Below are 230,686 nucleotides of genomic sequence, written 5' to 3'. Positions count from 1 at the left end.
TCTTGGAAAATCATTTGAAAATTGCGTCGCTGCGCCTGCAGTTGAGCCCGAGACATGCCTACCAAGTTTTGTCCCATGAACTCCACCCGCCCTGATGTCGGTGGAATAATCTGCATCAATGCACGGGAAAACGTACTTTTTCCGCAGCCTGATTCTCCCACAAGACCCAGGATCTCACCGGGATGCAAGTCTACAGAAATGCCATCAACGGCTTTGATATCCTCCGATTGTGCTCGATTAAACAACTTCGAAAGCAAATTTTGCTCAATGGTGTAGTGCTTTACTAGATCTTGTACTCGCAGAAGAGGAGCGGTTGCGGTTTCTTGTTCTAATGCCGAATCATCAGCCTCATAGTTTTGCAACTGATGGGCCGCCTGTAGCAAAGACTGAGTGTAATCCGCCTGAGGATGATACAAAACGTCTGCGGTCGCTCCCAGCTCTACAAGTTTGCCTTGATACATGACGGCAATGCGATCGCAATATTCCCCAACCAATGCCAGATCGTGGGAAATCAGGATCAGGGCCATCCCCCGTTCTCGACACAGCTGAGTCAGCAGGTCTAAAATTTGCGCCGAAACCGTGACATCCAAACTGGTGGTGGGTTCATCTGCCACAATCAGCTTGGGATTGAGTAGCAGCGCCAGGGCGATGGCAACCCGCTGCCGCATACCACCACTAAACTCGTGGGGATACTGATCCCAGCGGTTGGCAGGGATACTGACGGATTTTAGGGTTGCGATCGCAATTTCCTTCGCAACCTGCTTAGACACATCGGAGCGATGGGCGCGCAGGGTCTCTACGCAGTGATCCCCGATGGTCATCAGCGGATCGAGTCGCGTCATCGGATCTTGAAACACCAATGACACCGCTTCTCCTCGAAACCGCCGAATTTCCTTGCTCGAAAAGCCCAACACATCGCGCCCTTCAAACAGTGACCGTCCTTTAGTCTGACTACCCCTTGGCAACAACCGTAGAGCAGCTCGCCCCAAGGTGGACTTGCCACATCCAGATTCTCCCACTAGCCCCAGCATTTCTCCAGGCTGTAGCAATAAAGACACATTCTCAACTGCCCAACTTTCCTGCTGTGGATAAGCGACACCAAAGTCATCAAGCTGTAGCAAGGGAGGAGTCATAATACTCAAAACATAGATATTTCACTTCTCAAATCGCCTCATCAAATAAGCCACCCCAAAATCTCCATTGGGGTGATTTTCCAGCAAAGTTGCTAGCTCAAAAAGTCTCTCCGCAATTTCTGGCCCAAGTTTCTCCGCTGTCGCCACCTGCTCACGCAGTTCGGCCTCAGCAACACGCACACGGCTTTGCCATTCATCGGTAAAAAGCACAGGGATATAGGCACTCAGACCAAGCTCACTAAGCACATCCCACTCCCCTGCATCACACCAAACACCTTTGCAAGCAGGACAGCGTTCCAGAAAAAATGCAACTTTTTGTAGATTAATTCTGCTTCTAACTAAATAAAATCCACAGCTCGGACAAAGGCCAGCTCGATTGTCGTAGCGAGCTGGCTGATAATCAATGTCTTGGTTAATGGGCAACGTCAAGTCATCAATCCTAAGAGACGGATCTGTCTGGGTAGCTTGCCAAGACTGATAATCCTCAGGAGCTATCCAAGAGCCACTACAGGTTGGACAATTAGAAGCCTTTAGCCCATCTACTAGCTCACCTATCAGCAGCGATTCCTGCGGATGCTTTGGACAGAACATCGCCCTCCGTGAATAAAGTACAAAAACTATACAGACACATGTACTAAATCGCGTCTACATCCAGAACTGTAGTTTTTAGCAGGGGAAAACTCAAGTTTTTCTAGGAGCAAATCACTGATTACAGAGGTTAATTAAGACTTGAGTAAACCCTTCTAACTGCTGCAGACGCTGCTCCATTTGCTGTAGACGCTGCTGCCGAGTATCACCGTGGCTAGCTGAGGTCACAAAGTTGACCTCCACCATCAAAAGCCGCATGTGACGATGGATTTCCGTTATCGCTGCACGCCCTTGAGGCTGCTCCAACATATCTGTCTGACTTAGCTGAGGCCAAAGGGTTTGAGCAAAGAACTGTTGCAGAATATTAGCCTTTGCAGCCCCTTCCATCTGCCCTAATGCCAACTTTACCTGAGCTAATTGAGCACTATAGGCATTGAGATCATCAACTACAGTAGCAAATGTCATGATTTAATAATAATGCAAGATTTTAATAAAGCCATTTAGAACTTTTTTTTTAATCTCTATAGCTTTTATATAAGTATTTTATTGTTCTTTAATTACGCACATATTCTAATAGTAAAGGCAAGCAAATCGCCTGGTAACTGATGTAAGCACTAATCTAAGCCTTGAAATTATCCACTTACAGAACTCAGGCAATCGTCTGTAACGACCACTAATAACCTCACCATAAAGCTACAATTGTAAGAATTTATACTCTGTAATCTATCCTACGAATTAAGAGGATAAACGTCTTAGTCAAGATGGCACTTGAAACTTTGATGCATCGTGCCACAGGCGTAATTTCTTACATAAGACAGATGATTGCGGATCTTGCTTGCTCACTAGGTACCGACGTTTTGAATTAACGCAACTTCCAGTAGAACAGAGCGTATCGGTACTGGCCCTATTCAGACCACCCGGAGCCAATGTGGTTTTTGCAGTTTTTATCCTCTCCCCCGATCTACCATGACACCAGTAGCCCCTGTTATCCCCAAAGACTGTACCTTACCGACCTGGCTTAGGTCTTGCATCCTAGAACACAGCCAGCCAATAGAGATCCATGGGGACAGCCAGGTCCCGCTTGAGCGTCCTAAAGATAACAATCAGCTAGTCTGTCGCGCATTTGAATTTGCCTATCAACTCCACAAAGGGCAGATGCGGGCCTCTGGGGAACCATATATTGCCCATCCGGTAGCCGTCGCGAATATCTTGCGCAGTCTAGGGGGAGACAGCGCTATGATTGCAGCCGGTTTTTTACACGATGTCGTAGAAGACACAGATGTTTCAGCGGATGAAATCGAGGCTCATTTTGGGGCAGAAGTCCGCCAAATGGTAGAAGGGGTCACCAAGCTATCAAAATTTCAGTTCAACAGTAAAACAGAGCGTCAAGCTGAAAATTTCCGCCGTATGTTCTTGGCTATGGCTCAAGATATCCGAGTCATTGTAGTTAAGCTGGCAGATCGCCTCCATAACATGCGGACATTGCAACATCTGCCACCCGAAAAGCAGGTACAAAAAGCCTGCGAAACCATCGAAATTTTTGCCCCACTGGCAAATCGACTGGGGATCGGTCGTATGAAGTGGGAACTAGAGGACCTTTCTTTTAAGTACCTAGAAGAGTCTTCTTATCAAGAAATCAAAAACTTAATTTCTGAAAAGCGTGTAGACCGAGAGGCCCGGTTAAAACAGGTTGCCGAATTATTAGAAACTCATTTGACCAATGACGGGATCAACTGTGTTGAGATCAGCAGTCGCCCCAAACATCTTTACAGCATCTATCGCAAGATGCAGCGTCAGAAAAAAGACTTCCACCAGATCTATGACATTGCGGCAGTACGCATCATCGTTAGTACCAAGGTGGAATGTTATCGAGCTCTAGCGGTCGTTCACGATCAATTCAAGCCAATTCCTGGACGCTTTAAAGACTATATTGGTCTACCTAAAGCGAACCGTTATCAGTCATTACACACGGCTGTTATTGGCGAGCAAGGTCGCCCCATTGAAGTGCAGATTCGTACGATGGAAATGCACCACGTTGCCGAATATGGGATCGCTGCTCACTGGAAATATAAGGAAACTGGTAACAGTAATACCAAGGTCAACGCAGAAGACGAAAAATTCACCTGGCTGCGACAACTCCTGGAATGGCAAAGCGATCTCAAAGACGCCCAGGAATATTTGAGCGATGTTAAAGATAACCTTTTTGATGAAGAAGTCTATGTCTTCAGTCCCCGAGGTGATGTATTTGCCTTAAGTCAAGGAGCCACGCCTGTAGATTTTGCCTATCGTATCCATACAGAAGTAGGGCATCACTGTGCTGGGGCCAAGGTAAACGATCGCATTGTCACCCTCGATACCCAACTTGAAAACGGTGACATTGTTGAAGTTCTGACCAACAAACACAGCCACCCCAGCCTGGACTGGCTAAATTTTGTCGTTTCCGCCGGTGCTCGTAACCGTATTCGTCATTGGTATAAGCAGTCTCACCATGATGAGAACATGGCCCGTGGCCATGCCATGCTGGAAAAGGTCATGGGGCGTGATGGTCTAGATTCTTTGTTGAAATCAGCTCCAGCCCAAGCAGCAGCGCGACGCAGCAATTATCCCTGTGTTGAGGATATGTTGGCAGCTTTAGGTTACGGAGAAATCACACTGAATGCGGTGGTTAACCGTCTGCAAGAGGCCACTAAAGAACTCCAGCCAATAGACGAAGGAAACGATGAAGCCCTAGCAGAGCAAATCAATGAAGGCGCAGTCGTTCGTACTCGCTGGGGCGGCGATACCCATAGTAGTGCATCAGGCAGTTCCATCATCGGTGTCGAGGGGTTACTGCATCATATTGCCGGTTGCTGCAATCCACTGCCAGGGGAGCCGATTCTCGGGGCCGTATCAATGGGTGCTCGGGGTATTGCTATCCATCGTCAAGGGTGTCCGAATGTGGCCTCGGTACCTGGGGATCGCCTCATACCAGTACGTTGGAATTCAGTGGGAGCCGCCACTGGCCGACCTCAAACCTACCCAGTCATGCTGAAACTGGAGGTTATTGATAGGGTGGGTGTTCTTAAGGATATTTTGAGCCACTTATCAGATCTTAAGATCAACGTACATCGAGCAACAGTCACGACATTTCCGGATCAAATTGCTGAAATTGACTTGGGCCTTGATGTTAAAGACCATGCCCATTTTGATCGAACCATTAAGAAATTGCGCAAGATGACCGATGTGCTAAAACTTAAGCGCCTTAGTCAGATGGATTAAGGCACCGATGATTGGTGCAAAATCAGGCGATTCCCAGCTGGATCGTGTACATAGACTTCTTGGCCGTGGCTGGCGTGGATGATGTCATCCGGTGGTGCATGGCCTAGTTTTGTTACAGTTGCGATCGCACCTCGTAAATCCTCCACCTCAAGACACAGGCTCATACTCCCGGCTGGTCCAGTAAACTCCTGAGTATCGCCAGGTTTAAATAAAGCCAGCCTTAAACCTCGTAACACAAATTCTGCATAACACTGGGGGATATAACGGTGGGGTGCTTGGCCTAATAAGCCCTGATAAAACTCCACTAAGGCCTGTAGATTTTCACTGGCTAGGGTCACGAAGGCGTCCTGCATTTTGATAGGGTGGACGATGCCTACCCCAGGATCGCCGTTAACTATTGCCATAGGTATGATCCACTATTACTTACCAATACAAAATCGGCATTACTTACCAATACAAAATCGGCTAAAAATCTCATCTAACATCGACTCGGTCATCTCCTCACCGGTTACCTCTCCCAAAGCACGGATGGCGTCCCGTAAATCAATGGTCCAAAAATCAAGGGGCAGCACAGCTTCTATGGTGGCTTGCACCTGCTTAAGCGCACTGTGGGCACGGGTTAGGGCCGCTGCCTGTCTCTGATTAATGGCTAAATCCATGTTGGCAGCACTGACATTACCCGCTTGCACAATGGTAAGGATGGCATTCTCTAAATCGTCAATGCCCTGACCTTGGGCGGCGGCTGTGTGGACAACAGGCCCATCCACCCCAGGCAGACTAACCGGCGGCCCTAGATCTACCTTATTGATCACTAAAATATGAGGTTTATGCTGAATATCGCCATATAGTGCGGCTTCCGCATCAGTCCAGCCGACAGTGCCATCCACGGTCAGCAAGACTAAATCTGCATTTTTAGCCGCTGCCTGGGAACGTTCAATTCCCAGTTGCTCTACTTGGTCAGTGGCATCACGAATGCCCGCTGTATCGAGCACCTGCACAGGAATGCCACCAACCACCAGCTGCGATTCAACCACATCACGGGTGGTGCCGGGTAAGGCGGTGACGATGGCGCGATCGCAACGACTCCAGGCATTCAGCAAACTGGATTTACCCACATTGGGCTGCCCCACGATTGCCACCTTGAGCCCTGTCCGCAGCAGCTCCCCCTGATGGGCTGTAGACAGAATTTGGGATACTTCAGCCAGGAGCACCGCCACCTGATTACGCACATGATCTTCATCTAAAGGGGGAAGATCATCGGCAAAGTCAATGCGAGCTTCCACCTCCGCCAGCACATCTAAACACCGGCTGCGACATTGGCGAATCACCTGGGTCAGCTTGCCTTTAATTCCAGCCAATGCCACTTGGGCCGCTTGAGGTGATTGGGCTCCGACCAAATCAGCAATACCTTCGGCCTGGGTTAAATCTAGACGACCATTGAGAAAGGCCCGCAGAGTAAATTCCCCTGGTTCTGCCAGGCGCGCTCCCTGGGCAATACATAACTGCAATACCTGCTGCACCGCCATGATGCCACCGTGGCAGTGAAATTCCACCACATCCTCACGGGTATAAGAACGTGGGGATTTCATCAACAGCAGTAAAGCTTCATCAATCGTCTGCCGAGTCTCTGGGTGGGCAATGTAACCATAGAGAATACGATGGCTTTCCCAAGGTGCAGTGCTGTGGAACACCTGTTGAGCAATGGAAACTGCTGTGGAACCCGAGAGTCGCACAATGCCGACACTCCCCTGCTGTGGCACAATCGCGGTTGCGATCGCAGCAATGGTTTCACCCTGCACAATTGTTTCCCTTGGCTCACCCACATTCCTGACTCAAACACTGCCAACATCAAACTGTAACGCCCCCTGTGCCGCCTTGCACGCAAGTCCACCTGGAATGACCAAAGTTGGTTATGTTGTCATAATTAATCCTAGTAGCCCATGGACGGCGGCCTTGCTCCATTACATGTCAATTTTTCACAATTGGACTTTTAACAAAAAAAGAGGCAAGAGCTTCTATCTCTGCCGATTGCAGAGTGTGTTGTCACCGGGCAACATGAGTGCAAGCAATCAACGTTAAGCTGCTTTTTTCTTCTTTTTCAGTCTAGCCCGCCCCCGTTTGATAATGGGTCGTCTCGGTCTGTGAGGTAAGGTGGTTCCAACGGTGCGCCCCGGAGATTTACCTCGGGGTTTGGACTCAGCAGCCGGGGTGCCAATCTGCCGAATAATTCGCGTGAAGTCACGCTGAACCATGGCTGGTGTGCAATGGTGTTGAGTGTAATCGGGTAAAAATCGTTGCCACGGTTGCGGGAGTCCCTGAGCCAACAAGCGTGCCATCCACAATTGAGCATAAGCTAACCAGGAGAATTGAACCCAGGCTTCCTCTTGAGTGACATCAGGGGTTTGCAGGTCATTCATCATGAGGTTCTGCTTCGTGAAGCGAATGCCGTGTTCAAGATTGAAACGCTCGGTATAGCCTTGGTAGGCATTGCGGGTATCTAGCGGTCGCCGAGAGTGGCCAAAGACGATGAGCCATTGGGGTTTGAAGATGCGGTGTCCGGTGGGGTCAGTGAGCTGTACTTGGACAAGGTCAAAGGGGTGAGCATGCATGGGTTGGGCGCGTGAGCCTTTCATCAGCAGATCATGCCAACGCGTTAAGGTAACGGTCCGAAGATGGCCTTTGGTAGTGGTGGTTTCAAACCTGATTTGCTCGTCAGGGTCCCCCCACGTGGTCTCATCTTTGAGGTCGAAACGCAGGCCATACCAACGAGGATGGCCACGCCGTTTCTCAGTAGATGCCTGCGGTACCCGATAGAAGACACGATTGGCACGACTGCGGGTGACAATCACTCGATTTTCCTGAGTGCTGAAGGGATAGAGAAATCGGCGATGGCTATAATCACTATCGACCACCAGCACACACCGCTGCCCATGCCAGGGGACGGTTTCGTCATTGAGCAGACGCTCTACCTGCTGCTGCCCCACCCCGACCTTGCTCTCAAAACTGGTGACCCGTTCCACGCTGAGCGGAACAATCCAACGACGCGCCCCCGTGACCTCAGCTTCGGGGATAGCGGCCATCAGTGAATAGTTGTGCCCCAAGGTGATCGGTTTTTGGCCTGCCACCACCGTGGGTTTGTAGACCGACTCACGATCCTTAAGAGTGATGGCATGGGGGCGACTCACCGGAGTGACATCCACACCAAATAACCAATAATCCCGATGGGACGGGGACGGTACCCCCTTGGCAATTGACTGTATCCACGTCTGAGGAAATCGAGACTGAGGAGGACTCCCGTCAGGTTGGTCTGACGCGCTCACCTCATCGCGGGTTACCCCCAAGGCTCCGATAGCCGCATATAACGATCCATACTCTCGCCGAAACAGAGGGTTGAGGCTTAACTCAACAACAGACCTGGCATGGGTATTCCCACACAAGGCATCTAACAAATCCATCAGACTATCGGAGCGTTGATTGAAACTAGCGTAAACCTGATCTCGAAATTGGTTGAGTTGATTGATACGATCTTGCACATTCATGGCAATAGGCTGAGCTTCTTTTGGTTTTGCTCTTTATCGCCTATTGCCGCTTCCTAGTGCATTCCTCTCTTCAAATTTCTACAAAGTCCAATCACAAGGAATCCAGCCGTGGCAGACCCACAAGGTCATTCTGACGATAATCAATCCAGCAACCAATCTTACAAAAGATCACATCGCCCCCTAAAACGCCAGAAGCGAGGTAAATTGCAGCGTCTGGCCAGGTATGTCTATATTCGCTTTATCCGTCTCAGAAGCCATCCTCAAGCCATTGCCAGGGGTCTGGCAGCGGGGGTTTTTGCCGGCAGCTATCCCTTGTTTGGGTTACAGACAATCATTGGCGTTGCGATCGCTGTAGCCATTCGAGGCAATAAAATTGTTGCAGCCGCCGGCACTTGGATTAGCAATCCACTGACCTATGTTCCTATTTATGCATTCAACTACCAAATTGGGCGCTGGGTTTTAGGACAAAGTGCAGCAACCAGCCTGACAGGGCGTTCTCCTCAAGAATGGATGAACCTTGGCCTTGATATCACAGTTGCCCTAATGGTAGGCAGTACTCTCGTAGGGATGATTTTAGCTTTTCTCAGCTACTATGGCTGCTTACATATGGCATACCATATCCAATCCAACCGTAATAGCCGTTAGAATTTATTTATTATTTGCGACTTACTAGCCGTAAGAGCATCCCAGCATCCATTTCAAATAATTTGGATAATTGACGTTAATGGACGTTATTATGAACATCGGGTGCATTGATAAAAGTTGATCAAATGTAACAGGTAACCCAATATTACTTTTGACAACTTCAGACAATATAGATTACGGTTCGTTTATTAGTACCAGTTTGTATTATTAGAGGAAATATTCCCGTAAATCTTTATTGCTCGTTTATTCAGCTAGCTGGATAATCCTGGCAGCTTCTCCAGAGTTCCATCTTTTCACAGTGAAATGTTCCCCAACACAGCTTGTCACACCATTAAGTATCGGATCAGCTGCCAACATAGCTCACCTAAGACAACTCGCGTCACGTTTCGAGAAACTGCCCCTCGCAATCAAGATCGCTTAAAGCCTTATCTATACGCTGCCAACTATACAGTTAGCAATATAGACGAGGCTTATCAGCTTTTACGTGAATATCTTTTTACCAACGGTGTGACAGCTGTGGAAGATTTGCGTTTCCCTAATCGTGGCAAAATTGAGGTGATTCCTGGGGCTGCTTGGTGCGAGGTTCAAGCCAGCATTCAAGCCGATGGCGAAACGACCGAGCAGAACGATCGTTTGGCTAGCTAGTATTCACTCTGCCTAATTTCGACTTTGCCCACTGAGTAAAAAATAATAAAACGTGTTCTAATGCCTTCTCTAAGTAGCAGGCATTAGAACTGGTCATCATCGTAGTTACCTGACATGGGAGCAGCGTTGTCTCGCTTAGACCCTAAAAGCTCAAGGCGCTCTACTCGAATAACAGGACTAGAGCGCTGTGCACCCGTAGCGCGATCTTGCCAGCTATCAAGCTTAAGCGCGCCCACTACGCCGACAAGACTACCCTTCTTGACGTAATTAGCAGCCACCTCAGCGTTGCGTCCCCAGAGTTCTAGGTTGAACCAATCAGGCTGATCGCTATTACGAGTACGTCGATTCACAGCAATCGTAAACTTGCATAGCACATTGCCTGACTCAAAATAGCGAACCTCAGGATCTCGTCCCGCTCGCCCTACAAGATTTACAACATTGAGACTCATCGCTATTTCACCAGCTACTGTGCTAACTACTTTAATATGCGAGAGATACACCACCGTCTAGAATTATCTTTATCTCTTACGCTTTGAAGTAGATGGGCATAAGGTTTTACCCCCGGTACTCCAGATTACAGAATTTCAGACCGTGTAACCTTGGAGTATGGTAGATAGCGCAGGTTGATTAATAGTCAACGTTCCCTCAGGATGTTTCTCAACATCATCGCCATAGGCCGAATATTGGTTGCGTTCAGAAGTGCGGACTAGACGTACAGATATAAAACGTAATAAAATCCACACCGGCCTAATAAACCATCCATTTGTTTTTTCACAGCTCGTTTGGGGGCACGTCTAACAGTGAGTTTACTCGATCGCTTTTCATTCTCCCGTGACATGGGAATAGACCTGGGGACAGCTAACACTCTGGTCTATGTTTCGGGTAAAGGCGTTGTCTTGCAAGAGCCCTCCGTTGTAGCTAGGGATAAGGACGGCAAGCCCTTAGCTGTTGGAGAAGAAGCCAAACGAATGCTAGGACGTACGCCAGGCAACATTACGGCTCTGCGTCCTTTACGGGACGGTGTGATTGCTGATTTTGATACTGCCGAGCTCATGCTCAAGCACTTTATTAAACGAGTGCATGAAGGTCGAGCGTTAGGAATGCCCCGCATCGTGATTGGCATTCCCAGTGGTGTTACCGGTGTAGAGCGTCGGGCAGTTATGGATGCAGCTCTACAGGCTGGGGCTCGTATGGTCTATCTCATCGATGAACCCGTTGCGGCAGCTATTGGCGCTGGGTTACCCGTAGCTGAGCCCACAGGCAACATGATTATTGATATCGGTGGCGGTACCACGGAAGTCGCAGTGCTAAGTTTACAAGGCACTGTCTTAAGTGAATCGGTACGTGTAGCTGGTGATGAGCTGAGTGATTCCATTTCTCAATACATGAAAAAAGTCCATAACTTGGTCATTGGTGAGCGCACAGCCGAAGAAATCAAGATCAATATTGGCTCTGCTTATCCCAGTCCTAATGACAGTGAAAATGTTTTGGATGTTCGAGGCTTACACTTGCTATCCGGTTTACCCAGAACAGTGACTGTAAAAAGTGCTGAAATCCGCGAAAGTATGGCAGAACCGTTGTCGGTGATCGTTGAGGCTGTGAAACGAACCCTGGAAAGAACTCCTCCAGAGTTGGCAGCTGATATTATCGATAGGGGTATTATGCTGGCAGGTGGCGGAGCGTTACTAAAAGGTCTAGATACCCTGATTAGCCATGAAACCGGCATTGTAGTTCACGTTGCGGCTGATCCGTTGAGTTGTGTAGTCCTAGGAACTGGACGTGTGCTTGAAAACTTTAGTCAGATGGAGCGGGTATTTAGTGCTCGTTCTCGCGATCTCTAAGGTTTCCGTAGACGGTTGACAGGTTGACAACTATTGTTTGCAAATTATGTTTGCACTGAGACGCTGGTGGGATAGATACGCAACGAGGGCTGGCATTACCACCCTTGTTATCGTCTTAGCCTGGGCTATGCGTCAAAGCCAGGGTGCTGTCATTTATGAAATCTATCAGGTACTAACAGCACCGCTTCAACCTGGCCTTACACAAGCAGAGCGGCTGGAAAATGCCTACATCCTAGAGCTGCAACAACGGGTGATTGAATTAGAAAACCAAAATCAAAGCCTGCGGGAAAATATTGACTATGCTGATAGTCAAGGCAAGGTTACCGTTGCTGCTGTGATTGGGCGTAGTGCCGATAATTGGTGGCAGCAAATTACGGTCAATAAAGGTAGTTTGGAAGGCATTACAGAAGGTGACATGGCCACGGGGCCCGGGGGTTTAGTAGGTCGAGTTACTAGTGTTTCTCTAAATACTAGTCAGATTTTGTTAATTACTGACCCCACTAGCCAGATGGGTGTGAAGGTCAGTCGCAGCCGGTCCTTAGGCGTAGTACGTGGCAATGTTGACGGTCGGGTCGTTATGCAGTTTTTTGAGACTACGCCTGATGTCAAACCGGGTGATGTCATTGTCACGTCTTCTTACAGCCGTCTTTTCCCTCAAGGGATTCCCGTCGGGCGTATCGAAAGTATGGACTTAAAGAAAAGTCCCGCTCCTGAAGCTGTGATTAAACTATCGTCTCCTCTAAATATTCTTGAATGGGTTACTATCCATCCCTTTGACGCCAAAACCGACGTTAATGCTCCTCCCGCAGAGATAATCGACAATGAATAGCGCGATAGCGCTACCTGAGACAATATGACTTCATCTAAAGGGAAGGAAGCGCTATCCGACTTTCAAAAAACTTGCCTCAATATCGTTATTGTGGTGGGCTCAGGCTTAATTTGCTTGCTGCTATCTCCTATGCGCTTTCCTGGCATCGAATTGTTGGGTATCGCTCCAAACTGGTTACTAATCTGGGTCGTTATCTGGAGTATTCACCATCCCATTATCGATGGGGCCATCGCTGGGATTGTCTTGGGATTATTACAGGACGGTCTGACAGGTCCTTTTCCCACCCATGCCTTAAGCTTGCTAGTAGTAGGTATGTTGACAGCTAGGTTACAGCGACAGCGGTTGATTCAAGAAAATGTCGTGCTAGTGGCATTTATTGTTTTTGGCATGGCTGTGGTTGCCGCCACAATCATGGCTCTGCAAATGAGTTTTCGCCATCTGCTATGGCCTGATTCACCCTACCTGAGCCTTTGGCAAATTTGGCGTACCCATCAGCGAGTAGCCCTCAGTTCAGCAATTCTTAGCAGCCTATGGACACCAGCACTTTACTATCCATTGCATCGCTGGTGGAAGGGTTAGGCCGCCTGTAAAACCTGTGTCATATGACGGCTTTGAATCGCGTTGAGCAAACTAGGTTCTATAGAGGTTGGTTGGTATCGCTTTAGGTGTTCACAGCTACGAATGCCGTTGGTGAGGGCAATAGTAACGATGCCCGCTCGTTGCCCGGCAATAATATCTGCCTCTGTATCCCCAATCATGCAAGTGGGGTAAGTTTGATAACCTTGGCTTTTCTGAGCTGCGATCGCACGCTCTAGCAACACCACCTTTTGCTCAGCTCGGTTCAAGTGGGCGGCATTAATATCAGATGCCCCAAAGATTTCGTCAACATACTGACTCAGATCATGGGCCTGTAAAAAGGCTTGCACCTGTCGAGGATGGCGTAGCGTTACTAGAACTAAACGTAGACCTCGTTCGCGGTTGAGATAATGAATAGCCTTGTCAGCACCGGGCTGTAGAGTATCCCACTGCAGTAAATGGGGATGATTCACAATCCGCTGAACCTGCTGTAAAAGAGTATCGACCAGCTCTGTAGGTACCCCCGAACGAATAGCAATGTCGGTATCAGCCACTCGATTGCGTTTCATCCACCAAAACTGCTTTTTAGACAGTATTTGCAGCGATAACGCTGCACCATGACTCTCTTGGTAACTAGCTTGCAGAGTTGAAAGTCCTAAGCGATAGGTTCGGTAGTAACGCTCCGAAACATCTACGATAGGACCATCAAAGTCACAGAACAAAACCTGCCCAGCAGGCACTTGAAACGAGGACATTAGATTAATACTGTGCAGCATAAAGGGACCTGTGATAGTCGTATTCTGGGATCGTCTCTATGTAGGAAGGGTTGCTAGACCATTTAACATTTCTTTACCTTATCAAGGGAAACCGGAACTGACACAAGCGCAGCCAAAGAAAATAAAGTGGCATATTCTCTGTATTGCTTGTGTAGTGACTATCTCCTCTAAAGAATAACGATCGCCCATAGTCCCCCCAGGACGAGCTAGACCATGCATGTCAGCCCCAAGTAAAAGCTAGGCTACCCGGGCGTCTCGTTCTAAGAACAACGTAACCGGACCCTCATTATCGATGGCGACTTGCATATGGGCACCAAATTGTCCTGTTTCTACCTGTAACCCACTCTGTCGCAGTTTAGCTACAAACTGTTCATATAGCTTAACGGCCTGGTCAGGTGAAGCTGCCTGGTCAAATGAAGGACGTCGTCCCTTGCGACAGTCACCATAAAGTGTGAATTGACTAATAACAAGCAAGGCACCCTGAACATCTTGAATCGATAAATCAAAACGCCCTGACCCTTCAGCCGGGAAAAGCCTTAATGAAAGGCACTTCTGGACCATCCAATCGAGTTCTTTTTCTGTATCGGTTTCAGCGATCCCAATCAAAAGGTTAAGCCCACGACCGATACAGCCCACAACCTCACCGTCAACCATGACTTGGGATGCTGATACACGCTGAATTACAACGCGCACTAGCTGCTGAAACCTCTACCACGACCTTTGGATTCAAGGCAAAAGCATTTTTCAATTTCAGCTTTTAAGGCTTCATGGTCAAGATTTTGACCAATGAGCACCAGTTGGGTTTTCCGAGGTCGATGATTCCATTCTTCATCTTCTAAAGAAAATCGTTTACCACTGAGATGAAAGATGTGGCGCTTTTCACTCTCGTCAAACCACAAAATCCCCTTGGCTCGAAAGACGTTATCCGGCAGCTTGTTATCCAAGAAATGCTGAAACTTTCGAATCGCTAGAGGTTGATCACGAACAATAGAAATCGATGTAAATCCATCTACATCCAGGTGGGAATGCTCGTGCTCATGATCATGCTCGTGATCATGTTCGCAGTGGCCATGCTCATGATCGCAATTGGCATGATCGTGATGTTCTGCGTGGGAATGCCCATGCTCATGCTCATGCTCATGCCCATGATCATGCTCGTGCCCATGATCGTGGTGCTCTTCTTTAGCCGGTTCAAAGTATTTATCAGACTCAAAAAGACCTACACTCAAAATCAGCGGTAGCGGGACTTGAGACTGAGTTGTCCGTAAGATTCGGGCACCTTCTTTAATGTCTCGCACCTTAACTTCCAGCAGATCTAGATCAGCTTCATCCACTAGATCTGTCTTATTCAGCAGAATAATGTCACCATAGGCAATTTGGTTATGGGCTGCCTGGCTGTTAAATAAATCGATGCTGTAGTTCTCCGCATCTACTAGCGTCACAATAGAATCTAATCGAGTGAGATCCCGTAGCTCGGTGCCTAAAAACGTAAGGGCTACTGGCAGCGGATCCGCCAGCCCCGTTGTCTCCACAACTAGATAATCAATCTTGTCCTTACGCTCTAATACCTTATAAACTGCCTCTAACAAATCATTATTGATGGTGCAGCAGATGCAGCCGTTGCTCAGCTCCACCATAGTATCGTCATCTGTTGTAATGAGCAGGTCATTATCAATCCCGACTTCACCAAACTCATTGACCAGCACCGCTGTTTTCAGGCCGTCTTGATTAGTCAAAATGTGGTTAAGCAGAGTAGTTTTACCACTCCCCAAAAAACCAGTAATAATCGTTACGGGCAAGCCGTGTTTGGAGTCATCCATCTGTTTGGATGGAGCTGAAATTGCAGCAGTCATAGACAAGAATAAATGGTGGGGTCGATTGGAGTTAGTGCAGAGTTTATTATCTCGTATTTGTCAGAAAATGAGGTTCAGGCTTCACTGAAGTAAAAACTTTGACTGACTCTTTATCCTCGATTTTTGATGGTCATGACTTCGACAATGGTGAGCGCTTGTTCGCTGGGGATTTCCAGAATGCGATAGAGGTCATCCAGGAAGGCTTGCTCTTGAGGTGTCACGCTACCATCGGCAAGTACTAGATCTGTTGCTAAGGCAAAAGCTGTAGGTTTTAGCTCAACTGGAAGTACGGTATTAGCCGCTTCTACTAAACGGCTAGGACTATGCTGCTGTAGCTGCTGCAGCAATCTATCCTTCATCCGAGTCATCATCTCTGTAGAGTAACTTTTGAACAGTCGCATACGGCTTAACAGCATGTCCATTTCGCGACTCTCTTGGTCAGAAAGGTATCCATCGGCAGCAATCGCAACTAAACAAATCGCCGCCAGTGCTTCTGCTGGATTCATAGACAGCGATTCTGGCGACGGGTCAAAAACCTTATCAAATAGTCCCATAACACCCTTTTGCGAATAAGATTTGGCCGTTGATAGTCAGACCAAACTTATTGTGAAACATGATGGGGACAAACAAAAAGGAGAAGCTTTGGGAGCTTCTCCCTAACTTACTCTAGCCACGAATCTGGGAACTCAAGCGGTAAAAAAACAGCCCTTAAGCCATTTGACGCAGTTCATCTTCCAGCTGCTGTAACAAATTCATGTTGCCTTGTGCACGGGCCACCGCAATTCGATGCTCTAAAGAGCGGTGAATACTATCGCTATGGCTACGAGCTGCCTCACGTAGCAACTGACGACGTTCATCCATTAGAGGAGTCAGCTCTGCAAGCTTGCGCTGAAACGCCGAGAAAACTGACTTAGTCTCAGTTTGAGCTGCAACCTGACGCTGACCATGACGATCAGTCTGGTAGGCTACACCACGATAGGTAAGCTCTGCTTTAGGCTGGGGAAAAGGAACATGGCGCACATACGTATAGCGATGTTGACGGCCACGATAATTACAAAGAATGTCGCTTTCAGAAACCTCTAACATAGGCGGATTGTGGTCATAGTCGACACCACGGTAAGTAAGTTTCATGAGTGTGTCTCCTCCTGAATGAGCACCGATTACGCGTGCGTTCCTTCGGGCAGGCCAATATAACCTATGGGACCATAGTCATATAGGACACCCTACTTCCGTCTCATCGTCGAACAGGGGACGAATTCTTGGAGATGAACGAGGATTTGTTCTGTATCTATTTTTACCGTTTACAACTTAAATTAGCAACTCCTGATATTTCTGCTGAGAAATCCTAAACAGTAGAGCTTGCAAGGCTTTTCAAAATTTGATGGTTTTTAGGCAATAAAATTGTGTCAAAACTTCATGACCTGAGTCGCGATCGCTCACGCTAAAGCAACCCGCGTATCAAAGTCCATCCCCTGAGATAACACACTAGTATCCATAGGATTCTTAAACCATCATTTTCTTGACAATGATCTATGCTTAAGGAAAAAGATTTAGCAAAAATTAATATTTGACTCGCTGTTTTTGGTATTGCTATGAAATGCACCATCAACCGTCGGGCTCAGTTTTCCGCCAGCCATCGTTACTGGCTGCCCGAACTGAGTGACGATGAAAACCAGACCAAGTTTGGTCTATGCACCCGTGCCCCAGGCCATGGCCACAACTATGAGTTGTTCGTCTCTATGGAAGGCGATTTAGATGAGTATGGCATGGTGCTTAATCTGTCCGATGTCAAAAAGGTAATTAAGCGTGAAGTCACTAGTCAGCTTGATTTTTCCTACTTGAACGATGTTTGGCCCGAATTCCAAATTGACACTCCCAAGGGAGGGCTGCCAACCACAGAAAATATCGCCCGTATCATCTGGCAGCGTTTAGTCCCCCACTTACCCATTACCAACGTCCAACTATTTGAAACCTCTACCCTCTGGGCCGACTATAAAGGAAACGCCATGGAAGCTTATTTGACCATCTCCACCCATTTCAGTGCTGCCCACCGCCTGGCTCTACCAACCCTGACATTGGAGCAAAACAGCGAAATTTATGGTCTTTGTGCCCGCGTTAATGGTCACGGCCATAATTATCATCTGGAGGTCACAATCAAGGGGGAGATGGACCCACGCACGGGCATGATTGCCGACCTAGTGGAGTTTCAGAATGCCGTGAAAACCCATGTGGTGAAGCCCTTTGACCACACGTTTTTGAATAAGGATATTCCCTACTTTGCCGAAGTAGTACCCACAGCTGAGAATATCGCAGTGCACATTCGGGATTTACTACGCGGGCCTATTAAGGAAATTGGAGCTAGCCTGCATAAGGTGAAATTAATCGAGAGCCCAAATAATTCAGCTGAGGTTTATTGTGAAGCAACGGCTGAAACTACTACGCCAAAACAGTCAGCGATACCAGAACTAGCAGCTGTCTAAACGGGTTCCGGGGTTTGCATTGTAGGTCTGAACGGCTGCATACCGTCGAAAATGTGGGGCTAGTCAGACATATGTCATGTCATGCGTTAGCCCCAAAACTTTAACTCCAGACGTGTCAACGTAAAACGACTACTGCTTCATTGGGATGACTACACGCTTACGTAAAGACTGTGCCCGACGCTTGGCAGTAGCGTTATCAGGCTCAACTTTAAGGGCCTGATCGTAGCTTTCTAGTGCCTGAACGGTCAGTTGCTTTTTCTCGTAGCTATGTCCCAGGTTATTGAGAGCCGTTACATAACCTGGGGCAATTTTTAATGCTGCCTTATACTGACGAATCGCTAGATCAAACTGCCCTTGGGCAAAGTAGGTATAGCCTAGGGCGTTATAGATTAGCGGTGCATTTTCAGCTTCTTCTTCCTCTGTTAAAGCCTTTAGGGCCTGTTGCAAATAGAGAGCTGATTGGGAAAAAAGCTTTTTATCTAACAAGAGACTTCCTAGCTCGTAATACTCTTGGGCGGTTCCCTTTTCTTTGGTGAGCTTCTTTTGTAAACGGCCTAGTGTGGTCTCAATACGGCGAGTCTTAAATACCTGGCGAATTATAAAAAAGGCTGAAAGCCCTAGTAGGGCAATAAGAATGCCCAGGTATGTCAAAAATAGGGTGCTATTCTCCATGAACTCGCTCTATCAGTTATGCGTACTGCAGTGGTCTACTTTTATTCTCCCATGGTAGCTACGGTAACCCCCAGTAGGTAGCTCGATCTTGTAACCAACCTTCGTCATCCCATTGACGAATGGCATCATTAATAGCTCGACGTAAGTCGCTGTACTGAGTCCCTTTAGGAATTGCGATCGCAACCGGCTCCACTGAAATCACTTCATCCAACAACCGATAGCGATTATCCTGCTGCTGCCATCCAGTCAGTAGCGACACATCTCCAGCAAAGGCATCTACTTGCCCCCTAGCCAATTCAGCAATGGCGTCTTGATAAGACAACACTGTCACCAGATTGGCATCAGGTAATTGATAACGGACATGGGCCAGGGTACTGGAATTGGCTAGCACCGCAATACGACCAGGGGCGAGGTCATCTAAGGTCTTAATCTGGGTTGATGTGGTGATAAACCCAGTGCCATCTAAATAATAAGGTTCACTAAAACTAGCAATACGCTGACGCTGAGCGGTCACCGTAATTGATGCGATCGCAATATCCACGTCACCATTAACCACCACATTGACACGATCGACATTATGTACTAAACGAAACTCTACAGCTGTTTCGTCCCCAAGAAGATCCAGTGCCAATCGACGGGCAATCTCAATTTCAAATCCGTCTAACTCGCCTGTTGCATCACGATATCCCAAGGGGAACCGATTATCCTTAACCGCCACAATTAACCGACCGCGAGCCTCAATCTCAGCTAATTCAGCAGATATAGCAATTAGGGGCACAGACATCTGTGCCCCTAACAGTAAACTTATGCCTAGCAAATGTTGCCAAATATATCGCCACATGTGGCGATACTAGCCTTTCTTGCCAGCTAGCTCAACCACCTTGGTAAAGGTATCTGGATCTAGAACAGCCATTTGAGCCAGCATCTTACGATTTACCTGAATGTTTGCGGTCTTCAGATCGCCAATCAAACGGCTGTAGGTAGTGCCATTGAGACGAGCTGCTGCATTAATACGCGTAATCCACAACCGGCGAAAATCACGTTTCTTATTGCGACGATCGCGATACGCATACCGCAGGGCCTTCATCACCTGCTGGTTTGCAGTCCGGAAGAGTTTAGAATGGGAACCCCGGTAACCCTTCGCAAGCTTGAGAATTTTCTTGCGGCGCTTGCGAGCTACATTGCCGCGTTTTACACGTGCCATATTAGGTCGTTAATAGCTAAAAACAAAAAACAATCAATTGATTGCAGAGACGTTGCATGCAACTCTACAAATAAGGCATCATGCCTTCGATGTTAGGTACATCTGCATCTACTACAACCGCCTTCTTAGACAAACGGCTCTTGCGGGCAGTGGATTTATGCTGCAATAAGTGGTTCTTAAACGCCTTACGACGCATAATCTTACCGCTTCCGCTACGGCGAAAGCGCTTTGCAGCAGCCCGACGGGTTTTAAGCTTGGGCATAGTTTTGCACTTGGATAAACTTTTACACGGTCTAATAGCTTACTACGTCTTCAGGCCTTGCTTCAATAGTCCAGTTAAGATCCGTGGAAAAAGCAATCCGACTCCGCAAACCCAGACTAGGGTTATTACGGGGAGGATATGAAAAAGGATATTTATCATCTATGCGGCTATTGATTTTAGGCGGTCCTGGTTCAGGCAAAGGCACTCAATCGCAAAAGCTCAGCGAGCACTTTGGCATTCCCTGGATTTCCACAGGAGATACCCTCAGAGCAGAAATTGCAGCTGATTCACCCCTGGGGCAGCAAGTTTCAGAAACTCTGGCCAAAGGAGAGCTGGTTTCTGACAAGTTAATGATCGCTCTAATTAAAGAGCGCTTGCAGCAACCAGATGCAGCCAAAGGGTGGATCCTAGATGGATATCCCCGCACCGCCTTCCAAGCGGAAGAACTCGACTTCTTTCTCGATACTTTAAATACTCAAGTGAACTATGCCATTTGGCTGGAACTACCTGCCCATGCTCTGATTGAACGTTCTGAAAACCGAGCAGCTATTGACGATAACCCTGAAGCCCTACGCCGCCGCATTGAGACCCTGGCCGAAACCACGATTCCAATGCTCGAATACTACGATTATCGCCAACGACTCCTACGCATCGATGGCAATCAACCACCTGACGACGTTAAGCGAGAGATACTAGGAGGCATTAACTAGAAGCAGAGGCTCGATTCTTTACTGTTGCCTGCCCCCAACCTCTGGCACAATAAGCCTGATCGATTTTGTCTGAGACACCTATGACTATCCATCCCAACCTCCATGCTGCCTTTTCTCAAGGCCATGCACTGAAGATTATCAGTGGCTTGACCAACTTTGATGCAGCCAATGTTTTGGCCATAGCTAAGGCCGCTCAGCAAGGAGGTGCCACATTTGTTGATATTGCAGCGGATGCTGATCTTGTCCATCAGGTGAGTGAGCAAATTAGCTTACCAATCTGTGTTTCAGCCATTGATCCAACGGCATTTTTAGCGCCTGTTGCCGCCGGTGCCACACTCATTGAAATTGGTAATTTTGATGCTTTCTATGCTCAAGGGCTAACTTTCAGCGCCAATGACGTCTTAAGACTCACTCAACAAACTCGTGAGCTTTTGCCCCATATCACGTTGTCAGTCACAGTACCTCATACACTGCCCCTGGATGAGCAAGTACAGCTGGCCGAAAATCTTGTGGCTCAGGGAGCAGACATTATTCAAACTGAAGGGGGCACCAGTAGCCAACCCAGACATTCTGGATGTATTGGCTTAATCGAGAAAGCGACGCCAACCCTAGCGGCAGCCCATGCTATTTCACGCGCTGTATGTATTCCTGTGCTATGCGCATCAGGTATTTCAGATGTCACAGCTCCCATGGCTATTGCAGCCGGTGCAGCCGGTGTCGGTGTCGGCTCAGCAGTTAATAAGTTGAATAATGAGATTGCTATGATTGCTGCTGTTCGTAGCCTGAGGGAATCTCTACAGACAGTGACCCGTGCCATCGAAAAGGTATAAATTCTGATGTGCAAGTCCGAGAATTAGACAGGTGATGAGTCTTTCTAATTCTCGGGTAGAGCAATGATTATGATTGGGTAGACCCCAATAGCACCAGCACTACTGCCATTGCAGAAAACTTCATGGGCAAGCCACGTATTCGACCGATTGCCCTTGGCTTAATTCAGCATCAAGGGCATGTTTTTGTTAGCAAGGGTTACGACAGCATCAAAGATAAACCCTTCTATCGTTTTCTGGGGGGTGGCATCGATTTTGGCGAAACTAGTGTCAACGCCCTTAAACGAGAATTTCAAGAAGAAATCCAGGCAGACTTGATAAACATCAGGCATCTGACGTGCTTAGACAATATTTTTGTTTGTAACGGAAAACCTGGCCATGAGTTGATTCAGCTATTCCGTTGTGATTTTGCTGACTCTATTTTTTATCGATTAGATCAGACGTACAAAATCATCGAAGGCCAGAAAACTCACGATGCTGTTTGGATACCGATCAATCAAGTACGTTCAGGCATATTAAATTTAGTTCCAAACAACTGTCACGCCTACATCGATTAAGCGACGACCTAGATGACGTCATCACATGGCGTCTCGCAACAGGGTAGCGATCTCACGGTTCCCCTGGGCACGTGCTAAGCCCAATGCACTCACACCGCGCTGACTTATGCGTGGGTTAGCGCCATAGTTCAGCAATAGCCTAACTAACTCTGCATTACCCACCTCAACTGCTCGATATAGCGGAGTCGCCTGATCTGGATCTGCACCTCCCGCCAGCAATGATCGCGCAATTGCCAAATTTCCTATTTCGACAGCCTTGTATAAAGAGGTAATGCCAGAAACTTGAGCATTGGCATTGCCTCCCCCCTGCAAAAGCAGTCTGACCAGTTCATGATTGCCCATCTCAGTGGCACGGTATAACAGCGGCACACCATAGGTAGTCCGCCGGTCAGGAGATGCACCAGCGTTGATTAAAATTCGGACCAGGTCAAGGTTGCCCATGTCAACGGCTCTACCCAGAGCCGTTTGCCCACCGGTACTAACCACATCGACATCAGCCCCATTGGCCACTAGCAACTGGACCATCGCTCGGTTTCCTTGTTCAGTTGCGATCGCAATTGGATACCCCTCATAACGATTGCCAGCATCTGCATTGGCACCTTGGTTAAGCACCAATTCTGCCTGTCGTATATCACCACTGCGAACAGCGTTCAGCAATCGCTGATCGAGGTCAGGCAGTCGAGCCTGCAGCGATCCAGCTTGAGCAACAGCTCCAGACAGCGAAAACGGTATACGCGCTAATTGAGTCTGTACAAGTTTAGGATTAAAAACCAACAAGGCCAGAACAGCACTAGCCAACTGGAGGATAGACGTGCTTTTTACCATGGGTTCTAAACAGCAATGTAGTTACCAAGTCTATGCATGCACCCCTAAAGTTTCCAGAGATAGTCAATGGCCAACAGCCTTCATCATCGCCTCATCAATATGTGGTACTAAGCTCATACAACGTGCGCTAAATACCAAACTGTTCCGTTACTAACACAAGAGGCCCAGACTTCATCAGCTTCCTACAAACATGAGATACTGACGGCCACGAGAAAATCAGTAAAAAATAGGAGAGGTTTTAAAAACCTCTCCATCAGAATTATTAGAGTTCATTCACACTGGATCAGTCCTAAGGATTCGACCTCAGCGAAACATACTACTAACGGAGCTTTCTTCGTGAATGCGCCAAATAGTCTCCCCCAGCAAATTAGCAATTGTGAGGGTCGTCAGCTGAGGAAACTGACGCTCCGGTGCCACAGGGATTGTATTCGTCACAATCACCTCTTCAAACACCCCACTGGATAAACGCTCCACTGCTGGTGGTGAAAACACAGCATGGGTAGCACAGGCATATACTTGGCGGGCCCCTTGGGCCCGCAGCAATCTTGCCCCCTCCGAGATAGTTCCGCCCGTATCGATCATGTCGTCCACCAGAACGGCTGTTTTGCCCTCTACATCGCCAATCAAATTCATGACCTCAGCAACATTGTGGGCTTGACGACGCTTATCAATAATGGCCAAAGGGGCATCGTTGAGTCGCTTGGCAATAGCGCGTGCCCGTGCCACCCCCCCAACGTCAGGGGATACCACCACTAAATCAGTCAGGCATTTGCTCGCCAAGTAATCAACCAGTACTGGAGCCCCATAGATATGATCACAAGGAATGTCAAAGTAGCCCTGAATTTGGGATGAATGTAAGTCCATTGCCAAAACTCGATTAGCACCCGCTTGGGTAATTAAGTTGGCAACTAATTTAGCGGTAATCGATTCTCGACCGGCAGTTTTGCGGTCCGCGCGAGCGTAACCGTAATACGGAATCACCGCTGTAATCTGACGAGCAGACGCCCGCCGACAAGCGTCAATCATGATCAGCAACTCCATCAAGTGATCATTGACCGGTCGACAGGTTGGCTGAATCAGATAGACATCACATCCACGGATGGACTCCTGGATTTGAACATACAGCTCACCATCGGCAAACTGTTTACGCACCATCGGCCCCAAATCAATTCCCAGGTAACGAGCAACCTCCCTTGAGAGGGCTGGATTCGATGACCCTGAAAATAACTTCAGGCGACTGTTGTCTTCTAAGCTAGGTACAGTGGGTTTAGCAGGCAGTGTTGCAGAGCTGATCACGGCAGGCCCTCAAAGCATACTGAGCGAATTCATGCAAATCGTAACATCGGTCTTAGAATAATTTGCTCTGTTTTTCCCTAAGTGAGATATTTCTTCGACACACACACACTAAGTTTTTGATACCAGTAAAAACATCAAGTTTTTAGTAAGTGGCCAAACAGTAGAGAATTAGACATCCATGAGTTTTTTCTCATCTTAGAAAAACTGTCTCTAACCTCAGTAATAGCTATTTAGCATAACGCTTCAATGTCTATCACTTAGAACAAAATGACAGAAATATGCTGAAATTCAGCGTACTCAAGTCATCAAATCATGGCTTGTGGCATAAGCATGTGCATTTTTATGTGGAATTGTTATTTAGGCAATTGATTTGCATGAGTAATTAATGCCAGATTTAAAATTTTGACGCCACACGTTTATCCTGCTTTTATGCAAGTTTTAGGTGACTACCAAAAAGTCAAATTAGTTTTCAAAAGCTGTAGCTTGAACCACCAGATTTCAGCAATATTTTGTGTATTGCAGATTGTGTATTTAAGAATACAATTTGGTTCAGATTTTATCAGACAGATCAGCCATTAGTACATCTCTTGCCTAAATATTCCTAACCAACTCCTGCCCAAGTTCGTGCGGGCTTTAGAGACCTGAATGTAGGGCTCTAACACCTAAAAATCAAGCATTCAGCTGGGTATAATCACAGTCCCACCAATGTATAAATATGCATTATTTCAATGGGCCTCTCAGAAACTTGCTTTAAAGAAATGCACTAATCAAGCAGCCACTCAGAAGCTCGTCTTCCTAAATCGATAGGGATACTAACGGCTTTACCCAATCTAGGACGCTCATTCGTTTGCTCAATTGCAGTTTGCACCTGCGTCAAACACCCCATGGCTTCTAGATACAGCACAATATCTTTGAGATGGGCCAAATACTCGTCCTCATCCATGGGGAAAGAAACCTGCTCTAGATAACGCCACATCACTTGGAAAAAGACCTTGGTAGAAGTCTTGCGGATTTGAACGTCAAAGGAATAGCCCCATTTATTGATGAGTAGCTCTTGAAAGTCTTCTGGGGTCATAGGTCGCTAAACTGCCCGTTATTTTACATTTATTTACACGATTTCAGATAACGCACCTCTATGAGAAGTAAATAAGATACAGATTTTTCAAATCATAGGCTCAGATAGTTAATAAATGAGGTGTGGTCTGGGGAGCAACTGTCTGGTGAGGGTTTGCGTCTTTTTAAGTCATGGTTTTGCCATGGCAAAATAAGCTTCAAAAGCGACACCTACTAACTATTGAAACCAGTGAGCCTTAGGAAGAACAGTTTTTCTGAGGCGGCTAAATGCAATAATACTCATAGCAATTTGCAAACTTCTGTGACGATATGAGCCACAAATGTACTTGTGGTTACTTGTTACAGGGGTTTGTACTGGGCGATGCAGCCTTTAGATTCATACTCGCATATATAGTCTGACAGTTATGGCTCAAGCTTCTGGAAACCCTGATGTCCCTGATTTAGGGCGTCGCCAATTTATGAATCTGCTCACCTTTGGAGCAGCTACTGGTACGGCTGTGGGCGCTCTCTATCCCATTGTTAAGTACTTTTTACCTCCGAGCAGCGGCTCAGCCGGTGGCGGCGTTACTGCTAAGGATGAATTAGGTAACGATGTGGTAGCTACCAGTTATCTAGAGACTCACGGTGCTGGTGACCGCTCTTTGGTTCAAGGCTTAAAGGGTGATCCAACGTATTTGGTCGTAACTGACGATGGTACTCTTGACAGCTACGCCGTTAATGCCGTGTGCACACACTTGGGTTGCGTTGTTCCTTGGAACGCTAGCGAGAACAAGTTTAAGTGTCCTTGCCATGGTTCTCAGTATGATGCCACTGGTAAGGTAGTGCGTGGCCCAGCGCCTCTTTCTTTGGCCCTGGCTAACGCAAGTGTATCCAAAGATGATGACAAGGTAACTCTAAGCCCTTGGACCGACACCGACTTTAGAACAGGCGATGCTCCCTGGTGGGCTTAGGTTGTCTGTTTCATTTGATTTCTCTCTACGTAATTGGATTGCTAGCGTGCGACGGATGGAATTTAACTTTTTAAGCGTGTTCAATAAGCTGCTGAAGGTCATCGCTTCTAGTGCTTTAGTTGCGATCGCAACCCTAAGCCTGGTACTGACCAATGCTCAATCGGCAGCCGCCTATCCTTTCTGGGCCCAGGAAAACTACGAAACTCCTCGTGAAGCAACTGGCCGCATTGTTTGTGCCAACTGCCATCTAGGTCAGAAGAAGACTGAGATTGAAGTTCCTCAAGCTGTACTCCCTGACACGGTCTTTAAGGCAGTGGTCAAGGTACCCTATGACCTTGATGCTCAGCAAGTACTGGGCGATGGTAGCAAAGGTGGGTTGAATGTAGGTGCAGTTCTAATGCTGCCTGACGGTTTTCAGCTAGCTCCTGAAGAGCGCATTCCGGAAGAGATTAAGGAAGAAGTGGGTAGCACCTATTTCATGCCTTACAGTGATGAGCATCCAAACTGGTTGCTAGTTGGCCCTGTCCCCGGTGAGCAGTATCAGGAAATTGTTTTCCCTGTTCTATCGCCTGACCCAGCCACCGATAACAACGTTAGCTTTGGTAAGTATCAGATCCACATTGGTGGCAACCGTGGTCGTGGTCAACTTTACCCCACAGGTCAAGCAACTAATAATGTGGTTTACACCGCATCCAAGGGTGGCGTGATTACAGATGTTGTTAAGGGCGACAGCGGTACGGAGATCACTATCAAAACCGCTGATGGTGAAACCGTTACCGAAAGCCTACAACCTGGTCCAGAGTTAATTGTTGCTAAGGGCGATACTGTTGAAACGGGTGCTGCTTTAACCAATGACCCCAACGTTGGTGGTTTTGGTCAGCATGACACTGAGATTGTTCTACAAAGCCCTGGTCGCATTAAGGGCCTGCTAGCCTTTTTAGGAGCCGCAGCAGTGACTCAGATTATGTTGGTGCTCAAGAAGAAGCAGGTTGAAACTGTTCAGGCTGCAAATGTGACCTTCTAGATTCATTCCATTACCTTGAGCTTGGAACCTGAGGGGCGGTACAAAAAAGTACCGCCCCTTTTTGGTGAGCCATGTATGACAGACACCGATTGAGCAATGAGCGTAATCTCATTTTTGCGAATGCTCTGCGCCATATCTTCCGGCACCAAACCGGCTTACCATAGGAAATGATGAGGCTAGAGAGCCATAGCAGTAATATTCACCCGTTTAATGAGCGTAGTCCTTTACAACACCCTATCCCGCTGCAAGGAACCCTTTCAGCCGTTACAAGCAGGTACGGCTAAGATTTACTGCTGCGGTGTAACGGTCTATGACTATTGCCACCTGGGCCATGCTCGCTGTTATGTGGTTTGGGATACAGTACGTCGCTATCTGCAATGGCGCGGCTACGATGTGCATTATGTACAAAACTTTACCGATATCGACGATAAAATTTTGAACCGTGCCCGCCAAGAGGGCACCACCATGGAGGCCGTGTCAAAACGCTTTATTCAGGCCTACCACAAAGATATGGCGCGGCTGAACATATTGGAGGCTGATGAGTATACTTACGCCACTCACACCATCGACGGCATTAAACGCCTGATTGGTGAATTAGAAAATAAGGGGTATGCCTACGCCACTGGGGGCGATGTGTATTACAAAGTACGCAAGTTTGATGGCTATGGTAAGCTCTCGGGTCGTAAGTTAGATGATATGCAAGCTGGTGCCAGCGGTCGAGTAGCGGGTGGCGAATCGAAAAAGAAAGATCCGTTTGATTTTGCCCTATGGAAAGGGGCTAAACCGGAAGAACCTTCATGGGAATCACCGTGGGGTCCAGGACGTCCTGGTTGGCACATTGAGTGCTCAGCTATGGTGCGTGATCGCATGGGTGACACCATCGATATTCACATGGGGGGAGGCGATCTCACCTTTCCACACCATGAGAATGAAATAGCCCAGTCAGAAGCGGCTACAGGTCACCCCCTCTCCCAATACTGGATGCACAATGGCATGGTGAATGTGAACGGTGAAAAGATGTCCAAGTCTTTGGGCAATTTCACCACCATTCGTCAGCTCCTGGATGCAGATGACGGTCTGCACCCCATGGCGTTACGTCTCTTTCTCTGCCAGGCTCAATATCGTAAGCCAGTGGACTTCACGGCAGATGCGATCGCATCCGCCACCAAAAGCTGGCAAACCCTCAAAGACGGACTGCTATTTGGTGCTAACCATGGTGCTCAGCTGAAGTGGCAAGATGCTTCCCTAGAGCTTGACCATGGGAGCGATGCCGTACAGCGTTTTCAGAACGCTATGGATGATGATTTCAATACGCCTGAAGCGGTAGCCGTTCTCTTTGAACTCGCCAAGGAACTCCGCCGCCAAGGTAATCTCTTGATCCATGAGGGCAAAGCTGATGCAGATAGTGACAGCCTACGGCAGCAATGGCACACACTCGTTTGCCTTGCCCAGGTCCTGGGTATTGAGGCCACCCCAGAGGATAGTCCTATGGAACAGGACGGTCCCAGTGACGAGGAAATCGCCAATTTGATCGAGCAGAGACTAGCCGCTAAAAAGGCAAAAGACTTCGCTCTGGCCGACAAAATTCGCAATGACCTGACCGCCCAAGGCATAACTCTCATTGACAAGCCTGGTGGTGTAACCGAGTGGCATCGGTAAGAGCAGATGAGCACTGCCCACCGTCCGGTGAGTAATGAGACTACCGAGGAACTCATTAATTATCTGGGAAAGTTTTTAACAGAGGAACGAAGGGCCAAAATTGAAACGGTTTTAGCCTATCGCACCCGCTATGTCACTGTAGCGCTTGAGGATCTGCACACCAGTCAAAATGCTGGGGCTGTCTTGCGTAACTGCGATAACTTTGGCATCCAAGACGTACATATCATCGAACAAACTACGAGCTTTAAGGTTAATCTCAATGTCACTAGAGGTTGCCAAAAATGGTTAACAACCCATCGTTACACCAAACGACAGGACAATACACGCAATTGCATTGCAGTCCTCAAAGCTAAAGGCTATTGCATCGTAGCAACGACCCCACACACAGAGGCTTTGGAGCTATCTGCGTTGCCAACCGAGCGACCCATCGCCTTACTCTTTGGCAATGAGTTGGATGGATTATCAGAGATTGCCATGGCTGAAGCCGATAGGTTACTCAAAATTCCCATGTATGGCTTTAGTGAGAGCTTTAATATCTCAGTTAGTGCCGCGCTCTGTTTGCAGAGTATTTGCGATCGCATCCACCATTCTACTCATCCTTGGCAACTGACTTCCGCAGAGAAACAAACACTACGGCTACAGTGGTATCGAAATTCTTGTAAAAATAGTCAGCAATTGGAAGCCAGTTTTTGGAAAACATTGGGGGAGTAGGGAATGGAGAGTGAAGAACAGCCTCTGCCCCCATATCTACTCCATACTCTCTACTCCGTACCCCTCATGCGCCAAAACTCAAAACCCATATTCCTCTAGAACTGCATCATCGACATCATCAATGGACTTCGCTCCCATCACGTCGTAGCACATGTCTTGCAAGTCTTGATGATGACGACGACGGGATGTGCGACGGTATTTTTTAGCCTCTAGCTTCGGCTCGTGTTGTACCTGACCATCGCTGCCCATCTTCACTTTTTCAGTCACCTCAGCAGTGGGACGATCATCCAACTGCTGCTGATGGTGCAGTACTTCATTGAGTAAAGACAGGTAATAGTCATAGCGCTCCCACTCACCGCGAACACTACAGCCAGGCTCATCGCGATGGAGGCAGTCATTAAACTGACAGTGGCCCGCACGCTGACGGATTTCTGGGAAACATGCCATCAACGTCTCAACGGGACAAGTCAAATCAGGTTGATTAAAACCAGGGGTATCAGCTAACAAACCACCGGCTGGCAAATCAAATAATTCCACATGGCGCGTGGTGTGCCGCCCTCTACCCAGCTTGCCAGAAACTGCATTGGTGCGAGCATCCACATCAGGCACTAAACGGTTCAGAAGACTCGACTTCCCTACACCTGAAGGACCAGCAACAACACTCACTCGATGCTTTAAGGTCTCCATCAGAGCGACAGGTAGCTCTTTATCTTCTCGAACGCTTACTAGCAAAGGCTCATAGCCCCAATCACTTAAGCGCGTTTGCCAGTGGTCAATTGACTCCTGGCAAAGCAGATCCCGTTTATTGAGACAAAGGGTCACGGGAATGCCCGTGGATTCTGCTTTAACTAAAAATCGACTCAGCTGAGCAGGATCTAAAGCAGGTTCAGCTAAGGCAAACACTAAAAGGATTTGGTCAACATTGGAAATAGGGGGACGGTCGAGCAAATTGGTACGCGTTTGAATGGTTGCGATCGCGCCTCGCTTATCCTGCCAATCAATCTCTTCCACCAAAACCCTATCGCCTACCACCACCTGTTGCCCAAGTTTTTTCAAACGAGCACGGCGGGTACACAAAAAATAATGAGGTTCAGCATCTTCTAGAGACAGCTTAACTTGATAGTAATTTGCCTGACAGGCAACTACAGTTCCTTCAATGGACGATAAGGTTAAGTACTCCGTTGCTCCCCTCATACCACAGGTCGTCGCACCTGCAGTGCAAAGTAACCTTCTGGACTTGCTTCCAATGCTTCAATTAGAAACCCTTCTGAACGTAGACTATCGGGGACTTGCTCCACAGGTTCACCAGCATCCAGCCAAACTTCTAAAAGTTCACCAAGCGGCATTCGTTGCAACTTGAGCTTGGTACGCACAAAATTCAGAGGACAGGGTGTCCCACGCAAATCCAACGTTTCGTCAGGTCGATTCAAAACATCCGTCATACTACAAAAGAAATATCTTAATCGTCGGCGTCCCAAGCCTAGCCCTTAAACAGACCACCTAAAAAACCTTCCAACCCCTTCTTAGAGACTGAATCACCTCGCACTTCAGCTAATTTAGCCAGAAGATCACGTTCTTCAGTCTTAATCCGAGTAGGAATATCCACTAGAACAGTTAGCAAGTGATTACCACGACTAACTGGATTACCCAACTTAGGCACACCACGATTTTCCATCGTCACAACTGTGTTGGGCTGGGTCCCTGGTGGCACATGCACATCCACTGGCCCATCAACAGTATCCACCTTCAAATCACAGCCTAAGATAGCCTGCAAATAACTCACCTTGAGATCCGAAAGCACATTGATGCCATCACGCTTAAACTTGCTGTGTTCTTTGACAAACAGGTATACATACAAGTCACCCGGTGGGCCGCCCCGCATCCCTGCATCCCCTTCATTGGAAACCCTCAAACGCGTGCCATTATCTACGCCAGCAGGAATTGTAATTTTAAGCTTCTTAGTTTCCTGCTTACGCCCTGCACCGCCACAAACTTCGCAGCGCTCTTCCACAACTTCACCTGTGCCATTGCAGGTAGGACAAGCTGAAACCTGAGTAAAACTACCAAAGGGTGTGCGAGTCGCTCGACGCACCTGACCTGAGCCACCGCATGTAGAACAAGTCCGAGGACGAGTACCTGGTTTTGCACCAGACCCCTTACAGGTCATACAATTCTCTAAATGGCTAATTTTGATCTCTTTTTCACCGCCAAAAATAGCCTCAGTGAAGTCTAATTTCAGATCGAGACGTAGATCGTCCCCACGCATAGGACCACGTCGCTTAGCCTGACTGGGGCCACCAGAAAATCCGCTAAAGAAGCTTTCAAAGATATCGGCGAAACCACCCATATCAGAAAAATCTTGAAAGCCTGCGCCACCAGCCGCAGCACCACCCACACCAGCTTCGCCAAAGCGATCATACCGAGCCCTAATTTCCGGTTCAGATAAAACCTCGTACGCTCGATTGATCTCTTTGAATTTGTCTTCTGCACCCGGATCTTTATTGACATCAGGGTGATACTTACGTGCCAGCCGCCGATAAGCGCGCTTTACTTCATCCTGATCGGCCCCCCGGGAAACACCGAGCACCTCATAGTAATCACGAGCCATAGAATGCTAGCTTAACAACGACAACTGGAAACCTATCCAACTATTCTACGTAAGCACGGCACATTACTGATTCGCAATTCCCGTACTCTAATCATTCGGTTACTATTCAATCGCTTCGTAATCCGCCGTAATAGTTGCATCCAAATCAAACTCCGGATCATCAGCCAACAGATCTATAGCTTCAGGAGTGGCTACTGACGCAGGTTCTTCTACTGGAGTCGCTTCGGCACCAATGGGCTCAACAGGCTCAGATGTGGACATATCTGGAGTCGTCTCATCCATCGCAATATCATAGTTATCTTCATTCACCTGGCGATACATCTCAGCACCGATTGCAAAAATAGTTTGTTGCAATGCATCTAGTGCTGATTGAAGTTCTTCAGGCGTAATGTCCTTATTATGCAGGGCAGCCCGCAATGCAACCTCAGACTCCTGAGCTTGAGCTTTACGCTCTTCACTGATCCACTCAGCGTTCTCCCGCATCGTCGACTCATAGCTATAGAAGAGGGTGTCAGCCTTATTCTTCATTTCAGCAACGATCTTGCGACGAGCATCTTCGTCCGCGTAGGCTTCAGCCTCCTCGCGCATCTTATCAATTTCACTAGACGTTAGACCGCCTGTGTTAGTAATACGAATGCTCTGCGCCCGACCAGTGCCTTTATCCTTAGCAGCTACTTGCAGAATACCGTCAGCATCAATTTCAAAGGAAACTTCAATTTGAGGTATCCCCCTAGGTGCAGGTGGAATACCTGTCAGCTCAAATCGGCCAAGACTCTTATTATCCCGAGCCATCGCCCGCTCACCTTGCAAAGCATGGACTTCCACCGACGTTTGACCATCCGTTGCCGTTGAAAAAGTCTGCGACTTACTAGTTGGGATGGTAGTATTTCGCTCAATTACTTTAGTAAACACCTCACCTAAGGTTTCAATCCCTAGCGATAGGGGAGTCACGTCCAATAGCAATAAGTCCTTGACCTCACCTCCTAGCACACCCGCCTGAATAGACGCGCCTAAGGCCACTGCTTCATCTGGATTCACAGAGCGATCAGGTGTCTTGCCGTTAAAGTAATCAGTGATAGCCTTTTGAACAGCTGGAATCCTTGTAGAGCCACCTACTAGTAGAATCCGATCAATGTCATCTGGCGTCAGCTCAGCATCCTTCAAAGCCTGTCCTACAGGTTCTAATGTTGCTGCAACCAGCGGCTTCGCCAACTCTTCAAATTTAGTGCGGGACAGCTCAGACTCCAGATGTTTAGGTCCAGCTTCATCTGCTGCAATAAAAGGCAAATTAATAGATGTTGTAGCCCGAGTCGAAAGCTCAATCTTGGCTTTCTCTGACGCTTCACGGATACGCTGTAGAGCCATACGATCCGTTGATAGATCCATCCCCTCCTGGTCACGAAACTGATCCAACAAAGCGGTGACGATACTATTGTCAAAATCGTCACCACCAAGATGATTGTTACCAGACGTGGCTTTCACTTCAAAAACGCCGTCTCCGAGCTGCAGAATGGAAACATCAAATGTGCCACCGCCCAGGTCAAACACCAAAACAGTCTGATCCTGATCTAACTTGTCAAGACCATAGGATAAGGCAGCGGCCGTTGGCTCGTTGATAATACGCAACACTTCTAGGCCAGCGATCTTCCCAGCATCCTTGGTTGCTTGGCGCTGGGCATCGGTAAAGTAAGCAGGTACTGTAATAACAGCCTGAGTAACCTCCTCACCAAGATAAGCTTCTGCATCCTGCTTCAGCTTCTGTAGAGTCATGGCAGACACTTCTTGTGGAGTGTAAGCCCTGCCGCGAATTAGAACATCCACCGTGTCATCTTTTCCGCGTACACACGTGTAAGGCACTCGGGATCTCTCACTGGACGTATCTTCCCAACGACGCCCGATGAAGCGCTTAATACTGTAAACAGTATTTTCTGCATTCGTAACGGCCTGACGCTTTGCTAGCTGGCCAACCAACCGTTCTCCATTCTTGGCAAATCCAACAATGCTCGGCATAGTTCGCCCACCCTCAGTGTTAGTAATCACCTCGGGCTTGCCACCTTCTAGAACAGCAACACAGCTATTTGTAGTTCCTAAATCAATGCCAATAACTTTACCCATCTGAGAGCCTGCTTACTCCAGAAAATCACACAACTTTTTAGAAATAGACGTCCATCAACCAACCAACATTAGCTTGCACAGTAAATCCATATTTCTCTAAAAAATAAGAATTGGCAAAAACCATTCAAAGGATGCACTGAACTTATAGCAAGCATTAGCCGTATGGACTAACCGATATAGATATATGCTTTAAGTAAAAAATTGCTATATGGTTACACCCTGTTGATAACTCTCAACCACAGAAAGTATCTGCAATGAGCACATTTGGAAAACATGCTTGAGCTACTCTCCAATATAAATACAATACCCAAAACCATAAACTCTAATAAAGCACCTTGATATTCAAGAAAGCTTCATAACCGAGCTAGCTTTAATAACTAGCTCAGCTATGTTTTGAGCAAGTATTTTTTACCTTCAATAGAGTTCGGAAGTTCGGAGTTATTCCTCTAAAGGAGTAGCAACTTTGACCATGGCATGACGCAAAACTCGCTCCCCTAAAACATATCCCCTTACTAATTCTTCAATAACTGTACCTTCAGCATGCTCATCTGTCGGTTCACGCATTACAGCTTCATGTAGATTAGGGTCAAATTCTTTACCCTCTGCTCGCATTGGAGCCACACCGATACGCTTAAGAGCTTCCACCAGTTGCTTATAAACACTCTGATAGCTCTTATGAACAGCCATTTCACCGTCATTTTGAGGCTTAATTTGAGCCCGAGCCCGCTCAAAGTTATCCACAACCTCTAACATATTGCTAATGGTATTGCACTTGATTTGAAGTTCAAGGTCTTCTTTCTCACGGCTCGTACGCTTACGAAAGTTTTCGAAATCAGCTGTCAGCCTTAAATATTGACTACTCCTATCCTCCAATTGCACTTTTAGCTGTGCTACTTGGTCTTCCAAATTAGAGATAGCAGCCAAATCATCTGGAGAAGCATCCGCCCCCTTAGCCGCTACATCATTGGAGGCAACCTCAGGCAACTCATTCTCAAAATCTATATCTATATCAGCGTCTTCAACCTTAAGCTCTTCAATATTTTCATCCACCTCATTGATCACATCAGAGGCTTCATCCTCTTCCATAGAATTACTTTCCGCTGGATTAACGTTTTCTGCCGGATTAACGTCCTCTACCATCGTTTAACCTCATCAATAACAGAACATAGGGGGTAACCATTGCCTTAGACGCTGATATTTTAAGCGAGTTGCGCCACGCTAAGACCCCGTTTATGTAAGGATCCAGATCAAAAACCACGTTTCTAGCCTAGAAAGCCCAACACCACCCTGGTCTGTAGTCTCTATACAATCACCTTAGACGTATCACAATAGTGCATTTTGCAACGTAATGACTACATAAAATTAGGGCAGGCATCACATATATTTTCGATTGCCATATTCATTTTCAACTCACAATGCCAGTATTGCGGCTAGCTGGATGCTATTGTTCAAGCTATTATCGGGAAATGAAGCAGCGTTGTACGATACGCTGCAACGTTTGGGAGCATCCTGAATTTACAGGATAAAGCCCCCGATTGTAGCTGTCTACAGAAAAGCGTTTTGTGGGCAACCTTCTGTAAGGATTTTCTGCGGCGACTATGACCAATTCCTCATCATCATCTCGGAAAGCGCTTGTTCTACAAAGAAGCTTTTCACCATTTAGCAACCAGCTAATTCAAGCGGGTTACGTTGATACTGACCAAATGCAACAGGCATTGGTTGAAAGTCGAAAGTCAGGACGCTCGTTAACTGATGTATTAGAGTCACTGACTGGTCAGCAGCTGAGTCCAGAACTCCTACGACAGTATAAGAAACAACAGCTATTCGAACTTAAGATCCTCTACGGGGTAGAGTCACTAGATCCAGAGCTTGAAAGTGTATCTGATACAAAAGTTGGCAATTTAATTGACAGTTTAATTCCCGTTGATATCTGTCGCCGCCATCGTTTACTACCGCTTTCTCAAACCACCCAAGATGATATTTCCACGGTACTCGTGGCCATGGTGGATCCAGAGAATTTAGAGGCTCAGGATGATCTCAATCGCATCTTACGCCCGAAAAATCTAAAGTTACGCCGCATGGTTATCACCGTTGAAGACTATCAACGGATGATTTCGGCATATTTAGATGATCAAGTTGCCAAGGAAAAGCAACGAGATTTTGAACAGGCTGTAGATGTCAACTCAAATTTAGAGGATTTAGACCTTGATGATGCCGGACTTGAAGATGCCCTGGATGAAGAAGCTGATTTAAGCACAGCAGTTCAGGATGCAGGTGCAGCTCCTGTTATTGCATTAGTTAATAAAATATTAGTTAAGGCTCTCCAAGAAGGGGCTTCTGATATTCACGTCGAGCCGCAGGAAGACTTTTTACGTATTCGGTTTCGCCGTGATGGGGTTCTACGTCAGGCTTTTCAAAAATTTCCTAAAAAGATTATCCCAGCGGTTACAGCCCGTTTAAAAATCATTTCTGAGCTAGATATTGCAGAGCGACGTATTCCCCAGGATGGTCGGATTCGGCGAGTATTCCAAGGACGTAAAGTTGACTTTCGGGTTAGCACTATTCCTAGTCGCTATGGTGAGAAAGTCGTTTTACGAATTCTAGATAATACCAATACCCAGCTTGGTTTGGATAAGCTGATCACGGATGATGAGACTCTGAGCATCGTTCGGGAGATGACCAATTCCCCCTATGGGTTGATTCTAGTAACGGGACCCACAGGTTCAGGTAAGACGACGACCCTTTATTCAGTCCTGGCAGAGCGCAATGATCCCAGCATCAATATAAGTACTGCGGAAGATCCAATTGAATATGCTCTACCAGGCATTACTCAGGTACAAGTTATTCGTGAAAAAGGCATCGACTTTCCACTGCTTTTGCGGGCATTTCTACGGCAAGACCCCGATGTAATTCTAGTGGGTGAGACCCGTGATACCGAAACAGCTAAAACAGCCATTGAAGCAGCACTCACCGGCCACCTTGTATTAACGACCTTGCATACCAACGATGCAGCAGGTGCCATTTCCCGTCTAAATGAAATGGAAGTGGAAGCTTTCCAAGTATCCAGTTCATTAGTGGGTGTGCTGGCACAGCGTCTGGTACGGCGAGTATGCACCGATTGCAGAATAGCCTATACCCCCAGTAGTGAAGAGCTGGCCCGCTTTGGCCTTAGTTCTTCTAGCGGTGACATTAAGTTTTATCGAGCCCATACGGTTTCTCCAGAGCAAGCTGAAACGGCTAACAATACCGGTGCGCTTTGCCAAACTTGTCAGGGTTCAGGCTATAAGGGCCGAGTAGGTGTGTATGAGGTTATGCGTATAACCGAAGGCTTGCAGAAAATGATTTCTGATGGGGCACCTGCAGAACATATTAAGGAGGCTGCCGTCGAAGAAGGAATGCAAACCTTGCTGTCTTACAGTCTTAATCTTGTGGAGCAAGGCTACACAACATTAGAAGAAGTAGAACGCGTGACATTCACCGATACAGGCTTGGAGGCCGAGCTCAAGGCCAGACGTAAGAGTGTTTTAAGCTGTTCCACCTGTGGTGCCGAACTACACCACGACTGGTTGGATTGTCCTTATTGTCTAACACCGCGCTTCCAAACTAGTTAACTAAGCTAACTAGATGTAATTCATAAGGTTGAAATGGGTACAATCATCTCCATTACTTATGTTGAGCTCTGCTGACCAGCTTCTCTATTTCCTTTATTTCTCTGCTTATAACGATTTTGTAGATATCTACCTGAGGTGGCCCTATGGAAATGATGATCGAAGACTTGATGGAAGAGGTGGTTGAGCGAGGCGGATCTGACCTTCACCTTTCAGCAGGTTTGCCCCCATACATTCGGGTTAGTGGTCACCTCACCCCAACTGAACATCCACCGCTGACACCTGAACAGTGTCAACGACTGATTTTCAGCATGCTCAATAATACCCAACGGAAACACCTAGAGCAGACTTGGGAGCTAGATTGTTCCTACGGTGTTAAAGGCTTAGCGCGTTTTCGGGTCAATGTTTATAAGGACAGAGGCACCTATGCCGCCTGTTTAAGAGCGCTGAGTTCCAAAATTCCAAGTGCTGATTTACTAGGTCTCCCCAATATCGTAATTGAGTTAGCTCGAAAGCCCCGGGGGTTGATTTTGGTGACTGGGCCAACGGGGTCGGGCAAGTCGACCACATTGGCTTCGATGATCAATGATATTAATCATTCCAGGGCTGAGCATATTCTGACAGTCGAGGACCCGATTGAATTTGTCTATGAGCCCATTAAGAGTTTGATTCATCAACGCCAGATTGGTGAAGATACTAAGAGTTTTGCCAACGCACTTAGGGCAGCGCTACGGGAAGATCCTGATGTCATCCTGGTGGGTGAGATGCGGGATTTAGAAACGATCTCCCTGGCAATTTCAGCGGCAGAAACAGGGCACCTTGTTTTTGGTACCTTACACACAAGTTCTGCAGCGCAAACTGTAGATCGAATGATTGATGTGTTTCCACCGGGACAGCAACAGCAAGTACGTGTACAGCTTTCTAATTCTCTGGTTGCTGTTCTCAGTCAGACCCTTGTTCCTAAAGCAAATCCCAAGCCTGGTGAGTTTGGTCGTGTAATGGCTCAAGAGATTATGGTGGTCACCCCAGCGATTTCTAACTTGATCCGAGAAGGTAAAACCGCTCAAATTTATGGTGCTATTCAAACTGGCGGTAAGCTGGGCATGCAGACGTTAGAGATGGTTTTAGCTGATCTGCATAAAGCTGGCACGATTAGCTTTGAAAGTGCCATAGGCAAATCGTCCCGAGCTGACGAATTACAACGCTTGATCAATGCAGGTGGTGCTGGTACCACTAGTGGTACCGGTACTCCCAGGAATCAACAGCGTGGTCGTTCTGCTACTGGTGCACGCCGTTAGTTAAAGGTTGATGTCTGATTTACAAACTCCTTACTAGTTAACGTTGGGGGTTGCCTAAAAATCAGGCAACGCTGTATAAAGCCTTCCATAACTTATAAGCCTAAAATTTGCAGAGGTAAAATCCATGCCTACCTATGTTGCTACAGGTCGAGACACCACAGGTCGTACACGACGTGAGAAGGTTGTTGCTGATTCGCCTGGTGAAGCTCGCACCATGCTTAAGGAGCGTGGAGTTTATATTCAGAGCATTAAGCAAGATCGAGGCTTGAATTTAAATTGGGAGGATATGAAAACCTCTCTAGTTCAGGTTTCGGTTAAGGATAAGGCTGTTTTTTCGCGTCAGTTTGCGGCTCTAGTCAATGCTGGGGTTGGCCTAGTCAGAGGCATTGGAATTTTGGGTGAGCAATGCCCTAACCCCAAGTTAAAGAAAGCCCTGCTGGAGATCAACTCTGATGTCCAACAGGGAAACAACTTATCTGACTCGATGCGCAAGCATCCAGCTAGCTTTGATCTGCTCTATGTGAGCATGGTTCAGGCAGGAGAGGTCGGTGGTGTGCTGGATGAGGTTCTCAATCGTCTGGCAAAGCTTTTGGAGGATCTAAATCGCTTACAGAACCAGATTAAGTCTGCTATGGCTTATCCAGTAACGGTAGGGGTTCTAGCGGTCACCATCTTTATTGGTATGACGGTCTTCCTGTTGCCCATCTTTGAAGAGATCTTTATTGAGCTTGGGGCAGAGCTGCCAGCTTTTACGCAGTTTATGATCAACATAAGCCGATTTCTGCGTAATCCTCTCCTGGTTTTGTTAACGATTGCAGCCCTAGTGATTGCTGGAATTGCGTACAGACAGTACTACAAAACTCGCGCTGGCCGGGAAACAATGGATCGTCTGTTCTTGAAGCTGCCTCTATTTGGTGATTTAGTTCAAAAGTCAGCAACTGCAAGATTCTGCCGCACATTTGGCTCACTTTCGCGCTCAGGTGTTCCCATTTTGACAGCCTTAGAAATTGTTCGAGATACCTCTGGCAACCAGGTGATTGCCAATGCAATTGAAGAGGCTCGTTCAGAGATTCAGACAGGGGGCATGATCAGCCTGGCTTTACAAAGACACCAAGTCTTTCCTGTTATGGCCATTCAGATGATTAGCATTGGTGAGGAAACAGGTGAATTAGACCAAATGCTGATGAAAGTCGCAGACTTTTATGAGGATGAGGTTGAACAAGCCGTTAAAGCCTTAACCAGCATTATGGAACCCATTATGATTATTTTTCTGGGGGGTATGGTTGGTTCAATCTTGGTGGCTATGTATTTGCCGATCTTTGCACTGCCCGGCGCAATTAGCTAATGAAGCCTGAATTAGCCCCAGTTTGAATGAGTTGGACAATGGCAAATAGTAATTCAATTTTGCACCCATGGATGTTTAGCTGTAGCTAAACATCCATGGGTTTTATAAGCACTATTGGAGTACTTCTTTAAGTTTGTGCTGATTCCAAAGTTGCTGATATAAACCAGCACGCCGGACTAAACTATCGTGGCTGCCTGTCTGAACGATGCGACCTTGATCCATTACGATAATGCGATCGCAATTTGCCGCAGCTGACATCTGGTGAGTAATAAAAATCACCGTCTTGCGCTGGGTACCGTGGGATAAATTATCCAAAATTTGAGTTGCCGTTTGGTTGTCAACACTAGACAAGGCATCATCCAGTACCAAAATAGGAGCATCCACCAGCAGTGCTCTTCCCAACGCCGTTCGCTGTCGCTGACCTCCAGACAACGTAATCCCGCGCTCACCCACAACGGTGTCATATTGGTTAGGAAAATTGGCAATCTCGTTCCGAATCTGAGCGAGTTTTGCCGCTTGCTCAATCTCAGGCATTTCTGCCAACGGCACCCCATAGCGCAAGTTATTTTTAATTTTGGTACTGAATAAAAAACTGTCTTGGGGAACAAAAGCAATTGCCCGTCGCAGATCTGGCAGAGCTACCTGGGTCACATCGTAATCATCTATAAACAGGTGCCCTTCCGGAATTTCTAAAATCCGGGGTAGGGTTTTGGCCAGTGTAGATTTACCCGAACCAATGGGGCCCACTAAAGCAACGGTCTCCCCAGGCTCGATAGAAAACGAAATATCCTGAATCGCTGGCGTATCAGTGCCAGGATATGCATAAGTCAACCCTTGAGCCTGTAATCGGCCAGATACTTCACCCACAGGCAAAGATGATGCCTTGGCAACGCTCGCCACCCTCGGCTGAGCCGCAAAAATTGCCTCAATGCGGTCAACACTAACCTCACCCCGCTGATAGGACGTAATCGTAAATCCGAGCAGAGCGGTTGGAAAAACCAGGTTATTGACGTAAAGCAAAAGGGTGACAAAATCGCCTACAGCCAACGTGCCTGCAGCAATGCTGCGAGCCCCCACCGCTAAAATAATGGCCAAACTTAGGCTAGCTAAACCTCCCAGCAACGGAAAGAGCGTATTACGGGTACGAGCCAGGGATAAATTAGCCTCCAGTACTTCATCATTACGCTGAGCAAACGCTTGTTGCTCGTTTGTCTCCTGAGCGTAGATTTTGATCAATCCAATGCCACTCATATCCTCTTGAATCAGGGTGCTCAGGTCAGACAGTGACTGTTGAACATCCAACTGTTCTTGCCGCAGACGATTGCTAAAGGAGCCCACCAATAGCATCATGACCGGATAAATAGCCAACGCCACCAACGTTAAACGCACACTGATACGCAGCATCGCTGGCACAGTAAAGCTATAAGCAAATAGGATATTCGCCAAGCTAAGTACGGCAAACCCTAATAACCGGCGAATATTATCCACGTCACTGGTGGCTCTGTTGATCAGATCACCAATGGTATTTTCTGCAAAATAGGCAGGCTCTAACGACAGCAAATGCTCAAAAATGCGCTGTTTAAGATCGAACTCAACCTTACGCCCCACACCAAAGATCAGCACTCGTGACGCCATACGTATTACCCACATGACCGTGGCTAATACCAAAATCAACAGCACATAGCGCAAAATAGTGCCCTGGCTAAAGGCAATTTTGAGGCGCTCAACTGCATCACCAATAATTAAGGGAATCCATACGCTCAGGATATTAACCACCAAGAGGGTTGAAATACCCACGAAAAGATGTCGACGATGTGGTTGAAGATAGCTGGTTAGATACTGCAGCCTAGACTTTGCCATAAAAGTACTCGAAACGCTTCTGCAGCCATCGCTGCTTCACTATCGTAGTACCCTAAAGCCCAGCTTGCCTTTTAGTACAAGCTGAGCGGTGATGACCCTAAGCAGTGATGGCTAATATTAGAGTTCGATATTAGAGTCCCAACCAAAGTCGAAGTCAGGGAGCCAACCCCGTAGAAAATAGTAGGTGGATGTCAGCACCTCATCCCAATAGCGGGATGTTAGCTGTAGGGCATCTACATTAGGAATGATGTCAGGCAATCGGGAAAACGTATCATTCCCGGACCATGTATTGACTGAGTAAAAATCTGTCGGCTTAGCAATGACCTGCATATCCATATTCTCAAAGGTCAATGCCGAGCGTGTCATCGTCATGGCTGGAGCCACCAGCATAATCCGTGGATCGGTCGGCTCATTGCGATTATTTCTCGCCGGTAGTACCTGCTGATTACGCAAAAATCGATCTACCCTATCAGCTGTGCCATGGACGTTCAAACCAGTGGACTCAAAACGAATATTTTCTCCAGGCACTCCATTATTAACCAGAACCGTTCTAATATTCTGGCGCTTGACCTGACTAGCTTCACCACTTCCACCGGGGTCAGCGGTCACAATTACAAACGGATCGGCACCTGCTTGACGAGCCTCATTATAAAGTTGAGATCCATAAATTAAGCGGGGTACCAGCGTTGAGTTATATGCTTGATCACTCGCACTTTGAAAGGCAACGGCTCCTTGCGAATCTCCAGCATCATTACCCAGCACCACAATCGCCCCTGTCCGGTCTAATCGCGGTCCTTCTAAACCGGCAGGACAAACCTCAGCACACTGGGCCGCTCTTGCAGCAAATGCCTGCTGCACTTCTAGCTCTGAGCGGGCAACGATGAAGCGACTAAAAATCGGCAGGCTGGTAATGACCAAAATAGCCAAGGCCGCTGCCACCTGCTGCCCTTTTACTTTTCCCACACCGTCACTGATTGCAGATCCCAACAGCAAAATTGTTGCCCCGAGAGGCGTCAATGGCAATGAGAGCAGCCGCCAAATAGTTCCAATTGTTTCATCATTGGGATCTGCAAAGGAGGCAACAATCAGAATCAGAACAATTACTCCGCCAAACCAAGTCAGGTACTGTTTTGGAATGATTTTAGTCAGAATGTACCAAACTAAGAGTCCAAGAGTAGCCCAAAGTAAAACACGGGTAAGCAGAACAAGCATGGGAACCTTCTAAAAAACAGGCGCAAGGGAGATTGTTCAAAAGTTAAGCACATTAGTTCATTTTCGGCTACCGGGTCGGCCCCTCAAGCCGGAACCACTATACCCGGATCTGTACTTAGATAGGCTCGAAAGTGAAAAACATTTGTCAAAACAATAGGACATCAAGGTAATCGTCAAAACAAAATTTCACGTATGCAGGGCCTAAGTCACCCAATAAAAAAGGGTCCAATAAAAAACGGGAGCCCAAAAGATGGACTCCCGTTTAAGCATCGCTAATCAATGTCGCTACAACTGATAAGTTACAGTCCTAAACCAACTTCAAATTTGGATATTGGGCAATAACCTCATCATTCGTTAAGGTTTCACCACTGGCCTGGGGCGTCCACATTACCTCAACCGCCATGAGTTCATCACTCGGAATCGCCCCAACTTGGTTTAAGGCTTTGTGCAAGTCTTGCTCGGAATTCACGTTAGGCAGCGTCAACTTACCTTGGGCAGCAACAATCATGGTTGCAATAATGTATTCACCACTCTGTAAATTGCCGTCAGCGTCGGGCAACGTAGCGCTATTACCACCAGAGATTTGATTATTAACGTTAGAAACTGCTTCATGGCTGAACTTACTTCGCTCCATCAGCGCCAAGCGATTAAATTCCACCTCAGCAGACGTTAGCTTGGTTTGGACGGTTTCAGTATCTGCATAGGCCCAGTATTCGGGATGACGTAGCAGCGACAGCGTACTTTCTTGTAGTACTTTGCTCAGCCCAGCCGATGAGCTGGTGTCTGAGGAGGTTGCTAAGCGGTTAAGGTCGTCCTGAAGGTGGCGAGCCTTGGCCAGTAATCCCACCTGTAAACGAGCGACAGAAACCGTTGGATTAGGCGTGTAAGTCTCTCCTTCGCCAAAGCCAGTGGAGCGGAAGCTGCGGACCAGGAAGGATGCGATCGCAAAAAAGATTAGCAAGCTAAATAGGCCACCGCCACCAAAACCAAACAGCGGCATCACCAGTGGAAAACCAAAGCCAAACCCGCCGCCAGGATAGTAACCACGAGACGGACCTTGATAGCTACGGGGCGACGAATACGTCCGACCAGAGGATGGGCGAGCCCGAAAACTGCCGCCACCAATGCGCCCGCCAGCACGGGCAGCTAAAGCGCTATCAGCCTGAGAGAACACTAGAACCAATGCCAGGCAACAAACCAAGAACGGCTTGAGCAGTGGGCGTAACCAAGACGTAAATCGGGTTAGCTTAAATCGACTCATGATGCAGGGTATAGAAAAACGCTGAGACAGGTCTACTAAGGCTCTACTCAGGCGGGGAAACCCACCAAGGTGTAGCCCTCTTTACTTTAACGTTTTTAGTTAGACCATATGGTGAGTCAAAAGAGGCGGGATTACCGCCCCTACATAGCCGACCGACTACACACAAGCCTCGACGATTCTTAACACTGATTAACGAAGCCTGGTGAATGATCAGCCGCCGCCAACAATGGTCACCACCTCTAAGCGGTCATTAGTTTGCATCACAGTCGTTTCCCAAAACTGACGATGCAAAATCTCACCGTTATATTCCACAGCGACCAAACGTGGATCCATAGCCAGCTGAATCAGTAACTGAGGTAACGTCGTCCCCTCAGCACAGGATTTCGATTCACCATTGACTTGCAGCATAATGCTGGTTGCTTCAGAGCTAGTGTTCATAGGACAGGGAAAAGGAATCTATTACTCAAAGTGCTGGTTAAAGGAACGAGTTATTTGGAGCGGGTCATCGGCTTGCATAATAGCCCGCACAATGGCGACACCGGGTGCACCAGCGTCTCGCACTAAGGCCACATTGGTGAGATCAATGCCACCGATAGCAAACCAGGGCATCGGCGCATTTTCTACAGCGTAGCGAATGTAGTCATAACCAGCCGCAGCTTTTCCAGGTTTTGTAGGTGTGGCATAGACTGGCCCAACGCCAATGTAGTCAGCGCCTTCGTCAATGGCTCTAGCCATTTCTACAGAGTTTGTGGTGGAGCGCCCCACAATGGGCAATGGTCCCAGAATGCGACGCGCTGCTGCCATGGGTAAATCTTGTTGCCCCAGATGCACGCCATCTGCCCCGACAGCTGCAGCAATATCCACTCGGTCATTCACAATAAACAACGAGTCATATTGATGACAAAGGGCTTTGATCTTGCTGGCCAACTCCAGTCGCACGTCATCATCGGCTTGCTTTTCACGATATTGAACAATATCAATCCCCCCCTTCAAAGCCGACTCCACAACATCTAGTAAACGATCATGGGGAGATGTCACGAGATAAGTGCGCGCTTTGGCCAGAAGTTGCCGCACATTATGGCCCAGCAGCTTACTTTCTAACGTGTACAGCTGATAGCGCATCTGCTTGGCACCCGTTGCCATTTCACTAGCATGGAGCTTGCCATACTCTTCTAGCACTCGCAGTGCCTCTTGAACGCGACAGCAGTTGACCTTTACCACTGTTTGCATAGTATCTCGCTGTTCTTCTTGGGGATGGCTCAGGGCCGTACCCAGGTCTCCTGGGGTGTCGCGACTTTGACGAATATCATCGCTGTGCCAACCGCCCAGGGTCTGACGCAGGTATTTAATTTGTTCTGTCAAAGTGGCATCATTTAACCCAAACCGACACCATTCTTCAATAATGCGGAGGCCTTCGCGAGCCCGGTCCAGGTTGGCATCTAGAATTCGATACAGTACTTTCTGAGACTGTTTTGCAGCAATTGGCTCAGAGTGCATAGACAAGATCAGCATGAAGGCAAAGCCTTCCCATCGTATCAGCTGTAAATTCGTTATCAGCGTAAACTAATCTGAGTTTTTGTGGTGGCCAAGCATAGAAAATCAAAGAAATCTGTCACAAGGGGGTTGACATTTTTTCACCCCCCCATCAAAATCGCTAGGCATAAACAATCTAGGCATTAACGACATCCTGCCTCACGCACCCACCGCACATTTGCAGTACTAACCATAGATTTGGGATGGTGGGCAGAGCGTCATCGCAAATAGCCGGGAGAAATAGACTCTCCGGGCAATCACGATAGTGGATTCGACGATGAACGCAACAAAACGCATAAGACAACACCTGCTGGACAGGGTAGTGCTGCTAAGCTTGGCCACCCTCATGACGGCTCTTCCAGCACGAGCACAAGCCCAACATGGCTCGACTGCACAAAACACCATCAGCATGAGTCAAGCCTCTCAAAGCTATGGTGTCTTGCACGTCAATGCAGCCACAGGCACTGATATACAAGGTGCTGGCAGTGCCGAACAACCCTATAAAACGATTACCCAAGCCTTACGGATGGCTCCCACCAACACCAGCACGGTAATCTTGCTAGCACCGGGGCACTACAGCCAAGAGTCGGGGGAACAATTTCCGTTGCGTTTACGACCAGGTATTACGATTCAGGGAAATGCAGGTCAAACCCGCAACACAATTATTACGGGTGGAGGAGATTTCCGTGATGGCAACGGCACTCAAAATGCAACTATATTGGCGGCTGATCGATCCGGTCTTGCCAATGTCGTCATCTCTAACTCTAAGGGAAACGGTGTGTGGATTTCAGCAGGCTCACCGATTCTGCGTAGAGTCGCGCTTGTTGCTAACGCTGTTGCGGGCATTCAGATTACCCATGGTGATCCTGTCATTGAAAACAGCTATTTCAACCGTAACCATTACGGTTTAAGCATTCAGGGAAATAGTCGTGCCCTTGTGCGAGGCAACTATTTTGAAACGACAGGCCGAGCCATCACTGTGGCCAACCCGGCGACTCCCGTTATTAACAATAATCGCATTACACGCAATGAGGTGGGAATTGCCTTAAAAAACAATGCCCGTCCTGTTTTAGAAGCTAATGTTCTGGATGACAATGGGCGCAATGGTGTGGTGGAAGTAGACACCACTACAGCCGCTATAGCTGAGAATTCTACTGATATCGTCGCCGTTAAAGTATCTGAGGTTTCCCATGAAACGAGAATACCTACGGTGTCAGTACAGGAAAGGCCAGCGGTCTTAACAAGGCCAGCATCTACCCCTAACAGCTCTGAGACTAACAGCTCTGAGACTAGCAGCTCTGAGACTAGCAGTCCTATTGATGTGCAAGCAGAAACAACAGAACTGGCACAGCCCGAAGCTGATATTCCTGCAACTGATATAGCCATCAACCAAGCTACAGCTGATTCCAATCCGGTTATAGAAGGTTTATCTGAGACTCATGAACCAGACGATGGACTAGAGCGTGTTAACACAGCGACTCATGACAATGAAACTGATGAGCCAACGGGTGCGACAACGGGTGCGATCGCATCTTACAGACAGCATCTAGCCATCTCATCGGCTGCCCCAGCCCCCGTCAATATTCAAGCATCCCTCACCCGCCAGGCCCCATCATCCACCCGCCAGGCCCCATCATCAGAGGCCAACGAAATCGTTATTGATGTCGCTGATGAAGCCGCCCCGACTGCAACGGAGGACATTGCTGCGGCTCCAACCGAAACCAGTACTGATGATGCTATCCCCATCGCCGTTATTCCAGCCAGTGCACCGAATATTAACCAAAACAATTCATCATCTGGACAACGGGAAGGTGTTTCGCAACTGTTAACCCGACTCAATGGCAGACCTGAGCCAGCCTCATCTCCACGAGCAGAGAACAGTAGTGACCTCACTACCCCCGATGTACGCCCTGATATACCCACAGCCACAACCAATGGTGAGCGGCTGCCTGTGCCATCGATAGCCATTCCCAGTCGGAGTGGATCACTGAGCCTGACACCGCCAGGCTCAGTCGCCCTAACTGCAACGTTTCGCTATCGTGTGCTCGTAGATATGGCTGATGCAGAGAAACTTCAGAGCTTGGTCCCTGATGCTTTTCGTACACAGATGGGCAGTCAAGTATTTATGCAGGCCGGAGCCTATGTCAATGAGGCTGATGCTCAAGAGCGCTTAGAATGGCTGGAAGAGAATGGCATTGATGGACAAGTCAATTTACGCAATTAACTGAGGCATTTAAAAAATCATATCCAGATCAAATTCTTGCAGGTTTAACCTATGGAGCGCCCCGAGCCCAATCGGTTTGTTTTGCCATGTGGCCACTAGTAACTCATGGGCACTCATAGCAGTCAGTGCAGTTACCCCAGCTGGCCCCTGAATCCCCCCAATGGGATAGAAATCACGGTCAAGCAGTAACATGCGTCCTACAGTGTTGCTGAAAAGATATCCCCAGGGCAAATCCAGCATTAGCGCCGGACAAATATCCAAAATCATGCGTGTCATGCGCAGGGGTTTGAGGGTGAGAAAGACAACGGTGTGAGGTGCATGGACATCGATAGCCATCCATTGATGGCGCTGATCTGTGGGCGTAAGCTGCTGCAGCGTGATCCCTAAATCCAGTGAGGTCAGATACATGCCTCGACGATTCCACAACATCAGCTGGCTGCCTGAACCAGCACTACTGGTCAAAATACCGATGTGGGCCTTATCAATCGCCACTACCTGATGGATCTCAATATCTGGAGGCAAGGGCCGACGTACAGGGGTCTGAGTCGGTTCACGTAATTGGGTAATGGTCAATTGTTTGGTACTGGGACTAACCGTAGCTATCCAACGTTGATGCGGTGCCACGGCAACCATGGCAGGCAATGGCCAATGACTCAGGGAGGTCAAACACTCAGGGGTTGCACCACGCCAAAGGGTATATGCCGTACTCACCATCAGTCCGGCTGGGGATAGATGTAGCCCTTGTACTGACGCATCAAGAATTTGCGGTGAGACGTTGAGTGACTGCTGTTGGAGAGTAGCAAGCTGTAAACCGTGGACCATCAGCATTGTGGACTCGACAGCTGACTCATCATCCTGCGTAATGGATGCCGCTGATAGCTTTTGAAAATGGGTGACTGGTTGAGTCAGCCGATGTAGGGGATTGCCCGTGTAGGAAACGTAATCGATCTTTGGGGCGTTAAGCGACTGTCCAAGATTCAGACTAGAGGGATCTAATTGTTTGAGGTCAACCAACATTTCCGCAGCGGTTGGATAGCGGCGCGCAGGCAACTTTTCTAAGGCTTTGGCAATAATATGTTTCAGCGGTTCGCTAAGTTGGTCTGCATCAGGCACAGGCTGGTTTAAATGGGCTGATTGCAAGGCCATAGGCGTACCGGTGAAGGGGCGTTGACCTACTAGCAGCTCAAACAACATCACGCCAACTGCGTATACATCTGCTGATGGGGAGTACTGGCGATAAAAACGCTCTGGTGCCATGTAAGCCGGGGATCCCGTCTGTCCCGTGCCTTGGTGATTTTGCTGGTCTTGGGTAAGTTTGGCAATACCAAAGTCTGAGATCTTGGCTCGCCAGCGACCATCGCTGTAGCTGAGCAAAATATTCTCGGGTTTAATATCACAGTGGATAATGCCTTGCTGATGGGCATGGGCCAGCCCCGAGAGCACATCTGACACCAGGGTGAGAATATCAGCCACGCTGAGGGGGCTGAGCATGTGCGATCGCAATGTACCACCGGCACAATATTCCAAGACCAACCGCCGCCCATCCTCACAATGCTCTAAAGCGTGACAGGCAACTATATGGGGATGCGACAAACTCAATAAGCAGTGAAGCTCTCGCAAAAACGCATGGGTTGATAAGCTATGACGATGTAAATACTTAATGGCGACCAGTTGCCCGGTCTTGCGATGCACACCGCAATACACACGCCCAAACTGACCGTTGCCGACCAGCCCCAACAGGCGATAGCTAGACCGCTGATGGCTCATGTTCACTAAATCCCGTTATCAATCCGTTGGCACGCGACTAAGCTCCCTGGCCCACCAGTAAGCTCATAATTTCAGCGTGGGAAAGCCCTTGTTCTACACCTGCCTCTGCCAGGGCCAATCGCTCTTCGACACCCAGAACAAAACAATTTTCTTCAGCCCCCAATGACTCGCAAGCTGTTTGTACACAGTGCAACGTTTGCTCACTCAATTCACTGAAAAATGCTTGTAATGCGCCCATCTCTAGAAATCCTACAGGTCTTTCTAACTGAGGAGCATAGTCAATAAAAGCCGATGCGCGGATTTTTACCACCAAAAATCCGTCAGGTTTATAGGTATTATCCAAACTGATTTGCCCCCAACCATGGGTCACCCAACACTGTTGCAAAGCCTGTATAAACTCAGACATTGACAAACTGGATATCGAACGATTGTGGTAGTCAGTTAGCTCTTCGCAAAAGCGTGTATAAAAATTTTTTCCCCACCAGCGCCCACAGTTATATAACACCAACATTGAGGCCTGACCAGTTTCATTATCTAACCCTGAATAAATTGCCCGAATCAGGGTTTCTGGCAAAGCCAGTAGCCGATCACCACGACGATTCTCCAATAACCCCAGATCTAGGCTGCCATGCACATAGACATCACTGGCAAAGTAGTTGGAAGTCAGATTAGTGTCTGCAAGTAAATCGGCGACTAATACCATTACAATGAGTCCCTCAAAGGTTCTCGTACTGAAACTACGCTTACGTGGAGAAATTTTATCATCGGCAAGTTTTTTAGAATGGAAATTCTATTCCGCCCCCTCTTCTTTTACGTCATCTTTCAGGAGCTGTTGTGCTGACTCTAGGGCCGGTTGTAGTAAAGCAAACTGGGAGTCAGTTAATAGCCTGGGTAGCTGTTGATTGAGGGATTTTTGCAGCAATACATCGATTGATTGAGTCTGATAAACCATCACCATCGTTGGCAACCACCCCTCTAAGCGACGTCGCCCTAGATGCACGTCATCCACCAGCATGCCTAAAGCGGCATAGCGCAGGATCAAGATCGTTTGTTTGATGCTTTGTTCCAGTGCCCTAGTATTTTCCTTCAGCTCGGTCGGCAGCCGATCCACCAGTTCTTGCATCAGGTTGACCTCCCACTCACGCAGCTGGCGATATGCGCGGACACGGTCCGTTAAGCTGCCAACATACCGACCCAGACTACTCAACTCCTGAGGTGTCAGATAGCTCTTATCTGGTTGAAGCTCAATCTGTCGCAAAATGTGCTGGCTAGGAGGCGTTGTCATGGTGATGCTAGAGGGCAATTTTATTCAAAACTAGCGTGTTCAAAATAACCGACAGACCTAAAATAGCGCCGATAGGTCTTCTAGCGTGAGAGTAGCTTGTTCAATGGGGGCAGTCTCATCATCTTTCACTGCATCCCAATCGTCAGCAGTCGTAGCCCCCCCTGCTCCCTGCCAAGGAAATGTAGCAAAAAATTGCCCAACCGTTTCATAGGGAGTATTCGCCAGGTCTGCCTCATCAATACCAGGCATTGTCCTGCCATACCAGTTGATTTGCTGAAAAAACTCCCCAACTGAGATAAGTTCCAGGGGCTGACTGCTCACTTTAGACTTGATTACATCGTTAGCCATCACAATGAATCTCCGGAACGCAGCCGGTTTTGAATATCGCTAGCTGTCGCCCCTTCATTTAGCCAAAACGCCGCCGCATCAATTCGTTCTCGGGCCCCCAATAAGAACTTACAGTAGGTTTCCCCCATGGAATAGCACTGAATTTCAATGCAGCTAAGCTGTTTACGTACCATTTCAGTAAAAAAGCCAGCATATAGCCCTGCATACAGATAGCAGACGGGTTTACCCACATCCCCCAAAGTGCGTGCAACGGCTGAGTCAAAGAGGTTAATGAACATAAACCCCTGGGTGCGATCGGCCATGTCAATTTCCCAACGGCCCCAACCTTGGGCCGTAAAGGGCCACCACCAGGTTTCTAATAGAAACATAAGGTTAGCCTGCTGGGGACTAACGTTGTACTCCCGCTCAAACCACTGGTCAAAAAATAATGAGTCTTGTTTACCCCATTCCAAACCAATGGAGTACATCACAGCGGCTGAAGCGGCTCCCACTTCTTCTTCCAAGCCCTCTAACAAACCAATGATGAAATCTTCACTTGTCAGGATATTACGGCTGCCATGCCAGTCAGAAATAGTGCCCTTAGATGTATTGAACTGGAAAAAATCGGCAAACTTATAGTAATTGTGTTTATTGGGATATTGCTGACGCAACTTGTGGGCGCCAACCGATGGAATATCCATAAGACCTGCGATACATGAGCGTACCTTCAGGGTAACGCTATTGCCCTAGCAAAAGTCTAGCCTGGGCCAAAATTGGACAAAATAGCTCTGCTTCTTGCGGCGTTAGATGCTGACGCACTACATCCTGCATAATTTTGTAGGTAATGTCGCAGCTTTGCTGGGCCTTAAAGGAACGTATGATGGACTGAAACCACAGCAAAAGACGCTCCTCTAATCCTTCTTCGTCAGCTACTAGTAGCGCATGGGCACAGTAGCGAAACCCGATCACAGCATCCCGTTGCCACTTAGCGCTGAGATCAACTTTGCCCCGCCGGAGCAGTTGAGGGTCAGTAGCCTTTAGTTTTTGTTTGACCTGTTGAATGATAGCGGTCTCGGCTTTCTGAATTTTTTGATAGGCACTAAACCGTAGACGAGCCGTTTGCAGGTAATTTTGCAAAAACATTAGCTCTGTGTCGGTGGCATAACGTCCATCAACTTCACGGACAAGGGTTTGAAGCTGGCTAAGCATGGATTTTTGAGTGGTGAGCAGTGAGTGGAGCTAGTGCCCTAGCAGTAGCTGGCCAAACATAGACTCTCAACTCAATCTTAGATTTACCAAATTACCAGAGGCAGCCCCTCTAAGTCATCAATAACGGGGAACGGTATTATCTACTAGGCGAGAGTAGGCATCGATACCACCAGATAGGTTTTTGGTGCGCTCAAACCCTTGACGCTGTAACCACTGACACATTTGGGCTGAACGAATGCCATGGTGGCACATGACAATGGTTTCAAGACTGGGATCTAAATGGGTAAAGATTTGATCAGCCCAGTCAGCGTATTGGCTCAGAGGCAAATAGATAAAGTTGGAGAGGTGTGCGATCGCAACTTCCTCTGGTTCTCGAACATCTACCAGCTGTAACCCATCCTCTGCCAGCCGCTGGGCAAAGTCCGGAGCTGATATTTCCTCAACACCTACAATTCCGTACATAGCTCCTTCCTAATCGACTGATCGCCTATCTCTGATTAGGGTAACGCTTTAATTCTCTGAATTAAGCTAAATAACAATAGTTGAGTTCAATGGAAATGATTGACTCAGCACCCAAGCTCGCCATCTTTGAAGACATCCTCTACACCTCATAAAACAAAATATTGCATCTTTTCATAGACGTGACACTATGCCATGGCACTAAGGCAATGGCCATATGGATGGAAACAAACAAGGAGGCAAGAATGCTCGGGGAGCCAGTATAGTAGCTGACTCCTGTTCCTGAATGCTCTCCATAAAACAACCATATTGGTATTTCACACTGAGGCTTTGAGAAAAAATAGTGTGGGAGTTTTTAATACCATCTCCCTCATATTGCACCACAATCCCAGTGTAAGGAACGCCTGTTTCACTGATCAAATTGTCAGAAACCGGATAGGACAAGATTCCATCGAATCCCTCTAATGCTAAAGATGCTTGCATTCCAGGCCAAAGTGTAGGTCCCGCCTGTTGAACACCACTCGCCAGCGCCATTGCATTGAAGACGTCTTCAGGGAAATCACTATCGAACTGCCCAACAGGTTGATAGATCGATCTCACCGGATGATCAGGCAATGGTCGTCTAGCAATCCGAGGCATATATACCATGGGCTCTACCGGCTCCCAAGAACTTTGTAGTAAACGCAACGCCGGGTACAAATGGTTTAGCGGTTCCGAGCGTTCGAGCACCTGCCCTAATAGTCTGCCAATCTCTCGAAAGTCATCTACTGTGCAATCACCTGGTAATTCTTCTTCAGGCAAACCTTTCGACAAGAGCTCTTGGCAATAATCAGGCAAAGATCTTGCTAAAGCCTCCTGACGTTGATCAGAATTCGTCAAGATGGAAAACAATAAAGCCCAAAAGCCTCCTGAGCCAGTGGGAACAACAGCTTTGATTTTTGGCTCAACCGCTGCCATCATCACGGCATATTGGGCCCCTTGCGATTGCCCCAAAGCAATGACTGAATCCGTTTGTAAACGAAAATGAGTCTCTCCCATAGGTAACGAGGGACCTTCACAACCTGCTAGTGCTTCGGCTGGAATCTGTAAACGCTCCAAAGCTGACAGCAAAAGACGTTGCTCAATCACTCCCTGGCGAAAGGTATCGCGATAGGCAGAGAGATTAACCGGATTCAAATATATACGACCATCCAACAACTCAGAAAAAACAACCGCTGAAACATTATCAAGACGTTCTGGATTCAGCGGTAACGCACTGCCCACTGAGGCAAACCCATGACGACCCACTACATCGGCCGGTCCTCGATCGGGCAATCGATTCAGTTCCGGTACTGGTCTTTGATTCAGCAATCGATGGACTTCAGGTCTGGGGACGGGTCCTCGATCGACCACTTGGGTACTCAGCCCAGCAGTCCCGTGGTAGTAAGCGACCAATGGATAGCCCTCTGGCGGCATCGGCGTTTTTGGCAACGTAATTACCAAAGGAACAGTTTGATAACGTTGGCGTTTTAGGTCGCCACTGGCATCAAACACAAACAGACCTTCTTGCTCTTCAGAAAAGAAGTAGGGTGGAAAGCCTTTTTGGAATTGGGGTAGTTTTATCCTGGCGGTAAATTTGCAGTAGTCAAGATCCGAGATAACGTGATTGGGATCATACGCGAATGAGCGCACATCAGGACGGTACTGCTCTAAGACTTGATTAGAAAGGTTGGCCATGTCAGCCACCACATCACCCGTGGTAAACACCGTGGCAACCACTACGCTCTCTCGATCAACACCTAATTGGTCAAGCGTTTCCCACAGAGGCTGATAGAGAACGTAGGCCAGGAACTTGCGTCTCATTTGCCCTTGAGGAATATTACCTGTTCTCAGTTGGGCAAAGATGTCGGTGGTCTTTAGCGCTTGGCCGTTAATATCCTTTAGGGAATCTTGCACCACATAGGCATACCGGCGATTGGGTTTAAGCACAATGCCCGGATAGGGAGAGACTGCTAGTAAATATTCAGGCACGTAATAGGGATCAGGTTCTGGAGTGGTGGCAACGATGGGAAACAGGCGACCCCGTTCTGGCGAGTTGCGATCGATATCGATCAAGAGAATAGGAGAATCGCTGTCAGCTGGGATCAGGTTATCAATATTGAGGGGTGCGAGGGGTTGATTAAAACGAAAATAGCCTGCAGCAGTGGTAGGAAATCCAGGGCGATCGCTAGCGATGCTTTTTAGGCGCTTAAATAGACCAACACCATGTTTTGAGAAAACAGGAAACCCTGACAGATCAGGTTGTCCATTTTCATCGAGACGAAAGTCTGAGGGGTAGGGCAGATTATAAAATTCCGCTTGCTCTTGCAGATCAGCATTGAGGTCAAAGGTGGCAGTTGTAGCACCTGACGTTTCTGCTAAGACACTGGCTTGGGGCAGTTTTGAGGTAATGCAGAAAAGGCTAAAAGCAAGGGTGGGAATTAGCCCTATTTTGCGCCAATATTGGAGGTATTTAGGAAACACTGATGATTTTATCCCAATTTATATGACACCTTCCTCAGAAGTATACGTGGTAGCACCCTTGGGCCAATAGGATAGAGAAATCAAGCAATAATCTGATACAAAACAACGATTAGGAGATATTAATCCAACCCGATTAATTCTCTGTGAGGCTTCATACTTTTATCTCAATCAAATTCTGCATATTGGGGTGGGCTAGCACCAACTCTTGCGGTCACTTTGGGATATTTCCCTTTAGGTGCTTTCTCTTTAATATCCATCACCGCAATCTGATGCCACCAGTCATCCCCAAAATCAAACCAGTAGCCAAAGAAGTCTCCTTGAGATAACCCTAACGAGGCTAGTTTAGCTTTAGCAACATCGTTGACAGAACTGGGGTCACCAGGCATTGGCACCCCATACCTGGTTGCATTAGGGTCATTGGGTCCCCGTCCCCCTAACTGAAATTCATAGAGATGTTCTTCTTCTCGATCGAAGGCACTAAACAGGAGCCTATGGAGATCTTTAAGGGTATGACTGCCCTTAATTTCAATGGTGCGCGAGATCTCAGGATTTTCTTCTATAAACTCGTCTGTTACTGGCCCAGCAATGATAACGACATATAAAACAAACAATGTTTCATCAGATTGCTTCGTTGCTTCTGTTTTACTATGGATTGGCATTGAGGCATCTACCTGAGCCTCCTCTTCACTGTCAGGAAGATAGGGAATCAAGCCTTTAGCAAATGCTTCTTCTTGAATATGTCTGGGCATTGAGCGGGCATCTACCATAAATCCATTCACCGAAATCATCCAGGCCATGAGGTTGTCGTCTAACTTGCTAGATAGACACCAATCAGGATCCATTTGATGGGTGTTGAGGATATCGCGCACCAGTTTTGACTTGGCTTGTCCAGTACTGCTGCTTACTCCAAAGGCTTGATATAACTCCTTGGCACTGATATGTGGGTCTTGGGACGGATCAAACAAAAAGTTGACCATACCGATGGCGTGGGTAATGCCACAGGCCCAGGTTTTATCGCGCCCCTTGGCTAACGGCGATGGTCGTTTACGACATAGGGCTGCAACGGCATAGCGAATGAACTGAGCATATTCATCATTCAGATATTGTTTGGCAAACTCGTCGGTAATGGTCACAATGCTGTCGAACTTGGCCTGCATGGCCTTGGGTACGTTTTCCGACTTTTTGACCTTCGCCATCTGAAGTGCACCTGTACTTGACCTACCGTGATCATTATTGCTCTGTATTAAAACATTAAGGTGTAGCTACAGGAACATATAAGGATCGCGATAGCATGTGGCCAAGGCTCACCTGCTATCAGCTTGCTATGTCTCTATTTATAGAAGATTTCGATCAATGGTACGAAAACTTTAGTGAGGCGTCTCCCCAGGAGCAGCACCAGCTTTTGCTAGAGGCTATTTCTAAACCCATTCCGCTAACGTTTGCGGAAAAGGAAGATATTGCTTCCTTGCTGATAGATGTGCAATGTGACTTGGAGGGAAACAACTTAATTGAGGAGGCATTAGCCTTTACAGAAATCTTTCAGCAGCAACAGCCTGAGCTATACCAGAAAGAATTCTATTATTTTGACAATTTCCCCATTCGAGTAGCGCTTTTTAACCGAGAGTTAGAGTTAATCGCCTCAGAACTGGCTCGCTATCGGCAAAACCCAGTTAAAAGCATCGATTTTCTTTTGCCTATGCTGGATGATTTGCGCTTTTATGATGCCCAAGATCAGGCGGTTGAGGTAAGCCGTGCTGTGTATGCGCCTGTCGCCACCTCCAGAGATTTGATAGGAGGCTCATCAGATACGTTTGGTACAGTTGTCATTGCTGATTTGTTGGAGCAAGCCTATCGGCAAGTTCAGCAAGGCCAGTCAGTTGATTGGGAGGCTTGGGGAAAGAATGCTAAACTCTTTGACTTTGAAAAGACACCAGCAATACAACAGGAAATTTCCCAAAACCTATCTGGCCAGGTGCTGGATGGGCCTGAAATCATAGCGTTATTTCAAAAGAAGCTTAGCGCAGTCTTTCCTCAATTATCGCTGCGATTCAATATCCACATGGCGAATCAGCATCAGTTGAGTTTTATCTGTAGTCAGGCGATTTGGTCAGCAGTCATGAGTGCTTTAGAAGAACGGGATCTGTCTAAAAAACAACTCTCCCATTCAGACCTTTTCTTTAGCATTAATGCAAAGAATCTGGATCGCTATGTCAGCCAGCTGATTGGTGGCTTTTTGTCTTCCCGCCAATCGAAGGGATTTGCAACGCTGTGGGGAATTCCCCATGTATATGACTTTTTGCGCACGGCAGGGGTGATTACGGACTCGGTTTATGAGTCGGCCATTCAGGTGGCAACTAATCACAAAGGAACATTGCTAAAGCATTGGCCGGGACCTCTCTGGCAGTATAGCTTTATCCATCGTTGGGGTAAGCCAGACTGTCAAACGGAGGCAGACTTTGAGGCGGAGGCTAAACGGTTTACTGACACGTTTAATGAATCTGAACCGTTGAGCACTGAGCCTTCTGAAAAAAGCGACTGGGGGGCTATGTTCTCAGATGTGGCTGGGAAAATGACACCGAATCAAGCTGAGCAGAAACCGTCTTCCGTTGGTAAAGCGCCTGCTGAGCCTCCAGCACCTGTAAAGCCCCTTAAGCCTGTAAAGCCTCGTAAGTCACCATTGCAAGAGGTCAAGGCATTGGGTAAGAAAGGTAAAGGGGCAAAAAAGAAAAAGAAGGGTAAAGGATTTTAGTGAATAGCTAAAATTATCGGTTTAACTTACATTTGAGCTAGCACACGGGGGCAAAGCGATGACGATTGCCACATCTAAACCGAAGACCTACACAGCTGAAGAGTACCTGGCTTTAGAAGTGGAGTCTGAGCTGCGCCATGAATATCAGGCTGGAGAAATTGTAGAAATGGCAGGGGGTACACCTGCGCATAATAAACTATCGAGTGCGTTGAATGCGCTACTGTGGTTTGGCTTACGGAAGAAACCTTATACGGTGTTTGTGACGGATCAGCGATTATGGATTCCAGTGATTGATCTATACACGTATCCAGATGTGATGGTGGTTGCGGATCCACTTGGGCTGAAACCAGGACGTAAGGATACGGTTATTAATCCGATCTTGATTGCTAAAACTCTCTCACGATCCACTCAAAACTATGATCGCGGCGATAAGTTTGTTCACTATCGCACCATTGAGACATTTCAGGATTATGTGTTGATTGACCAGTATCGTCCTTTTGTGGAACATCACGTAAAACAATCTGAGCATCAATGGCTATTGACAGAGTATCAAGGATTAAATGCGTCCTTTGAGCTGGTGTCGGTACCCGTTGAGATTGCCCTGGCTGATTTATATGAAGGGATTGAGTTTGAGACTTCTGAAGAGAGTCGTGGTGAGGTAAGTTAACTCATTCCCAAGGTTCTGCCTGGAGCGAGTAGTGGTGGTGGCCTTGCCACTTATGATCGCACCTCCAATGATCAGTGGGCAGTATAAATCGGTTATACATTTCTCAGCAGGGCCTTCTCCACTTGTTGTAGCAGCGTATCGAGTCGGGCTCCCTTTTTGAACAGTTTATCGATATCAGGTGAATCAGCGGTGGCCAGTTGGGCCAGTTCAATACTGGTACGCACCAGGCTAAAAATAGAGCTGTAGGTAGCGGGCTGTCCGCCGCCACCCCGTAGCTTTTTAGCTTTTTCGGCTAGTTCATCTAGGAGTGGTCCCCAGTCTTGATCAGTGGATTGTTTACGAACCTTTTTACCCTTCTTCTCGGTCGGTATGGCGTCTGGTTCAAGGGTGTCAATAATGGCGTTGTTATCTTTGGCAATCAGGTAAGTTTGTTTGAGGGATGATTTGATGCCGCCACCAAAGAAGATGTTGTACCAGCGGAAGAAACCATCATAGATAATCTTGCCTTTAAAGGGCAACAGAATGGTTTGTACTCGCACTGGTAAATCCCGCTTGTCCATAAAGGCATCCAAACCTTCCATGAGACCTAGCACGGCGTAGACGTTTTCTTTATCGTCTATAAAAATGCTGTATTTCTTGAGCAGCCGTTCAATAAAAAAGTCGCCATGAATAAAGTTTTTCCATGGGTCGATGAGGCTGAGTTTATCCGCCTCCAGATTGTTTGGATTGTCTTGGATGAATTGATCAATTAGCTCAGGATGGTCAAAGAGATAATCTCTGACAATTATTTTGTCATCCATGGAGCTGTCTGTGTAGGCTTTAAAGGTCTTAATGTCGGGTAATAGTTTTGCTTGCTGGCTAACGTACCATTGCAAGGGCAGCATCAAATCAAAGAAGAGCTGTACGTCAGCAGGATCGAGTTTCATGGAAATGCTTGGGGCCAGAGTAGTGCGGTGAATACTGAGCAAATTACGGGTGCTTCAGCCGTGATGTCAAGTCATGGGATTAATCGTGATGGGCTATTCTGCTTCATCGAGTTTAAGGTCTACTTCTATTTGTTTGAGTTGATAGAGGGCATCTAGACAGATGGCTAGGGCACCAGTTTCAGCATACCGCCACATTTTGCGAGCAAAGCCAACGCCAAAGGGTTTACTGGGAAAAGCTTCGTCAGCGGATTTGAAGATGGCGAAGTAGGGAAAGTCGTCGTGGTCTAAGGCCCAGATGACGAGTTCCAGAGCGGCACGGAGATCGGTGGTGTAGGGACGTGGGGGGAGGTCAAAGCGCTCGGCAATTAACTGGTTGAGGGCGATCAGGCTGGTGAGTTGGATGCGTTCGAAGCCGTATTGGTCGATTTCGCCTTGCATAATGTGTTCCTCATGTAACTTGCTCCCAGGCTCTGCCTGGAGCGTAGGTGGTGGCTCTGCCACTAGCAAGAAGTTTACTAACGTGGCAGGTATTTCACTAGCGATCGCACCATCTCCCCCACCTGAATCTGAATCGGACGATCCGTGGGTCGAAATGGGGTCTATTCAAAAATATTTGCAAAGCGGCGGTGTATGGCCGTGGCAAGACCAGGGACAGGTGGTTGGGATAGCTCTAGCTCTGGATTGAGCAAATCAAACCTGAACCAGGTTACGCACCGAAAGGATTTCATTAGGGTGTAATGGTTCCACGGCGGACTTGGGTACAGTCACGACATCAATCGATTCGCCTAGGGCATTAAAGACTTCGAGAATATAGCCTTCTTCGATACCCTCGGGATCGGGAACCGTGTCGATAAAAGTGGCCACATCGCCCTGTTTGAGGTTGTACTCAGGAAAGTCGCGGTTCAGGGAGATGCGGTCATAGAGTTTGACGGTGGACTCATTCATCTTGGCTTCGGGGATAATCAGTTCGCCTTCCAGCTTCATGGCCCTTGCTTTAGAATTTCGGTCTCCTAGTTGCAGGACTTTACTATTGTATTGACCCGTTGGGTATAGGCTCTGCCTGGAGCGTAGGGTGTTGGCTCTGCCCACAGCAGCAGTTTACGAACGGGGCAGATATTTTACTAGCGATCGCAACGCCTCCCCGGCCTGAATCTGAATCGGACGATCCGTGGGTAAAAATGGGGTCCATTCATTACGCTTTAGCGCATGCCCCTTGGGCTATAGGGTTCAGCGAAGCGGTGGTGGTGGTGGCTGTAGATGATGGTGTTGACAGCAACCTGGGAGCCAATGATCAGGATTTTGACTGGCTCGCGGTCGGGTTTGGGGACGGAATAGAGCTGGAGAGTAGATTCAGGAGTCACGTTACGCTCAGAAAGCGTCACAAAGGCTTGGGTTTTCAGAGAGAAGGGTTCAGCGATAAAGACTATACCTACTTCCAAAATAGGCACAGTCCAATTGGACTGTATACGAAATGTCACAGCCTTTGTAAGGATCAAGGGCATGGGCAGAGCGGGTAAGGTACTTAAGGTGGTGATGGAAAATCACGGCATTAGCCAGGGGCGATTGGCTGCCGTCATGGGGATCGGTGCATCAAATGTTTATCGTTGGGCTAATGAGGTACGTGATCCTAGTTCTGAAACGGTGATTAGCCTGATCAAGGCTTTAAAGCAAATCCAGCCAAAGGCTGCAGAAGATTTTAAGACTCTTTACCTGAAAGATCTTTAAAGACGTCTCCGCCCCCGCTTCCTCAGGGCTGTTTCATTGTCTGGACAGAAAATCTGAAGGTATTGAAAGCTCATTTGAGGAAAGGCATGTTCTACTTTGAAGTAGGCCAAATAACAATGCGATAACCTGATTAATCGACCTTGTCGTAACCCCTACTTTAATGCAATTGGGGACAACCCAGTAGGCTGGGTCCTAGGGCGGCCTCCCGGCCCTAGCCATGGGGGTTTGGGGAACTCGGAGGGACCCCAAGCAGCCGGTTTTGGCTCCCTCCGATCATGTTTCTATTGGTATGAACGAAGTGGTAAGTCTTACAAATTTTCTCTGGTGAACGTGAAACATTCCGGCTTGCTCTCCTACTCCCCTAATCCCTTCACTCTTTTCCCTCTCCCTTTCCCCTTCTTCTTCCCCACTTTCTCTCGCTCCACCCGAATACGCTCTAGCAGCACGCTGGCGGGTTCGTCGTTGGGGTCCTGGGGTACGAGTTGGCCTCGGAAGGCTTTGGCGAGGATAGATTGGTCAATTGTAGATAATTCGCCATTTACATCTTCCATCTGAAGTGTCAAGCTATCTAAAACATGTAAGTATTGCCTAATAAGTTCAACAATCTTTTTTTGTTCTTCTAAAGGGGGTAAAGCAATATGAAATGCCTTAACTTCAGGAAAATAAATAGTTGTATGCGTTGTTCCTTTCCCAAATTTCAATAAATGTTCTCCTTCAGCAAGAAAAGCGTAGAGCAAAAATTCTGGAATTAGAGCATCACTACAAATCCAATTGACAAAATCTTGGCTAGTTGCCATTGGTTTACCGTAACCGTCCCTAGCGTTGATCTTGTGGAATCAACGAAGGAGGCTCTTTTCCAGTTCGTGCAGCCAAGCAGGCATGAGCGAGGAAATCAAGCATATCTCTGCCCTGAGCCTTGAGCGAGGCAGTGACGGTCAACAAGCGTGCAACAAACTGACTACCGTGTTGAGCTTGAGAACCAAAACTGGTTTTCCGCCAAATCACCGCTGGCCGCAAGGCTCTTTCAGCCGCATTATTGGTGGGTTCAACATTTCCGATGGCAACGAAGGTCCATAACGCAGGTTCGACCTTGAGCAACCGACGACAGGTTCTGACGGTCTTCGCCAACGGAGATTTTTCATGAGGGTCAATCGGTAGTGAAGCAGCCTCTTCTAACGTCGTTTTGAATCCTTGCCGTAGCTGGGTGACTTGACGGATAAACTGCTCACGGGACAACGTGTTATTTTTCAGTTGATGCCACCACCGAAACAGCCGACGCTGGCGACGCAGCAACGCTTTCCCAATCTCGTGAGAAACACCCATACGCTCTGTCATTGCTGTTAAGTCTCGTTTGAGATGAGCCCAACACACTTGCCGATGGTCTAACGCAATCCAGTTATAGGCACTGTAGCGGTCAGAGGCCACGATACCTTCATAGGATTCACCAATCAGACCTTTTGCGGTCTTCTGAGACCGACTCAGAACAACCTCAAAAAAGCTCACTAGGGGTGTCACCAACACCCATAACCATCCTTTCGTCTGCTTGGGATTTCGACCATCCCGATTCCCTTGAGGAAAACTGGTTTCATCACTATGGAGCACTGGCTGGGTGTGAACATAGTCCTTGGCAGCGGCCACGGGTACGCTGAGGGCGTCGCTCATTTCATTGCGCAAGCGACCGACACTCCCACGAGAGAGACGAACGCTAAACAGGTCCGCCATGAGCGCGCACACTTGACGATAGCTGTGACGATACGGGCCACTCAACAGCATCACGATTGCACTTAATCGTTCCCCATAGCCCAAGGGCGATACCCCTGGCGGTAAAGCCGCTCGGGTAACCTGACCACAGACACCGCAACTGAGTTGATGCAGGCGATATTCAATCACCATTGGCTCCATCGGCGGTAGTTCGATTTCTTGATGACGGTGGGGATGACTATCGTGACCACTCAACGGTGCACCGCAGTCTGCACACGTCGACGGCATCACGTCATGCACCTGGTCACACTCGTCGCTGGGTTTGAGTTTACGAGCCTGACGGGGTGACGATCTTGGTTGGCCTAGTGGAGACCGCTTTTTATATTTCTTTTTACCGTCTGAAGGCTTGCTGAATCCATCACTCGAAGGGGGTTTTGATGAGTTTTGTGAGGTCTGATTCAATCGTTCTTCTAACTGGCTTAAACGCTCATCTTGTTGCTTCAAGCGCTCGCTAAGAACCAGCACCAATGCACGGATACTTGCTGGGGTTGCCTCCCAGTCCGCTCTTGGTACCTTGACTCCAGCAATTTCGATCTCTTCACTCATGCCACCAACTTAGCGAAGCTCACGTACGACGGACCCTAAGATTTCTTTATTTTCCTGGGACGGTTACGGTTTACCCATGATTAATGCATATCCAACTGAGGCTGTTCGAGACAAACACACAGTGCCCCTAGGTAGTAATCTCGCAGCTGAGTTTTCGAGTCCTAATTCATTGGTATATTGAAATGTAGATGTAATTCTTTGACCGTGATTTTCACGAGCATCTTGGATTCCTATCCAAGGAATATCTCCTCCCCAATACTCTGGATGTTTTCTACTAGGCGTGTGACCGCTCTCAAGGCGCGCGATTTTAAGCAAGTGAACTCTTTGCCAAGTAGAAGGGATATTTGTTTCAGGATCTCCGACACTCAATGCTGCACGCCCTGGAATAATATTCGTAGTTGCAGCTCTTCCTGTAGATTTACCCTGGATCTTTTGTTTGGATAAACTTTGAAGAAGTTGATTAATAGTTTCCACATCGGGATTCTGTGCCCGCCAATCTGCGGTCAGGTCGCCCCGAAATGCGGCGGCGAGGACGGACTGCCGAAACTGGTCGAGCAATGGGGGGATGGCGTCGAGGGCTACGCGGGCTTTGCAACTGCGGGTGGTTAGGGCTTCGATTTTGGTGACGATGCGGTGTTGCTCGTTGAGGGGAGGAAGGGGAATTGGTGCTGTTTTAATATCTGTTGCACTAATATGTGGTAACTGAGTGCCTGTAGCTTGTCCTCCTATATGGGTAATAAAAATCCAACTTCTCAAAAAAATTAATAGATAATCTGACAGCATCGCTTGCGTCATCTTAAATCTCCCAACCCGCTGAAGTAGGAGCGCTGGTAGATCTTCTGCAGACAAACGAGCAATCTTAAGACCACTAGAAATTAAAGGTCGGTCCATCGCGATCACGATATCGTCCTGTTCTAGTCTGTACTCACTGAACTCTAAGATTCTCTCTTCAGGAAGATAAGCAATATCTTCCCATCTCAAACCCCCAGGAACTATATTGGTTCCCCTCAAGAGCCTAATTCCAGAATCACTAAACCATTTGCTCTTGAACGCATACCCACACTGTAGTTCAGATACATCGGCAAGCAAAGCCCTCTCCCACAGAGATGGTAATTTACCCAAATCAATTTTTGCGGAATTTTCAAGTGCTACTTGTCGACGACTTGCCATTCAATTAATTACTCCAAGTTGTGCTCTCATCTGCTGTAATTTTTAGTTCATGCAGTAACAGATGAAAACTGCCCAATCGCGATAAGGGTTGCTCAGGGCTTTCCTCCCTGAAACCCTCCTGTTCGTGGGGGCCTAACTCCCCCACACCCCCCGAGAGTAAGTTGTCCTTCATGGCAAAAATTCAGGTGAGGTGTGAGTTACGGCGAGGTCAGGGTAAAGGTTACGAGTCGATGTCGATACCAAATTCAAATTTATTAACCCCATTCAAAATAGATCATTTCGTAGGGGCTGTGCCTTGTGCCAGCCCCGCAACACCTAACGCCATTGCCAACCGCCCCATGCAGGGTAAACACGGCCCACCAACACCGTTGGCTGAGCGAAGCCGAAGCCAATCACCCCACCAAAATCCCCACCAATACCCGCACCAAATCCTCCACATCATCCGGCACCTGATATCCCCCAATATCCTGAGTGATTAATTTCTTCTGTTGATCCAACACCCCAAAAAGCCATAAATTCCCCATCGTTACCGCCCCATAAATCGTTGACGGCGCATCATCCACCATCGCCAAAGCAATCATCTCCACTGCCAGTTGAGTAAACCCTCGGGTAAGATCATCCCGCTTTGCCTCAACCACAATCACCTGATGTTGCGCACGAATTAGATAATCTAAATTACCCTGTAACCAATTACTAACCTTTAACGAATACTCAAATCGCAAAACCTGATGACAAAGTGTGGCAACGCGCGTCAAAACAGGGGCGACCAATACCTCACGCTTGGCACTTTCGCTAGTTAGCTGTACATAGGGCAGTGTTTCCTCAATTTGGGTCTTAAGCTGATCGAGACCAGATAATGTCTTATCGGTTTTGGTTAAACTCAACCGTTTTTGAGTATAGCTATAGCCAAATTCTGCCAACACCTCATCCGTATCGTAAGGCATCTCAAAATACGAACGAAACGTGTAGCTGGCATCTTTATCCAATAGTTTAGGCATCGTTTACTCCTCCAGCAACACGCTCAACGCTCCCATTTCCGTCATCGCCACCCGTAACTTCTCCATTATCACTGCTGCAATTTCATCCGGCTCAGGTAAATCCTCAGCCGATTGCAAACTCTCATCCCGCAGCCAGGAAATATCTAAATTCTCCCCCCGTTCCTGAATAAACTCTCGACTAAAGCACCGAAACCGCCCCTCTTCTCCTTGATCGCTCCGGGAACTCCCCCCATTCGCATCCTCCCCGTAACAGGTTTCAAACTCCTCAAAATGCTTCCGCGTCAATGGGTTCCGCTTACCAAAGCTGGGCATATTCGTCCGCAGATCATAGACCCACACCGTTTCCGTATTACCCTTCTCCGTCTTCCCCCGCTGAAAGAACAGCACATTCGTCTTCACCCCTGGCGAGTAGAAAATCCCCGTGGGCAATCGCAAAATCGTATGGAGATTGCACTTATCCATCAGGTCAGCCCGAATCTTTTGCCCCTGCCCCGCTTCAAACAGCACATTATCTGGCAGTACCACCGCTGCCCGTCCCCCAGGCTTCAAACTGCGATAAATATGCTGTAAAAAGGCTAGCTGTTTGTTGGAGGTGGGATAGGTAAAATCATCTCGCGTGGGACTGCCGCCACCTTTTTTGGTACCAAATGGGGGATTGGTCAAAATCAGGTCGGCCTTAGCCAGCCCAGTTCCATCGGACCCTAACGTATCTCCTAGAGTGACCGTACTTTCAATGCCGTGGAGCATCATATTCATCAGCAAAAGTCGATGGGCATCCTGCACCAGCTCCATGCCAAAAAACGCCTGCTGTCGCTGAAAAGCTTGCTGAGGCGTATCGAGATCAAACAATTCATCGGTACGTTTCTTAATGTAACGATCTGCTGCAATCAAAAAGCCGCCGGTCCCTGCTGCCGGGTCCTGCACCAGCTCCCCCGGCTGGGGCTGCATCAGCGCCACCATAGAGTCAATCAAACAACGAGGCGTAAAGTACTGTCCCGCCCCTGATTTCTTCTCTCCTGCATTTTTCTCCAAAAGTCCTTCATACAGGTCTCCCAGCCCTTCTTCTTTAGCTGAGTACCAATCCAGCTCATCAATGCTGGTCACCAGTTTTTTGATAATGCGCGGCTGCTTCAAAGCCGTCTGAGCATTGGCAAAAATCGCCTGCACCCGCTTATTGACGCCACTGCGCCCCAGGTCCCGTAGCAGATCCCGATAAAACTCCAGCTGTTCAATGCCATCTAGCGCCACCAGATCACCCCAGCGCTTCCCCTCCGGCAGCACTGTCTCCTGATCGGTTTCCTGCATCATTTTCAAAAACAGCAGGTAGGTCAGCTCCGTCACATATTGCAGGTAGGTAATGCCATCATCCCGCAGGACATGACAAAGGTTCCACAGCTTAGCGACGATATCGGAGGTAGCATTCATAGGCAGTAGCGTGTTTAACAGCGTTAGATTACTCAGGCCAAGACTTCATACCATGCGCAATCACATCCCCTCTCGGGATGGGTGCCCAGAGGGCGGGGTGCCCAGAGGGCGGGGTGCCCAGAGGGCGGGATGGGTTGATCGCTAGGGCTATATTCCGAAACCCACCCCAACACCCTCTTCCAGGAGGGACTCCCTCCCAGGAGGGAAAGACGTATCGACTTTTGCACTGCGCACTGCATTAAATTCCCAATCATTATTCAAACCAATTGGTAATTTGCAAATCCTGGAAATATTGAAAATCATCGGTATTCCGGGTCACCAGAGTAAGGCTATTGGTGGTCGCGATCGCAGCAATCTGCCCATCCACATAGGGCGGTGTTTCTCCCGCTTGCATTAGCCTCGTTCGCTCAAGCGCATGCCATCGCGCTGCCGTATCGTCATAGGGTAAAACCTCCAGCACACCGTCTACACTTTGCTGCATATAGGCTTCTATCTCCCGCCGTTTTTGAGACTCTGACAATCTCAAATAACCAACCATCACCTCGTGATAAGAAATAGACGCAATGGCAAACTGCCCACTGTTTTCTGCTAGCTGCTGCATGACCCGATCATTCGGACGACGCTTAGTTGGTTCTGACAGAATATTGGTATCTAACAAAAAACGAATCGCCATTACCACTCAAACGGTTCTGGACCAGGGGATTTGTCCCGCACAGTGGCCATAATTTCTTCAAACTCGCGATCGTCTTCGTCCTCATCGCGAGTATCTAAGCCAAACTTTTCCCGCCAAACCAGGACAGATTGCCAAAAATCTTGCTTGGGTTTATGCCAGCGGTCATATTCCTCGGCAGAAACCAACACTGCCACGCGCTGCCCCCGACGGGTCACTTCCACCGCCTTGCCTTGCTCGGCTTCGTGAACTAATTGGGTAAAGCGATCGCGCGCCTGAGCAATAGAATACTGGGTCATAGATGGCTATCTAAATGGCTATCTTAGTATAGACCAGAGGTTGGTCAGTGACGATGTGAATTAGTTAATTTGTATTAATTTATTGCAACGGTTGGCAAATTGCGTATACCGCCCTGCACTCAAAGTGTCAGGGCTAATCAGATCAAAACCCGCTAAAGGGGTTCGTCATTACAAGGTGCTCTCAAAGTGCAAAGAGGGTCTTGTCGCTTCAGCGACAGCATTCAATTAGCGCGGGGTTTTGAACCTGGCGTGGGATCATGGAACACATCCCGCATGGGCATATGCATACAAAACGGTTGGCAAATTGTCTATACCGCCCTGCACTCAAAGTGTCAGGGCTAATCAGATCAAAACCCGCTAAAGGGGTTCGTGATTACAAGGTGCTCTCAAAGTGCAAAGAGGGTCTTGTCGCTTCAGCGACAGCACTCAATTAGCGCTGGGGTTTGAACCTGACATGGGGGAATGGTACATAACCAAGAGATGCATTTGCGATCGCACCGTCATAACCAACAACCATTCATTATTTGCCTTTTGTTTGCTCAAGCACATCAATCACAGAACCCACTTTATGATGTTCTTTTTGATGTCGAACATATTTGACGGCTCTATCAAGTTGTTTACGGCCTAAAGAGAAAACGCCATACTCCTTTTGCCAGCGAAACTTATCAGCAATAGGTACCCGTTGGTTGAGGGTATAAGAACTTCCTCCCTTTAGCTGCTTCACTACTTCTGTAATTGCGAGGTTTGGGGGAATAGACAGAATGAGATGAATATGATCCTCTGTTCCTCCAATTGCATAGGAAATACACCCCAGTCTGTCAGCTCTACTCCGAATATCTGGATAGAGTAGTTGCTCATGGGCTTCTGTAATCAACGGTTCACGATTTTTAGTGGCCCATACAAGATGATAGTAGAGCTGCCAAAGCGACATCGCACAAGAGTTTGAGATCTGATTATCTTTTGAGTATTCCCTTGTCGCTTCAGCGACAGCACTCAATTAGCGCGGGGTTTTGAACCCGGCGTGGGATCATGGAACACATCCCGCATGGGCATATGCATCCAAAACGGTTGGCAAATTGTCTATACCGCCCTGCACTCAAAGTGTCAGGGCTAATCAGATCAAAACCCACTAAAGGGGTTCGTCATTACAAGTTGCTCTCAACTTACAAAGAGGGTCTTGTCGCTTCAGCGACAGCACTCAATTAGCGCGGGGTTTTGAACCCGGCGTGGGATCATGGAACACATCCCACATGGGCATATGCATATAAAACGGTTGGCAAATTGCGTATACCGCCCTGCACTCAAAGTGTCAGGGCTAATCAGATCAAAACCCGCTAAAGGGGTTCGTCATTACAAGTTGCTCTCAAATTGCAAAGAGGGTCTTGTCGCTTCAGCGACAGCACTCAATTAGCGTGGGGTTTTGAACCCGGCCTGGGTAAGCGCCTCCCTAACGATCAATCAGTTTGATTTACTATCCGCCGACCACAGTGATTCATTAATTGCACTCAAAACCTGTTCTAACTTACCCTGAAACACTTTATTGATTCGCTGAAACCCTCCCTGGGTCTTAAATGCCCCCTGTTTTAGAGTTTCCTTATCCACCACATACTCCTTTTCCAGTTGCTTATTACCAATTCTCTCCAACCATTTCCGCTGCGGTGCCGTCCATTTCTGACTGGCCAAAATCTTTTTCATCGCCTGTTGCACCCGCTCTCCATAGGGAACTAATGGGTCTCCCAAAGCCGCCTGCCGCACATAGCCAATAATCGACGCGGCAATCTCCTCATTCGTCTTATCCCGCCAGGCTGCTTTAAGCATCGTTTCTGAATACCCAGCTTTCGACAACTCTATACGCAGGTCCTTAAGCTGCTGACGAGTCAGATCACGGGGTCGCTGGGTGACGACTATCAAGGCCGGAATTTTATTCTGATTATCCTGAATAAAGGCTTCAAAACTCTCTAAATAATCCTCAGGTTTACCATACTCAGTGCCATCTTCTGCCACACCATAGCCCTGCTCCACTCGCCGTAGTTCATCAGCATGGTAAGACACCAGCACCGGCTTACGTCCACCATCCCGTCGATCTAAAATCTCAGCGATCTGCTTCCGTTCTTGCAGCCAGTGTGCTGCATCTGCTGGGCTAGATTGCCTCAGATGATCCACTACCTCATCAACAGACATATCCGCCAGGCTTTCAATGGTTTCTTGCTGGTCAGCACTCAGATGACGCTTTTTTCGTTGCAACTTGGCAACAATCTGATCCAAAATCTCCTCCACGGCACTGGTATCCGTCACACAGACTAGTTCATCTACCAATTGACCAAAGGAAATCTTGGGGTTTACTACCACCGGCTTCATACTTGAAAAGTTCTCGATGGCTTTGTACAGGCCCACTGGGTCAAAGATTCTAAAAAACTCTTTGTCCAGATCATCACAGAGACGAGTAGCCCGCCCCAGCATTTGTTCGTATAAGATTCTTGACTTGACCCGCCGCAGAAACACCAGATTACAAATGGCCGGTACATCAATCCCGGTGGTCAACAAATCGACAGTCACGGCAATCTTGGGACTGACCTCGTTCTTATACCGTCGAATCAGTTCTAGAGGTTTATCTGACGCTCCCGTAATCTTTTTGACATCATCGTCATCAATGCTGCCATACCGATCTGTCAGAGATTTCTTCAGCAAATCTGTTACCAAATCAGCATGGGCATCATTCACACAAAAAATCAGCGTTTTACCCATCTCCGGGTCAATTTCATCCGCCAAAAAGTCACATACCACTCGATTAAACTCTTGGGTGATTACCTGCCGGTTAAACTGTTCCACCTCCACTCGGATTTCATCCGGTGCGTGGATCAAGTCCAGCTGCCCAGTTTTTGGATCAATGTATTGAACATTCTCACCTGCCTGCCAAACAATATTGTCTTCAGCCAGGGCTGTTACGGGTCGAATGGGGGGCTCATGATCAATCAGATAGCCATCAATCACTGCTTCCCGATAGCTATATTTGAAAACGGGCTCACCAAAGATTTGGGATGTATGCAACGCAGGCGTAGCCGTTAAGCCAATCTTGACCGCATCAAAATACTCTAGAACGGTGCGGTATTTTGAGACATAGTCTTTGAAGTCTCGAAAAGTGAGTTCATTGTCACTGAGCTCCCGATCCAGCAAATACCCCCGGTGGCACTCATCCACCACGATGCAATCATACTGATCTGCCGTTAGGGGTTCGGTCTCATCGCTGGGGTACAGTATGCGTTTGACAAAGCTCTGTACCGTGCCAATATGCACCTTTGTATCCCTTTCCGGGGCTGCATCCTTTAGCTCTTTGATTTCAAAGATTTTGGCAAACTCCTGCAAACTTTCCATGCGAGTATCTTTGAAGGCATTGGCAGCCTGTTCTCCCAGGGCAGTGCGGTCCACCAAAAATAGGATGCGCCGAAAGCGCTTGGTCTTGAGCAATCGATAGACCAGGGCAATACAGGTTTTGGTTTTACCGGTGCCCGTTGCCATGGCCAGCAACAGATTGCGCTGATCTTGGGCCAGGGCTGCTTCTACTGCTCGAATAGCCCGAATTTGATAGTGCCGTAGGTCAAAGCCGTAGTTAAATTGCTCCTGAGCCAGTTGCGTCTGGGCCTGATCGATATCCTGGGCCAGGGTATCGATCAAACCGGCTGGGCTATACCAACTGCGTAAGGGACGTCGCAGGTTTTCTGGACGACGGACATCGCAAAACCAGATGCCGCTCTTAGTTTCAAGTTGGGGCAAAAACTCTCGGCCATTGGTGGCAAATACAAACGGCAGCTTGTAGTCTCTCCAGGGACCACCGGGTGGGGCTGTCTGGAATCCCCGGCTATAGCGCTTGGCCTGGTCTACTGCCCCAGATACATCTTTACTTTTACGTTTGGCTTCGACGGCTGCGATCGCATCCAACCCCACAAATAAAATATAATCAGCCCGTCCATTAGCATTGGGCCATTCAGCAATGGCTAGATTTTTCCCTTTCTGGGGACGAGTGCCATTGCCATAGGTCAATGTTTCCGTATCAACCTCCCAACCCGCCTCGCGCAATTGCGCATCAATTAAGCGATGAAACCAGATACCTAAGCTACCGAGCGTATTTCAGATGGCTCAGTGCGGCCCCATGTTCGCCATAGCTACCGTGGGTAGCCCGATTACCCACCTTCCGAATTTCATGAAAAAGTTGGGTGGTTTGTCCCGTAATTGCTCCACGATTCTCTAACCGCCGCAGGAGTTCAAATTGGCTTTCATCGGGGTCTTCATAGAGACCAACCGTAGCAGCTACCAACTGAGCCAGTTGCTCCCCAAACTGACGCAGCTTAATCAGACAGGTGTTCGGATCGTTTGCAAAATAATTTTCAGCTAGCGTACCCAGCCTGACAAGCGCTAAGCTATGAACCTTGAGAAATGCAAAATTCCTAGAAACCTGCATAGGAATGGCCCTGACTGCGGGGATGATGGGGAATTAGCTCAGGTTTAAGGTTCCCTTGTACGAACAAAAACTTATCAATATCAATAGGTGTATCTATCCATTTTTACAGGCGAGCTACTCCACGTCAGAATGATGCAACCAGGGAAATACAAGGATGCTGCCGCATTCGCAAAATGTGCCGCTACCGACTAGACTATTTTCCCTTCATTTGGGTTTTGGCCTGTTCCATTGCCAGGGACTTAAACGCCTCAAAGGATTGAATAGTTGATGCGCCTTCAATGGCTTTCACTGCCAAATCCTGAACTTGTTTTAGGGCTGCCGCCAGCTGTTTCGATAAGGTCTGAATCCGTTCCTCACTGGTCGTGATCGTTTGTTCCAGGGCCTGAATCCTCAGTTCATACACACGCTTAAAGCCATCCAATTCCTTATTTCGCAGATCTGCTGCTATTTTTGTCTGGGCACTGGCTGTTTGTTCTCCTTCTGCCTTGGCCTGCTTGATGGCCGTTGCTTTCTCTTTCTCAAAGGCTTCGACTTGAGCCTTTAGCTTGGCAAATTGTTGTTCTTGGAGAGCAATGGCTTTTTCCCGTTCTGCCCACTGTTCCTCCAGGGTTTGCTTAGCCTCTGCAAGATCCCTGTAGCGTTCCTCTTGAGCCTGATCGTATTCCGTCTGCGCTAAACTGCGCTGGAGATTGAGAGTATAGTCATACTCTTCAGCTTCTCGCTGACTGGTTTTTTGCTGTTCTTCATCCCGCTCTTTCACAGAACGCTTATGCTCCTCCTGCTCCTTTGCCCAGGACTGTTTCAGATTCTGTAGTTCATTTTCGAGGGTGTCACTCCTTTGATTAAAGTCGGATTCAAAGGCTTTACTGTTGTCTTCACAGGTTTGGATTAGGGTATCCAGGGTATCGGCTTGGATATCATCTAAATTGTGCAAAGCCTCCAGTTGCGACAGTTCCTCGGCAACGGCTAACCGGAGAGCCTGTAGTTGAGCCGCTTTCGAAGTCAGCTTTTCGGACAACTCACTGACGGCACTACCAAATCCCCCTTGTAACCCAGCCAGGGTGCTAATGGTGGCTGTCATTTTGTCCTGTGGTTGATCGACGGGCTGCTGGCTCATTTTTTTCACAGGTTCAGAGGGTTTTGTCTCTACAACGGTTGTGGGACGTGCCTTTGGCTCTTGCTGTAGTTTGTCGAGCTGTTTTTCTAGCTTATTTCGTTCTTTGAGCAATTCATTATAAGCGTCTAGAATCTGTGCTTTTGTATTTCTATTCGTTGGTATATCGGTCATGCTAACCTCCTCTTTCTTGAGAATCAGCCGTGGAAGATGATTTTTCAAACGCTTTTATAGTCAGCGTGTGGGATTGTTGCATGGTCTCTTGCAATTGAGTATTGATGCTTTCAATTTGCTGAGTTTGTTCTTGAATTTTCTGCTCCAGTGATTGAATCGTAAACTCGTAGCCCTGTTTGGTGGCTTCCCACTCCTTCTCCAGCAGTTCGGCTTGCACGTCTGCATTTTGCTGTACGGCAGTCGCCGCATTTTCTCTCGTTACTTCGACTAGCTCACTAAGTTCAGCTGAGAAGACATCTACACGCTGTTGATAGTCATCTAAAAGGGGCTGATTCTCCTCTAGTATTCTCTCTCGCTCAGTCCATTGCCGATCGTTGACTTGCCCAGTGTCCTGCAATTCTTTTTCTTGATTGCGGCGTGTCTCGTCAAACTCATTGGCATCAACGGTTTGCTTGCGTTCTAGTTCATATTGATAGTCTGCTTCTTGTCGCTCTCGTTCTTTGGTTAACCGCTCTGTCTGCTCGCGCACGGTCTGCTCAAAATCGGCTTGATCTTTAGCCCAGTGCGATCGCACTTCAGTCATTTCTTTTTCCAGAGCCGCTTGCTGTTCAGTTTCGGTTTGCTCAAGGCTTCTGAGTTTGTCCTGATGCTCTTGGGTCAGCAGATGGAGGGTGTCAGCCACTACGCGAATTTGCTTCAGAGTTTGTAGATGACGCGTTTCGATCTCAATGGCCTGATCCAATTCCCCCAGCTTTAAGGATTCAGCGGTTAATTTTTCTGATAGCTCAGTTACAATGCTGCCAAACTCCAGTTGTAGATCGGCTAGGCCTTTAACAATACCGTCAACAGTATAGGCAGATGCCACAGCTAGCATCTGTGCATTTTTGGCAGCTGCAGCTTCCTGCTCTTTTGTGGCAATTCGGGACCCTAGCTTTTTGCGGTCTGCAAGAATTTTCTGGAAGGCCGCTAAAACCTGTTCATTACTATCCTGCGATGCAACCATCACGATGACTCCAGCTGACGCATCATTGGACTAATTCTTGCACCGATGGGTCCATGCAGCAATGCAGATCCTGATTAAACTTAACTCTCGCCGTCTATCAAAGTTATTTATAGCGTACATGTCGAAGGGCACACGGCGGTGCGCCCCTACGGTGGATATGCTTTTTAACAAATCTCTAACTGCGTTTTCCAGGGCCTTGGGCCAGAAAATAGCCCAACACGACACCGCCTAAACTGCACACCAAATCGAGGGAATCTAATGTTCGATAGGGGGATAGGCCTTGCACAATCTCTTCTGCCGTCATCGCCAAGCTAAACAGCACTGGGAAAATGGGTAAATATCGTATGCCTTTGAAGTGACGTCGATTTAGCACTCGATGGCCCAAATAGCTGGCTAGCGCATAAAGCACCACATGGCCAATCTTGTCGTAGTAGGGGATTCTCCCCAGTAACTTGAGCGGTAAATTATTGGTGTAAGCGGCCCACAGAATCAGTAAAAATAATCCACCATAGCCCACTGCTAGCCAAACAACATGGCGCTGGTTAGACTGACCAAGTTTCGATGACGTTTTCATAAAATAGAAATAAGCTGCTGATAGACGGTTTTCAGTACCGCTATCTACAGTGGGCAGCATCTCCATATCGGATACATCAACCACACTTGATATAGGTTATGGGCAATCAATTTAGGCATCGAGTAGGGCTGTGGCTAAGTGTACTGACCTTAGCCGTCGGCATGTTTATGTTTTATGAGGTCTCCTCCAAAGCCCAACCCCAAGGCCTCATGGTGGATAGCGGGCGGTTGCGATCGCACCTTCAAACCCTGGCCGCTGAACGCTACACCAACATTGCCCTGGCCCGCACCCGCACCTACTTGATCAAAGAACTCCAAAGCTACGGCTACGAACCCAGCACCCAAACCTTCGGCTCTGGCGATAGTGCAGGCACTAATCTCAGCGTTATTCGCCCAGGTACCCAAACACCGGAGCAAAAAATTCTAGTCGGCGCACACTATGACTCAGTGGCAGGGTCCCCCGGCGCAGACGACAATGGCAGCGCTGTCGTCACCGCGTTAGAAATTGCCCGACTGTTTGCCGACTACCCCACCCATAAAACCCTACAGGTCGTCTTTTTTGATCAGGAAGAGTTGCAGCCAGAAGGAGCTGGTCTGTTAGGGAGTAATGCATTTGTTAATGATGCCGCTAACCTTGATGGGTTAGCGGGTGCAGTTATTCTAGAAATGCTAGGGTACGCCTGTTATGAAACCGGCTGCCAAACCTACCCACCAGGGTTAGAACAACAAGATTTACCATCCACAGGAGACTTTATTGGCGTGATTGGTGATACCGATCATCCAGAACTGTTAGCGACCTTTGCCACTGAAACTGAGACTAAGCCCGCCACTTCATCGGACTCATCCCTCAAGGCAGTCACATTACCAGTCCCCATCGGAGTACTGCCCTTTATGCCAGATCTGTTCCGTAGCGACCATGCCCCCTTCTGGCTAAAAGGCATTGGAGCCGTCATGGTAAGTGACACCGCTAACTTTCGCAACCCCAACTACCATCAAGCCAGTGATACTGTCGATACCTTAGATTTGATGTTTTTAGAACAGACGGCCAACTACATTGTTGATCGAGTCACAGGCCTACTGCAAAACAACTGACAAGAGCCTGAACTCCCCATATCACTTCCTAAAGCCGCTTTAGAGAATGAACCGGTTTTGAGTTTGAAGTTACGAGTCCATAGAATATTAGTTCACGACTACTAACCCCTATTTCTGGGAGAAAAAGACTTTGAAGTAGGTTCTCCTTCCCCCTTAAAGGCCTGGGGAATAAAAGATGGCAGCATGGGACCTGACTTGTTTAAATCCACAGGGGCAGGGGCATCTTCCCCAGGGTCCTCGCTCAGTTCGTCACCGACAAAATCTCCCTCTAAGTCATCAGCGTCAGGATCTTCACCATACATGGTGATTTCTGGGAGGGACGTCTCTTCAGACGAAGACGGTTCCTGAGGAGGGACTACATAGGAAACCTCGGATATCTCCTGCGGATCTGTTTCGAGCAAGGCGGACATTGGCTCATCTGCTTCATAAGAAATGTCATCCTTGGCAGGCGGCAATAATAAAAGCCGCTTTCTCATATTGGCCATGGGTGCCATCAGATCGGCAATCCGTTCTTCTAGCCAAATAAGGCCGGCTCCAAGGGCTTCGGCCATGGTACTCACCAGTCGGTAGAGGGCGACACTACTGATCAGCAAGCCGTTGGGTAGTTGATTACCCAGGAGTGCGATCGCAACTGCTTCAAACACACCCACCCCACCGGGAGCACCAGGCACTAACAGGCCCAATAACCAGGCCAAACTAAACGAGCCTAAAATCGTGAAAAACTGACTGGGTTGCAGCCCCTGCTGCAGTGCCACAATCGTCATAATAAAACCCAGGCCCCGGAGGAAGACAAACCCCAGTTCTCCCAAAAGCGAGCGCCATGGATATGACTGCATCCGCAGCGTACTGGTAATCACCGTTAAGCCCTGGGACTGAGCTTTGGCTTTGCCCAACTTACGTAGTAGGGGGTTAAGAAAACGTGGATGAATCGCCACCAGCATGGCCACCAAAGCTCCCAGAGGAATCACCAATAGCCACTGGTTTCCGACGGTCAAGCTAAAGCTGATAGCCGCTAATCCTAGAGCTGCTGCCGCCATCAGCACAGGCTCCAGCACTACCCCCACAATGGCTGCACCTGTGGACGACCCTGATGACTTCAGCGCCAGCACACGACCATAAAAATGCCACACATTACCCGGTAAATATTTGGCAATGTTAGTTTTCAAGTAGATCGCTGTAGACCAGCGGCCATCTCGAGGCTGGCCAATGGTCTTTAAGATTAAATGCCAGACCCATCCCGACCAGATATGAGCAATCAAGCTTATGCCCAAAGCTATGGTTAACAGGGACAATGTAGCGCTAGTAATTTCAAGGGTTCTAACTTCTTGCCAATGATCCTTAAGCGTTTTGGCCAAGAAAAATAGAATGCCGCCAAATAAGAACCAGCGAAAGATGCGTTTAACCATAGATATAGGAAACCAGCGCATAAAACGTCGGTGTGAAACAATTGGGCCGTGTTCACGAGTATTAAACCGTGTTCACCATTAAAACTCCAGGTTTTGAAATCCAGACTTTGAATTTGAGCCAGGTATTTGGATATAGGTTTAGCACACAGTATCAACACATTACCTATCAGTGTGTCTTCTGGGGTGCATAGCCCTTCATAATACGGCCACAACACCGATATTGGATGTGGTAAGCCTGGCTAACGGGATTGCTCAGATCAAAAATTGAGTCAATGCCAATGCCGTTGCGTCCCTGGTCTTTACCCGAACTGTGAATATAGCGCCCATGGTCCAGATGCAGGGCTACATGGGTGGTCCGCTCTGGAGTACCGAAAAAGATCAGATCCCCTGGCAGCAACTCACCGATCTCAATCGTGTCCGTAAAGTCTTCCTGTTGATAGGAATCACGGGGCAGCGGCACGCCCACCGCAGCAAAGGCCGCCTGCACCAGGCCAGAACAGTCATAGTTTGGGGCTACAGTGCCTCCCCACAAATATTCATTGGGCACAGCCATGGCCGCCTCGGCAAAGGCAATGGCTCCAGGAATTGCCTGTTCCACATCAGGTCGGGTAACCATCAGAGCATGGTAAGGCGCACTCGCTAAGTCAAGGGCATCTACATCGCCTAATCGCAGCCAGCCTGGATAATCGTCAGCACAAAGCATCACATGCAAGCTATTAGCTTCGATGGCCACAATTTTTAGCTGACGTCCCGCTGCGGCCTGGGTGACTAATTCGGCAGCTGTGGGGGTTTTGTAAAGGTTGAGGGTGCGATCGCAACGATATTCAGTCCCAGGGGCCAACCGCCAGCGGTTCTTTAATTCCTCCAATTGCATTTGCTCACTCCCTCCACCCTGATCCCAGAGCACCAACGTCTTCTGTCGCAAATACTGTAATGCAAAGCGTCACATATCATAGCTACCGCTTTTATTTAGTGTCTTGATTTAACGAATGAGCCATTACATCAGACAATGAAAAAAATATTTTGTCGCCTTAGCTACCGTTTGCTAGATATCACCATCGCTGTCCGCTAATAATCGTTATGAGTCTGACTGCATCCCGACCCAAGGTCAATGAAACTTTTCGCATCACCCCCGAAGCTCTAGACATCCCTGAGCGACTACTCCTAGGTCCTGGCCCCTCCAACTCCAACCCCGATGTTGTAGCGGCCATGAACCGTCAGCCCATCGGCCATTTGGATCCGGTTTACCTCGACTTGATGGACGAAGTGCAGGCCATGATGCGCTACGTCTGGCAAACTGAAAACCCCATGACCCTGCCCATCAGTGGCACCGGCTCAGCAGCGATGGAAGCCACCCTGGCCAATACGATAGAACCTGGTGATGTGGTCTTAGTGGGCATCAACGGGTACTTTGGTAATCGCCTATTTGATATGGCCGGTCGCTACCGTGCCGATGTCCGCAGCATAAGTAAGCCTTGGGGTGAAGTATTCAGCCTTAGCGAATTACGTGCGGCCCTGGAAGAGCATCGTCCAGCTATCTTAGCCTTGGTCCACGCTGAAACCTCTACAGGTGCGCGTCAGCCCCTCGAAGGTGTGGGTGACTTGTGTCGTGAGTTTGACTGTCTGCTATTGGTTGATACCGTTACAAGCCTCGGCGGTGTCCCCATCTTCTTAGATGAATGGAAAGTGGATATGGCCTATAGCTGCAGCCAAAAAGGTCTGAGCTGTCCTCCCGGAAGCTCTCCATTTACCATGGGTGAACGGGCCTTGCAAAAGCTGGACAAGCGTCAGACTAAAGTGGCCAATTGGTATCTAGATATTTCCCTACTGCGCAACTACTGGGGCCAGGGGCGTACTTATCACCACACAGCTCCTGTCAACATGACCTACGCTATTCGTGAAGCTCTGCGTCTAGTTCTTGAAGAAGGTCTAGAAAACTCTTGGGACCGTCATCAACAGACTGCAGAAAAGCTCTGGGACGGTCTGGCAGAGTTAGGTCTGAGCTGCCACGTGCCCAAGGAGTATCGCTTACCCACCCTGACAACTGTGAAGGTACCTGAGGGTGTCGATGCAAAAGCAGTGACTAGCAAACTGCTCAAGGACCACAACATAGAGATCGGCAATGGTCTCGGTGAGTTGGGCGGCAAGGTTTGGCGTATTGGCCTCATGGGCTACAACAGCCAGCCCGAGAATGTAGATCGCTTATTGGCAGTCTGGGAAAAAGTCATGGCAGACATCTAACTACAAAATCCCTGGTTACCTGCCCCCGATATCGAAGGGCAACCACAAGGGATTGCCCCTACGAGATTATCCAATTTTAATCGGGGATAATAATTTCGGATTTGGTATAAGTCATCTGCGCGAAACAATCGGCTGAGCTTCTTGGTTAGGGGCTCAGCTCTTTAGTGTTTAGCTTTCCAACCTCTTGTTGCCTGCGAGCAATTGGTAATGCTCAACCACAGGAAATGGATCATAAAAGTGATGAAGCAAGGCTTTCCATCGCTGATATTCAGCTGACTGTCTAAAACCTTGAGTATGATCTTCCAAGGTTTGCCATGTCACCAGCAAGATATAGCGATTCTCTTGCTCCATGCACTTCTGTAGCTGATGACTAACATAGCCATTCATAGAACTAATAATCGATTGAGCTTGCAAAAATGCTTGTTCAAACGCGACAGCCTCTCCTGACTTCACATTCAAAATAGCGACTTCTAGCACCATAATTCCACGCAGCCAGTCCAGGAAGGTCTCTTAGGAATCAATACAAAACAAAGGGCTTGAACCTCTAATCAATCAGTCTCTAGAAAACAGCTCCTTCACTATTCACGAGTTCAACAGCGCTAATAGCCCCTGTTTTGACATCAACAGAAGCATAATAGCCCTCACCATCAAAAGAATTAAGATATAAAGCCTCGTTATTTTGAGAGAAAAGAGTATAGACACCGGGCTCTAGAGCAATGGAAAACTCACCATTGCTGTCTGACTCAACAACCTGTAACAACTGAGCATGGTCCCTCGCATTTACCGTTGATATCCACTGAGGATCGAGAATTTCTGGCTGAATTTTGCCAGTAAATACCCAAACATTGGTAGCTAGAGCAGACTGACTATTTTGTGACTCTCCTGTAGCTCCAAGCTGTGGCATAAAATCACCAGACAGCTGGATCACTTTGCCCTGAATGCCCTGTTCCATATTGTTACTTGCCTGAGTTTGCTCTGCTATCACCTGTGACGATACCGAATCCTCAACGACACAGCTGCCAATGAATGATAAACATGGAACCATAATGCTTATCATCAGCCTACGGGTAATAGCAGTCATACAAACCATCATGATATCTATAACAATCACTGGGGAGGCAATTACCTCCCCAGCATAGACCTACATAATATCTTCTATCTGGCAAGCTTATTCGAGGCCTATGTTTTTCAGATTAAATCTTCCTGAGGAGCAGTAACGCCGAAAGATTTTAAGAATGGCGAATCAACGCCATGGCTGTAAATAGGCAAACCATAACAATACCTAAAGCCCAAATTAATTCATAGATTGCGTAGTTGATATTGTCGGGATAAGTGTCTGCCTGGGAACTACGCTTATGATCTGGCATTAAGGTCATCGTTTTTTAGCTTCCTTTAGACTGCTTGTCGATGATGCACACAGATATTTCAGCATCTAGTTTAGGCAGATCGTTAGAGGCTCTACGCCCCCCAAGGAAATCTTTACTTTCATTAGAATAATGTGACAAACCCTGTTGCATGTCTTAAAAATAGGTAGTCTTTATCAACCCCCCTTAGGTAGTTAGTGATCAACAGCACTCAAACCACGCAACTCATTGGTTATAAATTCGTCTAGGATGACGAATATTGTGATGTTCTGTATCAATGGTTCTAGATCTGCCTCGTTTTTATCGTGCTGCAAACCCCAGCCGTCCATTACGATTAGTACAGGCTGAGGATCGGCAATATTACATTGACTTTTCGTCAGTGCGAGGCGGAGATATTGTCAGAGAACTGGAGCGTACAATTACCTTACTTTCTCCTGATGAGGCTACCACACAACTCTTTACAGGCAATATTGGCTGTGGCAAGTCGACAGAACTACTACGCCTCAAGGCCCAGCTAGAGCAGCAGGGTCTGCATGTGGTTTATTTTGAGTCAGACCGGGACTTAGAAATGGCTGATGTGGATATCAGTGATATTCTGCTGATGATTGCCCATCAGGTGGTGGAGAGTTTAGAAAATGATGGCATTACGCTGAAACCATCGGCTTTAGTGAATCTATTTCGCAATCTAGCGGAAACTCTACAAACACCTATGGAAATTGCCGACGTCAGTTTCTCGGTTGGGATTGCAGCGATTACTGCCAGGGCAAAAGAGAGTCCAGAAATGCGTAGTCGTATGCGTCAGTATTTGGAACCACGGACGAAGAGTATTATTGATGCCATTAATGAAGAGCTACTGGAAGTTGCGATCGCCACACTCCGTTCCAAAGGCAAAAAGGGGCTGGTGGTCATTGTCGACAACCTCGACCGCATTGATCCCGTAGAACGGGCCAATGGTCGCACCCAGTCAGAATATCTATTTATTGATCGCGGTGAGCAGCTCAAGCGTCTGAACTGTCATCTGTTATATACCATTCCCCTTGCTCTTGTTTTCTCTGACGACCTACCGCGTTTATCCAATCGGTTTGGTGTTTCTCCTAAAGTATTACCCATGGTGCCCGTCACCCAGCGCGATGGCACCACCTCAGAGCCAGGGTTAGCACTGTTACAGCAAATGGTGCTGGCCCGAGCTTTTCCCAATAAAAACTACAACGAGCGCATCGACCATATCAATGACGTTTTTGAAAATATTGCTGTGCTCAACCGTCTTTGTCGCCTCAGTGGTGGGCATATGCGCAATCTCATGAGGCTGCTTTATGGTTGTCTACAAAAGGGTGATCCACCGATCCAATCAGCCGTTCTTGAGGCCGTCATTCGAGATGAAAGAGATTCTCTCATGGCGCTAATTGATGAAAACGAATGGCAGCTGATGTTTAAAGCAATTAGCACCCCCGACACCCAGGGCAATGAAGCCTATATTTTGCTGCTACGCAGTTTATTTCTCTATGAATATCGAGACAATGGCGGTCGCTGGTTTGATCTCAATCCAGTCTTGAAGGAGACGAATCGCTTTAAGAATTGGCTTACTGATAATTAATTAGGACACCCATAGCAGGGCACCCACAAGGAAAGCCCCTACAATTAATTGCCCATTGCCCATTGCCCGGTGGGGCTGCCCACCACCTCCAATGTACCAGGCTGATCTACCCGAAATTGTTACCCATAACCAAACAGCCCTGACTGATCTCCAACGGGCAATGACGCTGGGCAGTGGCCAATTTTCGTTAATTCTGGTGCGCGCTAACTATCAACGCCTAACTCAATTATTGCTAAGTGCTCTGGCCCAAACTCACCAGTTTCATACTGTCGAGCTGTTAGCTTCGAGTCGTTCTCTGACCGAAGCAATTCTCAATCGCCAAGCATCACTCCCTGAAACGCCAGCAGCTGTCATGGTCACTGGCTTTGATCAGGTAGAAGCACAGGATGTTTTGTTTAAGGCAGCCAATGTAGGACGCAATGCCCTGCTGACCAAATTTCCCTATCCGGTGGTGCTGTGGATGAATGACACAGTTCTACAAAACCTGACTCACTATGCCGCCGACCTCAAGAGTTTTGCGGCGGTTCCTATTCGGGTGAATTACCCAATTCAGGCTTTGATTGAGGCCTTACATCGTGGTGCTAATGAGCTATTTACTCACATTCTAGACAACCATAATGATCATTTTCTCGACTATTCGTCACCGCAGTTGCCCAGCTTAAGCCAGCATCTAAAAATCTTAACTGAGCGGGAACTATCGTTTGCGATCGCAGATCTCAACCAACATCACGTTCAACTGGATGGGGCCCTACAAGCCAGCTTAAATTTTCTCCAAGGTCGAGAAGCCCACACACCTGAGCGGTTGAAAGTCGCCAGGGACTATTACGAACAGAGCCTAGACTACTGGATACAGGTCGACAAAACAGTTGAAAACACCAGCGATCAACAAGCAGTTTTACTCTTACACTTGGGGCTATGGTGGCAAACCCATGGCAAACTCCAACCGTCTACCTCCATCGGCTCTTATCGACAGGCTCGTCGCTTTTATGAACGCTTTCTCAATGTTCTTCGACAACAACACCGTAGAGACCGCACAGCCAACTTTATTCATGTTTTAGCTGAAACCTTACGAAAGCTCAAGGATTGGGATGCTCTCATCACCTTGGCCAAGGAAGGGCGAGACTTACATCAAAACGATCTGGTGCGTCTGGCCCAAGACTATGGTTACTTAGCAGAAGCTGAGCTGTCCCATATCAATGGAGCAGAGGCCCAACAATTAGCGACAGAAGCATTAAGGTTGTTAGCTCAAGCTGTCAAAAGCACACAAGCTTCAGGGCAAATTATGCCGGATACTGCCGATAGGACAGTACAGGTCTCTCCTGAAGCGGTTATATTGGCATTGCGCTACCATCAAGGTCGCTACTATTTTCTCCGGGGACAAGCTAAAACGCTACAGGGCGATGATAGTTTACTGGATGAAGCGCTCCATGATTTAGAGAATGCTCGCCAAAGAACAGATCGCCGATATGATGCGTCTCTTTACCTGAAAATTCTTAGCAATCTCCAGAGTCTGTATTTTGCCAAACAGCTTTACTTAGAAGCGTTTGCCATCAAACAAGAACAGCGACAGGTGGAAAATTCCATGGGGTTGCGGGCTTTTATTGGAGCCAGTCCCCTACAACCCTATCGGGCTCCATCCGCTAAGACCACCAGTGACATTTCCCCAATTGAAATGCGTGCCTCGGGGCGGCAGCAAGCGATTAATGATCTAGTGGGACGCTTACTACAGCCCCAGCACACCCTCGTGGTTCTCCATGGCGAGTCAGGTGTGGGCAAAAGCTCTCTCCTCAGCAGTGGGTTAGTCCCCACCCTCAAGCAAGCTACAGCTGAAGGTCGCATCACCCTGCCACTGCTCATACGTCAATACACAAGTTGGGAAATTTCGATTCTGCAAGCACTACAGCAGGTCACTTCATCCTTACCCTCAGCTCCTCCCAACTTCCAAGTCTCGTTTCCCATCACAGGCGAGAGCTTATTAAACCACCTACGCCAGCATGCGCAGAATAACTATCAACAAATCATTCTTATTTTTGATCAGTTTGAAGAGTTTTTCTTTGAGCGCCCTACCGTTGAAAAGCGTCGTTCTCTTTACTACTTTTTGCGAGACTGTCTGAATATCCCCTACCTAAAAATTGTGCTCGCTCTGCGCAATGACTATTTGCACTATTTAATGGAATGGGAACGTTTGGCCAACCTCGATTTAGATATCCTGAGCCGGGATGTACGTTACTATTTGGGGAATTTTACCCCAAAGGAATGTGAGGCTGTTCTTCGTCAGCTGACGGACAATGCGCAGTTTTATTTGGAAGAGGGATTGATTAAAGCGCTTGTAGCTGACCTAACGGCGGAAGACCATGAAGTGCGTCCGATTGAGTTGCAGGTGGTTGGGGCTGAACTGCAACGTAAAAACATTACAACCCTGAGACGATATCAAAAAGAATTAGGAGACGACCCCATTCGAATGCTGGTGCTCAGTTTTTTAAATCGGGTGATTCGAGACTGTGGACCTGAAAATGAAACCTTAGCGCAGACCATTCTCTATCTCTTGAGTGATGAAAGTACAACACGCCCGCTAAAAACCCTGACAGAATTAGAAGAATCCTTAGAATCTCTCGGCATATTGGTAGACCCTGACCAGCTGAGTCTTGTCCTTGAAATTTTGGCAGAATCGGGCCTGCTCTTTGAAAGTCGAGACGTCGGCAGTAGCGTCCGCTATCAACTCGCCCATGATTATCTGGCGGATCTGATCAAGCAGCAGGATATACCGGGATTGGTCACGGTGTTAGAAGCAGAACGACGACGTAGAAAACAATTTGAAACTCAGCTGCGCACAGCCCTACAAGAACAAGCCATGGCCCTAGCTCAAGCTACAGAGGAACGCTACCGGGCAGAAACTGCGGAGATGCAGGCCCTGGCCTCGGTCTCCCAGGCATTATTGCTCTCCCACGATGGCTTAGGTGCCTTACTAGAGGCATTAAAAGGGGCACAACAAAGTCAGCTGACTCCCATATCGGGGTATTTAGAAAATCAAATTTTATTTCGCCTGTGGCAAGCCCTGCATACAGTGCGAGAGAAACATCGCATTCACGCCCACCAAGACTGGGTGCTCTCAGCCTGTTTCAGCCCCGATGGTCAATATCTGGCCTCCAGCAGTGACGATGGCACCGTGCGTTTATGGAATGCTCGCGGCAAACTGTTGCAGGTGTTTACTGGACACCAGGGCAGTGTTTTAGATGTGGCGTTTAGCCATGATAGTTGCTTAATTGGCTCGGCTGGCGATGACTTTAAGGTCCGTATCTGGGACATGTCTGGACAATGTTTGCAAATTTTGACGGGCCATACAGGCGCTGTCAATAGTCTGGCGTTTAGCCCCACCCAAAAACTAATTGCCTCCGCCAGTAATGACCACACCGTCAGACTTTGGACCCATGATGGGCAATGGTTAAAAACCCTCGAAGGCCACCTGGACTGGGTCAGATCCATCGCCTTTAGCGCCGATGGTCAATATCTGGTTTCTGCGGCAGAAGACGGCACCCTCTGTCTCTGGAATACGGAAGGTGAGTTACTACAGGCCATGAGTAGCCATGCAGGCTGGTTATTGCAGGCTGTGTTTAGTCCAGATGGACAACATATTGCCTCCTGTGGCGATGATCATCTGATCAAGCTTTGGAATTTAAATGGGGAGTTGTTGCAATATTTTGAGGGGCATCAAAACTGGGTGAGAGATTTGTGTTTTAGCCCTGATGGCACATACCTGATGTCAGCGGGTGACGATCAGAACATTCACATATGGGATATGAATGGCAAACTTTTGGATACGCTCAAAGGACATCGCAGCAGCGTGCTCAGTTTGGGCATTAATCCCCAGGGCACACAGCTGATCTCAGCCAGTGATGACAACACCATTCGCCTCTGGCAGCTAGAGTCACGTGACATCCCCAGTCTCCAAGGACACCATGGTATCGTCTGGGATGTGTGCTGGCAGCCCAACGGGTCAAAGCTGGTATCAGCAGGAGCCGATCAGACATTAAAAATATGGGCCACTGTAGGGGGAGACCATAAGCTACTCCATACCCAGCAAGCTCACAACAGCAGTATCTATAGCGTTGATTGGAGTCCGGATGGTCGATTGATTGCATCCGCCAGTGCCGACCATACCGTCAAGCTTTGGACAGCTGATGGTGAACCATTACATACATGCCAAGGCCACCAAAATGCCATCTGGTCTGTGAACTTTAGCCCTGATGGCACCTATTTAGCGTCAGCGGGGAGCGATCGCAACATTCGTTTCTGGTACACCGACGGCACCCCCATCGGTCAACTCAGCGGTCACGAGGGTACGGTCTGGACCGTTGCCTTCAGCCCTGACGGCAAGTATCTAGTGTCAGGTAGTGAAGACGGCACCCTACGCCAATGGGACTTAACAGGTCTAACCATCGGTGACACCAGCTTTGCGAACCAAACCGGCACCATTTTGCCAGGCCATACGGGCAGTGTCTGGGCCGTTGCCGTTGCCCCCGACAGCAAAATCATCGCCTCAGCAGGCAGTGACAACACTATCCGTCTCTGGAAAGAGGGTGACCTACTACAGATTTTGCGAGGTCACCATGACTGGGTCCGCAGCGTTTCCTTTGGCCTCAACGGCGATGTCATTGCCTCCGCCAGTGATGATGGCACCATTCGCTTTTGGCAACTCCCAGGCGGTCAACCGCTGCACACATTCACAGGACACCGAGGCATCATCTGGCAAGGCTCGTTTAACAACACAGGTGACCGTCTAGCCTCAGCCGGAGCCGATGGGCAGGTGCGCCTCTGGAATCTACAAATGCAAGACCTAATGCGCCAGAGCTGCCAATGGATTGAGGATTATTTAGCCTACGGCGACCTAAGCGACGCGGATCGCTTGGTATGTGAGGATTTTTGGGAGTAAAAGGTGCAAGGGTTTTGAGTTCAAGCCCTTTAACCAAGTTCCACTAGATTAAAAATAATCACCCCAAGAACCAAGAACGAGTACTGTGTGGCGTCAGGTTACCCACTAGTGACGTGGATGGGTGCATGAGTCGAAGGGTGGACTGATTGATTACAATCAATAACCCATTGCTAAGACTGAGCTTAAGGATTACCCACAATGTCCTCGACTAGTGCTCAGATAGAAGTGACCTTTGACTGAGCAGCATATGGCACAGGTTTGGGGCGCACTCTTGATTTTTCTAGTTTGCCCGCTATGGGGGGGACTGCCCTTAACGGGATGGTGGGTGTTGCTGGCCACGGGAAAACGGCTGTCGCAGATGGGCACCGGCAATGTGGGGGTGTCAGCGGCGTTTTACCACGGGGGCACCGTAGTTGGGTTGGGGGCTGTGGCGCTGGAAGCGTTTAAGGGGATTGGCGCGGTGCTGCTGGCCCAGCACTTTTTTCCAAGGGATCCGATCTGGCCAGTGGTGGCGTTAATGGCTCTAGTGATGGGACGCTATTGGCTAAGTCGAGGTGCGGGGGTGACCAACGTAAGCTGGGGCTTTTTAGTTTACGACCCGCTGGTGGCAATTTTAGGCTGGCTGCTGAGTTTGGTGGCATTTACAGTACTGCGAGAACGAAAACAGGGACGTATGTTTGCATTAGTTTTACTGCCCGTTCTCACGGGATTGGTTCACGGCAATGGCATGCGCGTGGCAGCGGTGGCCTGTTTAATGGGTCTGATTGGCTGGATTTATCAGAAGCTGCCGGATGATTTGGAGCTGCCGACCCAAGGCACTCGGACAGAATCGCGACGGCTGTTTCGCTTTTTTCGCGGAGAGTCGGCCCTACAGGCACTAGACCAGGTGCTCGACTCAACTAAGGTGGGGAATAAAGCGGCTACTCTATCTCAGCTAAAGGCGTGGGGGTATCCGGTGCCCATGGGTTACATTCTGCAAGCAGGGGACGATCCGTCAGCGTTATTGGGTCTTTGCCAGCCGTCGCCCCAGCAGCCTCTGGTGGTAAGGTCTTCAGCCGTGGGGGAAGACGGTCTAGGTGCGTCATCAGCCGGGCAGTATGTGTCGGTGACAGATGTGGTCAGCCAGGCAGGGTTGGAGGGTGCGATCGCAACATGCTTCCAAGCCTACAATCGCCCCAGTGCCGTCAAATATCGACAGGATCTGGGGCTTTCTGAAGCCTCCATGAACGTTCTGGTGCAGCAGCAAATTCAGGGGGTGATCTCCGGTGTTGCCTTTAGTCGCGACCCGATTGCTCGGTGTGGTCATGATGTGGTGATTGAGGCACTGCCAGGTCCGGCCAGTCGGGTTGTTTCTGGGCAAATTACACCGCAGCGATACCATGTGACAATTACGCCAGAAGATATGCAATCTGGGGATGATTGGCAATTGTCGGACGCGGTTGATTTACCAATGGATCCAAATGAGGAATCCTCCACGGAGGTAGAGACGTGCCATGGCACGTCTCTACCTCAAGTTGGTCAATCCATCCCCCCGCGTCTGATTCAACAAATTGCCTATCTAACCCGCCACCTGGAACAACGTTTTGGTGATATTCCCCAGGATGTGGAATGGACCTATGACGGCGAACACATATGGGTGTTGCAAAGTCGCCCAATCACCACATTAAGGCCCCTCTGGACTCGCAAAATTGCAGCTGAGGTGATTCCCGGTGTGATTCATCCCCTGACCTGGTCCATCAATCAGCCCCTCACCTGTGGTGTTTGGGGAGATCTCTTCACTCTGGTATTGGGGCAACGGGCAGCTGGCTTAGATTTTTCACAAACGGCGATGCTTCATCGTTCCCATGCGTACTTTAATGCTACGCTCCTGGGAGATATTTTTATCCGCATGGGTCTGCCTGCCGAAAGTTTAGAGTTTCTGACCCGTGGCGCAAAGTTTAGCCGTCCGCCTCTAGCTGCCACATTACGGAATTTACCAGGGCTCCTAAAACTAGCAACCAGAGAATGGCAGTTAGCCAAAGATTTTAAACGAGATTATCAAACACATTTTCAGCCTGGGCTGCACTCTCTTAAATCGCCCCATACACTCTCCCCCGAAGACATCAAACAACAGATAGAAAGTATTTTGTCTTTGCTGAAACGAGCAACGCTTTATAACATTTTGGGACCACTGGGTTTTGCGCTCTGTAAGGCAATTCTCACAGTGGATAGTGCACAGCTCAATTATCGTTCTAATCCAGAACTTGCAGCAGTTGAGGCTATCAAAGACATCGCCCGACAGCATGCTGGTTTACTCCCACAGCTAGAAACTGTCCCTGACGATAGCGAAGAGTGTTTACACGCATTGGCCCAACTACCCGATAGCGCCCCACTCTTTGAGCAACTCGATAACTTTCTGGCATCCTATGGTTATCTCAGTGAGGTAGCAACAGATATTTCAGTACCGATCTGGCAGGAACAACCAGCTCCGATCAGAGCACTCTTAGTCACATTCTTGAAACAACCCCCTGCACCGACCCAAGGGGCTAAGGGCACTATTACTAAACCCAATTGGAAACAACGCCAGGTACAAACTCGCCTGGATCTAAAAGGCAACATTGCAGAAGTATATAACCGATTATTAGCGGAATTGAGGGCTTGTTTCTTAGCGTTAGAACAGCACTACCTTCGCGACCACAGCCTACAGGAACCGGGGGATATCTTTTTTCTGACCTGGCCTGAGATTCAGACATGGGGGACATCCTCCAGCTTGACCGTCTATGATCAAGATAGAAGCCTTCTTAGTTCAGTGGCTATTCGTCGTCAACAACGTCAGATAGATGGTGCATGGAAACCTCCATATTTGGTTTACGGCAAAGACCCCATCACTTTGTCTACCGCCCCTAGGACACCTATACAAACTGGACGTCTATTAACAGGTATCGGGGCAAGTCCGGGCACTCTAGAGGGCAAAGTCCAAGTGCTTAACACATTGGACACTACGGTGCCCATCGACCAAAACACGATTTTAGTGGTGCCCTATACCGATGCGGGCTGGGCCCCTCTGCTGGCAAACTTAGGTGGCTTAATCGCCGAAGTCGGGGGACAGCTTTCCCACGGAGCCATCGTGGCTCGGGAATATGGGATTCCAGCAGTGATGGATGTGACCGACGTGACCCAGCGATTGCGCACAGGTCAGCGAGTGCGGATTGATGGCCAACAGGGCACCGTTGAGATCCTGTAAAATCAGACTCTGCAATGTTTTGTAACATTACAGATAAGTAGACAACTGTCCGCTCATGTTCCCAGGATGACTACAATCCAAGTGCCTCAACTCGAAAATAGATTTTGCGGTGCCAATGGGCTTTCGCTGTTTTATCAGGCGTGGTATCCATCAGGGACTGCCAAGGCAATATTGGCGCTGGTACATGGATTTGGCGAGCATTGCGATCGCTACTCCACCGTCACCACCGCCCTCACCCAGGCAGGCTATGCCATCTTTGGCTTTGATAACCAGGGTCATGGTCGGTCTGAGGGGCAGCGCGGCCATATTAACCGTTGGCAAGATTACCGCGATAACGTCAGGGCCTTCCTGACTCAAGTACGGCAGCATGAGCCTAATCTGCCGTTGTTTGTTCTAGGCCATAGTCTAGGCGGGTTGATTGTTCTAGACTTTGCGCTCAATGCCCCCCAAGGGTTGACAGGGATTATCATTAGCGGTCCGCCCATCCGACCCGTAGGCATTGCCAAGCCCTACCTAGTGGTGATTGCCCGAGCGCTGTCTGGCATTTGGCCTCGCTTTTCGATGGATGTGGGGGCTGGGGCAGAAACCCTATCGCGCGATCCGGTCATTGTGAATCAAACTGAGGACGATCCGCTCACCCATTCCATGGCAACAGTGCGGTGGGGAACAGAATGTTTGGTTGCGATCGCAACCGTCCGTCGCAATATTGCCCAGCTACAGGTGCCGATTTTGCTAGTCCATGGCAGTGCTGACAAAGTCAATGATGTCAAAGGTAGCGAAGAAATTTTTGCACGCATCACGTCAGACAAAACCCTCAAAATTTATCCTGGCAGCTACCATGAGCCCCATAATGATCTAGACCGCAATCAGGTCATGGACGATGTTATTGAATGGTTAGACAACCATCTCTCTCGTTAACGTTAAGTTCAAACATTTCTGACAGATTCCTTCAGTTCTCCCCCATGCCCCTCACCTGTCAACAGCTCCTCACCCAATACCCAAACCAGTGGCAAGCTGCCACTGTGCACCCCTTTCTCACCCAATGCCAGCAGGGCTCAATCCAAGCCGCACAATTTAACACCTGGCTGGTACAGGATTACCATTTTGTCATTGAATTCACACGATTTGCAGCCAACCTAATCCAGGCAGCTCCCACCGCTCACTTAGATATTTTGTTGGGGGGCATCATCGCCCTCAAAGACGAACTGACCTGGTTTCAGGCCAAGGCGACCGAACGTCAGCTCAACCTCAACCAGGCGCTACAGCCCACGTGTAAAACCTACTGCCAATTTATGGCAGGCTTGACCCAACAGCCCTATCCTGTCAAAGCCACTGCTTTTTGGGCCATTGAACTGGCCTATAACCAGGGTTGGCAAGGTCATAGCCCCATGCCCGCTCCCTATGCAGAATTTGCTGACCGCTGGGGTAATGCTGCCTTTACCACCTATGTCGAGCTGCTGGCCCAACAGGCTGACAGTGCGCTACAAGATACAGACGAGACCACTCAAGCTCAGGCTGAAACTGCATTTCTCACCATTGCTAGATTAGAAAAAGATTTCTGGCAAATGGCCTATGAAGGTAGTTGATGGGTGATTGGGTGTCAGTTATTGGGTGTCAGTTATTGGGTGTCAGTTATTGGGTATTTGTTATTGGGTTCAGGTACCTAAGGTGCGATCGCACCGTCTGACTCAATGCGGCCATAGTCAAGCTTGATAATGCGGTCAGCCAGGTGAAAGTAATGATCATCGTGGCTAATGACCAAGAGGGTTTTACCCCGTTGCTTAAGGTCAGCCAGTAGCTGCGTGTAAAAAATCTCACGAAAAAATAGCAGTCAAGTTTTTAACCATGATTGTGGAGAATATTGGAAACACCCGCCCAGCATGAGCACATCTGAGCGGGTTGTTTTTAACTATCGACTACCACCACCAGGAGTTCTAATAACGGCGGTACCTAGGGGAACTTCAGCTCCCAGGTTAGGATAGGTGCCATATACCCGGTAAGGCACATCGATACCAGCATTGACTGTGCCGCGTACCCGAGAGTTTTTCATGACAATTCGAATTGTCTCGTCAGTAGGTATGGGTTCAGCAAATGTGAGGGTGAATTCTTCAAAACCGTAGTTAACAGAAGGTTCAACCGCTTTATCTCCAACAAAAATTTCGAGGCCATCCAGTTCATGGAAAGTGATGCACTGAACACGGACACGTTGTAAGGGGTCGCCTTCAACGGATACTTCAAAGTAGTGATCTTGGCCACGTCTGAGCACGCCTGCATCGGATACGGTGGCCGCTATAAACACTGCATTGGCAGCAGGGGTCATCACCATAGCAGCAGTCGATGTCATCGCCAGGGCTGCTAATCCATTCAGTAGTAATTTTTTCACGGGTTACTCCTTTCGGATTGAGTTTTGAAAAAGCACGTCAGTGCTTCTACGCAGAACAATAATGGTCTGGCCCAGTCCAAGTTTGAGGAAGCGCTGAGAAGTCGGTGAGTGGGTTAAAAGAATTGGCTGATGAAGTCTCGGGATTTTTTGGGCTACGTATTACACGAAATTAGTTTTAATTTCAGAAAATTTATTAAGTGATGCTACACGATGTAATCTATAACCATCTCTTCGACACAACATTGAAAACTTTGCAAAAAATGTCCCCAACAGCCAGCTCATTTTTGACTTGGAGGAGTAATTGGCAAAACACGAGCCCTCATACGTTTCGCGTCAATTGTGACCAGTGCTCCAGAAACTAACTCCTCTCTGAACTGCTGCAAAGCCATCAGCACCAACTCACCAATAGCATCAGGTAACGTGTCTTGCGTTCTTACCTGAAACACGCTTGGAGCAATGGGTGGGTGACTGCTAACAAAGCGCCAAAATCTAAATCATGGGTAAATACTACATTTTTATTCTCTTGAGCCCATTGCATCAAATCCCGATCTGGTGCCCTGGGGTCACCCACTGTAGCCCAATGCACAGCTTCAATATCAGCGTTAGCAAAAAAGCCTACCCAAGCCGGTGACAAATTCATGTCAATCAGAATTTTCATGCCGATTGAAGTGGCACTTCAACCTCATCCACACGCCATGCCGCATAGGCTAGCGATTCTTGCAAATCTGCAGATTCTAAATAGGGATACGCCACCAGAATTTCCTCAGATGTGCGTCCTGCGGCCATTAATCCTAAAACAGTACTCACCGTGACACGTAAACCACGAATACAAGGTTTACCCCCCATCACTTCTGGATTCCACGTAATTCTAGTAAATTCTGGCATTGACCTAAGGTCGATTAACAGCAATATTCGCTCACTATTCTAGGCAACTTTTTGATGGTGGTGAAGTTTATCCGCTTTTCAACGCTTGTAGGGTGCTGTGAGCGTAGCGTAACGCAACAGCTTTTATATATGGATCGACTGGTTTCTGCAAAAGATTTTGGAGGTACGACTACAACCCTGCTGTTACTAATGGCTGAGGTACTTTTGATCCTGGTGCCCAGTCTCTGACTGAGCACCGCCACTGAGCCTCTGGCTCATTGCACAGGTCTACAACCGCCGCACCAACATACTAATAACGTCGTCCGGCTCTGGCCTCAGGATCAGCCGATTGTCAGGCACTTCAATCAGGGGACTCCACTGGCTGGTTTCTACGTACCGTAGATTGTGCAGCAGGTGGATGGTTTGGCGGATGTGGCTGGGGTGACCGAGCAGGATATGGCGAATGGAGCTGCCTGGAGGCAGGCTGCTGGAAAAGTCGGCAGGTAAACTGGGTGGCATATCCGATGGGGTTGCCTGGTTTGAGAAGGTCATAGGGGCGTTTTCCTTTGTGGGTGTTTAACCACGAGACGACAGGGAGGAAAGCCCCCAAAAAGTTAGCCACCCTGCAACTAAAATCAGGGTGGCTGTAAAATGCTCACAGCTCACCAACTGGTAGTAGCAGTTGGAAGGGTTAGCGGGGTGGTGGTGTTGGTAGCACCGCCACCTCGCGCAGCTAATTTTTTGGGTGCAAAAAACAACTGGGTCAGTTGCTTATTGTGTAGGCTATCAGCCCCAGATCGATGAGTCAAGCGGGTGTTGCTGCTGTACGCTTTGCCAGGATCTGTAGGTTGGCGTTGAGCCCGCGAAACCCAACATCCTTAACATTTTTTATAGAGATGACTTTGAACGGTAAATTTTAATCGCATAAATGTACACCATGCATTTTTATCAATTTACGTCGAGAGATTTTGGCAAGTCGGGTTTCATAAATTCAACCCGACCTACGGTTTATGGGTTCTTCAGATCACGGTCGCCTGAAGAGGTGAATGCTGGAATAGGGCCAATCATAAGGATTTTGAACAAGACCATGTTTGGCTGGGTTGTGATGAATATACTCAACGTGGCAAACAAAATCGTTTTCGTCCCGGATCAGATGTTCCCAAAAACGACGTTGCCAGATAGCCTGTTCTTGTTTCTTATAACGAGCAAGGGAGCATGGTTGTTTATATTTCTCAGGACAATGGCGGCTAAACTCACTTTTAATCAAACGCCAACGGGTTGAGAAATTAGCATCTCCCTTTGGCAAGGTCCATAAACAATGGAGATGATCCGGTAAAACCACTATGGCATCAATGGTAAATGGATGACGTTGTTTTACCGTACGGAATGATTCTCGCAACAACTCTACCATTTCCGGCGTATCAAATAATTGTTGCCGATTGTAGGTCACCACCGTAAAAAAATACGTGCCTCCCTCTCGTCGGGACCGCCGATATTGCATCCCTTTTAACCATTCTTGCCTCCTCAGAATAGGCAGCTCACCTCCAAAAATATCGCCTCCACATCCGCCGACATCTGTAGGTTGGCGTTGAGCCTGCGAAACCCAACACCCTCTGGCTCATCGCTTCAGAAAACAGTAGTAAAAACCATGCGGTGCGTTACGTTAACACTAACGGCACCCTACGGAAACACCCCATCCAACTCCAACCATTCCCCCACTGGCAACTCCACCCGCTCCGTTGCCAGGTAAATCGCCTTCTGTCGATAGCCATATTCCCCATGACTATCCTCATAGGGCTCACGGTAAACCTCCAACTGCTGGTTCACCAAATTAAAGATCCAATAATGCAAGATCCCTGACTCCGCATACAGCGCAAGTTTCGTACTACGGTCATACCCCAGCGTCGAGTCCGAAATCTCCATCACCACCCAACAATCCGCCGCTCCCGGATGCCCTTCCAAATAATCATCTTCCCGATATTTTGCTAACACCACATCCGGCGACGGCTCACTATAATCCGACAACGTAATCGGCTCCTGCCCCCGCACCGTAGCCTGCTCCCCCAGCAATAAAATCAACCGTCGCACCAATCGTGTATTGCACACAGAATGGGGCGTACGCTTTGGAGCCATTTCAATCAGTTCACCCCGAATTAATTCAACCGGTCCATCACCAAAGAAACCCAGCTCACCCAACCGGTGAAACTCGTCCGTTGTAAATCGCTTGGCCGATACCGCAACCATGGTTAAGCCCTTTGACATAGCCCTAATATAACGTCGTGACTGAGCACAGTCGACCCACCAGCGTCCCTTTTCCAATAGCGTTCAAGCATTCCCGCCTCAGCAATCTGCCCCTTTTTAAGACATTGCCATTGAAGCTGATGTGACATCAAAATGATTCGGGTGGATGGGTGGATGAGTGGATGCCTTTTTCCCATCTACCCATCTACAGTCAAAACCTGGAACTTATTGCTATACGCCCCCTAATGGGAGAATGGCAGAGTTTAAGAAAATTCAGCAATGGATAAGGGGCCGCAGGGTGGGGACTCTTACTCTTTAAACTGTTGTGCATAAAACTGTTCATATCGGCCACGCTTTTCTAACAGTTCAAAATGGGTACCTGCTTCAGCGATCTGGCCATTCTCAATAAACAGTATTCGATCCGCTTTGCGCACCGTACTCAACCGATGGGCAATCACAAATACCGTCCGATTCTCCATCGCTCGCTCCAGAGCCTCCTGCACTAATGCTTCTGACTCAGAGTCCAATGCCGATGTAGCTTCATCCAAAATCAAAATACGTGGATTCAACAAAATTGCTCGGGCAATGGCAATGCGCTGTCGCTGACCACCGGATAAATTAACGCCGCGTTCTCCTACCCAGGTTTGATACCCCTGGGAGAATTGTTCAATAAAATTGTGGGCATTGGCAATCTTTGCGGCTGCTTCAATAGCGTCATAATCCAGATTCGTCTGACCGTAAGCAATATTCTGCGCAATGGTGCCTGAAAACAATGTTGTTTCCTGGGGAACAATACCAATCTGCTGACGTAGACTCTTTAAAGTCACATCTCGCACATTGGTACCATCGACTAAAATCTCGCCAGCTTGCGGATCGTAAAATCTCGCTAGCAGATTCACCAAGGTTGTTTTTCCAGCCCCTGATGGCCCCACTAAAGCAACCACATCTCCTGGCTGTACAAACAGTGAAAGATTATTGAACACTGGCTTGCCAGGCGTGTAGGCAAAGTCAATATTACGATACTCGACTTTACCCGTAATCGGCGGCAAGTCTTGAGCATTCAGTCGCTCACTCAGGCTGGGCTCCTCTGCAAAAATGTCAAATACTCGCTCAACAGAGGCTTCAGTTTGTTTAAAAGTGTTATAGTGCTGCGTCACTAAGTTAATCGGGTCGATTAACAAGGCTACAGCCACCAAAAAGCTCACAAACTCCTCTGGTTGTAAGTTACCCAGCGCAATTTGCCAACCGCCTAGCAAAAACAGAAACATAATGCTGACTGCTTCTAAAAAGCCCACCACGGGATATTGAATTGCAGTCAGATGCTCAGTGCGATATTTAGCAATGCGATTCTCATCGGCCACCTTGCTAAAGCGGCCCACCTCATAGTCGTCAGCAGCAAACGCTTTGACCACTCGGATGTTGCCTAATACCTCAGTCAATAAAGAAGAGAGATTAGAAATTTCATTTTGACTGCGGCGAGAGAGGGCTAACATGCGATTGCCAAAGCTGCCAATTAGCCAGGCCATCAACGGTGCAATCAAAAAGCCTGCCAGGGTCAGGGGCCAGTTGAGATAAAACATGTAGATGGGAATGGCAATTAGCTGCAAGACGCAGGAGATAAACTGCTGCGACATCTTATAAATAACTTCGCCAATCCGATCAATGTCCTCAGTCAAACGATAGGAAAGATCACCCGTTTTAGCAGTCGCAAAATAATCAATGCTGAGGCGATGTAAGTGGGCGTAGACTTTTTTTCTCAACTCCAGTACCGATGCTAGGGAAGCACGAATCGAAAAAACTTTCTCCCCATATTGAAACAAGTTTTGAATTAAGAACGCCATGGTGGTCAGCCCTAACCACCTGGCAATATTCGAAACCTGTCCCTGACTGATGTAGTAAGTTACCTGACTCGCCAGATAAGGTAGCGTAACTGTGGTCAGTACATAAAAAACAATGAACACAAACGACCAGCAAAACAGTGGCCACTGGGGCTTTAAAAAAGGCAGCAGTTGCCAATAAACTGAGCGCTGTCGTTGGACCATAGTGTCATTAACTCAAATTCAAAACTCACAATACTTGACAAGCAGGTGCGATCGCACCCTCAAGCTGCCACAATCACTCCAGCATCCAGCTTTTCCAAAGTATCTAGCACCACTTTGGCAATGCGATAGGACGCACCAAACGGACCAAATCGCTCTTGACCATTGGCAACACAGGCTTTCATATACGCCTCATCCTGGATAGTCTTGACGGCATACTGGGCAGCTTCTTTGAAGATGGCCGACGTTGCTGGCTTAGTACCAATCGTTTTCACAGAAAGGCCTAACAGTCTCTCCTGGGCTTCAGCAAAAGCATAGGTAAACTGGGGACCGGGTCCAGGAATTTGTAAAATGGGTTTACCAATGGCCATGGCCTGATCCACCGCTAAACCGGCCATACCTAAAACCAGATCAGTGTGGCAAACAATGTCACTAAACGCATCACTAAAGCATAGGACAGTGGCGATTACTTCACCATCCACCACATAAGTCAGTTTGCCTGGAGCACAATGCCAGCCAATATCAGCCGAAATGGTCTCTAGAGAGGCCATAACGTCAGGCACTAAAGCAGCGCAAAACTGAACTTGAGGATTGAGTTTGGCAATTTCCACCACCAACCCCAAAAGCAATTTCAGATTATGCATAGCTTCGGGCATTCGCGAGCCCGGTAGTAGGGCCATCATCGGTCGAGCAGCATCCAGCTGTAAGTCTTTGCCCTTTGGCTTTAGCCGATCAAGAGACGGAATCCCCCCAAACTGGGCTTTAGCCAATCCCTGTTTTTGATAGTCTTTAGCCGTGTAAGCATCCCGCGAGAACAGCGTTAAACAACGGGGAGACTTAAGCACTGCCTTGAGCACCATGTCAATCTTGAGCGTTCCCTCGTACATGGCAGACAGCGATGAGGTAAATGAAATGAAGGGTTTACCGCTAATATAGGCAAAACATTGCCCAACCACATCTCCGGTAGCAAACACTAAATCACAGCTGGGGGCATAGTTTCGTACGGCTTGAATCTGTCGCAACGTCGAGGTTAGTAACCCAGCACGAATGTCACTGAGCAGTCGCAGACGATTAGTATACGTGAACCCTCCCGACGGTAATGTCAGCGTCGGTGACACAATAGGGACATTAATGTTGCGATAGGCATGGCCCTGACCCACAATTGGAATAGCCGCAATATTTAGCTCCGGCTCTAGCTCCCAAAGACTACGAATAATGTGGGAAGAATGGTTATCTTCTCCATGGCCGTTGCTAATAAATAGGAGTTTATGGGACATGGGTAGACGGCAGTTGACCAGAGCAGATCGACAGGGATTTCGCTGAGTCCATAGTACAGCCTGGAGACCATTTACCAGTAGATTGAGACCGCTCGGGAGATTGTCACGAATCGTCTTTCATCGACAATCTTGTAGGGGCTGCGCCTAATAATCTCGTAGGGGCTGCGCCTTGTGGCAACCCCGCCATATCGGAGGTCACCCGCCCAAGTTCCCTAATGATTCAAAAACTTGGCAGCAGGAAAGCTGTCCGATGACAACATCAGGCGGCTCAAGTCTTAGTGATTAAAGTGGTTGTCTATTTCTTCATCATGGATTTATCTAATTCGTTTAGATACTAGGCACATATCATGGATATCAACTTATAGTTTAGAAATCTGGGTTAGGTGGAGGTGCAGGGAATCAGGAGATATTGCCCCCTAAATTCTTGCCCCCTATCTTTTGACAAACATTTTGCCTTAAACTCTATACCTACTATTAATTCTCCCAACATCCACACTCCTCTGGCACAATGAGGTGGTCAAACTCCCCAATTACGTAAAGGTCTTTCCAGGTTTTGGTCCTAGCACCTGAAAATTTATTTCCGTTTCAGCTCGATCCGTTTCAAATCGACGCTATTGAGGCGCTTAATAAAGGACAGTCCGTAATCGTCTGTGCCCCCACTGGCTCCGGTAAAACCTTGGTGGGTGAATATGCAATCCACCGAGCGATTCACTTCAATAGACGGGTGTTTTACACCACACCGCTCAAGGCTCTGTCGAATCAAAAACTGCGGGATTTTCGTGAGCAGTTCGGCCATAACCAGGTGGGTCTACTCACAGGGGATATGTCCATCAATCGGGATGCCCCCATTCTGGTGATGACCACGGAGATCTTTCGCAACATGCTCTATGGCACCACCATGGGAGAAGTTGGGGATGCCGTTCAGGATGTGCAGGCGGTAATTCTGGACGAATGCCACTATATGAACGATCGCCAACGTGGCACTGTCTGGGAAGAGTCGATTATTTATTGCCCCCCAGAAATTCAACTGGTGGGGCTGTCAGCCACCGTAGCCAATGGCGATCAGCTAACCGACTGGATTGGGAAGATTCATGGCCCCAGTCAGCTGATTTATTCTGACTTTCGTCCTGTTCCCCTCAATATGCATTTTGGAACGGGTAAAGGCATCTTTCCACTCCTAAATAGCAAGAAAACGGCTCTCCACGATCGGCTTAAAAAACATCGCAAGCCCCCTCGCCGCCAGAAGGGGCAAAAGAAAAAGGCCATGACTGCTGGCAATGAATTTCTGGTTGCCCAGCTCCAGCAAAAGGATATGCTGCCAGCCATTTTCTTTATTTTTAGCCGTAAAGGATGTGACAAGGCGGTACAGAACATTAGTAGCCTTTCTTTGGTTAACCCTTTAGAAACCCGAGCTCTCAAACAGCGGATTGATGAATTCTTAACTGCTAATCCGGAAGCGGCTCGGGCGGGCCAGGTAGAACCGCTTTATCGAGGAGTTGCCGCTCACCATGCAGGCCTTTTGCCTGCGTGGAAAGGTCTGGTGGAAGAACTCTTCCAGGCAGGATTGATCAAGGTTGTTTTTGCCACCGAGACCCTGGCAGCAGGCATCAATATGCCTGCGCGCACCACAGTGATTTCTAGTTTGTCAAAGCGCACCGATAGCGGTCATCGACTGCTCCATGCCTCAGAATTTTTGCAAATGGCAGGACGGGCAGGGCGACGGGGCATGGATGTAGAAGGCCATGTGGTTACCGTAGAAACTCCCTTTGAGGGGGCCAGGGAAGCTGGCTATTTAGCCCTGGCTAAACCAGACCCACTGGTCAGTCAGTTCACCCCTAGCTATGGCATGGTGCTGAATTTACTCCAAACCCATTCCCTGGAAGAGACCCGCGATCTAGTCGAACGCAGTTTTGGTCAATATCTTTCCACCCTGCATCTGACGCCCCAACAACAGGCCATTAATGATGTAGAGCATAATATTGAGCTGATTCGTGAACAGTTGGCAGCCGTTGGCGATGGGCAAATTGCCGAATATGCCAAATTAAAGGAACACCTGCGGGAGGAACGTCGACTGCTGAAAATTTTGGATCAGCAGGCCACGGAAACATTGACTGGCGATCTACACACGGTGATCAACTTTGCGATCGCAGGCACAGTTCTATCCCTCAAGGGAAAACATATCCCCGTCGCCAACCCGATACCAGCGGTATTGGTCACTAAATTACAGGGGCCAAACAAGGTGCCCTATCTAGTATGTCTGACCGGTGATAACCAATGGCTCATGGCAGCTCCCCGCGATGTTTTTGCGCTGTATGAAAAATATGAGCGCATCGCTGCGGTGGATCACCTGATTCCACCTGATGCTCTCACCATGAAAGCGGGCAACAAATGCCCTGGCGATGAAACTACGGCTACGGTAGCTCAAGCTGTTCCCCAAGCGTTACCGACATTGGATGAGCTCGCACCGGAGGTCAAAGAACAGCGCGATCGCATGCTCTCTGTAGAGGCCAAGTTAGACAGTCATCCCCTCAATCAATTTGGCAAGCCCAAAACCCTATTGAAAAAGCAACAGCGGCTTTCAACCCTGGAAGCTGAGCTGAGCGATCGCAAAGCCAAATACAACAAATATGCAGGTCGCTATTGGCAAGAATTCCTCAATCTGATGGCCATTCTTGAAAATTTTGGCGGTTTAGAAAATAACCAGCCGACCAATTTTGGCAAAATGGCCGCCGCGATTCGAGGAGAAAATGAGCTGTGGATAGCCTTGGCCCTGGGCTCTGGTGAATTTGATCATCTGCCGCCCCATCAGTTTGCCGCTGCTTGCGCAGCCATTGTCACCGAAATCACCCGCCCCGATACCTGGACCCGATACCGCACATCTCATGCTGTTACAGCAGCCTTAGAAGGTCTGCGTTCCACACGGCGTCAAATATTTCAGCAGCAGCGGCGCTACCAGGTCACCCTGCCAGTATCCCTGGAATGGAATCTCATTGCGCTGGTGGAAACATGGGCGTTAGAAACCGAATGGAATGAGCTTTGCCAAAACACCAGTCTTGACGAAGGGGATGTCGTTCGAATTCTGCGGCGCACCCTCGATATATTGGCCCAAATTCCCCACGTACCATTTTTGCCCAGCACTGTTAAATCAACCGCTCGCCAGGCAGCCCACCTGCTCAATCGTTTCCCAGTTAATGAAGCGGGAGATGCAGCGAATGGGTTAAACAGGGATACTGAAGAAACTATGGGTACCGCAACTATTGAGACCGAAGAAGAATAATTGCGTAGTAGGGTGGGCAGTGCCCACCCTACCCAATATCTGCCCCCCCATTGCCTACTGCCAATTGACGATTTGCCCATGACTTCGACATCTCTGCCCCTCTCCCCCAAAACCCTGACTCGCGCCAAGCGAGCTGTGCGCTGTGCCCCGTTTTATATGAAGCTGCTAGCGACGATGCGATCGCAAAGCGTTCCCCTACGTGCCATTATGGACGCACGTGGCATGCTCAGCGGTTACACACGCCAGCCCCTCTCCGAAGTAGCCGCCGACAATCATCTGGGCTGGTTAATAACCGTCGGCATCGTCCGTCGCGAAGTCGATGGCCAAGGCTTGACCGACAGCTTTCGTCTGACACCCATTGGCCGCCAACTCGTAGAACAATGGGAAGCAGCAGGTCGTCCGGATTCCACTGGGAGCCCCCTGGATTATTTACTCAATGCCAGAAACCGTTGGTTAAGACTACCGACTTGGCTATCGTAGCCAGGTAAATTTTGAGACTATCGTCTACAGCTGCGACAGTGCGCAAAAGTGACGATGTCTAAGTAATGAAGTTTGGGTAAGTTTAAGCAATAGTGCGGATGGTTAACCACCAACTGACCTATCAGCAAGTGATGAGCATCCTCAACACAACTGCTGTTAAGCTTTACCCACACCACAGCAGCCTGCCAACACGTTAAGTTTCAGGATTCACTACTCACCTTACTTATTCAAGTTTCTAGTCTTATACATCACAATTCCCAAACCTTGTATCGAAAAGCCGTTATTTCAGTTATCTATCTCAACTCAATATTGCAATCACTAAAAATTCAATTAAACCGGGAGACGCTCTAGCATGAAGGCCATTATGGTAGTGGGTACTACCTCCCACGCAGGGAAATCTCTACTCGTCACAGCACTTTGTCGTATGTTGAGCCGTCGTGGCTGGCGAGTAGCTCCCTTCAAGGGACACAATACCGCCCCTAACACCTACGTCACCGCTAACGGCGCTGAAATCGGTTATCCCCAAGCAGTACAAGCCTGGGCAGCAGGTGTCTCTCCGCAGGCCGAAATGAATCCAGTCCTGCTAAAACCTCAAAACGGCCAAGCATCTCAGGTCATCATCAAAGGTCGTCCCGTTGGCCAAACCACGCCGACCCACTATTACGAGACTTATTTTGAAACCGGTTGGCAAGCAGTACAAGAAAGCCTGGCGCGCTTGGGCCAAGAATTTGACCTACTGATTTGTGAAGGAGACGGCAACCCGGCCGAAATCAATATCAAACAGCGAGATCTCGCTAATATGCGAGTGGCCAAAGCCCTAAAAGCTCCGACAATATTGGTTACTGACATTGATCGGGGTGGAGCCTTTGCCCATATCGTCGGCACCCTTGAGCTACTAGAGCCCGATGAACGTGAGCTGGTCAAAGGCATCGTTATCAATAAGTTTCGCGGTCAAAAGAGTCTGCTTCAGCCGGGCATTGATTGGATAGAAAAGCGCACAGGCATTCCAGTTCTGGGTGTGATCCCCTGGATTGAAAGCGCGTCCCCTAGAGAAAACTCCGTTTCCCTCATGGACCGCCCTGTGGAAAAACAATCCGCCGAACTCAATATCGCGGTTATTCGCCTACCCAGGATTTCTAACTTCACAGATTTTGATCCTCTAGAGGCTGAACCCTCAGTTAATGTCAGGTATCTCAGTCCTAAGGATGATTTGGGACATCCCGACGCTGTGATTTTGCCAGGAACCAAAACAGCCATTGCTGACTTGCTGATTTTGCAACGCACCGGCATGGCTGAGGCAATTCAAAACTACGCAGCAGCAGGAGGCACAGTCCTCGGTATTTGCGGTGGCTTCCAGCTAATGGGACAAATGCTAGCTGACCCAGAAGGTCTAGAAGGTCAAGAAGGCCGCTTTAGGGGTCTGAGCATTCTGCCTTTGCGCACAGTGATTACCCAAAACAAAGTGGCACGTCAGCGGTCTGTAAGCTCGAAGTACCCCCAAGAGGGCTTACCCGTCAATGGCTACGAGATTCACCACGGGCGTACTCAGCTAGTGATGACCCCTGAAGGTGGTGAACCAGGGCCTAAGTTCCAGCCCATTTTCGACGATCGCAGCCTGGGTATCGTCGACGAAACTGAATCCCTGTGGGGCACTTACTTACACGGCATTTTTGATAATGGACCCTGGCGACGAGCCTGGCTAAATCGCCTCAGACAGCAGCGGGGCTTGGGGTCTTTACCCACTGGCATTGCTAATTACCGCGACCAGCGGGATTCTACGCTAAACGAACTGGCCAATACCGTTGAGCAATACATTAACCTAGAGCCGATCCTGAACCAGTCCTAAGCGATACGGCCCCAGGGTCAGCAAATAGCCGTTGGGACCCCTGCCATAATTATATTTTCTCTGCATGACCTAGGCATTCATCATCCCAACAACTGTGGGAAAATGCTGAAATTGTCTACTTCATCCACCCATGCCCCTTCCCCATAGTGTCTTGTTAACGTTAGGTGGCTTAGCTGCAGGGGTATTAGCGGGACTGCTGGGTATTGGTGGCGGTGTGCTGATGGTGCCTTTATTGCTGTTATTTGGCATCAATGTAGACCAAGCAGCTGCCACCAGTTTGTTCGCTATTTTAATCACAGCCACCACAGGCAGTTTTCAAAACTGGCGCATGGGTTACCTACAGCCCAAACAAGTTGTGCTGTTGGCAATCCCAGCAGCCACCCTAGTCATCATAGGCACAGAGTTTGGAGAATTACTTTCCGAACACTGGCGACGAGCCGCATTTGGCATATTGCTGCTAGCCAATATCTACCTGGTTAGCTTAAAGAAGCGGGTGGCGACCACAGTCCAGCCCCCCAATCAGATCCCTCCCATTCCCGCTCGTTTAATTACCGGTAGCACCTCAGGGTTTATGGCCGGTTTGTTCGGTGTGGGCGGCGGCGTCGTGATGGTGCCCTTACAGATATTACTGATGAATACCGGCATGAAAACTGCTGTCCGTAATAGCTTGGCCGTCATTGCTCTGACCTCATGTGTTGCCTGCATCCACAACAGCCTTAAGGGAGATATCGTCTATGGAGCTGGTTTGAGCCTGGGTCTAGGTGGTCTGGTGGGCGTCCAAATCAGCACTCGTTTTTTACCCAAACTGCCAGAACAGGTTGTTAGCGTATTATTTCGTATCCTGCTGTGCGTTTTAGCCACCTATGTATTTTGGCAAGCATGGCAAGCCTACAGCAGGGTATAAGGAACCATAAAAATGGGTACTTAGCCATGGCCAGTACCCATACCTAGCCTTAAAACAGCTAGCCTGAGATATTTAATATCTGCTCTAAGTATCTGCAAAAGTCCGCAATAGACTAAGCGCAATATAAATAAACAAAAATGCTCATTTAGTCTGACGATCGGCTTCTGCACAAAAAAGCTTTCGGCTTGGTATCAACAGAAAGCTGAGCTCACTGTTGCCATGTTGACCCGTCTACTATTCTTTAGTCTGAATGTAAAGAATAAGCAGGAATACGGTTGGGACAAACACGAAAAGGATGCTGGCTACAAACCCCAGATTATTAACTTCCATAGGACTCAGCTATTATCTCTCTCAACAACAAACCACATGGCTAAGCATATCACTCTGGTTCAACTCAATGAAGCCACAGCTTTGTGAATTGAAGTTAGCGATACAGCTAGCTCAAAAGCTAACTAAATCCCGATAAATCAACTGAATGCATTCGATGCATCACTTTTTCTTCTTCGGTTTAGTCACCACACTAATCGGTCCATTGACCAGCGTCTGACATGCCAAGCGGCAGTTACCAGGACGTTTTTTGAGTTTTTTTTCTTCCACTGCAGTACGCGGAGATAGGTTATCTAACCCTTCAGTGATTTCAACGACACATAAACCACATTGACCATATCCACCGCAGTTCATCATTTTGCCAGTGAATGTATAGACATCAACGCGGTTATCTATCGCCTTCTGACGTAGATTCGCTCCATCCGCCGCTGTGACCTCAACATCTTCTTTAACAAACTTAATAGTGGGCATCGAAGGGCTCCAAAAGCAATCGCTATAACGTCGAGAATGCCGCGAGTGTCACAATCCCAAGCAATTCAGCTTGCATTGGATTATGAACTCTAGTTACACTTCTTTATACACTTTAATCTTTGGATTTGAGTGGATTAGTCCGTCGGGAATCGTCTGGATTCATTACCGCATAAGGCTATCTGTCCATCATCTCCAGTTTTCTTCACTGCTAAATAGCAATTCATTGGGGCTTGCCTTTGGAGTCAATGGGGGGATCTGGTAGCCTGTTTGTATCGGTATTTTAATGTACGGCTAACATTTCCAAACTAGGAGGAGGCGCGTAGTCAATGGGACTACCCTGGTACCGGGTACATACAGTCGTTATTAACGATCCCGGACGACTGATTTCTGTACACCTAATGCATACTGCACTTGTGGCAGGCTGGGCTGGCTCTATGGCCCTGTTTGAGCTTGCTACATTTGACCCAAGTGATCCTGCCCTGAACCCCATGTGGCGTCAGGGAATGTTTGTTCTTCCCTTCATGTCTCGCCTCGGTGTAACCGGGTCTTGGGGCGGTTGGAGTGTGACTGGTGAGACAGGTGTTGATCCTGGCTTCTGGTCTTTTGAAGGCGTTGCACTGGCACACATCGTGCTATCTGGCCTACTGTTCTTAGCAGCAGTTTGGCACTGGGTTTTCTGGGATTTGGATCTATTCCGTGACCCCCGAACTGGTGAGCCCGCTTTGGACTTACCTAAGATGTTCGGTATTCACCTGTTCTTATCTGGTTTACTTTGCTTCGGTTTCGGAGCATTCCATCTAACCGGTGTCTGGGGACCTGGTATGTGGGTATCTGACCCCTATGCCATCACTGGGCACGTTCAACCCGTCGCTCCTGAATGGGGTCCTGCTGGATTTAACCCCTACAATGCGGGTGGTATTGTGGCTCACCACATTGCCGCTGGTATTGTCGGCATTGTGGCAGGCCTATTCCACCTGACGGTGCGCCCACCTCAGCGTCTTTATAAGGCGTTGCGTATGGGTAACATTGAAACTGTACTATCCAGTAGTATTGCCGCTGTTTTCTTTGCAGCATTCGTAGTGGCTGGCACCATGTGGTACGGCAACGCGACTACTCCTGTTGAGTTGTTTGGCCCTACCCGCTATCAGTGGGACTCTGGTTATTACCAACAAGAGATTGAGCGCCGTGTACAGGCCGACATGGCTGACGGACTAAGCCGTACTGAAGCTTATCAGAATATTCCTGAGAAGCTCGCTTTCTATGACTATGTTGGCAACAGCCCTGCTAAGGGTGGTTTGTTCCGCGTAGGTCCTATGGATAGTGGTGACGGGATTGCAACTAGCTGGCTTGGCCATCCTGTCTTCAAAGATGCTGAGGGTCGTGAGCTTTCTGTTCGTCGTTTGCCCAACTTCTTTGAGACTTTCCCAGTGATCTTGACTGACTCCAGCGGTGTAGTTCGTGCGGATATTCCGTTCCGACGTGCTGAGTCTCAGTTCAGTATTGAGCAGACTGGTGTAACCGTTTCTTTCTACGGTGGTGAGCTAGATGGTCAAACTATCAAGGATCCCGCTCGGGTTAAGCGCTACGCCCGTAAGGCTTTACTAGGTGAGCCTTTCGAATTCGACCTTGAGACTCTAGAGTCTGACGGTGTATTCCGTTCTAGTCCTCGCGGTTGGTTTACCTTTGGCCACGCGGTGTTTGCACTGCTGTTCTTCTTTGGCCACATCTGGCATGGTTCCCGGACTCTATACCGCGACGTATTCGCTGGTATTGACCCCGACCTCTCTGAGGAGCAGGTTGAGTGGGGCTTCTTCCAGAAGGTTGGAGACACGACTACTCGTGCAACAAATCGTTAAGTACGAGTCTTAGGCTAAGGAAATGGCCCAGCGAATGGATTACGCTGGGCCATTTTTTTGGAATAATGGTAGTAACCAATGGCAACCATTGCTTGTTTCTACAGCAGTGGAACTGACTGTAAATTGAGTAGGACGAAACCATGGAAAGTGTTGCTTACATTCTGATTTTCACCTGTATTATCGGTACGCTCTTTTTTGCGATCGCATTTCGTGAGCCCCCCCGGATCAAAAAAGACTAAAGATGTTCGATTGCCAAGCCCAAATCAATCATTGAACCAGCTTGGCAACTAGCATATCTGTTACCTAACAGAGTCTGGATGACATAATAGAGGTACTAACTTCTTTGCATTTAGCGAAGTTAGCCTCTATTTTTGTTTTAAGCGTGGTCTAATAAGCGGGCCGCTGACTAAAGCGGCCCTCACTTCACTGATTTTGGGTTTAGTGGTTTATGCAGTGTCCCTTTTGCCAGCATCCCAGCAATCGTGTCTTAGAATCGAGATCGGCAGAATCTGGCCGTAGCATTCGACGTCGTCGGGAGTGCCTCAAGTGCAATAGTCGGTTCACCACCTATGAGCGCATTGAATATGTGCCCATCACTGTGGTTAAGCGCAATAACAATCGGGAATTATTTAATCGCTCCAAACTCCTCAGAGGCATTGCTCGAGCCTGCGAAAAAACAGGCATTGAAGCCAGTCGTTTAGAAACCATCGTTGACAATATCGAAGCAGACCTACAGCAGCGCACAACCAGAGAAATTGCTAGTGCAGACATTGGTGAGCTTGTTTTACAGCAGCTCCAACCCTTAAGCGAAGTTGCGTATGTCCGCTTTGCATCGGTATATCGTCAATTTACTGGCATTCGAGACTTTGCAGATGCCCTCAACCACCTACAGGAGGACGAAGCAACGACCGAAACCCAGCCCTACATAACCAACGGTAATCGTAACGGTTCGGCATTAACCGTGTAGGATGTGGCCCCTTGAAAATACAATTCTCAAGAAATAAGCCTACATCAATACATTAATAGTCAGTGACAGCAGGACTAAATTCACTTATCATAAATAGTCTTGCGAAGGTTTGTGTAGTTTGCTAATTTTCGGTACGGGTTTCCGTGTCGAGCCCTCATGTGTGTTAGTATTACTTGCTTTGCAAGGCTCTAAGTCCTGAGCCCAGTTCAGGTTCATGTCAGCATTTTAGATAGCAATTAGCAATCTATCTAGGAGTCTGACCACTCAGAGCTATTTAGTAAAGGGTTAACGGTAGCGCATTTTGAGTGATGCCCTAGCCTTGTCTGAGATAAAATCTGGATCAATGTAGGGGCGGCACACAGACGCACAACATGTCCACTCAATTATGGAGAAACCGTAGGAAACATCTAGCATGGTCAATCTTGAAACGACACAAGCCGATATTGGTTTTACTCATGAAGACTTTGAAGCTTTATTAGATCAGTACGATTACCATTTCAGTCCTGGTGATATCGTTCCTGGGACAGTTTTTAGCATCGAGCCTAGGGGCGCTTTGATTGATATTGGTGCAAAAACCGCTGCTTATTTGCCCATCCAAGAGATGTCAATCAATCGTGTCGAAGCTGCGGATGAGGTGCTTCAGTCCAATGAGACTCGTGAATTTTTTATCTTGACAGATGAAAATGAAGATGGCCAGCTAACCCTCTCCATTCGACGCATTGAATATATGCGAGCGTGGGAGCGTGTACGTCAGCTACAAAACGAGGACGCTACTGTTCGCTCTGATGTATTTGCCACTAACCGTGGTGGAGCTTTGGTAAGAATTGAAGGGCTGCGCGGATTTATCCCCGGTTCCCACATCAGTACTCGCAAACCTAAGGAAGATCTTGTCGGTGAAGCTCTTCCCCTGAAGTTTCTTGAAGTTGATGAAGAGCGAAACCGTCTTGTATTGAGCCATCGTCGTGCGTTAGTTGAGCGTAAGATGAACGGTCTGCAAGTGGGCGAAGTGGTGATTGGTGCAGTACGCGGTCTCAAGCCCTACGGTGCCTTTATCGATATCGGTGGTGTCAGCGGTCTGTTGCACATTTCTGAAATCTCTCATGATCACATCGATACGCCCAATACGGTGCTCAATGTGAATGATGAGATCAAGGTCATGATCATTGATCTTGATGCTGAGCGTGGCCGCATTTCACTATCCACCAAACAGCTTGAGCCCGAACCCGGTGATATGGTCAAGAACCCTGACATCGTGTTTGAGAAAGCCGAGGAAATGGCTGAGCGCTATCGTCAACAATTGTTGAAAGCGGCTGAAGCTGAAGCCGCTGCCGCTGCTGGCGAAGTTGAAGCTAGCGACGACGACGACGTCTACACCGATGAAGATGCAACGGCAATGGCTGTTGCGGAGTAATTAGCTCTCTTCAGCAGAAAGCCATCTACTTCAGATAGCAAGGCTACTCAGGTAACCTGACACTTGCTTGAGCTAAATGTGGGACGTAACGTCCCACATTTTTTATTGTTTATTTCGTCACAGTTAAGTCCGTGGTCACTGTCTTTTGTAACGGCAAACAGTTTACAAACATCGATGCTGTCTTTTTAGACAAAGACGGTACCCTGGCCGATGTGGCTGCTTACCTTCAGCAGTTGGGCTATAACCAGGCAAAGCTGATGGAGCAAAGTTTACCAGGTGCCTATGGGCTTACCCTCAAGGCATTGGGCATAGACTCTACGGGTTTAAGTGCTTCTGGATTATTAGCCGTAGGCAGTCGCCAAGAAACTATTATTGGAACCGCTGCTGCTGCTGCCATGGCAGGATACCCATGGGTAAAGGCATTAGAACTGGCAATTCACAGTCTGACAGTAGCGGATCAGCAATGTTCACCTAAAGCTGCTTACACCCCGCTCCTCCCCGGCGTTTTAGATTTTTTACAGCGGCTACGGCACGTGGGATTAAGCGTGATCATGGTTTCTGCTGACACCCAGAGCAATCTTGAGGATTTTGTTAATCGTTATCAGCTACAGACCTACTTTGACAAGCTCCAGGGTACCAGTAGCCCACATCCTACCAAGGGCGCACCAGATTTTTTGCCCGCCGCGTGTCAAAGCATCGGACTCTCACCTGGGCAGGGAATGGTTATTGGGGATTCCACCAGTGATTTACGCATGGCTCAGTCAACTGGCGGCTTTATTGGTTATTTAGGTGGCTGGCAGCCTACTTTGTCTGAAACTGACATCCTTGATGATGAATGCAGTGACATAATCTGTGGGTTTGCCACCAACTTTAGTCAGATCACAATGCACTAAATCTTGATTCAGATCGCTAGACTCGTTTTTTATAGCAGTCGCGATCAAAGTCGCAAAAGAAGACAAAAAATAAAATAGAGGTGGCAAGTACCACCTCTAAATTCAACCTTGATTTGCACATCTGCGCATTTAAGTTTCTCTATTCTGTTAGTTAACTCTGGATATCTCAAGTGACACTTGGTCACAGTTTATAGTTGTGTGAGTAATATGAGACCCGCCATGAGAATATCGGACTTCGGGCGATACACTAGTTAGGGAAACTAGTGTCTTCAGAGTTAGCTGATGTCGAAATTTCCGGCCTATCGTCCCAAGCGATTGTCGTTGGGGCCGCTCGAAACTGAAATCTTGGATATCCTATGGCAATTGGGAACGACATCAGCAACGGCAATTCATAACCAAATTCTGGAAGATATTGACCGGGATTTGACCTATTCATCGGTGGCTACGGTGCTACGTCGCCTCGAAAAAAAGGGTTGGATTGCTAAGCGGCGGGTGGGCAGGGCTTATCATTGGGAGCCCCTACTTTCAGCCAACAATGCCAAAATTCTGGAATCCCATGAGCGTTTACATCAGTTTTTAGCAGCTAGTAATCCAGATATTGTGGCGGCCTTTGCAGATACCCTTGACCAAGATAGTTTGGACCAGCTAGAAGCCATTACCAAACGTATTCAGGCAGCGCGACGAGCTCGCTCAAACAACCAACAGGGGCAGGAGAAATAGCCATGATGCATGTGAGTTTAATGGGGGGTGCGATCTCAGCCGCAATCCTACTCCGGTTGGCCCTCACTGGACGCTGTCTACAAAATGCGCACTGGCTAACGGTTTTATCCCTATTACTGATATCCCCCATCTTGCTACTAACCACTGCGGTGGCCATTATTATCATGGGTCCCCACGGTCATGTAGTCAGCCCCTTGGAAGGCTGGATTAGTTACACAACCGCCTGGTTATTTTTAGTCATTAGCCTGGGCATCTTGATTTACCTGAGATGGCAAGCCCACAAAAGCATTGTCCACATCCGGCAATATCCTCAGCAAATGGTGCAGGGTACTCCCAGTCGATTAATGGATGAAGACACCGCATTTAGTGCACAAATCGGGCTCTGGTCGTCGGAGTTAGTGATTAGCCAGGGACTCATCGACACCCTTGACAGTGAACATTTAGCGGCAGTGATTGCCCATGAAAAAGCGCATTATCACTACCGCGACACGTTTTGGTTCTTCTGGTTAGGATGGCTGCGACGTATCACCTGTTGGCTGCCTTACACGGATGAACTTTGGCAGGAGTTACTACTCCTACGGGAAATTCGAGCCGATGACTGGGCTACCCACTCGGTTGATCGTTTAACCTTGGCAGAATCCTTGGTACAGGTCATTGCCGCCCCCCTGTCACCGATAACAGTTGCTAACTTTAGCTGTACGGTTCCTAGCAGTCGATTAAGTCGACGGATTGATGCGTTGTTATCAGACCATGATTATGGGTTTCAACCCCAATGGTCCTTCGTCACCTATGGCTGCCTTTCAGGGTTAGTGGTGGGCTTATTGCCCCTCTGCTCTATTCCCTTCCACCACTAGCTTGACCTCTAAAACGGGACATCAGGACCAGGTTCCGCAGATGGTGTAGAGGGAACTTCCGTCGCCTCATCATCCAGGTTAACAATCTGGCCATTAAAGAATTGAGCAAAGCTTTTGACACTGCGGTCCAGTTCGTTTTCTCCTTGCCATTCATTAGCTGCAATAGACGCGTTGCTGGCTGTAGAAGTGGGTGGCGGCGGAGCTGAGGGAGAGGGAGTCGCTGTAACAGATGCTGCCACAGCGGGTTGTGGCGACGCAGGCGTATCAGCAAGTCTAGGAGAAGAAGTGGTGCTAGCGCTATGGGGCGTTGGCTTAGACAGTGGTGATGGCGTCGAAACCGGTGGTGGCAAAACCGGTGGTGGCGACACTGATGGCACCACAGTTGGTGGCGATGTCGGTACAGCAGCAGGGGCAGCCGCTTGCTCTTCCGCTGCAACTACCATCGTTACTCGGATTTTATGGCCGAAAACTTTTTCAAACGCAATCTCGACATTACTTAATCGATCTTGAGCCATGCGCATCAACGGCTGAGACCGAATACCGACCGTTGCCTCTACACCATCACAGGTCAGTAACTTGGCTTGCTGACGCATCAGAACCTTTGTACCAAAGGGCTGTAGTTGAGTCACAATTTTGGCCCAAATATCATTGATACTGCCCATGGCAGGGGCATCGGCCATCGCAGAAGGTTGTTCAACCGAATTGTTAACAGCAGACGTAGGCTGAGGGATATGAGCGTCAGTAGGAGCAGGCCGAGCATTCACAACCGATGCGCCCTTTGCGGCCTTATCCTCCTGAGGTTTTGGCTGTGGCTCTGGCTCAAAGTGAACCACATTCTTCTGCGGTTCACTTTGAGGTTTAGGTACTGGTGTTGGGGCTACTGTAGTAGCTTTTTCTTCTGGTGTATGCTTCTGAGCAACAATGGGTGGTTCAGCCACAGGCGGGGGTGAACTGATTGCTTTTGGCATAGGCGGTTGAGCCGTGGATTGAGTCACCACTGGTGCAGTCACCACTGGTGTCGCCACATTTACCTGCCCCAACGCTGAGGGCAATAGGCCCATTAGAGTGATTTCTAACCAAAGCCTGGGCTGAGTTGTATTTTTGACTTGTACTTCGGCAGCTCGCAGATGCTGTTGACTCGACAGCAACAATGGCAATGGCAAAGCCTGGGCAAAGTTCACCATCTCTGCCCAAACAGGCGGGGTAATTGCCACTAAATCACGGCGCTCACCAGCGGTTTTTGCAATCAAAAGATCTCGGTAAAAGGCCACCAGGCTTTGCAACACCATCAGAGGTTCACGGCCCCGATCCATTAATTGACGGGCCAAAATCAGAACTTGGGCACCGTCGTCAGCACTCACTGCCTGGACTAGGGCAAGCAAATCACGTTCAGAAACGGCTCCCACCAGATCCCACACCGCTTCAATGGTAATTTCACCATCGAGGAGACCTAGCTGGTCGAGCAAACTTTCGGCATCACGCAATCCCCCTTGGGAAAGCTGCGCCACTAGTTGCAAAGCATCAGGAGCAATGGCAATCGCCTCTTGCTGAGCAATGTAATTTAAGTGCTGAACCATCGCATCTAAGGGAATGCGACGAAAGTCAAACCGTTGACAGCGGGAAATAATCGTGGGTAACACCCGCTGGGGATCAGTGGTGGCTAGTACAAATACAACGTGGGGTGGGGGCTCTTCTAAGGTTTTAAGTAGAGCATTAAACGCCGCTGTACTCAGCATATGCACCTCGTCCAGCACATATAACTTATGACGACACTGCACTGGGGCAAACTGGGCTCGTTCAATCAGCTCACGAATATTATCAACACCCGTATTACTAGCCGCATCGATTTCAACAATGTCTAGGGAGGCACCAACGGTAATTTCACGACAGACCTGACACTGACCGCAGGGGGCAGATGTAGGTACCTCACTACTTAAGCAGTTCAGTGACTTGGCTAAAATACGAGCACTGGAGGTTTTGCCGGTTCCCCTAGGGCCACAAAAAAGATAGGCCGGAGCAATGCGATTTTGCTGAAGGGCATTGGAAAGGGTTGTTGCGATCGCACCCTGCCCAACAAGCTGGGCAAACGTTTGAGGACGATATTTGTGATGCAGCGGTTCGTAGGCCATAGATACTAATGTCCTACATCAAGCAAAGACGCAAACAGATCATGCCTTACCAAATAACAGGCATACCAATTATAAAAGCTTCAGACTCATTCAGCCCATGGCAACGGTGCCTTTAGCACCCCATAAATCTTGCCACCAGAGCAACCAGTTCGGTCGACGCCGTAAACGCTTACAAAGGTGAACTTCATTGCCCTTAGGAGACCAATGAACCTGATCAAAAATTTGATGCAGGATAAACAGACCACGACCACAGTCGCCCAGGCTCTCACCATCTGAACCGTCATCAGGGCAAATACGACAGCCATGGGGTATTTCAAACCCATTCCCCTGGTCCGTGATGATCCACCAATAACAGCCCTGGACCTCAGCATATTGAACAGAAACATGCTTACTTGGGTCCAGACTATTGCCATGCTTTGCGGCATTGACCAAAGCTTCTTGCAAACCTAAACGTAGCTCATCACGCATCTGTGATGGCGCATGCTCCAATAACGTATCAATGACTGGATACAGATATAGAGTCGAGGCAAAACTAAGTTTGTCCCACTTAACTCCATTGGATAATGTCATCGCACTAACCATGCAATCAATCCCCAACACCAAGTCTGCCTATATTGCTGGCAGCCCTAAAATCAACACAAACTTTAGCCTTAAAAATTAAACTTGAACTATCTATACGAAAGTAAAAACAGTTTTTAAATGGATGTAAGCAATCCGTACTACAGGGAATTAATAAGCCTTCTTGCACACATCTAATATATCAGATATGCAATAACTCAAACCGAAAAACAGAAAAAACTATCGAACCAATTGCTACTTTCATGTTTTCTAAGGCTTAGATAAAAATATTTTTTATTTCACTTCCGCTTTAGATTCAGCCTTTAGAACTGAATCATTTTTTTCGACATAAACGATATGTATTAGCTTGCTGTAGTTACTCTTTTCAAGTTCTAAGATGCATACCAGGCAAGCGATTAACCCATAAGCTAAGATTGGCAACATGCGAAAGAACGATGGGGTATGCCATAAACAATAGGACGTTATCTATAGCCCAAAAGCTCAGTCTCAAAAAGTTTCTGGTTAATCTCTGATTAAGGGCTAACCATCAGAAATTCAAGCTAAATTATGTCGCAACCGGAGCACATCAAATTAATACTAAGTAATTTCAACCAGGCATCTGTTCGTAACATTTAACAACTCGTTTTATAGTCCGAACAAATACGGTTGATATTTTTCAATTTTACTTAATTTCTTCTTGAAGGTGCACCAATAAAAATTTACTAGTTTTTAAATATATGGATACGGCTTAAAGCGACTCACAACGATGCGTCAGTCGCTCAAAAACTAAGGAAAATAATAGTTAGCAGTCGCAACGATTTCCGAGCTATCTTCAGCTAGGCTTATCATCGTAGGACGCACAGTCTCGGCTTATGGCAAATAATATTTAGCAGCCTCAGCAACGATTTCCGAGCTGTCTTCAGCTAGGCTCATCATCGCAGGACGCACAGTCTCGGCTTGAGGGCTATCTAAAAAATGACTGAGTGCTTGGGCAACACGATGGCGAACTTGCCAATCATCACTGCCTACAAAATCTAACAGCAGCGGCACTGCACGAGGGTCTTTGAGCTCACCAAGGGCCCCAATAGCAGTCAACGCAATCAAATTGGTTTCTGACTTCAGTGCCTGCTGTAACAGGTCAAAAGCACGAGCCACACCCAGTTCTCCCAAACAAGCAACAATGCTCATTTGCACAATCCATTCCGATGTATTGTTGTAGGCGGTCGCCAAATCATCATAGGCTTCCACCAAATGTAAGGCCCCAAGAGCATCTGCCGCTGCTGCTTGCACATCCGCTTCTGGATCGTGGAATAGTGCTCCTCGTAATATCGTAAGCGCAGTGTCTCTATCTTGGCTCCCTAAGGAAGAAAATTGACTGATGGCGGCATAGCGGACCCGTGAGCTGCTGTCACTCACGACAGCTTGAATGAGCTCAAACGCAACTGACGGATCAATATTCCGCAGTAAATTGACCGCTCGCAACCGCTGACCTAAATCTTCAGATGCTAGCTGTTGTTTTATTTGATCTGGCGAGATGCCCATAGGTTAAAAATGCATGTGAAATACGTACATGCATTTTAGGTGTATTGCTGAGCCAGTTCACGCACAATGTCACCACGGGTCAGAATGCCAATAACGTGTCTGTCATCATCAACAACCACTAATCGACGAATTTGTTTGTCATGCATGAGCTGAGCAGCCCGCTGCAAGTCGTCATCAGCCTGCACCACGGTCACCTTACGAGACATCACATCAGCAACAGTCTGCCCTAAAGCCTTATGCAATTCTTGACTGTAGCGAGCGGGATTAGTCAGATACACAATGCTATCCAGCAACATGACATAGGCGGGCAACGACGCACCACTCACCTGCCACATCAAATCAGTTTCAGAAATCTCCCCAACAGCTTCTCCAGTAGCATCAACCACAGGCAAGCCACTAATCCGATGGGTAGCCAGCAGCTGAATTGCATCCTTGAGGGACATCTCTGGTGTAGCCGTCAAAGGAGGCGCTGTCATCATCTCACCAACGGTCTTAGTTGCCGTTGTCGTCAAGACTGTCTTGCTGGCCATAGAGCACTATATCAAAGACTACTTATATATTCCATTGTAGAAACGGTTTCCGGGGAAAGCACGACTGATTCAAAGGACGTTACATAGAGATATATATTCGCAACAAAATAATTAATCAGGCTTTAATTAGAATAGATATTGACAATTTATGGTAAAGATTTTTCTGTGAATGGATATCAACTTATGCTGAGAAATGTTGGCTAGAAGAGTAGTCAGGGGTCAGAATCCAGTACTGCACTGACTTCTGACCCCTGACTACTCTCTTTGGGAGAACGTTCTGCCTTAAGTTGGTGCCCCTGGACATTGTTTGTTCAGCATTGTGTGTACAAGCAAAACAAAATTGTTCCTTAAAAATTGTCAACATCGTCCATAACCTGCCCTAACGCTATGGCTTGCTGATTGGCTGTGGCAATTTACGTTGTTTATGTTTAACCACACAATTAAATCTGCCGCTAAGTCCATGGCAATGCCATGGTAGAAGTTACCCAAATCGTTTCTCAAGCATCTCTTTCCCCAGAAGACTCCCCCACGTTGCATCAACCATACAATTTGGGTGCTTTATGGAATATGAGCTTTGGCTTCCTTGGCATCCAGTTTGGCTGGGGCTTGCAAATGGCCAACGGTAGCGCCATTTTTGAATCCCTGGGCGCAACCCCTCATCAGCTCCCCCTACTGTGGCTGGCTGCGCCCATGAGTGGTCTGTTGATACAGCCTGTGATTGGCTATTGGAGCGATCGCACCCATACACCGCTCGGGCGACGGCGACCCTACTTTTTAGGGGGCGCTCTCCTAAGTTCGATCGCGCTAATTCTGCTGCCCAATGCATCGAGCCTATGGATAGCGGCAGGGCTGCTTTGGCTGCTAGATGCATCCGCTAACGTCAGCATGACCCCATTTCGCTCATTTGTGGCGGACTTGGTGCCCACAGAGCAGCAAACCCAGGGGTTTATTGTACAAAGTCTGCTCTGTGGCCTTGGGGCAGTACTGGCATCAGCCATGCCGTGGTTGATAGCCCACCTGAATAACGACCCCTTCAGTGAGTTAGATACTGCCGCCATGGCAGGCCATATTCCGCTGTCGATTAAGTTGTCCTTTTATTTAGGGGCAGCGGTGTTTTTGGGGACCGTGGTGTGGACCGTGCTGACAACACCAGAGTCAAACGATATTAAGCCATCCTCGGCTTCTGAAGACGGTATGGTCAAACAAATTTGGGATGCGATCGCAACCATGCCGCCCACAATGCGACATCTGGCTTGGGTGCAATGCTTTAGCTGGCTAGGGGTATTTTGCATGTTCCTTTATTTGCCCCCAGCCATCGCCCATCATATTTTTGGTGCTGTGCCAGGTACACCACTTTATGCCAAAAGTGTTGAATGGTCAGGCATTTGTTTAGCAGTCGACAATCTGGTGTGTTGTGTTGCCGCTCTAGGTATTTATAGTGTTGTTGCGAGGTTAGGAGAACGCCACACCCACAGTCTTAGTCTGCTGTGTGGTGCTATTGGATTAATCTCCATTAACTGGATTCATCAGCCAGAATTCTTATTATTGCCGATGATTGGCGTAGGCATTGCCATCGCCAGCATGCATTCACTACCCTATGCGCTACTAACTAAATCCATTCCACCAGAAAAAAATTGCCTCTACATGGGCATTTTCAACTGCTTTATTGTGCTCCCCGAGATTGTTGCCTCTTTAGGGCTGGGTTGGGTGATGACCTGTTTCGGTTGCGATCGGATTAGTATTGTCGTCCTTGGCGGTTTCTCAATGGCCATTGCAGCCATTTTGGCGCAATGGATTCCCCATCAGCAGGAAAACCTTATGCCATAAGTTCCATGGCATAAATCTTAGGGTGGGCATAGCCCACCCTAAGATTTATGAGTAATTATTCTCACGTTGTTGTTTTTAATTTTTCAAGAAAGCGACTAGTTGCTCTAACTTGTCCCAAGCGGCACCGCTGGCAATAATCTCTTTTGCTTTGATAACACCTTGAGCGCAGGCAGCTTCAAAGGTATCACCTGTCACCACTTCCCCCACTTGCAAGGCCAGAGAGGCATTTAGGGCCACAGCTTCCTGCTGAGCCTGGGTACCTTTACCCTGAAGTACATTACGCAGGATGGTCATGTTTTCTTCTAGTTCACCACCCCGCAGAGCACCAATATCAGCATGGGCTAACCCCAAACGTTTTGGATCGATCACCTGAGTAGTCACCTGACCATTGGCTAAGACAGCCACATCCGTTGCATCCCCCAATCCAGCTTCATCCAAACCCTCGCGACCATGGAGCACCATGGCTTGCCCCATCCCTAACTGGTTCAACGCTTCGGCCATGGTAGAAATGACCGCTGGGTCGAATACACCAATGACCTGTCCCGTAGGCCGCAAGGGGTTAACCAATGGCCCCAGCAAGTTAAAAACCGTGCGAATTTTCAACGTACCGCGAAGGGGCGCAACGGCCTTCATTGCTGGGTGCCAACCACGGGCAAACAGGAATGTCACCCCCACTTCCTTAACCGCTGCTTTAGCTTTTTCAGGGGATGTACTAAGGTCTACACCTAAACCTTCCAGCACATCAGCCGAGCCCACCTTGCTAGATGCTGAGCGATTACCATGCTTTACCACTGGGATACCGGCAGCAGCGGCCACAAACGTCACGGCGGTGGAAATATTAAATGTAGAGGCACCATCTCCACCAGTGCCACAGGTATCGATGCGGGGTGTGGGCAACGAATCATCGGCCTCCATGCCACCTAGGGACTGCCCTTGTAAGACATGGGCCATACCCGCTAGTTCATTAGCGGAGAAGCCCTTGGATTGTAAGGCCGCCAGGATCGCTCCGGACATGATCGGATCAATCGATTCTGTCAACCATCCTTGCATCAGTGATTCAGCTTGATCGACTGAGAGGGAGTGCTTATCAATGAGCTGCTGTAACAGGCTGGACCAGTTAGTTGTCATTGCGGTAGGGCGTTTAAGACTTCAGTCAATAACGCTACTACAGAAGCGGGGTAAGCGACCTGTTTCTTAACAAGGGATTGATGGTTGCTGCATCCATAGTGTCTATGTAGCGGACATGAGTATTCTGAATTAAGAGAAACTATCTATTGGGCACCTCGATTGATTGATTTTTTGGAAGGGCACAGAGTTACTATGTCATTAAGTTAGAAGACTATTGTGATTGAACCACTCTGTATAGGGGTACTTGTTTTATATTTTTTCACCCGCAAAGAACACTAATCAAACCCATCAATCGGAGCAAAGCCTTGACGTTGAATATTTTCTGTCACTACGCGAGGCTCCAAAAATTGAAGAAGATAATCAGCACCACCAGCTTTTGAACCAACACCAGAGAGCTTAAAACCACCAAAAGGCTGGCGAGCAACAATGGCACCCGTAATCCCTCGATTAATATAGAGATTACCAACATCAAAAGTAGTTTGAGCTTGTTCTATATGGGCAGGAGTACGAGAATAGAGCCCCCCCGTGAGGGCGTAGTCAGTATTGTTAGCAATAGTCAACCCTTCTTCAAACGTTTTCGCCGAGATAACAGCAACGACAGGGCCGAAGATTTCTTGTTGAGCAATCTGCGCATCGGGAGAAACATTAATAAAAATAGTAGGACCAATAAAGTAACCAAAATCGGGAGGTTCGATTGAGAGAGCCAAACTACCCTCTTTTCTACCAATCTCAATAAATTTCTGAATTCGTTGTTGGGATACGGCATCAATCACCGGACCCACCTTAGTGTCAGGATAATCTGCGGCTCCTACATTAAGAGAACGAGTAGCCTCGACCAGACGCTGAACAAATGTCTCATAGATAGTCTCTAAAACAATCACCCGTGAGCAAGCAGAACATTTTTGACCACTGTAGCCAAAGGCAGACTGCACCACACCTTGCACCGCTTGATCCAGGTCGGCACTAGAATCGACAATAATGGCGTTTTTGCCCCCCATTTCAGCAATGACTCGTTTGAGGTGATGCTGGCCAGGTTTCAGCTGAGCAGCATCTGCATAAATACGACAACCCACCTCCCTGGACCCCGTAAATGCAATCAGGTGAATGTCGGGATGTTGAACGAGATGGGCCCCTACGGTCGAACCTTTAGCAAATAACAGTTGGAAAACACCTGGAGGGAAACCGGCTGCGATTAAAATCTCAGCCAGTTTAGCAGCAATAATTGCGGAATTTTCAGCAGGTTTGAGCAAGGTGCAATTACCAGTGACAAGGGCAGCAACGGTCATGCCAGTTGCGATCGCAAGCGGAAAATTCCACGGCGAAATTACCAGCGCAATCCCCCTTGGGAAATAGCGATATCGATTTGTCTCCCCAGGCAGATCAGCTGCTTTGCCCTGCTCCAGCCGCTCCATCTCATCAGCATAATAATGACAGAAATCGATCGCTTCTGACACTTCCGCATCCGCCTCTCGCAACGGTTTACCGACCTCTACAACAATCCAGGCAACCAATTCTGCACGGCGAGCTGCCATCAATTCACCTGCACGATGCAGACAGGCGATTCGTTCTGAAACTGGGGTATGTCGCCAGCTGGCAACGGCAGCCTTAGCAGCGGCAACAGCCATATCCGCCTGGTTCGTATCCAGCAAGCCAATCTGCCCCACAATCTCGACAGGATTCGAAGGGTTCACCGACGGCACCAGGGTTTCCGTTGGTAGGTATTGCCCATTCACCCAAGACCAATGGGTTTGGCCCAACTGATTACGAACCTGAGTTAGTGCCTGCTGGGCCGTTTGTCTGGCCAATCGCTGCGCATAGTCAGTATCGGGAGCATTGGCAAATTGTTCCACAGGGACAGGGTCAGCAGGTTGCACATCGACTTCGGCAAAGGTGGGTTTAGCCAGGAGATCTTCTATCGGTGTTGCGTCTAACCTTTGCCGCAGGAATGAGGTATTGGCGGTGTTCTCCAGCAGGCGACGAATCAGGTAGGCCATGCCAGGGATGAGTTTACCGTAGGGGCAATAGACACGGACACGATAGTCGCGCTTGGCTAGAGCAACAGCAAGCTTATCGGCCATGCCATAAAGAACTTGCAGCTCAATGCAGCGTTTGGGAATTTGCAGGGCATCGGCAATGGCCATGGCATGGGCTTGCGATCGCACATTATGGCTACCAATCGCGGCGTACACTACCTGATGATTTTCCAACAGTAGCTGAGTCATCCGTTCAAAGTTGGCATCGGTCGAAACTTTATGACGATAAACCGGCGGTGCCCAGCCATGCTGGATAGCCTTGATCATCTCCTGGTCCCAATAGGCACCTTTAACCAGTCTGACGGTGAGGGGAGTACCGCGCTCAGCCACCCACTGAATAATCTCTTTCAAGTCTTGATAACTGTCTCTTAAATAAGCCTGTTGGGTCATTCCAATATCGCTACGCTGACGAAATTCATCTTCCATCAACACATCCTTCAGAATCGCCAGGGTAAGATCTTTGTAGACATATTGTTCCATGTCAAAATGGACAGCGATACCTAACTCCCCAGCTTTCCGCAACAATTTGCGGACACGTTCGCTAACCTTAGTTTGGGTGCCAATGGGGTCTAGAGGATCAAATTGGGAATAAAAGGCCGTTAGTTTGACTGAAACTTGAGCGTTGGGTAAGTGTCCCTTTCGACTTCGCTCAGGGGACACCAGCTGAGTAGGAAAGCGTGTAGCCAGTTGTTCCATTAACAACAAATAACGATTGAGATAATCTTCGGCTTCTGTTTCAGTAACAACGGCTTCACCCAATAGATCGAGGGTAAAGGTGAGATTTTGTTTTTCAAGATGCTTTAAACTCTTAAAAACTTGGTCAATCGTTTCGCCTGCAATATATTTTTTGGCCAGTGTGGCAACTGTTGTGGAGAAGGTGGTGGCCGCCAGGTGACCAGGCACTGAATCGGGTTGGGTAAAGTTGAGCAGCGCTTTGAGGGGGGCGGGTAGCTCAACGATGTCTTGCCCTAGATAATCATCCATATGACGGGCGATTTCGGTTTTATCGGAGAGGGCCGGGAGACAGTCGATCAGGCGAAATAATTGAACGCGCAGGCCAGGATTGGCCATGGCGAAGCCGAGTAGCTGGTCGTGGAGTTGGATGCGATCGCGAATTTGTCCGAGCCAACCCTGGCGCTCTTGGGTTTTGGCCAGCAGCTCTTTGGCAATGGTTTGGGTGGTAGTTTCGTAGGCAGGCGCAGCGGTGGGTGTGGTGGGTGTACCTTGGACGACCATGGGGTTGACCTCCGATTGTGCGAGTGCCTACTTCCCATTGTGTTCACCAGCTAAAGTTTTGTTTGTATTTTCTGCTGCTTTGTTGCAAACGGATAGCTTTGTTTACATTAACCTCTACAATTCAGCCGCCTGAAAAATTTCATCTGTTATCAGTTCTAGTTCAGGAAAAACAGATGAGTGCAACTGCTGTCCTGGCTAGCTCAGCCTAGAAATAGTTATTGTGGTGACGTAACGAAGATTTCAAACAGTAGGTCGGGTTGAATTTATGAAACCCGACTTGCCGAAATCTCCCAATGCCAACCTTTAGGAATGAATGGCGTACATTTATTCGATCGCAATTGTTCATTGGTAAATTGCGATCGCGAGGACAATTGGCGGAGTGTTGGGTTTCGCAGGCTCAACGCCAACCTACGGGTCTCGGCGATATGCGTGATTTGGAGGGAATATATAAAATTTGCAATTTCTGTGTGTCGGTAATTTGCCAATGGTTGAGATACATGCAATCTCAATTCCTCGGTTAATGATCGCGAGGACAATTGGCGGGGTGTTGGGTTTCGCAGGCTCAACTATCATTCTCGATTGAGACTTCAAGAGGCGTTTTGCCCTTTTTGTTTTCAAGATTTGTGTCTGCACCATTGTCAACTAATATTTTGGCAACCTCATCATGATTTGACATAGCTGCATAATGCAGTGGTGTATTTCCTCTATTATCTCTGACATTAATATCGGCTTTAACATCGATCAGGAACTCAACCATCTTGACGTGATTTAATTTAGCAGGGAGGTGAAGTGCAGTTTGTCCTGTTCGACTATTTTTTGCATCAACAGAAATGCCTTGCTCATATAGAAAGTTGACGAGTTGTATATGATTTTTAGATGCCGCACCTGCTAATGCAGACTCATAGATCCTTTCCAGATGAACGCCTTTTTCAAATAGAACCCTGAATATCGCCAGATCTCCGTCAAGGGCTGCGCCAACAATTCGACTTCCATCAAACTCATAGATAGTATTTTCATTCTCCAAAAACAATGTTAAAAACTCGGGTCGATTGTATACGATTGTAAGATTGAGAGGTGAAGCAGATACATTGTCTGCCCAGTTCACATTTGCTCCATTCTCAAACAACAACTTTGTGATTTCAAAATTTCCCGCTCTGACTGACACATCCAAGGCTGTTGTTCCAGTACTCGAATCCATAATAATCGGTACATATGGACGTTTTTTGCCAGCATCGACATTAACTCCTAAGTCAATCAGCTTAGACACGACTTCATAGTTTTCCTTTTCTGTCGCACACATAATTAATGGTGTACGACCTAGATAAGCTGAGGGACTTCCACCAGTGCTCAAATAGGTATTGAGCACTTCTATGTTTTCACACGCCTGGGAGAGTGGCCCAATATTGACGAGGCCAAGTATTCCCCAGCGAAACCGATAAAATCCGAGGACTAGGGCAATGAAGACCAGAAAGACAATCCGTCTTCTAGTAGCTTGAGATACTGGCATATCATGAAGCCTAAAATCAATTTAGAACTACAGCTAAGCAACAGCTTATACAAGCCTGGTTATAAACTTAGCACCCACGGGTAGCATTTTCCTTCACATCGCACCATACACCCCATAGGCAACAATCTTCTCTGCCAACCGTTGCGCCAACCACGCATTCGCCTCCCCCAACGCCTCCAAAATCATCTCTGCCTCAACTCCATACTGCCGAATCTTTTCCACTCCCCAATGCTTCGGCGGTTTCTGCAAATTACTAATGCGATCCGCCAGTTTCACCATCCATACCGCCTCAGGCTGCTGCCGAATCCGCTGCAAACTATCTGCTATCTGCGCCTCCTTCGGCAGCGCAGCATCCTTACTCAAGGCCAACACCCCAGCCGCCACGTCTGGCCCAAATTCAGCCACCAGCCGCCCATAGGTCATCGCCGTATCCTCAATCGTGTCGTGTAACAATGCACACTGCACCGCTAAATCCGGCTGCTGCACCGTCGGTGTCGCCGCAATGGCCCGCATCACCTCCATGGCCACATTTCCCAAATGGTTAATGTACGGTCGCTCCGTCCCCGGCACCCGCTGCCCCCTATGGGCATCCGCCGCAAAATTCCATGCCTTGGTATACATATCCGGAGTCCATAGGGTCATTACAAAACACCCACAATACAACTAAAGTTGATAGGTTCGGGGCACACTACCTACAGACTAGTTACAACACAAGTATTCTCCATTGAGGAAACTACCATAGTGCCCCCCATAACTCAGCGTGTATCGTCTTTATCATTACTCGTCCTGGTTCTGGCTATGCTGATGGCAAAACCAGCGGTCTCCCAAACCACCCTGCGCATTATGGCTGCCAACACGAGCAGTGGCAATCGCCAATCGTACGATCCAGGCGAAGGTACTCGCATCTTTCAAGGATTAACACCCGACATTGTTTTAATCCAAGAATTTAACATTGGCAATAACTCTGATAGCGACATTACAGCCTGGGTTAAAAGCACCTTTGGAGACGAGTTCTCTTATTACAGAGAAGACGATGCCCAAATCCCCAACGGTGTCATCAGCCGCTATCCCATCCTTGACTCGGGGGAATGGGATGACCCCGCCGTCAGCAACCGTGACTTTGCCTGGGCCAAAATTGATCTGCCGGGGGACCAAGATCTATGGGCCATCAGCGTTCACTTTCTCACCCGGAGTGCAAATACACGCAATATTCAAGCCAATGCTTTAATCGAGTTTGTTGAAGATAATGTGCCTAACGAAGACTTATTGGTCATTGGTGGAGATTTAAATACTCGCAATATCACAGAAACCGCATTGCGAACTCTAGGAACGGTGGTCAATACTCGGCCACCTTACCCGGTGGATCAAAATGGGGATGGCGATACTAATTCAAGCCGTCGTCGTCCCTATGATTGGGTTTTTGCCGATGTTGATTTGCAAGAATATGAAGTGCCCGTCACCATTGGAGAGAATACATTTTCTAATGGCCTAGTATTTGACAGTCGCGTTTATTCTCCCCTATCAGATGTCGCACCTGTTCGTCGCAACGACAGCGGTGCTCGCAACATGCAACATATGGCCGTCATCAGAGACTTTGTGATTGCCGAAGAGACCGGTATCGCGCCTCCACTGATGAGCTGCCAACCAATCACAGGCAGAGTTAGCAACGGCGAATGGCAACATTATTATATTGATGTACCTGATGGGACCGCTCAACTGGAGTTGCAAATGCTCGGCACCGAAGCAGCAGCGGGTGATGTGGACCTGTATGTGAGGAAAGACGATAAACCTACCCTGGGTAGATATGACTTTCGTCCCTGGTTAAATGGTAGCGACGAAACGATTACCGTGCACAGTCAAACTCGGCCAGCCTTGAGCAGTGGTCTTTGGTATGTTGGCACCTATGGCTATTGGGGTGGGGAGTATTCGCTAACGGCAGTCGTCGACAGTTGCGAGGAGTAAACTGGAAAGTATTCGCTAACGGCAGTCGTCGACAGTTGCGAGGAGTAAACTGGGCAAGGGAGATGGATGCCTTGCCATACCAGGGCACTTATTGGCCCAACATTTGTAACTTATACAAACTTGCATAGAGACCATCTGCGGCTAATAGTTCATCGTGGCTACCCTGTTCTGCCAGATGTCCTTGTTTCAACACTAAAATGCGATCCACGTTGCGAATTGTCGATAGGCGGTGGGCAATAATAATTGCTGTTCGGTTCTCCAATAGCGTATTTAAGGCCGACTGAATCTTCGCCTCTGTGCCCACATCCAGGTTTGCGGTTGCCTCATCCAACACCAGAATGCCAGGGTTCCGGATCGCTGCACGGGCAAAGGCCAATAGCTGTTTTTCACCACCGGAAAGATTAGTGCCTCGCTCTCGTAACAGGGTGTCATAGCCTTGGGGTAATTGTTCGATAAAGCTGGCCACGTTGGTGGATTCGGCGGCATGGCGAATCTGAGCCGGGGTGTATTCTTCACCCAAGGTGATATTGCTACTTACGTCTCCAGAGAAGATAAATCCATCTTGCAAAATGATGGCCATGCGCTGGCGCAAATCGCTCTGGGCCAAGTCACGAATATCAACGCCATCGAGCAAAATTTGGCCATCGTTGACTTCATACAGGCGACAAAGCAAGCGAATAATTGAACTTTTTCCGGCTCCTGTTGGCCCCACTAATGCCACTTTCTCACCGGGGCGAATGGTGAAATCTAAATCACGTAAAACATATTCATCGGCCTTATAACCAAAGTTCACATGGTTAAAGCGAATCTCACCGGGTAAGACATTATCGTTCTCGTCAGTGGGTTCGGGCAACACTGCCGGATCATCACTATCTTTAATGTCGATCGGTTCATCTAACAAATCGTTCAAACGCTCAACCGCAGTAAATCCAGCTTGAATGGCGGTGAATTTATCGGCAAACTGGCGCAGTGGTTCGAATAACCGCTGAGCAAACAGGATAAACGTGGTTAGGGTGCCGATTTCCATGTTCTCGCCCAGCACTAGCCAGCCACCAAAACCAAGAACACTGGCGATCGCAACCAACGCGATCCATTCCAATGTGGCTGATACCGCCGAATCGTAAAAGATGGTGCGATCCACCGCCAGCATGTAACGTTCATTGGTAGTTCGAAACAGATTGGCATTAAAACTCTCACGCCGGAATAGCTGAACTACTTCAATGCCGGCAATATTCTCCTGTAAATTTGAATTCAGTGCCGACAGCTCCTCACGGGCCTGATAATTGGCTTTGCGATACTGTTGCTGAAAATAAATAATAATGGCTGTCACAGGCACCAGCAACAACATCAGCATCAAGCCCAAGCGCCAGTCGATCAGCAACATGAGCACCACCGACACCACGATCGAAAACATGTCGCTAAAGATGCCGATTGCCCCGGTGGAAAACACATCTCCCAAGGCATTGACATCGCTAGTCAAACGGGTGATCAGCCGACCCACAGGCGTGCGATCAAAAAATCGCATCGATAGGGCCATGACATGGTGAAACATGTCATTACGAATATTGCGGGTGATGTCCTGCCCCACCTTTTGCACCAAAAAACTCTGCCAGCCATCCAGGGCTAGTCGGGTGCCTATGCATAACAGCAACAGCACAATCAGGATATTTAACCCTTCTTGCAGAGACCGCTCTGCTAAAAAGCTCCAGGCTCCAGATTCTTGGCCAACGAGCGAAATCGCTTGACCAATTAGCACTGGCTGAAATGCCTGGGCAAAGGCCAGTGGAACCAGTAAAAGCAGGGGTAACACCAGGTGCCTTTTCTCCCGAAGAATGTAGGGGAGAAGGCGCTGGAAAAGCTGCCAATCGTAAGTTGAACCCTTGCGGGGAGTTGTGACGGAAGGAGAAACCATTGGGGTGAGAAAGAAGGGGAGAAGGGCACACATCGGTGCGCCCCTACAAAAAACGGTCAAAAAACAGTACTTAAGCCGCCACCGTCAATTGCTGTCGAATCAAATCAACATACTCGCTCAAATTATCCACATTCAGACGATAGCTCAAAGGATGGGCCACCAACCGAGCCGTGCTTTCAAACAGCACTTCCAACTCCATCAGGTTGTTCTCTTTTAGCGTACGTCCTGTGGAAACCAAGTCCACAATTGCTTCGGACATGCCGGTGATGGGGCCTAATTCTACGGAACCATACAGAGGGATAATTTCAACGGGCAAGTCAATGCTTTGGAAGTAGCGACGGGCGCTATTGACAAATTTGGAGGCAACGCGGCAGTGGGGGGGCAGGTCCAGGGCAGAACGATAGGGACCATCTTGCTTAACCGCCACAGAAAAACGACAGCCGCCAAAGCCTAAATCAGCGAGCTGAGCTACATTGGGCTCTTTTTCGTAGAGTACGTCATAGCCAACGATACCGAGCTGAGCCTGACCGTATTCGACATAGACCGGAACATCCTGAGCTCTTACCAATAGGCCTTTGGCGCGACCGCTGCTTTCAAGAATTTGTAACTGGCGGTTGCTGCTGTCTAAAAATCCACTGAAGTCTAACCCGGCCCCTTGCAGCATCCGGATAGTGTCTTTGAGCAATGAGCCCTTCGGTAGTGCAACGGTAATCATGGGGGCGCTGGTGAGTACTGATGGGTAACTATGTGTAGCTATTGTAACAATTGAATTGGCAGGTTAAGTGGCAGGACCGATGGCGGCGGCGGCGGCTTCGGCGGCGATCGCAACATGGGTCCAATGGGTGCCTCCCTGGCAATAAACCACATAGGGTTCGCGCAAAGGTCCATCGGCTGAAAGCTCCGAAGTACTGCCATCAATGAAGGTACCACCGGCCATCACTAACTGACTGTCATATCCCGGCATGCCAGCAGGTACCGGCTCCACATAGGCTTCCACGGGGGAATGCTGCTGAATTGCTCTGCAAAAAGCCACCAGTTTATCGGGGTCTTCCAAACGAATCGCTTGAATCACATCTCGCTGAGGCGCATCGACCGCTGGATTCACGGCATAGCCTAGCTGACTAAATGTATGGGCCAATAGGTAATTGCCCTTTAAGGCCTCACCCACCATTTGCGGTGCTAGAAAAAGCCCCTGGAAAAGCAATCGATTTTGATTCAGCGTAGACCCACCAGAGCTACCAATGCCTGGCGAAGTGAGCCGACAGGTGGCGGCTTCCACCAGGTCAGCGCGTCCAGCTACATATCCCCCTGTGGTCACAATTGTACCGCCGGGGTTTTTGATCAGCGAACCCGCCATCAGATCTGCTCCTACTGCCGTGGGTTCACGGGTCTCTACAAACTCGCCATAGCAGTTATCGACCAAACAAACGGTGTCAGGGTTTTGGGCTTTGACCGCCCGGACAATTTGACCAATTTCGTCGACAGTCAGGCTGCTGCGCCAGCTATAGCCGCACGACCGCTGAATCAACACCATTTTGGTATTGGGACGAATCGCTGTGGCCAAACCAGACCAATCAATACCCCCCTCAGAGGTGAGGGGCATCTGCCGGTAGCTAATACCAAAATCCTTGAGTGACCCCTGGCCATTGCCTCGCACACCGATGACTTCTTCCAAGGTGTCATAGGGAGCGCCAGTAACCGCCAGGAGTTCATTACCAGGTCGCAGCACCCCAAAAAGGGCACAGGTAATGGCATGGGTTCCGGAGACAAACTGCACCCTGACAGCTGCGGCTTCCGCCTCAACCACAGTAGCAAAAACTTGATCTAGAGTTTGCCGTCCCAAATCATCATGACCATACCCTGAAACCCCTGAGAAATGGTGCGTTCCCACCTTATGTTGTCGAAACGCTGCCAAGATTCGAGCAACATTTTTCTTGACCTGGGAGTCAATTGCATAAAAAATCGAAAATAGTGCTTGCTCTGTCGGCTGCAGTGTCTTCAGGCTATTCACTCGCTTTCCTGGGCTAATGACGCGGGCTCTAATTGTGACGCAAGTTGGCCCCTACGTTAACGCTGAGATTTTTACATGACTGTTGCAAACGTTCCAAAACCTCCTATTAATTGGCCTACAGCGATCTTTATGGTCGCTGTACACAGCATTGCCCTATTGGCATTCTTACCTTCAAACTTTAGTTGGAGCGCTATAGCGGTAGCGCTCTTTTTACATTGGGTGACAGGTTGTTTAGGAATTACCTTAGGGTGGCATCGTCTGGTGGCCCACCGTAGTTTTACGGTACCTAAGTGGCTGGAGTATTTTTTTGTCTTCTGCGGCAGTCTAGCTTGTCAGCATGGTCCCATTGAGTGGATTGGCCTGCATCGGCATCACCATGCCCATTCTGACCAGCCGGTTGACCACCATAGCTCTACCAAGGGCTTCTGGTGGAGCCACATGGGCTGGATTTTCTATGAAGTGCCCGCTGATGGTGACGTTCCCCGGCTGACTAAAGATATTGCTAGGGATCCGTTCTATCTGTTCTGCGAAAATTACTTTTTGCTAATGCAGATTGCTTTGGGTTTGCTGCTGTATGTCATCGGTGGGTGGTCTTTTGTCCTGTGGGGCATTTTTGTACGTCTCGTTGCGGTTTACCACTGCACCTGGTTTGTCAACAGCGCCACCCACAAGTTTGGCTATAAAACCTTCGAATCCAACGACTACTCCACCAACTGCTGGTGGGTGGCTGTCGTCACCTACGGAGAAGGCTGGCACAATAACCATCATGCTTTCCAGTTCTCAGCTCGCCATGGCCTTAAGTGGTGGGAAATTGATGTCACCTGGATGACGATTCAACTGCTCTCTAAGTTGGGGCTGGCCACCAAGGTCAAAATACCCAAGCAAGAAGATGTACAGGCGGCTTTATTGAGTTAGCTTAGGCAACCGGCTACCATCAACGGCGCGATGTCAAAATGGCACCGCCCGCTAAACCGGCTAGTAATACAGCCAAAATCCTAAATGATGTGGACAGGAGCAGCCAAAATCCTGAGATAGCCAGCAATATAGCTATGATTACCAGCAACCCTAGCCAACTAGATGCAGGTAACTGGCTATATTGCTTCCATTGATGACCTGTCCAACGCCATAGGCGACGATATGGATGGGCTCCTGATAGCTGTTCTAGACCGAAGCCACCATCTCGAATCACATAGATTTGCTGACAGCGATCGCAACCAAACGCTTCAGTCAGAGTGATCTCCTTAATCGTGCCTCGATGACGGCAGGTCGGGCAGGGGTAAACCTCGCTCAAATCTATCTTTTGAACTAGCTTTTGGGAGCGCAGGGCTCGATCCTTAAAAAACTGGCGATAGCGCAACACTAGTGTGAAAAGAAGGGGCGTTAAGAACTGGAGTTAATGCGAGACCTTTGTCTATAAATGCACCTAAGCCAAGCCTTGTGGCACCTAAGCCAAGCCTTGTGGCACCTAAGCCAAGCCTTGTGAGCTTCATTCTAACCAGCTCAAGAACCTTAGGCATTGCAGCGGTCGACTACATTCTTCCTATTCCCAAAATAGCCACTACTTTCAGGAATGCGACTGATTGTTAAGATCGATTTTAGAGTTGATACAGGTTGTAATTTTATTTACGATCAATACTATCTATTGAAAAAAAAATCTTACAGCTTTCTCCATAAACTTACCGTTTTCAAAAAACTCCCATTAAGATATATGCGTGGGTAGCAATTTTTAGCAACGAATTCCCGTAGATTGTCTACAGTTTTCGTATGCTAAAAGTTGCTACCCAACATGGCATTCGACCTTGGTATGTTACCGGCGGTCGGATTGTCGTATCTCCTTATAACTCCTGTGATTTGGGTGGCCTTGGTCCACCCTTTTTTTTGGCCAGTAACGCTTATACACTGGGAGGTCAGCTATATTCTGACCGTTTCCCTCACACGTTAGATGTTAGATTAAGGATTTGAATGCTTTTCTGGGCTGATACAAGCTATCACCGTTACTCCATCAGCCTACCCATAGTGACATTTTATTATTTAGGCCCCATCCATGAGGCCCCCCTTTTAAATCTAGCCAATGGCAACCCCGTTTGATATCACTCTGCAAATTGTATTAGCGGTCCTAGCTGGTATCACAGCCCAGGTTGTCGCTGAATATTTGCGGTTACCGAGCATTATTTTTCTACTCAGTTTCGGGGTGCTTTTAGGGCCTGACACATTGCAGATCATTGACCCTAAGGTGCTGGGGTCAGGGTTAGAAGTTATTGTCTCTCTGTGTGTTGCGCTGATTTTATTTGAGGGTGGCCTCAATTTAGAACTCAAAGAACTGGGCCAGGTATCTGGCAGTCTACGTAATTTAATTACCATCGGTACGTTTATTACCTTGCTGGGGGGTGGCATGGCAGCCCACTGGTTTGGTGAATTCCCCTGGCCCCTGGCTTTTTTGTATGGTTCGCTGGTGGTGGTTACGGGGCCAACGGTAATCACCCCTTTGCTACGTCAGGTGCAGGTGGAGAAAAAAGTTGCCACTATCTTAGAAGGCGAGGGCGTACTGATTGATCCGGTGGGGGCCATTTTAGCCGTCGTCGTCCTTGATATTTTGCTCAACGGTGACACCGATGTGGGGTTCATTGTGGGTGGATTGGCCCAGCGGCTCAGTATTGGTGCTGTCATTGGCGGTGTGGGCGGTGCTTTGCTAGGGCAGTTTCTCAAACGCGCCGATTTTTTGTCAGAAGAATTGCGTAACCTGGTGGTGCTGGCTAGCGTATGGGGTCTGTTTGGACTGGCCCAAGAAGTGCGCAGCGAATCTGGATTAATGGCCGCCGTCACCGCTGGTCTAGTCTTACGGGCGTTATCGGTGCCAGATGAACGGCTATTACGCAGATTTAAGGGCCAGCTAACCGTCTTTTCTGTTTCGGTTTTATTTATTTTGCTGGCCGCAGACCTGTCCATTGACAGTGTGTTTGCTTTAGGTGTGGGCTCAGTATTCACAGTTTTGGCACTGATGCTGTTGGTACGCCCCCTCAATATTTATGCCTGTACCCTCAATAGTGATCTCAACTGGCGGCAAAAGATTTTCCTCAGTTGGATTGCCCCCCGCGGCATCGTATCGGCCTCAGTTGCTTCCTTGTTTGCAATTTTGCTCACCGATCGGGGCATCAACGGTGGTGATTCCATTAAAGCCTTGGTATTTCTGACCATCATCATGACTGTCTTTATCCAAGGACTGACGGCCCGTAGTGTGGCAAAATTTCTAGGCATTACCCAAGCCGATGCCACTGGTGTGGTGATCGTAGGGTGTAACCCTGTGGGTCGTTTGGTCGGGCGATTATTTAACCAGCAGGGGGAATCAGTCGTCATGTTTGATACCGATGAAGAGGCGTGCGAGCTGGCTAAACAAGATGGCCTCCGGGTTTATTTGAGCAGTGCTTTGGACGCCGAACTGCTGGATGAAGCAGGGCTCAGTTCCATTGGTACCTTTTTAGCCCTAACGACCAATGGAGAAGTGAATTCGGTGGTGGCCGAAAGAGCCGCTGAAGAATTTCAGCCCCCCCGTGTTTTGGCGGTATTGCCCCGCAGCGACAAGGAAACGGAACCAAAAGCCAATGGCAAAGGGAGTAAGGTTAGGCCGACACCCCTTGCCATCAAAACCTGGAATACATATTTAAAAGATGACGCCGCTGAATTAAAAACCACCCAACTGCAAAATGAGGATTTTGAAAAACAGCGCGAGCAACTGAACAAATTGATTACCAGTGGTGATTTGCTGCCTATTACCGTGCAGCGCAATGGCAAGCTAGATGTGGTTTTAGGGCAAGGGACCTGGCAACCAGGGGATACGGTTACCTACCTAATGCACGATCCGACGCCCCAACTCCTGAGACGCTTATCTGGCGGTAAACGTACCGGACGTTTGGTGACGGATACCCTGCCCCCCTCTGCAGCACCTGCGCCTTCTCTAGATCAGCAGTCTAGTGCCACCAACGTGGCTGATGCTGGGGAAACGCAGGATAAACCTTCAGGCAGCGTGCAAACACCATAAGAGCGATCGCAACTGGCCACCCATGCCACACTTTTTCCCTAAATTGTCTATGCTGATCCCAGTATTCAGACCCAGTGCAGATCTATTAGATTCCTGACTTTTTCTTACTGATTAGCCAAGTGCCCCATTGCACTTGGGAATAGTGCTCTCAACGTGCCATGTCTAACTCTCCTGAGCTATCTCCCCAGCGCCCATCTTTGGTCAAAACCACTCTGCGTAAACTCAAGGAACTCGTCACCAGTCCCTACGGTGTGGCTGCGATTGCCTCCCTGAGCTTCCATGGTGTGCTGTTTGCGGCTATGCCTCGTTTTTCCTCAGCATCCTTCGCCGCCTTTAGTGAAGAAGAGGTGGCAGATGCACCTCGCACTGTCCCTCTGGTAACCCTATCTCCGGCGGAGCAGGGCCGACTGCCTGATTTCAATCGTTCACGACTACCGGCCATTCCTGATATTAATTCGCGCCCTTCCATCAATAACTTGCCCAATGCAAGTTCCCTTAACCGTTCTAATATTTTTACGCGGCCAAATATTTTTAATCGCTCCAGCAGCAATCGCACAACGAATCCATCCCTCAGCTCACCCAATACCCTGAGGCGCAACCGCCCTTTCCAGAATCCCTACATTCCACGGCCCAATATTTCCATTCGAGATACGCCTACACAATCGGGTCAAAGTCGCGATCGCAAAACGACGACGATTACCATTCCAGCACCACCGCCCAGTGTGGTGCCCGAGATCGATACAGACCAGGACACGTTAGCGAGAGAACTCGAACTGGAACAACAGCAAGCTGAACAGGCCGCAGCGGAGCAAACTGAAGCCAATGAAGGACTGCCTGAGCTGCCTGAACAGTCTGACCAGGAAGCAACATCTGAGGATACCGAGAATACAGAGGTAGCGGCTAATCCAGAAGCCACAGACGAGCCCACACAACTGGAGCGGCTACAGGCGAAGTTTAATTATGATGCTGAAAGCACCACTCCAGAAGAAATAGCAGACAATTACGAAGCATGGGAAGCGCAAACTGACAGCGCTATGGATGGAGCTGTGGAAACCGCAGAAATCGGAGAACTAAACCTTGATGCCAGTTTTAACCTGTGTGCTCAAAATCCTCCCACCAATGGCGAAGTGGGTATTTTAGTAGCTCCAGACGGCACCCCCAGCAATCCGAAAGTCTTACGTAGCACAGGCTACGACTACCTTAACCAGGTAGCCATAGACACCCTGATGAATAGCGAATTTCCGGCTACGGAACAAGCCACTCGCTATCCCTTTGAGCTCATCGTCAACTACGACGCTGAGGCTTGCAAAAGTGCCGAAGAACTCTTAGAAATCGTACGAAACAGCGAACCAGATTCTACCGCACCAGATAATAGTCCTAACGAACCACCAGATAGTAACGAGCAGAGTCCTGGGGCAACGGAATAATAGAACCGCGATGCTTAAACTCGACGCGTCAGTGTCATCCCATGACTATCCGTGCCACAGGTACTAAGCAGATCATAGGTATCTGCCAGCTCTTGCACACGTTCTGTTTTTTTGGGTGTCGGTCGCCATTCAGGCGGGTGGTCGTAGGCATAATACGTTTCCACACCATCAATGCCCAAGGCGGCGGCAGCTGGAATCAGCTCTTCAGGGGGGCGGCGGTATCGCACTGGATGGGCCAAAACAGCAACCCCTCCAGCCGCTTGAATTGCCCGGATGACGACTGCGGCATCCCGGTCATTCCCGCTGGGAGATCCCCCTTGCAAATAATGCTTGAAGGCTGCATGTTCTGGATTAAACGCATAGCCCAGAATATGGACATCCACATCCAGCAAGCTAGATGTAATTTCAACACCACACCAAAGCCTGGGTAGTTTTGCCTGATGACTGGCCGACCAAGTTGACGGGTGCTTCCAACGCCAATTTTCCAACCATTGACAGGCTTGTTTATAGCCTTGAATCGTATGGTGGTCCGTAATGGAAAATCCCTTAAGTTGAAGACTAATAGCTTGCTCCATCAGCTCACCAGGACTAAGCTTCCCATCGGAGCAATGGGTATGCATATGAAAGTTGTAGTGATGGGGACAACTGTGGTGAGTAATCTGCTGAAAAACCTGTTGTAATTCTTGGGCAGATTGGCTAGTCAAAGGACGCGAACTGGGGTAGGCAGAGGGCTCAGCCATGGATAGAGCTAAAAACTATTGCATGATACTAATATACCCAAAACTCTTAGGCCATAAGGGCTGAAGAGCCTTCTACTCCGAGAATTATCATTCCAGAAGAGTGCAGCTAGATCGTCTAATACCTCTGAATTCGAGTTGTTGACATCGATCAACCTATTTCCCTTTATCAGGAAGGTAAATGCGATAAAACACCTCACTGACAAAGGAAAATAGCTCTATTGTTTGTTAATCGTTGGAGTTAGACAACTCTCTTAAATCAGTAGGCCCCATTCACCCAAATACCCCTTCTTAGGCAGCGTAATTGAACAGAGTATCTAGATAAACTTTGGACGTTCGACGATCGCTGTCACCGTTTTGCAGAAGGAATAACGACAGCGCTGCCGAAAATACCCGATCTTGATCCCATGCAGGATGATTCTCCAAATAGCCCTTTAAGGATTCATGGAGTTCTTCAGGAATCTCCGCCAGGATACTAACAGTAATTTTCATGGATGGGAAAACCTCAATAGTTGCAGCACGTCCGTCCTGAGAATGCACGGAATGTAACTGCAGGAGGGCAGCAAGAAATCATCAATCCCATTGAAAACACTGTGAACGTCAAAATCGCATGTCGTTGGGACCGTGATAACCCGGTGGTGGTCAAATAATTTTGCTAATGGCGAGAGGCATTGTCAACGTCAATATGATTGAGCATCTCACAATCACTATTTTTAAAAGAACGAAGTCAATAGGGTTTTCAGCTTTTTTCTTAACATTACTTTGTCTTAAATCGACTCTTTCTCATAATTATTAGATTCACGTTGCTATCCCCAGAACTGGAGCTACAGGTTTATCTTTCGTTCTAACCTGTGGAAAACTTGTGGAAAACCCCTGCCTACCTGTGGAAAACTTGTGGATTCTGTGGGGAAAAGTTTGCCAAAAGATAAGAATCAATTTCTTTGCAAAAAGGTAGCCATTGCCACGGAAAATTCGTATCAAAAAGCACATAACATCTACGCACAATCTCTAAAAAAGTTCATATGCATTCCATTTGCGGCATATTTAAATGGGGTAACAACTTAAGCCGGGAAAAGTTCTGCGTGTAACGGTTGTATCTGATGTGCTTTATATGACCGTCTAGGCATTGGCAGCTCATCAATCGTACTGAGAATCCATTCAAATAGGTCCGGAAAAGGCTGTCTAAAGAGTCGTTGTGCGGCGGTGGTGCCATCGGGTCGTTTCAGGTCGAAATTGTGAATAATGGTAAGCACCTTCAACGACTGATGAGAAAAGCCTCGGTTGACATGATGGCGCTGCGACAAATAGCCATTGCGCCCTTCGACAGCAGAGGAGGTGCGTTGATACTTTGCACACATCCACTGACACCACTGCACCCAGTGTTGGTGTTGAGGGGCATCCATCTGTAGGGTCATCGTCTGGGCCATGAGCTGATCATAGGCATCGCTAGCGGCCTGTTGATAGCGAGATTTGAGGTGAGGCTGTCGAGTTTTATCAGCTTGTTGTAACCAGTAGACCCAGGGCAACAAGGCTGTCAGTACCCAATTTTGGAGGTCAACCTCCTGAGTTTCAGTGGCTAAGGCCTGGATCACCCACTGCCACCAGGCATGAATCCCCGTGGCAAAATGGGGGATCTGAGCTTGAAAGGTGGCAATCGCTTTTTGAGCCGTATCGCCCCCATAGAGACAAGTCAACTTGCTCAAGGTGCTCAAGGGAACGGTCAGTTGTGTGGTTAAGCCGTCGAAGAATTGCCATTGGGCCGTGTCGAGCGTGAAGGGATGGACCGCTTGGCTAATGTCTGCCAAGGCCTGATGGTAAATGTGTTGATCTTGTTCAAGCTGTTGGTGTTGGTGAGAGAGGGACTCTAGCTGCGAAGACAAGACCTGTTGCTTGGCCTTGTCTGTTGTTTGGCCTAATTGGTGGTGAAGGGTGTCTACTTGTTTTTCAAGCTGAGCGAGTTGACGTCCCAGAGCACTGCCGATAGGACGTCCGAGCGCCCGCATCGCATGGAATAGATCCGCCACACTGGCTGTTCCCAGACCGCAGAGCGCTAGTTTGACCAAGGCACGAGCTCCATCACTGACCATAAAGTGACACTGCCATTGGGTCTGATGCCACCAGGTCTCAGTCTGTTTGAGCCAAGTGTCATAACGGCGGTTCTCACATTCCACTTCTGTAAAAATGAACCCACTGGCTAACTCCACCAGCACCAGAATCGGCAGGCCAAAAAAGGTTTCATCCCCTCCGAGACAGATGCCAGGTTTGTTGACCGGTTGGCACTGCTCGGCTTGCGCCGTTTCGTAGGCCATTATGGCCTCATAGAGACGGTGTTTGAGTTGACGTAGCGCACTCGCAGAACTCCCCACATGGGTATCGAGGTGAACGGCTTTGAAGAACTCCGATAGGCTCTCGGCTCCTACCCCGTGCTTAATGCCAAAGTGATAGATCACCCCCACCACCAGACGTAATAGCCAGGCAGTCCCAGCCGCAGTTTCCCACAAACCTGATTCCGGATGCTGGTTGCGACGTGCAATGGCCTGATGATGACGATGCACACTACTTTTGCTGATGCCAAGGGTGGTTGCTATCGACTCTATCCCTTGCTTTGCATTCGTTTTGATACAATCGGCGACTTTTTGACTGCGCTCTCGTATAGTAAGAGACATCGTTCCCAACTTTACTTTGCATGGGTACGATACATGGCTCTGAGCATTGCTGCAGAGCTCTTTTTCTGGTCTTTGACTGAGGTGTTTATTTATACACACCTGAAAGCTGTATTTATTTCCCGCCTTAAAGAGTTACCCTTTAAATGTTTTGAAATGTTTTGCGCTATAGCACTAGTTCAGCCAATCCGATGTAGTCGATACCGGTTGGAGAAATATCAAATCGGCATGGTAATACCTCCACACCTGCTGCGATCGCATCCCTCAACAGCTGACCATAGTCAGGGTCTGCACTATCACCAGGGGCAAACTGATCACAGTCGCCTCGGTTGATGAAGTACAGCATCACTGCTCGGGATTCCGGCAATAGTGCGGTGAGTTCTCGTAGGTGTTTTTGCCCTCGGGTAGTCACTGTGTCGGGAAACAGGCAAAGCTGCCCCTGAGCCCAGGTGGAGTTTTTGACTTCGATGTATATCGGTCGGTCGTCAGTGGTGAGTAAAAAATCAATTCGACTTTTGGTGCCGTAGGGGACTTCCCGCTTAACCGTGTCGTAAGCACCCAGTTGGTCAAAAATGCGTTCGTTAAGGGCCGTTTGAATCACACGATTCGGTAACGCCGTATTCACGCCCGCCCAAACAGGCCCATTGTCATTGACCTCCGCTAGCTCCCAGGTGTAAGCAAGCTTGCGTTTGGGATTATCACTCTGGGACACCATGACCCGACCATTGACGTGACAAACCCCCGTCATCGGGCCTGTGTTGGGGCAATGGGCCGTCACAATGTCTCCTGACGCCAGTTCAATATCGGCCATAAACCGCTTATAGCGCTTGATTAGCCTGCCTTCTAATAGGGGGGGAAAGGTATGGACCTGGATGGGACTCATCAGAAATAAGGTTCAACAACAAATAATAGATGAGTTCAGTGTAGGGGGGTAAACCACCCTAAAGACCGCCCAGGTCGCTTTTTCGAAAATTTAGGCCCCCAGAGCCTCTATCGAATTTCTGCTGTTCAACGGTCAGCCCCCGTAAAATTACGTATTGAACTGTGGTGCAAAACTTGTTAATCTCTAATTCCTGTGAAATTCTTGGAATGCAAACTGGCAGAAGGGCAGGGTGGTTTTTGTCTTCACTACAGTTTTGTTCTTTAGTACAGATTTAATTATCTTTTATACAGGGCTTGAAACGTAGTCGTCATAAAATTGGGTCAGCCATTGTCACTGATCAATTTGTACTTGGCTCCACAACACGCCATAGTTGAGTATTCAGTGTTGAGGGTCCAGTGACAAAACGTTCTTTAGCTGGTATTGCCGGCATTGTTGCGATCGCAACATTAATTAGCAAAGTCTTTGGCTTAGTCAGAACCCAGGCCATTGCTGCCACATTTGCTGTCGGACCCGTGGCCGATGCCTATGGTCTAGCCTACGCTATCCCTGGTTTTTTATTGGTGTTGTTGGGGGGCATTAATGGCCCCTTCCACAGCGCTATTGTGCGAGGCGTCGCTAATCGTAAAAAGAGTGAAATCGCTCCGCTGGTAGAAACCATTACAACCTTAGTCGGGATCGGCCTGTTGTTTGTCACCCTGGCCATTGTTATCTTTGCCCCATCCATTATTGGCATATTGGGGAATCGGCTGAGCGAAAACGTAGAGGCGGGTGCCATCACCCGAGATATTGCCATTTTGCAGCTCCGCATTATGGCCCCCATGGCCATGTTTGCCGGACTCATCGGCATTGGTTTTGGCACCCTGAATGCGGCTGATCACTATTGGCTACCGTCCATTAGTCCCCTGTTTTCTAGCAGTGCCGTGATTGTCTCTTTGGGGGTTGTTTTGTTCACCCTGGGGGACAAAATTTCGGAACCTGGCTATGCCCTCGTGGGCGGTGCGGCCCTGGCCATCGGCACGCTGGTCGGCGCAGTGCTCCAGTGGTTAGTCCAGGTACCGGTGCTCTGGAAACAGGGCCTGGGCCGACTGCGGCTGCGATTTAATACCCAGGATCCAGCCGTTAAAGATGTGCTCAATGTCCTGGGACCAGCTACCTTTTCATCGGGCATGATGCAGATCAATGTACAGGTGGATCTGTTTTTTGCGGCGGCTTTACCCGGTACCATTGCGGCGCTAGACTACGCCAATCTCCTGGTGCAAACTCCCCTAGGGATTATTTCCAATGTTATTTTGGTGCCCTTTTTACCGATTTTTGCCCGGTTAGCGGACCCCATTCACTGGGATGAACTAAAACAACGCATCCGTCAGGGATTATTGCTGACAGCATTGACCATGCTGCCCTTAAGTGCCCTGTTCATCACCTTAGCCTTACCCATGGTGCGGGTGGTGTATGAGCGGGGGGCTTTTGATAAAAACGCGTCCCAATTGGTCACATCAGTACTCATTGCCTACGGTGTCGGCATGTTTGTCTATCTGGGGCGAGATGTTTTGGTGCGGGTGTTCTATGCCCTCGGCGATGGCGATACACCCTTTCGCATCAGTCTGTTCAACATTGGGCTGAATGCTCTACTGGACTTTATTTTAATTAGCCGATACGGAGCCCCCGGCTTGGTGTTAGCCACCGTAGGCGTCAACTTAGTATCCATGGTGGCACTGTTGATACTGCTATCTCGCAAAATCAACGGGCTGCCCTGGCTTGAGTGGGCTCAGCCCTTAGGTTTGCTGCTGCTCAGCAGTGGTGTGTCAGGGGCTGCTGCCTGGTTAAGTCGCTTGGGTTTAGAAACCTGGCTGGGTACTGAAGGTTTTCTCGTAAATTTAGTGGTCTTATGTGTAGCTGGAGCAGTCAGTTTAGGGATATTTGCTGCTGCCGCTATGCTTCTAGGGATACCTGAAGCAAAACTGCTGTTTGATCAATTGAAGGCCAAACTACTGCGACGATAAAATCTTAGATTAACCAGCTAACCAATTCACTAACTAACAATTAGGGCAATTCCGTAACTCTTCAAGCTTGCTAGGATCTTTTAGGACCAGGGTGCGGCCCCTAACGGTGTAGTTTTCCCCAACATAGCCTGTGCGGTCAAAGAGGATCTGGTGAATATGCTGATCTAATTTAACGGGGTCCTGGATGCGATCGCGATAGTACTCTTTGATGTCGTATTCAATGCCCAAACTACCCATTAAATTATGGAGTTCGGTTTCCTCGCCACCTAAGAGTGCAGAGCGTGCCGCTGGATTTTGCCACACTTTCAGGAGGATGGTGTAAGGAACCCCGCCTAAGGTCACCACCCCGGTTGTAAATAACACAACCCATGTACCGACAGCCATGAGCGTACCGACGGCTCCCGCAACAATCACCTTGCCCATGGTTTTATTGGACTTTTGGCGAGCCTGGACAGACCGAAGTGAGTACATGACGGGAAACAGGAAAGTAATGTGGAATGTACTTAACCTAGCGAGTCGTTCGAAAAAGCACTAAGTACCCGTAGGTGAATTTATGAAACTTTTATAAAAAGGTAATTTTCGGCTAATCCTCCAGGATTTTCCTCAGATTAAGTCACCTTGATATGGATTGCTGCATAATTATCCCTGAATCTAACCCTGGAATCTAACATTCGGGACATTCATACAATTCTTCAACCATGTCATAGCTTTTCGGTATGAGCTTGCCTCTCACCACCACATAGTTCTCACCCACGTAACGGGTCCGGTCGTAGAGGATTTGATGAATATGCTGGTCTAACTCCACCGGGTCTTTAATACGCTTGCTGTAGTACCTCTTGATTTCGGCTTCAATGCCCATGTTATCCATCAGGTCATGTAATGCGTACGAATCTCTGCGCAACAGAGCAGCGCGGGTGGCTGGAGTTCGCCACACTTTTATCAATATCGAGTAGGGAACCCCACCCAAGGTAACCACCCCGGTGGTGAACAGGGTCACCCATGTGCCCATCGCTAAAAGTGCAAGCAAAATTAGTCTTGCGATCGCTTTGCCCTTACTACGTGGCTTGGATGGTTGCTGCGATGGTTGGCCCGTCTGAACAGATGGCTGTGACGACATAGGATTATTAAACAGGGGACAAAAGTATCCTTAAGCTAACGAGCCCTCAGAAAGAGTACGGGTGATTTTGATTGATTTCATTAAACCTTTATGACAGATAATTCTTTTTGCCCGATTAACCACAAATTTTGCCAAATGAGGAACCTTGTGGGTGACGTTGCCTATAACTTCGCCTGACTACGCATCGTTACGTAGTACCACACACTCTACGGTATGCATTCATTAGCCTCATTGCCTATTCACAAATAGATCAGGCTAAATTCAAACAGACACAGCAAAGTTCTCACTCAGCAGAACTTTGCTAATCCCGTTGGCTAGGCCACCCGTTAACTACACCAATGGGAGTAACGCAATCACCTGAGTTCCACGCCATGATGCATTCCCAACTGGTTTCTATTCACGAATTAAAGACGGACGACCGTGCAGCCATGTATCGTCTGCTCAAGCACCATTTTAGCGGTGTGACACCAGACATATTTTCGATGGATTTGGCCCATAAAAATTGGGTTTTATTGATCAAAGACACCATGGAGCAATTAAAAGGATTTTCCACCCTACGACTTTACGATGTGATCGTAAATGGGGAGCCTTTAAGTGTTGTTTATTCTGGGGACACGATTGTTGATCCTACGGCCTGGAGTAGTGCCACCTTACCCCGAGCCTGGATTCAGGCTATCAATCAGCTGCGTCACCCTGACAAACGTCTTTTTTGGTTACTGATTTCATCCGGCTTTCGCACCTACCGCCTCCTACCCACATTCTGGAAAACATTTTATCCTCGCTATGATCAGCCCACACCAGAACCCATGCAGCAGTTAATGGACAATCTCGCTCGACAACAATTTGGCAACACCTATGACCCAGTATCTGGGATTGTACGGTTTACACAGCCCCAAAAGCTCTCTCCTATTCTGGGAACCGTGCCACCAGAACGGCGCTCAGATCCCCATATCCAGTTTTTTGAGCAAGCCAATCCAGATAATAGTCAAGGGGATGAGTTAGTGTGCCTGACAGAAATCTGCGTTGAAAACCTGACGGCTGCTGGTCGCCGCATGTGGTTTAGTCGCAATCACACATTAGTGGCCTAGCTGTTTAGTGGCCTAGCTGTTATGAATATCGAATCGTTAACCACAGCCCATGACACTGATCAGCTCGCTGGGCAAACGCAAGAGAAAAATCCTGTCTTTAATCGTTCTGATCGATTTGTTGAAGGCTGGTATTGGGCGTTGCCATGCCATCGCTTAAAACCAGGGCAGGCACAGTCCCTCACCCTGATGGGAAGAGAACTGGTTCTATATCGCACCCGCACCCGCCAGGTGGTGGCGTTAGACGGCCATTGTCCCCACATGGGGGCCGCATTGGCCCAGGGAACGATCCATGGTGAGACTATTCGCTGTCCGCTGCATCGTTGGCAATTTGACCAGACGGGGCAGTGCATTGAGATTCCAGCCTGTGGCCAACACCAAACGATCATGGCTAACGCAAAGCTTTGCCCATGGCCTACGGCTGAACACTACGGCATGATTTGGGTTTGGACCGGTAAGACTCCCAAATATCCACCGCCGTATGTGCCTGAGTTAGAAGGTATGGATTGTGATGCGGCTTTAAGCTATCGCTTTGAGCGTAACTGCCACCCTAATGTATTGATGATCAACGCCATTGATGCCCATCACTTTAACTCAGTTCACAATTTGCCCCTAGAAGTGCGATTTAAAGCCAAGGCGCTGAATGACAATGCACTGTGTTTAGACAACACAACCCGTGGTGGGGAAGCCTCAAAGTTTGTTAAACTCATTCGTCCGTTGTATCAGAATGAAGTGACCTATAAGATGTGTTACTGGTATGGCAGCACCGGCACAGTCACCGTCGGGCCAGACTTTTTTCACTTTCACATTATGTTTGCCCTACGGCCTACCCCAGGCGGAAAAACCGAGGGTTGGACCCTATTAATTACCCCTAAGCGTTTTGCTGGCAGGTTCATGAATCCAGTTGTTCTATGGATAACTCGACAGGTCGCCGCCTACTTTTCCACCGGAGATATTCAAGTCTTTCAGGGCATTCGATTTCACTTTAAAACACCTCTAAAAGCAGACCGATCAATCGTTCAATTTGCCCAACATCTCAATCGACAAAAAGCTTTGAGCTGGGGAGATTGGAGGAGCGTAACATGACCATACCTAACCTTAGAAAAGTATCTGGTTTTGACCTGCCAACATTAACGGCAAATAACAAGATAAACCGCATATTGACCGCTGCCCTAGGAGAACGAGAGATCATCAATGAGTCTAACGCCTCGTCTATCTATTGGCAGCCCCAATATTTTGATTTAGATCGGGTATCTATCTTTCAAGAGTCTGCTGACTGCGAACAACACCACATTTTGCAACAGTTAAATCGGGGATTATTACAAGAGTCTTTATTTATCGAGCAGGCCGGTGTGGGGTATATGGCCAAGATGGTGCTGCTGGCTGACAGTGCCCAAGAACGTATGCTCTATAGTCTGTTTGCGGCAGATGAAACCATGCATTTGGCTCAGTTACAGCCTTATGCTGCATCAGACATAGCCCCTACAGAACTCAACGATCCGTTTTTACAGTTACTCTCTGACATCGTTGAGAGTGCTGACAAAACCGTTCTTCTATTTGTTTTGCAAGTCGTGTTAGAGGGGTGGGGGCTAACCCACTATCGCAGCTTGGCCAGGGCCTGTACCGACTCGTCACTGAGGGCCTTATTCCAAAGTTTCCTACAGGCGGAGGCACGGCACCATGGCACCGGAGTCACCTTGCTAAATCAGGCTGAGATATCAGGCAACAGTAAAGCTGCCATTGTGGACTGCCTGGCGACTTTTTTGCAAATGGTGCGCATAGGTCCCCAGCGGGTGGTGGCTGCGATCGCAACCACAAAAGGTCATCTTTCTCGCCCCCAACGTATCCAAATCTTGCAACAGTTAGACACTGTGACTCACGGCCATCAACGGCTACAGCTTTTAAAGCATCTCATGGCTAGCACCAACCATGGCATCGTTAGCCAGCTCGCAGACCAAGATTTGTTCACCCCCCTCAATGCCGAGGAGGCCGCTAACTATGGATAAAAATTATCATACCGATCAGCTACTCCAAAAAGAGAACCTAGAAAAGCAGAACAAGCCAAGTAACAGTCAATCTGACCCCAGGAACATATTACTGAACATCCCGTTACAGCGCCGATTAGAAATCAACTATCAACGTAATCAAAAGCAAGATAATACTGAGCTTTTAGATGACGCTGGCCAGGCATTTAGCTATGACGCTTGCCGTGATAGCCATTGGAATCCTGAAACCTTCTCACTGCTGTATGGCACTCCTTTATGGCACCAGGCCAGCGAGTACCAAAGAACAGTATTAAATCAGCTGTATTGGGTGGCCTACTATACTCAAATTATCTCCGCTGAAATTGCCACCATCTTTTTTAACCAGACCAGTGCCGCTGCTTTGTATGCCCACGATGGGTTTCGCACCATCTGCGACATGTTAGACCTGGAATCTTCCCAGGAGCGCGCCCACATCAGCGCGTTTCGCAGCGTGGCAGACCAAACGGAACAGGCCCTATTGGGTAAGCGACTGTTTAGCTATCCCATGCGGGGACCGTTTACCGAAACCATGATTTTTGCAGATACTAACCAGCTAAAACGCTGGTGGAAGCAACTACAGCTCCAGGCCTTTGGCCTCATCTCTGCCTGCAACAGTTTTCTTGCTTGTCAGTATTTTACAGTGCGCGGACTGCGCACCCTCAATGGCAAACTGGTGCAGCATCAGCTCAGTCGCTACTACCAAACCCATAACGACCAGGAGAATGCACCGATTCCAGCCAAGATCTCGTTCTACCACTTTATGGATGAGAGCTTTCACTTTAATAGTTCCACGCTGCTTTCCCATGAGGTGATCCAGTGTTTACCGCAGCCCACACCATTTGAAGCATTCGTGGCCAACCTTGGCATTCGTGGCTGTCAGCAGGACCATCAGCAGTTTTCAGTCGCCGTCAACGGCATCTTTTGGCATGATCCGGCGTTGTATCCCAAGGTGTATCAGTTGTTGCGATCGCCCCTCTTCTCCATGGACGATGGTGACGCTAAAGCCATGATGCAGGCTTGTTTCACAGAAGAATCTGAGGGCTTACACCGCAGTTATAAAACCCACCAGGAAGCCATGGCCTCCTACCAAGCGTATCTAGACCCCTTAGATTATGTGTGGCCCAGCAATCGCACCATGGCGATTATGCAAAACGCTTCGATTGAGAGATATCTGTGCACACAGCGGCAAGCATTATTTAGATTTTTTCAGGATCGGGTGTTGGCGGGCTTTGGCGGCGCTCAGCCCGCCAACTTAAACGATTATCCGAAAAATTGCCCGAATGATTGATAAGCGTATTGAAAACAAATAACCATGACAACCATATTTAACAACTGGGATATTGTTGCCAGGGGCTGGTACCTGGTCACAGCCTCTAAAGAGATCCCCAAAGAAACCGTTAAATCCTTTGACATCTGTGGCCAACGCATTGCCATTTTTCGGGGTCAAGACGGCAACATCCGAGCCCTGGATGCCTATTGCCCCCACATGGGCACTGACCTGGGCATTGGCAGTGTCGACGGTAACCACGTACGCTGTTTCTTTCACCATTGGGCCTTTGACGGCGACGGTCAATGCCAGGATATTCCTTGCCAGGATCACATTCCTGCTGGGGCTACGCTGCAATCCTATGCCACGGAAGAAAAGTACGGCTTTATTTGGATTTACCCAGATAGTATGGCACCGACAGCGGTGGCAGAATTTGATGAACTCAAGCACCATGAACTGGCCGTTGTCGCTGATCGCCCCCTAACCCGCAAATGTCATCATCACATTTGCATGATCAACGGCATTGATGTGCAGCACCTGCAAACCGTGCACCATTTACCCGTGGATCTCGAACTCTCACTGGAACAAGAGGGAGAACACATTGACTTTACCCTCAGCGGCGAGTTTCTCAATACCAATTGGCGAGAGCGTTTAGGTCGAGCCATTTTAGGAGCGCGCTATGCCTACTCCATGCGCTATGCCCACGGCTGCCTGGGGTTACTGACCATGATGAAAGCGGTGCGCTGGATCCCCCAGTTATATATGCTCTATGCCTATAGACCCACAGAGTCAGGGGAGACCTTTATTCAGCCGATTTATGTCACCCAAAAACGTCCAGGCATCATCGGTTGGCTAATCACTCACCTACTGCTGTGGCTAACACGGCTGAGCTACTATGCCCTGCGCGGTGAAGATAGCATGATTTATGACAATATTCGGTTTAGCACTGAACGGCTATTGCCGGTAGATGAGCCCATTGCCCACTACGTGAGGTATGTGAATGGGTTGGTGCCTTCGAGGTGGTCGAGCCCTCACCCTAATGCTTTCTCCCAGGAGCATCTTGGTTCTCAGGATTTTGGCCCTCACCCTAAATCCCTCTCCCTGGGGAGAGGGACTTTGAAGGTTAACTCTAAATTACCAAGGCAGAATAGTTTAGGTTCTTTCTCCCCTTCTCCCTGGGGAGAAGGGGCTGGGGGATGAGGGCATGTCTTGCAAAATCTCTTTCCCTGACACCAATCACGCCGCCGTGCCCCTTGCAGCCCACACACCCCTCGCTGACACCCTGACCGTCCAAAACTCTCCCATACTCTTCGGTTGCCGCACCGGTATCTGTGGCACCTGCTTAGTCACCGTCACAGGAGACGTTCCGCCCCCTAGTCCTGAGGAGCAGGAACTTCTGGAGGTACTGGCTCCCGATTGCCCCAATGCACGCCTTGCCTGTCAGCTTGATATCACCCACGACCTGAAAATTTGTCCCTATGGAAGTCCCGATAACCCTCCCAATTCAGTTTGAGGATTTTTGGTATGTCGTTGCCCTGAGCACACAGCTAAAACCTAAAACTGTTTTACAACGCACCGTCTTAGATGAATGGCTGGTTATTTTTCGAGGAGAAAATGGCCAACCCGTTGCCCTCAGAGACCGCTGCCTGCATAGAAACACCAGACTCTCCGGAGGCAAGGTGCATCAAGGACAGCTGCAATGTCCTTACCATGGCTGGCAATATGCCCCCACAGGGCAGGTCACCCATGTGCCCGCCGAAGGAGAACAATTCGCTGCTAACTCCAATCGTTGTGCCAAAGCCTACGATACCTGTGAACAAGATGGCTATGTGTATGTGCGGCTGCGGGGCGGATTGGAGACTCAACCGTTTGCCATGCCCCACTTTCAAACACCAGGCTGGGAAACGGTGCGAGTGATCAATCGCTTTGCCAACAACGTTACCAACTGCGCGGAGAACTTTATCGATATTCCCCATACAGTTTCCGTACATCCTGGAATCTTTCGAACAGCGCGGCAACAACAGCTAGCCATGACGGTCACACGACATCAGGGTAGCGTCACCGCCACCTATCGCAATGAAACCAATAACCTGGGCTGGTCCCGCTGGTTCTTAAACCCCCAGGGCCATGAAATCTGTCATCGAGACTCGTTTCATATGCCCAATGTGACCAGCGTGGAATATACCATGGGTCCCCACCGTCGCTGTTTTATCACGAGTCAGTCGATTCCAGAAACGGAGAATTCCACGCTGGTGTATACCGATGTGACATTTAACTACGGCATTTGGAATAAGCTGGCCAAGCCATTGGTGCGATGGACTGCCCAGCGCATTATTGACCAGGACCTTGGGGCCTTGGGAGTGCAGGGGGATGCGATCGCAAAGTATGGCACCCACTTTCACCACACCCCCGCCGACACCATTCACATTTTTGTCGAATCCATTCGAGATGCGATCGCCACAGGCAAGGACCCACGCACCTTGCCGGACCAATCCGCTGACATTACCTTTTGGGTATAAACCATGATTATTTTTGGTACTTTTGTTCTTTTAGTCAGCCTCACCGCCTGGTGTAGCTGGTCAGAACTTACCCAGAAAACCCTGCATGACTGGATTCTAGACAGTGCCGGTTTATGGGTACAGGGACTTCTTATACCCCTGGTTCAACTCACCTGTTTACAAACGTTGTACCAGCAACTACTTCCCCACTGGCAACAGGGTCTAGCATTACATCCCCTGCTCGCCTTTGTTCTTAGCTTTGTTGCGGTGGACTATCTCTATTACTGGAATCATCGTTTTCTCCATAGTCCCTGGGGCTGGTGTGCCCACCAGGTACACCACACCGTCAGCACCATGGATGTTTTAGGCACATCCCGCAATACCCTATGGAGTAGTTTTTTAATTATTTATTTATGGGTCCATGGACTGTTTATCTATCTATTGGAAGACCCCACCGCCTATGTTTTAGGCGTCAGCCTCACCGCAGCCTTAGATTTGTGGCGGCATAGCCAGTTTAGTCCCCAGCCAGGCAGCTGGTTATACCACTGTCTATCCAGCTGGTTAATATTGCCTCAGGATCATGGCTGGCATCACCAGAGTGCGGCCCAGGCTTGCAACTATGGTGCCAATTTTAAGCTGTGGGATCGTCTCCATGGCACCTGGCAGCAGTCCGACCAATGGCCGTTAGCCCTAGGGCAAACATTGCCTTTCAGCCTATGGCGACAGCTACTATATCCACGAGCAACTCCGCAAGCAACATGTATACAGACACATTCGCTAGACTGATCTTCTGTTCAATTTATTTGTTGTTTTACCCCATGTCTTCAATAGAATCCAATGAGCGCCTGATGTTGATTATCATCTGCGCGATCCCCTTTGCGGCATTACTATACTGTGGCCTTGTTTTTGCCATTGTTTTAACCGTTCCCGCCGTTAAAACCTATCCCCTGCTATTTGGGGGGATTTCCGCCCTGCTTCCGCTGGTCACGGGGGCTGCCATCTGGGTTGGTCCCCGCCGCGACATCAATCATGACTCTGTTAAGTAAATTTTTATCTTTTTTCCCCACCCTAACATTAAGTTTAGCGACAGTCTCTTTAGCCTACGGCATCTGGGAACACAGCCTATGGAGCGTAATGCTGTGCCTGTTTTTTCTCTATGGGTTTCCCATACTGTCTTATCGCATCCATCATTCTGTTTATCCCCTTGAGAATGGCATCAGCTACCTCCAGGGCAGTGATTATTCTCCCTGGTGGGGCAGTCATCAGTTTCAACTGATCTACATTGCGTTTCCGGCGTTAGAAACTCTGTTGAGATTGGTGCCCGGTGTGTTCTCTGCATGGCTGCGGCTATGGGGGGCAACCATAGGCAAACAGGTGTACTGGACACCGGCCTTAGAAATTGCCGATCGCGGGCTGTTGACCATTGGCGATGGCGTGGTGTTTGGCCATCGCGTGGGCCTGTACAGTCACATCATTAAGCCGCGACGGGATAACCTGATGCTTTATCTAAAACCCATCACCATTGGGGATGGTAGTTTTATCGGCGCAGGTTCTTACATTGGGCCAGGGGCCATGATCACCGTAGGCAGCTACTTAGAAGCCGGTAGTGAGATTTATCCCAATAGCACTGTTAATAGTGCTGAGGAGCATAGCGCTGAGGAGAAAAACCATGGACTGGCTGATTAGGGGATTTGGCTCACTGCTGGCCCCAACCGCCAAGCGATTTTATAAAACGTTGTCACAACCGCAGGCTACCCAGCAAACGTTGCAAAACGCATTATTTCAACAATTAATGCAAAGTAAGTATGGCAAATCGTTAGGAATTAAGTCTGTTGATGACTGGCACAAGATTCCGATAGTCACCTATGGGGATTTGCAGCCCTGGATCGAAGACAACAATTCTCTAAATACAGATCCTGTTCTCTTTTATGAAAAAACATCGGGCAGTAGCGGTCCCGCCAAACAGATTCCCTATACTCGTGCTTTGCGAAAGTCTTTTAACACTTTATTTTGCGTCTGGGCCCATGACCTGATTGTCAATGGTCCAGGGTTTGAGACGGGGAACGTGTATATGTGCATTTCTCCCAAGCTGCTGGCCCCTGGAGAAACGCCAGCGGGGTTACAGGACGACTCTGAATATTTAGATCTATGGCTGCGGTGGTTGCTTAAGCCATTTCTAGTGTCACCGCCCGATGCCCATAAACCCCAAACCCCTGAGGTGTTTCAGGCAAACCTGTGTAAAACCCTGTTGTTGGCAGAGAATTTAGAGACGATATCTATCTGGAGCCCTAGCTTTTTAAAGGTGCAGCTGGACTATATTCACACTCATCGAGTGGCGTTGCGATCGCAACTCACCCACCAGCTCTCCCCAGCCCGCTCCCACCTACTGAGTCAGGAAACCATCAACTGGGAAGCCTTGTGGCCCAAGCTAAAACTCATTTCCTGCTGGGACAGTGCTTTGGCAGCCGATCAGGTGAGTGCCTTGCAAAACAATTTTCCCCATACCCTGATCCAGGGCAAAGGGTTACTGGCCACCGAAGCACCCATGACCGTACCGCTGCTGGGCGCAAATGGCTGTGTGCCTATGCTGACAGAGGTTTTCTTTGAGTTTGAAGATGAAGCGGGCGCTATTCACCTGCTGCATGAACTGGAGCTAGGGCACACCTACAGCGTAATTATTTCCCAGAAAGGTGGACTCTACCGGTATCGCATGGGCGATCGCATCCAACCCACCCACTATTATCAATCCACCCCCTGTCTACGCTTTTTAGGCCGCAGCCATAGCACCAGCGACATGGTGGGCGAGAAACTCACCTTAACCTTCGTCAGCCAGACATTAACTCAGTTAGAAACTCAGCTAGACCTGCCAGACAATGCGTTTAAATGCCTGGTACCTTGTTTATCGCCTAAACCTCACTACAGCCTATTCATTGATCACATCAGCCGATGCGAAACCCATACAGCCCAGGTTTTAGACCAGTTACTTTGCCAGAGTTTTCACTATCGACAGGCGCGGCTGTTGGGGCAACTACAGCCTGCACGGATCTACGCTTCATCAGATATCCCGCAACGGCTGATGCATTACCACTATCAACACGGTAAACGCCTGGGTGATGTGAAATACCCGCATCTATTAACGACTGCCATACAAACAGCGGAGACCCTTTTAAGTAATCCCCATTACAGCCCGTTGAGTTAAAGCGGTTGACCCTAAGGGAATTCCCCTACAAGATTATCCATATTGCAAAACCGCTCACAAATCGCGAGTCATGTTCAGATACCTTAGCGCACTGATGGGCACAGCTCTGGGGCTATGGTTAGCACCACCAGCTGCCCTGGGCCAATCTACCCAGACATGGGACCAATCGTTGGACCAGGCATGGCAGACGCTGCCTGTCAGCCAACCCCAACCCAAGCTAACGATTCGCGTCGGCACTAAAGAACTACCGCCCTTTGTTTCCCTGGAGCCTGCCACCCTGCCCTATGGCTATAGCGCCGACCTATGGCAAAGCATCGCCGATGATCTGGCCTTAGAGACCGAATGGGTGACTTACGAATCTGTCAGTGACCTATTGGTGGGCCTCAAAAACGGTGACGTTGATGCGGCCATTTCGGGTATTTCAGTGACAGCTCAACGGGAAGCAGCAGGGTTTGACTTTTCCTATCCGTTTTATCAATCTGGGCTACAACTGATGGTCACCAAACCCAAGACGACGGTGATCACCTTTGCCAGCGGCATGTTTAACTGGCAAAATTTCCGCCCCATTGTGCTGATCTTCGCCAGTAGCACCGCTGTAGGTGGCCTGATCTGGCTGGTAGAGCACAAACATAATGACCATTTTTCGGGGAATCCGCTGCGAGGTGTGAGTCAGGGCATCTGGTTTGCCGTGGTCACGTTGGGCACCTTTGGCTACGGCGATGTCACCCCGACCAAGTTTATTGGGCGTTTGATTGCCACCCTATGGATGGGGCTGAGTTTCTTTATTGTGGCGGACTTTATTGCGTCTCTGACGGTGCATCAGCTGAGTGAAAATCAGCTGGATTTGGCGGCCCTCAGTGGTGAGTCAGTGGGTGCATTAAAGGGCACAACCGGGGAAGTATTTTTACAGAGTCAACCGGTCAAATTAGTCACCTATCCATCCTTTGCCGCCGCCGTCACCGCATTAGAAGATGGCAAAATTAAAGGCCTGGTGCAGGATGCTCCGGCATTGCGTCATTTTATTAATCTCAATCCTGACTCGTTTGAGCTAGCAGGTACGTTATTGACCCATGAGGGCTACGGTATCGCAGTGCGTGAAAATGATGCCAATCTATTGGAGGCCATCGATCAGCTGATTTTGGACTATCAGCAGCAGGGCTTTTTGCAACAACTACACGAGAAGTGGTTTAACGCATCGGAGCTGGAGTCCAGGGCTAGATAAAGAACTTGTGGAAAATACGTAGACTGTTCCGCTTTACGGCGTAGTTAGGGGAAATATGCATATTTTTCGCGACTTTACCCTATATATCAGTAATACAAAATCCTGATTGATAGCGCCCGGTATCGCAGTGCATCCCCAGGGCAATGCCCCTACAGGATTGTCTATTTTGAATCGGGTTTCATGAATTCGGATTGGGTATGCCATCTGCATCTACAACAGTTAGACCCTTTAATGGGCTCGGATCACTCGAATTCCCGCATTTAAGTTTGACAATCCCGAGATGACCATGACACTTCAAAGCTCCCTGAATCGGCCTGCCAATCTGCAACCTGCATGTTTATCCAATTCACTTGCTGCTTCAAATGAGACTATCATCACGCCTATTGTGCAGAATTGTGGTGATGATGGTGATGGCATTTTGATTTTGACCGAAGATGGTCAATGTGTTGAGAGTAATAGCTCGGCACGATGTATGTGCGATCGCATCAACCAAGATTTTCCTTCTACAAACTCAGTCCCCCAAGAAATCTGGAATACTTGTCAAATTCTGATTAACAGTCGCAAGAATTTCCCTACACATCTAACGGCTACTGAATCAGAGTTAAAACTTAAACAATCCCACGGCCATGTGCGCATTCGAGCGCGATGGTTTAACCGTGGTGATCGTCCTTACATTCTGGTGATCTTAGAAAACCAAAAACAGTCTAAAGAGATTTTAGCGATAACTGAGGCGATCCGGTATGGGCTCAGCCCACGAGAAGTAGATGTCTGGATTCTTCATCGCATTGGTTATAGCTATCAGGAAATTGCTGCGGAATTGCATATTGCTCTGAACACGGTCAAAAAACACATGAAGAACACGTACGCTAAGCAGCAGATGGTGATGATAATAGAAGAGTCTTACACCAAGTCTCTTGCCAGCTAAGAGAGTTTCGTCCATAAAATGGGTATCAATTTAAGCCGGAAAATGTTGGCTGGGTGAGATGTTGGTTATTGGGTGTCAGGATCTATATCCTCCTTGACTCCTGACTTCTTATTCTGTTTGGCTGAGCGGTTCGGCTGAGTTCACCGTCGAAGCCTCACGTCGAAGTCAAACTCGCAATGCTGGGGGCTTTGAGTTTTGTCCCCCCAGCATTGGAGAGACTCTAGGTATGCTTGCTTGAGTAAATGTAAATATGTCCATAAAAGGGTTACCGTGTATACATAAATCGGAGAGAATAGTCAAACTCCTTAAGATTCACTTGTTTCAAGATAGTCTGCTAATGGTTCCCCTTGGTAAGGCTACGGTGTATACACATCTAGAAGATAATGTCCCAAAAAGTAGACCTGACCTTGAATTGGCCCACTCTGCGAGAAGCCGCTTTGGCGTCTACATCCTAAATCCTTCTCCCTAGGGGCGAAGGACTTTGAGGTCAGCCCCCCCTTCTCCCTTAGGGAGTAAGGGGTTGGGGGATGAGGGCTCGATATTTGGAGCGACTCTCCGACTTATGTATACAGGGTAGCCTTCGTAAGGGGAACCGACAGGGAGGTGTGTGGATCACTTGCGCTAACGACCGAAGACCCCTCCGTTGGTTCCCCTTGGTAAGAGGAACCGGTGTTCGTCATGCTCGATGCCAAAATCTTCCAGTTGTGTATACACTGTAGCCTTCGTAAGGTGAGGACATCCTACAACATATTATATTTTGCGATTGGGATTTTATTGATGTGCACTCCCCTTAGTGATCCCCATTAACTATCAAATATCCAGCCCCCTGCTGCCTAAAAGATAGTTGTACAGCAGGGGTACTGGCAAAATTCTTAGCTACAATTAAACTAGACCATATCAACCATCAAAGTTGCCAGTGCCTGGCCATCGGTTGCCGCTATGTCCTTCCCATTGCAAGAACGCTATATCAATCTTCTCACTGATTTTGGGTTTAGGCGCGTCTTTGGCTCTGAACCGAACAAGCCACTGCTGATCGACTTTCTGAATACGTTACTGCCTGCCTATCACCACATACAGACTCTCGCCTACCAAATGCCTGAGGTGTTGGGGAATACGCCCATTGACTGCAAAGCCATTTTTGATTTCTATTGCCAGGGAGAGAATGGGGAACGTTTTATTGTTGAAATTCAAAAGGCCAAGCAAAACTATTTCAAAGACCGCAGTGTTTTCTATGCCAGTTTCCCCATTCAAGAGCAAGCACTGAAGGGGGATTGGAACTATCACTTAGCCCCTGTTTATTCCATTGGGGTATTGGACTTTGTGTTTGATGATCACAAACATGACAACGCTTACCTGCACACGGTAGAACTTAAGAATCAGCATTGCGAGGTGTTCTACGATAAGCTCAAATTTGTTTATATTGAACTACCTAAATTCCAGAAGTCATTGACAGAACTGGTTTCGCATCAAGACCAATGGCTATATCTGCTTAGACATTTGCCTGAGCTAGATGATCGGCCCCAGCCTTTTCAAGATCCGGTCTTTCTACAATTGTTTGAAATTGCCGAAATTGCTAATTTTTCACCCACTGAGCAAGATTCTTATCAGAATAGTCTTAAGTATTATCGAGATCTCAATAATGTTGTGGATACGTCACGAGAAGAAGGGCGCTTAGAGGGCTTAGAAGAAGGGCGTTTAGAACAGGCGAGGTCACTGATTTTACGACTGCTAACTCGAAAGCTTGGGGAGATGCCTCAGGATGTTGTGGAACAGCTAGATCGGTTATCGCTGGTGCGGCTAGAAGCGCTGGGGGATGAGGTGTTTGAGATGACTAGTTTGGATGATCTTAAGGCGTGGTTGATGGTGGATTAGGGTGTGGGTTAGGGGTTTATGGTTGTTTAGGTTCCGTTCGGCTGAGCTCACCGTCGAAGCCTCACCGTCGAAGTCCAAACCCCTTAAGATTCAATTATTTCAAGACAATCTGCTAATGGTTCCCCTTGGTAAGGGGAACCGTCAGGGAGGGGTCTGGATCACTTGCGAAAATGGCCGAAGACCCCTCCGTTGGTTCCCCTTGGTAAGGGGAACCGTTGTTTATCATGCTCAATGCTAATCATCTTCCAGTTGTGTTTACACAGTAGCTTACGAAGGGGGATAATGCAGGATGGTGAACTCCCTTTTGAGATGTGTTTACACCGTAGCTTATCCAAGGGGGACCGTTGCCGTCATAGTCGATGTTAATAATCTTTCAGATGAGTTACACGGTAGCCATAAAGGCGGCCTGGATAACCAATGGCGTCTTTCCCAGGTGTCGTATTAAGGAATATGCTTTGACAAGTGAATCACCCCTAGGGTACAGACAAGCCTCAAACCCACGCCCGGTTCAAAACCGAGCGTGGGTTTGAGGGCTGTCGCTAAAGCGACAACATTGGCTGTGAAACTCCATACATATAGCGTTTGCCGTTCTCTTAACCCCTTTAGTGGGTTTTGTTCCAGTTAGCCTTGCGACTTTGAGTCCAAGGCGGGTTGACGCTTCATCGCTAGGGGCAAGATCTGAGCTTATCCCAAATAAGAACCGCTATATACCATTTGGAAAACGCCTATGCCGATCAGCATCCCTTATTCACAAGCGTACTTGGACAAGGAGACGAGCCTCAGACCCACGCCCGGTTCAAAACCGAGCGCTAATCGAGGGCTGTCGCTAAAGCGACAACATTGGCTGTGAAACTCTATACATATATAGCATTTGCCGATCTCTTAACCCCTTTAGTGGGTTTTGTTCCAGTTAGCCTTGTGACTTGGAGTCCAAGGCGGGTTGAAGCTTCATCGCCAGGGGCAAGAGCTGAGTTTATCCCAAATGGGAACCGCTATATGCCATTTGGGAAACACCTATGCCGATCAGCATTCCTTAATCACAATCACACTTGGGCGAGGAGACGAGCCTAAGACCCACGCCCGGTTCAAAACCGAGCGCTCATTGAGGGCTGTCGCTAAAGCGACAACATTGGCTGTGAAACTCCATACATATAGCGTTTGCCGTTCTCTTAACCCCTTTAGTGGGTTTTGTTCCAGTTAGCCTTGCGACTTGGAGTCCAAGGCGGGTTGACACTTCATCGCCAGGGGCAAGAGCTGAGTTTATCCCACATGAGAACCGCTATATGCCATTTGGGAAACACCTATGCCGATCAGCAGCCCTTAATCACAATCGTACTTGAGCGAAGTAAATCAGATTGCAGATAACGCAAAATCTGGTTTCAACCCTAAGTAGAACCTTTATACTGAGTGGTTCAGTGCGTTAAGGCACAGAGTATTCAAACAGCAAAATACTGTTGCGTAGTGCTTAAAACTATTAGTGTACTGGCATTAACAGATTCGCTCTGACTCAAACAAATAATTCACGGGTATCCGCCCTGTATCAAAAGTACCCACCGGGGTAATGCGAACAGAAGCGAAGCGAAGCATTATATTAAGGTAAGAGTCGTCACCAAGAGATGTGTAATAGCCGCAAAGTCCCCTGAGTTTGCGCTATTGGCCAGGGATTGCCCCTCTCTTTGTCACTAAAACATGTCCATTTTTATTACTGAGAATCAAACAAATGGCAACACTCACACTCAACAACGTTACATATATGGGTGATGGCCCCTTCAATGGCCCAGCACTAGAGTTTCGTCATGGGGATGAACCCATTGGTACTGCGAGCATTACCCAGTCTCATCAAACTGTTACTTTTAGCGGTGCTTCAGGGTCAATTTCTGGAACAGATTTTATTAGGGTTTATCAAAATGGTGAACCTTGTCGAGGAATGTTTATCTCAGCGGTTAAAGCTTCTGATTCTGGGCCAGGGGCTTGTGAATGTACAGCTGGCGTATATGGAGGAGGCCATCTTATTTTATCCTACACCGTATCATAGCCCTCCTCTAAGCAGACTTATGTAGGAAGAATGCAGTCTACTTAATTTCAAAACAGTCATCGGCATGACAACACCAATGACTGCTTGAAGTACTCTCTAAGTCATTATGTGGGTATCAGGCTCATTTACCCACATAATGACTTAGATGTAGATAGATTGGATGTAGATAGATTGATTAAAGTAAGTCGGGGTTGACGGGTGGATGTATTCTAATTGCAGGAAAATACTAGAAAGCTAAAGCGCAGGCGTGATGGCAAAGCGATATATTTTTAGGCTATGGGTTGCGAGCCAACTTTTTGTCTGCGGCTTACTGTCATGTCAAGCTGCATGGGCACAGGTTACACCCGATGGCACTACGGCCACTCCAGACCCTGGATCCTGCGCCGTCAGTTGCACCATCACAGGGGGCACCACTGACTTCACTGGAACAAACTTATTCCATAGCTTTAGTGAGTTTTCAGTGCCTGATGGGAGCACAGTTACATTTGACCATGATCCCGCCCTTGTCAATATTCTCGCTCGCGTAGTGAATGGCCCCTTATCTATGATTGAGGGAACCATTCGCACCGATGTTACCAGTGACACCAATTTGTTTTTGATAAATCCCCAGGGCATTATTTTTGGTCCCAGGGGAAGTTTAGAACTAGGTGGCTCATTTGTTGCCACTACAGCCGATGCAATCCAGTTTGGAGATCAAGGCAGCTTCAGTACTACTGATACAAATTCTGACCTGGTTAGACTAACCGTTGATCCTTCTGCGTTGTTATTTAGCCAATCTGCACCTCAGCCAATTATTAATCAATCTGCTGCCTTCAACTTCACTCCGCCTTCTTTTACGATTGGGTTAAGTGTGCAAGAGGGTAATAGCTTACTGTTGGTGGGGGGTGATGTAATTATTGAAAGATCTCCCACTGGTTTCCGTTCAGGGGCTATCACAGCTCGCGGTAGTCGAGTGGAATTAGGTGGTGTCAATGGTGCCACTACGGTTGGGTTAGACATTGATGGTGGCATCATCAGTCTAAGCTATCCAAACAATGCTCCCTTAGCTGATGTTTTCGTAGAAAACGCCCGCTTAGATCTCTCCTCCGATAGCGTTGATCGTTCTGCTGGTAGCCTTGTTATCAGAGCCAATTCTATCGCGTTTACCAAGAGTTCCATTGATAGCACCACATTTGGCCCAGATAATGCTGGGAACATTTTGCTGTATGCAAACGAGTCTATAACTTTTGATGATTCAGTTATTGGTGTCAACACTAGAGATTCAGGGAACGGGGGTAGCCTGATCATTTCTACTGACTCTCTATCTCTGGAGAATGATGCTATTCTCAGTGTCAGAACAAATGGAGCAGGAAATGCCGGAAAGGTTTCTGTAACTGCTAATAATATTATACTCAACAACAGCGATATCATTGCCGAAGCCTTTGGCAATGATATTGATCCTGCTGGCAGCGTTGGTGAAATTGAAATTCAGACTGGAACACTATCTCTGCTTAAAAACTCCAGCATATCAACGCAAACATTTGGTGCAGCCATTGATGTAGAAGCTGCCGGTCTAATTAATATAGATGCGCGGGAATTTGTTTCTCTCGCTAACGATGGCAGTAGCATCACCAGCGCAACTAAAGGCCAACGAAATGCCAGTAATATCATTATCAGTACACCAGAGTTAACTATTCAAGATCTTGCCAGCATATCGGCTGTCGGGAACTTGACTGATGATGGCATGCCTACAGAAGGCGATGCAGGAAATATTGTCATCACTGGTGCTAATCAAGTCACCCTCTCAAATGGTTTTATCACAACAGAAACAAACACCCTAGGTAGAGGCGGCAACATTACCCTCAATACTGATCAACTCACCGCCAACTCAGGAGCCCGCATTACCGCCACCGCCACCGCCACCGCCGCTGCCACGACCCAGGGAGGTAGCGTCACCTTAAATATCGACCAAATCAACCTTTCCGGCGAAACCACCGGCATCCTGGCAGAAACCCAAGGCCCTGCCAATGCTGGCCTGATTACCCTGGGTCCCAACCATAACAACAACGCGGTGACAGTCAACTTCCAAGACAATGCCAACATTTCAGCCGCAACTAGCGGCAGTGGCGACGGCGGCAGAGTCGTAGCGCTAGTCCCAGAAGGCATTACCCTCACCGGCAACGGCAGCCTATCCACCCGCTCCACAGGGGCAGGCCCAGCAGGCGACATCGACATTCAAACCAACGGTCAATTTAGAGTACAAAATGGAGCAGAAGTAGAAGTCAGCGGCGAAGGCACCGGCAACAGCGGCATGCTGGATGTGATTGCACAAACCGTCGTACTCAATGACGGTAAATTGCTTGCTTCCGTACAAGCAGGGGAAGACGGCAATATTAACCTAGAAATAGAAGATGCCCTAATTCTGCGAGGCGACAGTCTCATCTCTGCCGAAGCATTTAATGATGCCAACGGTGGCAACGTCAATATCACCACCCCCTTTATCATCGCCCTATCCCCAGATGGCCCCAACGGTAACGACATTCAAGCCATTGCCAGACAAGGAAACGGTGGCCGCATCGCCATTCAAGCCAACACCCTCTTCGGCATCGAAGAAAACAAAGCCACATTTGGCAATAGGACCAATGACATTGATGCCAGCTCAGAAGCCGGTATTGATGGCGAAGTCATCATTGACACACTGCAAGTGGATCCAGACGAAGGCATTGATCCATTACCCAGCGGTCTAGCCGCCCCAGAAATTAGCCAAGGATGTCAAGCAGGCAGCAACGGACAATTTATCGCCACAGGCCAGGGCGGACTGCCCTCAAACCCTTACGAACCCCTCAGTAGCGACGGCATTCAAGAAGACATTTACCCAGCAGGCCAAACCATCCCTCAGCCCGTCAGTACACAACAAACTGACACTACCGACACCCTGATCGAAGCCCAAGGCTGGAACAGAGACGAACAAGGTAACATTGTCCTGCTCGTGACCACCCCAGACATCCATAGTTCCTGCCAGGTAACCTTAAACGGAGCGTTTTAAGATGAACTATCCGTTCCGTCAAACCCCAGGACACCGCTACTTACGTTTTGTACTGCTAACCGTCCTCAGTTTTCTAGTCACGTTTAGTTTCCCAAAGGTTAGCCATCGGGTAATGGCAGCTAATTCAGGGAGGCTTACAGATTATTCAGCAATCCAGCAACACTCTAGTTTCCCTTTAGAAACTACGGAGTACACACAAGTCCTGAAAACTAGCACTCACAGTTGCACTACCCCCTCTAACTCCCCCTTGGTAAGGGGGAGGACCGGAGTTTTCCCCCCTAGTAAGGCTACGGTGCATACACAAGGATTGGATACTAGCGTTTGCGGTTGCACTACCCCCTCTAACTCCCCCTTGGTAAGGGGGAGGACCGGAATTTTCCCCCCTAGTAAGGCTACGGTGCATACACAAGGATTGGATACTAGCGTTTGCGGTTGCACTACCCCCTCTAACTCCCCCTTGGTAAGGGGGAGGACCGGAGTTTTCCCCCCTAGTAAGACTACGGTGCATACACAAGGATTGGATACTAGCGTTTGCGGTTGTCTAACCCCCTCTAACTCCCCCTTGGTAAGGGGGAGGACCGGAGTTTCCCCCCTTACCAAGGGGGGATTAAGGGGGGTCATGCAGAATGTTGAACTCCCTGCCGAGCTGTGTATACACGGTAGCCTCCTCAAGGACAACACAAAGCAACAAACAATCCAAACCTCCTCAGCCAGCTCCCTCCTACAAACAGGCATCCGGCAATATGAATCAGAACAATTCGCCGCCGCCATCACCAGCTGGACTCAAGCTTTACAAAACGACCAACCCCCATCCGATAGTCTCACCCAGGCCCTACTGCTTAGCAATCTCTCCCTGGCCCACCAACACCTGGGGCAATGGCCCCAAGCCACCGAAACAATTGCCCAAAGTCTCAGCCTACTAGAAACCCCAAGCGACTCAGCCGCCTATTCAGAAACCCTGGCCAAAGCCCTAAACACCCAGGGCCGCCTGTATTGGGGCCAGGGCAATATGGAAGCCGCCCTACTGAGCTGGCGTGAGGCAACAACGGCTTATCGGCAAGCAGACCATAAGAGAGGTGTTTTACTAAGTCTGATCAACCAGGCAAAAGCATTGCAAACCTTAGGCCTGCACGTACAATCTAAAACCATTTTGAATGAGGAAATCTCTCAAATTTTGCAAAATGGAGCGCTGGACCCCATATTAACGGCCAAAGGATTCTGGCATTTAGGCAATGCCCAACGACAGTTTGGCGAACTAACGGCATCCCAGGAAAACCTGCAACAGAGCCTGGCCATCGCCAAGACAGCTAACCGGTCCAAGCTAACGTCCTCAGTGTTACTGGATCTGGGCAATACTGAACGCGCCCTCAGTGATAGTGCCAGCGCCATTGGCAAAAAAGATGAGGCGTTGGTACATCAAACGGCGGCGCTTGCCGCCTATGAAGAAGTTGCCAACATTGGAACCGCATCCCTCAATCAGGTACAGGCCAATCTTAACCGGCTCAGTTTTTTAATAGACCTTGAAGAATGGTCCGCCGCCCAAGCCCTATGGCCAGATCTGCTATCCACCATTCCCCAGCTACCGCCCAGCCGCACGGCTATTTATGCCCAACTCAATTTTGCCAAGAGTTTAGCTACCCTGATGCAGGTCAGCGAGGCACAGCCCAAGAATCGCCAGGTCAGTCAAGCAGGCACTCCCAGCTGGCAAGACATTGACGCAATTTTGGTCACTGCCATCCAACAGGCCCAGGCCCTGGATGACACCATTGCAGAATCCTATGGCATTGGCCAGCGGGGTGAGCTGTACGAAATGCTCCAGCAATGGCCTCAGGCTCAAGCGCTGACCCAAAAAGCCCTGTGGCTCACCAATGAGACGCAATTTCTAGATGGCCGCTATCGTTGGGAATGGCAACAGGGGCGTTTGTTAAGGAAACAAGGCAAACAGGATGAAGCTGTTAAGGCCTATGATGCCGCTGTCAAAACCTTAGAACAGGTTCGTAAAAATCTGCTCTTTATCGATGCCGAGGTGCAATTTTCGTTTCGGGATAATGTTGAGCCTGTTTATCGTGAGTTTGTGGAGTTATTGCTGAGCCATGATGGTCAGGCCAGCTTCAGCGATCAAACGTTGAACCTGGCCATCCAACAGATTGATAGCCTACAGCTGAGTGAGCTGGAAAACTTTCTGCGCTGTGACTTAGCCAGCACCACCACCATCAGCCAGTTTGAGACGGATACCGATGCTGCGATTCTGTATCCGATTATTTTGCCAGATCGGATCGCGGTGATTCTACAGCTGCAGGGGCAAAAGATTTTTGCTGATTTTGAGATCCCCCAGGAAACGGCTGAAACCAAGTTAGAACAGCTGCGGCGGGATCTCAGTAATGCACCCAACCGCACACCTGAAGTGAAAAAGGCTGCTAAAGAGATCTATAAATGGCTGTTTTCAGAAACGATTGAGGCAGCGCTACAGGACTCTGACATAAAAACCCTGGTCTTTGTGTTGGATGGTGCTTTGCGGAATATTCCCATGGCGGTTTTAAATGATGGGGAGCAATATCTGGTGCAGAAGTATGCGATCGCAATCGCCCCTGAGCTGGAACTGTTCACCCCCAGACCCCTGACCAAAGAACTCAGGGTATTTACAGGAGGTGTGGGCACCCCCCAGGAAATCGAAAATCGACAGTTTCCTGCCATTGAAAAGCTCGATGCTGAGCTAGACAAAATCAGTGAGCTGTTTGGCCCGCAGCCACCCCTAACCAATGAAAACTTTCAGCGAGAAGCACTACAGCAACAGCTGAGTACGGGCAGTTTCTCAGGCATTCACATCAAAACCCATGGTGTCTTTAGCTCCGATCCAGAAGAAACCTTTATCGTGGCCCACCAAAAACTAATCCGTGGCCAAGAACTTGGGGATCTGATCCAATCGGCCAGTGTGCAAGGCGAAACCCCCATCGAGCTGCTGGTATTGAGCGCCTGCTCCACCGCCACCGGTGATAATCGAGCCATCCTGGGCCTGGCTGGCATTGCCGTACAGGCGGGGGCACGCAGCACCGTTTCCACCCTATGGGAAGCACAGGACATCCCCAATACAGAATTGATGATCCGGTTCTATGAGGAACTAAAACAGCCAGGCACTAGCAGAGCAAAAGCGTTACAAAACGCTCAGCTGGCCCTGATTGAACGGGGTTATCGCGCCCCCCACCTTTGGGCCACCTATGTGTTGGTGGGCAATTGGCGTTAACAAAATCAAAGGATCCCACAACTGCCTAGAGCAAGGTGTGCACAAGGCAACACCCCCACAAGGGTTAGGCAGTTTCAAAGCAATTTATTCAATCCCCTTTCAATTAACCATCTGTCAACTAACCATCTGTCAACGTTACTGGACCGACCACAGGGTATTGAGTAAACTCGCCCAAGTCAACGGACTCTAGCAAGTCAGCCCAGGTACGTCTAATATCCCCATCATTGGGAGACGCTGTTTGCAGCTGTGATGCAACCTGGTCAACCCTGTCGTACCAGATATCAGACGATAGGGCATTGCCCTGCACGGGTGATGCCGACGCCACCGGCTGTACCCAACCATCAATATTCAGGTCGCTCACAGCCTCATCACTGGCAATACAGGATACATTCAAATACCAGTGATAATACTGACCTTCTTCCAGGCTATTGGCGATATCAGCTGGCAACGTGATACTGACAAACCCTGGCTGGGTAGGCAGTTCAAATGAGGTTTCATACACCCGATCATCTTCAGACTCAGTCAAGATGGAAAACTCTCCACTCTCCACCTCATCCACGGTATAGGGCATGTAAAACCAAAAGGTTGTGGGATATCCCGCCAGGGTTTTGCCATGGACATTGGCCGGGGTAATCGCCGTTAATTTCTGGTTTTTTTGAGGACACACCGCCGGACCACCGCTGAGGCTACCGCCGGGTTGGCGATTACCCGATGGTGGTGGTGTTGATGGGGCATCGGGTAGCTCCGCTTTCCGGCCACGACCATTGTCAATCGGATTGGGAATAGCTGAAGCAATGGGCATGAAACCCAGGGGGCTCAAAAGTGCTACCCATGCAAAACTGACGAGGGCTAAACGGTTTTGCGATCGCATTTCTCAACTCCTCTATATCTAGAACGTTTTCAGGTCCAACGATTCGACAGTGATTTAGTAGTCCGTAGTTTAATGGTCTGTCAAGCTGAAAATTTCAGGCAAAGCTGGTAAAGAATCTAAAGGGATGAAGAGCCACACTTCACCCCATCGCCCTGGAGGCAATAGCCTAAAAGGCATTGCTTCGCTAAGGCTGACGCAGCACTCTTTATCAGGACCCAACCCGTATTGTTAACTTTGACACTGCACTCGTAATAACGCGCAGATAACCATGCTTATACGCTAACAAAACTCCAGCAGTTCCACCTAATGCAAATAATGCGGGTACCAGGGGTACCCATCCCCCCTGCACTAAAAGCAAGAGACAAACCTGACGCAGGCCCACACTGGCCCCGCCCACAACCAGTAACACCATCACTGGGCGGCGAATACACCACACCAACACACCGCCCACAACGGCCCATCCCCAAATCCAGAGCATGTCCCCCCACTGCCACTGGCCGACTTGGGGCAATACCCAAATTAAGGGGCGCTCATCCAAGACAGCCGCGAGCAGCTGACTTACCCCGTGGGCATGAACCCAGACCCCTGGCAATGTGCCAAAAGGTGTTTCACGAATATCATTAGCAATGGGATCGGTCACCCCCATGAGCACAATGCGATCGCGAATCAAATTATCATTAAATCGCCCTTCCAGCAGGTCCGTAAAACTAATGCGGTGCGCAGGCTTAGACCTAAATCGGTAGTTCAACAAAATTTGACTACTTTGACCATCCAACTGCTGATAACCACCCGTCCGTACAGCCAACCGATTAAACACAACAGGGCCTAAGTGCCAATTCTGCTGTGTATTCGCATTCAGAGGTTGCACCCCCTCTTTTCTTAAAAAACGTAGGACCAGATTGAGACTCAAACTATAGGGTGTGGAACAAGCCGACGAAACAGGACCTAAGTGGGGGTCGTAAGACAATAAGTGACGACGTACAACCGAACGGTTACGCTGATAGTCATCATCAATTTCGAGATCGCTAAAACCCACTTGATGTTCAGCTTGATAACGAGAGAATTCAGGAGGATGACCCAAAATCTCTCGATCATTCTGATCAAAAGAACACACTGTGATCAGATCAGGCGATTTTTCAAACTGCTCAAGCAGCTCCTCTCGACCAGGTTCATTCACCTGATAGCGATGCATATCAATGCCTACGGCCCTAGGCTGGCGTTGCTGTAGTTGGTCCAATGCCGCAGCTAACACGCCATCTCGAATGGGATAGCCATATTTATCGGTATCATCTTGCTCAATTTCTACCACCAGCAGACGCTGATCAACAGCAGGCTGCTCCCAGCTCACTGGCCGAGACCGGATTAAATGGTCATAGGCAGATAGCTCTAACGGCTGCAAAAGCCCTAAGGCCCTGACACCGACAAGCGGTAGGGTAACAGCTAAGCTGGTGACCAACAGATGACGCCAGTTAATATCCAATAATGTCTTAGGTTTAACTGGCTGGGGCTTTGGTTCTCGTTGTTCGGGCAATAACGACTGTGATTGAGGTAGCGCTGCTCCTTTAGTCCAAACAATCGGCGCTTCCGTTGGGTTCTGAAAAATCACAGGTAACCAGCTGGCACCGGGATATTTTCCCTCTAACCCCTGTAGTTTCTCTCGGGCATATCTAGCGGCAGTGTAGAACGCCTCTCCATGGGAAAAGGTCTGTAAAAAGTTCTCTAAAAACGCATGGGCCACCGGATCAACCACCGGCTCTCGCATCACAATCAGCTGAGGAATATTTAGATCAGCTAACGCCCGCGCTAAACCTAAACCATCACAGGAGTTGAAAATAGCTAGTTTGAGACCACGGCTAATAGATGCACTCAGAGCATTCCGCAATTCATCAATAGAGAGCTTTTCATCCGAATTTAGAAACAGCTGCTCCTTAAATTTGCCCTTCTCATCAACGGCATGGCTCGTGCTGTGGCCAGCAAAAAAGAAAATATCCCAGCCCTTGTCATCCCATAACTGTCGGTCTAATTCAGCTCGGTTAGGGTTCGACAAAAAAATAGTGTCAGCATCAACATCTTCAAGCATCAGGCGATCGACTTGAGTGTCGATCCCCTCACTATGCCCTAAAACCACCAAAACTCTCATCCGACGACTGATGGCCGTGGTGGTCTGGCTGGCAACCTCATACTCTGGAGAACTCAGAGCCACCTCTGCTTTGGTGTAATCCTTAAAAAATCGCCAGAGATGCCAGGGTAATTTCTGAAGTAGAGGATCGTCCGTTTCGATAATGACCCTAACATTCTCTTTAGGATCAAGTTTCACCCGTAATTGCTGATCGATCTTACGAAAGCCAGGAGAATTTAGCCACTGATTGATTTCCCCCTCTAAACGCTCACTCAACTCTAGCAAGTCGACCCTGGAAACATTAGTAATGGGTTCTGGTTCAAATTCAATCAGATCTTTTGCCGATAGCCGCGAGCGAAAGCGGTTATTCAAGGCTTCGTACAGACGACGCCATTGCTCGTAAAGCTCAGGGAGATTTTTAGCCGCAGGCAGACTACCACGACCACGGTATTGTACAGGCAGCTCACTATCTGGAAATAAGAGCTGGGCATTAACGCTGTTAAAGCCTGTTTGACAATTCCCTGGACCTAAATTTAAGACAACCAGTGGATTCATAGAAGCATCTCAGAGAATCTATTAAGCCGAAAAGGTTTCGCTAAAGGTGTCATCGCTAAGGTCAATTTGAAGACGGAACTGAGTACCCGGCTGACACCTGAAATAAGGTAGCTGCATGTAGTCTTCTTGAGTACGGGCTTGAACAGACTGCAATATCTCATCATCTTTGGAATAAATAGAGAGAATGAGATCAGTCGGCACATGATTATTCTCAACGGCTGGATGTACCTGTACCCGCACACCCATACGCCCATCGGACTCTGAATTTAACACCATCAGTAATGCTACCGTCTGGGGTTCTACTTCAGCATTTAATGTAACGAATTTAATTCTTGGTGCACAAAATCCTTTAGACTCTCTGGCCCGTCGCATGTTGTATGCAAAGGCAGGATGCTGCAAGCCCCAAAATGAGTCAAGGGGTTGCCAGTCTTCACCAAATAGGTTATGCAACCACTGGCTCAGGTTTGTAGTGGCCTTAACCAACTTTGCTTGCTGGTTTTCCATGCGTCGCTGATATAGCTGCTGACGCCAGTCTTCACCCTGGATTAGCGACGCCCAGTGGGTAAACGGGAGCATGAGTCTAGGAAATACTGCATTGGGTTGGCTTAACTGTTGCATGGCTTGAATTACCTGAGCGGGAGATAAGGGCTGTAACGGCGGTATCACCGCCCGAGTGTCAGCATCTGGACAAAATTGACAGATATTCCAGAAGGCATTGAGATCGCGTTTTAAGTCCTGGCTTGACACACAATAGGTGCGATCGCACCCATCGTAATCAGCCACTTTTTTAATGTGCTGGTGGGTTGTATAGCCCCACACCCTGAGCCAGTGGTTTTCTAAATCAATTTGGACTGCTAGATAATAATCGGCGGCCCAATCTGGAATATCTACCCATTCTTGAGGAATGTCTAATCCGCCTGTATCCAAGGTATCTGAAGGGAGTAGCACCAGCCGTTTAGCCCCCATGGTCAGACAGCTACCGCTCACCATTTCCCAAATATTCGGCAAGCTATCTACATTGGGCCAGATGGATGTCTCTCGGGCATATTCTTGCTGAAACCAGGGTAAAAACACCCGCAGGCAAAGCTGATTTAGATAGAATTCCTCACGACGACCAGGCGTGACTAAGGTCTCCCTGGCTTGCCAACATTGGGTTTGGATATTGGGTGGGATTTCTAGCCACCATTCAGTAGGCTGGGCAAATGTGAGGCTCATGCGCGCAACTCCATCGCTGGCAACGGTTGGTTATTAATCTAGTAATCTAAGACTGATTGCGGTGGTGAACCGTCAGCCATTCTTCCAGGGCAACACTCATGTTGGTGATTAGGTCTGGCGAAGGCGAAATATGCATGGTTTTGGCCCAGGCTATCAAGGCCCGCAGTAAGTTTTCGCGGGTACGGGTCAAACGCCTGGACACTGTGTATTGTTTAATATCTAGCTGCTGGGCAATTTGTACTTGGGTCAAGCCGTCACCATAGTACAGATGCAGCATCGCCTGGTTATCTGGGGTCAATTTACCGATAGCGGCGATCAGGACTGTGTTGATGTGAGCTTGCTGCATCTGGCGCTGCTGACCATCTTCTAGCTCAATAATGGCGTTAATAAGTGATGATTGCAGTGAGTCAGAAAGCTCATCCTGGAGTTCACCCACCTCTCGGTTAGGGCTGGGGACATTTAATGATTGGACAGTCGGGTACATGTATTCCCGCACCCAGGCAGCACATTGGGCCAACCGTTGCTCCAGGTCTGCTGGTGTCAGGACAGCTCCGGGTTCAGATAGCTGCATGAGCCGTTCGGCGTTGTAAAGGTTTGCGATCTCAATCCACTGCTCCCGATCCGGTGCTCGCAATTTACGATTATGGGCTTTGGCAGCACCATAAAGGGTTTTATAGCAAACCCAGGCCAACCGATACTGGGCAATCGCCGTAGGTGATAATCCAGCATGGCGCAATGCCTCTACCATGCGCTGTTTACTCACCCGCCGCAAAAGCGTCCACACGGTACAAATATCCGCTTCTTGGCGCTGGCGTAGCGTATCCCTAATCAAAGAAGCATAAACAATTCTGGCATACCCCTTTAAGCTGGCACCGCGTCGGGGATCATACCCTGCTAAAACTTTCGCTAGATCTATATTGGCCAGCTGAAAACAGTCTGACAATCGATACGAGGTGCGGCTGAGCATGCGCATTGACCGCTGAGCAGACCAGTACCAGGCTTCCTGCAAATAGGCCGCTAGATGCCCAAGCGCAATATCGTCTGGCTGCTTTTTCCAACGTGAATGCCAATAAAGTGACCAAAAATCTTCTGAAGGCTCCGTATTGGCCAACTGATCTTGGTGCTGCTCAAAATTTCTCCGCAATCTAGGATCTACTACCCAACGATTAAAGCGATCTGACCGAAATTCAATAAAGGTTGAAAAGATTTCGATGAGGCTCTGTCGAGAATGCATATCAAAAATAAAGGAGCCTTAAGCACGCTTACATGAGGGTCGAGCAACATCCGGCAAAATCACAATTGATAGTTTTCACCTTTACCATTCTATGATTGACAACCTCCAAAATTGTATATATCGCACTTTCCTTATAGGAGCCTGAATGGTTAAGGCACATTTCTCCAAAAACGATAGGCAACCTCTATTGATTGGATTGATTTTATCAAAGGTTACTTGAATTGTTGACGCGGTCGAAATTTGATAGCTCACGGGGACTCTATGGCGTACGTTTGTCCATTATCAAATGTGGATGGGTCGATGGGAGGATGGGTGGAGAGTGGATGGGGGATGCCATAGGCTGCTAAATTTCTGCCATCGGGGTACTAGTTCAAAAGCTCGGCATTCAAGTCTCGTAAAATCGTCGAGCCCCCTGAACGCTGAGGATTAAAGATTGCCTGCAAAGATTGCTCCAGGGTTTCTGCCATGGCAATACGATTTTGATACGCCACAATCACACGGGCCAAAATCGGTAACCGGTTTTGTTCAGCCTCTAGATATAACGGCTCTACATACAGCAATGATTCTTCGATAGGAATGACCAGCAAATTGCCTTGATTGGCCCGTGAGCCTTGGGTATTCCATAGGGAGATCCGCTGAGAGATTTCTGGATCTTGATTGATCCGAGCTTCGATTTGCTCAGGGCCGTACACCAGTTCCTGCTTAGGAAAGCGGTAGAGCAACATCCGACCATACTGATTGCCGTCGGAACGAGATGCGAGCCACGCGATCAGGTTGTTCCGCTGCGATGGGGTAAATGGCCGGAGCAGAACAAATTCCTCTGCCGCTTCCTTGGGCAGTTTCATAATCAAATAGTAGGGTTCTACCACCTGGGATTCATTGGCATAGATTTCATTGGGAGCTCGCCAGGTATCTTCGCGGTTATAAAAAATACGTGGGTTGGTCATGTGATAAACCAACAGCTGATTTGACTGCACCAGGGAATAGTCTTCGGGATAGCGAATGTGGGCGACCAACGCCGGAGGCATTGATTCTAAAGGCTGAAGCATTTTGGGAAACAATTCAGCCCAGGTTTGAATAATGGGGTCAGTGGCATCAGCAACGTAAAACGAGACTGAGCCATTAAAGGCATCCACCACCACCTTGATAGAGTTTCGAATATAGTTAAACGGTTGGCCACCGGGGTCTGAATAGGGATAGCGATCGCTCGTGGTATAGGCATCGATGATCCAATAGAGATAGCTACCCTCGGGATCGATCGGATTAGAGGTATCAGAGGCGGCCTGGGCATTGGCATCGGCCACCACCAGGTAGGGATCGCCATCAAATTGCAGAAACGGTGCAATTTCTTTGACACGCTCTTGAATATTGCGCCGAAACAACAGTTTTGTATCGGCGGTAAAATCGTTGGTAAACAACATTTGCCAGTCGCTGAGATGCTTGGAATACAGCAATCGCTGCCACCAAGCCCCCAGCGAGATGCCACCGGTACCGGCATAGGTGGTATAAACATTGTCATTTTCTCCTGGGTAGTCCAGTTCGGGGACCCGAGTACCAGTCATGACATAGTTGTTAGTTAATTCGCCAAAGTAAATTCGTGGCTGCCCAATGGGGATGCTGCGGGCAACATCTTCATTACTGGGCACATGGGCAATGTCTTTAATAAAGTAATCTGGCAGACCGCCAATGGCTGCCGTATTCACCGGGCTCATGGTGAAGCCATAGCCATGGGTATAGCTGAGGTGTCTGTTCACCCAAGTTTGAGCCGTATCTTCTAATTGCTCATAATTGAGTTCACGGGCAGAGATCAGCACCTGACGACGTTCGGTGGTGCCGTCACTCTTGGTCAGGGTATAGCGATCTACATCAGCATCGAAAAATTCATAGTACAAGCGAATCTGTTGCAACTGCCGGTTACTTTCCAGTAGGGGGCGCGTATCCCAAACTCGGATATTGCGCACCGTCAGATCGTTATTGTTTAGCTTTTCGACTGTGAGATTATTTTGAGGATTAAAACTCTCTTCTTGAATATCGGTAAGGTTAAACGCATCACGGGTAAACGCAATGGAGCGCTCAATATAAGGCCGCTCTCGCTGAAATTCATTGGGCTGCACCACCAAGCGTTGCACTAACCAGGGAGCCAGGGTTTCACCCAGTAGAGCAACCGTTAAATACGTCGCAATCAGAATTGCAAAGGAGGGGACTCTCAACCTGGATCGATGTTTGGCAAACCCAAAGAGATATCTACTAAATGCTATGACCACCAAACTCAGGGTAATGATGCTCAGGGCTGTCTGTACTGGCAAATCCACCATGACATCGGTGTAGCTAGCGCCGTAGGTCACCCCCTGGCGAGAGTAAAGCAGCTCATACCGATTCAGCCAATGGTTAATGCTGGTGGTTAACAGCAGTAGACCTGTCAAGATATACAGGTGCCGCTGTTGTCGGGCAGAGAAACCTAGAAATCGTCCCTGACTGAGACGTTTACCTGCTAACAAGTAAATCAGGGCAACCGCCACTAACGTAAATAAAAACAGGCCAGACAGCCAGAATTCTGCCAGCTCTAGCACAGGCAGGCGAAAAATGTAAAAGCTAATGTCGTTATTGAACAGGGGATCAGATTGTTCAAAGCTGGTGGGATTGAGGGCTGGCAGTACCCGTGACCACTTAGAGGACAGGACCAAACTAAAGCTAAGGCTGAGGAGCAAAGTTGCGATCGCACTGCCCACCCCTGGATAAATCATCACCCCCAACATAATGACCATCAGCGGCCCCAACTGCCAGGGTTGAGCCATAAGCTGCTGTATAATCCGCCAGCCGGTATCCACATTCAGCCACAGGGGCAAGGTGGGCAGGGGGTCAGCCGCAATGGAATGCCAGCGGGTCAGGGCTAGCTGTCCGTGATACAGCAAAGAAACTGAAAGCAGCAGTGCCAACCCCATGGCCAGGGGCAGTAGCCGCCCTAAACCAATGCCTCTGCGTCGATTTTCAGCACTGGGAACAATGCAATAGTCATCAAAACTCAGCTGCCGGGCTCGCCAGAGATTTAGACCGGCAAATAACAAGCTGCCTAAAAACGTCATTGTGCCCAACACCACCTGGGTGCGTAGCCTCAGCCAAAAAACATCCAGATAGTTAACTGAGCGAAACCACAGACCTTCTGCCGCAAAATAGGTGAGGATATCAACGCTGAGGAAAAGTGCGATCGCAATCAGTCCCCATGTCCAAGAGGCTCTCGCAGATTGTCGTGGGGTAGCCCCTTGCAGAGGCCGGTCTTGCAGAGTCGCCATAGTGCATTAGATAGATCAAAGCGGTCTTACCTTATCTTAGACAAGATCTTCGACCAGGCCTCCCAAACCGCCAGTCTCTATCGAGACCGCCTAGATCACCTGGCCTAGATCACCTGGCCTAGATCACCTGGCCTAGATCACCTGGCCTAGATCACCTGGAATGTGGTGCCCATAAACCAGATGTACAACATGATAAATAACCACCCTTCCCAAATGGTGATCTTGTTGTCTTGAACAATAAAAAACATCAACAATGAGGCCGCCAATAACGTTGGCACACTATGGGTAAGAATCGCATCTGATACCGGCAGTGGCCGAATTAACCCAGGAATACCCACGACTACAAAAATGTTGAAAATGTTGGACCCAATCACATTACCAACTGCTAACTCTGCCTTACCCTTAAGGGCGGCATTAATGGTTACCATCAGCTCAGGCAATGATGTTCCCAGGGCAACAGCACTAATGGCAATAATATCTCTGCCAATATTGAGACGATCAGAGATTTGAATCAACGAGTCAATCGTATAGTTGGCCCCTAGAAATATAAAAATTCCGCTGAGCACCAGGATCAGCACCTCCCTCATTAACTGAGCTGTCGTAAAGGCCGGGGCAGATGGATCCACAGCCTCCTGGTTAGAATCATCAGTGGCTTCATCACTACTCTTGAGAATGTAAAACAGATAGACAATGTAGCCAATGACAAGAATCAGCGCTTCTCCACGGGTAAACGTCTGATCTGATGAGGCCATCAAGGAGAACAGAAATGCTGACCCCACAAACAACGGCAGATCGACGCTGATCAGGTTATACATGACCCGCAAGATCTTAGTACTCATGATGGCCGCCGTACCAACCACCAAGCAAATATTGGCAATGTTAGAACCAATGACGTTACTCGCCACGACTTCCGCTGCCCCTTGAAAGATGCCAAACAATGAGGACAATAATTCCGGTAGCGACGTCCCCATGGAGACAATGGTTACGCCCACAATAAAGGGGGGTAACCCCATGGCAAGACCTAGTTTTTCAGCAGCATCAGTAAAAAAATCAGAGGCTTTAACCAACGTGGCCAGGCCAAGCACAAAGATCAACAGCAGTAGCGGTAAAGAATCCATAGAAACCCGGAAGTAGGTTAGAAAATAAATGTAACCACATCCAGAACCCTATGATCATTGCCACCAAAGCAACGTTTAGAACTGGATGTAGTTTGGCCTGCTGTTCGAATACGACTTCACATTTATGCTTGCCGCTAGTCAGCGTCAGAAACTTGACGAATCTAACGATACTTTGTTCTACGAACACCCCCGTTTTGTAACCCATGTGGACGAACGGTTTATTGAGCAGCTGACTGAGTTATATCAGGAACGACTCACCCCGAACAGCTGCATTCTAGACATGATGAGCAGTTGGGTATCACATCTGCCATCGGATATGCAATTTGCGCAGGTAGAAGGCCACGGTATGAATGCCGAGGAACTGGCCAAAAATCCCAGACTCGATCATTACTTTGTCCAGGATTTAAACGACAATCAGACGCTGCCTTTTAAGGATTGCACCTTTGACGCCGTACTCAACACCGTATCCGTGCAGTATCTGCAACAGCCTGAAACTGTTTTCGCTGAAATCTATCGCGTCCTCAAGCCCGGTGGCATCGCCATTGTCAGCTTTTCTAATCGGATGTTTTACCAAAAAGCGATCTCAGCCTGGCGCGACAGCAGCGATGCTCGCCACATTGCCCTCGTCAAAAGCTACTTCGCGTCAGTCAAAGGCTTTAGTCAACCTGAAGTCATTGCCAACCAGGGTCCCCCCATCAATCCCATTCTGCAAATGATGGGCATGGCCAGTAGCGATCCGTTTTATGCCTTGATCGCCGAACGAATGGAGGTTTTGGTCAAGTAGGTCAGGTAGGGCGGGCAGGGCCCACCGTCCAGCATTGCCCGTTCTCAACACCAATTATCCCCGTTGCTTGCCACCATAGGCCTTCCAAGCCAAATCAATCAGCCCATTCACAATGGCCACAGCGACGACGGTGCTGCCCTTACGGCCACTAATACAGATGCTTGGCATCAAGCTGTCTTTTAACCGAGATTTAGTCACCTCTGCTTCCAAAAACCCCGCAGGTGTGGCGATCACCAAAGCAGGCCGAATCACATCGGTTTCAATCAGCTGCACCAGACTATCCAGGGCTGGTTGAGAATGGCCAATCACAAAAATTGCCTCTGGATAACGCTTTGCCAGGGTTTCAATGCCCCAGGCGGCCCGAGACTGATCTTTTTGAGGTCGCGTAATGGCATCCATAGCGGAGTACACCGGGTTGGAAAAGGTACTTTGCAGCCTGGGGGTAATGCCAGCCTGAGCCATGGGACCATCGACAACGACTGTAGTACGCGCTGCCAACGCAGCAGCTCCAGATGGGAGGGCCTGATCAGAAAATTGAATTAAATCCTTATATTCATAGTCTGCTGTAGCGTAAATCACTCGACGCACTATCTCATATTCGGCTGGAGCAAATGTATGCTGACCAATTTCCTGATCGATTATGCGTAAGCTCCTTGCATCCGTGACGTGCCATTCCATAAGTGCTGCCTGCGTTCGCCGCTAGTTTCAATAGACTAGCATCGTCAGCTGTTTTTCTGGTATCAAGGCAACTTAATACGTCACATGAATATTTTTTTGACAGCTGAATTCGGACGTGAAGCCAAAATCATGGTCAAGGCATAAGTACAAATGCTTATTCCCAACCTCTGATGAGCTAAGGCTTTAGGCTCTTTAATAGGGGATGCTTAGACCATTTTTGTATGCCACACATTGCGTGCAGGGAGCTTGAATCAACCGTTTGGAGTGGCCTAGACAGTAAGAAAGGTGCCCCCTCGGTCTGATATTCTGAAGCTATTAAAGGCGCTCATATAGTCTTAATGCCACTGGTGGTTCTAGGAACGATTCTGGAGGATGGGCTATCAGTGCCCGCCACAGATGCGCCGACAATCAGCAGTGCCGCCTTAATAACAGCAGGCAGTTTGGAGGAAATACGCAGTGGAAAGTACCCTCGGATTAGAAATTATTGAAGTTGTCGAGCAGGCTGCGATCGCATCTGCTCGCTGGATGGGTAAGGGTGAAAAGGATATCGCTGACGAGGTGGCTGTAGAAGCCATGCGTGAGCGCATGAACAAGATTCACATGCGCGGCAAGATCGTGATTGGTGAAGGTGAGCGTGATGATGCTCCCATGCTTTACATCGGCGAGGAAGTGGGTGTTTGTACCCAGCCCAATGCTGACGAGGTTTGCAACCCTGACGAGCTAATCGAAATCGACATTGCCGTTGACCCTTGCGAAGGTACTAACCTTTGTGCCTATGGTCAGCCCGGTTCCATGGCTGTATTGGCTATTTCTGAGAAGGGCGGTCTGTTTGCAGCACCTGACTTCTACATGAACAAGCTAGCTGCCCCCCCAGCTGCTAAGGGCAAGGTAGACATCACCAAGTCTGCCACTGAGAACCTGAAGATTTTGTCTGAGTGCCTGGACCGCGCCATCGACGAGCTTGTCGTTGTGGTGATGAAGCGTTCACGCCACGACGACCTGATTAAGGAAATCCGTGATGCGGGTGCCCGCGTTCGCCTCATTAGCGACGGTGACGTCTCTGCTGCTATCTCCTGTGGTTTCTCCGGTACTAACACCCATGCTCTGATGGGTATTGGCGCAGCTCCTGAGGGTGTCATTTCCGCTGCTGCCATGCGCTGCTTGGGCGGTCACTTCCAGGGTCAGCTAATCTACGATCCTGCCATTGTTAAGACCGGCCTCATCGGTGAGAGCAAGGAAGCTAACCTGGCTCGACTAAATGAAATGGGTATCACTGATCCCGATAAGATTTACAGCGCTGAAGAGCTCGCCTGCGGTGAGACTGTCCTATTTGCTGGCTGTGGTATTACGCCTGGTCTATTGATGAATGGCGTTCGCTTCTTCAAGGGCGGTGCTCGGACTCAGACCCTGGTAATTTCCAACCAGTCCAAGACTGCTCGCTTTGTGGACACCATCCACATGGCTGAAAACCCCAGCTACGTTTCCCTGAAGTAGTTTTAGGCCTTAAGTCACCCATGGGTAGGGTGCGTTACCACGCACCTTACATATTTTAAAAACACTCTAGCTGTTGACAAATGGCTAGGGTGTTCTTATGTCTATGTGTCATTTGGTAACGGTTAGCACCAAATGATGGACTTTTGTTGAGAAACCTTGAGTTGGGGGTCCGTTTTTCTCTAGTTTCAATAGGTAGCGCATTTAGCACGGTATCGCTAAAGCGCTTATTTCATGACTGTTGAAGACATTTACTTTTACTGCGATCGTCCGGCACGTCGGGCATTTAATAAAGGATCTTTTTTGGAGGAAGAATGAATATTGCCGTTATTGGCCTTAGCCATAAGACTGCACCAGTCGAGGTTCGGGAAAAGCTCAGTATTCCCACACCTAAGGTTGAAGGTGCGATCGCAAGACTCACCAGCTATCCTCACGTCAAAGAAGTTTCCATCCTCAGCACCTGTAATCGTCTAGAACTCCACATAGTCTTAAGCAACACTGAAAACGGCATTCGCGAAGTCACTCAGTTTCTAGCCGAATATGGTGATTTATCCATCGAAGACCTGCGTCCCCACCTCTTCATCTTGGTTCAGCAAGATGCCATCATGCATCTGCTACGCGTCTCCTCCGGTCTAGATAGCTTGGTACTGGGTGAAGGCCAGATTTTAGCTCAGGTGAAACACGCCCTAGCAGAAAGCCAGAAGTACAAGGGCGTAGGTCGCATTTTAAGCCGCCTGTTTAAAGATGCCATTAAAACTGGTAAGCGCGTACGTACCGAGACCAGCATTGGTACAGGGGCAGTTTCTGTCAGTTCTGCTGCTGCTGAACTTGCTCAGATGAAGGTGCCTGACTTTACCAATTGCCATATCACCATCATCGGCGCAGGCAAAATGGGTCGCCTGTTAGTGAAACACCTAGTCTCTAAGCGAGCTGTAAACATCACCTTGCTTAACCGCAGCATCAAGCGAGCCGATGATCTAGCCGCTGAATACAGCCATGTGAACATCAAGACCGGCACCATGGACATCATGGAAGCCGCTGTCACCAAAGCTGATGTCGTCTTTACCTGCACATCCTCAGAAGAGCCTGTGCTGCATCATGACAACGTTAAGCCTTGCTTGGCCGGTCGTCCTTTAAGCCTTTTTGACATCTCTGTTCCCCGTAATGTTCATAAGAACGTAGAGGAACTCGATGCAGTGAAGGCTTACACCGTTGATGACCTCAAGGAAGTCGTGGCCAAGAACCAGGAAAGCCGTCGCAAGATGGCCCAGGAAGCTGAAGGTATTCTGGAGCAGGAGTTAGCACAATTCATCAAGTGGTTTGGTTCCCTGGATACTGTCTCCACCATCAGCAGTCTACGCACTAAGGTAGAAGCTATCCGCGAGCAAGAGCTAGAAAAAGCCCTATCTCGTCTGGGTGCAGACTTCTCTGACAAGCACCGCAGTGTAGTTGAGGCCCTATCCCGTGGCATTGTCAACAAGATTCTGCATGACCCCATGACCCAACTACGGGCGCAGGAAGATGCTGAGTCCCGCAAGCAAGCCATGGAAACGCTGCAAGTATTGTTTAACCTGGAAGCGAAAAGGGCGAAGGCGAAGCGTTAAAAAACCCAAATACCCATTAATACGGGCATTACATCACAATGTAGGGGCGTTCCATGGAACGCCCCTACATTATTTTTTACCAATTGCTATGGTGCTCGTATCGCTACGTCGTCTGATTCCTTTATTAATTGCAATCTTCTGTCTGGGCTGCACCCAGGCTGATATCAGCACCGTCAATAGCATTTACAGCTACAAACAGCCCAGCAGTGACGGCATCGGCAAAGTCTACATGGGCCGCGAAATCTCCCAGGTAATGGGTCATCAGGGAGCCTATTGGTTAGAGCGTCCTAGCCGCGAAACAGAGGAACGACCTGATATGGCCGTGGATGCCCTGGGTCTGAGTCCAACGGATACAGTGGCCGATATCGGTGCAGGCACCGGCTATATAAGCTTTCGCATGGCTCGAAAAGTGCCTGATGGACAGGTCTTGGCAGTAGACCTACAGCCAGAGATGATTCAGCAGTTAGAAGCAGCTGGCGATGAACAGGGCCTTACTAATGTGCAAACAATTCAGGCAGAAGAAGATAATCCTCATTTGCCATCTGAGCAGGTGGATTTGGTACTCATGGTGGATGCATACCATGAGTTTGCATCCCCTCGGGAGGTGATGACAGGGGTGGTAGCCGGGTTGAGGCCTGGCGGTCGTGTAGTGCTAGCAGAATATCGGGCAGAGAATCCGTTAATTATGATCAAGCGCCTACACAAGATGAGTGAAAAACAAGCCAAAAAAGAAATGGCTGCTGTGGGACTCACCTGGATAAAAACAGATGAACGGCTGCCTCAGCAACATTTGTTATTTTTTGAGAAAGCGTCATAGGAAAGTTGTTGTCGACTCTACTCAAACAACTCTACTTATGAAAGCCGAGAAGAGTCAGTCATGAAGCGTCTCTCTTGCGGAACAAATGTTGCAGAACCAACGTGTCTTCGATAGTTTCAACACACAAGCGCTTCAGTACAGAAATTGCATGCCTAATTCTCTCGTCCAGGCTGATGGTTCTACCCAGCGAGACAATTAATTGACATGCCCGTTGACTCGTTAATCATTCATTTCCAGCATCTAGAAAAAGCTAGCGGCAGCAACTTGCGCATTGTGACCTTAGCCAAAACGGGAGATGATGAAGTAGCTAAACTTCATCTGAATGTTGCAGACACACAGCTGTTTTGCGAGTTTCAGTCCCACTCGGTTTAGGTCAAACTCGCCCTATTTTCATCCAAAAGCAACCTATGCCAATCACGAATCGTATCAAGTTCAATAATGTTAGAGGCGATGTTTTAGGCGGTCTGACAGCTGCAGTCGTTGCTCTACCCTTGGCATTAGCACTGGGTATTGCCTCTGGTGCTGGGGCATCTGCAGGGTTATGGGGGGCCATTTTGGTCGGCTTTTTTGCTGCCTTATTTGGTGGTACCCCCAGCCTGATTTCTGAGCCAACGGGGCCAATGACGGTGATTATTACTGCGGTCATTGCTGAAACCACAGCCAGCGATCCTGAAAATGGCTTAGCCATGGCGTTTACCGTGGTCATGCTGGCGGGAGTGTTTCAGATTGGCTTTGGGCTGCTGAAGCTAGGGCGATACATTACGATGCTGCCTTACAACGTCATTTCAGGATTTATGACTGGCATTGGCGTGATTTTAATCTTTATGCAAACTGCGCCCTTTCTCGGTCAAGAAGCCCCCAAAGGTGGGGTCATTGGCGTGATTAACAATTTGCCTAGTCTAATCGCCAATTTAAATCCCTGGGAAACAGCCTTAGGCATTCTGACCTTAGTGATCTTGTTTTTCTATCCCAACAATCTCAAGAAAGTAGTACCCCCTCAACTGGTGGCTTTGGTCATCGGAACGCTAGTATCATTGACGCTTTTGCGGGATATCGATATTCGCACCATTGCCACAATTGGAGAAATCACGCCAGGTTTACCAACCTTGCAACTGCCGACGCTTACCCCTGGTAATTTAAGGCTCATATTTGTGAATGCCATGATCCTAGGCATGGTCGGCTCCATTGACTGTCTATTAACCTGTTTGGTTTCAGATAGTTTGACCCGGTCTCAGCACAAGTCCAATAAAGAATTGATTGGTCAGGGAATTGCTAACATCATTACCGGTCTTTGTGGCGGCATTGCAGGTTCAGGAGCTACGACGGCTACGGTCGTGAATATTCAAGGCGGAGGCCGTACAGCATTATCTGGCCTTAGCCGTGCCCTAATTCTATTTGTGGTCGTACTGTGGGCGGCTCCCTTGACATCAGGAATTCCATTAGCAGTGTTGGCCGGCATTGTCTTAAAGGTGGGCATCGATATCATCGACTGGGGTTTTCTTAAGCGAGTTCATCGGATTTCCTGGAAGGCAGCTGGAATTGTTTATAGCGTCGTGGCACTGACGGTCTTTGTTGATTTGATGGTAGCAGTCGGCGTAGGTGTGTTTATTGCCAATATTCTGACCATTGCCCGTCTAGATGAAATGCAATCTGAATCGGTAAAAGCGATTACGGATGCAGATGACCAAATTGTGATGACACCGGAAGAACAGCAGGTGTTAGATTCAGCCAATGGTCGGGTGCTACTGTTCCATCTCAGTGGACCGATGATTTTTGGCGTAGCCAAGGCTATTTCCCGAGAGCATGATGCTATTGACTCCTATGATGTACTCATTGTTGACCTCGGAGAAGTTCCGGTTTTAGGCGTCACTTCTTCTTTAGCCATCGAAAACGCCATTCAAGAAGCCACCGAAGAGGGTCGAGAGGTACTTGTCGTAGGGGCAACGGGTAAAGTTAAACGTCGGTTAGAAGCGCTGGGAATCAACAAACTTATTCCCAATGATCATTGGATGGATGATCGCCTACAAGCTCTAACTGCAGGTTTATCGTTCGTAAAGCAGCAGCAGCAGCAGCAAGCAATTGCATAATTCTGCCACTGAAGTTCATCTTGAGTCTAATTTTGTCTTCCTGCTTTTAGCTAGTTATCGCGACATAACAACCTCGCTGCACCGGAACACCTTTTCTGCTTCAGATTCCTCTGCTACTGTGGTTGCTATGGTGGGCATTTTGGGCGCTTTTGCTTGCGCCCAACCAATACACAGGTTCAAGCATATTTGTTCCAGACTGTGATACCGTTGGCGAGCTTTTCACCGCACTCAGCATGTGGATAATTTGGTTAACAACAGCTTTGATACTGGGATTTAGTATGTGTATCAGGTTTTGGCATAGAGCCAAGATATTATGGGCTATCAACACTGTTGCCGTGATCATTTCAATGGTCAGCATCATGAGGTACATGAATTTGGTGGCATACAGTGAACAGCTTCAGCAATACTGTAAGTAAACCTTTTAGATGATTGTAGGCAGTTCGAACCTCATGTTTGATGCGTTTTAACTATTGCCAAAGATTGTGATCAGCGACTATGATGTAGATACACTGTATCTACATCTAAAAGATTAGATTGTGATAGTTTAAACGCCCTAGATGCAAGGAGCTCCTATGGTTGCAATGGTTGCTAAGTGGGGTAATAGCTTAGCTCTTCGGATTCCCCAATACATTGTCAAAGAAATTCAGATAACTGAAGGTACTGAAGTCGAGCTTATGGTGCTTGATGGTAACTTGGTAGTCAAACCCAAACCTCGTAGGCGTTATTCCTTGGAGGAATTAGTCGCTGGTATTACACCAGAAAATTTGCATTCTGAGGTGGAAAGTGGTGTGGCTGTGGGGAATGAAGCTTGGTAAATCCAACAGAACGCTATACGCCAGGGCGAGGAGATATTGTTTATCTAGACTTTGATCCAACTAAAGGGCATGAACAGCGAGGACATCGACCTGCTCTGGTGGTTTCGCCTCGTAGTTACAACGTTAAAAGCTCCTTAGCACTGTTTATGCCTGTTACTAGACAGCAGAAAGGGTATCCCTTCGAAGTTCTTTTACCACCTGGGCTACAGGTTCAAGGGGTGGTACTTGCTGATCAAATCAAGTGTCTGGATTGGAAAGCTCGTAAAGTTCAATTCGTTGAAACTGTACCAGAAGAACTGATTGAGGAGGTGCAAGCAAAGGTTGAACCTCTAATCTTCTAGAGGGTTAAATCTCCACCTGTATTTATCAGCAGCCCAACACTGCGTTGCAACGGCGGAGCGTAAGCAGTTGATAAGAGGCTAAAGTTACTACCGCCGTTGAACTCCAAAGTTCCTCCGCAGTAATAGTACAAATGCTTGGTGCTATGTGATAAAGTCTCGGAAGCCACGGAAGAACAATCGCGCAGGGTGCAAGATCTAACCAAACATCAGCACGCAGGATAAATTGCTGTCAGCCACCTAATCAACTATCGAGGCCGTTCGTAATATCGCCTAGCCTTGCTTCGAGCTCCACAAGTTCGCATCGAACACCAGCGCTTAGTCCGACTCTTGGTCGTATCGTAATAAGCCCAACCACATGTAGGCAGCGCACAGCATTTGAACCGCGCCCAAGTGCCGTCAATCATACTGTTGTAGATGATTGCAACTAGCTGACCAATCACACGCTCGCTCGCTGAGTCAGTTTCGGGAACAGGAACTGGGCCATCTTCCTCAAACTTCATTCCGAAAGAAATCTGAAATACGCCACCAGTAAGGAGTTCGGGAGAGACTTGCTTTAACACGCAGCGCCGTACCAAGTCTCGGAGTGCAAGAATTCGAATATGAAGCCGTGAACGTGTCAAGTGAGTTTCGGCATCGCTATGAAAAACCGACTGAGGGATCGCCATCATGGCCTATTCAATATATGAGTATGTTCCGGGCACGATTTACATTGTGGAGTATGGCATCCGTTTCGGCGGAATGGATCTCTTCAGCCGTATGACCATAGTGAGGCTAAACGATGGCAAACTGTGGCTACATAGCCCGTGCAAATTGGATGCACTCCTCAAATCAGAAATTGATCAACTCGGCGAAGTCGCTTACATTATTGCCCCCGGCAACTTTCACCACCTCCATGTCTCCGACCTCCAAGCCGATTACCCCAACGCTGAAACCTTTCTCTGCCCAGGTCTGGAAAAGAAGCGCGCTGATCTCAGTTTTGACTGGATCTTGGGAAACCGACCCGATCCGCGTTGGGCGTTAGATTTCGAGCAGGTCGTTATCCAAGGCACACGTATTATGAACGAAGTCGCCTTTCTCCACAAACCAACCCGAACACTCATTCTTGTGGATCTATTGGAGAACATTGGCGATAATTATACGCATGAAGCAGGTCTTCTATTGAAATTCTGGTGGAAAGTCGTATTCCACATGTGGAACACCCCTAAACCCGCGCCTGAATATCAGCTGGGATGGGGTAACAAAGAGATCGTGAGAAAAGGGCTAGAAAAAATTCTCTCATGGGAATTTGAACGTATCATTATTGCACACGGGAACTTGATCGAAATGGATGCAAAGGCAGTAGCAGCAAAGGCATGGCAGAATGTGTTGAAAGCCTAGCGCAGGGGATTGTCTGTGGGCAGGGTAAGCTTAATCCAACAACGCTTTCTTGCCTACTTGTCCAGATCACAGCCATTCTTACCGAAGAGACTTACCTCGAAGGCAAGTTCGGCAGTAAGTATCTCGACTACAATGCTAGTCAAACATCCAGGCTTCTTGCGGGGTAACCCAACGAATCCTCAAATCATCAAACTATTTTGGTTGTTGTCCTTGGCAGGCGGAGTAGCCGCATCAGTGATGGTCCTATCTTCTAGATGACTACCCCAGCTGCCTTAGCGGGCGTTGGTTACAAGCAAATGAACTTAAGAGGGTTTCGTTACTTAGACTCCATGGACAGCTAGATATCATCAGCCTCAAAGCGGGCAACGTACTGACCATATCCCTCCGTTTCTAGATCAACCAATGGAATAAAGCGTAACGCCGCCGAATTAATACAGTAACGCCGCCCCGTTGGTGCTGGCCCATCCTCAAAAACATGCCCCAGATGGGAATCAGCCTGGCGACTGCGCACCTCAGTCCGGACCATGAAAAATGACCGATCTTTTCGCTCAACAACATTGACAGATTCAAGCGGTTGAAAAAATGAGGGCCAGCCTGTCCCCGATGCAAACTTATCTAGAGACGAGAAAAGCGGTTCTCCAGATACCACATCGACATAGATACCTGGCTTTTTGTTGTTCCAGTAATCGTTTCTAAAGGGCGGTTCGGTGTCATCTTGCTGGGTAACGGCATACTGTTGCTCTGTCAGCATGGCCTTCAACGCATCGACATCCGGTTTCTGAAACCCAGCCTTGGCCTCGGTTATAACAGGCTCTATTGTTAGAGCAGCCACCTCAGCATGGATTGGAGCAAAGAGAGTTAATACCACTAGCAGCACACAGCTCAGAATAATCCTGTAAAGTCGTTTCATCAGCCCCTTAATCACAGCGTCAATAGCAAAAAGTCAATGGTTCTTAAAACCGACGACACATCGTAATACGATTCTCACAACCGGAGAATATGGTGTCGTCCAACCAAGTTCTTATCTAGCATAACAATCAACGCAGTTTCTGACAGCAGTTGTCGTTTCTCAAATCAACTGGAACTAGCGTGACATAGCACTTTTACATGAATGTCTGCACCCAATCACGTACTGACCGAATTATTCGAAAGTACATCTATTCTACAAGGTCAACCAGTATGGCCTATCAATACTGACTAGGCAACTATCCCATTAGTTCGTGCGGTAGTGCAGCAGTCCTCTTTACTGGTTAGACCGCTCAATAAACCCTTGTCGCAACTGCCGCGCTGATTTTCCCAGCCTAAAGCTGGCAAACCCTAACGGTATCGGTAACAGCAAAAACATCACTCGCGCCTGCTGCCCTTCCCGACGAATCTCCTCTCCAGTCCCCATCAGCACCTGTAACCGATTACCTAGGGGATCAATCAGTCGATTACCGTCAACCGTTGTCTCCAAACTTGCAACGACTACTACCGACTGTCCATAGGGCAATGTCTCTCGTTCAAAATCCTTAAACACACTATCCACCTCCCCCCACTGTTCTAAAGGTAATGGATAAACCTCATCACCATATTCAATCGCAACAGGACGGCTAACTCTAGAAGACTCTCCCTCTCGAACCGTACGAGGAGAGAATCCAAAAGAATCATCTTCCATCGGCAACACAGCCAGGTCAAAGGCTAAGGGAATACGATGATCGCCATCGGACAACAAGACAGACGCTGCTGTCTCTTCCCACTCAAACAGCGTTTCTCGCCGCACAAGTGCCTCGGGGTCTGTCGTATCAGAGTCCGTGTCAGCTCTGGCCACCAGATTCACCCGACCGCGAATCACTTTCTGGGCCTCATCATCTGGCATCACCAAAGGGTCATCCGTCACCAGATAGCCCTCTAGTTGGATCAGCTCGATGCGATCGCCCCCATAGGCAACGGCATCCTCAACTGACATTGCCTCAATCTCAGCCAGTTTCCGCGACGTTTGTAGCGTCAGTCCAGATATCCCACCAATGGCCATCAATGCGGCCATGCCCCCCAAAGCAATGGTCGCGAAATTACGCAACTGGTATTGCTCATACTCACGCCGCGTTACGTTACGGGGGATATCCTGAAACCATTGATAGCGAATCCGTTTTCGGCTCATGGGTCTAGCTAGCACTCTACACTCACTAAGTGTTGATCATAGACTGAACATTGCTCAGCTTATTGACTCTGTATGAATGGTCTAAAACACCCCTAAACTGAGCAAACTATATCCTTTGCGATCGCTCACAAAATATAAGCTTAACTACTGGCATTATTTCATCTCAGTTCAGCATTAGCTCATCTCTAACCCTATGGAATTTAGTACACTCTTGCCTAAGCTGTCACCGATCCTAACTTCCTGTAATGAGTGAAATTCCGGCTCACCAACCCAACTTTGCCAACCCCAAAATCATGCTGGTGGCCTCCCGTGCCCTGGCTGCATCGCGTCCATCCCTGATTGCCTTTTTAGTAGCCCAGGCAGCTGTCTTGAGCGGCGGCATTGCTGATGCAATATCCTTCTGTAATGTGCTGTTTGTGGGCAACTTTTGTGCCTCACTGGTGGTAGGCTTCTGGTTTGGCTTTGGCAATATTCTCAACGACTTCAAAGCGCTCAAGCCGATGGTCATGGCAGGACTCATCCTGAATGGATGTTTAGCCACACTACTATCTGGATTGATTTTTACCGGATTGCAATACACCACGGTCACGAATGCTGTCTTACTAGGGCGATTGGGACCTGTTTTATTTGCCTTAGTCGGTGCTATGTTACTGGGTAAAAAGATTCGCAACCTCGAATGGTTGGGGTTTTCTCTCATTGTAGTTGGCGTCATCACCATTGCCCTGAAAACTAGCAATTTCCAAGTTAATCAAGGTGATCTATATATTCTGCTTTCGACAGTGGTATTTGCAGCCACCTCCTTGGTCAATCGTTTGATGATTGCCAAAACCGCCACATTACCCGTTGTTGTATTTTCACGCAACTTTATATCGTCAATTCTCTTTTTCTTTATCGCTATACGCCTCTTTGGTCCAGATCACTTTGGAGATGCCTTTAGTGGTCAGCTGTGGATTCTCATGGCAATCTATTCATTGATTGTAATTGTATTTGCCCAGTTTCTTTGGTATGCATCCGTTAACAACTTAGATTCTCGCACCATCGGACGTTTAACGGTACTGTCTCCTATTTTTGGTGTCACCTATGCATTCTTATTAAATGGAGAACGTCCCTCCTCCATTCAGGTTGTAACATTAGCAATTGTGATTGTTGGGGTGTTAATCGCCAGCCTCGGAGGACAGAGTAAAAAGCCAAAAACAACGATGGATATGGTAATGGAGGAACCTGAAAACGCTGCATCTGCACCATAATCCATATTTCTAGTACTCTACTGTGGGGTATACTACGGTCAAATCACCATTTTTCCAGTGCTCATCGGCATTGGCTTTACGCATGTCTGCATCAGCCTCCCACTGGGGCTTTGTGTTACCTAGCTTGCCATTATAGAAAAGGTATAGTCGACCATCTTCTACCGAATAGACATGGGGATTAATGGGAAATGTTTTACCTTCGGACACAGCAACTGCACAAAAGCCACCATATTGAGGAACATACTGTTGAGGAGATCCTTCAAAGATTAATTTATTCCCCTCACTGCTGAAGTAATAGATTGCACCTTCATAGGTGACAGCAATGTTGGCATCGCCTTCAACAGGCTGATTAGAAAAATATGCAACTGGATTATATCCTTGTAATGCAACCCCTGCTTCGTTAAGATTTTGCAGATGTGCCATGGTAGCCTCAAATTAATAACAACTTGCGTTTCATTCACTTCAGGAACTATCATCAAGCGGTTTCCAAAACTCAACAAGGCGTTTTTTCTGATTGAACCGATAGACGGTATCTATAGTTATGGATCTCTACCAGATTCGGTATTTCTTAACCATTGCAGACGTTCAGAGCTTTACTAAAGCTTCAGAGCTGTTATATGTATCCCAACCCTCTCTCTCTGCGGGCATCAAAAAACTAGAACAAGAATTAGATGTCATCTTATTTGAACGAGGTGGGCGGCGCACTTTATTAACACCTGCAGGTCAGCGATTTCAGGAAAGTGCTAAATCTATTCTGGCGGCCTATCAAGCTGCACGTCAGGATTTACAACAACTAAAAGAGCAGCCTACATTACGCATTGGCACGCTACATACATTACGCAGCCATCATATTGCCAAACTTATTGGCGCATTTCGGCAGCAATATCCCAATGTAACGGTGGTTGTTTTAAACGGCTATTTGCAAGATATAAAAGATTGGCTAGAGCAGGGAAAAATTGACGTAGCCATCACCTGGCTACAGGAACAAGATAGCGATGAAAATTCTCAATTGTTATTTCATCAACCCCTCACCTTAGCGGTCCCTCGTGATCATGCCTTAGCTAAAGCTAAAAGTGCTTGCCTTAGAGATTTAGATGGACAGCTCTACATTGAGCGCATTAATTGTGAATTTTGGCGAGCTTATGACACATTGTTTGCAGACGCGGGTATCCAGCCAAACATTGTCTATTCTTCCAACAACGAAGAATGGGTCATCTCCCTGATTCAGGTAGGCATGGGCATGAGCATCATGCCTGTTTGGGCAGATCTAACAGCCATCACCTACGTATCCATGACTGACTTAAGCTTGAGTCGCACCATCGGATTACGCTGGCGCAAACTACAAATGGTCGAACCCGTTGCATGGTTCTGTAACTTTGTGATGGAATATGATTTGGACATAGACGTCTCCCTCGATCATCTAACTATTGATCGAACCACTTAGGGAAAACACCATCGGTGCACCATCTGCGAAGGCCAGGATCAAAAGAACGTTAGCAGGATGCAGTTAACAAGAACAATATGAACCTGATCGCTATCTAAGCAAGCCTAAATTAGAGTGAGCTGATTCTCAACTAAAAATTACAATTTTTAAGGCATTGTCCAGCAAAACTGCTAATTTTCAAAATTTTTCAGGGTTTGATCATAGCCCTTAAAGGCTATCTTCATCTTGATACGGTTCTTTAGCTAAAGACCTTTCAAGTATCTATGAAACTTCTGAGTATTTGCGACCCCACACAATATGGCAGTCCTCCGCTGGATGTCCCCACCTTTTACCAAAGGCTTTCTCTCGATCCCAAGCTAGATTTTTACCACATTCCCACACCCCAGGTGTTTACCAGCCAGTTTCCGCAAGTGCAAACAGCCCCATCAGTCGGAGACTTACCCTATAAAGCATTTTTAAAGCTAGGCGAGCACGCTCAACACTGGCTTAGCTTACACGACATTGATGTGGTCTTTTGCCGTACCCTCAAGCCCTTTCCCATAGGATATTTAGATGCCTTAGTCACCTGGGAAAAGGTGGTGCGTTTTGTCAATCGACCATCGGGCAAAAAAGAACAGATGAAATCTGAGTTTTTACTGAGAATTGCTCGGGACTATATCCCTGAAACCATAGTTACAGCCAACTGGACCACAGCGCTGGCATTTTTTGAGCAGTTTCAAGTCATCGTTGCTAAACAGGCCAACAGCTGTGGCGGGCGGGGTGTTTTCAAAATCTGGTATGAGGATGGGACTTTTCATGTTGACAATATTGTGACCGGGAAACAATCATGGTCGACATTTGCGGCTGTCATGGCGCAGCTACAGACTAATCAAACTGAACCGCTGCAATTCTGTCGATATCTATCGCGCACCAACGCTGGAGATAAACGTGTGGTGGTGGTAGACGGCGAAATTTATGGCAGCTATTTACGCCGTTCTCAAAGTGGTCACTGGGTCAATAATGTCAGCAGCGATGGGGGGTGTACCCTGGCGGATATTACAACTGATGAGGTGGATGCCATCCACCGTACTGTCGGCAAGTATCAGGCACTAGGGTTGCATACCCTGGGCTATGACTTTTTGTTGGATGACGACGGTACCTGGCGTATTAGTGAAATCAATGCCGGTAATATTGGTGGTTTTGCCCGTTTGGAACTATTAACCGGGCAACCGGTGATGGATCGTTTAATTAGCTGGATGCTGGACTATGCCAAACGCACTGATGCGCAGATTGACTCATCAACAATGGTTGGAGTAGCGTAATGTCTAAAATCATTCAGGCTGACACAGTGGTTTTGAATATTCGTTCAGCACAACCTCAAGATTATGCTGCGATCGCATCTATCTACAATGAAGCCATTGCCCATGGCGGTATCACCATGGATGGTCAACCTCAGACAGTAGAGGATATTCAGGCAATCGTCCAAAAAATGCACCCCCGTGAAGCCTTGATTGTGGCTGATGCAGGGTCCAGCGTTATCGGTTGGAGCATTATCAAACGCTATAGCGATCGCATCGGCTACCAATTCTGTTGCGAAACCTCTACTTATCTAAGTTTTTCAGCCACCGGCAAAGGATATGGTAGCGAGTTACAAAAGGCCCTCATGGCGAAGGTTAAAGACTATGGCTATCACCACATTGTGGCTAAAATTTTAGCGGCTAATCAAGGCAGCATTCGTTTTCATCAACGCTACGGATTTGACATCGTTGGTATTCAAAAAGAGATTGGCTTTATGAATGACACCTGGCATGACGTTGTTATCATGCAGTGCATTTTATCCAGCTCTTAGGAGTCACTCAGGTTCCATCAGGAATTTCTATAGTTACTTTTTAGAGTTCTCTCATTCTTGAATAATTTCGACTCGATACCATGCCCTTAGTTGAGGCACTGAGGGCATTCGCCCACGGTCGAATAATAACATTCGTCAGGTTTGCATTCTGTTGTTAGACCTAATTGAGGTTTTTGAAATGATTCAAGCTGCTTTTCCAGCGTCAACGGATATATCCATTGCCACCTACCCCATTAATCTGCAAAAACTGATTTATAGTCTTCAAGAAACACCTGATTTCACCCCTGAAGACATTCAAACCATGGTCGTAAAGGCTGACATTTCAGCCCAAGACTTGATGCCGTGGGCTGATTTTAATCATCCTGTCACCGATAGCTATGGTCGTCAGCTCGTCTTTGACGGTGGGCATTTTGAAATCATGGTGATGTCCTGGATGCCTGGTGATTTTAGTGCTATCCACGATCATGGAGCCACCCAATGGGGCGCGGTGCAATGCTTTGGGGCCGCAGAACATTTCATCTACACCTTTACGCAAGGAGTCTTATACACCTTACAACCGGCTCACTATAGCCCTGGCATGGTTCACCTAGTGGACCATAGTCTAATTCACCACATGGGCAACCCTGGTCGTGAGCCGTTTCTCAGTTTGCATGTTTATGGCTGTCAAGACGCTCAGGGGCCAATTACGGGGAACGCTCGTATTTTTGATTTATTTGAGGGCAGTCTTCAGTACACCGATGGTGGCGTTTTCCATGGCTTGCCAGAAGACCAAATTAATCAGAAACGGTATGGCTTAGAAGCTGATCGAGAAACTACCCTACGGCACCATCGTTTGATGTGTGATCGCATCCAACGCATTCTTCAAACACGTCACAATCCTGGCTTAAGTCAAAGGCTGACTCGCTTACAACAACAGATTCAACAACTCAGTTTATAGTAGTTCGTTAGGATTTAATTCAACACTCACTGATCCAACCATCTTGTGGCTTCTCACAGCAGTAGAGACATTATCTTTCACTCAAACTGAGGCATTTTCTTTAAACCCCCATGATTATCAGGAGCCATCTATGTTTATACTTCAAGCTGAACAAGTTGATTTTTGCACCCTGAATAGTCGCATTGGCAACCAAATTGTTCAGATACCGGGCCTAGAATATCAGCGCAAGCTCTATATCAAAGGTGAAACCTACGAACAGCAAGATCGGTCAACCGCTATTCAAAAAGCTCGACAAAAGGTTTTAGAACTTAAAGGCCAACCGATGATTCTTGTCGAAGAGTACGATACCATCACCCTCTGGTATCACGATAAGACTGTGGAAAAGGTGAGTCCCCTGCTTACTCTGGATTTACAAGAGTTAGTTGCGGCAATGAGAAACGTTGGCGGCATCCATATTAAAGAACGTCAGTTTCATCTCAAGAGCTATCCGCAATGTTTTGTCGGCAGTGAAGCTGTAGATTGGCTAGTAGCTCATCTAAAGATTTCTCGACCAGATGCCGTCACTGTTGGTCAACGTTTAATCAATGAAAACTGGATCCATCATGTTCTAGATGAACAAGCTTTCCAGGATGGTTACTTCTTCTATCGCTTTCGTTGGGATGAACGGTAACCATGGGTCAGTTAGTACCTCGGACTTTATTGCGACCTTGCAACATTTTGATACAAATCACAGCTGAATGCTTATACTTTGGCTAGATAGGTATTGACTACTGAATAACTTGTCATGTGTGTGTTGCCCTCACATCCTTGACATAAACACTCGTGAAAACAGTATTTTGAGCTCTTAATGAGTTCCTTATCTGATCTCACATCCCACTGTTTTACATACATTAATAATCTTCTGACACCTGAAAACCTTTAATACATAGATTTTCTCAAGAGGATTTGAATATATCAATTTAAGTGCGGAATATGGGCTAAATAAAGTGTATTTAAAGATCTGGAAGCCTGTTCTCAGGAGACCTTTCAGATCTCCATACTTTCATCAATCAATGGGTGTTTGCAGAAAACAACTCATTTTTTGAGGGGGACTATAATGACTGCAAGCTATAAAAATCAAAATCTGCAAGAAAAAAAGCAGCAATATCAGTATAACTATACCCATATCCCACCTGTGGCCATGGTAGACAAACTGTCAGAAGAGGAGGAGTTTGCTCCTAGATGGCGGTTGTTAGTGGCCAAGGTTGGTTTTGAACTACTCGTTAACACCATTATTGCTAATCGTGGAGATCAGGGTAAATCTGGAGCAGCCGATGATGTCAAAATGTTTCTGATAGAAACGGTTAAGGAAACATTGGTAGATTATAAAGGTTTTTCTCGCTTAAAGATTCTCTGGCAAGGGGCAAAATATACCCCTAGACTCTTATTCGGCAGATTATCTATCAATGTAGAAGAGATTGAAGATCTGATTACAGACATTATCAAAAGTGTCAGCGCTGATTTCCTCCGAGATTTTGCAGCTAACGTACAGCAAAAATTAATACTGGACTCTCCTAAAGGTAAAGGGGATGACATCAAAGATTTTCAGGAGCTATTCCAAACCATTGATCTACCTGCTATCGCTTATACCTATGAGGAGGATGAGGTATTTGCATCCATGCGGGTAGCGGGGCCTAACCCGGTCATGCTACAGCGACTGACAGAACCTGAGGCACGGCTGCCGATCACAGAGACTCAATATCAAGCCGTCATGGGAGCAGCGGATTCTCTGACAGAGGCCTATGCCGAGGGACGTGTATACCTGACGGATTACGCCATTCTAGAGGGGGCAATCAATGGCTCATTTCCCGCCGATCAGAAATATCTTTACGCCCCCCTAGCTTTATTTGCTGTACCGAAAGCCGATGTGGGCGATCGTCGTCTGCGTCCGGTGGCCATTCAATGTGGGCAAAACCCTAATGATTTTCCCATCCATACACCCAACTCCAATCCCTATGCATGGCTCTGCGCTAAGACCATTGTGCAGGTTGCCGATGCGAACTTCCATGAGGCAGTTACCCATCTGGCGCGGACTCATTTGTTCATTGGGCCATTTGCGATCGCAACCCACCGCCAGCTACCCGACAATCATCCCCTCAGTCTCCTCCTGCGCCCCCACTTCCAAGGCATGCTGGCCATCAACAACGAAGCCCAGGCCAAGCTGATTGCTGCCGGTGGTGGCGTTAACAAAATTCTCTCAGCAACCATCGATGCGTCCCGAGTATTTGCCGTCCTGGGGGTACAAACCTATGGCTTCAATGCCGCCATGTTCCCCAAGCAGCTCCAACAGCGCGGTGTAGACGACACAAACAGCCTACCCATCTACCCCTACCGTGATGACGGCATCTTAATTTGGGACGCCATCCACCATTGGGTAGAGGACTATCTCAAGCTGTACTATGCCGATGACGCTGCTGTACAGCAAGACGCTAATTTGCAAGCCTGGGCACAGGAACTCATTGCTTATGATGGCGGTCGCGTCATAGAGTTTGGTGAAACTGAGGGACAACTGCAAACGCTGCTGCAAACCCTGACGTATCTCATTGATGCCATTACTCTAATTATTTTTACCGCCAGTGCTCAACACGCTGCTGTGAATTTTCCCCAAAAGGACATCATGAGCTTCACCCCAGCAATGCCGACCGCTGGCTATGATGAGTTACTAAATCTAGGAGAACAGACCACAAAAGAAGCTTACCTGAGTTTGTTACCGCCTTTAAACCAAGCCCAAGAACAGCTCAAGCTATTGCACTTGCTTGGCTCCGTGCATTTTACAGAGTTAGGCCAGTACGAAAAGGGACATTTTCAAGACACTCAAGTACAAGCCCCCTTGCAACGTTTCCAGAATCGATTAGAAGAAATCACAGATGTGATCTACCAGCGAAATCGCAATCGTCCCGCCTACGAATATCTATTACCCAAGAATATTCCCCAAAGCATCAATATCTAGATACACCCGTTGTATTCTCTCTCTGGCACATACCCAATTTCTCAGCGCACTGATCGTCGAACATCAGCTAGATACCCCCTACCTAATGCAATTATCATGGACATCAATGCACTAACTCAAAAAGTTCTTAAAACCCACGATAACCAAATCAAGCTCTCTAAAAAGCTAGAAAAATTCGGATATAACAGCCCCCGTGGCAAGTTGCTACGTTTAATAGCCTATTACAAAGAGGGGTTCACCATCTTAAAAGCATGGCGAGATTTTCTATACATTCGTAAAAATCACATCGGTGACACATTTTTTGCCGTCGATCATGCCATCATGCATGCTGATCATGCCCAGGTAAAGAAGCTAATGCAGATTGAGCCGCAGGTACGCAGCAATGACCTGGGCATCATTAGAATTCTTGCTCCTAGCTACATGCTGAATCACCCGCTGAGCTTGGGGACAAATGGCAAAGAACATACTGGGATTCGAGCCATCTTTCAACAAGCTTTACCTGATCCCTTTGAACATGGGGATGACATAGGCCAATATATCGACAGCCTTCTATCAGAAGCATCCAGCCAGGGGACCTTGCATATTGGCAATGATCTCCCCCGGTTTATGGTCAAAATCTTGCACCATCTAGTATTTCAAATATCTCTTTCTAAAGAAGAAGTCACAGCCTCCCGTAGCTATATAAAAGGCTTACCACTAGCATCTCTACCCAACTTTATGAGTCGCTATCTGCTGGCCTTTAAGACGGGTCCCATTATTAAACATCGCAAACATCTAATTCAGCGATATCAAACATCTCCCAAATGGGCGACCTATGTAGAAATAGGGCAGCAGTACCAACTAAATTCAGAGCAAATTGCCAATGGCCTGTTTGATATGATTCACATTGCCGGTACAGCCGGTACAAGTGCTTTATTAGGATCTGTAATTGGTATTTTATGTGTCAATAATTCTCTGCGCGAGGATGTCATTAAAGAAATAAATACCCTATGGCAGGGAACAGAACCAATCCCAGGGGATATGCTGCGCCAGGCCACCCTTCTCCATAAGGTTATTTTAGAAACAGCTCGGCTATATCCCCCCGTACGCTTTGTCAGCCAACTGGCAACAGAGGCAGGGGAGGTCAAAGTCGGCAGTCAGAAATGTCCTTTCCAAAAGGGTACGCGACTGCTTGGCTCCATCTTCACCGCTAATCGGGACGCCAATAGATATAAAAAACCAGATAGCTTTTCAACCCAACGAGATTTTTCCGACCTTTTATCGTGGAACGGTGATGACCATGAACGTGTTTGCCCAGGTAAATCCCTATCCATTGAGCTGATCAAAGTTTTCTGCATCTACCTTTTGAAGCGCTATCAGTGGGAACAGTTTACAGAAGTGCAATGGGATTTTGAAAAAGTGACTGCCGTTACTCCTAATGATTTGGAATTGCAGGGGTTTAAGGCTAAGGCATAAAGAGTCATGTGCCTCGATGTTGAAGATCGCATGGCAATGCATCCCCCTACGGAGACATTTGACCGAGAGATCATAGGCATTGGTAAATTCTCTGTTCTTCAACAGCAGACAATAACAACTTCTATTCACTGAACAGCCATCGCAACATTCGCCATAGGACTAACAATTATGAAAAGTACCGTAGTTACTCAAAAGTTTGAGGATATTGCCACTTGGATGAGAGCCACACACCCCACAAATCTCCCAACTGTGTTGAAAGGCATCTTTTATATGGATGGCAACCCCCTACCGGATGACTGCATTACCATGTATAACCTGGAGTGGGATGAGAAAATGAATTGCCTCACGTTACCTGTAACCGGGCCAACTCAATGGACCTTTCATCACACATTTTTAGGATGGCTGTTGTTACGGGCAGCTCAAATTTCTAGATTTCGGTACAAAATTCAATTTCAGGATAATGACTTGAAATTGGCTCAAATTACGCCTATCACCTTTGGTATTCCTGTGCCAAAGGTGATTATTAATGCAACCCTGCGCCAGGATGAAAATGCTCAACATGGCGATGTGTGGCAACGTAAAAATCTCTGGTTTGGCGGTTTACCCAGAGCTGGTGAATATGTTCTACGCCGGGTCGTGGATGAAAACGGCCAGCATACACCTGCATTTCAAGAGATGCTTAGCAAAGTTGATGCTGAATGTTTAGTGCTCGTCCAAGACTCGAAAGCTCACGATGTGTAGAGCTAAGATATGGCTAGCCTAGCAGTGTATTGCAATGAAAGCTCAAAGATCGATTCGTTTGGGGCGCTATCTGAACCTAGAAGAATTTTGCACATGCACACAGACCTATCGACGATGGTCAGATTCAATTGAACCATTTCCTAAAAATCTGGAAGAAACTATTCCAGCTGTACAGGCACTATGTAATTACATTATTGACCCTGTCATAGACCAGTATGGACAGACACAATTTGGGTAACAACTTAAGCCGGGAAAAGTTCTGCGTGTAACGGTTGTATCTGATGTGCTTTATATGACCGTCTAGGCATTGGCAGCTCATCAATCGTACTGAGAATCCATTCAAATAGGTCCGGAAAAGGCTGTCTAAAGAGTCGTTGTGCGGCGGTGGTGCCATCGGGTCGTTTCAGGTCGAAATTGTGAATAATGGTAAGCACCTTCAACGACTGATGAGAAAAGCCTCGGTTGACATGATGGCGCTGCGACAAATAGCCATTGCGCCCTTCGACAGCAGAGGAGGTGCGTTGATACTTTGCACACATCCACTGACACCACTGCACCCAGTGTTGGTGTTGAGGGGCATCCATCTGTAGGGTCATCGTCTGGGCCATGAGCTGATCATAGGCATCGCTAGCGGCCTGTTGATAGCGAGATTTGAGGTGAGGCTGTCGAGTTTTATCAGCTTGTTGTAACCAGTAGACCCAGGGCAACAAGGCTGTCAGTACCCAATTTTGGAGGTCAACCTCCTGAGTTTCAGTGGCTAAGGCCTGGATCACCCACTGCCACCAGGCATGAATCCCCGTGGCAAAATGGGGGATCTGAGCTTGAAAGGTGGCAATCGCTTTTTGAGCCGTATCGCCCCCATAGAGACAAGTCAACTTGCTCAAGGTGCTCAAGGGAACGGTCAGTTGTGTGGTTAAGCCGTCGAAGAATTGCCATTGGGCCGTGTCGAGCGTGAAGGGATGGACCGCTTGGCTAATGTCTGCCAAGGCCTGATGGTAAATGTGTTGATCTTGTTCAAGCTGTTGGTGTTGGTGAGAGAGGGACTCTAGCTGCGAAGACAAGACCTGTTGCTTGGCCTTGTCTGTTGTTTGGCCTAATTGGTGGTGAAGGGTGTCTACTTGTTTTTCAAGCTGAGCGAGTTGACGTCCCAGAGCACTGCCGATAGGACGTCCGAGCGCCCGCATCGCATGGAATAGATCCGCCACACTGGCTGTTCCCAGACCGCAGAGCGCTAGTTTGACCAAGGCACGAGCTCCATCACTGACCATAAAGTGACACTGCCATTGGGTCTGATGCCACCAGGTCTCAGTCTGTTTGAGCCAAGTGTCATAACGGCGGTTCTCACATTCCACTTCTGTAAAAATGAACCCACTGGCTAACTCCACCAGCACCAGAATCGGCAGGCCAAAAAAGGTTTCATCCCCTCCGAGACAGATGCCAGGTTTGTTGACCGGTTGGCACTGCTCGGCTTGCGCCGTTTCGTAGGCCATTATGGCCTCATAGAGACGGTGTTTGAGTTGACGTAGCGCACTCGCAGAACTCCCCACATGGGTATCGAGGTGAACGGCTCTGAAGAACTCCGATAGGCTCTCGGCTCCTACCCCGTGCTTAATGCCAAAGTGATAGATCACCCCCACCACCAGACGTAATAGCCAGGCAGTCCCAGCCGCAGTTTCCCACAAACCTGATTCCGGATGCTGGTTGCGACGTGCAATGGCCTGATGATGACGATGCACACTACTTTTGCTGATGCCAAGGGTGGTTGCTATCGACTCTATCCCTTGCTTTGCATTCGTTTTGATACAATCGGCGACTTTTTGACTGCGCTCTCGTATAGTAAGAGACATCGTTCCCAACTTTACTTTGCATGGGTACGATACATGGCTCTGAGCATTGCTGCAGAGCTCTTTTTCTGGTCTTTGACTGAGGTGTTTATTTATACACACCTGAAAGCTGTATTTATTTCCCGCCTTAAAGAGTTACCCCACAATTTGAGCTGACCTATGGATTTTGTTCGTCAGATGTTAAAGCGATTTTTGGCCCAAAAAGATCCGTTGACAGGCGTGGCGCAGAAACCAACCGCTCAGACGTCATCGCTGGGAAAGATGCCATGGTCCTACAAAACTCAATACATATGTTCTAAAACTGAGATAAACTAAACATTCCTGTGTGAACTAACTTTTTCATGCACGCTAGATATAGCGTTTAATAGATAAACTAGCGCTAGTCCTAGGAGCCTGATGCGAAATCTCAGTCTATTTGAAACTGAACGACTGTCATTAGAAACAGGTAGAATTCCACAGCCCGAGAGCGTCACGATTTTGTACGCTGATACTCGTCAAGAGTTACCCCCTTTGCACAATGCGGCAATGAACCTGCTGGATAAGCTGCGTTCTCAAGGGTTCGATACTCGTGTAGTGCTGCCTGAGCTGGACCATCGCTACTTTGTTTACATGCTCGGGCGTGGTGTACCGCCACCGAGTAATACGTTCCGTTGGTGTACGCCTAAGCTCAAGGTGATGAGCATGGAGCGGGAACTGGAGACGCTGCGGCAGGAAAGGGGCGAAAAGTTTTTGATGCTGACGGGTGTGCGCATTGGGGAGAGCGCGGCGCGAGACCAGCGGATTACCATGAGCTGCACGAAGGATGGCGGTGAGTGCGGTCAGGGGTGGTTTCAGCATTCATCGGCCAATGCGGTGGCAGATACACTGGCTCCTTTGCTGCACTGGCGTGTGTGTCATATTTGGGACTGGCTGGTGCAGGCGGATGTGGATCTGGGTTATCCGACGTTTGCGATCGCGGAAGTATACAGCCACGATCCTCAATATGAGCTAGGTGAGACGGAGCCGATAAATGCTCGAACGGGATGTATTGGATGCCCGCTGGTACAGAAGGACTCTGCTTTAGACCGTGTGGTAGCAAATCCTAAGTGGGCATATTTAGCTCCGTTACAGCAGCTTAGACCTTTGTATTGGCGAATTAAGCAGCCCCAGTATCGGCTAAGAAAACATGGTGAACTGCGTAAAGATGGCACCCTAGCGAAAAAACAAGGGCGTCAAGTTATCCAAGCGAAAAATCTCTATACATTTAATGCTAAAAGCCCGAGGCAAATTGTACGCTCGGCAATTGAGCGGCGGTGTGATAGTGAAGGGAAAAAGCGGACGGTATCACCTGCATGGTTTGCTAAACTTCCTGATAAGCGATATGAGCTAAAACAGGAGGTAAGTTAGGCTCATTTCTATGACGGATCCAGATATTCGATGGAAGCAGCGATTTGCAAACTACGAACGAGCCTTGGCTCAGCTTACGAAGTTTATTGATAAGGGTGAATTGAATGAACTGGAAGAGCAAGGGTTAATCCAGGCGTTTGAATATACCCATGAGCTAGCCTGGAATGTCTTGAAAGATTATCTGCAGTATCAAGGAAATCAAAACATCTATGGTTCTCGCGATGCCACCCGTCTTGCCTTTAATGTGGGTCTAATTGAAGATGGTGGTAGCTGGATGGATATGATTAAAGAGCGAAATCGTACTAGCTATACTTACAATCAGACAACGGCTCAAGCGATCGCAGCCAATATAAAAGGTCGATTCTTTGATTTGTTTGTAAAACTGCAAGTCAAGATGCAGGCTCTACAGACTGAGGAACTACAGAATGGAGAGTAAAAACCTAAAATTTGGCCTTGAATCGAAGACTATTGAGGATATTTCAAGTATTTTTCAGCAATATACTGAAATTGAACGGGTTATTTTGTACGGTTCACGAGCTAAAGGTACCTATCGAGCCGGTTCAGATATTGATTTAACTCTCGTAGGTAAGCAAATTTCTCACGAGCAGTTGTTATCCATTGAACATCAGTTAGATGATTTATTGTTGCCGTATCTATTTGACCTGTCGATTTTTAGCCATATTGAAGATCCAGATGTGATTGATCACATTAATCGAGTCGGGCTTATTTTCTATGAGAAAAAGTCATCGACTGATGAGCAGAAGAAGGTTTCTGAAAGACTATAGCGTTTCATTCAATCTCTACAACGTTGTTAGCTCGATAAAATCTTCAAGTTTTTTGATGTTGGGATCACCAGCAAGATAGCCGATTCCTCGATGTAGGTGTAACCTTAGTGGCTGAGCAAGGGTTTCATCATCGGTATCTATACCGTCATCGTGACAACGCTGCTTAAGGGCAATTAGTAACAAATCAGCAATAGGACCACCAAATACTTGCCATGTCATTTCTACGTTACTGTCCGCAGGAATAGGCACAGGTGATGGTGGGGACTTTTCAGCCAATGATCGACAAAGTGCCCAGCGACAAAGAACATTCCAGTTTTGGATCTTGGTAACTCGCTTGAGTTTAATCAACTGATCTTTTGCGGGCTGTGAGAGTTTGATTCGGTCACTGGGGGCTTGCATGTCTACCAAAAATATCCTAGTTTCACTGTGGTCTGTCGTTTCTTGGGATGATAATCAAGCAGGTACTCACGGGCAATAGAGGACTGAGATCGCAACACCCCCACCTCTTCTTCTCGAATCTCAGTATCCGTAGACAGCAACAACACCTGATGGCTGGCCTGGGGAAAGTAGCGTTCAACCAGGTGTTGACGATGTTCCGAATCTAGCCGTCCCAGGGGAGTATCAATAGCAACAGGAAGCTGTCGTCCTGAAGCATTGGCCAGCCCCCACAGCAGGGCAATGGCTAAGAGCTGTTGCTCTCCAGCAGATAGCCGATGTTTAGGGAGCTGCTGAACCATACAGAAACACATCGGTAAGACGCTGCTGATAATGCTGCTCAAGGACTTTTTTGCATTGCTGTATCACGTCCTCAACTTGCGAGGGCAAAGGGCTAACGTTTTCTGCCATATTGTTCTGATTCATGAAGCTGACAGTACCTCAAATTTGTAAACTGTGGTGTGTGGACTAAATGACATAGGGGCACTGTATCGGCATAGCAGCGTTTAGTCATAAACCTTTATGGGGTAATCAGGTTTGGGACATCTGCCTCAACATAAATAACGGTAATGTTCATGGTATTGGCCAGCCAGTCGATTGAGAACGAACAAATACTATGCTCGAATGACGGCAATTAATCTCTGTCCGTTTGACTGTATGGTCTTCGTGGCTAGGCGTTCTGCCATAGGAAGTGCCTGGGTTCGGCGATCAAAAATAACTAGCCAGCCATGGTCCTGATCTAATCGGGCTAGATAGCTGTCTAACTGTTCTAGACCTGCCTCCAGCGGATCTGCCCTTTTGTCTCGCCATACTTTTAGCTCAATGCCCAAGGTAACATTGCCATAGCGTAGGCAAAGATCCATGCGATCGCTACCAATGGCATACTCTCGTTCCAACGTGCCACCCCCGTTGACCACCCGGTGCAAAAATGCCATCAATACTTAAATGGGGGGCGATTTCGTGATAAGCCGCACTATTGAGCAATGGCTCACCATGCTGTCGCCAGAAGGCTAAAAATGCATCCAACAGCGCTTTAGTATCCAGCTCGCCCGTAGCCGTTAGCCATGTGGGAGCGATCATGGGCAAACTGTCCTGGGAGCCTTGCACTAAAAAGCGCACCAGTACTTCCCGATAAATTGGGTTTGTGACCACTAATCCACCGGCTTGAGAACGCTTGAGCAAACCCAGATCCACCAAATATTGACGATCATCATTGGACGTGACCGGTAGTGGTAAACCCGCTAGCATGGGTTCGATGATGGCCTTGATCCGTTTTTCTTGTAAGCGCTCGGCCAGGCTATCCAGGTGGGTGTCCTGACGCTTGATGAGAATCTCTTTGGCTTGCTGCACCAGGTCTGGCGTAATGGTAATGGCGGAGTCTGGTGCTAACACTTCTACTAGCTGACGGGCCAGGGCGTTGACTAACCAGGGTTGGCCATCGGTTAGCTCAAACACTAAATTTGTGGCAGCGGTTGAAAAGACCTGACCTGTTTCATCCGTATGCTGTTGATACAGCTCTGCTACTTCAGCCGCTGTAAAATTTCGCATCGTGATGGATTCGGCTTTGATGTTGAACGGGCTCGATGTGGTCAGTCGGTTGCTGCCGCCAGATGCTACTTTGTAGTCTCGCACATCCCGTAAACCAATCAGTGCCACAGACTGGGGGAACCCGTGGGGACGGCTACGAAACCCGTCACGCAACTGCCGTAAAACTGATATCAGTGCAGCATCTTGTAGGGTGTCTATTTCATCAATAAAGAGCACCAACGGCCTTGGAATAGCTTGACTCCAGGCATTTAGGGCTGCTTCAATCCGTTGACCAGCCGTTGACTCTGGCCAGGGGGGTGGCTGGCAATCTGCAGGTAAGTACATGTTGGCATTGCCACGCCAGCTGTTTAGTAGGGCTAGCTCCATGGCCCCTGGATCATCTGAGAAGGGAGCCCCTAGCTCGGCGGAGACGACCAGTGCGGCATATTGCCCTGAGTCGGTCAGTTGTTTGGCCAGGGCAAGCATGGCTGTGGTTTTGCCGATTTGGCGCGGGGCGTGGAGGACAAAGTAGTTTTCCTGGTCTATTAGGCGCTTTAATCCAGGCATTGACCAGCGAGCTGTGGTCAATGTGTAGTGCTTTGTTTGGACACAAGGGCCTGTTGTGTTAAACCAGCGAGCCATAAGGGAGTTAGCGAAAAGCTTTCAATAGTTTACTAACGGGGTAGGTATTTCACTAGCGATACTTCATCCACTACCCTTCATCCCCACTCCATACCACTGCTCCAGGCATTGCATGCAATGCCCCTACTGTCACTCTCCATCTCTTCACTTTTCATTACCTATCCATCGAATAGGCACAGTCCAATTGGACTTACTCAAGATATCACAGTCCAATTGGACTGTATACGAAACGCTATGACCTTTGTAAGGATCAAAGGCATGGGCAGAGCGGGTAAAGTACTAAAAACGGTGATGGAGAACCACGGCATTAGCCAGGGACGATTGGCGGCCGTGATGGGTATCGGTGCATCCAATATTTATCGCTGGGCCAATGAGGTGCGTGACCCTAGCTCTGAAACGGTGGTTAGTCTAATTAAGGCTCTCAAACAGGTTCAGCCAGAAGCCGCTGATGAATTTAAAGCGCTTTATCTCAAAGACCTCTAAGGTCTTTGAGTTGTTTCAGCTGGCAATTCCCCAGTATTCACGATGCCACTCTATGGCTGATAAACGGGGCTCATACTCAGTTTCAACAGGTAGAAGAATCTGTTCACCATGAAAATCCTTTATCTGTCTTGTGTACTCAGAGGGTTCCTCATATAAACGATCCCTGGCAACAATAATTCGATAATTATCATCAATGCCAAACCAGCCATGATCAAATGCCCAGTGATGATTTTTACAAAGGGAGATACCATTATCAAAACGATCATCCCGAAATTCTGCAAAGGGCAAAATATGGGAGCCATCGACAATATTGTGATTATTATCGCTAACAATTCTGAGGTGACAGAAAGCACACTGCTGATTATATAAGGATGTAACAATGCGCCTAAACGCGGCATTGCGGACAAAGATGCGTTGTTGATCTTTCAGATCTTCTACGGTATACGTCGCTCCACCACTGTCAAACAGTTTGAGCTGGGTTTGTTCAAATTCATCGTAGGACAATAATTCCTCAACTGTCTCTGCTTGATGGTTAAACCAACTGTTGATAAGTACATCAGTCAGCTCTCGCCTAGTTTCACTGGCTGTTAAAAGAGAGAACAAGGCGTCATCAACGTAGGCATATTTCACAACATTCCTCAGAGCATTTAATCCTCTGATTTTAGTCTTAGAGGCTACGGTGTTCAATTGCTGAAAGCAATAATATTGGCTTATGGGGCGCTACACCACGCTGACGGTTATAATTGACTCGAAGTTTAGAAAACTTCTTAGCGTAGTAAAGAAGATCTGAAGACATCAGCTTAAAACCGTTTTCAGAATAGGCCCTACATCGTCCTGGGTATAGAAACGGGCATATTTTTCCAACACCTTAGATTCTGTATCATCTAGTTTGTCAATCGCTGCAATATCAAAAATATTGTCTATCTGTCCAGGAAACCATTTGCTGACTAATACCCGTAATAAATTTTCCCTGGGAATAGGCTGTTGAAGCAGTTCAAATAAATCTTCATCTAAGTAAGCATATTTAATCACTCGCTTTACTTCAGCAAAGGTTTTAAGTTTCACCTTAGAAGAGAGCACTGACTCAAATTGACGATTAGGCCATAGGTGCCAGAACTTACCGCTTTTCATAAAGAAGAATGGCTTTGAAATATCAGGGTTATGGGTGTTTGAACCTAGATACAACCAGTATTTGAGGAAAGTGTGAATCAGCTGAGATTGTAGGAATATTTTGTTTTCCTGAATCCGGTGTTTTTGAATATGTTCAATAACAGACAATAATAGAATTGGCTTATGAGGCGCGACACCATGAGCACGGTCCACCCGGATTTTCTGAAACTTTTTGCCATAAAAGTCTAGTAATTCTAATGTTTCGAGGGTATTACCCATAACGCTTTCAAGGTTCTTCAGGTCACGCTATCCTCAAAACATCGTATCCACATTGTGAATGCTCCACATCCTCCGCAGATAGTTGAGGCGACGCAATCAACCGCATTTTTCCCTCAGTCCGAATAAACGTCGCCAGCCCCCGTGCCACCGCCGCCATCGACGTACTCGAAAAAAAGCCCACCGCTCGGTCATACCGCACCGACTGACTCAGGCAAGGCACATAAAAATCACAGATTAGATCGTTGCGATCGCTCCGATAATCCTCATGAATAGCTACATCTTGTAACGTCACATCTGTGCTCAACTCCTAATCCTTTTCTTCAACCCACATCAATTTCAACCGTTCCTCAAATCCACCACGTTCCAGCCTCTTCTGTTTTTGGGCCTCTCGCACCTCTTGCCAACTAATACCCAAAACAACAATCAATGTATCCATCACTTCCGCCACATCAGCAAGTTCTTCTGTCAACTCAGCTATAGACTCAGCTCCCTGAACTTCCCTAGTTTCTTCCACAAGTTTCTGTTTCAAAGCTCTTTCATACTTATCTTCAGAAAGTCGCAGTGTCAAAAACTTTTTACCTGCCGCCTCAATGAGGTCCGGCACCTTATCCCGTACAAGCTTGTTATAGTCTTTTCTCACTCAGACTACCTCTACCATCAAAATACTCATCAGCTAACAATCTAAAAGCTGATTAGAAGCAAGGAATCAACTATGCTTCTAATCAGCTCTATTATCTATTGATGGAATGGCTAATGACTTTAGCCGTATTGTATTTTCGCAATCACCGACTGAACCCTCCGACAGTTGTCAGACTTTAGATATCTAGATCCGCCATGTTCAGCTTTGGACCATAGGTCTCAATAAACTCACGGCGAGGTGCTACACGATCACCCATGAGCACCGTAAAGATCCGCTCGGCCTCCGCTGCATCTTCGATCTCCACCTTCTTCAGCGTGCGACTCTCCGGGTTCATGGTGGTATCCCACAGCTGAGTAGGCATCATTTCACCCAGACCCTTAAATCGCTGCACATTGTATTTTGCATTAGCAGGCAATGCGCTAATACCTCGCTGGAGTTCTTGCTCGCTATAACAGTAGGTATGACTGCGGCCCCGCTCTAACTTATATAAGGGTGGGCAAGCAATGTATACAAAGCCTTGATCGATCAACGCTCGCTGATAGCGATAGAAGAACGTCAGCAGCAGTGTGCGAATGTGAGCGCCATCCACGTCTGCATCTGTCATTAGACAAATGCGATGGTAGCGTAGCTGGGATGCATCAAATTCTTCGCCCTTGATACCTAATCCCAAAGCCGTAATCAATGACTGGACTTCGTTGTTTTTATAAATCTTCGAGTCATCGGTTTTCTCAATGTTGAGAATCTTGCCTCGCAGCGGCAGAATGGCTTGAAAACGACGATCACGCCCCTGCTTGGCACTACCTCCCGCAGAGTCACCCTCTACGATAAAGATTTCTGATTCAGCGGGGTCACGGGAGCTACAGTCTGCCAACTTACCCGGCAGTGTGGAAGACTCTAAAACTGACTTACGTCTGACCAGATCTCGGGCACGACGGGCAGCTTCCGCTGCATTAAAGGATTGAATGGCTTTTTCTAAGATAGAATCCACCACATTGGGATTGAAGTCTAGATACTCGCTCAGGGTTTCCCCAATCAGCGAATCAACAATACCGCGCACCTCGGTATTACCCAGCTTAGTTTTAGTCTGGCCTTCAAATTCGGGTTCTGGCACCTTAACGGAAATAACCGCCGTTAGGCCTTCGCGAATGTTCTCACCAGCGAGGTTGGACTCATTATCCTTACGCTTATTACGCTTGCGAGCAAAATTGTTCATGGTGCGTGTGAGCACCGCTTTGAGTCCCTCTAAATGTGTACCACCATCAACAGTGCGAATATTATTTGCAAAGCCCATCAAGTTATCAGAGTAGGCATCGACAGACCATTGCAGAGCGGCTTCTACTTGGACACCGTTTTTCTCGCCAGTCACGTAAATAATGTCTGGGTGAATAGGCTGCTTCTCTTTATTGATATATTCAACGTATTCACGGATACCGCCTTCATAGAAGTAGCGGTTTACTTTAGGTTCATCTGCCTTGAGCAGTTCTAAGCGATGATCCGTGAACGTAATATCCACACCCGCATTGAGGTACGCTAACTCTCGCAAACGACCGGCCAGGGTGCTGTAATCAAACTCAACGGTCTCCGTAAAAATCAGCTGGTCGGGCTTAAAGCTGACCGATGTACCCGTCTGACTACCAGCACCGCTTTTTACTGATAATTCTCCTTGGGCTTCACCACGCTCGTAGCGTTGAAGATGCTCTTTTTGATTACGCCAGACAGTAACTTCCACCCATTCTGACAAAGCGTTAACCACTGAAACACCCACACCATGGAGACCACCAGATACTTTATAGCCACCACCGCCAAACTTACCGCCAGCGTGGAGGACCGTCATGACGGTTTCCAGGGCAGACTTACCGGTACGGGCATGGACATCCGTGGGAATACCGCGTCCGTCGTCAGTAACGGTGACAGAACCGTCGGCATTAAGGTCGATGGTAATCGTTTTGCAATAACCCGCAAGCGCTTCGTCTACGGAGTTGTCAACAACCTCGTAAACTAGGTGATGCAAACCACGCGGCCCCGTACTACCAATGTACATACCCGGTCGCTTGCGCACAGGTTCCAGGCCTTCAAGCACCTGAATCTGATCAGCACCATAATCGGTTGTCATGCGTTCCTATCTCCTAAGACGGTCGTAAAGCCGCAATAGCATTAGAAATGAAATTGTGCCCCCGAATTCTAGCACAACGGTGTTAAAAGCGATTCTGAATGGATTTTAGAAAGCGTATTTATTAGGGATGGATCAAAAAAATTTACACGTAAAATATACGGACAATTTTCATTGACTAAAATCAGTTTAAAATTTAGTGCTTATGTACCATCCCTTATTATAGTCGTTGGCCCAACGGCATCGGGGAAATCTGGCCTAGCGTTGCAGATAGCTCAGCGGTTAAATGGGGTGATTTTGGGAGCAGATTCACGTCAGGTATACCGTGAGTTTGATATTGGTACGGCAAAGCCATCCTTAGCAGAACAGCAGCAGGTACCTCACTATCTAATTGATATATGTGAGCCGACTGAAACTTTAACAGTTGCTGATTATCAAGCCAAGGCCCAGGAATTAATTCAGCAGATACACGTACGGCAAGAGCAGGTGCCCTTGTTGGTAGGTGGGACAGGGTTGTATGTGAATGCGATCGCAAAAGGTTTAATTATTCCTCGTGTTGCACCTCAACCAAACCTGCGTCAGCAACTGACTGAGTTAGGTCAACCCCAGTGTTATGCCTTTTTACACCAAGTAGACCCGGCAGCGACTCAGCGGATTCACCCCAATGATGCCGTTCGCACCCTGCGTGCATTAGAGGTTTATTATGCGACTGGACATACTATTTCGGCCCAACAAGGCGAAAATCCGCCGAACTATCCCCTTATATATGTGGGCTTGGACTGTGGTGAGGACCTACGTCAGCGCATTGCCCAACGCACCCACCATATGATAGATGCTGGTTTGGTAGACGAGGTGCACACCTTGATCAATCGTTACGGTGCGGATTTGCCATTATTAAACACGCTAGGGTATGCGGAGATTAAACAACATTTAGCTGGGGATGTAAGTTTAGCGGAAGCGGCTGCTTTGGTGATTCGTCATACGCAGCAGTTTGCTAAGCGGCAACGGACTTGGTTTAGGAAGGAAAAGGCGATTGAGTGGTTTGATGCTAATGCACCTGATTTGATTGATAGGGTTTGGGATTATGTGTCTGATCGGCTTGTTGGGTTGGATGCAAAACCGGTTATGGGGGGACCTTCTTTCCTTAGCCCCTAAAAATGGACAATCTTGTAGGGGCATTCCCTTGTGGATGCCCTGCGATAACAGGCGCTATCAGTCAGGATTTCGTACAGCCTCGTAGTCTGAACGCATTGATTGAAGGGGTAGCTGTAAGTCTTCATTTATGTAGCTTCTCGGCTGGAACCAAAACCGGTTGCGTGGGGTCCCTCCGTATTCACGTTCGGCTGAGCTCACGTCGAAGCCCACACCCCCTGGGCAGGGCGGGACGTCGCCCTACAACCCTCGTACCAGAGAGTTTTGTCAAATAGCAGGCGTTATCTCAGGGCATGTATAAAACATGCCCCTACTGCCTCAACCCATGGCTCTTACCAATCACCCAATGCCGCCGAAAATACCTCGACAAACTCGACTCCTCCAACGTCAAACAAATCGGCCTCCCATGGGGGCAGGTCCTTGGATTCTTAGTCCGCTGCCAATCATCCAACAACGTTTGCATTGTCTCTAACGTCAACGGCGTCCCATTGCGAATTGCCGTACGACAAGCCGTTGCTACCATCGCCTCATCAACATCTCCACCTAAACTCAACTCCAGCAGAGCATCTGCGCAATCGTCTCGCTCCGCCAACGGTACCGGTACCGAACGCACAGCCCAAAGATTTTCACCAAATAGGTCTACCTCTAAACTCAACCGCCTCAATTGCTCAATCTGACGGGCACTAAGCTGACTCAAAATAATCGCTGGCTCGATCTCAACCGTTTGCCAACGCGATTTAATTTGTTCGTAAATAACCCGCTCATGGGCAATGTGCTGCTCCACTAAACACAGGCCACCACTGTGCTCAGCCACTATATAGGTCTCCTGAACCTGGGCAACAGCCTTAAGCTGACTCGGCAGATTATGATTACTAGGACCATAACTACCAGCAACCTCAGCCGCCTTAAACAGCTGTTTAGTACGCTGAGTTTGAGCACCGTCCGTCAAATTAGACAGCCGCAACGTCTTCTCAACCGCAAGGGCAATGCGATCGCACCACACGTCCGTATCTTGCAAATAAATCTCCGACTTGGCCGGATTACGATTCCAGTCAATTTGCTTAGCCGGTACCCGCAAATGCAAAAAACACACGGGATAGCGATCGCGGGGTAACGTACGGCGAAAGTTATAGATCAACGACTGTACTAAAACAGGAGCCGTCACCGTTCGTCCATTAATCGCCACCCGTACCCAGTCCGGACGTCCTCGATGACAGCGATCCGGCAATCCCACCAACAGGTTCAACTGCCCATGCGCACACCCCAAATCATCAGCCGTCAAACTTACGTTCGCTAAATCATGGACCGTCACATCCCGCAGAATCTGAGGCAGAATAGTTTTCGCCGTAGACCCCGGCCACAGGGTAAACCAGTCGCGGTCAGTGTGGGCCACCTGCCAGGTGACTTGGGGATGACACAGGGCTAACTGCTGCACAGTTTGTTGCACCTGGCGTAGCTGTTGGGCCACAGACGGCAACACCTGACGACGATTAGGTAATCGTGTAAAAAGAGCATCAGCGGTGACAACGGTGCCAGGTGCGATCGCAACTTCCTCAATCTCTGTCACCGTTCCTTCTACACCATAATTCACACGCCAACCCACAGCCCCAGCCACCCGACTACGAATTTCTAAGTCCGATAGCTGCGCCAAACTATGCAGCGCCTCACCCCGAAACCCCAGACTCTGAATTTGACTCAGATCATCACAGGTGCGAATCTTGCTCGTGCTATGGGCCGTGGCCGCTTGTTCTAAGTCAGCACGGGAGATACCCATGCCGTTATCCGTCACCCGGACCCGCCACACCTCTGGCCACAAATGAATCACAATCCTGGTAGCCCCAGCATCCAGCGCATTTTCCGACAGCTCTCGCACAACAGCCGCCAGGGAATCAATCACTTCCCCAGCAGCAATCAGGCTGATCACATCCTGAGATAAACGTTGGATAGGTGAGACGGTGGTAATAGTAAAGGCTCCCTGATGTTGATGTTCTTCTAACGCTATCGCGAAAACCGCCTATCCCCCACTCCCCACCCCCCTCCTCTGATGTACCATAACGGCACCTAATCGGTTCAACGCAATGATGTCAGAGACCTATAAGTCAACAGCAATTGCCAAAATTCAAGACCAGAAAGCCCAAATGCGTCGGTCTCTACTAAAGGCACGCCAGGCAATGCCACCCCAGGTGTGGCAGCAAAAGTGCGATCGCATTTGCACCCATTTAGCCCAATGGCCAACCTTGCAAAACGCGCGCACAATATTGGCTTACTGTAGCTTTCGTAATGAGCCAGACCTGGGAAGCTTGCTGGCTCAACAGCGATCTTGGGGACTCCCACGCTGTCAGGGCAAAGAACTGATTTGGCATCGATGGTTTCCCACCTGTGGCTGGCCACTACGATCTGGCACATACGGCATCACCGAACCTGATCCAACATCACCTGTGGTAGATCCTCGCCGGGTAGATGTAATTTTGGTCCCAGCCGTCGCCTGCGATGTCAGGGGATACCGCTTAGGCTATGGCGGAGGATTTTATGACCGCATGCTCAGCCAAACCAGCTGGCAAGGTAAAACGACAATCGGCATTGTATTTGAGTTTGCTCGCCTGCCCGAGATCCCTAAAAACCGCTGGGACCGTCCTTTAGATGGCATCTGTACCGAGAGCGGCCTCTTTCTTGCCAGCTAAATACCAGCTGAGGGGGCAAATCCCAGGCAACCTAAGACTCAACACCTGACAGCACTAATTTCCCAACCATCTTTCCAGACTCCAAACGCCCATGGGCCTTAGCCAAATTAGCCACATTCATAGCTCCCAGATGTTCCGTCATCGTAGTTTTAACAATCCCCTGATCCACTAATTGCGCCACTCGATTTAGTAATCTATGCTGAGAGACCATATCGTCTGTCCCATGCAGCGCTTTGGTAAACATAAACTCCCAGGCAAAGGTGACACTCTTATTCTTCAACAGATTAAGATCAGGGGGTTCTTTAGTTGAAACAACAGCACAAATATTCCCCTGGGGCTTAATCACATCGGCCATTACCTGCCAGTAGTGATTAGTATCATTAAGGCAAAGAATATAATCAACAGCAGCAACACCAAGCCGTTCAAGCTCAACTCGCAAGTCTCCATAGTGATTGACACAGCGAGATGCACCCAACTGCATACACCACTGTCTTGACACATCCCTGGAAGCCGTTGCAATCACCCGTAAACCAGCATACTTTGCCAGCTGGATAGCCATAGAGCCCACCCCACCTGCACCACCAATAATTAAAAGAGTGGCATCACTACTGCGAGGTTCAGGAGAAATATTTAAACGTTCAAAAAGAGATTCCCAGGCAGTAATGGTCGTTAGCGGCAGCGCGGCAGCTTCCTCAAAGGACAAGCTCCTGGGCTTATGACCCACAATTCGCTCATCCACCAAATGATATTCGCTGTTACATCCCTGTCGTGCAATACTACCGGCGTAGTAAACGTCATCTCCAGGCTTGAACAGCGTCACCCGCTCACCTACAGCAGTCACCACACCCGCCACATCCCAACCTAAAATTTTCGGGGTGATCAACCGCCCCTGCACAGAGGCACGCATCTTACAATCAATGGGGTTCACAGATACGGCACGCACCTGCACCTGCAAATCTCGCTGACCAGGAGATAAATCACTGAGGAAACACTCAGCAAAACAATCAGGATGCCCTGTCGGCAAAAATTGACTAACACCAAATGCTTTGATCATTATGACAGCGATGTAAACACCTTACCGAGATCGCAACATATCCTCCCTCAACTTAGATAGTCACCGATCCAGGCTAAAAGAGGCCATAAGATACTACAAAACATCAATTCATGACAAATGAGGCGGCTATTGCCATAGAAAAAACCAAATACGGTTGCTTACATACTAACAAAAAGGGCAACGAAACAGTATACGAATACACATGTCAATCCATTGATTAATACAAAAAAGTCTTCTAGCTGACAGACTAACTACACAACAATGTGGTTATACTCAGAATTGAAAGCACCACATACACTTCGCCAACGGGTCTTTCATTTATTCTACAAGCAGATAAAATATTGTTTTTTCTGTTTCATAACCTAAAAATCATCTTGTTTGATGTAGCCTAAGCTACTTACCCAAAGTTTGTCGGGGAAATTATTGGTTTGGGCAGTTCCACTAAGTTTTTTGTGGTTTTGTCTGATACTGTAAAGTTTGTTATATTGCGGTTGCTATTTTCTCGGAACAACAATGGCAAATACCCCCCCAGCTGTTAAAGCGTTTATCTCGGCATACGACAGTGAGCCTTTGGCGTACCAAAATTTGGACGATGCCATTGAAGCTGTTTGCTGTGGCGAGGTTTTTAGAAGTTTAATTCTCGCATTGGTCAATAGTCCCGCCTTCTCCGAAGAACTGGGCAAAGAGTTTGAAGCAGCAGGTGCGATCGCAGGTTTATCAGCCTGTCGCAGTTTACGCAGTTGTCTAAACTTCTCCATTAGTCGATTTTTTGGACTGTTGGCAGAAGTAATTTCTGCCTTTGATCAAACAGCTGGGGAGGAGTGGAGTACATTCGCAGACCGAGTACACCAGTCAAATTTAGGGGGTAGTAAGCTATTAGAGCGTCTGCTGCGAAGCGCTGACAGAAATTTCTATCAAGACCTGGCCGCACATTTGGTTGACGAAAATCCCCACGCGGTTTATCCAACGTCTAGCTACCGTGAGAGTCAGGCCTCTGTGGTCAGCACCGATGACGATCAGATCATCGAAGCGGTCATGACATCACGGACATTCACGTCAATTCGTGTAGTCGAAAACTGTTTAGACCCCCAGGAAACAGTTTTAAGAGACATGTATATTGCCCATGGTCGATGCGTTTGCATGGTCGACCAAAATGTCGAAAATTACTACGGGGAGCAAATCGAGAAGTATTTCAAGCACCACGGCATTCACCTGGAGAAACTAGTTTACCGGGCCATGGAAGTGGATAAGGGTATTCATACCGTGGAACGTATGCTTGGCGATTTCAAAATGATTGGCGTCTGCCGTAACGAACCTGTACTTATCATCGGTGGTGGTGTTTTGACTGACACTGGTGGGTTGGCCTGTGCCCTTTACCACCGCAACACTCCCTATGTCATGCTTTCCACGTCCATTGTGGCAGGCATTGATGCAGGTCCTTCTCCTCGCACTTGCTGCGATGGATTTGGTTATAAGAATCTCTTTGGAGCCTACCATGCACCTGTGCTCTCCCTAACCGATCGCTCGTTCTTTAAGACATTGCGGGAAGGGTGGTTGCGCCACGGTATTGCCGAGATCATCAAAATGGCAACCGTCAAGAATATTGAGCTGTTTGAGTATCTAGAACAGGCTGGCCCTGAATTGATTGAGACTCGCTTTGGGACTCTCAACTGTGAGCCTGGCGCTGATATTAGCACTCTTTCTCAAAAAATTCTGGGTGCCGCCCTCAGAAGCTACGTTGAAGCTGAGTACGATAACCTTTATGAGACTCACCAGTGTCGTCCCCACGCCTACGGCCACACTTGGTCACCCGGTTTCGAAATTGAGGCTGGCTTGTTGCACGGGCATGCTGTAGCCATTGGCATGGGCTTTGGCGCGTATCTAAGCTACCGCGACAGCTGGATCACAGCTGATGAGTTCCACCGGATTCTTCGCCTGATCAGTTCCTTTGGGTTAAGTCTTTGGAATGACGTACTACTTAATAACGACACTCTCTGGGCTTCTCAAGAAAAGATTGTTCAGAAACGGGGCGGCAACTTAGCCGCGCCCCTACCCAAGGGTGGGGTTGGTAAATGTGGTTATCTCAACTCAATGACTCAAGAGGAGCTATACGAAGCGATCAGCGCCTATCGTAAAATTTGCCAAGACTATCCACGTCAGGGAGTTGGCATCGATCCACTTTGCAGCGATGTTGGCCTCGAAGATCCATCTACAGTGGGCCACAGCCTGATGGAAACTGTCAAAGCCCATTCTACAGAACCAACTGAACTGCTATCTCCTGTTTAAATGATTCTAGGAGATTAGTATAAAACAACGGTCGTGGCCTCTATTTAGGAGGTCGCGATCGCGTCCAGTTAATCCCAATGCTTTGAGAACCTATGGCACACCCACCTTTTGATATTGTCATCCCCCTCTTTCGTACTCGATGGAATACACGGGCGGTCATGGAAGGGCTCACCCATCATTATCAGCCTCGCTCAATACATATCATCACCCTACCTACAGAAGTAGCTAGTCTCCAGGAAAAGTCTCAAGGCTGGAAAACAGCCCCGATCCATATTCACAACGAAGAAATCTTTTTCCAGGCAAGTGGGCTGACCAAAACTGTCATCTGTGAAGAGCTTAATTTAGGCAAGTCTTTGTATAACCCTGGCTGGTTTTATCAGCAGCTTCTGAAACTAGGGGCCTTTGAAGGCATCTCTAATCTCAGCGAATGGTATCTAGTGTGGGACAGTGATCTACTCCCAGCCGCAACCTGGCCTGCATTTCGTGGTGAGGATACGACCTTAGAACATACCTTTGCACTGCTACAACACAACAAATATGGCAATCCTGCCATTGTTGGCAAATGGGATACCTGGATTCGCAACGTGTTAGGTGTAACACCACTGACAGACGAAACTGGCACGTTTATCCCCCATCACATGTGGTTTAAGCAAGAACACCTCAAAACATTTGCCCAGCGCATCAATTATCATTACACATCGACCGATCACTGGCTCTCCCTAATGATGCGTTCAGCCAATGATTTTGGCACATTTAGTGAGTATTGGGCCTATGTTTCTTGGGTTGCTACTCAAGCTCCAACAGACATCGCATTTTATCCCTATGCTCAGTATGGTGAGACCACTGAGCGCTTCTTTGATGATGGCACTGGCATGTTTTCAACGTCTCTTAGAAAGTATCTCTCCATTAATTCCGTTGGACCAGATGATGGATTCTCCCCTTCCTATAAAGAGGTCAACACATTTATTCAAACAGAATATGGTGCAGATGCCTTACCCTCATCTCTAGCCTTTGAGAGCAGCCCTCGCCATTTAAAGAAAAATAGTGAAAATATGCACATTGAGGAACAACGTTCTCGTTGGAATCCTCGTATAGTAGAGGAAGCGGCTACAGTTTAATGAATGATGCAGTGAAGGGTAAAGAGTAGAAAGTCAAGAGTCACTCTTTATCCCTTTACTTTCCACCGCTTTACTCTTTATCCAGCTTTGCTGCTGCTTGCTTCAACCCATCTAACAGCTCCAAGGAAAGATGCAATCCGTTGAGATCAATGGCACCAGCCTTGGGCTTGGGTTGAGGTCCATGGTAATCACTACCGCCAGTCATGAGTAAGTCGTACTGTGCACAAAGTTCTTCGAGAACCCGCTCTTCACTAATGCTGTGCTGTGGGTGATACACTTCCACACCCATCAGACCTGCCTTAACCAATTCTGGCAATACCTCTTCTACAATACCACCTCTAAACAAATAGGGGTGGGCCCACACAGGCACAGCACCACAGCTTCTTAGCAACTCTATCCCTTCTTGAGCAGTAAATTTTTCGTAGGGAACATAGGCCGGACCATGATCGCCGATAAACCGCTGGAAGGCTTCTTGTTGAGATGTCACATGGCCCGCTGCCAGCAGTGCATTAGCGATATGGGGGCGACCAGGGGCCATGGTGCCCGGCATCGGTGGTAATGCAATGGGAAAGCCTAACTCAGCCAGCTTATCTACCATTTTCTGAGCCCGGCGATGACGGCCCTGAATACGCTCGCTTAAGGGTGTTGCTAGCTTTTGTGGATCTGGGTAAAACCCCAGAATATGCATAGAACGCTCGTTATATGTCGTACTGAGTTCAATACCAGGAACTATTTCCAAGTCGTAGGATTGAGCCGCTGAACGGGCTTCAGTCCACCCAGAAATTGTATCGTGATCGGTAATCGCCAACGCTTTAACACCTTTGGCCGCAGCCCGTTCCACCAGTTTTTGTGGTGTGAGGGTCCCGTCAGAAAAGGTGGTGTGGCAGTGGAGTTCAAGCATAAGGTATGGAAAGGCGGTGGGTAGTAGACTGAATGACGGCCTACCTTTCCTATTATGGGCAGATTTAGTGGCTACCGGCTCAGCCAAGAAAAATAAGGATTTGTTGATACAACTCGATATTCACTAAATAGCCAGTGTAGAAAATCGTAGCGGCTTGCCCATGGATATTAGAACTCTCCTCAACACACTGTGTGATTATGGTCTATTTAGTCGGCAACAATTTGCAAAAATACACTCCCCGTAGGTTGGGTTAAAACCTCAACAACATGTTCGCCATACATCAATCCCTCTCCTAACCCAACATCGCCAACACCCCACAGTTAAAATCATGGAGGTTCATCGACCGGATTAATGGCGGAGGGTATCGATTGTTGGGTTTCGTGCCTCAACCCAACTACGCAAACATCATCCAATCAAAGAGCCTGTGATCATTCCACCTAACAATACAAACCCTAGAATCACGTTTTGACGAAAGATTTGCCCATATACATGGGCTGGCTGGCGCTTATTCCGTAATTTTCGATAATGGGTAAACCAAATACCACAGGCAATGGCCCAAGTAACCATATAGGGTGCACCTAATGCCTTATAACTGCCTAACCACAACAACAATATTGCAGTCCCCATAAAGAGTAACCCAACAATTTCAGGGGTATTCGAACCGAAAAAGCGAGCACTAGAATTCACGCCGAGCTGAGCGTCATACTTACGATCGGGGATTGCATAAACTGTGTCAAAGCCAAGGGTCCAAAGCACGGTTGCGCCCCATAACAACCAGGCGGCAGTATCTAAACTGCCAGTGACAGCACTCCAGGGAATCAATACTGCGAACCCCCAAGCAATGGCTAATACTAGCTGCGGCACTGGAAACACACGCTTGGCTAATGGATAAAGCAAAATAACTGGCGATGCCAAAAAACACAGCAAAATACTCAACGGAGTAAGATATAGCGCAAAGCCAATGGCACAGAGAAAGGTCACAACTGCGATCGCAATCCCCGTTTTCACCGTCAACGCCCGCGAAGCTAGAGGCCGATTACGCGTCCGCTCCACCTTTGGATCAATATTCCGGTCCCACAAATCATTAACGACACAGCCACCTGCACTCGTAGCCAGGCTGCCACAAATAATCACTGCCAACAGCACCCCATCAGGCCGACCCTCTGCCGCCAAAAACAAGGCCCACAAAGCTGGCACCATTAAAATCAAACGGCCTGTGGGTTTATCCCAACGCATCAGTCGGATGACTGTTTTCCACGTGGGTTCAACAATTGGCGAAGACGGAGCCATGGGGGACAGGGATGTAAGTTTAATATTCTTTTTTAAGAATATCTTTCTAATTGTTAACAAGGAAGGGGTCAGAGGAAGAAAGCAGGGACGCAGGCGGGAATCGAGGAGTTGCCCCCTAGCACTTGCCTCCACAGCAAATCACAAAAAATGCAGACCTTGAACACCAGTAATCAGACACTTACTTATATTTAAGGACACCAAAAAGCACCCCCCCATCTGTCACCTATTTAATTATCCCTATTCGCTCTCTTTGTCCACAGACTCTGACATCAACTGGAATCTGCTAACGAACAAACTTGAATATCCCATCAGGCCGCTCATAACCAATATTTATCGCCAGAAAGCTTAGCTATAAATTTATAAATCATCTGAAATCAGCAAGTATATTTTGGTTAAAATAACCATAACTACAGGATAAAATTCCGATGACCAATGATGCATCACTGTTAATGAAGTCTGATGAATACGGGCTCCTGACCGATTTGTATCAGCTAACCATGGCTGCCTGTTACGTAGGCGAAGGGCTAGATCAACGTCGGGCTAGTTTTGAACTGTTTGTGCGCCGTTTACCCAAGGGCTTTGGCTATCTGATTGCGGCAGGGCTAGCGGCAGCCCTCGATTATCTAGAAAACTTTCGATTTACGGCAGCCCAGCTAGCGGCTCTTAAAGAGACCGATATTTTCCCAGGGGCACCCCCCAAGTTTTGGGACCTTTTGGAAAGCAGCCAGTTTTCAGGAGATGTGTGGGCCGTGCCAGAAGGCACAGCCATATTTGCCAATGAGCCCATTTTGCGAGTCGAAGCCCCCCTATGGCAGGCCCAGATCGTGGAGACTTATTTATTAAATGCCATCAACTATCAAACTCTAATTGCCACCAGGGCAGCTCGACTGCGGGATGTCGCTGGTTCGGAGGCCATACTATTAGAATTTGGCACCAGACGGGCGTTTAGCCCCCAAGCTTCCCTATGGGCGGCACGCGCTGCATTGGCCGGGGGGCTGGATGCGACATCCAATGTGCTAGCAGCACTCAAGCTGGGTCGTAAGCCCGTGGGCACCATGGCCCATGCCTTGGTGATGGCGATTTCTGCCTTAGAGGGGAGTGAGGCAGATGCATTTGAAGCATTTCACCGCTATTTCCCTGGGGCAGCACTGCTGATTGATACCTACGACACTGTGGCAGCAGCAAGATTACTAGGGCAACAGACCGATCACTCTCTAGCGGGTGTGCGGATTGACTCTGGGGACTTGGTAACGCTATCTCAGCAGGTACGTCACGAATTACCCGATGTGCCGATTTTCGCCAGTGGCGATTTGGATGAACAAGAAATTCTCCGCTTAAAACAAGCGGGGGCCTGCATTGATGGATATGGGCTGGGGACTAAGCTAGTCACAGGGGTTCCAGTCAATGGGGTATACAAAATAGTGGACATTGATGGTGTTCCAGTAATGAAGGAGTCTAGTGGCAAACTCACGTATCCAGGTCGCAAACAGATATTTCGGTCTGCGGCTGGCGACCGGCTAGGGCTGGCAGCAGAAGCCACGTCTGCGGATAGCGGCGGGCTATTAAACCCCATTATGCGAAACGGAGTCCGGCTAGTCCCTGACGATCCATTAGAGACAATTCGAGAACGAGCCAGCCAATCTGTGGCACAACTGCCATTGTCGGTACGTGATGTGTATCAGCCTGTCGTACCCCAGGCAGAAATTTCGGCTGCGCTGCGGGATCTAACCAATTGCACTCGCCGTAGTCACCTCGCTACTGTTAATTGAAACTCCTGTGAGGTGAGTTTTGCCTATTTTGCATCTAGCACCCAATGCAAAACTTACAAAATTCGTATTCACTATGCAGCATATACCTAAGGATATGTCGAATAATCTCATAGGAGACTTCTTTACCCTGCGACTGCCAGTGACTATTCCCCCTGCCAACCAACTCCACGTGGCACTTTTTGGGACCAGTGCCGACCCGCCCCACAATGGCCATCGCAGTATTGTGGCAACGTTGGGGCATCAGTTTGATCATGTGGCAGTGTGGGCGTCGGATAATCCATGGAAAGAAAACCAATCTCCCATTGAAATGCGAATGGATATGCTGGAACTTGCGATCGCAGATCTCAATACCCCCGGCACCATCAAGCTACATCGGGAACTAAGCCACCCCTATACCGCCGTTACCCTAGAGCGGGCTCGACGCATCTGGCCCCACGCCGAATTTACCTTTGTGATTGGAGCCGACTTAGTTAAACAGCTACCCAGTTGGTATCGCTCAGAGGATGTGATGCGGTGGGCCAAGATATTGGTCTTTCCACGCCCTGGCTATGGGCTCAATAAAACTGAGTTAGACCATTTGCGATCGCTGGGGGCAAATGTGGCGATCGCCACGCCCCTAAGTCAACATCACATATCCTCCAGCACGCTCCGCCAGGGCTGCCTAGAACAACCCGATGAAATCCCTGCTGTCGTGCAAGCCTACATCCACCAACACAACCTGTATCCATGCCCGGAAAACACACCAACCATCCCTTAGCCGACTTTAAAGTGGGCATTGATAACGTTATTTTCTCGGTCGATACCGAGCTCAATCGGCTGTTGGTGCTGTTGGTGATGCGCCACGAAGACCCCTTCTTAGGACAGTGGTCGTTACCGGGCACCCTGGTAAGGCAAGGTGAATCGTTAGAAACAGCATCCTACCGAGTCCTCTCTGAAAAAATTCGGGTCAAAAATCTCTATGTAGAACAGCTTTATTCCTTTGGGGGGCCTAAACGAGACCCACGTGAAGCCGAAGATGCCTACAATGTGCGCTATCTCTCAGTCAGCTATTTTGCCCTTGTACGGTATGCAGAAGCCGAGCTCATCGCCGATGGTGTCAGCGGAATTGCCTGGTATCCCCTAGACCATCTACCGGACCTTGCCTTTGACCATCAAGAGATTCTCACCTATGGCACTATGCGCCTGCGTAACAAGGTGAAATACAGCCCCGTTGCCTTTGATGTACTCCCCGAAATGTTTACCCTCAGCGATTTATATCAGCTGTATATTACGATCTTAGGTGAAGATTTCTCTGATTATTCAAATTTTCGCACTCGTCTCTTAAAGCTTGGTTTCTTGGAAGATACAGGTATTAAAACCTCTCGCGGAGCGGGACGCCCTGCCAGCCTGTATCGGTTTGATGCAGAGGCGTTTGAACCACTCAAGGATAAACCAATGGTCTTTGTTTAAAACGCTCCATTTTAATTCTGCCATGGTGGGCCATGCCCACCCTACAGGATCACTCCCCCTGCACAGACGTTCCATGGAACGTCTCTCCATTAACACCCCCATGTACAGACGTTCCATGGAACGTCTCTCCATTACCATTTAACTCACCATGAAATTCGCTATTGCTCAACTCGATCCCACTGTCGGCGACCTTACTGGTAATGCCCAACAGATTTTAGCCGCTGCGCAAAATGCGGCAGAACAAGGGGCCCATCTTTTACTCACGCCAGAACTCTCCTTGTGTGGCTATCCACCAAGAGACTTATTATTGCGTCCTGGCTTTATCCAACAGATGCAGACTGTTTTAGAAAAACTGGCCAAAGACTTACCCCAAGGCTTAACCACTTTAATAGGCCTGGCCCAACCCAATACTGACGCAGGTAACAAAGGGCAAAAACCTCTTTACAACAGCATGGCGTTGTTAGAAAACGGCACCATTAAAACTGTGTTCCATAAACGTCTGCTGCCAACCTATGACGTTTTTGATGAAGATCGCTACTTTGAATCGGGTACCGACCCCAATCATTTTACCCTTGAAGCCGGTGGCAGCTCATTGCATATTGGCGTCACCATTTGTGAAGATCTTTGGAATGAAGATGACTTTTGGGGACAGCGGACCTATAAGGTCAACCCCACAACCGAGGTGGTGGCAGCAGGTGTAGATCTGGTGGTTAATCTCTCGGCATCACCCTTTACGGTGGGTAAACAAGCATTACGAGAGAAAATGATTGCCCATGCGGCCCGTCAGCATAGCTGCCCGATTATCTATGTCAATCAGGTGGGGAGCAACGACGACTTGATTTTTGATGGCTGCAGTGTTGCCATGGATCGTCAAGGAACTGTGGTCAGCCGTAGCACCAGCTTTCAACCAGCGGTTCAGATAGTGGGCTATGACCTGGAACAGCAAACTCTGGTCCCTGGCACTATTCACCCGCTGCTAGATACTCCAGAAGCAGAGATATGGTCGGCCTTAGTTCTAGGCGTTAAGGACTACAGCCGTAAGTGTGGATTTAGTAAAGCTGTCGTGGGTCTTAGTGGTGGCATTGACTCCGCATTGGTGGCTGCGATCGCAACCGCTGCCCTGGGTCCCGATAACGTTCTAGGCGTACTCATGCCCTCGCCCTATAGCTCTGACCACTCCATTAGCGATGCTGAAAAACTCGCCCATAATCTAGGCATCACCACACAAAAACTGCCCATTGGCGAACTCATGGCGGGCTACGACAACACGCTGCTTGATCTCTTTACCGGCACTGAACCCGGCGTTACCGAAGAGAATCTTCAGTCCCGTATTCGGGGCAATTTGCTCATGGCCATCACCAATAAATTTGGTCATTTGTTACTCTCCACCGGCAACAAATCAGAAATGGCAGTGGGTTACTGTACCCTGTACGGCGATATGAATGGCGGCTTAGCTGTCATTGCCGATGTGCCCAAAACCCAAGTTTACAGCCTATGCCATTGGCTGAATCACTGTATTCAAACAACAGACACTGCCCTAGGTCTAATCGAGTGCGATCGTAAAACAGAAATCATTCCCAACAACATTCTGACAAAACCCCCGAGTGCAGAACTACGTCCTGACCAAGTTGACCAAGACTCCCTGCCCCCCTACGACATCCTTGACGATATTCTCGAACGCCTAATTCAACGCCATCAGTCCACAGACGATATTGTCACCGCAGGGCACGATCCCACTGTTGTCGGCAAAATTGTGCGCCTACTAACCCGTGCCGAGTTTAAACGCAGACAGGCCCCACCAGTACTAAAAGTAACCGATCGGGCCTTTGGCCTTGGCTGGCGCATGCCCATCGCCAGCCGCTGGAGCACCTAATCAAGTGCTGCTTATTTTGGATAGCAGCTACTGCCGGGGAGACGTTGTCCAGGGACGGTAGCCAGCTCGAATACATTGGTCGAGGGCGGCATCTACCGATAATTGAGCCTCATCACTAAGATCGACAACACATTGGCCAAATCGTTCTGGCAGTAAGCTGCGGCTACAGTGTTCTAAGGCATTGACTGACGGCTGTGTCAGCAACGCTCGGTGAATATCAACAGTGCAATCAGCAACGTCATCAGGGCGACGGGAACGCTCACAGCCCTCTAGAGCATCCAACGCGCCAATGCCAGCGTCCTGACTAACATCTACAACACATTCGCCAAGAGTACCTGGGAAGCGAGCACCAGCACAGCTAGCCGTTGCTTGCTCTGCACTCACCCCGCTGTCTTTAAGAGCGGCCACACATTGACCATAGCTATCATCTTCTTCTGCATAGCCAGGCAAAGCCACCAGCGAAGCCGTGGCCAAACCAAGAGTCACTGGCATAAGTAGTGAACGCACTAAACAACGATGCAAAACTGAAGTAGCAGTCATATTAATCATTATCAATAGGTCTAATAGAACAGAGATTGCTAATTAGCATTCGATGCGCCTAAATTGCTGCCAAAATCACCATGCCATGCATAGCAATGCAGTGAATGGCAAACAGATTACCTATGCATATTAATCGTTAAATAAGACAACGGTAATTTTGTAATCATTGTCCTTTGAAACCCTGATCTAATCTACAGTGAATGAGTGACAAAACATGAGCCGTTTCTGAGTTCGGAAATAATCCAGGTTATTCTTTCAGACTCATAAATGAGCGGCACTACAAAAACGCCACACATAATTACAGCAAACGATCTAGAGGGTCTTTAACATGCATCTGAGTGAAATCACCCATCCAAACCAGTTGCATGGCTTGTCTGTGAAACAGTTAGAAGCCATTGCCCAGCAAATTCGAGAAAAGCATCTTAAAACGGTATCCGCCAGCGGAGGGCATCTGGGACCGGGGCTGGGCGTGGTAGAGCTAACGTTGGGTTTATATCAAACCCTAGATTTAGATCGTGACAAAGTCGTCTGGGATGTAGGGCACCAGGCCTATCCTCACAAATTAATTACAGGTCGTTACAACGACTTTTCATCCCTACGCCAGAAGGATGGTGTGGCTGGCTACCTCAAGCGCTGCGAAAGTAAGTTTGATCATTTTGGGGCTGGCCATGCATCCACCAGCATTTCTGCCGCATTAGGCATGGCGATTGCCCGCGATTTACAAGGGGATGACTATAAAGTCGCTGCCATTATCGGGGATGGGGCGCTCACCGGAGGTATGGCCCTAGAAGCCATCAACCATGCCGGGCACCTACCCAACACCAACCTGGTGGTGGTGCTCAACGACAATGAAATGTCCATCTCTCCCAACGTCGGTGCAATTCCTCGTTACCTCAATAAAATTCGCTTGAGCCCACCGATACAGTTTCTCAGCGATAACCTTGAGGAACAATTAAAACAAATACCCTTCGTCGGTGATTCTTTCTCACCGGAATTAGACCGAGTCAAGGAAGGGATGAAACGGTTGGCAATGTCCAAAGTAGGGGCTGTTTTTGAAGAAC

206 protein-coding genes, 3 pseudogenes and 1 riboswitch (2 of these 210 only partly in view) are annotated in these 230,686 nt (G+C 48.3%); of the genes and pseudogenes, 96 read left to right on the top strand and 113 right to left on the bottom strand.

The features are described 5' to 3' along the window. The 3 genes from U2F10_RS20100 to patD form a co-directional block, all read right to left on the bottom strand. Positions 1-1,133, bottom strand: the 5' portion of a protein-coding gene (locus U2F10_RS20100; RefSeq protein ID WP_163662661.1) for a dipeptide ABC transporter ATP-binding protein. It extends 499 nt beyond the left edge of the window; the window shows 1,133 of its 1,632 coding nt (coding positions 1-1,133); the start codon lies at positions 1,131-1,133; its stop codon lies off the left edge, out of view. A 21-nt stretch (positions 1,134-1,154) separates the two neighbouring features. After that, positions 1,155-1,724, bottom strand: coding sequence for a TFIIB-type zinc ribbon-containing protein (locus U2F10_RS20095; protein ID WP_163662664.1), 570 nt, complete (start codon positions 1,722-1,724; stop codon positions 1,155-1,157). Positions 1,725-1,835: 111 nt separating this feature from the next. Next, positions 1,836-2,186 carry a heterocyst frequency control protein PatD gene (patD, locus tag U2F10_RS20090; protein WP_163662667.1) on the bottom strand — a complete coding sequence of 117 codons (351 nt, stop codon included), beginning with the start codon at positions 2,184-2,186 and terminating at the stop codon, positions 1,836-1,838. Between the two features lie 501 nt (positions 2,187-2,687). Between patD and U2F10_RS20085 the strand changes: the two genes are divergently transcribed. Further along, positions 2,688-4,979: a RelA/SpoT family protein gene (locus tag U2F10_RS20085; RefSeq protein WP_163662669.1), complete on the top strand. Its 2,292-nt coding sequence runs from the start codon at positions 2,688-2,690 to the stop codon at positions 4,977-4,979. Here the strand turns inward: U2F10_RS20085 and U2F10_RS20080 are convergent. The 3 genes from U2F10_RS20080 to U2F10_RS20070 form a co-directional block, all read right to left on the bottom strand. Further along, entirely contained in the window at positions 4,976-5,383 is a 408-nt protein-coding gene (locus tag U2F10_RS20080; RefSeq protein WP_499873131.1) for a VOC family protein, read from the bottom strand. The two genes, U2F10_RS20085 and U2F10_RS20080, sit on opposite strands and share 4 nt — an antisense overlap. 39 nt (positions 5,384-5,422) lie before the next feature. Further along, positions 5,423-6,802, bottom strand: coding sequence for a tRNA uridine-5-carboxymethylaminomethyl(34) synthesis GTPase MnmE (gene mnmE / locus U2F10_RS20075; RefSeq protein WP_163662675.1), 1,380 nt, complete (start codon positions 6,800-6,802; stop codon positions 5,423-5,425). A 252-nt stretch (positions 6,803-7,054) separates the two neighbouring features. Then, positions 7,055-8,518 (bottom strand): transposase, encoded by a 1,464-nt coding sequence (locus U2F10_RS20070; RefSeq protein WP_499870799.1) that lies wholly within the window; start codon positions 8,516-8,518, stop codon positions 7,055-7,057. A gap of 108 nt (positions 8,519-8,626) precedes the next feature. Between U2F10_RS20070 and U2F10_RS20065 the strand changes: the two genes are divergently transcribed. Both U2F10_RS20065 and U2F10_RS20060 read left to right on the top strand, forming a co-directional pair. Continuing rightward, positions 8,627-9,163: a DUF2062 domain-containing protein gene (locus U2F10_RS20065; protein ID WP_163662677.1), complete on the top strand. Its 537-nt coding sequence runs from the start codon at positions 8,627-8,629 to the stop codon at positions 9,161-9,163. Between the two features lie 303 nt (positions 9,164-9,466). Next, the gene (locus U2F10_RS20060; RefSeq protein WP_163662680.1) at positions 9,467-9,808 is read left to right on the top strand and encodes a hypothetical protein; all 342 of its coding nucleotides are present in this window, start codon (positions 9,467-9,469) and stop codon (positions 9,806-9,808) included. 83 nt (positions 9,809-9,891) lie between these two features. Here the strand turns inward: U2F10_RS20060 and U2F10_RS20055 are convergent, their stop codons facing one another. Beyond that, positions 9,892-10,257 (bottom strand): single-stranded DNA-binding protein, encoded by a 366-nt coding sequence (locus U2F10_RS20055; RefSeq protein ID WP_006516355.1) that lies wholly within the window; start codon positions 10,255-10,257, stop codon positions 9,892-9,894. Positions 10,258-10,608: 351 nt separating this feature from the next. Between U2F10_RS20055 and U2F10_RS20050 the strand changes: the two genes are divergently transcribed. From U2F10_RS20050 to mreD, 3 genes are read left to right on the top strand one after another with little or no spacing between them, the layout of a single operon-like run. Next, positions 10,609-11,649 carry a rod shape-determining protein gene (locus U2F10_RS20050; protein ID WP_156828612.1) on the top strand — a complete coding sequence of 347 codons (1,041 nt, stop codon included), beginning with the start codon at positions 10,609-10,611 and terminating at the stop codon, positions 11,647-11,649. A 46-nt stretch (positions 11,650-11,695) separates the two neighbouring features. After that, complete coding sequence (gene mreC / locus U2F10_RS20045) at positions 11,696-12,478, top strand: rod shape-determining protein MreC (RefSeq protein WP_499867628.1); 783 nt, start codon at positions 11,696-11,698, stop codon at positions 12,476-12,478. Positions 12,479-12,502: 24 nt separating this feature from the next. Further along, positions 12,503-13,057: a rod shape-determining protein MreD gene (gene mreD, locus U2F10_RS20040; RefSeq protein WP_163662685.1), complete on the top strand. Its 555-nt coding sequence runs from the start codon at positions 12,503-12,505 to the stop codon at positions 13,055-13,057. On the opposite strand, the gene U2F10_RS20035 is transcribed toward mreD, so the two are convergent. The 5 genes from U2F10_RS20035 to pirA form a co-directional block, all read right to left on the bottom strand. After that, positions 13,054-13,809 carry an HAD family hydrolase gene (locus U2F10_RS20035; RefSeq protein WP_163662688.1) on the bottom strand — a complete coding sequence of 252 codons (756 nt, stop codon included), beginning with the start codon at positions 13,807-13,809 and terminating at the stop codon, positions 13,054-13,056. The two genes, mreD and U2F10_RS20035, sit on opposite strands and share 4 nt — an antisense overlap. 258 nt (positions 13,810-14,067) lie before the next feature. After that, positions 14,068-14,523, bottom strand: a complete 456-nt coding sequence (gene dtd, locus U2F10_RS20030; RefSeq protein WP_499873130.1) for a D-aminoacyl-tRNA deacylase — start codon at positions 14,521-14,523, stop codon at positions 14,068-14,070. Next, a complete protein-coding gene (locus U2F10_RS20025; RefSeq protein WP_499873129.1) occupies positions 14,523-15,683 on the bottom strand; it encodes a CobW family GTP-binding protein in 1,161 nt (386 codons plus the stop codon). Before U2F10_RS20025 ends, dtd begins: the two co-directional genes overlap by 1 nt. Before the next feature lie 110 nt (positions 15,684-15,793). Continuing rightward, positions 15,794-16,237: a tellurite resistance TerB family protein gene (locus tag U2F10_RS20020; RefSeq protein ID WP_006516362.1), complete on the bottom strand. Its 444-nt coding sequence runs from the start codon at positions 16,235-16,237 to the stop codon at positions 15,794-15,796. 154 nt (positions 16,238-16,391) lie between these two features. Then, a complete protein-coding gene (gene pirA, locus U2F10_RS20015) occupies positions 16,392-16,814 on the bottom strand; it encodes an arginine synthesis PII-interacting regulator PirA (protein ID WP_006516363.1) in 423 nt (140 codons plus the stop codon). A gap of 34 nt (positions 16,815-16,848) precedes the next feature. After that, positions 16,849-16,957: riboswitch (Glutamine riboswitch) on the bottom strand. Positions 16,958-17,275: 318 nt separating this feature from the next. Here pirA and U2F10_RS20010 point away from each other — a divergent pair. After that, a complete protein-coding gene (locus tag U2F10_RS20010) occupies positions 17,276-18,163 on the top strand; it encodes a 6-pyruvoyl trahydropterin synthase family protein (RefSeq protein ID WP_499873128.1) in 888 nt (295 codons plus the stop codon). Positions 18,164-18,292: 129 nt separating this feature from the next. Here the strand turns inward: U2F10_RS20010 and U2F10_RS20005 are convergent, their stop codons facing one another. The 4 genes from U2F10_RS20005 to rpmI form a co-directional block, all read right to left on the bottom strand. Further along, the gene (locus U2F10_RS20005; protein ID WP_006516365.1) at positions 18,293-18,835 is read right to left on the bottom strand and encodes a tetratricopeptide repeat protein; all 543 of its coding nucleotides are present in this window, start codon (positions 18,833-18,835) and stop codon (positions 18,293-18,295) included. 58 nt (positions 18,836-18,893) lie between these two features. Continuing rightward, on the bottom strand, positions 18,894-19,619 hold the full coding sequence (locus U2F10_RS20000) for a transporter substrate-binding domain-containing protein (protein WP_499873127.1): 726 nt from the start codon (positions 19,617-19,619) through the stop codon (positions 18,894-18,896). 66 nt (positions 19,620-19,685) lie between these two features. Further along, positions 19,686-20,039 (bottom strand): 50S ribosomal protein L20, encoded by a 354-nt coding sequence (rplT, locus tag U2F10_RS19995; protein ID WP_006516367.1) that lies wholly within the window; start codon positions 20,037-20,039, stop codon positions 19,686-19,688. A gap of 64 nt (positions 20,040-20,103) precedes the next feature. Next, complete coding sequence (gene rpmI / locus U2F10_RS19990) at positions 20,104-20,301, bottom strand: 50S ribosomal protein L35 (protein ID WP_006516368.1); 198 nt, start codon at positions 20,299-20,301, stop codon at positions 20,104-20,106. A gap of 83 nt (positions 20,302-20,384) precedes the next feature. On the opposite strand from rpmI, the gene U2F10_RS19985 reads away from it, so the two are divergent. From U2F10_RS19985 to U2F10_RS19975, 3 genes are all read left to right on the top strand, one after another. After that, on the top strand, positions 20,385-21,011 hold the full coding sequence (locus U2F10_RS19985) for an adenylate kinase (RefSeq protein WP_348917911.1): 627 nt from the start codon (positions 20,385-20,387) through the stop codon (positions 21,009-21,011). An 80-nt stretch (positions 21,012-21,091) separates the two neighbouring features. Next, positions 21,092-21,841, top strand: a complete 750-nt coding sequence (locus tag U2F10_RS19980) for a DUF561 domain-containing protein (protein ID WP_163662700.1) — start codon at positions 21,092-21,094, stop codon at positions 21,839-21,841. A gap of 122 nt (positions 21,842-21,963) precedes the next feature. Continuing rightward, entirely contained in the window at positions 21,964-22,395 is a 432-nt protein-coding gene (locus U2F10_RS19975; RefSeq protein ID WP_499873126.1) for an NUDIX hydrolase, read from the top strand. A gap of 21 nt (positions 22,396-22,416) precedes the next feature. On the opposite strand, the gene U2F10_RS19970 is transcribed toward U2F10_RS19975, so the two are convergent. The 3 genes from U2F10_RS19970 to U2F10_RS19960 all read right to left on the bottom strand — a co-directional run bounded on the left by U2F10_RS19970 (position 22,417) and on the right by U2F10_RS19960 (position 25,591). Beyond that, on the bottom strand, positions 22,417-23,220 hold the full coding sequence (locus U2F10_RS19970; RefSeq protein WP_163662706.1) for an ankyrin repeat domain-containing protein: 804 nt from the start codon (positions 23,218-23,220) through the stop codon (positions 22,417-22,419). Positions 23,221-23,523: 303 nt separating this feature from the next. Further along, on the bottom strand, positions 23,524-24,516 hold the full coding sequence (locus U2F10_RS19965) for a ribose-phosphate pyrophosphokinase (protein WP_163662709.1): 993 nt from the start codon (positions 24,514-24,516) through the stop codon (positions 23,524-23,526). Between the two features lie 763 nt (positions 24,517-25,279). After that, positions 25,280-25,591: a DUF3067 family protein gene (locus U2F10_RS19960; RefSeq protein WP_006516374.1), complete on the bottom strand. Its 312-nt coding sequence runs from the start codon at positions 25,589-25,591 to the stop codon at positions 25,280-25,282. Positions 25,592-25,994: 403 nt separating this feature from the next. Here U2F10_RS19960 and petC point away from each other — a divergent pair, with 403 nt between their 5' ends. The 4 genes from petC to U2F10_RS19940 all read left to right on the top strand — a co-directional run bounded on the left by petC (position 25,995) and on the right by U2F10_RS19940 (position 29,934). After that, positions 25,995-26,540 (top strand): cytochrome b6-f complex iron-sulfur subunit, encoded by a 546-nt coding sequence (gene petC, locus U2F10_RS19955; RefSeq protein WP_163662711.1) that lies wholly within the window; start codon positions 25,995-25,997, stop codon positions 26,538-26,540. Between the two features lie 55 nt (positions 26,541-26,595). After that, positions 26,596-27,564 carry a cytochrome f gene (petA, locus tag U2F10_RS19950; RefSeq protein WP_163671594.1) on the top strand — a complete coding sequence of 323 codons (969 nt, stop codon included), beginning with the start codon at positions 26,596-26,598 and terminating at the stop codon, positions 27,562-27,564. Between the two features lie 210 nt (positions 27,565-27,774). Next, positions 27,775-29,223, top strand: a complete 1,449-nt coding sequence (gene cysS / locus U2F10_RS19945) for a cysteine--tRNA ligase (RefSeq protein ID WP_163662713.1) — start codon at positions 27,775-27,777, stop codon at positions 29,221-29,223. A 6-nt stretch (positions 29,224-29,229) separates the two neighbouring features. Further along, positions 29,230-29,934, top strand: coding sequence for a TrmH family RNA methyltransferase (locus U2F10_RS19940; RefSeq protein ID WP_163662715.1), 705 nt, complete (start codon positions 29,230-29,232; stop codon positions 29,932-29,934). A gap of 78 nt (positions 29,935-30,012) precedes the next feature. On the opposite strand, the gene rsgA is transcribed toward U2F10_RS19940, so the two are convergent. The 5 genes from rsgA to grpE all read right to left on the bottom strand — a co-directional run bounded on the left by rsgA (position 30,013) and on the right by grpE (position 35,797). Then, positions 30,013-31,128, bottom strand: a complete 1,116-nt coding sequence (gene rsgA / locus U2F10_RS19935; RefSeq protein ID WP_163662717.1) for a small ribosomal subunit biogenesis GTPase RsgA — start codon at positions 31,126-31,128, stop codon at positions 30,013-30,015. Then, complete coding sequence (locus tag U2F10_RS19930; protein ID WP_163697542.1) at positions 31,125-31,376, bottom strand: sulfurtransferase TusA family protein; 252 nt, start codon at positions 31,374-31,376, stop codon at positions 31,125-31,127. The genes rsgA and U2F10_RS19930 overlap by 4 nt, the downstream gene beginning before the upstream one ends. Before the next feature lie 38 nt (positions 31,377-31,414). Then, positions 31,415-32,542 (bottom strand): molecular chaperone DnaJ, encoded by a 1,128-nt coding sequence (dnaJ, locus tag U2F10_RS19925; RefSeq protein ID WP_499873125.1) that lies wholly within the window; start codon positions 32,540-32,542, stop codon positions 31,415-31,417. 102 nt (positions 32,543-32,644) lie between these two features. Continuing rightward, positions 32,645-34,657, bottom strand: a complete 2,013-nt coding sequence (gene dnaK / locus U2F10_RS19920) for a molecular chaperone DnaK (RefSeq protein ID WP_163662723.1) — start codon at positions 34,655-34,657, stop codon at positions 32,645-32,647. Between the two features lie 438 nt (positions 34,658-35,095). Then, positions 35,096-35,797: a nucleotide exchange factor GrpE gene (grpE, locus tag U2F10_RS19915; protein WP_250564885.1), complete on the bottom strand. Its 702-nt coding sequence runs from the start codon at positions 35,795-35,797 to the stop codon at positions 35,096-35,098. A gap of 458 nt (positions 35,798-36,255) precedes the next feature. On the opposite strand from grpE, the gene U2F10_RS19910 reads away from it, so the two are divergent. The 3 genes from U2F10_RS19910 to U2F10_RS19900 all read left to right on the top strand — a co-directional run bounded on the left by U2F10_RS19910 (position 36,256) and on the right by U2F10_RS19900 (position 40,908). Continuing rightward, on the top strand, positions 36,256-38,268 hold the full coding sequence (locus U2F10_RS19910; RefSeq protein WP_163662725.1) for a GspE/PulE family protein: 2,013 nt from the start codon (positions 36,256-36,258) through the stop codon (positions 38,266-38,268). Between the two features lie 143 nt (positions 38,269-38,411). Further along, on the top strand, positions 38,412-39,563 hold the full coding sequence (locus U2F10_RS19905; protein ID WP_163662728.1) for a type IV pilus twitching motility protein PilT: 1,152 nt from the start codon (positions 38,412-38,414) through the stop codon (positions 39,561-39,563). A 124-nt stretch (positions 39,564-39,687) separates the two neighbouring features. After that, complete coding sequence (locus tag U2F10_RS19900) at positions 39,688-40,908, top strand: type II secretion system F family protein (protein WP_006516386.1); 1,221 nt, start codon at positions 39,688-39,690, stop codon at positions 40,906-40,908. Positions 40,909-41,019: 111 nt separating this feature from the next. Here the strand turns inward: U2F10_RS19900 and U2F10_RS19895 are convergent, their stop codons facing one another. The 5 genes from U2F10_RS19895 to U2F10_RS19875 all read right to left on the bottom strand — a co-directional run bounded on the left by U2F10_RS19895 (position 41,020) and on the right by U2F10_RS19875 (position 46,738). Then, positions 41,020-42,768, bottom strand: a complete 1,749-nt coding sequence (locus tag U2F10_RS19895) for an ABC transporter ATP-binding protein (RefSeq protein ID WP_163697536.1) — start codon at positions 42,766-42,768, stop codon at positions 41,020-41,022. 117 nt (positions 42,769-42,885) lie between these two features. Then, a complete protein-coding gene (locus tag U2F10_RS19890) occupies positions 42,886-43,980 on the bottom strand; it encodes a YdcF family protein (RefSeq protein ID WP_163662731.1) in 1,095 nt (364 codons plus the stop codon). Positions 43,981-44,287: 307 nt separating this feature from the next. After that, positions 44,288-45,241 carry a DUF1517 domain-containing protein gene (locus tag U2F10_RS19885; protein WP_499873124.1) on the bottom strand — a complete coding sequence of 318 codons (954 nt, stop codon included), beginning with the start codon at positions 45,239-45,241 and terminating at the stop codon, positions 44,288-44,290. Between the two features lie 210 nt (positions 45,242-45,451). After that, positions 45,452-45,679: a sulfur carrier protein ThiS gene (gene thiS, locus U2F10_RS19880; protein WP_163662735.1), complete on the bottom strand. Its 228-nt coding sequence runs from the start codon at positions 45,677-45,679 to the stop codon at positions 45,452-45,454. A gap of 21 nt (positions 45,680-45,700) precedes the next feature. Further along, positions 45,701-46,738 carry a thiamine phosphate synthase gene (locus U2F10_RS19875; RefSeq protein WP_250565677.1) on the bottom strand — a complete coding sequence of 346 codons (1,038 nt, stop codon included), beginning with the start codon at positions 46,736-46,738 and terminating at the stop codon, positions 45,701-45,703. 313 nt (positions 46,739-47,051) lie between these two features. Between U2F10_RS19875 and U2F10_RS19870 the strand changes: the two genes are divergently transcribed. Continuing rightward, positions 47,052-48,998, top strand: a complete 1,947-nt coding sequence (locus U2F10_RS19870) for a DUF1565 domain-containing protein (RefSeq protein ID WP_499873123.1) — start codon at positions 47,052-47,054, stop codon at positions 48,996-48,998. A 9-nt stretch (positions 48,999-49,007) separates the two neighbouring features. Here the strand turns inward: U2F10_RS19870 and U2F10_RS19865 are convergent, their stop codons facing one another. The 9 genes from U2F10_RS19865 to U2F10_RS19825 all read right to left on the bottom strand — a co-directional run bounded on the left by U2F10_RS19865 (position 49,008) and on the right by U2F10_RS19825 (position 57,743). Then, positions 49,008-50,765: a serine/threonine-protein kinase gene (locus U2F10_RS19865; RefSeq protein ID WP_499873122.1), complete on the bottom strand. Its 1,758-nt coding sequence runs from the start codon at positions 50,763-50,765 to the stop codon at positions 49,008-49,010. Between the two features lie 37 nt (positions 50,766-50,802). After that, positions 50,803-51,468 (bottom strand): V4R domain-containing protein, encoded by a 666-nt coding sequence (locus tag U2F10_RS19860; RefSeq protein ID WP_006516394.1) that lies wholly within the window; start codon positions 51,466-51,468, stop codon positions 50,803-50,805. A gap of 87 nt (positions 51,469-51,555) precedes the next feature. Next, positions 51,556-52,050: a globin family protein gene (locus U2F10_RS19855; protein WP_499873121.1), complete on the bottom strand. Its 495-nt coding sequence runs from the start codon at positions 52,048-52,050 to the stop codon at positions 51,556-51,558. Positions 52,051-52,107: 57 nt separating this feature from the next. After that, positions 52,108-52,398, bottom strand: coding sequence for a hypothetical protein (locus tag U2F10_RS19850; protein ID WP_499873120.1), 291 nt, complete (start codon positions 52,396-52,398; stop codon positions 52,108-52,110). Then, positions 52,398-53,078: a V4R domain-containing protein gene (locus tag U2F10_RS19845; protein ID WP_499873119.1), complete on the bottom strand. Its 681-nt coding sequence runs from the start codon at positions 53,076-53,078 to the stop codon at positions 52,398-52,400. Before U2F10_RS19845 ends, U2F10_RS19850 begins: the two co-directional genes overlap by 1 nt. A 37-nt stretch (positions 53,079-53,115) precedes the next feature. Then, positions 53,116-53,586, bottom strand: a complete 471-nt coding sequence (locus U2F10_RS19840) for a bilin-binding protein (RefSeq protein ID WP_006516398.1) — start codon at positions 53,584-53,586, stop codon at positions 53,116-53,118. A 117-nt stretch (positions 53,587-53,703) separates the two neighbouring features. Then, the gene (locus U2F10_RS19835; protein ID WP_163662752.1) at positions 53,704-54,048 is read right to left on the bottom strand and encodes a rhodanese-like domain-containing protein; all 345 of its coding nucleotides are present in this window, start codon (positions 54,046-54,048) and stop codon (positions 53,704-53,706) included. A 198-nt stretch (positions 54,049-54,246) separates the two neighbouring features. Beyond that, a complete protein-coding gene (locus U2F10_RS19830; RefSeq protein WP_499873118.1) occupies positions 54,247-56,547 on the bottom strand; it encodes a hypothetical protein in 2,301 nt (766 codons plus the stop codon). Positions 56,548-56,711: 164 nt separating this feature from the next. Continuing rightward, complete coding sequence (locus U2F10_RS19825) at positions 56,712-57,743, bottom strand: plasmid pRiA4b ORF-3 family protein (RefSeq protein ID WP_163697524.1); 1,032 nt, start codon at positions 57,741-57,743, stop codon at positions 56,712-56,714. A gap of 128 nt (positions 57,744-57,871) precedes the next feature. Between U2F10_RS19825 and U2F10_RS19820 the strand changes: the two genes are divergently transcribed. Both U2F10_RS19820 and U2F10_RS19815 read left to right on the top strand, forming a co-directional pair. Next, on the top strand, positions 57,872-59,296 hold the full coding sequence (locus U2F10_RS19820; protein ID WP_499873117.1) for a hypothetical protein: 1,425 nt from the start codon (positions 57,872-57,874) through the stop codon (positions 59,294-59,296). Positions 59,297-59,354: 58 nt separating this feature from the next. Beyond that, on the top strand, positions 59,355-59,963 hold the full coding sequence (locus U2F10_RS19815; RefSeq protein WP_163697520.1) for a Uma2 family endonuclease: 609 nt from the start codon (positions 59,355-59,357) through the stop codon (positions 59,961-59,963). 92 nt (positions 59,964-60,055) lie between these two features. Here U2F10_RS19815 and U2F10_RS19810 read toward each other — a convergent pair whose 3' ends face one another. Both U2F10_RS19810 and U2F10_RS19805 read right to left on the bottom strand, forming a co-directional pair. Further along, positions 60,056-60,889, bottom strand: coding sequence for a hypothetical protein (locus U2F10_RS19810; protein WP_499873116.1), 834 nt, complete (start codon positions 60,887-60,889; stop codon positions 60,056-60,058). A 93-nt stretch (positions 60,890-60,982) separates the two neighbouring features. After that, the gene (locus U2F10_RS19805) at positions 60,983-61,327 is read right to left on the bottom strand and encodes a hypothetical protein (RefSeq protein ID WP_163662762.1); all 345 of its coding nucleotides are present in this window, start codon (positions 61,325-61,327) and stop codon (positions 60,983-60,985) included. An 82-nt stretch (positions 61,328-61,409) separates the two neighbouring features. Here U2F10_RS19805 and U2F10_RS19800 point away from each other — a divergent pair, with 82 nt between their 5' ends. Beyond that, a complete protein-coding gene (locus U2F10_RS19800) occupies positions 61,410-61,574 on the top strand; it encodes a hypothetical protein (RefSeq protein WP_499873115.1) in 165 nt (54 codons plus the stop codon). Between the two features lie 5 nt (positions 61,575-61,579). On the opposite strand, the gene U2F10_RS19795 is transcribed toward U2F10_RS19800, so the two are convergent. Further along, positions 61,580-61,834: a DUF4926 domain-containing protein gene (locus tag U2F10_RS19795; protein ID WP_006516406.1), complete on the bottom strand. Its 255-nt coding sequence runs from the start codon at positions 61,832-61,834 to the stop codon at positions 61,580-61,582. Between the two features lie 254 nt (positions 61,835-62,088). Continuing rightward, entirely contained in the window at positions 62,089-62,367 is a 279-nt protein-coding gene (locus U2F10_RS19790; protein WP_499873114.1) for a hypothetical protein, read from the bottom strand. A 22-nt stretch (positions 62,368-62,389) separates the two neighbouring features. On the opposite strand from U2F10_RS19790, the gene U2F10_RS19785 reads away from it, so the two are divergent. Further along, entirely contained in the window at positions 62,390-62,614 is a 225-nt protein-coding gene (locus U2F10_RS19785) for a helix-turn-helix domain-containing protein (RefSeq protein ID WP_499873113.1), read from the top strand. 353 nt (positions 62,615-62,967) lie between these two features. Here U2F10_RS19785 and U2F10_RS19780 read toward each other — a convergent pair whose 3' ends face one another. The 13 genes and pseudogenes from U2F10_RS19780 to U2F10_RS19720 all read right to left on the bottom strand — a co-directional run bounded on the left by U2F10_RS19780 (position 62,968) and on the right by U2F10_RS19720 (position 76,888). Continuing rightward, entirely contained in the window at positions 62,968-63,411 is a 444-nt protein-coding gene (locus U2F10_RS19780) for a restriction endonuclease subunit S (protein WP_499873112.1), read from the bottom strand. Between the two features lie 19 nt (positions 63,412-63,430). Next, complete coding sequence (gene tnpC / locus U2F10_RS19775; protein ID WP_499870809.1) at positions 63,431-64,921, bottom strand: IS66 family transposase; 1,491 nt, start codon at positions 64,919-64,921, stop codon at positions 63,431-63,433. A gap of 63 nt (positions 64,922-64,984) precedes the next feature. Then, on the bottom strand, positions 64,985-66,091 hold the full coding sequence (locus U2F10_RS19770; protein WP_499873111.1) for a restriction endonuclease subunit S: 1,107 nt from the start codon (positions 66,089-66,091) through the stop codon (positions 64,985-64,987). A gap of 4 nt (positions 66,092-66,095) precedes the next feature. Further along, the gene (locus U2F10_RS19765) at positions 66,096-66,263 is read right to left on the bottom strand and encodes a hypothetical protein (RefSeq protein ID WP_499873110.1); all 168 of its coding nucleotides are present in this window, start codon (positions 66,261-66,263) and stop codon (positions 66,096-66,098) included. A 220-nt stretch (positions 66,264-66,483) separates the two neighbouring features. Beyond that, positions 66,484-67,089, bottom strand: a complete 606-nt coding sequence (locus U2F10_RS19760; RefSeq protein WP_499873109.1) for a hypothetical protein — start codon at positions 67,087-67,089, stop codon at positions 66,484-66,486. Positions 67,090-67,092: 3 nt separating this feature from the next. Next, positions 67,093-68,514 (bottom strand): class I SAM-dependent DNA methyltransferase, encoded by a 1,422-nt coding sequence (locus U2F10_RS19755; protein ID WP_499873108.1) that lies wholly within the window; start codon positions 68,512-68,514, stop codon positions 67,093-67,095. 253 nt (positions 68,515-68,767) lie between these two features. Further along, the gene (locus U2F10_RS19750; protein WP_499873107.1) at positions 68,768-69,187 is read right to left on the bottom strand and encodes a type II toxin-antitoxin system VapC family toxin; all 420 of its coding nucleotides are present in this window, start codon (positions 69,185-69,187) and stop codon (positions 68,768-68,770) included. Beyond that, the gene (locus U2F10_RS19745) at positions 69,187-69,483 is read right to left on the bottom strand and encodes a type II toxin-antitoxin system Phd/YefM family antitoxin (protein WP_499873106.1); all 297 of its coding nucleotides are present in this window, start codon (positions 69,481-69,483) and stop codon (positions 69,187-69,189) included. Before U2F10_RS19745 ends, U2F10_RS19750 begins: the two co-directional genes overlap by 1 nt. Positions 69,484-70,003: 520 nt before the next feature. Continuing rightward, on the bottom strand, positions 70,004-70,414 hold the full coding sequence (gene tnpA / locus U2F10_RS19740; RefSeq protein WP_499873105.1) for an IS200/IS605 family transposase: 411 nt from the start codon (positions 70,412-70,414) through the stop codon (positions 70,004-70,006). Between the two features lie 527 nt (positions 70,415-70,941). Continuing rightward, positions 70,942-73,939 (bottom strand): annotated as a pseudogene (gene hsdR / locus U2F10_RS19735) (type I restriction-modification system endonuclease). 193 nt (positions 73,940-74,132) lie between these two features. Then, positions 74,133-75,227 (bottom strand): hypothetical protein, encoded by a 1,095-nt coding sequence (locus U2F10_RS19730; protein WP_499060551.1) that lies wholly within the window; start codon positions 75,225-75,227, stop codon positions 74,133-74,135. A 1-nt stretch (position 75,228) separates the two neighbouring features. Next, positions 75,229-76,230 carry a hypothetical protein gene (locus U2F10_RS19725; protein ID WP_499060552.1) on the bottom strand — a complete coding sequence of 334 codons (1,002 nt, stop codon included), beginning with the start codon at positions 76,228-76,230 and terminating at the stop codon, positions 75,229-75,231. A 175-nt stretch (positions 76,231-76,405) separates the two neighbouring features. Next, positions 76,406-76,888, bottom strand: a complete 483-nt coding sequence (locus tag U2F10_RS19720; RefSeq protein WP_499060553.1) for a VanZ family protein — start codon at positions 76,886-76,888, stop codon at positions 76,406-76,408. A 14-nt stretch (positions 76,889-76,902) separates the two neighbouring features. Here U2F10_RS19720 and U2F10_RS19715 point away from each other — a divergent pair, with 14 nt between their 5' ends. Beyond that, positions 76,903-77,895, top strand: coding sequence for a M28 family peptidase (locus U2F10_RS19715; RefSeq protein WP_499873104.1), 993 nt, complete (start codon positions 76,903-76,905; stop codon positions 77,893-77,895). 101 nt (positions 77,896-77,996) lie between these two features. Here U2F10_RS19715 and U2F10_RS19710 read toward each other — a convergent pair whose 3' ends face one another. Continuing rightward, on the bottom strand, positions 77,997-79,301 hold the full coding sequence (locus U2F10_RS19710) for a lysylphosphatidylglycerol synthase domain-containing protein (RefSeq protein ID WP_163662788.1): 1,305 nt from the start codon (positions 79,299-79,301) through the stop codon (positions 77,997-77,999). 166 nt (positions 79,302-79,467) lie between these two features. Next, a complete protein-coding gene (locus U2F10_RS19705; protein ID WP_163662791.1) occupies positions 79,468-80,175 on the bottom strand; it encodes a C40 family peptidase in 708 nt (235 codons plus the stop codon). 206 nt (positions 80,176-80,381) lie between these two features. Between U2F10_RS19705 and U2F10_RS19700 the strand changes: the two genes are divergently transcribed. After that, positions 80,382-81,542 (top strand): pyridoxal-phosphate-dependent aminotransferase family protein, encoded by a 1,161-nt coding sequence (locus U2F10_RS19700; RefSeq protein ID WP_499873103.1) that lies wholly within the window; start codon positions 80,382-80,384, stop codon positions 81,540-81,542. Positions 81,543-81,710: 168 nt separating this feature from the next. On the opposite strand, the gene U2F10_RS19695 is transcribed toward U2F10_RS19700, so the two are convergent. The 3 genes from U2F10_RS19695 to U2F10_RS19685 all read right to left on the bottom strand — a co-directional run bounded on the left by U2F10_RS19695 (position 81,711) and on the right by U2F10_RS19685 (position 82,918). Then, on the bottom strand, positions 81,711-82,022 hold the full coding sequence (locus U2F10_RS19695) for an antibiotic biosynthesis monooxygenase family protein (protein ID WP_163697500.1): 312 nt from the start codon (positions 82,020-82,022) through the stop codon (positions 81,711-81,713). A gap of 79 nt (positions 82,023-82,101) precedes the next feature. Continuing rightward, entirely contained in the window at positions 82,102-82,587 is a 486-nt protein-coding gene (locus U2F10_RS19690) for a hypothetical protein (RefSeq protein WP_163697498.1), read from the bottom strand. A gap of 184 nt (positions 82,588-82,771) precedes the next feature. Beyond that, on the bottom strand, positions 82,772-82,918 hold the full coding sequence (locus tag U2F10_RS19685) for a hypothetical protein (RefSeq protein ID WP_163662803.1): 147 nt from the start codon (positions 82,916-82,918) through the stop codon (positions 82,772-82,774). Positions 82,919-83,183: 265 nt separating this feature from the next. On the opposite strand from U2F10_RS19685, the gene U2F10_RS19680 reads away from it, so the two are divergent. The 5 genes from U2F10_RS19680 (at position 83,184) to U2F10_RS19660 (ending at position 94,239) form a co-directional block, all read left to right on the top strand. Further along, a complete protein-coding gene (locus tag U2F10_RS19680; RefSeq protein WP_499873102.1) occupies positions 83,184-84,500 on the top strand; it encodes a P-loop NTPase family protein in 1,317 nt (438 codons plus the stop codon). 91 nt (positions 84,501-84,591) lie between these two features. Continuing rightward, positions 84,592-89,430, top strand: a complete 4,839-nt coding sequence (locus U2F10_RS19675) for a WD40 domain-containing protein (RefSeq protein ID WP_499873101.1) — start codon at positions 84,592-84,594, stop codon at positions 89,428-89,430. A gap of 247 nt (positions 89,431-89,677) precedes the next feature. After that, on the top strand, positions 89,678-92,653 hold the full coding sequence (locus U2F10_RS19670; RefSeq protein WP_499873100.1) for a glycerol-3-phosphate acyltransferase: 2,976 nt from the start codon (positions 89,678-89,680) through the stop codon (positions 92,651-92,653). A gap of 66 nt (positions 92,654-92,719) precedes the next feature. Next, positions 92,720-93,571, top strand: coding sequence for an alpha/beta hydrolase (locus tag U2F10_RS19665; protein ID WP_163662814.1), 852 nt, complete (start codon positions 92,720-92,722; stop codon positions 93,569-93,571). A gap of 44 nt (positions 93,572-93,615) precedes the next feature. Then, entirely contained in the window at positions 93,616-94,239 is a 624-nt protein-coding gene (locus tag U2F10_RS19660) for a TenA family protein (protein ID WP_163662817.1), read from the top strand. Positions 94,240-94,562: 323 nt separating this feature from the next. On the opposite strand, the gene U2F10_RS19655 is transcribed toward U2F10_RS19660, so the two are convergent. From U2F10_RS19655 to U2F10_RS19620, 8 genes are all read right to left on the bottom strand, one after another. After that, the gene (locus U2F10_RS19655) at positions 94,563-95,036 is read right to left on the bottom strand and encodes a hypothetical protein (RefSeq protein WP_163662820.1); all 474 of its coding nucleotides are present in this window, start codon (positions 95,034-95,036) and stop codon (positions 94,563-94,565) included. Between the two features lie 433 nt (positions 95,037-95,469). After that, positions 95,470-95,694 carry a DUF5615 family PIN-like protein gene (locus U2F10_RS19650; protein WP_348917916.1) on the bottom strand — a complete coding sequence of 75 codons (225 nt, stop codon included), beginning with the start codon at positions 95,692-95,694 and terminating at the stop codon, positions 95,470-95,472. Then, positions 95,691-95,921 (bottom strand): DUF433 domain-containing protein, encoded by a 231-nt coding sequence (locus tag U2F10_RS19645; protein ID WP_163695783.1) that lies wholly within the window; start codon positions 95,919-95,921, stop codon positions 95,691-95,693. Before U2F10_RS19645 ends, U2F10_RS19650 begins: the two co-directional genes overlap by 4 nt. Before the next feature lie 267 nt (positions 95,922-96,188). Then, positions 96,189-96,452 carry a hypothetical protein gene (locus tag U2F10_RS19640; RefSeq protein WP_163662823.1) on the bottom strand — a complete coding sequence of 88 codons (264 nt, stop codon included), beginning with the start codon at positions 96,450-96,452 and terminating at the stop codon, positions 96,189-96,191. 472 nt (positions 96,453-96,924) lie between these two features. After that, the gene (locus U2F10_RS19635) at positions 96,925-97,401 is read right to left on the bottom strand and encodes an REP-associated tyrosine transposase (protein WP_163662826.1); all 477 of its coding nucleotides are present in this window, start codon (positions 97,399-97,401) and stop codon (positions 96,925-96,927) included. A gap of 179 nt (positions 97,402-97,580) precedes the next feature. Next, complete coding sequence (locus tag U2F10_RS19630) at positions 97,581-98,162, bottom strand: Uma2 family endonuclease (RefSeq protein ID WP_499873099.1); 582 nt, start codon at positions 98,160-98,162, stop codon at positions 97,581-97,583. 287 nt (positions 98,163-98,449) lie between these two features. After that, complete coding sequence (locus tag U2F10_RS19625) at positions 98,450-100,183, bottom strand: ABC transporter ATP-binding protein (RefSeq protein WP_499873098.1); 1,734 nt, start codon at positions 100,181-100,183, stop codon at positions 98,450-98,452. 59 nt (positions 100,184-100,242) lie between these two features. Then, positions 100,243-101,457, bottom strand: coding sequence for a lipid-A-disaccharide synthase-related protein (locus U2F10_RS19620; RefSeq protein ID WP_490794158.1), 1,215 nt, complete (start codon positions 101,455-101,457; stop codon positions 100,243-100,245). Between the two features lie 553 nt (positions 101,458-102,010). Here U2F10_RS19620 and U2F10_RS19615 point away from each other — a divergent pair. The 4 genes from U2F10_RS19615 (at position 102,011) to U2F10_RS19600 (ending at position 107,964) form a co-directional block, all read left to right on the top strand. Next, positions 102,011-104,734 (top strand): DEAD/DEAH box helicase, encoded by a 2,724-nt coding sequence (locus tag U2F10_RS19615; protein WP_499873097.1) that lies wholly within the window; start codon positions 102,011-102,013, stop codon positions 104,732-104,734. A 78-nt stretch (positions 104,735-104,812) separates the two neighbouring features. Beyond that, complete coding sequence (locus U2F10_RS19610; RefSeq protein WP_163662840.1) at positions 104,813-105,214, top strand: Npun_F0494 family protein; 402 nt, start codon at positions 104,813-104,815, stop codon at positions 105,212-105,214. A 352-nt stretch (positions 105,215-105,566) separates the two neighbouring features. Then, positions 105,567-107,060: a cobyric acid synthase CobQ gene (gene cobQ, locus U2F10_RS19605; protein ID WP_163662843.1), complete on the top strand. Its 1,494-nt coding sequence runs from the start codon at positions 105,567-105,569 to the stop codon at positions 107,058-107,060. Between the two features lie 130 nt (positions 107,061-107,190). After that, positions 107,191-107,964, top strand: a complete 774-nt coding sequence (locus U2F10_RS19600) for a sulfite exporter TauE/SafE family protein (RefSeq protein WP_163662846.1) — start codon at positions 107,191-107,193, stop codon at positions 107,962-107,964. Positions 107,965-108,198: 234 nt separating this feature from the next. Here U2F10_RS19600 and psbM read toward each other — a convergent pair whose 3' ends face one another. Both psbM and U2F10_RS19590 read right to left on the bottom strand, forming a co-directional pair. Further along, positions 108,199-108,294 (bottom strand): photosystem II reaction center protein PsbM, encoded by a 96-nt coding sequence (gene psbM / locus U2F10_RS19595; protein ID WP_006516450.1) that lies wholly within the window; start codon positions 108,292-108,294, stop codon positions 108,199-108,201. A gap of 159 nt (positions 108,295-108,453) precedes the next feature. Next, complete coding sequence (locus U2F10_RS19590) at positions 108,454-108,762, bottom strand: 2Fe-2S iron-sulfur cluster-binding protein (RefSeq protein WP_163662849.1); 309 nt, start codon at positions 108,760-108,762, stop codon at positions 108,454-108,456. Between the two features lie 326 nt (positions 108,763-109,088). On the opposite strand from U2F10_RS19590, the gene psbB reads away from it, so the two are divergent. The 7 genes from psbB (at position 109,089) to U2F10_RS19555 (ending at position 115,463) form a co-directional block, all read left to right on the top strand. Beyond that, a complete protein-coding gene (psbB, locus tag U2F10_RS19585; protein WP_163662852.1) occupies positions 109,089-110,618 on the top strand; it encodes a photosystem II chlorophyll-binding protein CP47 in 1,530 nt (509 codons plus the stop codon). Between the two features lie 140 nt (positions 110,619-110,758). After that, positions 110,759-110,857 (top strand): photosystem II reaction center protein T, encoded by a 99-nt coding sequence (locus U2F10_RS19580; RefSeq protein WP_006516453.1) that lies wholly within the window; start codon positions 110,759-110,761, stop codon positions 110,855-110,857. Between the two features lie 209 nt (positions 110,858-111,066). Continuing rightward, the gene (gene nrdR / locus U2F10_RS19575; RefSeq protein WP_163662855.1) at positions 111,067-111,585 is read left to right on the top strand and encodes a transcriptional regulator NrdR; all 519 of its coding nucleotides are present in this window, start codon (positions 111,067-111,069) and stop codon (positions 111,583-111,585) included. Positions 111,586-111,997: 412 nt separating this feature from the next. Further along, positions 111,998-112,996: a 30S ribosomal protein S1 gene (locus U2F10_RS19570; RefSeq protein ID WP_163662857.1), complete on the top strand. Its 999-nt coding sequence runs from the start codon at positions 111,998-112,000 to the stop codon at positions 112,994-112,996. Positions 112,997-113,127: 131 nt separating this feature from the next. Then, on the top strand, positions 113,128-113,889 hold the full coding sequence (locus U2F10_RS19565; protein WP_499873096.1) for an HAD family hydrolase: 762 nt from the start codon (positions 113,128-113,130) through the stop codon (positions 113,887-113,889). Positions 113,890-114,171: 282 nt separating this feature from the next. After that, positions 114,172-114,609, top strand: coding sequence for a BlaI/MecI/CopY family transcriptional regulator (locus U2F10_RS19560; protein ID WP_006516457.1), 438 nt, complete (start codon positions 114,172-114,174; stop codon positions 114,607-114,609). A 2-nt stretch (positions 114,610-114,611) separates the two neighbouring features. After that, entirely contained in the window at positions 114,612-115,463 is an 852-nt protein-coding gene (locus tag U2F10_RS19555) for a M56 family metallopeptidase (RefSeq protein ID WP_499873095.1), read from the top strand. 8 nt (positions 115,464-115,471) lie between these two features. Here U2F10_RS19555 and U2F10_RS19550 read toward each other — a convergent pair whose 3' ends face one another. The 4 genes from U2F10_RS19550 to U2F10_RS19535 all read right to left on the bottom strand — a co-directional run bounded on the left by U2F10_RS19550 (position 115,472) and on the right by U2F10_RS19535 (position 120,222). Then, positions 115,472-117,592 (bottom strand): DNA polymerase III subunit gamma/tau, encoded by a 2,121-nt coding sequence (locus U2F10_RS19550; protein WP_499873094.1) that lies wholly within the window; start codon positions 117,590-117,592, stop codon positions 115,472-115,474. A 90-nt stretch (positions 117,593-117,682) separates the two neighbouring features. Further along, positions 117,683-118,162, bottom strand: coding sequence for an ATP-binding protein (locus U2F10_RS19545; RefSeq protein WP_250564886.1), 480 nt, complete (start codon positions 118,160-118,162; stop codon positions 117,683-117,685). 858 nt (positions 118,163-119,020) lie between these two features. Continuing rightward, entirely contained in the window at positions 119,021-119,692 is a 672-nt protein-coding gene (gene nblB, locus U2F10_RS19540; protein WP_499873093.1) for a phycobilisome degradation protein NblB, read from the bottom strand. Positions 119,693-119,727: 35 nt separating this feature from the next. After that, positions 119,728-120,222 carry a CBS domain-containing protein gene (locus tag U2F10_RS19535; RefSeq protein WP_006516462.1) on the bottom strand — a complete coding sequence of 165 codons (495 nt, stop codon included), beginning with the start codon at positions 120,220-120,222 and terminating at the stop codon, positions 119,728-119,730. A 471-nt stretch (positions 120,223-120,693) separates the two neighbouring features. On the opposite strand from U2F10_RS19535, the gene U2F10_RS19530 reads away from it, so the two are divergent. Continuing rightward, positions 120,694-122,049 (top strand): MFS transporter, encoded by a 1,356-nt coding sequence (locus U2F10_RS19530; protein ID WP_499060573.1) that lies wholly within the window; start codon positions 120,694-120,696, stop codon positions 122,047-122,049. A gap of 75 nt (positions 122,050-122,124) precedes the next feature. Here U2F10_RS19530 and trpD read toward each other — a convergent pair whose 3' ends face one another. The 4 genes from trpD to U2F10_RS19510 form a co-directional block, all read right to left on the bottom strand. Next, positions 122,125-123,177, bottom strand: a complete 1,053-nt coding sequence (gene trpD, locus U2F10_RS19525; protein WP_499060574.1) for an anthranilate phosphoribosyltransferase — start codon at positions 123,175-123,177, stop codon at positions 122,125-122,127. Between the two features lie 275 nt (positions 123,178-123,452). Continuing rightward, positions 123,453-126,446: an L-glutamate gamma-semialdehyde dehydrogenase gene (gene pruA, locus U2F10_RS19520; RefSeq protein ID WP_499873092.1), complete on the bottom strand. Its 2,994-nt coding sequence runs from the start codon at positions 126,444-126,446 to the stop codon at positions 123,453-123,455. 562 nt (positions 126,447-127,008) lie between these two features. Further along, positions 127,009-127,953: an ankyrin repeat domain-containing protein gene (locus U2F10_RS19515; protein WP_499867660.1), complete on the bottom strand. Its 945-nt coding sequence runs from the start codon at positions 127,951-127,953 to the stop codon at positions 127,009-127,011. A gap of 93 nt (positions 127,954-128,046) precedes the next feature. Further along, positions 128,047-128,595 (bottom strand): HD domain-containing protein, encoded by a 549-nt coding sequence (locus tag U2F10_RS19510; protein WP_499873091.1) that lies wholly within the window; start codon positions 128,593-128,595, stop codon positions 128,047-128,049. A gap of 156 nt (positions 128,596-128,751) precedes the next feature. On the opposite strand from U2F10_RS19510, the gene U2F10_RS19505 reads away from it, so the two are divergent. Further along, positions 128,752-129,915 carry a pre-peptidase C-terminal domain-containing protein gene (locus U2F10_RS19505; RefSeq protein ID WP_499873090.1) on the top strand — a complete coding sequence of 388 codons (1,164 nt, stop codon included), beginning with the start codon at positions 128,752-128,754 and terminating at the stop codon, positions 129,913-129,915. An 88-nt stretch (positions 129,916-130,003) separates the two neighbouring features. Here the strand turns inward: U2F10_RS19505 and U2F10_RS19500 are convergent, their stop codons facing one another. The 3 genes from U2F10_RS19500 to U2F10_RS19490 form a co-directional block, all read right to left on the bottom strand. Further along, positions 130,004-131,827, bottom strand: coding sequence for an ABC transporter ATP-binding protein (locus U2F10_RS19500; protein WP_163662894.1), 1,824 nt, complete (start codon positions 131,825-131,827; stop codon positions 130,004-130,006). Between the two features lie 70 nt (positions 131,828-131,897). After that, positions 131,898-132,542 (bottom strand): ATP phosphoribosyltransferase, encoded by a 645-nt coding sequence (hisG, locus tag U2F10_RS19495; protein WP_163662897.1) that lies wholly within the window; start codon positions 132,540-132,542, stop codon positions 131,898-131,900. A 63-nt stretch (positions 132,543-132,605) separates the two neighbouring features. After that, a complete protein-coding gene (locus tag U2F10_RS19490) occupies positions 132,606-133,838 on the bottom strand; it encodes a methionine gamma-lyase family protein (RefSeq protein ID WP_499873089.1) in 1,233 nt (410 codons plus the stop codon). Between the two features lie 75 nt (positions 133,839-133,913). On the opposite strand from U2F10_RS19490, the gene U2F10_RS19485 reads away from it, so the two are divergent. Further along, positions 133,914-134,753 carry an acyl-CoA desaturase gene (locus tag U2F10_RS19485; RefSeq protein ID WP_499867664.1) on the top strand — a complete coding sequence of 280 codons (840 nt, stop codon included), beginning with the start codon at positions 133,914-133,916 and terminating at the stop codon, positions 134,751-134,753. 19 nt (positions 134,754-134,772) lie between these two features. Here U2F10_RS19485 and U2F10_RS19480 read toward each other — a convergent pair whose 3' ends face one another. Then, a complete protein-coding gene (locus tag U2F10_RS19480) occupies positions 134,773-135,198 on the bottom strand; it encodes a hypothetical protein (protein WP_163662905.1) in 426 nt (141 codons plus the stop codon). A 711-nt stretch (positions 135,199-135,909) separates the two neighbouring features. Between U2F10_RS19480 and U2F10_RS19475 the strand changes: the two genes are divergently transcribed. Both U2F10_RS19475 and U2F10_RS19470 read left to right on the top strand, forming a co-directional pair. Next, complete coding sequence (locus U2F10_RS19475; RefSeq protein WP_499873088.1) at positions 135,910-137,874, top strand: cation:proton antiporter; 1,965 nt, start codon at positions 135,910-135,912, stop codon at positions 137,872-137,874. Positions 137,875-138,032: 158 nt separating this feature from the next. Continuing rightward, positions 138,033-139,301 (top strand): energy transducer TonB, encoded by a 1,269-nt coding sequence (locus U2F10_RS19470; protein ID WP_163662910.1) that lies wholly within the window; start codon positions 138,033-138,035, stop codon positions 139,299-139,301. A 14-nt stretch (positions 139,302-139,315) separates the two neighbouring features. On the opposite strand, the gene U2F10_RS19465 is transcribed toward U2F10_RS19470, so the two are convergent. The 4 genes from U2F10_RS19465 to sfsA all read right to left on the bottom strand — a co-directional run bounded on the left by U2F10_RS19465 (position 139,316) and on the right by sfsA (position 143,584). Then, entirely contained in the window at positions 139,316-140,041 is a 726-nt protein-coding gene (locus U2F10_RS19465; RefSeq protein ID WP_163662913.1) for a PHP domain-containing protein, read from the bottom strand. Between the two features lie 288 nt (positions 140,042-140,329). Further along, entirely contained in the window at positions 140,330-140,530 is a 201-nt protein-coding gene (locus U2F10_RS19460; protein WP_006516492.1) for a DUF2811 domain-containing protein, read from the bottom strand. A gap of 569 nt (positions 140,531-141,099) precedes the next feature. After that, positions 141,100-142,704, bottom strand: a complete 1,605-nt coding sequence (locus U2F10_RS19455; RefSeq protein WP_499870936.1) for a DUF6399 domain-containing protein — start codon at positions 142,702-142,704, stop codon at positions 141,100-141,102. 163 nt (positions 142,705-142,867) lie between these two features. Then, a complete protein-coding gene (sfsA, locus tag U2F10_RS19450; RefSeq protein ID WP_163697137.1) occupies positions 142,868-143,584 on the bottom strand; it encodes a DNA/RNA nuclease SfsA in 717 nt (238 codons plus the stop codon). A gap of 395 nt (positions 143,585-143,979) precedes the next feature. Here sfsA and murJ point away from each other — a divergent pair, with 395 nt between their 5' ends. Further along, positions 143,980-145,584, top strand: coding sequence for a murein biosynthesis integral membrane protein MurJ (gene murJ / locus U2F10_RS19445; protein WP_163662918.1), 1,605 nt, complete (start codon positions 143,980-143,982; stop codon positions 145,582-145,584). 33 nt (positions 145,585-145,617) lie between these two features. Here murJ and U2F10_RS19440 read toward each other — a convergent pair whose 3' ends face one another. Both U2F10_RS19440 and U2F10_RS19435 read right to left on the bottom strand, forming a co-directional pair. After that, positions 145,618-146,055, bottom strand: a complete 438-nt coding sequence (locus U2F10_RS19440) for a hypothetical protein (protein ID WP_163662921.1) — start codon at positions 146,053-146,055, stop codon at positions 145,618-145,620. A 193-nt stretch (positions 146,056-146,248) separates the two neighbouring features. Next, entirely contained in the window at positions 146,249-146,701 is a 453-nt protein-coding gene (locus U2F10_RS19435) for a hypothetical protein (protein WP_163662924.1), read from the bottom strand. Positions 146,702-147,072: 371 nt separating this feature from the next. Here U2F10_RS19435 and U2F10_RS19430 point away from each other — a divergent pair, with 371 nt between their 5' ends. The 18 genes from U2F10_RS19430 (at position 147,073) to U2F10_RS19345 (ending at position 169,094) form a co-directional block, all read left to right on the top strand. Then, on the top strand, positions 147,073-147,789 hold the full coding sequence (locus U2F10_RS19430; protein ID WP_499873087.1) for a hypothetical protein: 717 nt from the start codon (positions 147,073-147,075) through the stop codon (positions 147,787-147,789). Positions 147,790-147,810: 21 nt separating this feature from the next. Continuing rightward, positions 147,811-148,872 carry an aromatic ring-hydroxylating dioxygenase subunit alpha gene (locus U2F10_RS19425; protein WP_499873086.1) on the top strand — a complete coding sequence of 354 codons (1,062 nt, stop codon included), beginning with the start codon at positions 147,811-147,813 and terminating at the stop codon, positions 148,870-148,872. Continuing rightward, complete coding sequence (locus U2F10_RS19420) at positions 148,869-149,792, top strand: ferritin-like domain-containing protein (RefSeq protein WP_499873085.1); 924 nt, start codon at positions 148,869-148,871, stop codon at positions 149,790-149,792. Before U2F10_RS19425 ends, U2F10_RS19420 begins: the two co-directional genes overlap by 4 nt. Then, a complete protein-coding gene (locus U2F10_RS19415) occupies positions 149,785-151,098 on the top strand; it encodes a P-aminobenzoate N-oxygenase AurF (protein WP_499873084.1) in 1,314 nt (437 codons plus the stop codon). The genes U2F10_RS19420 and U2F10_RS19415 overlap by 8 nt, the downstream gene beginning before the upstream one ends. A gap of 24 nt (positions 151,099-151,122) precedes the next feature. Then, positions 151,123-152,277, top strand: coding sequence for a Rieske 2Fe-2S domain-containing protein (locus U2F10_RS19410; RefSeq protein WP_499873083.1), 1,155 nt, complete (start codon positions 151,123-151,125; stop codon positions 152,275-152,277). Positions 152,278-152,281: 4 nt separating this feature from the next. Continuing rightward, on the top strand, positions 152,282-152,590 hold the full coding sequence (locus U2F10_RS19405) for a 2Fe-2S iron-sulfur cluster-binding protein (RefSeq protein ID WP_499873082.1): 309 nt from the start codon (positions 152,282-152,284) through the stop codon (positions 152,588-152,590). Continuing rightward, positions 152,580-153,596 carry an aromatic ring-hydroxylating dioxygenase subunit alpha gene (locus tag U2F10_RS19400; RefSeq protein WP_499873307.1) on the top strand — a complete coding sequence of 339 codons (1,017 nt, stop codon included), beginning with the start codon at positions 152,580-152,582 and terminating at the stop codon, positions 153,594-153,596. The genes U2F10_RS19405 and U2F10_RS19400 overlap by 11 nt, the downstream gene beginning before the upstream one ends. A gap of 3 nt (positions 153,597-153,599) precedes the next feature. Next, positions 153,600-154,361, top strand: coding sequence for a sterol desaturase family protein (locus U2F10_RS19395; RefSeq protein ID WP_499873081.1), 762 nt, complete (start codon positions 153,600-153,602; stop codon positions 154,359-154,361). A gap of 32 nt (positions 154,362-154,393) precedes the next feature. Beyond that, positions 154,394-154,621 (top strand): hypothetical protein, encoded by a 228-nt coding sequence (locus U2F10_RS19390; RefSeq protein ID WP_006516505.1) that lies wholly within the window; start codon positions 154,394-154,396, stop codon positions 154,619-154,621. Then, complete coding sequence (locus tag U2F10_RS19385; protein WP_499873080.1) at positions 154,605-155,261, top strand: acyltransferase; 657 nt, start codon at positions 154,605-154,607, stop codon at positions 155,259-155,261. Before U2F10_RS19390 ends, U2F10_RS19385 begins: the two co-directional genes overlap by 17 nt. Then, positions 155,245-156,774, top strand: coding sequence for a GH3 family acyl-acid amido synthetase (locus U2F10_RS19380; protein WP_499873079.1), 1,530 nt, complete (start codon positions 155,245-155,247; stop codon positions 156,772-156,774). Before U2F10_RS19385 ends, U2F10_RS19380 begins: the two co-directional genes overlap by 17 nt. 94 nt (positions 156,775-156,868) lie before the next feature. Next, positions 156,869-157,996 (top strand): transporter substrate-binding domain-containing protein, encoded by a 1,128-nt coding sequence (locus U2F10_RS19375; RefSeq protein WP_499873078.1) that lies wholly within the window; start codon positions 156,869-156,871, stop codon positions 157,994-157,996. 286 nt (positions 157,997-158,282) lie between these two features. Continuing rightward, positions 158,283-158,921, top strand: coding sequence for a helix-turn-helix transcriptional regulator (locus U2F10_RS19370; protein WP_499873077.1), 639 nt, complete (start codon positions 158,283-158,285; stop codon positions 158,919-158,921). Positions 158,922-159,860: 939 nt separating this feature from the next. Continuing rightward, complete coding sequence (locus U2F10_RS19365) at positions 159,861-160,793, top strand: Rpn family recombination-promoting nuclease/putative transposase (RefSeq protein ID WP_499873076.1); 933 nt, start codon at positions 159,861-159,863, stop codon at positions 160,791-160,793. Positions 160,794-161,775: 982 nt separating this feature from the next. After that, the gene (locus U2F10_RS19360) at positions 161,776-161,994 is read left to right on the top strand and encodes a hypothetical protein (protein ID WP_499873075.1); all 219 of its coding nucleotides are present in this window, start codon (positions 161,776-161,778) and stop codon (positions 161,992-161,994) included. 519 nt (positions 161,995-162,513) lie between these two features. After that, a complete protein-coding gene (locus U2F10_RS19355; RefSeq protein ID WP_499873074.1) occupies positions 162,514-162,828 on the top strand; it encodes a hypothetical protein in 315 nt (104 codons plus the stop codon). 250 nt (positions 162,829-163,078) lie between these two features. Continuing rightward, complete coding sequence (locus tag U2F10_RS19350) at positions 163,079-165,853, top strand: two-partner secretion domain-containing protein (RefSeq protein WP_499873073.1); 2,775 nt, start codon at positions 163,079-163,081, stop codon at positions 165,851-165,853. Between the two features lie 619 nt (positions 165,854-166,472). Then, positions 166,473-169,094: a CHAT domain-containing protein gene (locus U2F10_RS19345; protein WP_499873072.1), complete on the top strand. Its 2,622-nt coding sequence runs from the start codon at positions 166,473-166,475 to the stop codon at positions 169,092-169,094. Positions 169,095-169,212: 118 nt separating this feature from the next. Here the strand turns inward: U2F10_RS19345 and U2F10_RS19340 are convergent, their stop codons facing one another. The 6 genes from U2F10_RS19340 to U2F10_RS19315 all read right to left on the bottom strand — a co-directional run bounded on the left by U2F10_RS19340 (position 169,213) and on the right by U2F10_RS19315 (position 179,496). Then, entirely contained in the window at positions 169,213-169,965 is a 753-nt protein-coding gene (locus tag U2F10_RS19340) for a DUF928 domain-containing protein (RefSeq protein WP_499873071.1), read from the bottom strand. Between the two features lie 208 nt (positions 169,966-170,173). Further along, complete coding sequence (locus tag U2F10_RS19335; protein ID WP_499873070.1) at positions 170,174-172,639, bottom strand: CHASE2 domain-containing protein; 2,466 nt, start codon at positions 172,637-172,639, stop codon at positions 170,174-170,176. 21 nt (positions 172,640-172,660) lie between these two features. Further along, on the bottom strand, positions 172,661-173,854 hold the full coding sequence (locus U2F10_RS19330; RefSeq protein ID WP_499873069.1) for a DUF1822 family protein: 1,194 nt from the start codon (positions 173,852-173,854) through the stop codon (positions 172,661-172,663). A gap of 46 nt (positions 173,855-173,900) precedes the next feature. Continuing rightward, on the bottom strand, positions 173,901-175,088 hold the full coding sequence (locus tag U2F10_RS19325; RefSeq protein ID WP_499873068.1) for a sigma-70 family RNA polymerase sigma factor: 1,188 nt from the start codon (positions 175,086-175,088) through the stop codon (positions 173,901-173,903). Positions 175,089-175,453: 365 nt separating this feature from the next. Next, on the bottom strand, positions 175,454-178,378 hold the full coding sequence (locus U2F10_RS19320) for a UPF0182 family protein (RefSeq protein ID WP_499873067.1): 2,925 nt from the start codon (positions 178,376-178,378) through the stop codon (positions 175,454-175,456). A gap of 146 nt (positions 178,379-178,524) precedes the next feature. Then, entirely contained in the window at positions 178,525-179,496 is a 972-nt protein-coding gene (locus tag U2F10_RS19315) for a calcium/sodium antiporter (RefSeq protein ID WP_163671065.1), read from the bottom strand. A 124-nt stretch (positions 179,497-179,620) separates the two neighbouring features. Here U2F10_RS19315 and U2F10_RS19310 point away from each other — a divergent pair, with 124 nt between their 5' ends. Next, positions 179,621-180,280, top strand: coding sequence for a class I SAM-dependent methyltransferase (locus U2F10_RS19310; protein ID WP_163671064.1), 660 nt, complete (start codon positions 179,621-179,623; stop codon positions 180,278-180,280). Between the two features lie 54 nt (positions 180,281-180,334). Here the strand turns inward: U2F10_RS19310 and U2F10_RS19305 are convergent, their stop codons facing one another. Next, complete coding sequence (locus U2F10_RS19305; protein ID WP_163671063.1) at positions 180,335-180,958, bottom strand: precorrin-8X methylmutase; 624 nt, start codon at positions 180,956-180,958, stop codon at positions 180,335-180,337. Positions 180,959-181,414: 456 nt separating this feature from the next. Here U2F10_RS19305 and glpX point away from each other — a divergent pair, with 456 nt between their 5' ends. From glpX to mazF, 7 genes are all read left to right on the top strand, one after another. After that, complete coding sequence (glpX, locus tag U2F10_RS19300) at positions 181,415-182,452, top strand: class II fructose-bisphosphatase (protein ID WP_163671062.1); 1,038 nt, start codon at positions 181,415-181,417, stop codon at positions 182,450-182,452. Positions 182,453-182,763: 311 nt separating this feature from the next. Beyond that, positions 182,764-184,053, top strand: coding sequence for a glutamyl-tRNA reductase (locus U2F10_RS19295; protein WP_163702861.1), 1,290 nt, complete (start codon positions 182,764-182,766; stop codon positions 184,051-184,053). A gap of 88 nt (positions 184,054-184,141) precedes the next feature. Continuing rightward, positions 184,142-184,870, top strand: coding sequence for a class I SAM-dependent methyltransferase (locus U2F10_RS19290; protein ID WP_499873066.1), 729 nt, complete (start codon positions 184,142-184,144; stop codon positions 184,868-184,870). Between the two features lie 204 nt (positions 184,871-185,074). Then, the gene (locus U2F10_RS19285; protein WP_163702859.1) at positions 185,075-185,242 is read left to right on the top strand and encodes a hypothetical protein; all 168 of its coding nucleotides are present in this window, start codon (positions 185,075-185,077) and stop codon (positions 185,240-185,242) included. Between the two features lie 35 nt (positions 185,243-185,277). Then, positions 185,278-186,957, top strand: a complete 1,680-nt coding sequence (gene bicA / locus U2F10_RS19280; RefSeq protein ID WP_499873065.1) for a bicarbonate transporter BicA — start codon at positions 185,278-185,280, stop codon at positions 186,955-186,957. Between the two features lie 572 nt (positions 186,958-187,529). Next, positions 187,530-187,772, top strand: a complete 243-nt coding sequence (locus tag U2F10_RS19275) for an AbrB/MazE/SpoVT family DNA-binding domain-containing protein (RefSeq protein WP_163671058.1) — start codon at positions 187,530-187,532, stop codon at positions 187,770-187,772. Next, positions 187,766-188,113 (top strand): endoribonuclease MazF, encoded by a 348-nt coding sequence (mazF, locus tag U2F10_RS19270; protein ID WP_163671057.1) that lies wholly within the window; start codon positions 187,766-187,768, stop codon positions 188,111-188,113. The genes U2F10_RS19275 and mazF overlap by 7 nt, the downstream gene beginning before the upstream one ends. A gap of 245 nt (positions 188,114-188,358) precedes the next feature. Here mazF and U2F10_RS19265 read toward each other — a convergent pair whose 3' ends face one another. Then, entirely contained in the window at positions 188,359-188,517 is a 159-nt protein-coding gene (locus tag U2F10_RS19265) for a CGNR zinc finger domain-containing protein (RefSeq protein WP_431732109.1), read from the bottom strand. Between the two features lie 262 nt (positions 188,518-188,779). Here U2F10_RS19265 and U2F10_RS19260 point away from each other — a divergent pair, with 262 nt between their 5' ends. Further along, on the top strand, positions 188,780-189,490 hold the full coding sequence (locus U2F10_RS19260) for a DUF4336 domain-containing protein (RefSeq protein ID WP_499873064.1): 711 nt from the start codon (positions 188,780-188,782) through the stop codon (positions 189,488-189,490). Positions 189,491-189,827: 337 nt separating this feature from the next. Here U2F10_RS19260 and msrB read toward each other — a convergent pair whose 3' ends face one another. Continuing rightward, the gene (gene msrB, locus U2F10_RS19255) at positions 189,828-190,400 is read right to left on the bottom strand and encodes a peptide-methionine (R)-S-oxide reductase MsrB (RefSeq protein WP_499873063.1); all 573 of its coding nucleotides are present in this window, start codon (positions 190,398-190,400) and stop codon (positions 189,828-189,830) included. 333 nt (positions 190,401-190,733) lie between these two features. Beyond that, positions 190,734-191,630: a hypothetical protein gene (locus U2F10_RS19250; protein ID WP_163671053.1), complete on the bottom strand. Its 897-nt coding sequence runs from the start codon at positions 191,628-191,630 to the stop codon at positions 190,734-190,736. Positions 191,631-191,875: 245 nt separating this feature from the next. Between U2F10_RS19250 and U2F10_RS19245 the strand changes: the two genes are divergently transcribed. After that, complete coding sequence (locus tag U2F10_RS19245) at positions 191,876-192,877, top strand: DMT family transporter (protein WP_163671052.1); 1,002 nt, start codon at positions 191,876-191,878, stop codon at positions 192,875-192,877. Between the two features lie 9 nt (positions 192,878-192,886). Here U2F10_RS19245 and U2F10_RS19240 read toward each other — a convergent pair whose 3' ends face one another. Beyond that, positions 192,887-193,300, bottom strand: coding sequence for a YHS domain-containing (seleno)protein (locus tag U2F10_RS19240; RefSeq protein ID WP_499873062.1), 414 nt, complete (start codon positions 193,298-193,300; stop codon positions 192,887-192,889). Between the two features lie 118 nt (positions 193,301-193,418). On the opposite strand from U2F10_RS19240, the gene U2F10_RS19235 reads away from it, so the two are divergent. The 9 genes from U2F10_RS19235 to U2F10_RS19195 all read left to right on the top strand — a co-directional run bounded on the left by U2F10_RS19235 (position 193,419) and on the right by U2F10_RS19195 (position 202,509). Then, the gene (locus tag U2F10_RS19235; protein ID WP_499873061.1) at positions 193,419-194,321 is read left to right on the top strand and encodes a LysR family transcriptional regulator; all 903 of its coding nucleotides are present in this window, start codon (positions 193,419-193,421) and stop codon (positions 194,319-194,321) included. 263 nt (positions 194,322-194,584) lie between these two features. Beyond that, the gene (locus U2F10_RS19230; RefSeq protein ID WP_499867696.1) at positions 194,585-195,622 is read left to right on the top strand and encodes an ATP-grasp domain-containing protein; all 1,038 of its coding nucleotides are present in this window, start codon (positions 194,585-194,587) and stop codon (positions 195,620-195,622) included. Then, the gene (locus U2F10_RS19225) at positions 195,622-196,149 is read left to right on the top strand and encodes a GNAT family N-acetyltransferase (protein ID WP_499873060.1); all 528 of its coding nucleotides are present in this window, start codon (positions 195,622-195,624) and stop codon (positions 196,147-196,149) included. Before U2F10_RS19230 ends, U2F10_RS19225 begins: the two co-directional genes overlap by 1 nt. Positions 196,150-196,327: 178 nt before the next feature. Then, complete coding sequence (locus U2F10_RS19220) at positions 196,328-197,086, top strand: cupin domain-containing protein (RefSeq protein WP_163702850.1); 759 nt, start codon at positions 196,328-196,330, stop codon at positions 197,084-197,086. A gap of 130 nt (positions 197,087-197,216) precedes the next feature. Continuing rightward, positions 197,217-197,756: a mechanosensitive ion channel protein gene (locus U2F10_RS19215; protein ID WP_163671046.1), complete on the top strand. Its 540-nt coding sequence runs from the start codon at positions 197,217-197,219 to the stop codon at positions 197,754-197,756. A gap of 426 nt (positions 197,757-198,182) precedes the next feature. Beyond that, positions 198,183-200,075 carry a lipoxygenase family protein gene (locus tag U2F10_RS19210; RefSeq protein WP_499873059.1) on the top strand — a complete coding sequence of 631 codons (1,893 nt, stop codon included), beginning with the start codon at positions 198,183-198,185 and terminating at the stop codon, positions 200,073-200,075. A 96-nt stretch (positions 200,076-200,171) separates the two neighbouring features. Then, positions 200,172-201,530, top strand: coding sequence for a cytochrome P450 (locus U2F10_RS19205; protein WP_499873058.1), 1,359 nt, complete (start codon positions 200,172-200,174; stop codon positions 201,528-201,530). Positions 201,531-201,698: 168 nt separating this feature from the next. Then, a complete protein-coding gene (locus U2F10_RS19200; RefSeq protein WP_499867702.1) occupies positions 201,699-202,271 on the top strand; it encodes a hypothetical protein in 573 nt (190 codons plus the stop codon). A gap of 34 nt (positions 202,272-202,305) precedes the next feature. Beyond that, positions 202,306-202,509, top strand: coding sequence for a hypothetical protein (locus tag U2F10_RS19195; RefSeq protein WP_499873057.1), 204 nt, complete (start codon positions 202,306-202,308; stop codon positions 202,507-202,509). 4 nt (positions 202,510-202,513) lie between these two features. Here U2F10_RS19195 and U2F10_RS19190 read toward each other — a convergent pair whose 3' ends face one another. Further along, positions 202,514-204,118 carry a DUF6399 domain-containing protein gene (locus U2F10_RS19190; RefSeq protein WP_499872382.1) on the bottom strand — a complete coding sequence of 535 codons (1,605 nt, stop codon included), beginning with the start codon at positions 204,116-204,118 and terminating at the stop codon, positions 202,514-202,516. Between the two features lie 393 nt (positions 204,119-204,511). Here U2F10_RS19190 and U2F10_RS19185 point away from each other — a divergent pair, with 393 nt between their 5' ends. From U2F10_RS19185 to U2F10_RS19175, 3 genes are read left to right on the top strand one after another with little or no spacing between them, the layout of a single operon-like run. Then, positions 204,512-205,501 carry a phosphoadenosine phosphosulfate reductase domain-containing protein gene (locus tag U2F10_RS19185; RefSeq protein ID WP_499873056.1) on the top strand — a complete coding sequence of 330 codons (990 nt, stop codon included), beginning with the start codon at positions 204,512-204,514 and terminating at the stop codon, positions 205,499-205,501. 10 nt (positions 205,502-205,511) lie between these two features. Then, entirely contained in the window at positions 205,512-205,937 is a 426-nt protein-coding gene (locus tag U2F10_RS19180; RefSeq protein WP_499873055.1) for a nucleotidyltransferase substrate binding protein, read from the top strand. Next, a complete protein-coding gene (locus U2F10_RS19175; RefSeq protein ID WP_163671042.1) occupies positions 205,927-206,286 on the top strand; it encodes a nucleotidyltransferase domain-containing protein in 360 nt (119 codons plus the stop codon). The genes U2F10_RS19180 and U2F10_RS19175 overlap by 11 nt, the downstream gene beginning before the upstream one ends. A gap of 15 nt (positions 206,287-206,301) precedes the next feature. On the opposite strand, the gene dndE is transcribed toward U2F10_RS19175, so the two are convergent. From dndE to U2F10_RS19160, 3 genes and pseudogenes are all read right to left on the bottom strand, one after another. Next, a complete protein-coding gene (dndE, locus tag U2F10_RS19170; RefSeq protein ID WP_163702843.1) occupies positions 206,302-206,685 on the bottom strand; it encodes a DNA sulfur modification protein DndE in 384 nt (127 codons plus the stop codon). 2 nt (positions 206,686-206,687) lie between these two features. Then, a pseudogene (locus U2F10_RS19165) lies at positions 206,688-207,017 on the bottom strand (DNA sulfur modification protein DndD); the annotation flags it as partial. A 318-nt stretch (positions 207,018-207,335) separates the two neighbouring features. After that, positions 207,336-208,890, bottom strand: a pseudogene (locus U2F10_RS19160) (ATP-binding protein). Between the two features lie 234 nt (positions 208,891-209,124). Between U2F10_RS19160 and U2F10_RS19155 the strand changes: the two are divergent. Beyond that, a complete protein-coding gene (locus U2F10_RS19155; RefSeq protein WP_499873054.1) occupies positions 209,125-209,373 on the top strand; it encodes a helix-turn-helix domain-containing protein in 249 nt (82 codons plus the stop codon). A gap of 15 nt (positions 209,374-209,388) precedes the next feature. Here the strand turns inward: U2F10_RS19155 and U2F10_RS19150 are convergent, their stop codons facing one another. The 5 genes from U2F10_RS19150 to gyrB form a co-directional block, all read right to left on the bottom strand. After that, complete coding sequence (locus U2F10_RS19150) at positions 209,389-210,003, bottom strand: HNH endonuclease (RefSeq protein ID WP_348918279.1); 615 nt, start codon at positions 210,001-210,003, stop codon at positions 209,389-209,391. Positions 210,004-210,168: 165 nt separating this feature from the next. Then, positions 210,169-210,762 (bottom strand): hypothetical protein, encoded by a 594-nt coding sequence (locus U2F10_RS19145; RefSeq protein WP_499873053.1) that lies wholly within the window; start codon positions 210,760-210,762, stop codon positions 210,169-210,171. 22 nt (positions 210,763-210,784) lie between these two features. Further along, positions 210,785-211,054, bottom strand: a complete 270-nt coding sequence (locus tag U2F10_RS19140; protein WP_499867707.1) for a phospholipase D-like domain-containing protein — start codon at positions 211,052-211,054, stop codon at positions 210,785-210,787. A gap of 15 nt (positions 211,055-211,069) precedes the next feature. Beyond that, on the bottom strand, positions 211,070-211,402 hold the full coding sequence (locus tag U2F10_RS19135; protein WP_499873052.1) for a pyrophosphohydrolase domain-containing protein: 333 nt from the start codon (positions 211,400-211,402) through the stop codon (positions 211,070-211,072). A 175-nt stretch (positions 211,403-211,577) separates the two neighbouring features. Further along, positions 211,578-213,515, bottom strand: a complete 1,938-nt coding sequence (gene gyrB, locus U2F10_RS19130) for a DNA topoisomerase (ATP-hydrolyzing) subunit B (RefSeq protein WP_163671035.1) — start codon at positions 213,513-213,515, stop codon at positions 211,578-211,580. A 171-nt stretch (positions 213,516-213,686) separates the two neighbouring features. Between gyrB and miaA the strand changes: the two genes are divergently transcribed. Then, positions 213,687-214,667 (top strand): tRNA (adenosine(37)-N6)-dimethylallyltransferase MiaA, encoded by a 981-nt coding sequence (gene miaA, locus U2F10_RS19125; protein WP_163671034.1) that lies wholly within the window; start codon positions 213,687-213,689, stop codon positions 214,665-214,667. Between the two features lie 307 nt (positions 214,668-214,974). Here the strand turns inward: miaA and mutL are convergent, their stop codons facing one another. After that, entirely contained in the window at positions 214,975-216,627 is a 1,653-nt protein-coding gene (gene mutL, locus U2F10_RS19120) for a DNA mismatch repair endonuclease MutL (RefSeq protein WP_499873306.1), read from the bottom strand. Positions 216,628-216,742: 115 nt separating this feature from the next. On the opposite strand from mutL, the gene U2F10_RS19115 reads away from it, so the two are divergent. After that, the gene (locus tag U2F10_RS19115; RefSeq protein WP_163700002.1) at positions 216,743-217,345 is read left to right on the top strand and encodes a 5-formyltetrahydrofolate cyclo-ligase; all 603 of its coding nucleotides are present in this window, start codon (positions 216,743-216,745) and stop codon (positions 217,343-217,345) included. A 31-nt stretch (positions 217,346-217,376) separates the two neighbouring features. Here U2F10_RS19115 and U2F10_RS19110 read toward each other — a convergent pair whose 3' ends face one another. After that, complete coding sequence (locus tag U2F10_RS19110) at positions 217,377-218,399, bottom strand: zinc-binding alcohol dehydrogenase family protein (RefSeq protein WP_499873051.1); 1,023 nt, start codon at positions 218,397-218,399, stop codon at positions 217,377-217,379. Positions 218,400-218,912: 513 nt separating this feature from the next. Here U2F10_RS19110 and U2F10_RS19105 point away from each other — a divergent pair. Next, positions 218,913-220,685, top strand: a complete 1,773-nt coding sequence (locus U2F10_RS19105; protein WP_499867713.1) for a sedoheptulose 7-phosphate cyclase — start codon at positions 218,913-218,915, stop codon at positions 220,683-220,685. A gap of 92 nt (positions 220,686-220,777) precedes the next feature. Further along, positions 220,778-221,803, top strand: coding sequence for a DUF6492 family protein (locus U2F10_RS19100; protein WP_499873050.1), 1,026 nt, complete (start codon positions 220,778-220,780; stop codon positions 221,801-221,803). Between the two features lie 70 nt (positions 221,804-221,873). Here the strand turns inward: U2F10_RS19100 and U2F10_RS19095 are convergent, their stop codons facing one another. Together U2F10_RS19095 and U2F10_RS19090 are read right to left on the bottom strand one after the other, a co-directional pair. Next, the gene (locus U2F10_RS19095) at positions 221,874-222,704 is read right to left on the bottom strand and encodes a PHP domain-containing protein (protein WP_499873049.1); all 831 of its coding nucleotides are present in this window, start codon (positions 222,702-222,704) and stop codon (positions 221,874-221,876) included. A gap of 405 nt (positions 222,705-223,109) precedes the next feature. After that, positions 223,110-223,994, bottom strand: a complete 885-nt coding sequence (locus U2F10_RS19090) for a 4-hydroxybenzoate solanesyltransferase (protein ID WP_163671026.1) — start codon at positions 223,992-223,994, stop codon at positions 223,110-223,112. A 425-nt stretch (positions 223,995-224,419) separates the two neighbouring features. Here U2F10_RS19090 and U2F10_RS19085 point away from each other — a divergent pair, with 425 nt between their 5' ends. From U2F10_RS19085 to U2F10_RS19070, 4 genes are all read left to right on the top strand, one after another. Continuing rightward, positions 224,420-225,763 (top strand): nicotinate phosphoribosyltransferase, encoded by a 1,344-nt coding sequence (locus U2F10_RS19085; RefSeq protein ID WP_499873048.1) that lies wholly within the window; start codon positions 224,420-224,422, stop codon positions 225,761-225,763. A 73-nt stretch (positions 225,764-225,836) separates the two neighbouring features. Beyond that, entirely contained in the window at positions 225,837-226,520 is a 684-nt protein-coding gene (locus tag U2F10_RS19080; RefSeq protein WP_499873047.1) for a nicotinate-nucleotide adenylyltransferase, read from the top strand. Then, positions 226,490-227,212 carry an NUDIX hydrolase gene (locus tag U2F10_RS19075; RefSeq protein ID WP_163671024.1) on the top strand — a complete coding sequence of 241 codons (723 nt, stop codon included), beginning with the start codon at positions 226,490-226,492 and terminating at the stop codon, positions 227,210-227,212. Before U2F10_RS19080 ends, U2F10_RS19075 begins: the two co-directional genes overlap by 31 nt. A gap of 148 nt (positions 227,213-227,360) precedes the next feature. Continuing rightward, positions 227,361-229,085, top strand: a complete 1,725-nt coding sequence (locus U2F10_RS19070) for an NAD+ synthase (RefSeq protein ID WP_499873046.1) — start codon at positions 227,361-227,363, stop codon at positions 229,083-229,085. 27 nt (positions 229,086-229,112) lie between these two features. Here U2F10_RS19070 and U2F10_RS19065 read toward each other — a convergent pair whose 3' ends face one another. Continuing rightward, positions 229,113-229,625 (bottom strand): hypothetical protein, encoded by a 513-nt coding sequence (locus U2F10_RS19065; protein WP_163671022.1) that lies wholly within the window; start codon positions 229,623-229,625, stop codon positions 229,113-229,115. A 328-nt stretch (positions 229,626-229,953) separates the two neighbouring features. Between U2F10_RS19065 and dxs the strand changes: the two genes are divergently transcribed. Then, positions 229,954-230,686: the beginning of a 1-deoxy-D-xylulose-5-phosphate synthase gene (gene dxs / locus U2F10_RS19060; RefSeq protein WP_499873045.1), read on the top strand. It continues 1,181 nt past the right edge of the window; 733 of the gene's 1,914 nt are visible here — the first part of the coding sequence; its start codon is at positions 229,954-229,956; the stop codon falls past the right edge of the window.

Source organism: Leptothoe sp. EHU-05/26/07-4 (assembly GCF_043421015.1).
In the GTDB taxonomy this organism is placed as follows: Bacteria; Cyanobacteriota; Cyanobacteriia; order Phormidesmidales; family Phormidesmidaceae; genus Leptothoe; species Leptothoe turfae.
This window is presented reverse-complemented; position numbering and strand designations above follow the sequence as displayed.

What these genes read in the sequence shown, in the direction of transcription:
- nrdR (WP_163662855.1), top strand. Translation starts at nt 111,067, where the DNA reads ATGCAGTGTCCCTTTTGCCAGCATCCCAGCAATCGTGTCTTAGAATCG.
- U2F10_RS19930 (WP_163697542.1), bottom strand. Translation starts at nt 31,376, where the DNA reads ATGACGGATGTTTTGAATCGACCTGACGAAACGTTGGATTTGCGTGGG.
- U2F10_RS19860 (WP_006516394.1), bottom strand. Translation starts at nt 51,468, where the DNA reads ATGGTATTAGTCGCCGATTTACTTGCAGACACTAATCTGACTTCCAAC.
- U2F10_RS19910 (WP_163662725.1), top strand. Translation starts at nt 36,256, where the DNA reads ATGACCAATTCCTCATCATCATCTCGGAAAGCGCTTGTTCTACAAAGA.
- U2F10_RS20070 (WP_499870799.1), bottom strand. Translation starts at nt 8,518, where the DNA reads ATGAATGTGCAAGATCGTATCAATCAACTCAACCAATTTCGAGATCAG.
- dndE (WP_163702843.1), bottom strand. Translation starts at nt 206,685, where the DNA reads ATGCAAGCCCCCAGTGACCGAATCAAACTCTCACAGCCCGCAAAAGAT.
- cobQ (WP_163662843.1), top strand. Translation starts at nt 105,567, where the DNA reads ATGAAGGCCATTATGGTAGTGGGTACTACCTCCCACGCAGGGAAATCT.
- U2F10_RS19875 (WP_250565677.1), bottom strand. Translation starts at nt 46,738, where the DNA reads ATGCACTCTGAGCCAATTGCTGCAAAACAGTCTCAGAAAGTACTGTAT.
- U2F10_RS19690 (WP_163697498.1), bottom strand. Translation starts at nt 82,587, where the DNA reads ATGGTTCCATGTTTATCATTCATTGGCAGCTGTGTCGTTGAGGATTCG.
- U2F10_RS19675 (WP_499873101.1), top strand. Translation starts at nt 84,592, where the DNA reads ATGTACCAGGCTGATCTACCCGAAATTGTTACCCATAACCAAACAGCC.
- U2F10_RS19310 (WP_163671064.1), top strand. Translation starts at nt 179,621, where the DNA reads ATGCTTGCCGCTAGTCAGCGTCAGAAACTTGACGAATCTAACGATACT.
- U2F10_RS19515 (WP_499867660.1), bottom strand. Translation starts at nt 127,953, where the DNA reads ATGCCAGTATCTCAAGCTACTAGAAGACGGATTGTCTTTCTGGTCTTC.
- U2F10_RS19215 (WP_163671046.1), top strand. Translation starts at nt 197,217, where the DNA reads ATGTTTATACTTCAAGCTGAACAAGTTGATTTTTGCACCCTGAATAGT.
- U2F10_RS19780 (WP_499873112.1), bottom strand. Translation starts at nt 63,411, where the DNA reads ATGGCAACTAGCCAAGATTTTGTCAATTGGATTTGTAGTGATGCTCTA.
- U2F10_RS19115 (WP_163700002.1), top strand. Translation starts at nt 216,743, where the DNA reads ATGATGTCAGAGACCTATAAGTCAACAGCAATTGCCAAAATTCAAGAC.
- U2F10_RS19180 (WP_499873055.1), top strand. Translation starts at nt 205,512, where the DNA reads ATGACGGATCCAGATATTCGATGGAAGCAGCGATTTGCAAACTACGAA.
- U2F10_RS19590 (WP_163662849.1), bottom strand. Translation starts at nt 108,762, where the DNA reads ATGCCCACTATTAAGTTTGTTAAAGAAGATGTTGAGGTCACAGCGGCG.
- U2F10_RS19900 (WP_006516386.1), top strand. Translation starts at nt 39,688, where the DNA reads ATGCCTACCTATGTTGCTACAGGTCGAGACACCACAGGTCGTACACGA.
- U2F10_RS20035 (WP_163662688.1), bottom strand. Translation starts at nt 13,809, where the DNA reads ATGTCCTCGTTTCAAGTGCCTGCTGGGCAGGTTTTGTTCTGTGACTTT.
- U2F10_RS19975 (WP_499873126.1), top strand. Translation starts at nt 21,964, where the DNA reads ATGGGCAAGCCACGTATTCGACCGATTGCCCTTGGCTTAATTCAGCAT.
- U2F10_RS19960 (WP_006516374.1), bottom strand. Translation starts at nt 25,591, where the DNA reads ATGACCCCAGAAGACTTTCAAGAGCTACTCATCAATAAATGGGGCTAT.
- U2F10_RS19485 (WP_499867664.1), top strand. Translation starts at nt 133,914, where the DNA reads ATGACTGTTGCAAACGTTCCAAAACCTCCTATTAATTGGCCTACAGCG.
- U2F10_RS19155 (WP_499873054.1), top strand. Translation starts at nt 209,125, where the DNA reads ATGACCTTTGTAAGGATCAAAGGCATGGGCAGAGCGGGTAAAGTACTA.
- U2F10_RS19070 (WP_499873046.1), top strand. Translation starts at nt 227,361, where the DNA reads ATGAAATTCGCTATTGCTCAACTCGATCCCACTGTCGGCGACCTTACT.
- gyrB (WP_163671035.1), bottom strand. Translation starts at nt 213,515, where the DNA reads ATGACAACCGATTATGGTGCTGATCAGATTCAGGTGCTTGAAGGCCTG.
- U2F10_RS19635 (WP_163662826.1), bottom strand. Translation starts at nt 97,401, where the DNA reads ATGCAATATCGGCGGTCCCGACGAGAGGGAGGCACGTATTTTTTTACG.
- U2F10_RS19835 (WP_163662752.1), bottom strand. Translation starts at nt 54,048, where the DNA reads ATGTACGGAATTGTAGGTGTTGAGGAAATATCAGCTCCGGACTTTGCC.
- U2F10_RS19175 (WP_163671042.1), top strand. Translation starts at nt 205,927, where the DNA reads ATGGAGAGTAAAAACCTAAAATTTGGCCTTGAATCGAAGACTATTGAG.
- U2F10_RS19305 (WP_163671063.1), bottom strand. Translation starts at nt 180,958, where the DNA reads ATGGAATGGCACGTCACGGATGCAAGGAGCTTACGCATAATCGATCAG.
- U2F10_RS19770 (WP_499873111.1), bottom strand. Translation starts at nt 66,091, where the DNA reads ATGGCAAGTCGTCGACAAGTAGCACTTGAAAATTCCGCAAAAATTGAT.
- bicA (WP_499873065.1), top strand. Translation starts at nt 185,278, where the DNA reads ATGCCAATCACGAATCGTATCAAGTTCAATAATGTTAGAGGCGATGTT.
- dnaJ (WP_499873125.1), bottom strand. Translation starts at nt 32,542, where the DNA reads ATGGCTCGTGATTACTATGAGGTGCTCGGTGTTTCCCGGGGGGCCGAT.
- U2F10_RS19365 (WP_499873076.1), top strand. Translation starts at nt 159,861, where the DNA reads ATGTCCTTCCCATTGCAAGAACGCTATATCAATCTTCTCACTGATTTT.
- U2F10_RS19755 (WP_499873108.1), bottom strand. Translation starts at nt 68,514, where the DNA reads ATGAATGCTACCTCCGATATCGTCGCTAAGCTGTGGAACCTTTGTCAT.
- U2F10_RS19340 (WP_499873071.1), bottom strand. Translation starts at nt 169,965, where the DNA reads ATGCGATCGCAAAACCGTTTAGCCCTCGTCAGTTTTGCATGGGTAGCA.
- U2F10_RS19415 (WP_499873084.1), top strand. Translation starts at nt 149,785, where the DNA reads ATGGATAAAAATTATCATACCGATCAGCTACTCCAAAAAGAGAACCTA.
- psbB (WP_163662852.1), top strand. Translation starts at nt 109,089, where the DNA reads ATGGGACTACCCTGGTACCGGGTACATACAGTCGTTATTAACGATCCC.
- U2F10_RS19715 (WP_499873104.1), top strand. Translation starts at nt 76,903, where the DNA reads ATGGGCAATCAATTTAGGCATCGAGTAGGGCTGTGGCTAAGTGTACTG.
- U2F10_RS19100 (WP_499873050.1), top strand. Translation starts at nt 220,778, where the DNA reads ATGGCACACCCACCTTTTGATATTGTCATCCCCCTCTTTCGTACTCGA.
- U2F10_RS19145 (WP_499873053.1), bottom strand. Translation starts at nt 210,762, where the DNA reads ATGGGTAATACCCTCGAAACATTAGAATTACTAGACTTTTATGGCAAA.
- U2F10_RS19385 (WP_499873080.1), top strand. Translation starts at nt 154,605, where the DNA reads ATGACTCTGTTAAGTAAATTTTTATCTTTTTTCCCCACCCTAACATTA.
- U2F10_RS20055 (WP_006516355.1), bottom strand. Translation starts at nt 10,257, where the DNA reads ATGAGTCTCAATGTTGTAAATCTTGTAGGGCGAGCGGGACGAGATCCT.
- U2F10_RS19375 (WP_499873078.1), top strand. Translation starts at nt 156,869, where the DNA reads ATGGGCACAGCTCTGGGGCTATGGTTAGCACCACCAGCTGCCCTGGGC.
- U2F10_RS19095 (WP_499873049.1), bottom strand. Translation starts at nt 222,704, where the DNA reads ATGCTTGAACTCCACTGCCACACCACCTTTTCTGACGGGACCCTCACA.
- U2F10_RS19465 (WP_163662913.1), bottom strand. Translation starts at nt 140,041, where the DNA reads ATGGCTGAGCCCTCTGCCTACCCCAGTTCGCGTCCTTTGACTAGCCAA.
- grpE (WP_250564885.1), bottom strand. Translation starts at nt 35,797, where the DNA reads ATGGTAGAGGACGTTAATCCGGCAGAAAACGTTAATCCAGCGGAAAGT.
- U2F10_RS19545 (WP_250564886.1), bottom strand. Translation starts at nt 118,162, where the DNA reads ATGACATTATCCAATGGAGTTAAGTGGGACAAACTTAGTTTTGCCTCG.
- U2F10_RS19380 (WP_499873079.1), top strand. Translation starts at nt 155,245, where the DNA reads ATGGACTGGCTGATTAGGGGATTTGGCTCACTGCTGGCCCCAACCGCC.
- pruA (WP_499873092.1), bottom strand. Translation starts at nt 126,446, where the DNA reads ATGGTCGTCCAAGGTACACCCACCACACCCACCGCTGCGCCTGCCTAC.
- U2F10_RS19210 (WP_499873059.1), top strand. Translation starts at nt 198,183, where the DNA reads ATGACTGCAAGCTATAAAAATCAAAATCTGCAAGAAAAAAAGCAGCAA.
- U2F10_RS19550 (WP_499873094.1), bottom strand. Translation starts at nt 117,592, where the DNA reads ATGGCCTACGAACCGCTGCATCACAAATATCGTCCTCAAACGTTTGCC.
- U2F10_RS19185 (WP_499873056.1), top strand. Translation starts at nt 204,512, where the DNA reads ATGCGAAATCTCAGTCTATTTGAAACTGAACGACTGTCATTAGAAACA.
- mreC (WP_499867628.1), top strand. Translation starts at nt 11,696, where the DNA reads ATGTTTGCACTGAGACGCTGGTGGGATAGATACGCAACGAGGGCTGGC.
- U2F10_RS19710 (WP_163662788.1), bottom strand. Translation starts at nt 79,301, where the DNA reads ATGGTTAAACGCATCTTTCGCTGGTTCTTATTTGGCGGCATTCTATTT.
- U2F10_RS19850 (WP_499873120.1), bottom strand. Translation starts at nt 52,398, where the DNA reads ATGGCTAACGATGTAATCAAGTCTAAAGTGAGCAGTCAGCCCCTGGAA.
- rplT (WP_006516367.1), bottom strand. Translation starts at nt 20,039, where the DNA reads ATGGCACGTGTAAAACGCGGCAATGTAGCTCGCAAGCGCCGCAAGAAA.
- U2F10_RS19510 (WP_499873091.1), bottom strand. Translation starts at nt 128,595, where the DNA reads ATGACCCTATGGACTCCGGATATGTATACCAAGGCATGGAATTTTGCG.
- U2F10_RS19785 (WP_499873113.1), top strand. Translation starts at nt 62,390, where the DNA reads ATGGGCAGAGCGGGTAAGGTACTTAAGGTGGTGATGGAAAATCACGGC.
- U2F10_RS19705 (WP_163662791.1), bottom strand. Translation starts at nt 80,175, where the DNA reads ATGCAATTGGAGGAATTAAAGAACCGCTGGCGGTTGGCCCCTGGGACT.
- U2F10_RS19795 (WP_006516406.1), bottom strand. Translation starts at nt 61,834, where the DNA reads ATGAATGAGTCCACCGTCAAACTCTATGACCGCATCTCCCTGAACCGC.
- U2F10_RS19410 (WP_499873083.1), top strand. Translation starts at nt 151,123, where the DNA reads ATGACAACCATATTTAACAACTGGGATATTGTTGCCAGGGGCTGGTAC.
- U2F10_RS19345 (WP_499873072.1), top strand. Translation starts at nt 166,473, where the DNA reads ATGCAGAATGTTGAACTCCCTGCCGAGCTGTGTATACACGGTAGCCTC.
- U2F10_RS19290 (WP_499873066.1), top strand. Translation starts at nt 184,142, where the DNA reads ATGGTGCTCGTATCGCTACGTCGTCTGATTCCTTTATTAATTGCAATC.
- U2F10_RS19600 (WP_163662846.1), top strand. Translation starts at nt 107,191, where the DNA reads ATGCCCCTTCCCCATAGTGTCTTGTTAACGTTAGGTGGCTTAGCTGCA.
- U2F10_RS19370 (WP_499873077.1), top strand. Translation starts at nt 158,283, where the DNA reads ATGACACTTCAAAGCTCCCTGAATCGGCCTGCCAATCTGCAACCTGCA.
- U2F10_RS19065 (WP_163671022.1), bottom strand. Translation starts at nt 229,625, where the DNA reads ATGACTGCTACTTCAGTTTTGCATCGTTGTTTAGTGCGTTCACTACTT.
- U2F10_RS19650 (WP_348917916.1), bottom strand. Translation starts at nt 95,694, where the DNA reads ATGAAAATTCTGATTGACATGAATTTGTCACCGGCTTGGGTAGGCTTT.
- cysS (WP_163662713.1), top strand. Translation starts at nt 27,775, where the DNA reads ATGAGCGTAGTCCTTTACAACACCCTATCCCGCTGCAAGGAACCCTTT.
- U2F10_RS19190 (WP_499872382.1), bottom strand. Translation starts at nt 204,118, where the DNA reads ATGTCTCTTACTATACGAGAGCGCAGTCAAAAAGTCGCCGATTGTATC.
- U2F10_RS20010 (WP_499873128.1), top strand. Translation starts at nt 17,276, where the DNA reads ATGAAATGCACCATCAACCGTCGGGCTCAGTTTTCCGCCAGCCATCGT.
- U2F10_RS19230 (WP_499867696.1), top strand. Translation starts at nt 194,585, where the DNA reads ATGAAACTTCTGAGTATTTGCGACCCCACACAATATGGCAGTCCTCCG.
- U2F10_RS19220 (WP_163702850.1), top strand. Translation starts at nt 196,328, where the DNA reads ATGATTCAAGCTGCTTTTCCAGCGTCAACGGATATATCCATTGCCACC.
- U2F10_RS19660 (WP_163662817.1), top strand. Translation starts at nt 93,616, where the DNA reads ATGCCCCTCACCTGTCAACAGCTCCTCACCCAATACCCAAACCAGTGG.
- U2F10_RS19825 (WP_163697524.1), bottom strand. Translation starts at nt 57,743, where the DNA reads ATGGCGAAGGTCAAAAAGTCGGAAAACGTACCCAAGGCCATGCAGGCC.
- U2F10_RS19390 (WP_006516505.1), top strand. Translation starts at nt 154,394, where the DNA reads ATGTCTTCAATAGAATCCAATGAGCGCCTGATGTTGATTATCATCTGC.
- U2F10_RS19845 (WP_499873119.1), bottom strand. Translation starts at nt 53,078, where the DNA reads ATGGATATTCCATCGGTTGGCGCCCACAAGTTGCGTCAGCAATATCCC.
- U2F10_RS19680 (WP_499873102.1), top strand. Translation starts at nt 83,184, where the DNA reads ATGGTTCTAGATCTGCCTCGTTTTTATCGTGCTGCAAACCCCAGCCGT.
- rsgA (WP_163662717.1), bottom strand. Translation starts at nt 31,128, where the DNA reads ATGAGGGGAGCAACGGAGTACTTAACCTTATCGTCCATTGAAGGAACT.
- U2F10_RS19355 (WP_499873074.1), top strand. Translation starts at nt 162,514, where the DNA reads ATGGCAACACTCACACTCAACAACGTTACATATATGGGTGATGGCCCC.
- nblB (WP_499873093.1), bottom strand. Translation starts at nt 119,692, where the DNA reads ATGGGCATCTCGCCAGATCAAATAAAACAACAGCTAGCATCTGAAGAT.
- U2F10_RS19330 (WP_499873069.1), bottom strand. Translation starts at nt 173,854, where the DNA reads ATGAGCCTCACATTTGCCCAGCCTACTGAATGGTGGCTAGAAATCCCA.
- U2F10_RS19555 (WP_499873095.1), top strand. Translation starts at nt 114,612, where the DNA reads ATGATGCATGTGAGTTTAATGGGGGGTGCGATCTCAGCCGCAATCCTA.
- U2F10_RS19725 (WP_499060552.1), bottom strand. Translation starts at nt 76,230, where the DNA reads ATGGTTGCATCGCAGGATAGTAATGAACAGGTTTTAGCGGCCTTCCAG.
- U2F10_RS19665 (WP_163662814.1), top strand. Translation starts at nt 92,720, where the DNA reads ATGACTACAATCCAAGTGCCTCAACTCGAAAATAGATTTTGCGGTGCC.
- U2F10_RS19500 (WP_163662894.1), bottom strand. Translation starts at nt 131,827, where the DNA reads ATGGTTTCTCCTTCCGTCACAACTCCCCGCAAGGGTTCAACTTACGAT.
- U2F10_RS19700 (WP_499873103.1), top strand. Translation starts at nt 80,382, where the DNA reads ATGAGTCTGACTGCATCCCGACCCAAGGTCAATGAAACTTTTCGCATC.
- U2F10_RS19195 (WP_499873057.1), top strand. Translation starts at nt 202,306, where the DNA reads ATGAAAGCTCAAAGATCGATTCGTTTGGGGCGCTATCTGAACCTAGAA.
- U2F10_RS19320 (WP_499873067.1), bottom strand. Translation starts at nt 178,378, where the DNA reads ATGGCGACTCTGCAAGACCGGCCTCTGCAAGGGGCTACCCCACGACAA.
- U2F10_RS19670 (WP_499873100.1), top strand. Translation starts at nt 89,678, where the DNA reads ATGGCACAGGTTTGGGGCGCACTCTTGATTTTTCTAGTTTGCCCGCTA.
- U2F10_RS19870 (WP_499873123.1), top strand. Translation starts at nt 47,052, where the DNA reads ATGAACGCAACAAAACGCATAAGACAACACCTGCTGGACAGGGTAGTG.
- U2F10_RS19455 (WP_499870936.1), bottom strand. Translation starts at nt 142,704, where the DNA reads ATGTCTCTTACTATACGAGAGCGCAGTCAAAAAGTCGCCGATTGTATC.
- U2F10_RS19105 (WP_499867713.1), top strand. Translation starts at nt 218,913, where the DNA reads ATGGCAAATACCCCCCCAGCTGTTAAAGCGTTTATCTCGGCATACGAC.
- U2F10_RS19315 (WP_163671065.1), bottom strand. Translation starts at nt 179,496, where the DNA reads ATGGATTCTTTACCGCTACTGCTGTTGATCTTTGTGCTTGGCCTGGCC.
- U2F10_RS19335 (WP_499873070.1), bottom strand. Translation starts at nt 172,639, where the DNA reads ATGAATCCACTGGTTGTCTTAAATTTAGGTCCAGGGAATTGTCAAACA.
- U2F10_RS19200 (WP_499867702.1), top strand. Translation starts at nt 201,699, where the DNA reads ATGAAAAGTACCGTAGTTACTCAAAAGTTTGAGGATATTGCCACTTGG.
- U2F10_RS19265 (WP_431732109.1), bottom strand. Translation starts at nt 188,517, where the DNA reads ATGATTGACGGCACTTGGGCGCGGTTCAAATGCTGTGCGCTGCCTACA.
- hisG (WP_163662897.1), bottom strand. Translation starts at nt 132,542, where the DNA reads ATGATTACCGTTGCACTACCGAAGGGCTCATTGCTCAAAGACACTATC.
- U2F10_RS19750 (WP_499873107.1), bottom strand. Translation starts at nt 69,187, where the DNA reads ATGGCGATTCGTTTTTTGTTAGATACCAATATTCTGTCAGAACCAACT.
- U2F10_RS19570 (WP_163662857.1), top strand. Translation starts at nt 111,998, where the DNA reads ATGGTCAATCTTGAAACGACACAAGCCGATATTGGTTTTACTCATGAA.
- U2F10_RS20085 (WP_163662669.1), top strand. Translation starts at nt 2,688, where the DNA reads ATGACACCAGTAGCCCCTGTTATCCCCAAAGACTGTACCTTACCGACC.
- psbM (WP_006516450.1), bottom strand. Translation starts at nt 108,294, where the DNA reads ATGGAAGTTAATAATCTGGGGTTTGTAGCCAGCATCCTTTTCGTGTTT.
- U2F10_RS19240 (WP_499873062.1), bottom strand. Translation starts at nt 193,300, where the DNA reads ATGGCACATCTGCAAAATCTTAACGAAGCAGGGGTTGCATTACAAGGA.
- U2F10_RS19685 (WP_163662803.1), bottom strand. Translation starts at nt 82,918, where the DNA reads ATGACCTTAATGCCAGATCATAAGCGTAGTTCCCAGGCAGACACTTAT.
- U2F10_RS19090 (WP_163671026.1), bottom strand. Translation starts at nt 223,994, where the DNA reads ATGGCTCCGTCTTCGCCAATTGTTGAACCCACGTGGAAAACAGTCATC.
- U2F10_RS20020 (WP_006516362.1), bottom strand. Translation starts at nt 16,237, where the DNA reads ATGGGACTATTTGATAAGGTTTTTGACCCGTCGCCAGAATCGCTGTCT.
- U2F10_RS19505 (WP_499873090.1), top strand. Translation starts at nt 128,752, where the DNA reads ATGCTGATGGCAAAACCAGCGGTCTCCCAAACCACCCTGCGCATTATG.
- U2F10_RS19765 (WP_499873110.1), bottom strand. Translation starts at nt 66,263, where the DNA reads ATGAAGGACAACTTACTCTCGGGGGGTGTGGGGGAGTTAGGCCCCCAC.
- U2F10_RS19810 (WP_499873116.1), bottom strand. Translation starts at nt 60,889, where the DNA reads ATGAAACTCGATCCTGCTGACGTACAGCTCTTCTTTGATTTGATGCTG.
- U2F10_RS19610 (WP_163662840.1), top strand. Translation starts at nt 104,813, where the DNA reads ATGACTTCGACATCTCTGCCCCTCTCCCCCAAAACCCTGACTCGCGCC.
- U2F10_RS19245 (WP_163671052.1), top strand. Translation starts at nt 191,876, where the DNA reads ATGAGTGAAATTCCGGCTCACCAACCCAACTTTGCCAACCCCAAAATC.
- U2F10_RS19560 (WP_006516457.1), top strand. Translation starts at nt 114,172, where the DNA reads ATGTCGAAATTTCCGGCCTATCGTCCCAAGCGATTGTCGTTGGGGCCG.
- U2F10_RS19475 (WP_499873088.1), top strand. Translation starts at nt 135,910, where the DNA reads ATGGCAACCCCGTTTGATATCACTCTGCAAATTGTATTAGCGGTCCTA.
- U2F10_RS19645 (WP_163695783.1), bottom strand. Translation starts at nt 95,921, where the DNA reads ATGCCAGAATTTACTAGAATTACGTGGAATCCAGAAGTGATGGGGGGT.
- U2F10_RS19630 (WP_499873099.1), bottom strand. Translation starts at nt 98,162, where the DNA reads ATGTCAAAGGGCTTAACCATGGTTGCGGTATCGGCCAAGCGATTTACA.
- U2F10_RS19235 (WP_499873061.1), top strand. Translation starts at nt 193,419, where the DNA reads ATGGATCTCTACCAGATTCGGTATTTCTTAACCATTGCAGACGTTCAG.
- U2F10_RS19250 (WP_163671053.1), bottom strand. Translation starts at nt 191,630, where the DNA reads ATGAGCCGAAAACGGATTCGCTATCAATGGTTTCAGGATATCCCCCGT.
- U2F10_RS19395 (WP_499873081.1), top strand. Translation starts at nt 153,600, where the DNA reads ATGATTATTTTTGGTACTTTTGTTCTTTTAGTCAGCCTCACCGCCTGG.
- U2F10_RS19805 (WP_163662762.1), bottom strand. Translation starts at nt 61,327, where the DNA reads ATGCAAGGCGAAATCGACCAATACGGCTTCGAACGCATCCAACTCACC.
- U2F10_RS19970 (WP_163662706.1), bottom strand. Translation starts at nt 23,220, where the DNA reads ATGGTAAAAAGCACGTCTATCCTCCAGTTGGCTAGTGCTGTTCTGGCC.
- U2F10_RS20060 (WP_163662680.1), top strand. Translation starts at nt 9,467, where the DNA reads ATGTTCCCCAACACAGCTTGTCACACCATTAAGTATCGGATCAGCTGC.
- U2F10_RS19425 (WP_499873086.1), top strand. Translation starts at nt 147,811, where the DNA reads ATGAATATCGAATCGTTAACCACAGCCCATGACACTGATCAGCTCGCT.
- U2F10_RS19285 (WP_163702859.1), top strand. Translation starts at nt 185,075, where the DNA reads ATGCCCGTTGACTCGTTAATCATTCATTTCCAGCATCTAGAAAAAGCT.
- U2F10_RS19295 (WP_163702861.1), top strand. Translation starts at nt 182,764, where the DNA reads ATGAATATTGCCGTTATTGGCCTTAGCCATAAGACTGCACCAGTCGAG.
- U2F10_RS19535 (WP_006516462.1), bottom strand. Translation starts at nt 120,222, where the DNA reads ATGGCCAGCAAGACAGTCTTGACGACAACGGCAACTAAGACCGTTGGT.
- U2F10_RS19080 (WP_499873047.1), top strand. Translation starts at nt 225,837, where the DNA reads ATGCAGCATATACCTAAGGATATGTCGAATAATCTCATAGGAGACTTC.
- patD (WP_163662667.1), bottom strand. Translation starts at nt 2,186, where the DNA reads ATGACATTTGCTACTGTAGTTGATGATCTCAATGCCTATAGTGCTCAA.
- U2F10_RS19855 (WP_499873121.1), bottom strand. Translation starts at nt 52,050, where the DNA reads ATGACAACGCCTCCTAGCCAGCACATTTTGCGACAGATTGAGCTTCAA.
- U2F10_RS19980 (WP_163662700.1), top strand. Translation starts at nt 21,092, where the DNA reads ATGACTATCCATCCCAACCTCCATGCTGCCTTTTCTCAAGGCCATGCA.
- U2F10_RS19430 (WP_499873087.1), top strand. Translation starts at nt 147,073, where the DNA reads ATGATGCATTCCCAACTGGTTTCTATTCACGAATTAAAGACGGACGAC.
- U2F10_RS19890 (WP_163662731.1), bottom strand. Translation starts at nt 43,980, where the DNA reads ATGCTTGTTCTGCTTACCCGTGTTTTACTTTGGGCTACTCTTGGACTC.
- U2F10_RS20095 (WP_163662664.1), bottom strand. Translation starts at nt 1,724, where the DNA reads ATGTTCTGTCCAAAGCATCCGCAGGAATCGCTGCTGATAGGTGAGCTA.
- U2F10_RS19730 (WP_499060551.1), bottom strand. Translation starts at nt 75,227, where the DNA reads ATGACCGATATACCAACGAATAGAAATACAAAAGCACAGATTCTAGAC.
- dnaK (WP_163662723.1), bottom strand. Translation starts at nt 34,657, where the DNA reads ATGGGTAAAGTTATTGGCATTGATTTAGGAACTACAAATAGCTGTGTT.
- U2F10_RS20025 (WP_499873129.1), bottom strand. Translation starts at nt 15,683, where the DNA reads ATGACTGCTGCAATTTCAGCTCCATCCAAACAGATGGATGACTCCAAA.
- U2F10_RS19865 (WP_499873122.1), bottom strand. Translation starts at nt 50,765, where the DNA reads ATGAGCCATCAGCGGTCTAGCTATCGCCTGTTGGGGCTGGTCGGCAAC.
- mreD (WP_163662685.1), top strand. Translation starts at nt 12,503, where the DNA reads ATGACTTCATCTAAAGGGAAGGAAGCGCTATCCGACTTTCAAAAAACT.
- U2F10_RS19625 (WP_499873098.1), bottom strand. Translation starts at nt 100,183, where the DNA reads ATGGTCCAACGACAGCGCTCAGTTTATTGGCAACTGCTGCCTTTTTTA.
- U2F10_RS19085 (WP_499873048.1), top strand. Translation starts at nt 224,420, where the DNA reads ATGACCAATGATGCATCACTGTTAATGAAGTCTGATGAATACGGGCTC.
- U2F10_RS19530 (WP_499060573.1), top strand. Translation starts at nt 120,694, where the DNA reads ATGGTAGAAGTTACCCAAATCGTTTCTCAAGCATCTCTTTCCCCAGAA.
- U2F10_RS19075 (WP_163671024.1), top strand. Translation starts at nt 226,490, where the DNA reads ATGCCCGGAAAACACACCAACCATCCCTTAGCCGACTTTAAAGTGGGC.
- thiS (WP_163662735.1), bottom strand. Translation starts at nt 45,679, where the DNA reads ATGAACACTAGCTCTGAAGCAACCAGCATTATGCTGCAAGTCAATGGT.
- U2F10_RS19820 (WP_499873117.1), top strand. Translation starts at nt 57,872, where the DNA reads ATGTCTCTATTTATAGAAGATTTCGATCAATGGTACGAAAACTTTAGT.
- U2F10_RS19760 (WP_499873109.1), bottom strand. Translation starts at nt 67,089, where the DNA reads ATGCCTAAACTATTGGATAAAGATGCCAGCTACACGTTTCGTTCGTAT.
- U2F10_RS19260 (WP_499873064.1), top strand. Translation starts at nt 188,780, where the DNA reads ATGGCCTATTCAATATATGAGTATGTTCCGGGCACGATTTACATTGTG.
- U2F10_RS19110 (WP_499873051.1), bottom strand. Translation starts at nt 218,399, where the DNA reads ATGATCAAAGCATTTGGTGTTAGTCAATTTTTGCCGACAGGGCATCCT.
- U2F10_RS19695 (WP_163697500.1), bottom strand. Translation starts at nt 82,022, where the DNA reads ATGGTGCTAGAAGTCGCTATTTTGAATGTGAAGTCAGGAGAGGCTGTC.
- U2F10_RS19275 (WP_163671058.1), top strand. Translation starts at nt 187,530, where the DNA reads ATGGTTGCAATGGTTGCTAAGTGGGGTAATAGCTTAGCTCTTCGGATT.
- U2F10_RS19815 (WP_163697520.1), top strand. Translation starts at nt 59,355, where the DNA reads ATGACGATTGCCACATCTAAACCGAAGACCTACACAGCTGAAGAGTAC.
- U2F10_RS20000 (WP_499873127.1), bottom strand. Translation starts at nt 19,619, where the DNA reads ATGTCTGTGCCCCTAATTGCTATATCTGCTGAATTAGCTGAGATTGAG.
- U2F10_RS19205 (WP_499873058.1), top strand. Translation starts at nt 200,172, where the DNA reads ATGGACATCAATGCACTAACTCAAAAAGTTCTTAAAACCCACGATAAC.
- U2F10_RS19325 (WP_499873068.1), bottom strand. Translation starts at nt 175,088, where the DNA reads ATGCATTCTCGACAGAGCCTCATCGAAATCTTTTCAACCTTTATTGAA.
- tnpC (WP_499870809.1), bottom strand. Translation starts at nt 64,921, where the DNA reads ATGAGTGAAGAGATCGAAATTGCTGGAGTCAAGGTACCAAGAGCGGAC.
- U2F10_RS20005 (WP_006516365.1), bottom strand. Translation starts at nt 18,835, where the DNA reads ATGGAGAATAGCACCCTATTTTTGACATACCTGGGCATTCTTATTGCC.
- U2F10_RS20080 (WP_499873131.1), bottom strand. Translation starts at nt 5,383, where the DNA reads ATGGCAATAGTTAACGGCGATCCTGGGGTAGGCATCGTCCACCCTATC.
- U2F10_RS19640 (WP_163662823.1), bottom strand. Translation starts at nt 96,452, where the DNA reads ATGACCTTCTCAAACCAGGCAACCCCATCGGATATGCCACCCAGTTTA.
- U2F10_RS19405 (WP_499873082.1), top strand. Translation starts at nt 152,282, where the DNA reads ATGTCTTGCAAAATCTCTTTCCCTGACACCAATCACGCCGCCGTGCCC.
- U2F10_RS19840 (WP_006516398.1), bottom strand. Translation starts at nt 53,586, where the DNA reads ATGCTTAGCCAGCTTCAAACCCTTGTCCGTGAAGTTGATGGACGTTAT.
- U2F10_RS19225 (WP_499873060.1), top strand. Translation starts at nt 195,622, where the DNA reads ATGTCTAAAATCATTCAGGCTGACACAGTGGTTTTGAATATTCGTTCA.
- U2F10_RS19360 (WP_499873075.1), top strand. Translation starts at nt 161,776, where the DNA reads ATGGGAACCGCTATATGCCATTTGGGAAACACCTATGCCGATCAGCAT.
- U2F10_RS19940 (WP_163662715.1), top strand. Translation starts at nt 29,230, where the DNA reads ATGAGCACTGCCCACCGTCCGGTGAGTAATGAGACTACCGAGGAACTC.
- U2F10_RS19350 (WP_499873073.1), top strand. Translation starts at nt 163,079, where the DNA reads ATGGCAAAGCGATATATTTTTAGGCTATGGGTTGCGAGCCAACTTTTT.
- rpmI (WP_006516368.1), bottom strand. Translation starts at nt 20,301, where the DNA reads ATGCCCAAGCTTAAAACCCGTCGGGCTGCTGCAAAGCGCTTTCGCCGT.
- U2F10_RS19420 (WP_499873085.1), top strand. Translation starts at nt 148,869, where the DNA reads ATGACCATACCTAACCTTAGAAAAGTATCTGGTTTTGACCTGCCAACA.
- sfsA (WP_163697137.1), bottom strand. Translation starts at nt 143,584, where the DNA reads ATGAGTCCCATCCAGGTCCATACCTTTCCCCCCCTATTAGAAGGCAGG.
- U2F10_RS19435 (WP_163662924.1), bottom strand. Translation starts at nt 146,701, where the DNA reads ATGTCGTCACAGCCATCTGTTCAGACGGGCCAACCATCGCAGCAACCA.
- U2F10_RS19895 (WP_163697536.1), bottom strand. Translation starts at nt 42,768, where the DNA reads ATGGCAAAGTCTAGGCTGCAGTATCTAACCAGCTATCTTCAACCACAT.
- msrB (WP_499873063.1), bottom strand. Translation starts at nt 190,400, where the DNA reads ATGAAACGACTTTACAGGATTATTCTGAGCTGTGTGCTGCTAGTGGTA.
- U2F10_RS19470 (WP_163662910.1), top strand. Translation starts at nt 138,033, where the DNA reads ATGTCTAACTCTCCTGAGCTATCTCCCCAGCGCCCATCTTTGGTCAAA.
- petA (WP_163671594.1), top strand. Translation starts at nt 26,596, where the DNA reads ATGGAATTTAACTTTTTAAGCGTGTTCAATAAGCTGCTGAAGGTCATC.
- U2F10_RS19460 (WP_006516492.1), bottom strand. Translation starts at nt 140,530, where the DNA reads ATGAAAATTACTGTTAGTATCCTGGCGGAGATTCCTGAAGAACTCCAT.
- tnpA (WP_499873105.1), bottom strand. Translation starts at nt 70,414, where the DNA reads ATGTCGCTTTGGCAGCTCTACTATCATCTTGTATGGGCCACTAAAAAT.
- U2F10_RS19440 (WP_163662921.1), bottom strand. Translation starts at nt 146,055, where the DNA reads ATGTACTCACTTCGGTCTGTCCAGGCTCGCCAAAAGTCCAATAAAACC.
- U2F10_RS19745 (WP_499873106.1), bottom strand. Translation starts at nt 69,483, where the DNA reads ATGACCCAGTATTCTATTGCTCAGGCGCGCGATCGCTTTACCCAATTA.
- pirA (WP_006516363.1), bottom strand. Translation starts at nt 16,814, where the DNA reads ATGAAACTTACTTACCGTGGTGTCGACTATGACCACAATCCGCCTATG.
- U2F10_RS19905 (WP_163662728.1), top strand. Translation starts at nt 38,412, where the DNA reads ATGGAAATGATGATCGAAGACTTGATGGAAGAGGTGGTTGAGCGAGGC.
- U2F10_RS19580 (WP_006516453.1), top strand. Translation starts at nt 110,759, where the DNA reads ATGGAAAGTGTTGCTTACATTCTGATTTTCACCTGTATTATCGGTACG.
- U2F10_RS19620 (WP_490794158.1), bottom strand. Translation starts at nt 101,457, where the DNA reads ATGTCCCATAAACTCCTATTTATTAGCAACGGCCATGGAGAAGATAAC.
- U2F10_RS19885 (WP_499873124.1), bottom strand. Translation starts at nt 45,241, where the DNA reads ATGAGTCGATTTAAGCTAACCCGATTTACGTCTTGGTTACGCCCACTG.
- petC (WP_163662711.1), top strand. Translation starts at nt 25,995, where the DNA reads ATGGCTCAAGCTTCTGGAAACCCTGATGTCCCTGATTTAGGGCGTCGC.
- trpD (WP_499060574.1), bottom strand. Translation starts at nt 123,177, where the DNA reads ATGACAACTAACTGGTCCAGCCTGTTACAGCAGCTCATTGATAAGCAC.